The sequence below is a fragment of the Pseudomonas sp. S49 genome (assembly GCF_009866785.1).
Classification (GTDB): Bacteria; Pseudomonadota; Gammaproteobacteria; order Pseudomonadales; family Pseudomonadaceae; genus Aquipseudomonas.
The window spans coordinates 706,271-936,956 of sequence record NZ_CP019432.1; the positions used below are offsets into that span (position 1 = coordinate 706,271).

Genomic DNA, 230,686 nt, shown 5'->3' on the forward strand with positions numbered 1-230,686 from the left:
TGAAACACGCTATTCGTTTCTCGGTAATCAACTGGGCACTTACAACCGCGCAAATAACGGCAAGTACCCGCTGCGGGACATTGCCGGCAGGCCGATCCGCATCCGTAAACTGGAGACCAAAGTGCGTCTTGTAGAAGGCGATTTGTTTACCTCCGAACAGATCAAGCCCTATATCAAGTTTGAAGGTCATGAAGATGTCGCGATGCTTTATGAGCAGAAGCTGCAATGGCGATTGTTCACCGCGGCCGATGTAAAAGTGCCCGGTGAAAAAGCCTTGGTCGGGCAGTCCATGGTGGTGGCCAACAGGCGCATCGCCAAGGGTGAGGCGATTGGTGTCTATGGCGGTGTCATTACCCCGGCACGCTTCGTAGGGCCCCATGAACAGACGTTCAGCATGCTGGCCGGAATGCGTTTGCAGTATGGGCCGGGACAATTTCTGCCCGACCCGTTGGCCATACTGGGCGACAACATCATTTCCAGAATCAACTCCAACTTTGAGTACGACGCTACAGGCAAGCCCGTTCGCCAAGCGCCGGATGGCTATAACGTTGTAGCGGTGCCATTCAATATCGAGGCGCAGCAGTGGGTCGGCAAGCAATTGGTGACCAAGGACTTTATCCTCAACGCCGTGTTCGCCTCGCAAGACATACCGGCAGGCACTGAGCTACGCCTGGATTACAACTACAACGAGCAACAGATGTCGTGGGCATTTCCCTGATTGATCAGGCAACGCCGCTGAATACGGATTTCAACGTCCGTATTCAGACGGCGACGCTTGTCAGAACAGGAAATAGCGCTGCGCCATCGGCAGTGTTTCCGCTGGCTCACACCACAACAGCACGCCATCAGCCTTGACCTGATACGTCTGCGGATCGACATCGATGTCCGGCAAGTAGTCGTTGTGAATCAGATCGGTTTTCTGCACATCACGACAGCCTTTGACCACGCCGATTTTCTTCTTCAACCCCAATGCCTCAGGCAGCCCGGCTTCCTGTGCCGCCTGACTGATAAAGGTCAGGCTGGTGGCATGCAGAGAGCCACCGTAGCTGGCGAACATCGGGCGGTAGTGCACTGGTTGTGGCGTCGGAATCGAAGCGTTGGCATCGCCCATCAGGCTGGCGGCAATCGCGCCGCCCTTGAGGATCAGTGTCGGCTTCACGCCAAAGAATGCCGGGCGCCAGAGCACCAGATCCGCCCACTTGCCGACCTCGATCGAACCGACTTCATGGCTGATGCCATGGGTGATCGCCGGGTTGATCGTGTACTTGGCGATGTAGCGTTTGGCGCGGAAGTTGTCATTGCCTTCGCCATCCTGCGGCAGCGGGCCACGCTGTTTTTTCATCTTGTCGGCGGTCTGCCAGGTGCGCGTGATGACTTCGCCGACGCGGCCCATGGCCTGGCTGTCGGAGCTGATCATCGAGAACGCGCCGAGGTCATGGAGGATGTCTTCGGCGGCAATCGTTTCGCGGCGGATGCGGCTTTCGGCAAACGCGACGTCTTCGGCAATGCTCGGGTCGAGGTGGTGGCAGACCATCAGCATGTCGAGGTGTTCATCGATGGTGTTACGGGTAAACGGCCGGGTCGGGTTGGTCGAACTCGGCAGCACGTTGGGGAAACCGCAGGCCTTGATGATGTCCGGCGCATGGCCGCCACCGGCACCTTCGGTGTGATAGGTGTGGATAGTGCGGCCCTTGAACGCGCCGAGGGTGGTTTCGACGAAACCGGATTCATTGAGGGTGTCGGTGTGGATCGCCACTTGCACGTCGAACTGATCGGCGACGCTCAGGCAGTTGTCGATGCTCGCCGGCGTAGTGCCCCAGTCTTCGTGCAGTTTCAGGCCGATCGCGCCGGCCTTGACCTGTTCAATCAACGGCTCCGGCAGGCTGGCGTTGCCCTTGCCGGTGAGGCCGATGTTCATCGGGAAGGCGTCGGCAGCCTGAAGCATGCGCGCCAGATGCCACGGTCCGGAGGTGCAGGTGGTGGCGTTGGTCCCGGTGGCCGGACCGGTGCCACCGCCGATCATGGTGGTGACGCCGCTCATCAGCGCTTCTTCGATTTGCTGCGGGCAAATGAAATGGATGTGCGTGTCGATGCCGCCAGCGGTGAGGATCATGCCTTCACCGGCGATCACTTCGGTGCCGGCACCGATGGCGATGGTCACGTTCGGCTGCACATCCGGGTTGCCGGCCTTGCCGATCGCGGCGATGCGCCCGTCCTTGAGGCCGACGTCGGCTTTGACGATGCCCCAGTGGTCAATGATCAGCGCGTTGGTGATCAGGGTGTCGACCACTTCGGCGGCCAGTAACTGACTTTGGCCCTGACCATCGCGGATGACTTTGCCGCCACCGAACTTCACTTCTTCGCCGTAGGTGGTGAAGTCTTTTTCGACCTCGATCCACAGCTCGGTGTCGGCCAGGCGCACCTTGTCGCCGACGGTGGGGCCGAACATGTCGGCGTAGGCTTGACGGGAGATTTTCATTCGTTCGCCTTGGGATTCAATTGGTTTTGAGATCGCTCGCATTACTCGCTTTCGCGAGCAGGCTCGCTCCCACATTTGATCGCGTTCTCATGTGGGAGCGAGCCTGCTCGCGAATGGGCCAGTGCGGACACCGCGTTAGTTACAGGTCGCCCATGATTCGTCCTGCAAACCCGAACACCCGCCGATGCCCGGCGTAATCGACCAGCTCCACCTCACGACTCTGCCCCGGCTCAAAACGCACCGCCGTGCCCGCCGGAATATTCAGACGCATGCCCCGGCTGGCCGCGCGATCGAAGGTCAGCGCGTCGTTGGTTTCAAAAAAGTGATAGTGCGAGCCCACCTGAATCGGCCGGTCGCCGCTGTTGGCGACTTTCAGGCTGAGGGTGCGGCGGCCGACGTTGAGTTCGATATCGCCGGGCTGGATCTGGTACTCGCCAGGAATCATCACTGGGCTCCTTGCAGAATCTTGTAATAGAGGGCGGTCGCGCGATAGGTGCCGTTCGGGTCGCAGGCGTAATCAGGAATTTCGCCGGCGCGGCTGTAGCCCAACGACTTGTAGAAATCTTCAGCCGGCGAACCCGCCTCGGTGTCGAGGTAGAGCATGCCGCGCTTGTGATGGCGCGCTTCCCGCTCCAGCGCGCTCATCAATTGCTGTCCGAGCCCGCGCCGACGGGCGTGTTCACGCACCAGCAGTTTCTGCACTTCGGCGCGATTGAGGCCGTTGGCTTTCTGGCATAACCCCAGTTGCACACTGGCCAGCACTTGCTCGTCCTGGACCACCACCCAGAGCAGCACGCTGCCTTTGTTCACATTGTCCTGAACGTCATCGAAGTAAGCGTGTGCCTGCGCGGCATCGAGATCGGCCATGAAGCCGACGCTGGCGCCGTAACCCACGGCATCGAGCAGCAGATCGATCAGACCCTGACGGTAGTGGGCAAAACTTTCCGCGTTGACGCGGCGCAGCTGGGCGGCATTCATCGGTGTCACTCCTTGTTGGTGTCAGGCGGCTCCGCGCCAGGGTTGAGGGTCAGTTGCATGAAGGTCAGGTCGAGCCAGCGGCCGAACTTGGTGCCGACCTGCGGCATCTGCCCGGTGATGCTGAAACCGGCGCGTTCGTGCAGGCGAATCGAGGCGGCGTTGCCGCTTTCAATGGCGGCGACCATCACGTGTTTGCCGCAGGTCCTGGCCCGCTCGATCAGCGCGGTCATCAGTTGCGGGCCGAGGCCGTTGCCGCGCTGATCGCTGCGCACGTAGACCGAGTGCTCGACGGTGTGGCGGAAGCCGTCGAACGGCCGCCAGTCACCGAACGAAGCGTAGCCGAGCACGCTGTTGTCGGCGTCGACGATCACCAGAATCGGATAAGCCTGGGCCTGACGCGCGCTGAACCACGCTTGACGATTGCCGAGGTCGACGGCCTGTTCATTCCAGATCGCCGTGGTATTGAGTACGGCGTCGTTGTAGATGTCACGGATCGCCGGCAGGTCGGCGTGAACAGCATCGCGAATGGAGTAAGTCATGGCGCGGCCTCAGACGATCGGTTGGTGAACGGTGACCAGTTTGGTGCCGTCGGGGAACGTCGCTTCGACCTGGATTTCCGGGATCATTTCCGCGATGCCTTCCATCACTTGCTCGCGGCTGAGCAGGGTGGTGCCGAAGTGCATCAGCTCAGCGACGGTCTGACCGTCACGCGCACCTTCGAGCAGCGCGGCAGAGATGTAAGCCATGGCTTCCGGGTAATTGAGTTTCACGCCGCGCGCCAGTCGCCGTTCAGCGACGAGGCCGGCGGTGAAGATCAGCAGCTTGTCTTTTTCGCGTGGGGTCAGGTCCATTGTGGGGTTCCGTCAGGGCAGTTTTGTGAGGTTCTTGAGGGCGAGGGGTGCCAGTTGGAGCAGCCCCTCACCCTAGCCCTCTCCCGAGGGAGAGGGGACTGATCTCGGTTGTTTTCAATGGCCGGTTCAGTCAGCGGTATTCGTTCAGGCAGTTAAATTCATTTCAAACGACTCGGTCGGGCGCCCTCTCCCTCCGGGAGAGGGCGGGGGGTGAGGGTCGCTTTCAGGTGCTCCATATTCTCGGTGACACCGCTTCGCGGCCCAGCAGCACCGGGCGTAGCATGCGCCATAAATCGATGAGCCACGCACGGGCGAGCAACGCTTCGCTGGCCAGACAACGAGCCACCAGCAGCCCAGGCAACTGGGTCAAATCCCCACGCACTTCATGGCCCAGCGAGCGACAACGCTCAAGCAACTCGGCATCAATCTCACCGGTCACCAACAACGTCGCAAACACCGGATTGCCATCCAGTCCGATCGGCGAATCAAGCAAACCGTCGCCACCGACAATGCGCTGGCGCTCATGCCAGAGCAATCGGCCATCGCGGCGAATATCCAGGTGCGCCTGAAAATGCCCACGGTCGAAACGCTCGCCACTGGCCGGACGACCCAGCGCAACCACGTCCCAGTAGAACAGCCGCGCATCACCTTCAAGTTCGATCGAGGTCGTCAATTCGGCCTGGGCAGCGCTGTAGACGATGGTCTCCTGCGGCAGCCATTCCAGCGTCGCCCCGGCCGCCACTTTCAAGTCGAGCTGCTGATAAGCCGGCCCACCGGCGCGATACCACTTGGCCGCGCCGGGGCTGGTGATCTGGGCCCAGGCGTCTTGCTCGACGCGGGCGCTGATGTCCAGTCGATCACCGCCGGCAATCCCGCCGGGCGGGTGGACGATGATGTGCTGGCAGACCTCGGGGCCTTCGGCGTACAGGTGCTTTTGCACCCGCAGCGGGCCGAGGTGCCGGCGCATGACCGGGCGCGTGCAGTCGCCGAAACGGGCGTAGGCAAGTTCCAGCTCGGCGTGCCAGCTCGGGGTAAACAGGGCAGGTGCAACAGTCGAATTCATGGTGTGTAATTATCGTTAGGAAGCTACAGATTAGTTCGTTGTACTAGATCGTTACCAGCCCGCGTACACCCTCCGCCTCCATATTTTCACCGCGACCCTGCTGAACGATCTCGCCCCGCGACATCACCAGGTATTGATCGGCCAGTTCTGCGGCGAAATCGTAGAACTGCTCGACCAGCAAAATCGCCATATCACCGCGCTCCGCGAGTTTCTTGATCACTGCGCCGATCTCCTTGATCACCGAGGGTTGAATGCCCTCGGTGGGTTCGTCGAGGATCAGCAAACGTGGACGACTGGCCAAGGCGCGGCCAATCGCAAGCTGTTGCTGCTGACCGCCGGAGAGGTCACCGCCGCGACGCTGCTTCATTTGTAGCAGCACCGGGAACAATTCATAAATGAAACCTGGGACTTCTTTGGCTTCACTGCCGGGAAAGCGTGACAGTCCCATCAGCAGATTTTCTTCCACGGTCAGGCGTCCGAAGATCTCCCGGCCCTGTGGCACGTAGGCGATCCCGGCGTGAACGCGCTGGTGTGGCTTGAAGGTGGTGATCGGTTTGCCTTCCCAATTCACCACGCCTTCTTTGGCCGGCAGCAGACCCATCAGGCACTTGAGCAGAGTGGTTTTACCGACGCCGTTGCGGCCAAGCAGGCAGGTGACTTCGCCGACTTTCACGTCGAACGAGAGGCCACGCAGGATGTGGCTACCGCCGTAGTACTGGTGCAGCTTGTCGACTTGCAGCATGTTCAAATTCTCCCCGGTGATCGTTCCCACGCTCTGCGTGGGAACGCATCCCGTGACGCTCCGCGTCACATAACGGCGGACGCAGAGCGTCCATGGCGGCATTCCCACGCGGAGCGTGGGAACGATCTGAGTCCTTAGCGGCCGAGGTAGACCTCGATCACGCGCTCGTTTTCCTGCACTTGTTCAAGCGAGCCTTCCGCCAAAACGCTGCCCTGGTGCAGCACGGTCACATGGTCGGCAATCGAGCCGACAAACCCCATGTCATGCTCCACCACCATCAACGAATGCTTGCCCGCCAGGCTCTTGAACAGTTCAGCGGTGAACTCGGTTTCCGCATCAGTCATCCCCGCCACCGGCTCATCGAGCAGCAACAATTGCGGGTCCTGCATCAACAGCATGCCGATCTCGAGAAACTGCTTCTGTCCATGAGAGAGCAACCCGGCTTGACGATTGACCGAGGTGGTCAGGCGAATCGTCTCCAGCACTTCGCTGATCCGGTCCTTTTGCTCACCACTCAAACGCGCACGCAAACTGGCCCACACCGACTTGTCGGTTTTCTGTGCCAGCTCCAGGTTTTCAAACACGCTCAGCGCCTCGAACACTGTCGGCTTCTGAAACTTGCGGCCGATGCCAGCCTGGGCGATCTGCACTTCGCTCATCTGCGTCAGATCCAGCGTTTCGCCGAACCACGCCTTGCCGTGACTCGGGCGGGTCTTGCCGGTGATCACGTCCATCAGCGTGGTTTTGCCCGCACCGTTGGGGCCGATGATGCAGCGCAATTCGCCGACGCCGATGTACAGATTGAGATTGTTCAGTGCACGAAAGCCATCGAAGCTGACGCTGATGTCTTCCAGTGTGAGGATCGTGCCGTGACGGGTGTCGAGGCCCGGACCGACGCGCTGGCCGAGGCCGATCGAATCGCGGCTGGTGCCGGCGTCCTTATTCGGTTCGACGGGAAAGAAGGCCGGTTCCAACATGAATTCCGCGCTCGCCGTGACTCTCATTGTTCACCTCGTTTCTTCAGCAGACCGATCACGCCTTTGGGCAGGTACAGCGTCACGACGATGAACAGCGCGCCGAGAAAGAACAGCCAATATTCCGGGAACGCCACGGTGAACCAGCTCTTCATGCCGTTGACCACACCGGCACCGAGCAACGGGCCGATCAGCGTGCCGCGCCCGCCAAGAGCCACCCAAACCGCCGCTTCAATCGAGTTGGTCGGCGACATTTCGCTGGGGTTGATGATCCCGACTTGCGGCACGTACAACGCACCGGCCAGACCACACAACACCGCGCTCAACACCCACACGAACAACTTGAAACCGCGCGGGTCGTAGCCGCAGAACATCAAGCGGTTTTCCGCATCGCGCAATGCTGTCAGCACGCGACCGAACTTGCTCTGCGCCAGGCGCCAGCCGATGAACAGACTCGCCACCAGCAACAACACCGTGGCCAGAAACAACACCGCGCGAGTGCCCGGTTCGGTGATGCCGAAACCGAGAATCGTGCGGAAATTGGTGAAGCCGTTGTTGCCGCCGAAGCCGGTCTCGTTGCGGAAAAACAAGAGCATGCCGGCGAAGGTCAGGGCCTGGGTCATGATCGAGAAATACACGCCTTTGATCCGCGAGCGGAAGGCGAAGAAACCGAACACCAGCGCCAGCAAGCCCGGCGCCAATACCACCAGACACATCGCCCAGACGAAGCTGCTGGTGCCGGTCCAGTACCACGGCAATTCGCTCCACGACAGGAAAGTCATGAACGCCGGCAAGCCATCACCGGCAGCCTGACGCATCAGGTACATGCCCATCGCATAACCGCCGAGGGCGAAGAACAGACCGTGACCCAGCGACAGCAAACCGGCATAACCCCAGACCAGATCCAGCGCCAGGGCGACGATGGCGTAGCAGAGGATTTTACCAACCAGCGTCAGCGTGTACGCCGAGACCGACAGGGCATTTTCCGCCGGCAACAACGACAGCAGCGGCAGGGCGATCAGCAGGGCGAGGATCACCGCACCGACGGCGATCGTGACTTTCGGGCCGGCCTTTTGTGTGGCCGTGACTAACAGAGGCTGGTTCATCAGTCGATCACCCGTCCTTTCAGTGCGAAGAGGCCTTGCGGACGTTTCTGGATAAACAGAATGATCAGCGCGAGGATCAGGATCTTGCCGAGCACCGCACCGATCTGCGGTTCGAGAATTTTGTTGGCGATGCCCAGGCCGAACGCGGCGAGCACGCTACCGGCCAATTGACCGACGCCGCCGAGCACCACCACCAGGAACGAGTCGATGATGTAGCTCTGGCCGAGGTCCGGGCCGACGTTGCCGATCTGGCTCAGCGCCACACCGCCGAGGCCGGCGATGCCCGAGCCGAGGCCGAACGCGAGCATGTCCACGCGCCCGGTCGGCACACCGCAGCAGGCGGCCATGTTGCGGTTCTGGGTGACGGCGCGAACGTTGAGGCCGAGGCGGGTTTTGTTCAGCAGCAGCCACGTCAGCACGACGACGAACAAAGCGAAGGCGATGATCACGATGCGGTTGTATGGCAGCACCAGATTCGGCAGCACTTGAATGCCGCCGGACAGCCACGCCGGGTTGGCCACTTCAACGTTTTGCGCGCCGAACAACAGGCGCACCAGTTGAATCAGCATCAGGCTGATGCCCCAGGTGGCGAGCAAGGTTTCCAGGGGGCGGCCGTAGAGGTGGCGAATTACCGTGCGTTCCAGTGCCATGCCGATCGCCGCTGTGACGAAGAACGCCACCGGCAGCGCGATCAACGGGTAGAACTCAATCGCCTGTGGTGCGTAGCGCTGGAACATCAACTGCACCACGTACGTCGAGTAGGCACCGAGCATCAGCATCTCGCCGTGGGCCATGTTGATCACGCCGAGTAGGCCGAACGTGATCGCCAGACCGAGTGCCGCCAACAGCAGAATCGAACCGAGGGACATGCCGCTGAAGGCTTGACCGAGGATCTCGCCGATCAGCAGTTTGCGTTTGACTTGAGCAAGGCTGGTTTCGGCTGCGGTGCGTACGTTGGCGTCGGCTTCAACGCCGGGTTCGAGCAAACCTTCGAGGCGCGTGCGTGCCAGCGGATCACCGGTTTCGCCGAGCAGGCGTACTGCAGCGAGGCGCACGGCCGGATCGGTATCGACCAGTTGCAGATTGGCCAGCGCCAGGCTCAGGGCGGCATGGACGTTTTCATCTTTTTCGCCAGCCAGTTGCTGGTCGAGGAATTTCAGCTGCGCGGGTTTCGCGCTTTTCTGCAATTGCTGCGCGGCGCTCAGACGGATTTTGGCGTCGGCGGCGAGCAATTGGTGGCTGGCCATGGCGGTGTCGATCAGACCCCGCAGGCGATTGTTCAGGCGCAGGGTTTTCACTTGGCCGTCGATGGTCATTTCGCCTTGTTGCAGGGCGTTGATCAATTCGATACGGGCCGGATCGGGCTGCGCGGCCCAGGTTTCCAGCAGTTTGGCTTGCTGCACAGGATTGGCCGCGACGAAGTCTTCGACGTCGCCGGCGTGGGCCAGCATCGGCAGCAATAGTGCGATGGCTATGAGAAAGCGGTGTATGGCAGTGGGCATTAGTGGTGTTTCCTTTCTTGCGGTGGCCGATGGAGCGGTGTCCGGCTGTGAATCCGCCCCTCACCCTAACCCTCTCCCAGAGGGAGAGGGGACTGACCGGGTTGTCAGGTCATCCAACACCGACCTGACATTCCTGCGTCGAACTCAGGATCTGAAAGCCATAGAGATCTGCTCCCTTCCCCCACTCCCGGAGGGAGAGGGGGCTGGCCGAGGTGTCTGGACGATGTGCTGCGACCTGCGAATTCGAGCCGAACTCAGGCTTTGAAAAACATGAAGATCGGCTCCCTTTCCCCTCTCCCTGAGGGAGAGGGCTGGGGTGAGGGGGAAATCTAAAGCCCACCTCAAAAACTGAATCCGCCTCAGTTGCTCTTCACCGCATAATCGGGCTTCTTGTCGTTGCCCTGAATGAACGGGCTCCACGGTTGCGCGCGAATCGGCCCTTCGGTCTGCCACACCACGTTGAACTGACCATCAGCCTGAATCTCGCCGATCATCACCGGTTTGTGCAGGTGGTGGTTGGTCTTGTCCATGGTCAGCGTGTAGCCCGACGGCGCGGCAAAGGTCTGGCCGGCGAGGGCCTCGCGGACTTTGTCGACGTCTGTCGATTTGGCTTTCTCAACCGCCTGCGCCCACATGTGGATGCCGACGTAAGTGGCTTCCATCGGGTCGTTGGTCACGGCTTTGTCGGCGCCCGGCAGGTTGTGTTTCTTCGCGTAGGCTTTCCAGTCCGCGACGAATTTCTTGTTCTGCGGGTTCTCTACCGACTCGAAGTAGTTCCACGCCGCGAGGTTGCCCACCAGCGGTTTGGTGTCGATGCCGCGCAGTTCTTCTTCGCCGACCGAGAACGCCACAACCGGTACGTCGGTCGCCTTCAGACCCTGGTTGGCCAGCTCTTTATAGAACGGCACGTTGGAGTCGCCGTTGACCGTCGAGATCACCGCAGTCTTGCCACCAGCGGAGAATTTTTTGATGTTGGCGACGATGGTTTGATAGTCGCTGTGACCGAACGGCGTGTAGACCTCTTCGATGTCCTTGTCGGCCACGCCTTTGGAGTGCAGGAACGAGCGCAGGATCTTGTTGGTGGTGCGCGGGTAGACGTAGTCGGTGCCGAGCAGGAAGTAGCGCTTGGCACTGCCACCTTCTTCACTCATCAGGTATTCAACCGCCGGGATCGCTTGCTGGTTCGGTGCAGCGCCGGTGTAGAAGACGTTCGGCGACATCTCTTCGCCTTCGTATTGCACCGGGTAGAACAGCAAACCGTTGAGCTCTTCGAACACCGGCAGCACCGATTTACGCGACACCGAGGTCCAGCAGCCGAACACCACGGCGACCTTGTCCTGGGTCAGCAACTGCCGGCCCTTTTCGGCGAACAGCGGCCAGTTCGACGCCGGATCAACCACCACCGGCTCAAGCATCTTGCCGTTGACGCCGCCCTTGGCGTTGATCTCGTCGATGGTCATCAGCGCCATGTCTTTGAGCGACGTTTCGGAGATCGCCATGGTGCCGGACAACGAATGCAGAATCCCGACCTTGATGGTCTCGGCGGCCTGGACGGTCCAGGTCATGCCCATCGCGGCAACGGATGCCGTGAGTGTGAAAGCCTTGATCAAACTGCGACGCTTCATTGTGCGATCTCCATGAACGTTTGAAGTTTTTCTGGTTGGCAGATGCGGACGACTGAAGGTGTGTTTTGCAAGGGCTGTGCCCGGTCGGGATCGGGCAGGAAAATGTCGTTTCAGAGCGGTCGCATGACCGCGGTGCGCACCACGAACGGACAGGGTGTGGGCGTTGGTGCGTCGAGGTGCGCCAGATTGGGGCGCGGCCTGACGCTATAGATGCGGATACATAAACGATAAACATGTACCGCGGCTCGCTTGGTCCGCAGGCACACACTCATTCGCAGCCATCCCGATTTTCTCCCAGGATTTTTTATGAATGATGTGTCTGGCCGATCCGGCCGCGCTGCAAGGACTTCCGCAAAATTCAAGCTGCCCCCTCTGAGCCCGGCGTTTCTGACTGAGGAGGACGCGGCATATTGGGCCCACACGCGCATTGCGCGGAAATCGGACAAGGAGTACGGCAGCGTTATTCTGCTGCGTCCGGATGGAAAATTCGTGGTCACCTCACCGATAGCGGGTGAACCCACACGCTTCGACTTTGGCTCCCTTCTCGAAATCGATGCCGCTGGCATGATGCTCCATCCGCTGGGCTACCGATGCGTCGCCAGCTTGCATAGCCATCCGCCGCTGCATGATGAGTTCCGCAAGGACAATCCGCGTCAGGATGAAAGGCTGGTCAGGCTCTTCATCAGTTTCTTTTCGGCGGCCGACTTCATTGGCGATGTGACGGCGCGGGATTTTTTTCGCAGCGCTTATCTGTCGGGTGCCGACGGCACATTGCTCAAATATGTGTCGAGCGGCTCGCCTGAGGAGCGCGATTACTACCTCTGGCATCAATCCGGCGCGCCTTCTGGGCATCCGTCGGGGGCTTATGAGTTGATGAGCCTGATCAACAAGCTCGCGACCGTGGGAGAACTCAAAGTCATTGTTTCGAGTGCCGACTGGGGACATTCCGTTGGGCAGGTCCCCGCAGCCTGGAAAGCCGGCGCACCTTTTTCCGCCGGTGTGATCACCGAGCTGCCTCTGATGACGCGCGTCTGCGTCAATGCCGAACGTGCCGTGCTCGCAGCGCTGAAATCCCGAGGTGCGCAGACGACGGGCCTGCTCTTGAAAAAGCGCGGTGCAGAAGAATATGTCGCGACCCATGCGCGTCCTGCTGGGCTGGACGCGTGGGATCCGGAAAAAATCTTTCCGCTGGAGGCCAGCGGTCAATTGCGCCTGCCGGCCGGCTATGCGCTGGAAGGCTTTTACTTTGCGTCACGCCCTGACCCGACGCAGTTTCCGCCGGTGCAACCGTGGCTCTATGAGAACTTTTTCACCCCGCAGGAAATGGCTCTGGCCATCGCAGCCCGTGCCCGCAGTCAACGCTGGTTGGCTGCCAGCCGGCCATTGTCGCTGTTCATGCAGGCCACAGACTACGCGATGCTGCAATACCAGTTCAGCGGCAGTCCGGTCGAAGCGGCGCTGAGTGTCGAACAGGCCGACGGCACGATCGGCGACAACGGGGTGCAATCCAGACTGCTGGCTGACACGCTTCGTCCGCGTATGTTTGTCTCGATGCTGGTGTTGGCCGGCAGGCTCAACGTCGTGCGTGGCAGTGCCTTGTGGGCGCAACTGGGGCCGGTGGATCTGCAATGGCAACCTTTCGCGCATTTCCCCTGGCCGGTGCTGAGCCGGGATTTTCTGAGCGCCGATGACGCAGCCCGGTATGCCCATGATCAGATCGGCATTCGCCGTGATCGACAGTATGCCGGGTATGTTTTTCAGCGCAGCGACAAACGCTTCGTCGTGACCGAGCCGCGGGAAGGCGATATCGACACGCTGAGCCAGGGACGGCTCTATCCGCTGGACAACCACGGGCAGACGATATTTCCCGATGATCATCGCTTGCAGGCGCGCTATGTGTCCCATGTTGCGTTGTCGCGGCTCGATCCGGTGCACGTCGGGTATCACCGCTGGACGCCGCGGGAGGCGTTGCTCAGCCTGCAGATGTTGAGCGTCGAAGAAGTGCGCCAGGCTTTGGCCGACACGCTTGTTCTGTATTGCTCTGGCGGCCGGGACAGTCTGATCCGCTACACGCCTTCAGTGACCCTGGCCGCGAAGGATCTTGCCACTCGCCTCGGCACTCGCCAGCACCCCGGCACGTTGGCCAGGGATCTGGACGCGGGAAGCAAGCGGCCGCAGGCGTTTGTCCGTGAGCAGGCGGCAGCCGGCGAGTTGGTGAGCCTGATCGATGATGCGTTGTGGGGGTATCGAGGGCCGATAGTTGCAGGCTGGGCATTCGCAGAGTTACCCCTGCCAGCGTCAACCGAGCCCCCGCCTCGCGAATTGCCTGGTCCGCCGTTATCCCAGCCGGATCTGCCGCCGTACCCCGAACTGACGCCGCCCGGGCCGACTTCGCCAGCACCGTTGCCGTGGAAACGACCGGTGCACCTTCTGTACGGCGCGCTCTTCGCGTCGGCGGACGAAGCGGCGCAGAGTCAGTACGCTCGCGATACGCGCTTGCAGGACGACAAGCGCGCATGGTTCGGATTCATTCTCAAGCACAGGGAGCGGGAGGAATTTATCGCTACCGAACTGATTCCGGTCAGTGAACGGCGCGACAACCTGTTCGATCTGGATAGCGTGTTTGCCTCTATGACCACCGAGCCCTGGTATCGATATCCCGAAGGCTTCGATCTGTTTGCCAGCTTTTATTCGCATCAGCGCGTAAAGGATCTGTCTGAGCGGCCCGCCGACTGGCTGGCGCATTACTTCATCACGCCGGACGATCTCACCGTTGCGATGTATTACTCGCCGCGGCGTCCGCTGGTCGCTTCGGACTTGCCGGCAGCGTTGTATATCGCCAACCGAGAGGGTGCGCTGTTGAAATACCGGCGCAGCGCGACCAGTAAACTGTTTCATGACAACACCTCGCAAGCGACGCTCGACAGCATCAAGCGCGATCTGCTTTCCGGTGCGAAGGTCGCGACGGATTTCGTCCAGGTGGTGGCCAGCAGTGGCGAACTGTCGGTCATCAGAACGAGCGAGTGCTGGGATCGCCCGGGCAAGGTCAAGCCGACCTGGCAGCCTTTTGCAAACCTGGAGCGGCGCTGGCTCAGCCCGGCTTTCCAAAGCGCTGACGACGCGGCGGTGTATGTCCGATCGCTTCTGCCCAGCGCTAGCGAGAAGACGTGGGGTGGCCTGATTCTGCGCCGAGCGGATGCGCTGTACGTGGCCACGCTACCGGTCGAAGTTTCACGGGAAAATTTCGACAGCACAGAGATCTTCCCGGATGAGAGCAAGCGCGCAGGCCTGTTTCCCTTGGGTTGCAAGATTGCGGCACGCTATCGATCCCGGGTCGTTCGGGAATTGTCGGTCACGTTTTCGCCGGTTCAGAAGCAGATTTACCTGAACATGCTGTCGGTCGACACCGTGTACTCGGCGTTCACTCGCCACTTCAAGGATTGGGATGAATACCTGTTCGCCCCGGACGGTGCGTTGATCTGCTATTACCCGGGTTTGTGGGAGCGCTTGCGGGCTGACCTTGCAGCGGCGCTGTCGGACAACACCAAGGTTCCCGCCAATCTCGATGCAGACGCGATCAGACAGCGCATCCGCAACGGTGAGTTGCAACCGGTTGCCTGGATCAACTCCTTGGCCAGAATCGGCTATTTGCAGGTTGTGACCGGCAGCGAAATCTGGGGCTCGCCCCGCGCCGTGGAGCAATGGACACCTTATGCCAACGATCTGCGATCTGCCGCTGACTACACCCAAGCCATGCGTGACCCGGTGTGCAGTCCGCTGTTCCTGCAGGCCGATGCGACTGCCCGTTACGTGCATGAGGCTTCGGTCAGTCGCGACACGCTGACGTTCGGATTCGTCCTGTACGCTCGCGAGGGCGTGTACCTCGCCACGTTGCCGCTGCCAGCGCAGCGTTCCGAGCTGGCGCTGGATCGGGTGTTTCCCCAAGGCCGATGGCTGCGCGGATATGCCTGGGACGCGCTGTATCTGCGTGCGCCGTTGCCGCCGGTTGGCGTTCGGGCCGATGATGTGCGCCATTTCCTTTTTGCGCCAAACGATATTCAGCAAGCCTGTAGGCGCGCCAGCACGCCTCAGGGGTACAAGCTGATTTACTTGTCCTGCGCCGACGGCGCTCTGTTGAAATGGCAATTGCATGCGTTCGAGCCTGGCGAGTTTTATGACGAGTTTGGCCAGATCAAGCTGCTTCCCAACTCGTTCGTATCGCCTGAGCAGGCAACGGTCGATGAGCGCGATATGGCCAGAGGCCGGTTCAGTTTGGCTGGGTACGTTCAGCGGATGGCCAAAGCTGGCCGACTCGAGGTCATTGAAACCAGTGACTGCTGGTCGCGTCATGGTCAGGTGACAGAAGACTGGCAGCCGCAACTTGCCGATACGCCCCACGAGCAGCGCTGGCAACGTCATCCGGTGCCGGCACTGGGACCGATTTTCAATCACCCCGACGATGCCGCGCGCTATGCCCAGCAGCGAGTGGATAAAGAAACACTTGGCCGAACCGGGTACGAAGGGGCGATTCTGGCGCGGTCGACGAGCCAGCGCTTTGTGCCCCTTGAACCGATTGCCGGTTTCGCCAATGGTGACAGTCTTCGTGAGCAGTTATTCAGTACTGCCAAGGATTCTTCATCACGCAATCCTCCGTTGAGTCTGTTCGACGGTTACACGTGTGTGGCCAGCCACCAGTTCAATTTGTCGCCCAACATCACGCTGTCAGCGGACGTCGAGCAAGTCAGGGGCAATTTCCCTGCGCCTGATCGAATGCATGCGCACACCCACGCACTGAAAAACAAAGGGCTGAATATTCAGGCCTATTACTATTCGACGCCCGAGCAAGTGTTGCTCAAGTACACCCCCGATTATTCCGCCGCCGAAAATGATCTGCTGCTGTCAGCCCGGTTTCTTGCTTTCAAGGACGGGCGATGGGTCAGTCGGTTAAGCCCTGCCGAGTTTGTCTCGCAACTCATGCAATTGGGCGAGTTGCGCGTGCTGGTCGCCGGACGCTACTGGCGTCAGACGGGGCGGATGGGCGATGGCTGGAAAATACGTCGTCAGCAATCATCGGTTGAAGGCACCGTGCGCAGAAAAGACGAGCTGTAGGCCGCAGGCGCGGGCAGATAAGGCTGCCCGCGCCTATGACGTCAGGGCGCCAGATCGGCGGTGCGCTGGGCGAAACGGGTCAATAAGAGCCTGTCCAGCAACCACACCACCACCAGCGAAGCCCCCACCAGCGGAAAGACCACCGCCAGCGCCAGCATGATCACCACGCCGGTTTTCCATTTCGGCAGGTCATGCCGCAACGGCGGTACGCCGAATTTGCCCTGTGGCCGGCGCTTCCACCAGATCACCACGCCGCTGACGGCGCTGAGCAGAATCATCAGGCAGATCAGCAGCACGACGATCTGATTGAAGGTGCCGAACATCTTGCCTTCGTGGAGCATCACGCCGATTTCCGTGGCGCGGGCAACGCTGCCGTATTGTTCGAAACGCACATCGGCGAGAACCTTGCCGGTGTACTGATCGACATGCAGGGTCGCATCGTTGCGTGGGTCATCGGCGAACACGGCGATGGTGAATACACCGGTGGCGGTGGTCGGCAGAGTGATGCTGTAGCCCGGTTCGACTTTGCGCTGAGTGGCGATGTTCTGCACGTCTTGCAGGCTGATCCCCGGTGCGGCGGGACCGGCGTTGGCGTTGCCGTGGGCCATGTGTTCGGCATGGTCGCCGGACATCGGCATCGGCGTGTTTTCCATCGCCCATGGCACGGTCTGGCGGGTGGCGGTGTTAAGGGTGCGCGCCTCGATGTCGGAGGTCGGTACGTTGTCCCACATCGCCGCCGGGAACACGTTCCACACCTGGGCGTATTGCTTGCCCCAGAAACCCGTCCAGGTCATGCCACTGAGCAGCATCACCAACAGCAAGGTCGCGCCCCAGAACCCGGTCACCGCGTGCAGATCACGCCACAACACGCGGCCGCGACTGTTCAGGCGTGGCCACAGAATGCCCGCTGCCTGACCGCGCGGCCACCACAGAAACAGGCCCGACACCACCAGCACCACACCCCACCCGGCAGCCATTTCGATGAGGCGGTCACCGACGGTGCCGATCATCAATTCGCCGTGAATGGCGCGAGCGATGGCTTGCAGGTTTTGCTTGGCATCCTGTTCGCCAAGGATGTCGCCATGGTACGGATCGACGAATACGTTGAGTTCCTGGCCGGCGTTCTTCACCACAAACTGTGCGCTGCGTTCGGCATTCACCGGCGGCAGGTACTGGGTGATCTGGCCTTGTGGATAAGCGCTTTTTACCCGCTGCAGCAAGTCGTCGGCCGGCACTGTGTGATGGCCGGCCGGGACGTTGAGCAGGCTGCTGTACATCAGCGAATCGAGCTGCGGTTTGAACAGGTAGATGATGCCGGTCAGGGCCAGCATCACCATGAACGGGGCGACGAACAGGCCGGCGTAAAAATGCCAACGCCAGGCCAGGTTGTAGAAATTCGGTTTGGGCTGTTTCATCACGTGTGCTCCGCTTGGCTTGGATCTTCTAGTTGTTCTGCAACCCTGTGGGAGCGACGGTGCGACGATTCGACCTGCTCGCGAAGGCGTCGTGCCAGACGACATCAACGTTGGATGTGCCGTCCCCTTCGCGAGCAGGCTCGCTCCCACATGGGTGGGTGTTAGAAACTCATGTCGACCTTGGTCCAGAGCGTGCGCCCCGGTTCATTGATCGCTTGCGGGTCGTTGGCCGGGTAGCCGAATCCGGCGTTGCCCGCCAGGTTCAGGTGTTCGGCGTAAGCCTTGCCGAACAGGTTGTCGACGCCGCTGCTGACCTTCCAGTGTTTGTTGATCCGATAGGCACCGTTGAGTGAGAACACGCCGAAGCCGGAACTCTTGTCGTAATCCTTGCCGACCACGTTGCCCTTGTTCTGGTCGATACGGTTTTGCGCGGCAACCACCCTCCACAGTGCGCCAGCGCTCCAGTTGTCTTCGGTATAGGTCAGGCCGAAGCGTGCATCCAGTGGCGGCATTTGCGGCAGGGCCGTGCCGTCGCTGCTGTTTTTGCCCCAGGCGTAAGCCAGGGTCGCATCGGCTTTCCAGTTATCGGTGAGTCTGTACGCGGCACCGAGTTCACCGCCCATGATTCGCGCGTCGATGTTCTCGGCGCGCGAAGTACTCATGCCCATCATTCCCGGGGTGTAGTCGAAGAGGATGTAATCGCGGATCACGCCGACGTAACCCGAGGCCCAGGCTTCGAGTTCGGCGCTCTTGTAGTTCACGCCGAAGTCGAACTGGGTGGTCTTTTCCGGTTTGATCGAATCGAACGCGTTGACCGATTCCGCCGGGCCGGACTTGGGCGAAAACAGCTCCCAATAATCCGGGAAGCGCTGCGCGTGACCGAGGCCCGCATAGAGCGTGGTCGGACTGTCGGCCAGGTCATGCTCGTAGCGAATGAACCCGCTGGGCAGGGTGTCGGCGCGGGTATCGTCGGCGGTCGGGCTGGGGCGGCTCATCATTCCCGAACCGGTGGTTTGCCGGTAATCCTTGGCTGAAGCACGGTCGACACGGGCGCCGGTGATCAGCCGATCACGGTCGGCGGCGTACCAGGTCATCTCGCTGAACACACCGTAGTTATGGAAATCGGCGTCCTTGCTGTACGGCTGATCCTTGTAGGTGTCGATGCCCATGCCGCTGCGTTGGCGGTGTTCGTTGGTCTGCGCGTCGAGGCCGGTGATCAGCTGAATATCAGCCCAGCGCCAGGTCGCCTTGATCCGTGCGCCGAGGGTGCGGCGGTCGACATTGGACGCCATCGGGCCCGCCATCATCCCGGTGCCGGACGGCGTGCGCAGGGTGTAGTTGTCCATCACGTGGTCGGCGTAGTTGTAGTAGACCTGCGCTTCGAGTTTCTCCAGCACGTCGGTGATGCTGGATTTTTCGAAACGCAGACCGAGGCTTTCCCGCAGGAACTGCGAACCGTCCATGCCGCGCCCGGCGTAGCGCGCTTCGCCGTCGCCCTTGCCGGCGGTGAGTTCGATCAGGGTGTCGGCGTCTGGCGTCCATCCGACCGCGATGTCACCGTTCCACTTGTCGTAGCGCGAGGCGACGATATCGTTGTTGCCGTCGCGGTAATCGTCGGAATGCGCGGTGTTGCCGATCACTCGCACGTAGCCCAGCGGGCCACCGGCAGCGGCGTCGACGACTTTGTCGAAGCGTCCGTGGGACCCGGCCAGAATGCTCGCATTCACCCGTGTGCCGAGTTCGCCAAAGCTCTCCGGCTCACGATCAAACAGCACCGTACCCGCCGACGCGCCCGGCCCCCAAAGCACGGTTTGCGGGCCTTTGATCACGGTCAGTTTGTCGTAGGTTTCCGGCGAGATGTACGAAGTCGGCGCGTCCATCCGCCCGGGGCAGGCACCGAGCATCATGCTGCCGTTGGTGAGGATGTTCAGGCGTGAGCCGAACATGCCGCGCAGCACCGGATCACCGTTGGTGCCGCCATTGCGCACCAGGGCGAAGCCCGGAATGGTCTTCAGATAATCGCCGCCGTCACTGGCCGGCACCGGTTGGCGCGGATCTTTTGGATTGGTGACGATGGTCAATGGCGAGCTCGGCGCAATTGCGGTGATCACCGTTGGACTGAGTTCTTCGTTGTGGCCGGCGTGATCATCGGCCAGCACCAGCGGGGACAGCAGAACGCCGCAAAGGACGGCGGTAGCGTGCCTGAAACGAATCCGCGATTCGTTCAAAGCGAAGGACGCCGGGGCAAAACCCGAGCGTGGAACAGCAGCAAACCTGGACATGACAATTTCCATCAAACAGTCGTAAACGACACGGCCGGCAGCCTGAAGCTGTCTTCTCAACCGTGTGTAATCAAAGGTGCGTGTTTACGTGGCGATGGGCGGGGCGCGGGTGCGGGCGCCGGGGAAGAAGGTCTGCCGGGCATGGCCCAGGCGTGGGGAGGGCGGGGTGAAGGTGTTGAGCGGTGGGATGTTGAAGGCGACGAAATCGCCGACGCCGGTCAGTGCCGGGCAATTGAACAGCAGGCTGCAATAGCCGCACTTTTCCCACAGCACGTGGTGCGAGGATTGTGGCGGGCAGTGTTCGGCTGAGGGCTTGGCGTCGTGGCCGCTGTGATCCATACGCGGCATGTCCATCGACATGTCCATGCTCATCGGCATCGATGTCGAGGCGTGCTGATCCATCGGCATCGACTGAGAAATCAGTGGGCCGATGAAGATCATCAACATGGCGAACAGGGCGATCCAGCTGCCGCGAGTCAGAGTTTGAGTCTGACGGCGTTGCCGCAAAGGCCTGGCGCTCAGCGGGCGCATGGGCGGAGTCTGCCGAAAGGCTTACTGAGCGTGCGCGTGGGCCTGCGTGGTTTCCGGTGGCTTCTTCTGCACCGAGACGTCGACGGTGACGTCACCGGCCTTCTCGAAATGCATCGTCAGCGGGAAGCGTTTGCCATCGCTGAGCAGGCTTCGATCGGTCGGGTTGAGCAGCATCACGTGCCAGGCCATCGGCGCGAATGTTACGTTGCCGCCGGCCGGGATTTCCACGCTCGGCACTTGCTGCATCTTCATGAGATCGCCCTGCATGACGTGCTCGTGCAGTTGGGCTTCGGGGGCGATGGGCGAGTCGACGCTGAGCAAACGGTCGGCAGTTTTGCCTGCATTGTGAATGATGAAATACGCGGCGACGGTCGGCGCGTTGGGCGGCAGCTCCTGCGACCATGGGTGGGCGATTTCCAGCTCGCCGGCCTTGTATTCGTGGGCATGGGCAAAGCACGCCGGCAGCAATAGCGCAGCGATTACGATGAGTTTGTTCAACATGGCAGTCTCTCCAGAACGATTTGAAACGCAGGTCAATTGCGCGAACAAATCAAACCAGAGGGGAAGCACGGGGATTGAGACTCGGCCATTGCTGGCGCGGCGTGGGTGTTTGCAGTGAGGCGGGCGCCACGCTGCGATTACTTTCGTAACGGGCGAAATACAGCTGCGGCGAGTGCGCCGGCAGCGCCACCAATGGCGCCGAGCCCGAGCAGCACCAGCAATGCTGCATGTTCGAATGAGTGTCGTTGGTCGGGGCTTTTTGATCGCTGGCGCCGATGTTGATCGCCACCATCTTGGTCCCGCTGCCGGTGCAGAAACTGCTCCAGAGCCATTGTTCGGCCGGTGAACTGGCCGCCTGCGCCATCGCCCCGGTCATCGGCATGGCGAGCATGTTGAACAGCACTGCAAAGCAGGCGATCCAGGCAATTGCTAGCCGGTGTCGGTTCATGGGACAGATCCATTGGGTGGGCGATCAGGCGCGGCTATTTAGCCTGATCAGGGCCGATAAGTAAAAAAGCGTCGTGCGGTTTGGTGTCGCAGCGCTGCCTGCAAGAGCTTGAGAAGCCTGCGCCCCAGCTCGATTTCGCCGTTATAAATGAGTGTAGCGGCTTCGATTCGCATTGCCTGGGCGAAATTCGAGTCGCTTTCTATTCGTGCACGAATGGTCTGCTTGTAGTCTCGGAGCGCCACCCGGTTGAGCTGCCCATCGCCCGAGTCTTCGATCTCACAACCCTTGATGTATTCGCTAAGATCGGCAGGCGTTTTGAGGTAATCCTTGACGTCGAAACGGGAGAATTTTTCTGACATTGGATGTGTACGCCCTTGGAATCAAAGACGTTGAGCGTAGAGGTGGACGCTGACTGCCGATAGTCAGTGATTCGTTAAGTTGTTGTGGGCAGTGTCCGGCGCGTTTGTAGGATTCAAGTCAGATATCCAGTCGAGCCCGTGACATTGTGGGAGCGAGCCTGCTCGCGAAAGCGGTGGGGCAGGCAATGATGTGCAGACGTTGCCGACGTCTTCGCGAGCAGGCTCGCTCCCACAGTGGTCGGTGGCGAACACGTAGTCTGTGTACGTCGCGAACCTTGTGGAAGCGGCGGTGCGACGATTCGACTTGCTCGCGAAGGCGTCCGTGAGAACTGCGCTTGTTTTTAGATAAGGTTAAGGGGCGCAAGGGCCATGAGGATTGCGTCGACCGAGGCAAACTCCCGATCAACCCCCGGCAACCCCGGTCGCTTCAACACAATCACCGGCACCCCACGCTCGCGCGCCACTTCCAGCTTCGGCTCGGTCGCGGTGCTGCCGCTGTTCTTGCTGATCAACACATCGATCTGCCGCCGCTCGAACAGCGCTCGCTCATCCTCCAGCAGAAACGGCCCGCGGGCGCCGATCACTTCGCAGCGTTCATTGCCCGGATAGACGTCGAGGGCGCGCAGAGTCCAGAACTGCTCCGCAGGGATTTCATCGAGGTGCTGCAGCGGTTCGCGGCCGAGGGTGAACAGCGGTCGGCGAAACGGCTTGAGGGCAGCGATCAACTCGGCCCAGTCGCTGACTTCGCGCCAGTCATCACCGGGCTGCGGCTGCCACGCCGGACGGCGCAAAGCCCAGCAGGTGATGTCGGTCAGTCGTGCGGCGGTCGCGGCGTTCTGGCTGATCTGTGCGGCATAGGGATGCGTGGCATCGAGCAGCAAGTCGATGCCTTCGTCGCGAATGAACTGCGCCAGCCCTTCAGCGCCCCCGTAGCCACCGACGCGCACCTGACAAGTCAGATCCGTCGGCACCCGGCCAACACCGGCGAGGCTGTAGATATGTTCTGGCCCGAGCGTGCGGGCAATCGCCAGCGCTTCCGTCACGCCGCCCAACAGCAGAACCCGCTTCATGCAAAACCTCCGGCGTGCCCGACGATCCCGCCCTGACGATCAATCGCAAACACCTCGACCTGCACCTGCGCCGGCACCACGCTGCGGGCAAAATTCAGCGCATGGCGGCAGACTTCATCACCGAGCGCGATCCCTGCCGCACTGGCCATGGCCAGCGCCTGCTGACTGGTATTGGCCTCACGAATGCCTTGCAGCAATGGCTCATCGGCGCCTATCGCTGCCGCCCACTCCGCCAGTTGCGGCAAATCAATACTCGAGTGCCGCGAATGCAAATCCATGTGCCCGGCGGCCAGTTTGCTGATCTTGCCGAAGCCGCCGCACAGGCTGAGTTTATCCACAGGTACTTTGCGCAAATGCTTGAGCACCGCGCCGACGAAGTCACCCATTTCGATCAGGGCGATTTCCGGCAGATCGTAGACCCGGCGCATGGTGTCTTCGCTGGCGTTGCCGGTGCAGGCGGCGATGTGCAGGTAACCATTGGTTTTCGCCACGTCGATGCCTTGATGAATCGAGGCGATGTAAGCCGCACAGGAAAACGGGCGGACAATGCCGCTGGTGCCGAGGATCGACAGCCCACCAAGAATGCCCAGTCGCGGATTCATGGTTTTCAGTGCCAGCGCTTCGCCGCCCTCGACGTTGACCGTGACGTCGAAGCCGCCGGCATAACCAGTCTCGGCGGCGAGCAGCGTCAGGTGATCGCTGATCATTTTGCGCGGTACCGGGTTGATCGCCGGCTCACCGACCCCGAGCACCAGTCCCGGCCGGGTCACGGTGCCCACGCCGGCACCGGCATTGAAGCGAATCCCCGGCTCGGCCATTAGCCTTACCCGCGAATAGAGCAGGGCACCGTGAGTCACGTCGGGATCGTCGCCAGCATCCTTGATCGTTCCGGCCTCGGCGCCGTCATCGGTCAAACGACAGAACTCCAGTCGCATCTGCACCTGTTTGCCTTTGGGCAAAACAATCTGCACCGCATCGGCGGAGTGTCCGCCGAGCAACAGACGCGCGGCGGCAAGGCTGGTGGCGGTGGCGCAGCTGCCAGTGGTCAGGCCGCTGCGCAGCGGCGCAGGTTGTTCGGCAGTTTCGTCACGCATCGAGGGGTTTGACCAGATCGAGCAGGGTGATCGGTAGCGCCTGACGCCAGGTGTCGAACTCGCCGAGCGGTTGCGCCTGGGCGACATGGATACGCGTGAGTTCGCCGCCATGGCGTTCGCGCCAGTTCATCAGGGTGACTTCGCTTTGCAGGGTCACCGCGTTGGCGACCAGACGGCCACCGGGCTTGAGTTGCTCCCAGCAGGTTTCGAACACGCCCTCACGGGTGACGCCGCCGCCAATGAAAATTGCATCCGGGCGTTCCAGTCCGTTCAGCGCCTGCGGCGCCTTGCCGCGAATCAATTGCAGACCGGGCACGCCCAACGCATCGCGGTTGTGCTCGATCAATTGCTGGCGGCCGTCATCGGCTTCGATGGCCACGGCGCGGCAACTGGGGTGCGCGCGCATCCACTCGATACCGATCGAGCCGCTGCCGGCGCCGACATCCCAAAGCAATTCGCCGGGGGTCGGGGCAAGGCGGGCGAGGGTGATGGCGCGTACGTCGCGTTTGGTCAATTGGCCGTCGTGCTGGAATGCCGAGTCTGGCAATCCAGCTAGGCGTGACAGGCGCGGGGCGTCGGCATCGGCCAGGCATTCGATGGCGATGACATTGAGGTCGGCTATCGGCGCGTCATCCCAGGCGCTGGCGCTGCTGTCGATGCGTCGTTCGGTGTCACCGCCGAGATGCTCGAGAACGCACATCCGGCTCGAACCGAAGCCGCGCTCACGGAGCAGTTGTGCAACAGCAGCCGGGCTCTGACCGTCGTTGCTCAGCAACAACAGACGCACGCCACTGAATAATTGCGCATTGAGCGCCGCCAGTGGTCGGGCCACCAAGGACAGCGTTACCACGTCCTGCAACGGCCAGCCGAGACGAGCGGCGGCCAGCGAGCAGGACGACGGTGCCGGCAGGATCAGCATCTCGTCGCTCGGCACCTGACGGGCGAGGCTGGCACCGACGCCGTAGAACATCGGGTCACCACTGGCCAGCACGCAGACCGCTTCGCCACGCTGGGCCAGCACCGGCGCGAGGGAAAACGGGCTCGGCCACAATTGCCGTTCACCGCGAATGCACACCGGCAACAAATCAAGTTGGCGCTGGCCACCGACGATCCGCGAGGCGCCCAACAGGGCACGCCGGGCGTTTTTGCCCAGGCCCTTGAAGCCGTCTTCACCGATTCCCACTACCGTCAGCCAGGGTGACATCTATATTCCTCTAAACACGCCGTTCCGACGGGCAGACTTTTCATGCCAGCGGACAAAGCAGGCATAATACCGCGCCTTCGCCCGCGAAGCGCCTTTCCCACGCAGCCGGTCAGCCCCTTGAACGAACGCCCGATGTCCACCGCCTTACGCCCCTCGGCCTGCCCGGGGTTGCTGCGTATCGTCCAGGCACTGGACGGCGGCATCTGCCGGATCAAGCTCAATGGCGGTTCGATCAGCGCCGATCAGGCTGATGCAGTGGCCGATGCAGCCGAACAGTTCGGCGGCGCGATCGAGGCGACCAACCGCGCCAATCTGCAGATTCGCGGGATCGGTAAGCAATCCGCAGCGCTGATCGAGCGTCTGCTCGCCGCCGGTCTCGGGCCGCGCACGGCGGCCGGTGACGATGTGCGCAACCTGATGCTCAGCCCTGCGGCCGGGATTGATCGGCAGATGCACTTCGACACCCGGCCCCTCGCCGAACAGATCCTCGACACGCTGCAAAGCCATCCACGTTTCCACGAGCTGAGCGCCAAGTTCGCCGTGCAACTGGATGGCGGGGAAGCCCTGGCGATGCTCGAACATCCCCATGATCTGTGGTTGTCGGCGTTCGAGCGTGACGGTGAAGTGTTGCTGGCGTTCGGTCTGGCCGGATGTCCGGCGGATCGCGCGGTCGGCGCGGTGGCGCTGGGACACGGCCATGCACTGGTGGTGGCGGTACTGGAATTGTTTCTTGAGTTGGCGCGCCCCGAGCAAACACGCATGCGCCATTTGCTCGACGAGTTGCCGCTCTCGGCGTTTATCGAGCAACTGAGCACGCGCTTGCCGATCAAGCCTGTCAGCCATTGGCAGCGCACGGCCGTTGCGGACGATCTGCACATCGGCATTCATCCGCAAAATACCTCGGGGCGGGTGTACCTCGGCGCGGTGCCGGCGCTGGGCCGTCTCGATCCGACAATGCTGCGCGGGGCCGCGCAACTGGCCCGCCAGTTCGGCAATGGCAGCCTGCGTTTCACACCTTGGCAAAGCCTGCTGGTGCCGGATGTGCAAGCCAGCGATGCGGCGCAAGTACTGCAAGGTCTTGAACAACTGAACCTGTTGACCCGCGCTGCCGAACCCCTTGCACGCCTGATCGCCTGCACCGGCTCCAATGGCTGCGGCAAAGGCCTGGCCGACACCAAGCAGGACGCGCGTCATCTGGCGACGTTGCTGCCCTCGGCCCTCAACGTCCATCTCAGCGGTTGCACGCGCTCTTGCGCCGCCGCCCACTGTGCCCCGGTGACGTTACTGGCCGTCAGTGCCGGTCATTACGACCTCTATTTTCGCGATGCAACGCAGCCGGGTTTCGGCGCGCTGCACGCACGCAACCTTACTATTGAAGCGGCCGCGATCTTGCTCGACGCCCGCTCTCGGAGCCCCCTTGATGCTTGATTACATCCGCGATGGTCAGGAGATTTATCGCAACTCCTTCGCGATCATTCGCAGCGAGGCCAATCTGGCGCGCATCCCGGCCGATCTGGAAAAACTCGCAGTGCGGGTGATTCATGCCTGCGGCATGGTCGAGGCGGTCGACGGCCTGCAATTCTCCGAAGGCGCGGGCAAGGCCGGGCGCGATGCGCTGGCCGCCGGTGCGCCGATCCTCTGCGATGCGCGGATGGTCTCCGAAGGCGTGACCCGTGCGCGTCTGCCGGCCAACAATCAAGTGATCTGCACCTTGCGTGACGAGAGCGTGCCTGCGCTTGCCCGTGAACTGGGCAACACCCGTTCCGCCGCCGCGCTGGAGTTGTGGCGTCCGCATCTGGAAGGCAGCGTGGTGGTAATCGGCAACGCGCCGACAGCGCTGTTCTATCTGCTGGAAATGCTCGACGCCGGCGCACCGAAACCGGCGCTGATTCTGGGCTTCCCGGTCGGTTTCGTCGGTGCCGCCGAATCGAAAGCCGCCCTGGCCGCCGACAGCCGTGGCGTGCCGTTCGTGATCATGCAGGGCCGCCTCGGTGGCAGCGCCATGGCTGCGGCTGCCGTCAATGCCCTCGCCACGGAGATCGAATGATGCAGGCCAAAGGACGTTTGATTGGCCTGGGCGTCGGCCCGGGTGATCCCGAACTGATTACTGTCAAAGCCCTGCGCCTGCTACGTGAGTCGCCGGTGGTGGCGTACTTCGTCGCCAAGGGCAAAAAGGGCAACGCGTTCGGCATCATCGAGGCGCACCTGCAAGAAGCGCAGAACCTGCTGCCGCTGGTCTACCCGGTGACCACCGAAGCGTTGCCGGCGCCGCTTTCCTACGAGCAAGTCATCAGCGATTTCTATGACGAAGCTGCCGAGACGGTCGCCGCGCATCTGGACGCCGGTCGCGATGTCGCGGTGATCTGTGAAGGTGATCCGTTCTTCTACGGCTCCTACATGTACCTGCACGATCGCCTCGCCACTCGCTATGAAGCGCAAGTGGTGCCGGGCGTTTGTTCCATGCTCGGTGGCGCTTCGGTGCTGGGCGCGCCGCTGGTGTATCGCAATCAGAGCCTGTCGGTGCTCTCCGGCGTGTTGCCCCATGAAGAATTGAAGCGCCGTCTGGCCGATGCCGACGCGGCGGTGATCATGAAGCTGGGGCGCAACTTCCCGAAAGTGCGTCAGGTACTCGAAGAACTGGGTCTGGCCGAGCGCGCGCTGTACGTCGAACGCGCAACCATGGCCAATCAGAAGATCGTGCCGATGGATCAGGTCGAGCCGATGTCGTCGCCGTACTTCTCGCTGATCATCGTGCCGGGCGAACGGTGGCAAGGCTGATGACTCAATCCACGCCAGCCATCGTCATTCTCGGTCAGGGCAGCCTGGCCACCGCGCGGCGCATTCAGCAGGTCTACCCAGCGGCGCAGATCCACGGCCTTGCCGGGCGCGTCGACGGCGCTGATTGCACCTACCAGGAATTTGGCGCGACCCTGCGTACGCTGTATCAACAGGACACGCCGATCATTGCCCTGTGCGCGGCCGGCATCGTCATCCGCACGCTGGCGCCGCTGCTGCTGGAAAAGGGCGCTGAACCTGCGGTACTTGCCGTGGCCGAAGACGGCAGCGCCGTGGTGCCGCTGTTGGGCGGCCTCGGTGGGGTCAATGTCATGGCGCGGGACATCGCAGCCGGGCTGCAAGTCGCCGCGGCGATCACCACCAGCGGCGAGTTGCGTTTTGGCACGTGCCTGCTCAATCCACCGAGTGGTTACGCATTGGGCGATCTGGAACTGGGCAAGCGTTTCGTTTCCGATCTGTTGGCTGGCCACAGCGTGCGCATCGAAGGCGCGGCGCCGTGGCTGGATCAGGCGCAATTGCCGGAAGATCCGCAGGCGCAGCGCTCGATTCATGTCGGCAGTGCCGCGCGTGAAGCGAGTGCCAGTGAGTTACTGATCTATCCACGCAGTGTGGCGGTGGCGGTGAGTGCTGAAACATCAGACCTGACGGATGCCGTTCGCAGTGCCTTGCAGCAGGCGAAAATCGCCGTGCAATCGTTGGCCTGTCTGTTGGCCAGCGAGACGCAAATGGCTGCGCCACATTTGCGTGAAGCGGCGCTTGAACTGGGTGTGCCGCTGCGCTTTGTCGCGGCACAAAGTGACATCGAAACCCTGGCGCGAGTCGCAGTGCCCGCGGCGACAGTCGTGGCCGGCCACGGCATGGCAATCGCAATTGCCGAGCAGCCTCTGGATGTTTCAAAGATTGGCCGGCCACGCGGTCGTCTCGCGGTGATCGGCCTCGGCCCCGGCGCTGTCGAACTGATGGTGCCGGCGGTGAAAGCCGAGCTGGCCCGCGCCACCGATGTACTGGGCTACGAAACTTACGTGCGAATGGCCGGGCCGTTTCGCGACGATCAGGTGCAGCACTGCACCGACAATCGCGAAGAGATGCAGCGCGCCCGTCACGCCTTCAGGCTGGCCGCCGAGGGGCGCTCGGTGATCGTCGTGTCGTCGGGCGATCCCGGCGTGTTCGCCATGGCCGCTGCGGTGCTTGAAGCGTTGCACGAGTCGGCTGATCCGGCGTGGCACAGCGTCGACCTGGAAATCCTCCCGGGCGTGTCGGCCTCGTTGGCTACCGCCGCGCAGGCCGGTGCACCGCTGGGCCATGACTTCTGCGTGATGTCGCTGTCGGACAACCTCAAACCCTGGTCGATCATCGAGAAACGTCTGGATCTGGCCGCCGAAGCGGATCTGGCGTTGGCGTTCTACAACCCGATTTCACGCGCGCGTCCGTGGCAACTGGGCCGGGCACTGGAAATCGTCGCGCAGCATCGTGCACCTGAAACGCCCGTGGTGTTGGGCCGCGACATCGGCCGTCCGGGTCAGACCTTGCGCACCACGACGTTGGGCGCGTTGACGCCGGAGCAGGTGGACATGCGCACCATGGTGTTGATTGGTTCTTCCACTACCTGCACCTTTCCCCGCGCCGGCGGGGATGATTGGGTCTACACGCCGCGCTGGTATGGCGAAAAACCGCTTTCCTGAGCATCACGCCGAGGCAAGTTGTAAATAAGTTGCCTCGGTGAGATATCAAGTCGAAATTCCCTGTCAGCCGATAAGGTTTAAAACAGAGCGGTGTCTCCGTCAGGAGCACCGCTTCGTTTGTTTATCGAACCATTCGTCATGCAGCTGTTTGTTACCGGATCATGCGTGCGATGAACTTATCTGTCGTTTGATGTTTCTTGAGAAATTATTTGAGTTTTGTGCTTTTTGAAGTTGTCGCGCCGGCAGAATAACTTCGTCCAGGATTCTCTCAATGAATAAAGGATGAAGTCTGATGGGTGTCATGGAGCAATATGTCGGCGCGTTCAATTTTATTTCGCCTGATGAATATTCTGCGCTGAAGCGAACATTCAAGGCACTTTCCGGCTCTGCCGAATATGCAATGTTGGTAGCGCTTTACGAAAATGCCGGGCAGGCCACGAGTCTCACTGAAAAACTGCAAGTTGTAACACTCTTCCTGCAAAACCTTGAGCGCCTGTCACATCGCAACTCAGCGCCCGTGCCGGCGTTGATCAATACAGTTGAAGATAAACTACGAGACTATGCCAGCCGTTTGGTCGGCACTGTCAACATGCTCAGTGATGTACCCAGCCCGGTACCCGCAATCATGCACTTTGTCTGGGTGGGCGGCAGTGAAGTTGGCAATATCCAGCGCGATTACATGAATATCTGGCGCCAGGTGCTGGCTGCCGAAAATTACCAGTTCAATCTTTGGTATGACAGCGATGCATTGCTCGCTTTCGAAATGAATCGGGTTATATCCGACAGTGCCAGAGTAGATGCGATGGAGTCGGGCGGCGACACGCTGACCAGCCCCAGTGAGCTGGCAAAGATGATTGAAGATCGTGCGCGTGTATTGAAGCGCGAGATGTTTGAATACCTGCAACTACCGCAATGGCAAGGCCGCGCTGATCAGGCCCGGATCGATTTGATGGTGCGTGCCTACGGCAAGGACCGCGCAACGCTGGAAGCCTTTCGTCAACGCTGTTTGCAAAGCCATCAGCAAATGGCCGGCACCGATTTGCAGTTACGCGATGTCAGACGGGAGTTTGCCGGGCACTTTTTACAGGATGTCTATCAACGCGAAGTGTCCATGCGCGGTAACTTTGCAGCAGCCAGCGATGTTGTGCGCTTGCAGGCCGAGTATCTGGAGGGCGGTCGTTACACTGACATGGATTACTTGCCGCCGCTGGCCGACAAACCGGGCGGAGTCGACATTAGCGGTTTCAGTGACGAGCAACGACTGGGCGTGTTGCAGCTGTTGCTCAATCATGACGAAACCTTGATGCCGGGGCGCGACCGCCTGCGCTACACCGATCACACGGATACGTTGCCAGGCACCGATCTGGATGCACTGCTGGCCTTTGCCCGCAGCAAACCCGGCGTCGAGCATATATTTGTCGCGCCGCGTGAAGACCACAGCCCGCAACACGGTCTGCGAATGGGCGCGCAATTCAGCCGAGAGATGAACGCTTATCTGCTGGCTCACCCGCAAAGCGAGATGACGCTCGCGGTCATGCAATTGATCCGCTTCAACTATGACTGTCTGCAAGCCGTTGAACAGTCGGCAATAGCATCGTCGATAGACTGGTCACAGACGGAGCGATTGCTAGATGTAATTGAAAACGTGATGAACGAGAAAATCGCGCAGGGGCAACTGACACGCACGCTGCAGGATTTTCTGGGTAAGTTGAGCGAGTCGATTTTAAGTTACTACCGCGATGGCATTCGCGTCGGAGCGCGCGGCACCATTGCGCTTACCGGCCCCGGAGCGGCAGTCACCGGATTGAAAAACCATGTCGAGACTCACCTGCTGCCGGACAACGAGGTCACGGTTCAGGAGCGCCTGCGCCTGGCGGAGGGTTACAACGTCCAGACCGAGGAGGAGGCGATCTCCGGTTGGACCGTTAATGACGACGAGGCGCAGTGGCTGGCCAAAGAGCAGGAACAGTGGAAAGCCGGCAAACTCAAATCGCGGTATACCGGCCAACTGGCGGATCTGCTTCAACCGCAACAGACGCTGACGTTCAAACAAGGCTGGCCCGTGGTCGGCGGTAAACCGGTGCTGTTGACGGCAGTCCTGCAACAATTGATGGATGATCTGGGCGAACCCTTTGTGCGCGCCATGAGGGACAAGCTGAGTGGTGAGATCACCTTCACCAAGGCCTTTTCCATCGGTTTTGATAATCGTCAGTTGATCCTTGCGCAACCTGTGCGCGCACTGCCCGTTTCCCAAGGCGCGGAATCATCGAGCAACCTCAACGAACTGTTCAGCCGCATTGCCCATGACTCTTTGCCGCTTGAGCAACTGAGCCCGTTGGTGCGCGTCATGCTCGGGGGCATTTTCGGTGCGACAAGTCTGGACGACGCCAGCTTCACCGAAGTCTGGAAAACCGTGCGCGACCTGGCTGTTGAAACCGATGGCGACGGCACGTTCGCCCGTTATGACGCGGTGGAAAAAGCCGTTCGCCAGCGACAATCGCGCGGTTTCGAGACCGGGCTGGCGCGTGTCGAGGCGGATGGCCTCCTGACGGCACGCGAACTCAAGGTGCAGGCACTGTTTGAGCCGCTGACATTGCGGCAATGGGGCGAACGTATCGGCCAGATCAATCGCACGGCGCAGGGTGAGTACCGTTCGCGGATTCTCCAGCGCAGTGCGCAGGTGCGCGAGATGTTCGTCGAGGCCGGCGCGACCTCGGCCCGGCAACTGTCGCAGGATTTGCTGATGCACACTGCCAGTGATCCTGGGCGTCGGTGTTATCCGCTGGCATTGCTGATGGGCGCAGCGGTGGCTGCCGGCGAGTCAGCCGAACGGACGCTGGTGGGACATGTCGCCACGGCCAACGTCAACCATCAGGAACCGAGTTCACTGGCTTTGCTCAGTGCGTTGAACGAGCTACGGGCCTTGCCCGGCAGTGCCATCGGTGAATCCCGCGGCTTGCAGAGTCTGGACACGATCATACAGACACTGGAGGCGCAAACGGCGTCCACGGTCTTCTTGCTCGACACCGGTGATCACGCCTTGCTGGTGGCCAAAGTGCAGGCTGGAGACCAGTTCGTCTACCGCTTCTATGACCCGAACTTTGCCATTTATGCGTTCGCCAAAGGCGCACAGGTGAAGCTCGGCGTTGAGCGTTATCTGAGCGCAGGCGACAGCGCATTGGCGAAGTTCTACGGGCTGGGCGATATGGCCGCAGCGCGGTTCAACGTGATCGAGTTGAACACTGTGGCGATCGCCGCCCGCAAGCTATCGAGCGGTTTGCGCCTGGACAGTTTTTTGCGCCTGCCTTCGAGTGATTCAGGCCGTGTCCCGGTCTGGGCAAAACAAGCCGTGGCGCGCCAGCGTTCGCTCAGTGAAAACGCGCGGATGGGCGCCAGCCTGGCGCAAATGGATGCGCGCTATTGGGCGCAGGAGTTTGCTCAGGCCACGCAGCAGTTGCGCAGTGAACATTCGCTCGGGCGGGAATATTTGCCTTTGCTGGAAACGCTCAAACCGCAGGCGGACGGTGCTTATTCGGTGACGCTGGTCGATGCGCAGAACCGCCATCCAGCGCGCACCGTCAGCACAGCGGACCCGCGCTTCACTCAGCTCAAACAGCATCTGCAGCAGAGTGTGAAGGCAGGCAACCCCAGTGGTCCGGCGGAAGCGGATGGCGGCAGTCGCTTGAGTTTCGCCTTTGCGATCCAGACGCTGATCAGCGAAATGCGTCATCGCGAATACCAGGCCGGTGATCAGGTGCCAAGCTTGTCGATCGCGCTGCAAGTACAGGTCTACGTCAGCTATGCGCAGTTGGGTTTTGGCGTGGTCAGCGATACCGCACAGATGATCAACCTGGTGCGGCAAGCGCTGGCCAGTGAACAGGCGCTGCTCTTGCGCCAGTCGTCGTTGTCTGGCCGGGTGCTCGGTCGCGCGGCAACCGGGGTTGGTTTTGCGTTTTCGCTGGTCAATATCGGCTTCGATATTTACAACCTGTCACTGGCGGACAATCACGAGCAGCGCTCGCGCTTCTCCACGTCCCTGGCATTCAACACAGTGGCGTTGGGATTGGACATTGCCGCATTGGCAGCAGGCGGAACAGTAGGGGCCGCCGCAGCTTTTCTGTCTGTGCCATTGCTCGGCATCGGCATCGGCGCCACTGCCATCGCCAGCAATCTGGGGCAGATTGCCGACAAGGCAACGGCGGTCGGCAATCACCTGCGTGCCATCCACAATGCCTACCAACCGGGCGCCTTCACTGTGGAAGAGGGGGTGTTGCAGTTCCCGCCGGAAGCCGTCATCACCCACCTGGATCTGCAGGACCGGCAGGTGCGCTTTGACAGTCAGCGATTTTATCCGTGGGGCGGCGGTGCACTGGAATTGCCGCAATACAACGATGATCCCAGGCAGATACACCGTTCCCTCAATATTCGGCACGCGTTCGGTCTCCCCGAGAGTGCAGCGCTGAACATTCGCAAGGCTGCTGCGCCTCATACCGTGGTGTTGCCGTGTACGCCGCTCTGCTATTACGGGTACGAATATCAACTGGGAGGCGCGGGCTACGTCTACGAGCCACTGCCGGGAGAGCAGGTCGAGCCTCGCGACACCAGTGAAATACCTGGGCCAGACTGGTACTCGTTGTTCAATCCATTCACGGCATTGACCGACACGCTGAAGACCCATATGGATGAGCGCATCCACACTCGCTATCCGCAATTGCGCAACAGTGTGGCGGACAAGCTGGAATACGACGAGCAGGGCAAACGGCGCTTTTATCTGCACAGTACGCCGTCGCTCAAGCACATCCTCTACAAACTGCATCCGGTCTATAAACCGACAACGATCAGCGTGGTGCTGGACGAGCAGGTGCGCCAACTGGCGGTGCCGACGTTGCCGATGGAGTGCCAGCAAAAGCTGTCCTACGAAATCAGCGCCACGTCAGACCGCTGCCAGCTTCGTCTGACGCCGGGGTTGAAAACGGTGAAATTCAATGGAGCGACCCAATGGCTGGTGCATGCCCCTTGGGTCAGCATCGAGCAGGTCAGCTTTGATGACGTACCCAGGATGGATGACGGCGCCCCGCAAACGTACCTGGCGGGGCGTCAACTGACGGTCGACGGTATCGTGCTGTCGGCGTTCGATGGGCTGATCGAGTTGGCCGGGGGAGAGTTGTTTCAACTGGACTGGCAAGGCAATGCGCTGCACCTGGTTTCCATCACCCTGGGCGATGATAAAAACAATCCGCGTGATGTGCTTGCCCACCTGCGCAAACGAGAGAAGGAGATGCGCCTCGGCACGGGATACGTCACGCTTCAGCGGTTCAAGGTTGCGCTCAACCCAGCCAGCCTCGATGTGCGCACGACAGCCTTTTACGATGTCGCTCAAAAACGCTTGTTGTATGCGCGCGATCTGCCGGGCGAAGTCAATGAGGGCTTGATGCTGGGCGCCGCCAGCACGACTCATGCGTGGTTTTATCATCCCGACCATGCCACGGTCTGGCGCGTCGATGTGATCACTGCTTCGGTCGTCCATCGTTATCGGTTACTGAGCCTGGAACTCGGCACGAAAATCACCACTTTCGGGCAACTGGCTGACGGCACGCTGCGAGTCTCGCAGCAGTTGGTAGAACAAAAGTCCATGAATGTGCGCACGACGCTGGAGTTTCATCTGACCGATAGCGAAGTGACCCTGACGGACATCCACATGTGGTCGCCCGGTCTGGAAAGTTCTTTCCTCAAGCCGGAAGAGGGAACGCGAATCGCGTTTTTCCGCCATCGCCAGAAAAAGCACCGCCCCTACGCAGATGAAACACCAGGCATGGCTTCGCCGGTCACTACCTGGACTTACGCGCCCTATGTTCATGCCCGTGCCTGGTCCTTCGATCGGCTGCTTGAGCGAGCATGGATTGCCGCGCATCACGACAGGTACTTGCGCGCTGGCGCTGACAGTGAAGGGGACAGGGTGATGCTCATGCCGCGAGCGTCTGACCCGGCGGCTGCGCTGCTGTTTTACAGCCAGCAAAGCCAAATGCTCAGCCATGGCATCGAACTGCGCGACAACGTCTTCTGGCACAAGGCGCTGGCGAAAAACGTGATCGAGGTTACCCGTGTGGGTGAAAGCTACCTGGCCACTCAAAGCGACGGACGACTGTTCGAAATCGACCTCGGTGCCAAGGATGACAACTGGCTGTCCGAGCTTGATAGAAATGTTCTGAAGTTTGTCGGCCTCAGCCGGCATTGGCTGCAACAAAATCCGGATTGGCTGGCGGCATTACCGGCGCTTGCCAGGGAATACAGCAGCGCAGCCTTTGCGATCATCGGTTTGCGTGCCCAGCCGGGTCAGCCGTTTCTGGCTGCGTGGTGCGTTGATGAAAAGCTCGTGCTGATGGACGCAACGGCTAACCGCGAGCTCGCGTTATTGGGGCTGACGCCTGATCGGCAGGCCGTTTGGTTGCTTGATGCGAGCGCCGGGCAGCTTTGGCGCCAGACGCTGGTTTGCGTCGATACGATGCGCACGGCGTTTGGTAACGGCAGCGTATTGCTGCATCGCGAAGCCTTGCCCCAGGCTGAACAGGTCTGGTCGTCGTGGGCGTTCAGCGAAGTGCTGCCGCACGCAGACGGCCTGCTCGGGCGTACCCGTGAAGGTGTGACGCTGCTACTGCGGGATCAGCAACCGGCACGGATCATCAGCATGGAAAACCGATGGTCACACGCTCCAGGTCAGACGCCAGGGCAACTGCAGGAACGTTTGAAACGGCGGCTGGAAGGGCAGTCCCATGCCGCGTTTCTACCCATTGAAAATACCGGCAATCGTTATCAGTACTACGTTCCGATGCTTGATCGGCTGTTTGAGGTGTCCGCACGGGACGATGGACAATGGGCAACATTTCTCGGTACGCGTGATGCGGCCAATCCGCTACTGTTCGACCCCATTGACGAATTGCTCTTCAGTGCCGGAACGGTCGATGGCGTTTGGTTGCCGGGCAGTTATGCGCATCGTGACGAGGAAGTCATGGCGCTGGAATTGACTGATGATCTGGCCGAGGTACAGCCATTGCTTGCCGACGGCGTTGAAAGGTTGATTCTGACCTTCGGTTCGCGCACGGAAGGTTATCGGATATCGGCCGAAACCTGGCAGCGTCTGGATTGCATTGTTGTTGATGTGCGACGTCCATCCGAGGGGCGGGTGCCGGAACCTGGCTTGCTGGTGCTGGACGTGGCGGAGGGCGGGCATTTTCTGATGTCGCAGGTCGCTGGCCACCTGGTGCTGACCGACCCGGACAATGGGCACAGTCTGATCGTGCGCGGCGTCGAGGAGCAGGGTGAGTGCGAACTGGCTGTCAAAATGGCTGGCCGTCATTATCTGTTCGCACTCGAGCAGTGGTTGCAGGCTTTTGCGGCTGTGCAGGACGGTGACGCCATTGCCAGCCTGGCGGTGGTGGCTGAACATTTGCCCTGAGCGGTAAATTCATCTGAACAATAAAACGCCGCGGACATTGTCGTTCGCGGCGTTTTTGTTTTGGCAGTTAAACCGAGGTCGGGCGCTCAAGGCACCAGATAACCTTTGACCCCGGTAAAAATGATCTGCGCCGCCAGTGCGCAGACAAACAAACCCATCAAACGACTGACGATCTGCAAACCCTGATCCCCCAGAATCCGTTCGATGCGGTTCGACAGATACAGCACCACGCCCACCGTGAAACTGGCCAGCGCAATACTCATGATCGCAGTGAGCTTATCGTCCCAGTGCGGCTGGCTGACCCCCATCACCAGCAGGGCGCCGATGGTGCCCGGGCCGACGGTCAGCGGAATGGTCAGCGGCACGATGGTCACGTCCTGCTGCACGTTGTCGGCCTGCACCGCCGGTTTGCCCTGCGCCATGCCCAGCGCCGAAATGAACAGCACGCTGCCGGCACCGATGCGAAACGCATCCACGGTGATGCCGAACACATCGAAAATCACCCGCCCGAACAAATACAGCAAGACGCTGGAGACCAGCGTCGCCACCGCAACTTTCCAGGCCAGCCGCCGTTGCTCCTTGCGCGAGTAGCCACGGGTCAGGCTGATAAAGCAGGACAACACGAAGAACGGGCTGTAGAGCACCAGCATCTTCAGGTAAACGCTGAACAACATGTGGAGCATGGTCATGTCTCGCAGGGAAGGAGAATGGGGATGGAGTCTATCAGCGCTTTACGGGGTTGGGGTATCGACTTTTAGAATGCTGCTTGTTGTTGGGTTAGTTGTTTTTTTAGTTGCGCTTTTGATGGGTTTGGCAAGTAGTGTTACATGTTTTTGTTTGTCGGTTGTTGGTGGCTTTGGTTATGGTTGTTTTCGCAAGTTAATGAAGGCTTGCTTAAATGATGATAAGGAATTCAAAGTGAATAACCCAGTAATGCAACAACTCTATGTCGCTAATTGCATTAGTGCTTTGCAGCAATATGAAATTGATGAAGTTCCAACTATTCAAGCTCGTGGTGTTGCCTTGACCCTTAACTCCGGTGACGCCGTGGAAGCGCCGACAAAGGCGGCAGTTGTTGGCGAGGGGCTTTTGGCATTTTCTGCTCATCTGACGGATGACAATCGGACCGACGCACAAAATGCCTTTCTTTTCGCGACACTTGTCGCCAACAAGAAATTCCCGCTCGAAAGCCAGGGCCTGGAGTGGTATCTGCTGTTTCGCGAGGTCATGACCAACTCAGGCTGGACGCCTGTCACCAAGTACTACAACGATCTGGAGGTTGCGGGCACCAGCGTACGGATGGATAAACTGGTCCTGGAAATTCTCGGCTCGGTGGTAGCGGGTCTTGCGGTGCCTGGCCCTGCAACTGCGCTGATGCTGAAGACGGCGAGCGACGCCATCACCGCTCTGAAAAAACGTGACACCGCATTGACTCTGTATGAACGCAATCTGCTGAACCACGGCGTTGGTGGCATCACCGCTGGCGTCTGTACCGAAGTTAATGGCGAAGCCATCATGGCCGTCGGCGCTGTGCGTTTTCTGCGTCGCAATACTTCCACTAAAGTTATGTTTGTCGATGTAGATATTCGCAATGTGAAGTTGTACACCGGTGAAACGATCTTTGCCAAGAATACCGAAATTGCTGATAAGGCGCGCATGGCCATCAGGACTAAACTGGGTCTGAACGTTGTATCGAAAATCGAAGAGTATGAAGTCTGATTAACAGAAGAAGGGCAGTCATGGCGACTGCCCTTTTTTATTACGGAGGCCTGACATGAATGATGAATGTTTAATTTTGGTTGTCGGGGCTTGCGTGGTGATTATTCCCGATGGTGAGCGGCTGGAAGTTTATAGCGATCTGGTCAATTCGATTTTGCTGGCGCAACGGGTTGCCAATAAGAAACATGAAAAATCCCTGTCCCCGGATTGGTACGGCACGTACGTGAGTGTCCTTGATGATTTCTGGTTGCGCCATCAGAAGTCGAAGCAGACATGGCAGGTCAGCAATCCCGGAAATCAGTCCGCGCTGGAGTTTTTCAATACAGCGTTAAGCAATGATGCAATGCCTGAAACCCGAATAATGGGCGCAGTTCTGCAGCGAATGGCACACATACCGGGCGACGAACTCGCCATCCAGCGATTGCGCAGTTTCATGAAAATATCGGTTACGGCCGAGTCGGACAGCATGCCAGCGCCGTTGGCGAAGGTGCATCTACTGGTGATTGTTGCGAACGCTGCCGATGCGATCGCAAGCGCGTTTGTTGAGTTCGAGACGTCACTCGAGTTAAGCCAAAATCCATTTCAACAGTTGTATCAATGCGAAGAGGTTCAAGGCTTGGTCCATGTGCATCACGCCCGGGCAAGTCTGTCCGAAATGCGCTACAGCGGCGCGCGTGAAGCCATTGCCAGGAAAGTCAGGGACAAACTTGCGGACAGCGTGGCAGTGCTGAATCTGCCCAAGGAGATTACGGCATGAAGGACTTGATTACACCGCAGGCTGCGGTGGTGGGCGGCAGTGTCGTGGCGTTTGCCGGTGGCCTGCCTGCGACCCATCGAGATGATATCTACATGAGCACAGCCTATGCGCAAAGAGCAACGCGCGCGGCGTTCGAGGACGGGCTATCGGGGGACTGGTTCGAGTACTACAGGAATGTCCTGAAATTTGTCGGATGGGACGTGCCGAAACCGCAAACCTTGACTCCGTCGCGCAATAATCTGATGGCCGGTCAGGCAACGCAGCGTATCGCGGCGGTATTGGGTGAGCAGTTCGGCGAACCTATGCGGCGTGCGTTGCGGGTGATGGAACGTAACACATTGGCACTCAGGCTGTTCGAGTCCACGAGCCTGCGTGCCAATGTCGGATATTTTCAAATGATCCCCTGCGTGATGAGTGGCCCGAACAAAGTGGAAATGGGCATCTATCACCGTCAGTTCCAGATCGAGAGAGAGGCCAGCGGGTTTTTGTTCAGCAAGGATGAAACACTTGTCCACAACAGCGTTGAACAAATTGCGGCCATCACATTCAACACGCTGCATTACGCTCAGTTTCGCGAAAAGGTCAAAAACTCGGTCATCACCGGCTCTCTCAAATACCTTGATGGCCTGGAGATCTGATCGAATAACAATACGATCCTGCTCAGAAAGTCGATGCCGTCCGGTTTTGCTGGTCACGCTGGGCGACCCAGTGCTCGATCAATTCGCGCAATTGCGACAACTCGACCGGTTTGGACATGTGCCCATCCATCCCGGCCTGGCGCGCGCGCTCCTTGTGCTCGGCGAGAATGTGCGCCGTCAGCGCCACGATCGGCGTGCGAATGCGCTGGTTGCTGACTTCCCACGCGCGCAGTTGCTGGGTCGCCGAGAACCCATCGAGGATCGGCATTTCGCAGTCCATCAACACCAGGTCGTAACGCTGGGCCTTCATCGCTTGCAGCGCCTCTTCGCCGTTGGCAGCGGTGTCCGGTTGCAGGTTGAGTTTGCCGAGCATGCCGCGAATCACTTTGGTCGAAATCGTGTTGTCTTCGGCGACGAGGATGCGGAAGTCGCTTGGCACTTTGGCGGCCGTGGCCGGGGTGACCACTTGCGGCTGGAACACCACCTGGCCTTTGTTGCGCTGATTGAGCTCGTCGGCCAGGGTGGTTTTGAGCGTGTAGCCGGCCACCGGTTTGGCGAGGATGCGTTTGATCCCCGAGTTGCGCGCGATGATCTTGCTCGGCGCATTGCTGATGCCGGTGAGCATGATCAGCAGGATGTCATGGTTCAGGCTCGGGTCTTCCTTGATCTTGGCCGCGAGCTGCATGCCGGTCATGCCCGGCATGTTCTGATCGAGCAATACCACATCAAAATAGTCACGCAAGTGCGCCTTGGTGCGCAGCAGGGCCAGCGCTTCCTTGCCCGACGGCACGGCGCTGACATTAAGGCCCCAGGCACTGCACTGCTGCACCAGCACTTTGCGGCAGGTGTCGTTGTCATCGACCACCAGCACCCGCGCGCCTTGCAACGGGCTGTCGAGATCCGACGTCGGGTGTTCGAGGCGATCGGGATCCAGCGGCAGGGTCAGCCACAAGGTGCTGCCCTGATTGGCGCCGCTCTTGATGCCGAATTCGCCCTGCATCAAGCGGATCAGTTGGCGTGCGATCACCAGCCCCAGATTGCCACCCAGACGATTGGCTGAAAGGAAGTGCTTGCTGTGCAGCTCGGCGTGCATCAGCGCATCGCGCTCTTCCTGATCCATGGGCTGGCCGCTGTCCTGCACGGCAATGCGCAAACGCGGTTTACTGCTGCGCTCGTCGAGGGCGACGACGATCAGCACTTCGCCTTCGTCGGTTTTCTTCAGGGCGTTTTCCAGCAGGCTCAGCAGGGTCTGGCGCAGGCGTGTCGGGTCGCCGCTGATTACTCGCGGCACTTGTGGCTGGATAAAGCTGATCAGCTCGACGTTCTGTTGTTCGGCCTTGGCCCGGTAGATGCTCAGGCAGTCATCGATCAGGGCATTAAGGTCGAACTGCACGTCGTCCAGCTCGATCTGGCCGGATTCGAGCTTGGAGATGTCGAGGATCTCGTTGATCAGCGTCAGCAGTTCGTTGCCGGCGCTGTGGATGGTCTGTACGTAGTCGCGTTGCTTGACCGACAACGGCGTGCCCAGCAGCAGTTCGGTCATGCCCAGCACGCCGTTCATGGGCGTGCGGATTTCGTGGCTGATCTTGGCGAGGAATTCGGCTTTGGCGTTGATCTCGGCATTGCTCGCGGCGAGGTCGCGGCTGACGCTGAAGCGGCTTTCGGTGATGCTGCGCTGCCGCTCGCCCAGGGCGATGCTCATCAACAGACCGCTGATGCAGATGAACGCCATCAGGGTCATGATCAGGCCTTGCGGCGACACCAGCGTCAGGCCCAGCAGCGCTGGCAAGATGATCAGCGTGCCGATGTTGAACACCACCATCGCCGCGACGAACAAGCGCGCTGGGCGGTAACCCTTCTGCCAGTGATAGAACGCGACAAACAACATGCTCAGCCCGGCCAGCGCCACCAGTGCATAAGTGATGATGTTCAGCGGCAGGGTGTTGACGAACAACAGCAACAGGCTGCAGGTCACGATAAACAGGATATCGCCGATCAACAGCTTGTTCAGCGGGTGCGGGCCGAGCGGGGCGAAGAAGCGATAGGCGAACATCAATCCGGCCGGAGCGGTCAGCAACAGTGCCAGATAGGCGCCCGGCGTCTGCACCGCATGCCAGTTCGGCAGCCACGGGCCGGCGAGATTGAGCAGCAGCAACAGGCTGAGGCCCAACAGGCCTTCGCAGACCGCCAGCCACAAACTGCTGCGCGAGCGGGAATAGGCGTAGCGCACCAGGTTGTGCAACAGCAGCATGCCGAGGCAGCCGAACAATAAGCCGAAGACCAGCGTCTGATTGTGGTTGGCCGCGCTCATCACCGCCGATTGCAGGGTGACGTGCGGGCGCAACTGATGGTCGGAGACCATGCGCAGATAGACATCGAGGGGTTTGTCGCTCTGTGGCAACGGCAGCATGAAGTCGCTGCTCGGCAACGGCCGTTCGGCCTGCGGCTGGTCGGTGCCGGTGTTGCGTTGCTCGATCAGCTTGTCACCGTCGAGTACATAGAGATTGAGCTGTGACAGGTCCGGGGCGAAGATGCGCAGCACTTGTTCGTGCTTGCCCGGCGCCAGCCTGAAACGCAGCCACAAGGCGCCATCGGGCTCGGACGCGGTGAGGCGGTCAAGGTCGATGGGGCTGAATTGATTGGTGTAACGAGCGGAGCGGATGTCGCTCAGTTGCAGATTGCCCTGATCATCAAGCAATACCGACCAGCCACTGCCTTGCGCGGCCTGGGCCGGGAGCATGCAGAGCAAGGTCAGCAATGTGACGGTGAAGCTTATGGCAATCCTGAGCCAGCGCACGGCGAAATCCCTTCGTAGGTTGATGCCAGAATATAACGATGCGCGGCGGCGGAACAGCCCGGCGAGGAACGGTATCCCTCGCCGGACCTGAGGTACAGCTTATTCCTGGGTTTCGCCACGTTCACGGGCAATGGCACGGTAGCCAATGTCCTTGCGGTAGAAGCAACCTTCCCAGTCGATGGCCGCTGCCAGCTTGTAGGCTTGCTGTTGCGCTTCGCCGACGCTGGCGCCCATTGCGGTGGCGCAGAGTACGCGACCACCGGCGGTGACGACGTTGTCATCTTTCAGCGCGGTGCCGGCGTGGAAGACTTTGCCTTCCAGCTTCGCCGCTGCGTCCAGACCGTTGATCGCTGCGCCCTTGGCGTAATCGCCCGGGTAACCGCCAGCCGCCAGCACGATGCCGACGCTCGGACGTGGATCCCACTGTGCTTCAACCTTGTCCAGCGCTTGCGCCAGAGCGGCTTCGACCAGCAGCACCAGGCTCGATTGCAGTCGCAGCATCACCGGTTGGGTTTCCGGATCGCCGAAGCGGCAGTTGAACTCGATGACTTTCGGGTTACCGGCCTTGTCGATCATCAGACCTGCGTAGAGGAAACCGGTGTAGACGTTGCCTTCTTCAGCCATGCCGCGCACGGTCGGCCAGATGACCAGATCCATCACGCGCTTGTGCACGTCGGCGGTGACCACCGGGGCAGGGGAGTAAGCACCCATGCCACCCGTGTTCGGGCCGCTGTCGCCGTCGCCAACACGTTTGTGGTCCTGGCTGGTGGCCATCGGCAGAACGTTTTTGCCGTCGACCATGACGATGAATGAAGCTTCTTCGCCGTCGAGGAATTCTTCGATGACCACACGCGAACCGGCATCACCGAAAGCGTTGCCAGCGAGCATGTCGCGCACGGCGTCTTCGGCTTCAGCCAGGGTCATGGCGACGATCACGCCTTTACCGGCGGCCAGGCCATCGGCCTTGATCACGATCGGTGCGCCTTTTTCACGCAGATAAGCCAGAGCCGGCTCGATCTCGGTGAAGTTCTGGTAGTCGGCGGTCGGAATCTTGTGGCGCGCGAGGAAATCCTTGGTGAAGGCTTTCGAACCTTCCAGTTGCGCGGCACCGGCGGTCGGACCGAAGCAGTCCAGACCACGGGAGCGGAACAGATCGACAACGCCAGCCACCAACGGTACTTCCGGGCCGACGATGGTCAGGGAAACGTTTTTCTCGGCGAAGTCGGCCAGTTGCTCAAGGGCCAGCACGTCGATGGCGACGTTCTCGCACTTGGCTTCAATGGCGGTGCCTGCGTTGCCCGGTGCGACGAAAACCTTCTGCACGCGCGGATCCTGAGCCACTTTCCAGGCCAGGGCGTGTTCACGGCCACCGCTGCCAATGATCAAAACATTCATTTCAAAAACCTCAAAAATCTGTCAGGCGCTGCTGTAGCGCTTTATGTGGGAGCGAGCCTGCTCGCGAAAGCGGTGTGTCAGTCAACGTCAACGTCGCTGGCAGATTGCATTCGCGAGCAGGCTCGCTCCCACATTTGAATCGGTGTATCAGTGACGGAAGTGGCGCATGCCGGTGAATACCATCGCGATGCCGGCTTCGTCAGCGGCGGCAATCACTTCAGCATCACGCATCGAACCACCCGGCTGGATCACCGCAGTGATACCCACCTTGGCTGCGTTGTCCAGGCCGTCGCGGAACGGGAAGAACGCGTCGGAGGCCATCACCGAACCGGCCACTTGCAGGCCGGCGTGCTCAGCCTTGATCGCGGCAATACGCGCCGAGTTTACGCGGCTCATCTGGCCCGCGCCGACACCGATGGTCTGACGGTTCTTGGCGTAGACGATGGCGTTGGATTTAACGTACTTGGCGACTTTCCAGGCGAAGATCAGGTCGTGGATTTCCTGTTCGGTCGGCGCACGTTTGGTCACGACTTTCAGGTCGTCGGCGCTGATCATGCCGATGTCGCGGCTCTGTACCAGCAGACCGCCGTTGACGCGCTTGTAGTCCCAGGCCGCGGCGCGGTCAGCCGACCACTCGCCACAGGCCAGCAGGCGCACGTTGGCTTTGGCTGCAACAATGGCGCGAGCTTCTTCGCTGACGCTTGGAGCGATGATCACTTCAACGAACTGACGCTCGACGATCGCCTTGGCGGTCTCGGCATCCAGTTCACGGTTGAAGGCAATGATGCCGCCGAACGCCGATTCGGTATCGGTGGCGTAAGCCAGTTCGTAGGCCTGACGGATGCCGCCTTCAGCGTCCGGGCTGACGGCCACGCCGCACGGGTTGGCGTGCTTGACGATGACGCAGGCTGGCTTGACGAAGCTCTTCACGCATTCCAGCGCGGCGTCGGTGTCGGCGACGTTGTTGTACGACAGCTCTTTGCCTTGCAGTTGGGTCGCAGTGGCGATGCCGACTTCGGCAGGCTTGGCTTCCACGTAGAACGCCGCGCTCTGGTGCGGGTTCTCGCCGTAGCGCATTTCCTGGGCCTTGATGAACTGGCTGTTGAAGGTGCGCGGGAATTCGCTGCGGCCTTCAGTGCTCAGGGTTTCAGCAGCCTGATTCACGGTGCCCATGTAGTTGGCGATCATGCCGTCATAGGCGGCGGTGTGTTCGAAAGCCTTGAGCATCAGGTCGAAACGCTGAGCGTAGGTCAGGCCACCGGCCTTGAGGCCTTCGAGCACGCTGGCGTAATCGCTGGCATTCACCACGATCGCTACGTCTTTATGGTTTTTCGCTGCCGAACGGACCATGGTCGGGCCGCCGATGTCGATGTTTTCGATGGCGGTCGGCAGGTCGCAGCCTGGCTTGTTGATGGTGGCTTCGAACGGGTACAGGTTGACAGCAACCAGATCGATTGGCTTGATGCCGTGCTCGCTCATGATCGCGTCGTCGATACCGCGACGACCGAGGATGCCGCCGTGGATTTTCGGGTGCAGGGTTTTCACCCGACCGTCCATCATTTCGGCGAAACCGGTGTAATCCGCGACTTCCACTGCGGCAACACCGTTGTCGCGCAGCAGCTTGAACGTCCCGCCGGTGGAGAGGATCTCGACGCCCAGAGCTTCAAGCTCCTTGGCGAATTCGAGGATCCCGGTCTTGTCGGAAACGCTGATCAAGGCGCGGCGGATCGGCAGGCGGGTAGTCTGGTCGGTCATCTCAATTTCCATCAAAAGCAAAGGAAGTCAGCAAAAAAGGCGACCGTTTTTTACGCGGGCGCCTTTCTGGTTTGATTGAATGCTTACAGCAGATCGTACTGCTTGAGTTTCTTGCGCAGCGTGCCGCGGTTAAGTCCCAGCAGCTCGCTCGCCTTGGTCTGGTTGCCCTTGACGTAGTTCATCACGCTTTCGAGCAGGGGCGCCTCGACTTCGGAGAGCACCAGGTTATACACATCCGTGACGGATGCGCCCTCAAGGTGGGCGAAATAATTGTGCAGCGCCTTCTCGACACTCCCGCGAAGGGTCTGACCTTCTTCGCTCGGGGTATTGAGGTGCTGTTTCAAATTCACGTTGTCGCTCACGGGTGCTGTTCCACTCACTAAAGTCTCGGTCATCATCGTCATGCGGCCACCCCTTCTTCGTCCCCTGTCAGGCTCTTGTAACGCTCGGCGAAGAACTCCCGAACGTTGGCGCATTGTGTTTCCGTACCATCCAAACGATTGAAGTGGGCGCGAAACTCCCTGGCGCCCGGCAAGGTTGCGAGATACCAGCCCACATGCTTGCGCGCAATGCGCACGCCCATCACATCCCCATAGAAAGCGTGAAGTGCGGCCAGATGCTCCAGCAGTATGTGTTCCACCTCGATCAGCTCCGGTGCCGGCAATTTCTCGCCGGTACGCAGGAAGTGTTCGATCTCGCGAAAAATCCATGGCCGCCCTTGGGCGGCGCGGCCTACCAACAGGCCATCGGCACCGGTCGCGTCAAGGACGTAACGGGCCTTTTCCGGCGAATCGATATCGCCATTGGCAAACACCGGGATCGACACCGCCTGCTTGATCGCGGCAATCGTGTCGTACTCGGCTTCACCCTTGTACAGGTCGGCGCGCGTGCGGCCATGCACTGCCAGCGCGGTGATCCCGGCCTGCTCGGCGATCTTCGCCACGGTCAGACCGTTCTTGTTGTCGCGATCCCAACCGGTGCGGATCTTCAGGGTGACCGGCACATCAACCGCCGCCACAACGGCCTGCAGGATCTCGGTCACCAGTGCTTCGTCCTTCAACAACGCGGAACCGGCGGCCTTGTTGCAGACCTTCTTTGCCGGGCAACCCATGTTGATATCGATAATCTGTGCGCCCAGTTCGACGTTGGCCCGGGCTGCATCCGCCAGCATCTGCGCATCACCACCGGCAATCTGTACCGAGCGTGGCTCGGGATCGCCTTCGTGGATCATGCGCAGGCGCGACTTGCGGGTATTCCACAGGCTCATGTCGCTGGTGACCATTTCCGAGACTACAAGCCCTGCGCCCAAACGCTTGCACAGCTGACGAAAGGGCTGGTCGGTGACCCCCGCCATCGGGGCGAGAATCAAGCCGTTCTGCAATATGTATGGGCCGATGCGTACCGCCGACATAGGACTTCCCTGAGGTGGGGCCGGATCATGAGAGTTCGAAAAAGGGTTGGCATGATACCCGCTCTCGATGACTGGATAAAGGCTGAATTGAACAAAATCTGAACAGTTATTCTGTTATCGCCACGGGTTTGGTTGTGGATGGCAAAGTCAGAAAACCGCCGTCAATTCGAAAGCGATGAAGCGCGTCACTCGGGCGAGTGGAAACTCAGGCTGTAATTCACCGCTTTGGGGCCTGGATCGAGAATATCCAGCGCGATGTGGATCGGCGTCTGCGGCGGCATTTCCGCCAGACCTTCGAGGTCCCCTCTCAGGTATTCGCCGGGTTTGAAGCGACGACTGGCAATCAGGTGGCCGTTGAGGTCGGCGAAGCGCAGTTCCAGTAATGGAAACGGCTGAGAGAACGTCGCACGGTTGTAAATGATCGCATCGACCACCAACGCGCCGTTGAACTCCGGATGGCTGCGCACCACCAGGTTGCTGCTCTTGATTCGGGCGATATCGACCTTGGACGGCACCGTGCAGCCGATCTGCGGGCAGATTTGCTGGAACCACGGGCGATACTGATCCTGTCGGGCCAGCTCTTCGAAATGATAAGAGATGTACTGGGCGGCCAGGCCTCCCGCCGCCAGCAGGACCAACAGCAGCCAGAGCGTACGTCGGCCCCACGGCGAGCGGCGCTTCTGCCAGTCCAGTTGCAGCGGGTCGTCGGTCAGGTCTTGCAGGACTTCGGCGCGTACGCCGGGCTCTGCGCGCTCGCGCTTTTTGCGCAGCGGCTCGATCGATGGCAAATCGTCGTCATCGGCTTCGTCGCTGGCCGACAGGCGTTCGCGGCGGGCATTGGGGTCGATCGGGTCGTGCAGGCGCAGATGCGGAATCGCTGGTTCGTCATCCAGATCCACCGGTTCCAGTGACAGCGAGGGCTCGGTGCGCTCGGATTTGACCGGTTCGATGTCGGCGATTTCTGCCTCGTCGTCCTCGGGCTCGGCCGTGTGTTCATCGGCGCGCTCGCTGAACAGACTGTCGCGCCAGAGCGTTTCATCTGGTTCAGGGTTGTCGCGGCGTGCGCTCAGGGCATCTTCGCGTGGACGACCGAATTCGGTGGTCGGCTGGATTTCCCGTTGTTCGAGGCGGGCCAGTTCTTCGTCCAGATCGAGGCTGTCGAGATCCAGCTCGGACGCGCTCCACTGCTTTTGGCTGATGGCACGCGGCGCGGGCTGTTCGACGATGGCCGGCGCCTGGACAACGGGCGGGGCCTCGATAATCGGCGGCTGCTCGACAATCGAGGGTGCAACCGGTGTCACCGCGTCCTTGCCGGCGTGTTGCTCCAGCAGCTGTTTGGCCGCATTGAACACTTGCAGGCAGGAGCCGCAGCGAACCACCCCGCGGGCCACGCTCAATTGAGCATGGCTGACACGGAAACTGGTTTGGCAATGCGGGCACTGGGTGACGAAGCTGTCGGTCATGCGGCGATCCGGATTATGCAGGCGCCCATATTAACGCCGACGGCCGGTGATGCGCACCCAGCCATCGCGATTGGCGATCGGGTCGAGATCAAAGTCCTGCGCATAAGCGGCAGCGACTTCATCACCTTGCTCGGCAAGGATGCCCGACAACGCCAGACGGCCACCGGATTTCACCAGGCCGGACAGTTGCGGCGCGAGAGAAACCAGTGGGCCGGCCAGAATGTTGGCGACCAGTACGTCGGCTTTGACCTGTGGCAGATCTTCCGGCAAGTACAGCGGGAACAGTTCTTCGGCAATGTTGTTGCGCCCGGCGTTATCACGCGAGGCTTCCAGCGCCTGCACGTCGATGTCGGTGCCGACCGCTTCCTTGGCGCCGAGCAGCAGGGCCGCAATCGCCAGAATCCCCGAGCCGCAGCCGAAGTCGAGCACGTTGCAGCCTTTCAGATCCTGACCGTCGAGCCATTCCAGGCACAGCGCGGTGGTCGGGTGCGTGCCGGTGCCGAACGCCAAACCCGGATCCAGCAGCAGATTGACTGCGTCTGGCTCAGGTGCGGCATGCCAGCTCGGCACGATCCACAGGCGCTGGCCGAAGCGCATCGGCTGGAAGCCGTCCATCCAGCTGCGTTCCCAGTCCTGATCTTCAATGACTTCGCTGTGATGCTCAGGCAACGGGCTGCCGGTCAGCAGTTCCAGGTGGGCCAGAACCGGTGCCGGTTCGGTGCCGCCCTCGAACAGTGCCAGCAGGTGCGTATGCGCCCACAGCGGGGTGGTATTGAGTTCCGGCTCGAAGATCGGCTGATCTTCGGCGTCCATGAAGGTCACCGACACGGCGCCCACTTCAAGGAAAGCGTCTTCGTAGGTTTCGGCTTGTTCCGGGCTGATGGCGAGACGTACTTGCAGCCAAGGCATGGCGGGCACCTTTGAAAAATATTGATTGCAGCCTAGCGGCCGGCGAGAAGCGCGCAAGTTTACGCGAGCGCAGGCGGTTTGTGGGAGCTGGATTTGTAGCGCCAATCCCTTGTAGGAGTGAGCCTGCTCGCGATGGCGATGTTGCCGTCAACACAAATGCTGAATGTGCCAGCCTCATCGCGAGCAGGCTCGCTCCCACAGGGGCTTTTGAAACCTGCAGAAACAACAAAGCCGCCCGAAGGCGGCTTTGTCTGGTGCGGGCCGAAGCTTAGTGCTTCTCGCCAGCCAGCTTGTGCTCGAGGTAGTGAATGTTCACACCACCCTTGCAGAAGCCTTCGTCGCGAACCAGATCACGGTGCAGCGGGATGTTGGTCTTGATCCCGTCAACCACGATTTCGTCCAGGGCATTACGCATGCGTGCCATGGCTTCGTCGCGGGTCGCGCCGTAAGTGATCAGCTTGCCGATCAGCGAGTCGTAGTTCGGCGGAACTGCATAACCGCTGTACAGGTGCGAATCGACGCGAACGCCGTTGCCGCCTGGAGCGTGGAAATGCTTGACCGTACCCGGGCTCGGCATGAAGGTTTTCGGGTCTTCAGCGTTGATCCGGCATTCCAGCGAGTGGCCGCGGATAACCACGTCATCCTGCGTGAACGACAGCTTGTTGCCAGCGGCGATGCTGAGCATCTCCTTGACGATGTCGATACCGGTGACCATTTCCGAAACCGGGTGCTCCACCTGAACACGAGTGTTCATTTCGATGAAGTAGAAACGACCGTTCTCGTACAGGAACTCGAAAGTACCCGCGCCGCGGTAGCCGATGTCGATGCACGCCTTGACGCAGCGAGCCAGTACTTCTTCGCGCGCCTTCTCGTCGATGCCCGGTGCCGGCGCCTCTTCGAGAACTTTCTGGTGACGACGTTGCAGCGAGCAATCGCGGTCGCCCAGATGGATGGCGTGGCCCTGGCCGTCGGACAGCACCTGCACTTCGACGTGACGCGGGTTGGTCAGGAATTTTTCCAGATAGACCATCGGGTTACCGAACGCCGCGCCAGCTTCGGTGCGGGTCAGTTTGGCGAAGGCGATCAGGTCTTCTTCCTTGTGCACAACACGCATGCCGCGACCACCACCGCCGCCAGCGGCTTTGATGATCACCGGGTAGCCGACTTCACGACCGATGCGCAGCGCCGTTTCTTCGTCTTCCGGCAGTGGGCCGTCGGAGCCTGGAACGGTAGGCACGCCTGCTTCGATCATCGCGTGCTTGGCCGAAACCTTGTCGCCCATCAGGCGAATGGTTTCGGCTTTCGGGCCGATGAAGGCGAAGCCGGAGTTCTCGACCTGCTCGGCAAAATCGGCGTTTTCCGCGAGGAAACCGTAGCCTGGGTGAATGGCGGTAGCGCCAGTCACTTCAGCGGCAGCGATGATGGCCGGGATGTGCAGGTAAGAGTGCGCGGCAGAAGCCGGGCCGATGCAGACGGATTCGTCTGCCAGACCCAGGTGCATCAGCTCTTTGTCGGCCTTGGAGTAAACGGCGACGGTCTTGATGCCCATCTCTTTGCAGGCACGCAGAATCCGCAGGGCGATCTCACCGCGGTTAGCGATCAGAACTTTTTCCAACTTCGCAGTCATCAAAGGCTCTCCGCAGTTCAAACGATGGTGAACAGCGGTTGGTCGTACTCAACCGGCTGGCCGTCTTCGACGAGGATGGACTCGATCACACCGCTGGTTTCAGCTTCGATGTGGTTCATCATCTTCATGGCTTCGACGATGCACAGAGTGTCGCCTTTCTTCACGGTCTGGCCGACTTCAACGAAGGACGGCGAGGTTGGCGAAGATTTGCGGTAGAACGTGCCGACCATCGGCGAACGGGCAACAGTGCCGTTCAGCGCAGGGGCAGCAGCAGCAGCAGCCGGAGCTGCGGCAGCAACCGGAGCAGCAGCGGCAGGTGCAGCAGCTGGAGCTTGCATCGGCGCTGGTGCGTAGTACTGCTGAGCCGGGGTCTTGCTGTGACGGCTGATGCGTACGGACTCTTCGCCTTCCTTGATCTCGAGCTCGTCGATGCCGGACTCTTCCAGCAATTCGATCAGTTTCTTAACTTTACGGATATCCATGAATCATCAACTCCCAAGGGTCGGTCAGGGGCGCTTAACGCTTGTAGTTCAAGTCGTTGCCTGTGTTTCAAGCTGTTCTAGTGCAGCCTCCAGGGCCAGTCGGTAACCGCTGGCGCCAAGGCCGCAGATCACTCCCACCGCTACATCGGAGAAGTAAGAGTGATGGCGGAAAGGTTCGCGTTTGTGCACGTTGGACAAATGCACTTCGATGAATGGGATGCTCACTCCCAGCAACGCGTCACGTAATGCGACACTTGTGTGCGTAAAAGCTGCTGGATTGATCAGAATGAAATCGACACCTTCGCCGCGCGCGGCGTGGATGCGGTCGATCAATTCGTACTCGGCATTGCTTTGCAGATACAGCAGATGATGACCGGCTTCACGGGCGCGGCGCTCCAGATCCTGATTGATCTGCGCCAGGGTCGTTGAACCGTAAGTGCCGGGTTCGCGGGTGCCGAGCAGGTTCAGGTTGGGGCCGTGCAGCACCAGTAGGGTTGCCATCTGCGTAGTCCTTGTTATGAATGAGCAATCGTCAGAACCCGGCGACTATGCCGCAAAGACTTTGTGACTGTCCAGTTCTATGCAATAGCCAGCACGATGGCCGATGTTTGCGCGAAATATGTGACCAAGTGATTTGATTCGGTCACTTGTGGTGTATGGACTGACGCCTTCGCGAGCAAGCTCGCTCCCACAGGGGTATGCATCCCAATGTGGGAGCGAACTTGCTCGCGAAGGCGATTTGTCAGACGCGAAAGGCCTGAACGGCCGTATGCAGTTGCCCGCCCAATACCAGCAGGTTCTCACCCTGTTCGCGCCCACGGCCGATACGCACCAGATTATCCCCACCCAACTGATGAATCCGCTCGCTGTGATCGCGAATCTCGCTGACAGCACCGCTTTGCTGCGCGGTGATATCGGCAATGCGGATTGCCGTGTCGGAAATGGTCTGGATCGCGCCGACGATTTTATCCAGCGCACCGTCTGCCGCTTGCGCCTGATTGGCTGTGGCTTCGGCATGTTCAACCTGCGCCCGCATGCCTTCGACCGATTGCCGTGCCGCCGTTTGCAGGCCGGCAATCAGCGTCTGGATTTCGGCAGTCGCGCCGGCAGTACGCTGGGCAAGCGAGCGCACTTCTTCAGCTACCACGGCAAAGCCACGACCCATTTCCCCGGCGCGCGCCGCTTCAATCGCCGCGTTGAGGGCCAGCAGGTTGGTCTGGTCGGCAATCGAGCGAATCACCGTCAACACGCCACCGATGGTTGCCGACTCTTCGGCCAGATGTTCGATCATCTGCGCGTTGCCTTGTACTTCACCGACCAATGCGTGCAGGCCGGTGAGGCTCTGGCCAATTACCGTCTGACCATGCTCGACCGCCAGTCCGGCATGACGACTGGCGTCAGCGGCCTGCTGCGCATCGCCGGCAACCTGCTGGATTGTCGCTTCAAGTTCGCCGAGGGAGTCGCGGATCAGCGCGGTGTCGCCAGCCTGATGTTCGGCACCGCTGTGCAAGTCGTTACTCAGTTCGGCCAGGGTGCGGCTACTGCCCGCGACTTGTTCGGCATTGCCGCGAATGGTCCCGACCAGATCCACCAGATACGCGCGCAATCGATTGAGCGAGGCTTCGATGTCACGCAGTTCACGGTTGGTTTTGCCCAGATGAATGTCGCGACTGAAGTCGCCCTCGGCCCAGGTTGAAAGCGCCGGCGCGAGATTGGTCAATGTGCGCGCCAGGCGCCGTTGCAAAGTGTCGATCAGTAAAGCGATCAGCAGAATCAGGCCGATCATCACGCCTTGCATCAGCCGCACTTCGCCCTGAATTTGCCCGTGTTGGGCGCGTACGACGGGTTCCAGGCCGGCGATCGCCTGTTGCACGGCGGCAATTTTCTGGTGCGTCGCGGTGCTCAGATCCGCGCGTTTCTGAATCTGGTCGCGGGTGCGCTCAAGCTCTGCCGGATAGCGTCCGAGCAGGCTGTTGAGTTCGCGTTTGAGGTCGACACCGGCGTCTTCGGCGGCGGTTTTCTCAGTGTTTTCGATACCCATCAACGCGGCAAAATCGTCGCTGTTCGACTCGTTGCTGGTGACGACGCCGAGCAAGGGCAGGGCATCAATTGCCTGAGCTTGCGTACGGATGTTGGTGACCTCGCGCTCAACATCGGCCGTCAGTTCGCTGCGCCCGCTGCTGACCAGCTTGTCCCGCGCCAACGACAGTTTGCCCAGATGCTGCGAAGCCGCAAGCAACGGCGTCAGATAGCTCGCGTTGCCGTTGGCATAAGTGCTGAGTTGCTCAAGGCTGGCGCTCAATTCGCGCTCGGCCTGCAACAGCAACGCCTGCGGATCGCCCGCCAGTTTGCCGGCCGCGAGCAAGTCGGTTTTGCTGAACTCCTCCAGGCCCGACAGGCTCGGGTGCAGCGTTTCAGCCAGCGCCGGCGGCAATTCAGCGAGTTCTTTGCGCAAGCTGTCGATGGCCTGGCTGGCGCTGCTCAGGCGCAAGGCGTCGCCGCTGGCGAGGTAATCCTCGACGTTGCGTGCGACCTCGTTCTGAAACTGCTGCGACAGTCCCAAATACCGCTCCATCAACAGATACGGGCGTTCGAGGGCTTTTTGCGACCACCACAGCGTGGCGCCGAGTGCGAGGCACACGGCGACCAGCAGCAGCGTATTGAGATTGGTGAGCAACTTCAGGCGCATGACGGCTACCAACGGCAGAAATGGTAAGCGCCTGAATTTATTGCGGTTCTGTTACAGGGTTATGACCGAATCAGTGGAATTCGATGAAAAAGTGGCACTTTGCTTTGACTCGCGCGCAGTCTGCACGCGATTGCGCCCGGCACCCTTGGCGCGGTACAGCGCTTCGTCGGCCTGACTGGCCATCATCAGGCTGTCGCAGTCGTCGTGCATTTCCACCACGCCGGCACTGAAGGTGCACCACAAATCCTGCGGCTGCGCCGGGTAATGGATTTCGGCGAAGCGCTGGCGGATTTCGTCGAGGACTTTGTGCGCCGCTTCTATATCCGTGTCGGGCATGACGATGGCGAACTCTTCACCGCCGTAGCGGCCGATGAAGTCGGTCTTGCGTAAACGCTGCTTGAGAAACAGCGCCAGGCTTTTGATCACCCGGTCGCCCATCGGGTGGCCGTGGCTGTCGTTGACCCGTTTGAAGTGGTCGATGTCGAGCATGGCAAAACTCAGCGGCTTGTTCTCGCGGCGGGCGCGGAACGAGCAGTCTTCGAGCAATTGCAGAATGTGCGTGTGGTTATAGAGGCCGGTGAGGCTGTCGCGGACCATCCGCGCTTTCAGATTGCGCGCGCGGGCGGCGCGGTTGCGCACGGTGGTGATCAGATGGCGCGGCTTGATCGGTTTGGTCAGAAAATCATCGCCGCCCTCGCTCATGGCGTCGAGCTGCTTGTCCAGATCGTCCTCGGCCGACAGATAAATGATCGGCACGCTGACATAGCGGTCGTTGTGGCGAATCACTTTGGCCAGTTCGGTACCGGTGCAGGCCGGCATGTACATGTCGAGGATGATCAGGTCGGGCTGGAAATCCGCCAGTTCGGCCATCGCCTGAATCGGTTCGATCAAGGTGCGCGTGACGATGCCGGCGCTGTTGAGCAGGCGTTCGGTGTGCAAGGCCTGCGCACGCGAGTCGTCGATGATCAACACTTTATAAGGCTCGTACTGGGCGACGCAGGTGAGGACTTCGATCTTTTCCAGCAGGCTCGACGCTTCGAGAGTGCCGGTGAGAAATTCCTGGCCACCGGCGCGCACGGCGGCGAGACGGGTCGGCGTGTCGGTTTCGTGCAGGCTGAAGAACAGCAGCGGCAGCGGCTCCTCGAGCCCGACCTGGGCTTCGGCGGCGAGTTTCAGGCCGATGCCGGCGCCGCTGAAATCCACGTCCATGACGATCGCGGCCGGCAGGCGCTCGACCATCGAGGAGCGAAATGCCGAAACACTGTCCAGCGCCTGCGCGCTCAGACCGAAGAATTCAAGTTGTTTGGCCAGCCGTTCGGCGCGGTCGTGATCCTGCAGCATCACGTAGATCGGTTTACGCAGTGGCGGCAGGAACGTCTGGTCGAGTTGATCGCCATGGCGCAGGCCGGTGCGCGACAAGCGCTGCATCAAGCGATTGAGGTCGGTGATCAGGCCACTGCTGAGACGGCCGCGATTGGCGTCCACCGCTTCCAGCGACTGGCTGATGTGGCGCGCGAGTTGAGTGTGTTCCGGCTGTTCGAAGCGCTCGGCAAAACGCAGCAGGCGCAGGTTGGCCTCGCTCAGTTCGGCGAGGTCGACAGTAGACCACTCACTGCGTTGCAGGCGCTGCCATATCTCAAGAATCTGACGTGCCTGATGAATTACCCGCTGGGCAAAGTGGTGCTTGAGACGCTCACGGCTGGGGTCTTCTGGCTCGGTCATATCCTGACTACTAGTTAGGCTGCATGCTGAGATCGACTGGTGGCTCTATGCTAGCACCTCTTTTCCCTTAGACGAGTGTCGTACGTCAATAATCTGCAGTGCGTCACCATTCAGTTTCTGACCGGGCGGTTTTGTTTTTGACCTGAGTGTCTGACAAGTCCCCGTCGGCCGGGCACTCCCTGACTAAGCTGGGTGATCAGGATGACGGGGCAGTGGTGCTTTTATCCGTGCAGTGAATGACCTTTGCGATGGTTTTCAATCCGATGGGCTGAAGCATGGGCATCGGGGATTCCCTTAGTCATCGTCGAAGCGTCATTCGCCCATACGAATTGCGGCTTATCTTTACGCGCGGGTGCCCGGCCTCGGCACGTTGTTGTATGGTTGTGGTCGAACCGTTGAACCCAAGTGATTGAAAGGATATCGCCATGCTGGACTGGAAAAACCGCGCGGGCAGCGCGCCTGAACGTGCCGCCGAACCCAAGTCGGCCACCCGCAGCTATGTTGGCGGATTGCTGTTCAGCCGTGCATTGGCCACGCTGATCGGCATCTACCTGCTGGTGACCATTGGCCTTGGCTGGTACTGGAGCCAGGAGCCGGCGCTGTTTCCGGTCGCACAAAACGCGCAAGTGGCGGCCGAGAAAGAAGGCAAGCAGATGGTGATCGGCTACACCACCGTCGAAACCCTGAAGACCGTTGCCGGCACCTTGCTCAACAAGCCGGGCGGCTACATTTCCAACGACCGCTTCCCGCCGGGCCTGTGGATGGACAACACGCCAAGCTGGGAGTACGGCGTGCTGGTACAGGTGCGTGACCTGACCCGTGCCCTGCGCAAAGACTTTGCCCGTTCGCAATCGCAGTCGGCAGAAGATGCCGATCTGGCCAAGGCCGAGCCGCGCTTCAACTTCGACAACAAGAGCTGGATCCTGCCGTCGAGTGAGTCGGAATATCAGGAAGGCATCAACTCGCTGAGCCGTTATCAGGCGCGTCTGTCCGATCCAACCCAGAAAAACGCGCTGTTCTATGCCCGCGCCGACAACCTGAACAACTGGCTCGGCGATGTCGGCACCCGTCTCGGCTCGCTGTCGCAACGACTGTCGGCCAGTGTCGGTCGGGTCAAACTCAACACCGCGCTGAAAACCGAAGTGCCGGCCATCGGCGAAGTGCCGCAGGTTGACGAGGAAGTCGTCGAGACACCATGGATGCAGATCGACAACGTGTTCTACGAAGCACGCGGTCAGGCCTGGGCGCTGTCGCATCTGTTGCGCGCCATCGAAGTCGACTTCGCCGATGTCCTGGCGAAGAAGAACGCCACCGTCAGCGTGCGTCAGATCATTCGTGAGCTGGAAGCCTCGCAGGAACCGGTCTGGAGTCCTATGATTCTTAACGGAAGCGGCTTCGGCGTGCTGGCCAACCACTCGCTGGTCATGGCCAACTATATTTCCCGTGCCAACGCTGCTGTGATCGATTTGCGTCAACTGCTCAATCAGGGCTGATTCATGAGTCAGAACGCCAAAGAGGCGGCCCATCGCGCCGCCTCGGATGCCGAACAGATCGCCTGGGTCGACGAGCAGGACAACCTGCTCGGCGCTCTGGTGCGTGCCGATCTGCGCGAGCGTGGGCTGATCGGTCGCGGCACCTACATCATGTTGTTCAATTCCGCCGGCGACCTTTGCGTGCACCGGCGCACGTTGAGCAAGGCGATTTATCCCGGTTACTGGGACGTCGCGGCGGGCGGCATGGTGCAGGCCGACGAGACTTACGCCGAGTCGGCAGCCCGAGAGCTGGAAGAGGAGTTGGGCGTCAGCGGTATCGAACTGACTGCCCATGACCATTTCTACTTCGAAGACACCGGCAACCGTTTGTGGTGTTCGGCGTTTTCCGCCGTCTGGGACGGGCCGCTGAAACTGCAACCGGAGGAGGTGCTCGAAGCACGCTTTATTCCGGTCGAGCAGGTCATGCAGGAAATCCAGCAAAAGCCTTATTGCCCGGACTCTCTGGCAGCCTTGAAGCGCTATCTGAAGGCGCAGCAAAGCGACGTCGCAAAGAACACATAAATTGGCGCCGATTGGCACTTAGCAAGTCGCATTTTTGCCGTTACACTGCGCGACCTTTTCAAGCTGCACCGTCCTGCTTTTATTGAAGCATCGGTGCAGTAGCGCTGCCCCTGCCTGAGTGGGGCTTCGCGGTCGATGACCTTGCCCAAGGTCGCGATCAGTCTTTGTCCTCCCAAGAGGATTGCCGGTGGCCAAAAAAGCCGCATCCTTCGCCGCCTTAGGTGGCCTGGTATTTTCCACCGACGCAGGTCGTCATTGCCCGGAATGCAGTAAGCCGGTGGACGCCTGTATCTGCAAACAAACCGTGATCCCGGCCGGCGACGGCATTGCCCGCGTGCGACGCGAGAGCAAGGGCCGCGGCGGCAAGACGGTGACCACCATCACCGGCGTGCCACTGGCCGAAGACGCGCTCAAAGAGTTGGCAACAACGTTGAAGAAACGTTGCGGCACCGGCGGGGCGTTGAAAGACGGCATCATCGAAATCCAGGGCGATCATGTCGAGCTACTCTTGGCTGAGCTGATCAAGCACGGTTTCAAAGCGAAGAAGTCCGGCGGCTAGCAGCCTCTGTGAAACCCACCTGCGGCTTGATCCGGCTCTGAATGTTGTCAGATCCGGCGTCGTCTCCATGGTTTTCACAGAGCCTGTTCATGACCGGTTTCTAAACTCCACGCAGTCAGTGCGGTCTACCGCCGCGCTGACGAACCGTCATTTTCATACTTTAGACTGCGCCGGCCTGAGATCAGGCGACGCACTATGACTTCTTTATAGGGGACTTCGATGTCCGTACGACGCACACGCAAAGACGATGGCAGCCAATGGACAGTTGCGGACAGCCGCAGTGTTTACGGGATTCGCCATTGGGGGGCCGGGTATTTCGCGATCAATGACGCCGGTCGCGTCGAAGTTCGTCCGAACGGCCCGAGCAGCTCGCCTATCGACCTGTTCGAGCAAGTCGACCAACTGCGCAAAAGCGGTTTGTCCTTGCCGTTGCTGGTTCGTTTTCCCGACATCCTGCAAGACCGTGTACGCCAGCTGACCGGTGCCTTCGATTCCAACATCGAGCGCCTGGAATACCAGAGCAAATACACCGCGCTGTACCCGATCAAGGTTAACCAGCAAGAAGCGGTGATCGAGAACATCATCGCCACCCAGGACGTTTCCATCGGTCTGGAAGCCGGCTCCAAGCCTGAATTGCTGGCCGTGCTGGCGCTGGCACCGAAGGGCGGCACCATCGTCTGCAACGGTTACAAGGACCGCGAGTTCATTCGTCTGGCGCTGATGGGGCAGAAGCTTGGCCATAACGTCTTCATCGTCATCGAGAAAGAATCCGAAGTCGGTCTGGTGATCGAAGAAGCCGCCTCGCTGAAGGTCAAGCCACAGGTCGGCCTGCGCGTGCGTCTGTCGTCGCTGGCGTCGTCGAAGTGGGCGGACACCGGTGGCGAAAAATCCAAGTTCGGTCTGTCGGCAGCGCAACTGCTGTCGGTGGTCGAGCGTTTCCGCGCAGCGGGCCTGGATCAAGGCATTCGCCTGCTGCACTTCCACATGGGTTCGCAGATTGCCAACCTCGCTGACTATCAGCACGGTTTCAAAGAAGCGATCCGTTACTACGGCGAGCTGCGCAACCTCGGTCTGCCGGTCGATCACATCGACGTTGGCGGTGGTCTGGGTGTCGACTACGACGGCACGCACTCGCGCAACGCCAGTTCGATCAACTACGACATGGACGATTACGCCGGTGTCGTGGTCGGCATGCTCAAGGAGTTCTGCGACGCGCAGAGCCTGCCGCATCCGCACATCTTCTCCGAGAGCGGCCGTTCGCTGACCGCGCACCACGCGATGCTGGTGGTGCAGGTGACCGACGTCGAGAAACACAACGACGAAATCCCGCAGATCGAGAACAAGGAAGCGCTGCCGGAAACCGTGCAATGGCTGGTTGACCTGCTCGGCCCGACCGACATCGAAATGGTCACCGAAACCTACTGGCGCGCGACGCACTACATGAGCGACGTGGCTGCGCAGTACGCCGACGGCAAACTGACCCTGGCTGAAAAAGCCCTGGCCGAGCAGTGCTACTTCGCGGTGTGCCGTCGCCTGCACAACTCGCTGAAAGCGCGTCAACGTTCGCACCGTCAGGTGCTCGACGAGCTCAACGACAAGCTGGCCGACAAGTACATCTGCAACTTCTCGGTGTTCCAGAGCCTGCCGGACACCTGGGCGATCGATCAGGTGCTGCCGATCATCCCGCTGCACCGTCTCGATGAAGAGCCGCTGCGCCGCGCGGTGCTGCAAGACCTGACCTGCGACTCTGACGGCAAGATCAACCAGTACGTCGACGAGCAGAGCATCGAAACCAGCCTGCCAGTGCACGGTTTGAATGAAGGCGAAGACTACCTGCTGGGCGTGTTCCTCGTTGGCGCCTATCAGGAAATCCTCGGCGACATGCACAACCTGTTCGGTGACACCGACTCGGTGAACATCTACCAGAATGCCGATGGCAGCGTGTACCACGCCGGCATCGAGACCCACGACACCATCGAAGACATGCTGCGTTACGTGCACTTGTCGCCGGAAGAACTGATGACTCACTACCGCGACAAGTGCGCCAGTGCCCGCATCAGTGCCAGCGAGCGCACGCAATTTCTCGATGCCTTGCGTCTGGGCCTGACCCGCTCCTCCTACCTGTCTTCCTGAGGCAGGTGTGATCTCGCCGGGTTGTCCGAATTTTTTCCGAAAGTGGCGGAAAATTCAGATGACCCGGTGGGATATCTCCCAAAATCCTCGCGAAATGCTTGGCTGTCCTGGCCAGCAAAGTCATCCGGTCTGCTTTTCGCGTAGGTCATTTCCTAAGTTGTACTTCAGCTCTCTACTCGGCCATGGCTCTCGGCGAGAATCCCCGACCGCCCCTCCTGTAGAGATCCGCCCATGTTCGATCCAGTCAACGAGTCGTCGTTTCGTCTCGATGTAGCGGGCCTGTCCGACCCCTTCGAAGTCCTGGCCTTTACCGGTAGCGAAGCCCTCAGCGAATCCTTTGCGTTCGAGATCGATGTATTGATCAACGATCCACACCTGGATCTCGCCGGCCTGCTTTACCGTTCGGCATTCCTCTGTTTCGGGCCGTCAGGGGAGGGCGTGCACGGGCAATTGCAGAGCCTTGTCCAGCATGAGTACGGCGAAGGCTTGCGGTTGAGCCGGATCCGTCTGGGGCCGAAACTCGGTTGCCTCGCGCTGCGCTTCAGCCAGCGGATCTTCAGTGGCCGCTCGGTGCCGCAGATCATCGAGCAGGTGCTCAGAGAGCACGGCATCGTCGCTGCCCAGCGCCGCTTTGAATTGCGTGGCGACTACCCGGTCCGGACGTTCTGCACGCAATACCGCGAGTCCGATCTGCAACTGCTTCAGCGTTTGTGCGCGCAGGCGCGAATTCATTATTACTTTGAACACGAGCGTGATCGGCATTGCCTGGTTTTCAGTGATGATCCGGCGCAGTTGCCATTGGCGGGCGCCGCGAGCTATCAGTGCGAGGATGACGGACATGATGCTTCTCCCGCGTTGCACCAATGGAAATTGCAAAGTGCAATTCAGGTCAATTCGGCGGGTGGGCAACAGGCCGAAGGTCAGAGTGATCTGGCGACATTGCGCAGTGGTCATTGGTTGCGATTGGCCGGGCATCCCTTCGCCGAATGCAATCGCCCATGGTTGTTGACTCGCATTGAGCATCGCGCCGACCCGGCCCTCGAACCTGCTTACGCCAACCGCCTGTTCGGTGCATTGCAACTGCCGAGTGCAGCGGCCACCGCGCCGCCGCGCTTGCGCATGCACAGCCTGCAACGGGCCTGGGTGGTGGCGGTCGATGAACCACAGCCCGATTGCTCGCGACCGGTAGCGGTGCAGTTCGACTGGCTCTATCAAGGCGAAGGCGCCGCGCCGAGTCATTGTTGGCTGCCCCTCGCGCCGTCTCTGCAGCAGACGCCAATGACGGCGCTGAGCGATGGTGTCGAGGTGGTGGTGAGTTTCTTTGAAGGCGATCCGGATCAGCCGATGATCAGCGGCGTCCTGCAGCCGCCAATCGCCGAGACTGACACGGGCGATGTCGCGCCTCTGCCCGACCGTCTGGTGAGTGACGGCTTGCAGCAATTGCTGGCGTCCGGTGAGCCGTTGCTGCTGCTGTGCCTGATCCCCGGCGGCGGCAGCTTCAGTCACTGCGCAGAACCGGTGTGCAGTTGTCGACTGGTCACTGCGCTTGAACAGAGCGGCGCAACATGAGTGGCGCGGTGCATGAGCCTATGGCGCAATGGCTGTTGCTCGATGGCCCGGATGCCCCACAGGCCTTGCTGACCTTGCGCCAGGCTTTTAGCGGGGTGCGGCGCTTCAGTTTGTTCGAGGGTACCGAGTTTGAACCGGTCAGCGAGTACGGCCCGGTGCTGCTCGAGTTGCGCGATTGCCCGGCGTTGGCCGCCTTGTGTCACAGCGATCCAGACACCTGGCGCGGGCTGTTGCTTGGCAGCGAGGCATCGGCACAACAGCTGCTGGGCCACTTGCAACGCATGCTCACGGTGTCGTTCGGCTTGAGCCATCGGGCCTTGCTCAGCTATTACAACCGGCAGACCGCGAGCTATTTTTTCGATGCCTGCGACGCCGCTGAATTGAGCCGCTGGCTTGGGCCGATCCGCCAGTTGCGCTGGTTCGGCGGCACCTGGGCCGACCGCGCGATTGGTAGTCAGGGCTGGCAGCAGTTGCGCAATCCGGGACTTGCCGTCGAGCCACTGAGCATCGAAGAAAGCCTGACCCGGCGCCAGCGCGAACGCTTGCAAGCCTGCCTGCTGGAGCAGCATATCTGGCGCTGGTGCCAATCATTGGGAACCGATTACGCGACGATGTCCTCCCATGTCCAACAGGGTCTGACGCTGGGGTTCAGCGACCGCACCGTGCTCGATGGCTGGTTATGGTTACGTTTGCTGCATCCGCGTGCCGTACTGGTGCCGCCGCCGGTGGGACTGACCCAGCAACAACGGCTCGACCATGTGCGGCGTCAATGGCGCGGCGATCAGCTCTGAAGCGAGGTTCGGCGCGTATGGCACGGTTATTCCGGCAAGGGTTTGGTGCAGTGATCGGCGGGGTGTTGCTGCTGGCGCTGGGCGGATGTTCGCCGGTGCAATTGCTCAATGCGCTGACCCCGGACAGCACGTACGACAAGACGACGGGCATCGCTTATGGTGACGATCCGCGGCAGAAGCTTGATGTGTACGTGCCGCATCAGCCGATGCCGGGCGCACCGGTGGTGGTGTTTTTCTATGGCGGCAGCTGGAACAGCGGATCGCGCGTCGACTACCGCTTTGTCGGTGAAGCGCTGGCGTCCAAGGGGATTGTCACGGTGGTGGCGGATTACCGCTTGTATCCGCAAGTGCGTTATCCGCTGTTTCTGCAGGATGGAGCGCAGGCGGTGGCGTGGACCAAAGCGCATATCCGCGAATTTTCCGGCAACCCGCAGCGCTTGTATCTGATGGGCCACAGCTCCGGCGGATACAACGCGGCGATGCTGGCGCTGGACGGCGAACTGCTCGCTTCGGTGGGCATGTCACCCAGGGATTTGCAGGGCTGGATCGGCCTGGCCGGGCCCTACGACTTTCTGCCGATCAAGAATCCCGAGGTGCGCCCGGTGTTCTTCTGGCCGGACTCGCCGCCGCAATCGCAGCCGGTCAACCATGTCAGTCATGGCGCGCCGCCGGCCCTGTTGATCGCCGCGACTGAGGATGATCTGGTCAACCCGACACGCAACACCGGCGGTCTCGCCAGCAAGCTGCGCGCGGCAGGGGTGCCGGCACAGGATCTGTATTACTCGCGGCCCAGCCACATAACCCTGGTGGCGACCCTGTCGCGTCCGTTGCGGCATCTGGCGCCGGTGCTCGATCAGGTGGTCGGGTTTATCGCGCGCACACCGACTCAGTGAACGCCGCCAGAGAACCAGCCATCGTTGCGCTTGAGCCACCAGGCTTGCGCACCGAGGGTCAGGCTGCGTAACACCATGAACAGCAGAAAAGATATCCACAGCCCGTGGTTGCCGTAGCCTTGCAGTGCCCAGGCAAACGGCAGCAGCAGAGCCACGGTGACGAGCATGCCGTTGCGCATTTCGCGTGCGCGGGTGGCACCGATGAACAGACCGTCGAGCAAGTAACTCCAGACCGCAATCAATGGCAGCACGGCGAGGTAGGGCAGGTAGACGAACGCGGTGTCGCGCACGCTCTGGATATCGGTCTGCATCTCGATGAACAGGTGCCCGGCGAGCAGAAACAGCGCGGCAAATCCGAGGCTGGCGAACAGCGACCAGCCGCCCGCCACCACCAGCGAACGACGCAGGGCCAGGCGATCACGGGCGCCGATGGCGTGTCCGCACAAGGCTTCGACGGCATGGGCCAGGCCATCCAGCGCATGCGCCGTCAACAGCAAGCCATTGAGCAGCAGCGCGTTGGCGGCAACCGTCGAATCGCCCAGCCGCGCGCCTTGCACGGTGATCAGGAAAAACACCGATTGCAGCGCCAGACTGCGGATAAAGATGTCACGGTTGACCGCCAGTAAAGGGCGCCAGCTCTGCCAGACCCTCAACGCCGCCCAGACGATGTGCCCCGGATACGCGCGCAGCGCTTTGCGGGTCAGCAGCAGGCCGAGCAGGGCGCCGCTCCATTCGGCGATCACCGAGGCGCGCGCCGAACCGACCACGCCCCAGTCCAGGCCAATGACGAACCACAGATTGAGGACGATGTTGATCAGGTTGGTGGTCAGCAAAATCGCCAGTGGCGCCCGGGCGTTTTGCGTGCCGAGGAACCAGCCGACCAGCGCATAACTGGCCAGCGCGGCCGGCAAGCCGAATAGACGCGTGTGGAAGAAATCCCGAGTGAGCTGATCCAGCTCCGCCGACGGTTGCATGAAGTGCAATGCAACCCCGCTCAGCGGCACGCCCAGCGTACCCAGCACCAGCGCCAGTCCCATCGCCAGCAGCAAGCCTTGCAACAGAATCTGTCGCAACGCCGCACCGTCGCTGCGCCCGGCAGCCTGCGCGGCAAATCCGGTGGTGCCCATGCGCAGAAAGCCCATGGCCCAGGCGAGAAAGGTGTACAGGCTGGCGCCGACCGCCACCGCACCCAATTGATGGGCATGGGGCAAGTGGCCGATGACGGTGCTGTCGACCAGCGCCACCAGCGGTACGGAAATATTCGACAGAATCATGGGCGCGGCGAGTGCCCAGACCTTGCGGTGCGTCGGGCGGTGGCGCCAGTCGGCGATCAGAGTGGACATGCAGGCTCCTTGGGGGAGCGGCATTGTAGCGATTCCTCTGGCCTGAAACGCGATTCACTGTAGGAGTGAGCCTGCTCGCGATAGCGTCCGTTCAGTCAAAACAGCTTCGAATGACACACCGCTATCGCGAGCAGGCTCACTCCTACAAGGTTTTGTGGCGCTAGTGAATAATCCAGCTAAGCAACCACAACCCCAGCAACAACCAGATGATCCCGGCAATGATCGACGCATTCATGAACGCGCGAATCGCCGACCACAACAGCATCAGCCCGACAATCAGCGCGATGATGCTGATGATCGAGGTGTCCATGCCCAACGTCTTCGCCAGCCCGTCGACAAAGTTGCCACCGGCATTGCTCAGAATATTGAACAAGCCACTGAGGCCGTCGACGATAAAGCGGATGATCGAACCGAGCGCCTGGCCGAGCCATTCGAAAAAGCTTTCTACCTGCATGTGTGCATCCTGATGAAAGAGCTGAGCCTTGGGCCACAACGCAGGTGGCCGAGTTCCCTGCATGATAGAAGGTTTGCACCCATTCTGTGTGCGAGCGAGCCTGCTCGCGAAGGCATTGTGTCAGTGAATCAATGGTTGATGACATACCGTCTTCGCGAGCAGGCTCGCTCCCACAATAGATCGTCTGCGCTGCTTGCCTTCAGGGCGTATCCCCCCGAAGCTATACGCCTTCAGGAGAGCCCGATGAACCTTGTTGAACTGACCGAACGCCTGCACGCCATTCGCGACCGCAATGACTGGCGGCAATTTCACAGCCCGAAAAACCTCGCCATGGCGGCCAGTGTCGAGATGTCCGAGCTGGTGGAAATCTTCCAGTGGCTGACAGAAGACCAGTCGCGCCAGTTGCCCGCTGACAAACTCGCCCATGCCGGGCAGGAAGTCGGCGATATCGTCCTGTATCTGTTGCTGCTGTGCAGCGAGCTGGGGCTGGACATGAATGAAGTGGTGCGCGCCAAGCTCGCCGACAGTGAACGGCGGTTCAGCTGATGAGCGACCGGCATTTCGATCAGTTGGCGACGCGTTTCGCCGAAAAAATCTACGGCGGCGCCAAAGGCGCGATTCGTCTCGCGGTGTTACAGGCTGACCTGGCCGAAGCGCTGCCGGATCGTCCGTTGCGCGTCCTGGATATTGGCGGCGGTCTTGGCCACATGTCGCTGTGGCTGGCCGAACGCGGTCACGAGGTGACCTTCACCGAGCCGGCCGCACCGATGCTCGAAGGCGCGCGCCAGCGTTTTGCCGACGCCGGGCAAACCGCGACGTTCATTCAGGCATCGTGGCAGGAACTGCTCGGCCAACTCACCGAACCGTACGATCTGGTGATCTGCCACGCCGTGCTGGAATGGCTCGCCGAACCCCACGCGATCCTGCCGGTGCTGCATCAACTGACCAAACCCGGTGGCTGGTTGTCGCTGGCGTTCTACAACCGCGATGCGCTGATCTACCGCAACCTGCTCAAAGGCCATTTCAAGAAAATGCGCAAGAACGTCATGGCCGGCGAAAAGCAGAGCCTGACCCCGCAGCAGCCGCTCGATCCAAGGGAATTGGCAACGCAACTCGAAGGCTTGTGGCAGGTCGAAAGCCAGAGTGGGATCCGCGTTTTCCATGACTATATGCCGGTGGAATTCCAGGCCCGCGCCGAACTCGTCGATTTGCTCGAGATGGAGCTCGCTCACCGTCGTCACCCAAGCTTCGCCGGGCTTGGGCGTTACTTGCACTGGATCTGCCGGCCGATCTGATCGGAGCGCGACATGAAAGCTCAATCCGCGTTACTGCTGATGTGTCTGGGCTTGGCTGCTTGCCAGAGCAGCAACCCCTACGTGGCGCAATCGCGGCCCTTACCGCCGGCACCAGCGCAAGCCGCCACCACCTTCGACCGCAGCGCGTACCCGGCGCCGCCGCGTGATTATGGGCGTTATCGCAGTTGGGCCTGGCTCAATGGGCAACTGCCACCGGGCACGGCCTGGGCCGATTCGGCGCAAGTGGCCGAAGCGGTAAGCAATGCGCTGGATCAGCGCGGCTTGCGTCCATTGCACGACAACCGCCCGGCCGACCTGTTGGTCAGCGCTGATCTGCGTCTGGAAACCCGTTTGCGCCAGGTTCAGGATGACTACGGTTATTACGGCGGTGGATACGGCAGCTATGATCGATATGGACGCGGTTACGGTATGTACAACACGGTGCCGATCGTACGCACGTATTCCGAGCAAGTCGTGGTGGTGCAGGTCAATCTGTTCGACGCTGGCAGCGGGCAACCGGTGTGGAGCGCCAGTGCCGAAACCGCGAACAAGGGCAGCGAAATCGATCGCACCGATTCGATCCGCGAAGCTGTGGAAAAAGCCATGTCGGCGTATCCTCCCAGTTAGCTCCTGCCCATCAGAAGCTGCCGCAGGTTCATGTCTTCAACCGGAGAAAACCCATGTTCCGCCGTCTCGCTCTACTGGCCATGGTCGCGCTGCTCAGCGCCTGCGCCGCCAACCAGGTCAATCACGACTTCGATGCCAGCCGCGACTTTGCGGCCTATCGCAGCTGGAGCTGGAAAAACCCCGCCCTGCAATATCGCCCGGATGATCCACGGATCAAGAGCGACCTGACCGAGCAACGCATCCGCCAGGCCGTGGCCGATCAGCTCGACCAGCGCGGTTTGCGTCCCGCGGCGGCGGGCGCCAAGGGTGACTTGAATGTGCAGACTTATCTGATCGTCGAGGATCGTCAGCAGCAAGTGACGACCAACTATGGCGGCGGTTGGGGTGGCCCGTGGAACGGCTATTGGGGCGCGCCGATGTACAACGAAACGCGCAACATCACCTACAAGGTCGCGACCATCCAGATCGACTTGCTCGACGGCAAGGACGGCAAACTGGTGTGGCGCGGCAGCGATGAGCAGATGCTCTCCGGCAAGCCGAATCCCGATGATCGCAGCAACGCCATCCGCGAGACGGTCACGCGGATTCTGGCCAACTATCCACCGCGTTGAATCCGTTAAAAAGTGGGAGCTGTTGAGCTCCCGTTTTTTTGCTCCACCCTAAATTCCAATGTGGGAGCGAGCCTGCTCGCGAAAGCAGGGTGTCATTCAACTGCTATTTATCTGACACGACGTCTTCGCGAGCAGGCTCGCTCCCACAGGGATGTTTGTCTGTTCGAAATGGCGCGTTGCCATTAGGCGCGTCTACACTCAGTTGCACCAATGGAGCTAGCGGCAAAGGAGTGCGCCATGTCGCCTCGTTCGCGATTCAACGGCCCGGCCCGCCAGCGCGGGGCGATCGGCTTGATGGCGGCGGCCACCCTCAGTCTGGCGGTGGTGATGATGTTGCTGGTGGTCGACACCGGCCGCTTGTACATGGAACAACGCAAGTTGCAGCGGGTGGTCGACAACGCCGCCCTCGAAGCCGTCAGCCGTGGCGGCAATTGCCTGCCGGGCCTGAGCGCTGCCAGTTACGTCGGGCAAAGCGCCGTGCGCAATGGCTACATAGTCGATGCCGGCAACTCCCTCGCCACCACGTGCGGCACCCTGGTCACTCCAGCCTCCGGCCTGCGCACGTTCGCAGTGGATGCCACGCAAGCGGCAGCGGTCAAAGTCGTCGCCAGTCGCACGGTGACCACCAGTTTTGCCGGTGGCGTACAGGCCTTGTTCAGCGGCACCCCGGTCAGTCTCAACACCACGCTCAATGCCTCGGCGGTGGCCGCCAAACCGCAGCCGACGGTGGCCCAACTGAATATACGCAGCACCTTGGCCAGCATTGATACGGCGCAGTCGAACATCCTCAATCCGCTGTTTTCCGGATTATTGGGCGGTAACGTCAACCTCACGGCTCTGGGCTGGGATGGCCTGCTGAACACCGACATCAACTTGCTCAAATACCTTGATCAACTGGCGATCAATCTCAACGTCGCGGCGGGCAACTACACGCAATTACTCAACACTCAGGCCACGGTGACGCAACTGATTCAGGCGGCGGCAACGGTGGTGCAGCTCAATGGCGCGACCGCGCAGGTGATCACCGCACTGGGCCAATTGCAGGTGGCCGCGATCAACGCGGCGCCGGTCAAACTGGGTGACATCCTGCAATTGCAGACCGGCACCACGGCGGCAGGGCTGGACGCCAATCTGCAACTGCTGCAACTGATTCAGGGCGTGGTGCAACTGGCCAACAGCAAGAGTGCGGTGGCGGCGACATTGCCGATCAGCGTGCTGGGGCTGGCGAATGTCACGGTGCGGGTGAAAGTGATCGAGCCGCCGCAGTTCTCTGCGATTGGCGACCCGGCGCGGGCGAAGGCCAATCCCGACCCGCATGCGCCAGATCGGATTTATGTGCGCACGGCGCAGGTTCGCACGATGTTGTCGGTGAGTTTGCCGGTGCTGTCCGGGGTCACGGGGCTGGCCAATGCGGTGTTGGGATTGGTCGGTACCTTGACCCCGACGCTTAACGCACTGCTGAGCCTGAATCTGGTGGACACACTCAACTCGCTTGGCTGTTTGTTGGGGGCCGGTTGCGAGCAGCTTGATCCGAAACTGCTGCCGTCGCCGCAAATCGATATCGCTCTGGATGCCGGTGGGGCACAAAGCTATGTCACGGATTACAGCTGCCCGACCGGCAATACCGGCAGTAAAAGTCTGACCGCCACAACCGTCACCTCCATCGCCGATCTCAAGCTGGGAAAAATCGACCCGAGCAGTGCATTTTCCTCGTCTGCCCCGCCCGCGGTCGCACCATTGCCACTGGTCGATCTTGGTATCGTGACGTGCCACAAGATTCTAGGCATCGGCAGTTGTGACCCTGCCACCCATGTTCAATACGGCGCAGGCGGCATCGCGATCAAACTCGACACCAGCGTCGCGCAGAATACCCAGAACCTGGTGTTCTCCAGCAGCACACCATTCGCCACCCCGGCCAATCTCAAACTGCCGCCGAGCATCTTGCCGGCGGTGCCGACCAACAATATCGTCGGCAGTCTGTCGAGCACCCTCGCGGGGATCAATCTGATTGTCTACAAACCGCAGGGCAGCAATCCATTGGGTGCCGTCGTCACTGGCGTTGCCTCTTTGATCAGCGATGTCACCAGCAAATTGCTGCCGGTGGTGACCAACCTGATCAGCCCGTTGCTCGATCCGCTGCTGAACAACCTGCTCAAAGGCCTGGGCATCAACCTGATGGACGTCGACGTCGGCGCCAATATGACTTGCGGCCAGACCGGCAAGGCCTATCTGGTGATCTAGGCGTCTACGGCAACCGGCAACTCGATGCAGAACCGCGCGCCTTGCGCCGAATTGCGCACGCTCAACTGGCCGCCCATGTTGTCGATGATGCCGTAGCTCACCGACAGCCCCAGCCCGGTGCCGATGCCGATCGGTTTGGTGGTGAAAAACGGCTCGAAGATCCGCTCCAGCAGACGCGGATCAATGCCGCCGCCGTTGTCCTCGACCCACAACCGCACGCTCTGTTCATCGCGTTCGGCATAGATCGAAATCCACGGTTTGAAGGATGAATCCTTCTCGCGCTTGCTCAGCAAGGCGTCGCGCGCGTTGACCATCAGGTTGATCAGCACCTGCTCAAGCTGATCGACGTAGCCGCGCACCTGAACCTCGAACCCGGTCTCGCTGATGCGCAGATCCACACCTTTGCCGCGCATGCCTTCGGCCAGCAACGACAGCGTGCCTTCAATGGCCGAGGCCGGGTTGAACAGTTGCTGTTCGATCTCCGAACGCCGGCCAAACACGCGCATGTGATCGACCACTTTCGCGGCGCGCTGCACCTGCGCGTCGATGCGGTTGAGCTTGTCGGTCAGGTAATCGATCTGTACATCACCATTGCCCAGACGCTTGAGCACATTGACGATGGCCATGCGCATCACGTTCAGCGGCTGATTGATCTCGTGGGCCAGGCCGGTGGCCATTTCGCCGAGTGTGGCCATTTTCGCGCTTTGTGTGAGCTGTTGTTGCGAGCGGCGCACCTCGGTGTTGTCGCGGCCCACTGCTTGCACTTCGATCAGTTGGCCGTGTTCATCGAACACGCCGCGATCGGACCACACCCACCAGGCGTGTTCGCGGCCGGGCAGTTGCAGGCTGATTTCTGCGGTGCTCACCGGCTGCTCCGCCGTCAGTGAAGCGAGGCGCTGGATGAACGCGGCGCGTTGCTCGTCGGACATCCAACTGCCCAGATCGACCCCCGGCAACTCTTCCGGCGTGCATTCCAGATAGGTCGCCAGCGGCCGGTTGCCGAAAGTCAGAGTCAGGTCCGGGCGGTAGCGACAGATCATCGCCGGCGAGTCCTCCACCAGGATCCGGTAGCGCTCCTCGCTCTTTTTCACCTGCTCGGCCGCCAGGGTCGCTTCGGTGACGTCCAGCCACAACCCGACCGCTTCCACCGGCAGGCCAAGGTCGTTGCGCAGCAGCCTGGCTTCATCGAGCAGCCAGTGATATTCGCCATGCCGGTCGCGCAGCCGATAACGCGCGCGCACTGAGCCTTCACGCAGCAACTGGCGGCTGCGGGCGAAATACAGGTCGCGATCGTCAGGGTGGATCATCTCGATCAGTGCACTGTTGCCGCAGTCCGCAAGACTCCAGCCCAGCAGCGGTTGCAGGCTGGCACTGAAGAACGCCGGGATCAGCGCGCCTTCGTGATACTGCTGGACGTAAATCACCGCCGGCGAACTGGCGATCAGGTTGTCGAGCCGTGCATGCGCGGCGGCGGCTCGTTGCTGCTGGTTCTGGATGTCGCTGATGTCGAGCATGAAACCGACTCGCCGGCGATGCTCGCCGCTGCCAATCACTTGGCCTTGCACGCGATACCACGTTGGCGCCTGCGCGGGATCGCCATTGCGCAGGCGCACCGACAGCGTCAGGGCTTCGCCATGTTGCTGCAAGGCCTGTAGACGGCTGCGCAACTCGTCGCGGTCGGCGGGATGGATCTGTGCCAGCCAGTCTTCCAGCGCCAGTCCGTCATTGTTCAGTTGCAGGGACGCAGCCAACGCAGGCGCCAGTTGAATGTTGTCGTCACCGCCGAGGATTTCCCACCAGCCTGCACCCAACAGGGTTTGCAGCGCTTCGATGCGCTCCAGTTGCCGGTGATGCTGCTGTTCGCGCAGGCGCCCGAGCAACGGCCCGGCCAGCGCGGCGAGCAGCGCCATCCAGTCACGTTCGGTCAGGTACGGCGCGGCGCTGTCCACGGGATAAAACCCGCAGAGCAGCCAAGCCACCACACCGCGTTCATCGCTATACGGCACCGCGAAACCTTCGGCATTGCCAAACAGAGCCTGCACCCGTGAATGTTCATCGAGGCCATGGTGCGCGCCGACACGCTGCGGCGCAGCGCCGTTGAGGCTGTCCAGCGGCGTGCCGAGACGCTGATCGTCATGCCACAAAGTCGGCGCATCGTGGGCGCGATACTGGCGATAAATCTGCCAGCCCTGCGTCTCATCATCGAGCAAGGCCAACGCCAGACAAGGGATGTGCCAGTGCTGGGCAATCACCTGCAGTTGTTCGCTGACGATCACCGGCAAACGCAGCGGGCTGCACGCGCGCAACTGTTCGCTGATCTGCCCGGCAATCAATTGGCAGGCGTCACGCTGGCGCGATTGCTGGCGTTCGAACAGCAGGTCGGCGATATCGATCAACTGCATCAACCAGCCTTCGCCCTGCGGTTGCACCCAGCCACGCAAGTGCAAGGGCTGCTCGCCCAATCCCGAAAAGTCGAGATCGAGCAGTAGCCCTTGCCACTCCCTCGGCCGACCTTCGATGGTCAATGTGCTGTGGGGCAACAGATAGGCGCTCAGTGGCAAGGGTTGCTGGTGCGGTTTGTGCTGCGCCAGCAGATGGCGCAACGGGCCGGCCATTTGCAGCACGCCAGCGTCGTCGTTCAGGTACAGGTGCAAGCCTGTTGCGGGTGAGCCTAGTGGGTCGGGCAACTCGTGGGCGGCGGGCGGCGTGCGTTTGAGCAAGCGCCCGAAGAGCTTGTCCCCCGACGTCAAAATTGCAGACTCGATTTGGCGGTCAGGTAGGTGGGCAGATTGGGCACTGTGCCAACGACCGGAAGCACCAGAAACGGCATGACCTGATTCAACTTGCTGACCGGATAATCCACGCGCACCGTCAGCAGGCCTGATGCGCTGTATTGGCTGCTGGTATCAACGCCGATCACCAGGTTGAAGACCGGCGGAATCCAGGACAATTGCTGGGTCAGCGTGGCGTTCGCGGTGTTGAGCACGACTGTTGAATAGTTGGGTGTGTTGGGATCGACCGCGACACTGCGACGTACCGCTTCGGACGTGGCCTGGTTGAACGATTGCATCATCACCAAGGGCAGGCTGTAGCTGACCAGACCGTAAAATACGGCGAAAAAGATGATGAACACCAAGGCGAACTCGATCGCCACCGCACCTTTTTGCGACTTCCGAAAGCCGGTTTTCATGAGTGCGTCTACCCTGACTGTCACTGCGTAGTATCAGCATAGAATCATTCAGAAAAAACGGACGGTTTTTACCGGATGCACAGTTTTATCCTCCTGATCTGGCTCGTGCTGTGCGCGGCGCAAGACGCCCGCCAGCGCCGCATTGCCAATGCGCTGACCCTCGGCGTCGCCGCGCTGGCGCTGATCTGGCTGTTGTGCACCGGCAGCACCTGGCTGGGCGCGGAAGCGGGGCAGGGCGGTTGGGCCTGCCTGATTGCGCTGGCACTGACCCTGCCGGGTTTTTTCATGGGCCGCATGGGCGCCGGCGATGTGAAATTAATGACAGCTCTGGGGCTTGCGACGGACGGTCTGTTCATTCTTGGGGTATTTATTGGCGCTGGGCTCGCCAGCGTGGTCTGGATGCTGCTGGCGCCAAGAGTCTGGCTTCATATGAGTCAAGGGCTTAGAGATCGTCTGCAATATCTGGGGCCAACTATGTCAAAAAAGCTGCCATTTGCACCGTTTGTGCTGCTTGGGACGGTGCTTGTTCTGCTTTGGATCCATTAGTCGCCAAGCGCCACTAGTCCTATGTACATAGTCGGAAAGTACGTCTACTTTCAAAGGAACTGGTTATACAGCCAAAGGCTGGCAGTACAGGAATGGTCAGCTTTGGCCTGGGACATGGAGTAGCACGTGAACAAGCTTACGTCTGCGGTAAAAGTCCTCGTGGTCGACGATCAGCCGTTGATTGTGGAGGAGTTGTGCGAGTTTCTTGAAAGCAGCGGTTATCGCTGTGTGCCGTGTGAGTCCAGTCAGCAGGCGATCGAGCGTTTCAGTGAGGACGCGGAAATCGGTCTGGTGCTGAGTGATCTGCACATGCCGGACATGGATGGCATTCAGTTGATCCAGGCATTGCAGCGGCTGGCGGGCAAGCATCGGGCTTTTGAGGCGATCATGCTCACCGGGCGTGCCGACAAGCAGGACGTGATCAAGGCGTTGCGTGCCGGGATTGCCGATTATTATCAGAAACCGATTGATCTGGATGAGTTGCTGGAAGGTGTGCGGCGTCAGGAGGTGGCTCTGCAGGAGCGGCAGAAGAATCTGCAGCTGGGGCATTTGAATCAGAAGTTGCAGTATTTGTCTGAGTCGATTGATGACCTGTACCAGGATCTGGACAAGGTGCGGCGCAATCCTGCGGCGGTGACTCGCGATGTGTCGGGTGGTGAGCCTGGCGAGGCTGAGGCGCAGGAGATGCCGGCGATTTTCAATCAGTTGTCACCGCGACAGCTGGATGTGGCGCGGTTGGTGGGCAAGGGGCAGACCAATTATCAGATTGCCTGTGAGTTGGGGATTACCGAGAACACGGTGAAGCTTTATGTTTCGCAGGTGTTGCGGTTGACGCATATGCATAATCGGACGCAGTTGGCTTTGGCCTTGTCGCCGAGTGCTTCTGCTTCTCGGCAGCGGGTTACGGCGCATTGACTTGGCGGCCTTTGGGCCGACCAGGTTGTGGGTGGTTTGGGTGAATATCCGTTGTTGCGGGTGTTGCCGCTGGCGGTTCCGCTCTTACAGCGGGTCACTTTTGGCAAACGCCCCAAAAGTAACCAAAAGGTCTGCGCCCTGACGTTCGGCCCGCTCGCTAGGGCTCGGGGTTCCTTCGCTCCGGGATCGATCCGGGGGCATCGCTTCCGGTTTGCTTCGCTGCACCTCCTTTCGATGTGTTCGACTTCGTCGAACGGCGCTGCGCGCCTACCCCCGGATCAATCCCTCCACTCAGCCTGCCGACGGGCTCCAAGATCAAAAGCAGGCGAGCTGACACTCGGCCTATTGAGTGGTGAAGAGCGGGTGTTCGGCTTTAGTTTTGTGGTGGGTTTGCCCCTCATCGGAACGCCGCCCGCCCAACCCTCTCCCTAGGGAGAGGGAGCTGATCTGGTGCTTTTCAGAATCTGAGTTCGACGCGGTATTTCACGTCGGCGTACCTCTACCAAACACCCCGGTCAGTCCCCTCTCCCTCTGGGAGAGGGCTAGGGTGAGGGTTGGCTTTTGGCTGTTTAAATTTGTTGCAGATAACAGGAACCTTCCCACACTGTTTTCAGGTTGTCCGTCGGACGTGCGCTCTCTAGTCTCTGGCTGTCGCTGAACACTCAGCGATCGGGTGTGAGAACCCGGCAATTTATGGTCATCAAGTCTTTGTGCACGCATAATCGCCGCCAGCTTGTCTGCTGTCTGCAATGTGTCATGGCGGCTGTTTGCGGGCAGACTTCGGTCTGGCCGGGTGTCCATAACCGGTATTCTCACCCTGCATACAGCTGCCACCTTTTGCCCCGTGAGAATGGCAGTGGGTGGTGGCAGAGACTTTGGAGTTGTTTCAATGGACAAACTGATCCCCGACCCACCCACCGAATCCACCACCCCGCTCGAAGAAGCCATCCGCGCCGACAACCTCGAAAAAAACCGCGAAGCCATCAAACGCGCTCTCGATTTCTACCTCTGTCCCGAACCTGCAAAACCCCGCCAGCCCAGCACGATGTTTCTCATCTATCCGAAAATCGATACCGAAAGCCTGCTCGCCCATGCCTGCGAATCCCTGGCCTCGGCCAACACGCTGGCCGGTAACTTTGCTGGCGGTAAACCGGGCATTGGATCGGGTGGACCCGCAGGCCTGATCCGGCAGGCACACCGCGTCATCGTTCTTCGCGAGCAGGCTCGTTCCCACAGATGGGGTGCATTTCAAAAGGTGGGAGCGAGCCTGCTCGCGAAAGCGCTCACAAGGTCACCACATCACTAATTCCTGGTCTCGATCTTCCCACCCGCATCCGGATCATAAAAATCCGGGATCTCATATTTGTACTTCTTCAACCAGCGCTGCATCGCCAGATCCCGTTCGGTCGTGGTCGCTGTTTGTGGCTTGGGCGAGGCGGCTTTGTTGCGGCTTTGCAGGACCAGCCAGCCTTCGGTTTCCTGTTGTTGCGCCGAGGCGGGGCCGGCGTCGATGGCGGTAGCGCTGAGGGGCAGGCTGAGGAGGGTCAGGTAGCACAGGCCTTTAAGGGGGTTCATGGCTGTCTCCTTATTTGAGCGATGACGGCAACGGGTCAGCGACGGCGGCCACTTGATTGCTGGTGGCCGGTTTGGTCTTGACCGGGGCTTTGAGTTTTTCTGCGCGCTCCTGGGCTTCGGTGAATTGTTCCGGAGTCAGTTTGGCGCGGCTGACGATTTCGGCGGCTTGTGGCCAGTCGTTCTGGTACAGCAGCAGGGTGACCATGTTCAGGGTTGCCAGTTGGTTGTTCTGCTTGAGTTCGATGGCGGTAAGGAACTCGAAGCGGGCGTCGTTGAGGCGTAGCTGGTTGAGGTAGACCACGCCGAGATCGTTGCGGATTTTTTCGTCGGTGGGGGCCAGGCGGGCGGCGCGTTGCAGGTGGGCCTGGGCCTGGCCGTTGTCGCCGCGGGCGGCGTAGAGTTGGCCGAGGCCGTGTTCGGCTTCGGCGGTCAGGCAGCCGCCGAGCAGGCCGCGGTACAACGGCTCGGCTTCGCTGCGGCCGAGCAGGCGGTAGACCTTGGCTTTGCGCAGGCGCACTTCGCTGATGTTGTCCGGCAGGCTTTGCAGGTTGGCGAGGCTGGCGTGCAGTTTGCCGTCGTTGGCCAGGTCGTCCGCGAGGTTCAGGGCCAGTTCCTGCTCCTGGGTCATTTTGCTGCAACTGCTCGGTGACAGCAGCGCCGTCCACGGTGCCTGGCCGTCGGTGGCGCAACCGCCGAGCATCAATAGACTTGCCATGACTATCAGTACTTTCATCAAACGCTCTCCATGAGCAAGGTCAGTTGGCGAATGCCCGGGCTATCGCGGTGAAGCCCGGGCCGGCGAGGACGATCAGCAGTGCCGGAAACAGAAACAGCATCATCACCACCGACATCTTCGCGGACATTTTCGAGATGTATTCCTGCAAGCGCGTCAGGCGGCGGTCATCCAGCAGTTGCTTGAGCGCCAGCAGCGATTTCATCGCGCCGCCGCCCTGTTGAATCAGTTGCTGGAGAATCACGCAGGTGTCGCTGAACTCATCGACGGCGAGCATCACCGCCGCTTTGTTCAACTCCTGGCCAAGTTCCAGACCGGAGTCGACACGGGTCAGGATCAGGCGCAATTCGCTGGTCAGTTCCGGCAGCAGTTTTTGCGCCTCAATGCTGAGCACACGCAGGGCCTGTTCGACGGCCATGCCGGATTCGAAGAGGATGCGCAGCAGCGGAATGAACGTCGACACCTCCACGGCGATGGTTTTCTGCCGACGTGCCGCCGCGTAGGCCAGCAAGCGTTTGGGCAGCAGATAACCGCCGCCGGTAGCGAGCATCGGCACGATCCAGCGGTTGCTGGCCTGGGGGAAAAACACTTCTTGCAGAAAGATCGCCAGGCCCAGTGTCAGCAGCGGCGTGCCGATCTGGCAGGCCGCGAATAGCGCTCGTTCGTTGGCGCGGCGCCAGCCGATGCGGTTGAGCAGGGTCTGGGTTTCGCTGTCGATGCTCACCGAGCGTTGGCCGAACTTGCTGCTGCCCAGTACGCGCAACCAGCTGCCGAAGCGATTCTCGCGCACCAGATGCCCTTGCAAGCGCTGATTGACCTGACGCACCCGACGCCGTTCGGTCAGCAAGTGATTGACCACCAGCAGCAGGGAACCGAGCAGCAACATCAGAGCCGCGAGCCAGACCATGTCAGACGCTCCGTAACATGCGCCACAGCGCCAGGCTGCCGAACACTTGCAACACGGCAGCGCTGATCAGCATGTGCTGGCCGCTCGCGTCGTTCCACATCCCGAGCATGTAGCCAGGATTGGTCAGCATGAAGTAACTCACCAGCAGAAGCGGCAACGAGCCGAGCACCCAGGCGGTCATCCGCGTTTCGCCGGTGAGCGCACGCAGTTGCCGCGCGCCCTGGTCGCGTTCGCGGATCAGTTTGATCAGGTTCTCCAGCAGCTCGCTGGCGTTGCCGCCGTAGCGATGATTGACCTTGAGGCCGAGGGCGAACATGCGCAGTTCGTCTTGTTCATACAGTTCGGCAAAGTCGCTGACGGCGTCCGGCAAGTTCACGCCCAATTGCACGTTGCGCTGGACCCGGCCCATGGCTTTTTTCAGTGGGTCTTCACTGGCTTCGATGCCGCCCATGACCGCGTCACTTAGGGTGCGCCCTGACTTCAGGCTGCGCACGGTGTGATCAAGCAACTGCGGCAGTTGCTCGATCATGCGTTTGACCCGGCGCTGGTAGAGCACGGCGATGTACAGCCGCAGCGCCAGTGGCGGAACGAAGATCATCAGCAGCAGCCCGATCCAGTCGGCGAGAAAATAACCCAGCGCCATCGCCAGCGCCCACAGACTCAGCCACAGGCCGAAACGCTCGGTCGGGCGGCCCAGTCCGGCACGCAGAAACATCCGCTCCAGTCCGACCCACACAGGTTTTTCTGGCGCCAGTTGCGGCTGTCCGGCGGCGAGACGGTTGAGCACTTTTTCCGTTGCGGTCTTGCGCAGGCCTTGCAGGAACAGACGGATCGACAGCCCCAGCAGCGTCAGGCAGATAACAATGAGAATGATCGGTCCCAGCATGCTCGGTGCTCCTTGCCGTCAGCCCAGATGCGCTTCGTGGCGCAGCTTGTCGCCGGCCGGATTGACGGCTTCGCGCAGGAAGCCGAAACCGCTGCGGCGGTCGAGGCGGAACAGGGTGTTGGTGACGTAGACGTCCTCGCGAATGCCGACCACCTCCACCACTTCACTGACGCAGCGGCGCCCGTCAGGCATGCGCGTCAACTGGATGATCACGTCGAGGGCGGCGCAGATCATCTGGCGCAGGGTGCGTTCGGCGATGGAGCGGCCGGTCAGGCCGACCAGTGTTTCCAGGCGCAGCAGGGCATCCTGCGCATTGTTGGCGTGCACGGTGCTCATCGAGCCGTCGTGGCCGGTGTTCATCGCCGTGAGGACGTCGACCACTTCGACGCCGCGAATCTCGCCGAGGATGATCCGGTCGGGGCGCATCCGCAGGGCGTTGCGAATCAGGTCGCTGGCCTTCACTTCACCGTGGCCTTCGGCATTCGGCGGCCGCGTTTCCAGGCGCACCACGTGCGGGTGACCGAGCTGCAATTCGGCGACGTCTTCGATGGTCACCAGACGTTCGTGCGGGTTGATCAACTGGCTGAGAATATTCAGCAGCGTGGTTTTGCCGGTGCCGGTGCCGCCACTGATCAAGATGTTGCAGCGCTTGCCGACCGCGTCCTGAAAGAACTCGAAGATCGACAGGTCGATGGTTTGCATCGCCATCAGGTCGGTGCTCTTGAGCATGTCCTTGCGAAATTTACGGATCGACAGGCATGGACCGTCGAGGGCGATCGGCGGAATGATCGCGTTGACCCGACTGCCATCCGGCAGGCGTGCATCGACCATCGGCGAAGACTCGTCGAGGCGCCGACCGAGTGGCGCGAGGATGCGTTGCATCACGCGTTCGACGTGGTGCGCGTCGATAAACCGCAGGTCACTCTGGTGCAGCACACCGTCGCGTTCGATGAACACCCGGTGCGGGCCGTTGACCAGAATCTCGGTCACCGACTGATCGCGCAGCAACACTTCCAGTGGACCGAAACCGGTGAGCTCGTCGACGATCTCTTCGGCCAGACGCTCCATTTCGTAGCGGGAAATCGCCAGGTGCAAACGCGCGATGTATTCGGCGACTTTGTCGGTGACAAACTGCGCGAGTTGTTGGCGTGAACCTTCCAGCAGGTTTTTCCCGGACTCTTCGAGGGCGTCGATGATGTAGCGATGCAGGACCAGTTTCAGGCCTTCGTGATCGCTGTTGCCGACGCCACTGCGGGGCGCCGCGCCGAAGAGTTTTTCTGCGCTCATGAGGTGCCTCGCAAGCGGTCGAACCAGGTCACTTTCGGTTTGGCCAGGCCTTCGGAACGTTTGGCCAGACGTTCGCCGAGGGCGCGCAGGCTCTGGGTGAGTTTTTCCCGCGGGGCCAGCTCGAACAGGCTGACGCCCTGGTTTTTCGCGTTCAGGCGCACTTCGGGGGTGAGGGCCAGCGTGGCGATTACTTCCAGATTGAAGGTCTTGCCGAGGGTTTCCGAATTGGGCGCGACGTTGCTCAGGTAGCGGTCGATCAGCAGGCGTCCATGGTCGAGCTTCATGCCTTTTTCCCGCCACAGATTGAGCACGGCGAGGTTGCGTCGGCAGTTGAGCACGTTCTGGTCGGTGTACCACAGCAACTTGTCGCAGTGGCTGACAAAGGTGCGCAAGGCTTCGCTGTCGGTCTGTCCGGTGAGGTTCACAACGATGTGCTGGAAGTGCTGGCGCAAGGCGCTGAGCAACATGTACAGCTCGGCGGCGCTGGTGTTTTCCAGCGGTTCATCGTTGCTGGCGTAGGCGAGAATCCGCAGGCCGGCTTCGGCGCTGGTGAAGGCGCTGTCGATCAGCGTGGCGTCGAGCCTTCGCAAGTGGCGCAAGGCATCGCCGAAGTGAAAAGAACTCTCCAGCCCGAGCAGGGCGAGGCTGTCACCGCGCGGCAAACCGAGATCGAGCAGCAAGGTTTGCTGGCCGCTCTTTTGCACCACCATCGCCATGTGGTTGGCCAACAGTGCGCCGTCGGAACTGCTCTGCACGCCATACATGACCGTGAGCCCGCCCAGTTGCGTGTTCGGTGCCACGGGTGGCAGGCGTTTGCTCAAGCGCCGTACCAGTCCGGCGACTTCACTGGAACGCGAACCGTAGGCGACAAAATCCCGGGCGCCGGCGCGCATGGCGTTGAGCACCAACTGATTGTCCATGCCGTCGCCGAGGGCGACGATCGCCAGCATCGGTTTGGCCTCCAGCGCGCCTTCGATCAGCGCGCTTTGAGCGACCACGTGCTCACGATCAAGACCGACGAAGACCAGGCTGGCAAAGGTCACGTCGACCAGCGCCAGCAGTTCATCGAGGCTGCCGCCCCCGGCGCTGACCACCTGACCGAGCGGCGCGAGCGCGCCCTGCAGCCACTCCAGATCGGTGCTGTTGCGGGTGATGGCGAGAAAGGTCTGGCTCAGGCTCTGGCTCATTGCGATAACCCGCTGCGCTTGTCGAAGTTGCCGTTTTCAAGGAAGAACATGCGGTAGAAATTCGGATCGTAATTACGCAGTTTTTCGCCCGGTAGCGACGGCAGTTGCGCATCGGCGGCCAATGGCTGGACCAGATGCGGGGTGACGATCATCAGCAGTTCGCGTTCTTCGCGCTTGATCTGCGAGCCCTTGAAAAACGCACCCAGCACCGGGATATCGCCGAGGCCGGGAAACTTGTTCACTTGCGAGCTGTTGGTGGTGCTGATCAAGCCGCTGATGACGAAGCTCTCGCCATCGCCGAGTGACACGCTGGTGTCGGTGCGGCGGATGGTCAGAGCGGGCACGGTGGTGCCGGCGATCTGCACGGCATTGCTGAAGTCGAGTTCGCTGACTTCCGGGGCGACCTTCAAGGCGATGCGATCGCGGCCGATGATGGTTGGCGTCAGGGTCAGGCGGATACCGAATTCCTTGTATTCGATCGACACGCTGTCGCTGCCGGAACTGGGTACCGGAATCGGAATTTCACCGCCGGCCAGAAAGCTTGCGCTCTGCCCGTTCAACGCGACCAGACTCGGCCGCGCGAGGGTGTAGGCGAAGCCGCTGGTTTCCAGGGCATTGATGATCGCCATGGTCTTGCCGCCGACCCACGAGAAGTTGAACAGTGAGTTGTCCACTGGCAGACGTGGCTGCGGCACGCCATCAATCGGTGGCAGGGTGCCGGGCGAGCCGAACAGAAAGTTGCCGCGCGTGCCGATCAGTGAGGCGGTGGCTTCCTTGAGTTTGGTGCGGCTGACTTCGACGAAGCGGATATCGGTCTGCACCTGGGACGGCAGGCTCGGATCATCCGACGGCAGGCTGGTGCTCAGCGCAGCGGTGGCGGCGCCCTGCACGAACACCATGCTCTGGCGCGGTTCGCTCGAACACGACGTCCAGACCATCAGGCTGGTGGCGCCGGGCGCAACACCGGTGAGCAGAAAGGACGAGCTGCCGTTGGCGTGTACGTCAGCGATTTTCGGGTCGCCAATCGCCAGACGGGTGATCGCCACCGGCGATTGCACGTCCTGCTGAAAGCCTTCGCCGATTTCGATCACCGGCGGCATGCGCCCCAGTGCCGAACAGTTGCCGACTGCCGCCAACGCGGCGTCCATCGACAGTCCCATCAGTAACAGGGCGCGCAGCATGGGTTTGAATGTCGGCCTGAAACGACTCTGCATGCCCTTGGATCCTTGCGCAGTCATGGGTTTTGTTGGGTGATCTGATTGCCGCGAATGATTTCCACGGCAGGCCTCGGGGCCGCGCCGGAACCGCCACCGGCAGGCGCTTTCGGTCCAGCGCCCAAGGCCAGTTGGGTGAACTGGAAGAGTTGGCTGTTGGCAGTGTTCAGATGTGCCGGCGCCTGAGCTTCGCCGGCCCAGTATTTGGCCAGGCGTTGTTCTTCGCTGCTGCGTACGGCCAGACGCAAGGTGCCGACTTGCGTTGCCAGCATCAGTCGGCTGAGCAGTTGTTCCGGCACCGCCAGCACCACGGTGCGCGCGGCGATGCGGCGTTGATCCTGTTTGAGTTTTTCATCGGCGCTCAGGGCCGGCGAAGCAGGTTGGCCGTCGTTGGTCAGTCCATATTGATCGCCAACCCCGAGCACCCGCATGGCCGGGACGACGATCTGCGCGGACTGTTCCAGATTGCTGGTGTCCTGGCGCAGATACAGCAGCACATCGACGTAATCGCCGGGGATCAGTTGCCCGGCCGCGCCGATCACTTCATCGACGGCCACGGTGAGGGCACGTTCATCGCTGTGAATCATGCGTGCCAGTGAGCCGCCGGCGGTGAAGCTTTCATCGTTCAGCCAAGTGCCGGCGCTGAGGTGCCGCCAGGGTGTGCGGCCGATGGCCTGATCGACATTGCTCAAGCTGCCGGCCGGTGCACTGCGCAGTTTTTCCAACGCGACCTCGGCCGCCGTCAGCGCGGTGAAGGGCGGTACATCGTGCAGCAATACCACCACCGGTTGGCGAGTCTGGTCTTCGGCGATCGCGACAGTTTTTTCAACGGTGACGGCTGGAGCAACGGGGGCTTCGGCGACGGGTGCCGGTTGACGACTGAGCACCAGCCCCCAGTAACCGACAAAGATCGCTCCAAGCAGAAGGATGGCTGCAAGGCCCATGGTGACGCGACTGTTCATGACGGCTCTCCCTTTCCTGCTGCACTACCCACTGCACTTGCTTACGAGAGAAGTTCCCAATCCGGCAGCTATGAACATGCAACTATTTCGCTATTTCCACGCTAGCTGATCCAAGCCAAAACGCCATTAGTGACAGGAAAATAACCCACTAAAGTATGAGTCTTGGCCAATTAACAGCAGCAATCGGCAACTTCGCGATGTGATTAATCCTTTGTGATTAATCCGTTCTTACAGTTGTTGGGTGGGGCTTTGTTGACAATGCTCAAATGGCACGGTGGTTTTTACCGCAGCAGCGTGACATGGGCGCCACAGGCGCAAAGGAGTAGTCGTATGTGTCGGATGATCCTCGATTATTTGATGGCCAGAGTCCGTTTGCTGGTCAAAAACGAAGAAGCCGCGTCGGCGATCGAATATGCGATCGTGGTGGCGATGGTTGCCGTGGTCGTGGTGGCTTTCGTCACGCCGCTGGGTAACCGCGTGTTGGCTTACTTCAACAATATTCTGACCGGGCTGGGTGGCACAGCGGTAACCAGGCCCTGACTGGCGAGGAGAATGGCGATGCTCTTTGATTATTTGAAAGTGCGTGTCCGCGGCTTCTTTGCCAGTACTGAAGCCGCGTCGGCAATCGAGTATGCGATTGTCGTGGCGATGGTGGCGGTGGTGGTCATCGTGTTCGTCACCCCCGTTGGCGCCCGGGTACTGGTGATGTTCAACAATTTGCTGGTGGCACTGGGCGGCACTGCCGTGACGGCCCCCGCACCGCCGCCCTGAGTTGAATGAAACTGCTGCCTGGTTGATGCCGCGCTACACTCGGGTTCACTTTCAGTTTTCAGGGATTGCCCATGACTGCTTCCTCGCTGCCGCGCCAACAGTTGCTTCTGGTTGACGATGAAGAGGACGCGTTGCTGGAGCTGGCAGAGTTGCTGGAGGGTGAAGGGTTTACTTGCCATACGGCGACGTCGGTGAAGCTGGCGTTGCATCATCTGACGCGGTATCCGGATATCGCGTTGGTGATTACTGATTTGCGTATGCCGGAGGAGTCCGGGATGTCGTTGATCAAGCGGTTGCGTGAGCATACTTCTCGGCAGCATTTGCCGGTGATTGTGACGTCGGGGCATGCGGATATGGAGGATGTCAGCGACATGTTGCGGTTGCAGGTGCTGGATCTGTTTCGCAAGCCGATTTATCACGTCAGGTTGTTGGAGACTTTGGATAATCTGTTTCCCAAGCCTAAGGTTCAGGTTGGCTGAGGTTGAACTCGGCGGCCTTTGGGCCGACCGTGCTTTGGGTGTTTTTGGTGAATATCCGTTGCTGCGGGTGTTGTGGCTGGCGGTTTCGCCCTTACGGCGAGGCACTTTTTCCAGACGCCGAAAAAGTACCCAAAAAGGCTTGCTCCTACGTGCGGCCCACTCGCTAAAGCTCGGGGTTCCTTCGCTCCGGGATCGATCCGGGCGCAGCGCCTACGGTTTGCTTCGCTGCACCTCCTCTCGCTGTGTTTGGCTTCGCCAAACGGTCGCTTCGCTCCCACCCCCGGATCGATCCCTCCGCTCAGCCTTCCGACGTCGCCCGTGGATCAAGATCAAGAGCTGCAGCCGAGCTAACGCTCATCCTGTTGAGTGGTGAGGAGCAGAAGCGATGTGCGATTTGCGCTGCTCTTGCGTTTGTTTTTCTGTAGGAGTGAGCCTGCTCGCGATTGCGGACTGACAGTTGGTCGGTTTCCTTGAATATTTGACGTCATTTCTTTGACTTTTTGATGGTGTCAAAGTGATGGCTCGTGTACATTCCCCGCGCCCGAGCCAGGACACCTGGCGGGCCGGTAGGGATGCCTGAATGAATACGTGAACCCTGCTGAAACTGTTTTTCATGTTTTGGAAGGGAATCTCGTTTGAATACTTCTTGTCTGCGCCGCTCTTTGCTGGCGCTTTCTGTGGCGGCTGCCGTTGTTCAGGCTCCGGGTGTCGGCGCTGTCACGCTCAATTACGATCTGGGCACGGGGCCATTGGTCAGCGTCAAGCAGACGTACGATTTTCTGAATCTCGTGGGCACGGCGAATGTTGTGGAAAGCTCTTCGTCGGCGATGACCAGCGCGGCGCGGTTCACCGGTTTGTCGGTCAATAGCGAAATCGTCAACAAGGCCAGGATCACCATCGATGGCGCCACCCACGGTGTCGGGATCGACATAGCGCCAGCGGCGGGCGTGTCGTGGGCGCAGCTCGGCTACAACTTCAGCAACGAGGGTTCGGTCACGGTCAATGGCCTGGCTGCCAGCGGTGAATCGACGGGTATCGCGCTGAAGGACACTCCGGTTCGTGGCACCTTCATGAACTCAGGTCCAATCACGGTGAGCGGCAATAACGCCACCGGGGTTGCGCTGGTCGACACTTCTTTTGGCCGCGGTGTGATCAACTCCGGCCCCATCGTCGTCAGCGGCACCAACGCCCGTGGCCTTTATCTGGAAAACACCGCACTGTCCGCCGCCGTCGTGAGCCGGTCGACGCTCAGGGCCACCGGCAGTGGCGCCGAAGCTTTGGTGTTGAACGGGGTGCAGCTTGTGTCTGCATCGAATGCGAGCCAATACGGTCTCTACAACTACGGCAACGTATACGGGGAGAGCATCGGCATTCATGTGTACAACCAGCCCGCAGGACAAGGTCCGCTCAACATTGTTCAGTCATACGGCATGATCGAGGGCGGTACGGCGGCCATTCAAGTGGACGATGGCCTGAGTTACTTTTACTGGAATAACGGCGATGTCAAAGGCGACTTGCTGGGCCTTTCCGGGGTGTCGATTGATGGCGAGGTCAACTTCGATGGCGCGACGATCAAGTCCGGTTACGTCACGGTACAAGAAGGCACGCTGACCCTGGCGCGGGCACATACCACGATCGTCGGCGATCTGGACATGGAAGAAGCGGACTCGGTGATTGCGATGTCGATCGGCAATGACACCGACATCAACCGGGCGATTCTGACCGTCACCGGCACCACCGAGATCGCGCCGGGCGGCCATGTGCAATTGCAGGCACGCTCCAGCGATTTTCGCACCGCCGCTGGTGGCAACCGCTACACGTTGATCCGTTCGGGCAATCTGATCGGCGGCGAAAACCTTACGGTCGAGTCGTCTTCGGCGTTGCTGGAGGTCAAAAGCTTCGGCGTGGAAGGCAACGACGTCAAGGCGCTGGTCAGCACCAAGTCGCAAGATGTGTTGACGCAAAACACCCTCGATGCGGGTGGCACCCGAAATGCTGCTTCTGCGCTGGTCGGACTGTCGGCCTCGCTGATGTCACGTCTTGGTGAACAGGATCCGGTGTTCCAGGCGTTCGCCAATGCCAGCACCGACACGCAACTGGCGCGGCTGGCCGAGACGCTCAGCCCGGACGTCAGCCGTGGTGTCCTGCACGCCGCCACCAACAGCCAGACGCTGGTCTCGGGCGTGATCAACGACCGCGCCAATCGCGCACGTACGGCCACCGGCAGCCTGGAAAAAGGCGTCTGGCTGCAAGCCCTCAACAGCGATGCCGATCAGGATGCCCGTCGCGGTGTCGCTGGTTATGACGCCGACAGCCACGGGATTGCCGTAGGCGCCGACGGCCAGTTGAACGCCGACACATCGATCGGTCTGGCTTACAGCTACCTCGACAGCGATGTGAAATCCGATATCGGCAGCAAAACCAAAGTGACCGGTCATGCGCTGACCGCTTACGGCAATTGGATGCACGACAACTGGTTCGTGGACGCTTCGCTGATGTATGGCTGGAACGACAACGAATCCAAACGCTACATCGCCGGCACCCGCGCCAAAGGCGATTACGACAGCGATGTATTCGGCGTCAGCGCCTTGGCCGGTTATACCCTGCGCCTGACCCCGGGTGTGGTGCTGGAGCCGCAGGTCGGTGTGCGTTACGCCAACGTCGGCATGGATTCATATCGCGAGAAGGGCAGTTCGGCCTCGCTGAATGTCGGCAGTCAGCGTTATGAAGTCGGTGAAATGGGTGTGGGCGCGCGCCTCGCTGCAGCGTTTGCAGTGGGCACCGGCAGTCTTGAACCGGAAGCGAAACTCATGGCCTGGCACGACTTCATCGGCGACAAGGTCGGCACGACGTCTTCGTTTGTACTGGGCGGCGATTCGTTCACCAGCCGGGGCACCACGCCGGTGCGCGACAGTTACGAACTGGGTCTGGGCGCCAATTATCGGATGGGCGCGTGGAGCGTCGGTGGCTCGTACGACTACGTAACGGCCAGCGGGTTTGATTCCGACGGCTTTACCGCGAAGGTGCGTTACGCGTTCTGATCCGCATCACGTAAAACCTGTGGGAGCGAGCCAGCTCCCACAGTTGTTTTGACTCAGGGCTGGCGTGCAATCTCGGCCCTACAACTGATAACTGAAGCTGATGCTGTACCGAGGCTTGCGATTGAACGTATCCAGTGCTTCATCCGACATCGCCTTCGCTGCCTCCAGCGCAATGTTGTAGTACTTGGCATCGCCAAACCGCAGGCCGATCGCCGCCGATGACAGATTGTTGGCCCGCACCGGCAATTCGTTGAACCAGCTGCGCGAGCGATCGAGCACGACATACGGTTGCAGGATGCGCACCCAGTTGCCGTCGCGGTTGAAACTGTAGTTGACCTCGTAAGCCACGCCCCAGCCCTTGTCGCCGGACGCTTGATCGTCGGGATAACCGCGACCGAAATTCTGCCCGCCGAACACCGCGCGCTCGCTGTCGGGCAGGCTGTCGTCGCTCCAGTAAAGTGCGGCCGACAGCACGCCTTGCCAGTTGTCGAGGAACTTGTCGCTCTGCACGCCGGACAGGCGCAGGCGGAAGAAGTCGAGGTCGATGGCGTCGTTGTTGGTTTTCGCACCCATGCTGTCCAGGCCCTGGTACACACCGCCGCTGAGGATCCGCAGTTGTCGGGCATCAGCCTTGCGCCAGTCACTCTCGAAGGCGAGGGCGCGGATGTCGGTGCGCTCTTCGACGCTCAGTGGGTAGCCGATCACGTTGTAGCGGGTCTTGTCGTTGACTGCGTAGAGCCTTGAGCCGGCCGTCAGCAGTTCGTTGGAAGCGGCAATCAGCGGCAACGTGAGGCCGATCGAGTAGCGATCGTTTTCGCGGTGCGGTTTGAGTTGCAGGCCATTGTCGAGCACGACATTGGTGCCGGGGTCCGCTCGGTAGCGTGAAGCGGACAAGGCCAGTTGCGCACCCTCGTCATTGAGAAACTGGCTGTAGTCGAGGCGGTAGTAATGTTCGTGATCGTCACCGGGCGGAAACAGGCCGCTGAGGGTCAGTTGCTCGCCCATCGAGGTTTGCGAGTTGCTGCTGACACCGAGCAAGGCCTGGGTGCCGTTGCGGTTGTCTTCGGTGGTGCTCAGGGTGCTGGTGAACGGTTTGCGGCTGGCCTGGGCGATCAGCGTGGTCGCGCCATCGGTGGTGCCCGGTGGTGGCACCTGGGCCTGAATCGTCACGCCGGGGATGCGTGTCATCAGCGTGGTGTAGCGCTCGAAGGTCTTGCGGGTCAGCGGCCGTTCGGCCTGGATTTTCGCCGCCAGTTTGTCGAGCAGGGCTTTGACCCGACCCACATCGCCCTGAATCTGGATATCCCGCACGTAGCCTTCCACCAGCACGACACGCGCTACGCCGTCATTGAAGTTTTGCTGCGGCAAGAACGCGTAGGACAGCAGATAACCGTCCTGCTGATAGCGACGAGTGATGCTGCGCGTGGCTTCGATCAGGTCGGCGAGCGTGGCTTGCCGGCCGATCAGGGGCTTATAGATTTCAGCGAGTTCGTTAAGCGGGTAGAGGGTTCCGCCTTCGATCTGCACGGTTTGCAGATTGATTTTGGTGTCCATCAGCAGTGGCTGCGCGGCGGCTGCACCGGCGTCCGGCACTTGCACCGGTGTGGCACTCGGTCGATAGGCGTCGGCCGGCAGGTTGGGCACAGGCAGATTGCGGATGGTTTCGTTGCTGTTGAGAAAGCTGGGCAGGGTGTCGGCGAGGGCGGCGGAACTGAGACTGAGGAACAGCAGGGATGCCATTACGCGCATAGGACACTCCATGGTCAGATCACAGCACTTGGCTGAATTCTCCTAAGAAAAAAGGCGGAAGACTCGTGGGAATCTTCCGCCCTCAACCAAGCGTAGGCGCTGTAGGTGAGGCCGTCGAATCGGCCAGGTGCAATTTAGCGTGTGTTGCCTCCCAGGGCGCCGGTCAGACCGCCGAGTACGCCGCCCAGACTGCCTCCGGTGGTGCCCCCGCTGGTACCGCCGTTGACCAGTCCGCCGACAGCGGCAACGGTGCCGCCGACGTTAGTGACCAGACCACCGACCGCGGTGGTGACCGGGTTGTTGGTGGCGGCAATGCTGCCGCCGATACTGCTGACCGCACCGCCCACCTGGCCAGTGAGACCTGCAACGGGAGAGCCGATACCGGTAGCCGCGCCGAGTTGCTGAGTCACGTTGGTAACGCCACTGGTGACCGGATTCAGACTAGTGCCCAAGGTGGCGCCAACTGTGGCCAGCGGTGAGGTAGTTGCGGTGATCGGGGTGCCGGATCCGCCGAGTACAGTGTTAAGCGAAGCCACCGTGTTGCCAGCCGCTGCGAGGACGTTGCCAGGCGCTGCGAGAGTGCCGTTGCCAGCCGCCAGACCTGAGCCGACATTGACCACCGCGCCGCCAACCGTTTGCAGCAGGCCAGTGCCACCGAGGCCACCGCCCACGCCGCCAGTGCCTGAACCGGTGCCGTTGGACACCAGACCACCGGCCTTGGCAACTGCGGTGCCGGTATCGCTCAACGCGCCGCCAAGTGTATTGGTCAAGGCGTTGCCGTTACCCGCATCGGTAACATTGCCGCCCAGTGTGTTCACCGCGCCACCGACTTGCGCCACCACGCCTTTGAGCGGGTCGCCGAGACCGGTCGCATCGCCGACTTTGTCAGTGGTGCTTTCAACCATCGCAATCACCGGCACCAGGCTACTGCCGAGTTTGTTCGTCAGTTGACTGGTCGGGCCGCTGGTCAGCGTGGTGTCGAGGGTATTGCCGAGCATGGTGACTTTCTCGCCGACCCCATCAAGCAGCGGTGCGACTTTGGTGACCACACCGCCCACCACTGGCACGCTGCTGGTGGTAGTGGACAGCTTGGCGCTGAGGTCGGAGACGCCGTTGCCGACATCCGTCACTACACCGCCAACCGAAGCAACGGTGGTGGTCAGGCCATTGGGATCGGTGGCCAGTTTGCCAACGCCATCGGTGATGCCATCACCCAAGGTGCTGACAACATTGCCTGCGGTGTTGGCCGCACTCTGCACCACGCCACCGACCACAGGCACGGTGCTCAGGGAATCGCCGATCTGGCCAACGCCATCGCCGACGCCAGCGACGGTTGTACCGACATCCTGCACCAACGTGGTGGTTACCAGCGGTGTAGTGGTTGGATTGGTCGGGTTGGTTGGATCAGTCGGATTAGTCGGGTTGGTCGGATCGGTACCACCGGTTCCGCCAGTACCGCCCGTGCCACCGGTTCCGCCAGTGCCGCCAGTGCCGCCAGTGCCTGCAGTATCACCGGTGCCACCCGTGCCACCCGTACCGTCAGTACCCGATGTGCCGCCAGTCCCTGCGGTGCCATCCGCCGCCGAACTGCCGGAACTGCTCTTGTGACCGCCACCGCCGCTGCTGCAACCAGCGAGGCCAAGAGAGAGCATCAATGCGATAACAATTGCTGATTTGCACCACACGTTTTGAGTTTTCATGATGGAGATTCCTTGCACCTGTCACAACGTACGTTGTCTTCGATGGCTCGCCGGTCTGTCGCCGGAGATGCCTTCGCCCGTTGTGCTCAATCTCAGTCCCGGGGCAGGTTTCACACCATTCTCAAGTTGGTATTAACGCCTTTATATAGAGGGTGAAGTTCAGCGCCTAAGAACTAATACCCACGATATAGCCGCACAAAAAAAGGCCTTGATAATCAAGGCCCGGGTTTTTTCAGTGGAAGGGGGAAGGACGGCGAAAACTTAAGTTATATACATACAATTAACGGTGTACCGCGTGCTCAGGCAATGGGTTGCCACTGCCCGACCATGTGTTCCAGGTCTTGTGCACCGATCAGCCGCAACTCACCACTGGACCCCGCCGCACTCGCCAATAAGGTCACCTCACTGGGCAGGCGTACCGGTTTGCGAAAGTGCACGGCGATCTCGAGGTTGGCCTTGGGCAAATGATCGCTCAGTGCCGCGAGTGTGCGTGCCTTGTTCCACAGACCATGGGCGATCGCTGTCGGAAAGCCGAACAACCTGGCACTCGCCGCACTCAAGTGAATCGGGTTGTAGTCTCCGGAGACTTTGGCGTATTGCCGCCCGATATCGGCCGGGGCTTTCCAGCGCGCCACCTCCACCAGCGATTGCGAGGGTTCCCAGTCTTGTTCGACAGCTTCGCCCTCAAGCTTCACGCCGCGACAGAGCATCTGGCTTTCGGCTTCCCACAACGGCCCGAGCTGATCATCCAGCGTGGTCAGCAGATCGAACGTTGCACCTTTGGGATGCGCTTGCAGATTTGTCACGCGCACGCTCACTTGCGCCCGACCGATGCCGCCCATCGGGCGCAACACGCGAATGCGGTTGCTCAGATGAATCAACCCCAGCAGCGGAAACGGAAACCCCTTGGCGGTGAGCAATTGCATCTGCAAGGCGAAGGCGAGGATGTGCGGATAGGTCGGTGGCAGCAGGCCGTCATCGACAAAACCGCAGACCTTGCGATAAGCAGCCAGGCGCTTGCCATCGACATCGACCCAACAGCGCAAACCACTGTCGGGCAACCGGGTGCCGGTGATTTTCCGTCGCGTCGCCGCCCGCGCGTACAGCCCGGGCAGACTCGGTTCGCGATCCAGCGTGTGCCATTCGATGCTCATTGCCTAAGCCCCCAGAACACTTTGTCCACAGACCCGCAGCGCCTGCCCGGTGAACGCGCCGGTGCCCGGTTGCGCCAGCCACGCGACCGCTTCGGCAACGTCCTGCGGCAAGCCGCCCTGGCCCAGCGAACTCATGCGCCGCCCGGCCTCGCGCAGACCGAACGGGATGTGTGCGGTCATCTGCGTTTCGATAAAACCGGGAGCGACGGCGTTGATGCTGATGCCACGTTCCAGCAACGTCGGAGCCCAGGCTTGCGCCAGCCCGATCAAACCGGCCTTGCTCGCGGCGTAGTTGGTTTGCCCGCGATTGCCGGCGATGCCGCTGATCGAGGCCAGCAGAATCACCCGCGCGTTGTCGAGCAACGTGCCGCTGTCGAGCAGGGCTTTGGTCAACACTTGCGGGGCATTGAGGTTGACCGCCAGCACCGCGTCCCAGAACTCCGGCGTCATGTTGGCCAGGGTTTTGTCGCGGGTGATGCCGGCGTTGTGCACCAGAATGTCGAGGCCGTCGGGCAGCTGTTCGATCAGTTGCGTGGCGGCGTCTTCGGCGCAGATATCGAGGGTGATGGCGCGCCCGCCGAGGCGCGCGGCGAGGGCTTCAAGATCAGTCTTGGCCGGTGGTACATCGAGCAGGATCACGTCGGCGCCATCGCGGGCCAGCGTTTCGGCAATGGACGCGCCGATGCCACGCGCAGCCCCGGTGACCAACGCCTTGCGCCCGGCCAGCGGGCGTGTCCAGTCAGTCACTGGCGTCGCGCAAGCCGTCAGACGAATCACTTGCCCAGAGACGAAGGCACTTTTCGGCGAAAGGAAAAACCGCAGCGGACCTTCCAGTTGATCTTCCGCGCCGTCGCCGACGTAGATCAATTGCAGCGTGCCGCCGCTGCGCAGTTCTTTGGCCAGCGAACGGGAAAACCCTTCCAGCGCTCGTTGCGCACTGGCGGCAAACGGATCACTCAGGGTTTCCGGGGCACGACCGAGAATCACCAGGTGCGCGCTGTGCTCAAGGTTTTTCATCAGCGGCTGGAAGAACTCGCGCAGCTGTTTGAGCTGGTCGGTGTGCAGCAATTCGCTGGCGTCGAACACCACGGCTTTGAGTTTCGGCCCGTGACCGGGAATCCATTCGGTGGCACTCGCCGGTTGTTCGCCGTAGCGGTAGATGCCGTCGGTCAAACGGTTGGCGAAGGCACTGATGCGCTCGGCCAGCGGCCCGCCGCCGATCAGCAGCGCACCTTCCACCGGCCGCAGGCGCCCGGCCTGCCAGCGTTCCAGTCGCACCGGCGACGGCAGACCCAGCGCCCCGACCAGACGATGGCCGATGGACGAGTTGGCGAAGTCGATATAGCGGTCAGACATGGAACGCTCTCCAGAAGTTGGGGTTCAAAGTGTGGACTGTCGATGGCAATCAATCGTTCGATCCACGCAATAAGGCCTACGCTAGACACTGAGGTTTAGCAGGTCTTGCAGAGGAGCGCGGTACTTGTGGGAGCGAGCCTGCTCGCGAAAGCGATCTGTCAGCCACCGAAGATGCTGAATGTGCCGGCGTTTTCGCGAGCAGGCTCGCTCCCACAGGGGAACGCATCAAATTCGATCAATTTGAAAAGGAGTTATTCATGAGTCAGCTGCGCCGCGTCGCGATCATTGGCGGTAACCGCATCCCCTTCGCCCGTTCCAACGGGCCGTACGCCACGGCCAGCAATCAGGCGATGCTCACCGCAGCCCTCGAAGGCCTGATCGAACGCTACAACCTGCACGGCCAGCGCATCGGCGAAGTGGTGGCAGGCGCGGTACTGAAATTGTCACGAGATATGAGTCTGACCCGTGAATGCGTGCTCGGCTCGCGTCTGTCTCCGGCGACGCCGGCCTACGACATTCAGCAAGCCTGCGGCACCGGCCTGGAAGCGGCGATCCTGGTGGCGAACAAAATCGCCCTCGGCCAGATCGAAAGCGGTATCGCTGGCGGTGTCGACACCACGTCGGACGCCCCGATCAGTGTCAGCGAAGGTCTGCGCAGAATCCTCCTGCAAGCCAACCGCGCCAAGACCACCGGCGACAAGCTGAAAACCTTTCTGCAACTGCGGCCCAAACATCTGATTCCGGATTTCCCAAGCATCGGTGAACCACGCACTGGTCTGTCGATGGGTCAGCACTGTGAATTGATGGCGCAGGCCTGGCAGATCCCCCGTGAAGAGCAGGATCAACTGACCCTCGAAAGCCACCACAAACTCGCCGCGTCCTACAGCGAAGGCTGGCACAACGACCTGATGACGCCGTTCCTTGGCCTGACCCGCGACAACAACCTGCGCCCGGACCTGACCCTGGAAAAACTCGCGACACTGAAGCCGGCCTTCGAAAAAAGCGCAAAAGGCACATTGACGGCAGGCAACTCCACACCGCTGACCGATGGCGCGTCGGTGGTATTGCTCGGCAGTGAGGAATGGGCGAAGGAACGTGGTTTACCGATCCTCGCGTATCTGCGCGATGGCGAAGCGGCGGCAGTGGATTTCGTCAACGGCGCCGAAGGGCTGCTGATGGCGCCGGTTTACGCCGTGCCACGGTTGCTGGCGCGCAATGGGCTGACCTTGCAGGATTTCGACTATTACGAAATACATGAGGCATTCGCCGCGCAGGTGCTGTGTACGTTGAAAGCCTGGGAAGATCCCGAATACTGCAAAACCCGACTGGGCCTCGACGCACCGCTGGGCTCGATAGATCGTAGCCGACTCAATGTGAAGGGCAGTTCGCTGGCGGCCGGGCATCCGTTTGCCGCGACTGGCGGGCGTATCGTCGCCAATTTGGCAAAGCTGCTGGATGCGGCGGGCAAGGGCCGGGGCCTGATTTCGATTTGCGCAGCGGGCGGGCAGGGCGTTACCGCCATCATCGAACGCTAGAAGAGCCCTCACCCTAACCCTCTCCCAAAGGGAGAGGGGACAGATTGGGGGATGTTTGAGGGATACGCCGACCTGATCGAGCTTTACCGAATCCATAATCGACGGTGTTTCAGTCAGATGGTTAGCCCAATCCATAATCGACGTGTTTCAGTCAGATGTTTATTCCAATCCATGATCGACGCGGTATTTCAGGTCGATGTATAACGCCAGACACCTCGGTCGGCTCCCTCTCCCTCGGGGAGAGGGCTGGGGTGAGGGTAAAAGGCTAAAACCGCAAATGTCAGATTCTGTCGCAAATACCCTCAACGGCCGATACCAACATTCAAGGGCGGCTCAGCTATGATTCGCAGCGGTCGATTTTTCGGCACAGTGTGTGCATTCACAGGTTCACAGGTCGGCAACCCCTCCCCGTTGTGCGAGGATTGCCGTATAACGAGTGACATTCGCGTGTTTGGTAATAAAGGACCCACAATAAAAGCTGATGAAGACTCCAAAACGCATTGAACCCCTGATCGAGGACGGTCTGGTCGACGAAGTGCTGCGCCCACTGATGAGTGGTAAAGAAGCAGCTGTTTATGTGGTGCGCTGCGGCAATCAGTTACGTTGCGCAAAGGTCTACAAGGAGGCGAACAAACGCAGTTTCCGCCAGGCGGCCGAGTATCAGGAAGGCCGCAAGGTTCGCAACAGCCGACAGGCTCGGGCGATGGCGAAAGGCTCCAAGTTCGGTCGCAAAGAGACCGAAGATGCCTGGCAGAACGCCGAAGTGGCGGCACTGTTCCGTCTGGCCGGCGCCGGGGTGCGGGTACCAAAACCGTATGACTTCCTCGACGGCGTGCTGTTGATGGAGCTGGTGGCCGACGAATTCGGCGATGCCGCGCCGCGTCTGAACGACGTGGTGCTGGAGCCGGATCAGGCGCGCGAGTATCACGCGTTCCTGATTTCGCAGATCGTGCTGATGTTGTGTACCGGTCTGGTGCACGGTGACCTCTCGGAGTTCAACGTGCTGCTGACGCCGACCGGCCCGGTCATCATCGACCTGCCGCAAGCCGTCGACGCAGCCGGTAACAACCACGCGTTCAGCATGCTGGAGCGGGATGTCGGCAACATGGCTTCCTACTTCGGTCGCTTTGCGCCGGAGTTGAAACTGACCAAGTACGCCAAGGAAATGTGGGCGCTGTACGAAGCCGGCACCTTGCACCCGAACAGTGTGCTGACCGGTGAGTTCGATGATCCGGAAGACCTGGCCGATGTTGGCGGAGTTCTGCGCGAGATCGAAGCGGCGCGCCTCGACGAGGAACGCAAGCAGGCCATCCGCGCGGCGGACGACGAGCCGAAAGGCAAGTCTGACGAACCGCCTCCGCCACCGTGGATGCAGTGATTGCTTGATGAGAAACCCGGCTTCGGCCGGGTTTTTTTTTGAATCAGAATCCCTAGAAGCCCCTCACCCCAGCCCTCTCCCAGAGGGAGAGGGGGCCGACCGAGGTGTCTGGCGTATTTCATCGACCTGAAATACCGGGTCGATTATGGAATGGGCTACCGCGTTGATTATGGATTCGATACAGCACGTTCAGGTCGGCGAACCTCTGAAGCATCCCCCAATCAGTCCCCTCTCCCCCTGGGAGAGGGTTAGGGTGAGGGCCTCTTTCGGATCAACGCAATTTCGCGTCTACTGTCCACCGCTCCAACCACACTCAAGGACTGAATGTGACCACCCCGCGCAACACCCACCTGATCGTCACCGCCCGTCTGATCTCCGATTTCGGCGCCTTCCTCAACATGGTCGCGCTGGCCACCTACGTCTACCTGCTGAGCAACAGCGCGATGAGCGTCGGGATCTTCCTCGCCAGTCGCGTCGGCGGGGGGATTTTTGCCAGTCTGATCGGCACCGCGTTTTACCGTCGATGCAGCGGACGCGCACCGTTGATCGCGTTCGATCTGCTGCGCGCCAGCGTGCTCGGTTTGCTGTTGATCGTGCCCGTCAGCCAGCAAGCCTTGCTGCTGCCCGTGATCGCTTTCGGCCTGGGCCTGGGCAATTCGATGTTCGCCATCGGCCTCAACAGTCAATTGCCGCGTCTGATCCCCGCCGAGCAATTGCTCAAGGCCAACGCCTGGATCACTTCGGCGTCTTCAGCGGCCATGGTCGGCGGCAGTCTGGTTTCAGGTTTGCTGGTCGCGGGTTTTGGTTTTGAAACAGTGTTCGCCCTGAATGCACTGACCTATTTGCTGGCAGCGTTGTTGATCGTGCCGCTGCGTTTCGAACCCGCAACAGTCAACGAAGCACCCGAACGCGGCGAATGGACCGCACTCAAGCAAGGTCTGCGTTCGGCACCGGTGATTGCCGCGATGCTGGCGGTGACCATGGCCGACACCTTGGGCAGCGCCGCGCACAACGTCGGCTTTCCGATCATCTCCAAACTGCTCACGCCAGAGTCGGCGAGCACCACTCTAGGTCTGATGCTGGCGGTGTGGGCCAGCGGCAAACTGCTGGGTGCGCGAATCGCCAGCCGTCTCAAAGGCTCGGACAACATCCACCTCGAACGACGGTTTTTCTTCGGTGTGGCGCTGATGTCCTGCGGCTTTATCCTGATGTTCCAGCAACACAGCCTCTACGGTCTGCTGCTGTTTTCCTTGCCGGCGGGGTTGGGAGACGGTTTTTCAGAAGTCGGGCTGATGTCGCGCCTGCAACGCGAACCCGAGCAGTTGCGCCTGCCGATTTTCAGCATGCTGACCTTGCTGCAAATGAGCGGATTCGGCATCGGCATGCTCATCGCCGCGCCGTTCTACGGGTGGTGGACGCCGGGTGCCGTGGTCATGCTGTTCCACGGCATTCCCCTCGGCACATTGCTCACGGTGAAAGTGCTCGCCCTCAAGCGCGGGCGGGTTGCGCGCAGCAGCCCGACGCCAGCTCCTTGAGGATCGGGCAATCCGGGCGATGGTCGCCGTTGCAGTGCTCGACCAGATCCTGCAGGGTGTCGCGCAGTTCGCCGAGTTCGCGGATCTTCTGATTCAACTCGTCGATGTGCTGGCGCGCCAATGCTTTCACATCGGCGCTGGCACGCTGGCGATCCTGCCAGAGGGTCAGCAGTTTGCCGACCTCTTCCAGCGAAAAGCCCAAGTCCCGCGAGCGCTTGATGAAGGCCAGCGTGTGCAGGTCGTCGTCGCCGTAGACCCGGTAACCGCTGTCGGTGCGATGGGCCGCCTTGAGCAGGCCAATCGACTCGTAATAACGGATCATTTTCGCGCTCAGGCCACTGTGTCTGGCCGCTTGGCCGATGTTCATCGGTGTTCCTCCAGATCCTTGGGTTTCCAGGTTTTCAACAGTAGCGCATTGCTCACCACGCTGACGCTCGACAGCGCCATGGCCGCACCGGCCAGTACCGGGTTGAGGAAGCCGAACGCTGCCAGCGGAATGCCGATCAGGTTGTAGACGAAGGCCCAGAACAGGTTCTGACGGATCTTCGCGTAGGTCTTGCGGCTGATTTCCAGCGCCGCCGGCACCAGCCGTGGATCACCACGCATCAGCGTGATACCCGCCGCGTGCATGGCCACGTCAGTGCCGCCGCCCATGGCGATGCCGATGTCGGCAGCGGCGAGCGCCGGGGCGTCGTTGATGCCGTCACCGACCATGGCGACTACGCCGGTTTTTTTCAGCTCGGTGACGGTGGCGGCTTTGTCCGCTGGCAGCACTTCGGCGTGGACATTGCTGATGCCTAAGGCCTCGGCGACCACGCGAGCGCTGCCGCGATTGTCGCCGGTCAGCAGATGGCTATGGATATCGCGTGCAGCGAGTTGTTGCACGGCTTCCAGCGCTCCGGGTTTCAAGGTGTCACCGAAGGCGAACAAGCCGAGCACTTTCGGCTCCGGACTTTGCTCGATCAGCCATGACAGGGTGCGGCCTTCGGTTTCCCAGGCTTGGGCGGATTCGCCCAGATTACCGGCGCTCAAAGCGCTTTCCTCCAGCAACCGGCGATTGCCCAGCGCCAGGCGCCGGCCGTCGAGATTGCCGGCGATGCCGCGACCAGTGAGCGACTGGCTGGCGCTGACATCCGGTACGTGCAGGCCTCGTTCCGCTGCGGCATCGAGCACCGCTTTGGCCAACGGGTGTTCGCTGCCGCGTTGCAGCGCGCCGGCCAGTTTCAGCAGAGTGTTTTCGTCACCATCGACTGCTGTGAAATGGGCGATACGCGGCGTGCCGGAGGTCAGCGTACCGGTCTTGTCGAACACCACGCTGCTGACTTCATGGGCGCGTTCCAGCGCTTCAGCATCCTTGATCAGAATGCCGTGACGCGCGGCCACGCCGGTGCCGGCCATGATCGCGGTCGGCGTGGCGAGGCCCAGTGCACACGGGCAGGCGATGACCAGAACCGCGACCGCATTGATCAACGCGGTTTCGAGCGGTGCGCCGTAGAGCCACCAGCCGATCAGTGTCGCCAAGGCAATCAGCAACACGGTTGGCACAAAGATCTGGCTGACTTTATCCACCAGTTTCTGGATCGGTGCCTTGGCCGCCTGGGCGTCTTCGACCAGACGAATGATCCGCGCCAGTACGGTCTCGGCGCCGAGCGCCTGAGTGCGCACCAGCAAGCGCCCTTCACCATTGATCGCGCCGCCGGTGACTTTGTCACCCGGTTCTTTCGGCACCGGCAAGCTTTCGCCGCTGATCAATGCTTCGTCGGCGTGGCTCTGGCCTTCGATGACTTCACCATCGACCGGGAAGCGTTCGCCGGGTTTGACCAGCACCAGATCATTGAGGCGCAGGGCGCTGATGGCGACATCCTGTTCGCGACCGTCGATCACTTGAATGGCCCGTTCCGGGCGTAACGCCTCGAGGGCGCGGATGGCACTGGCGGTCTGACGTTTGGCGCGGCTCTCCAGGTATTTGCCGAGCAGCACCAAAGCGATGACCACCGCCGACGCTTCGAAATACAGATGCGGCATGCGCCCGGCAGCGGTGGCCCACTCATACAGGCTCAAGCCGTAACCGGCACCGGTGCCGAGGGCGACCAGCAAGTCCATGTTGCCTGCTCCCGCCCGCACGGCTTTCCACGCGGCGACATAGAAACGTGCACCGAAAACAAACTGCACCGGCGTGGCGAGGGCGAATTGCACCCAGGCCGGGAGCATCCAGTGGATGCCAAACGGTTGCAGCAACATCGGCGCCACCAGCGGCAGAGCCAGGGCGATCGCGCAGATCAGTGCCCAGCGTTCATGTTTCAGGCGCTGTTGTTGGTTATCGGTTTGTGGGTGTTCGGCTTGCCAGACGCTGGCCGAGTAGCCGGCCTTGGTGACGGCTTCGAGCAGGGTTTGCGGATCGACCTGACCGAGCAATTGGAGGTGGGCACGTTCGTTGGCCAGGTTGACGCTGACGCTTTTCACTCCTGGCACTTTGTTCAGGGCGCGCTCGACGCGACCGACGCAGGAGGCGCAGGTCATGCCTTCGATCTTCAATTCGATAGTCTGCTGCGGGACGCTGTAACCGGCGCGCTCAACTGCGTCCATCAAGGCCGGCAGACTGCCGCCGGGTGCCTGCACACGGGCCTGCTCGGTGGCGAGATTGACGCTCACGGCACTGGCGCCGCTGACTTTGCTCAACGCCCGCTCGACACGGCCGGCGCAACTGGCGCAGGTCATGCCGGCAATCGGCAGATCGAACGTGATGGAATCGGACATCGGTCGTACTCCCTGTAGTAGATGCCTACAAGGATCAACCTTGCCATGCGGGCAAGGTCAAGCGCCATTCTTTGACTCGCCGCAAAACAAACTGTGGGAGCGAGCCTGCTCGCGAAAGCGGCGGGTCAGTCAACATCATCGCTGAATGACCCGCCGTATTCGCGAGCAGGCTCGCTCCCACAATTGGGATTTGCTTAGTATTCGAGATCGGCGCGCTTCAGATAGACGCCTTCGGAATTCATCGCCAAGCGATACTTCAGCACATCACCGGCATGCAATTTGATCTCCTGCGAACCCGGCGCGAGCATCCCCGGGTTGCAACCGGCGACTTGTCCCGGCAGCAACTTCAAGCGTAGCGAAACAGTGCCCGGCGGCAGGTTGAAGGAAATGCTTTGCTCCTGCAGCAACCGCGCCGAGAGCTGATCCTGGATGTACACGCCGATCTCGCAGGAGGTCGACACTTCCAGACGCTCACGGGAAATGATCAGCACCGCATAGTCCTCGCCAGCGGCTTGCACTTGAGGAACGGCGGCAAAGAGGCTGAGAAAGCCAAACAGGCTGAAAGCTGACCAGCGCATGGCTGAATCTCCTGAATCGAGTCATTGATGTACGCAGCTTGGCCGAGCGCGGCGCCGATTGCCAGCCCGGCAGTTTATTGAAGAACTTGACCTTGCCATCGTGGCAAGCTCGAAACTGCCGGCAACCTCACTCAAAGGAGTCATTCCATGCAAGTGTTCAACGTTCAAGGCATGTCCTGCGGCCATTGCGTCAAAGCCATCACCAACGCTCTGCAGGTCAAGGATCCGGCGGCCAGCGTGCGGGTCGATCTGGCGGCGAAAGAGGTGGGCGTCGAGAGCGCGTTGACCAGCGATCAGGTCATCGAGGCAATCAGCGAAGAAGGCTACGCGGTGAAACTCGTCTGAAGTTTTATAGTTAGCGAGCTATCGGAATGTTCAAGGCGTCCGGGCGCGGCTAGACTGTCGGGCTGCCGACTTGCCAACCTGGATGCCTGATGAACTTCCGTACCATTCTGATCCTCGGTGCCTTGACCGCCTTCGGGCCCTTGGCGATCGACTTCTATTTACCTGCATTTCCCTCGATGGCGCTGGCGTTCGGCACCGACGAGAAACATGTACAGATGACGCTGGCGGCGTATTTCGCCGGATTGTCGATTGGCCAACTGCTTTACGGCCCCGTGGCGGATCGCTTTGGCCGCCGTATTCCGCTGCTCGTAGGGCTCACGCTGTTCACCTTGGCATCGCTGGCCTGCGCCTATGCGCCGAACCTCGAATGGCTGATCGGTGCGCGTTTTGTCCAGGCGTTGGGCGGTTGCGCGGGGATGGTGATTTCCCGGGCGGTGGTCAGCGACAAATGCGACGCGGTCGGCTCGGCGAAGGTCTTCTCGCAATTGATGCTGGTGATGGGCCTGGCGCCGATTCTGGCGCCGATGCTCGGCGGTCTGTTGGTCAACACCACAGGCTGGCAGTCGATCTTCCTGGTGTTGACCGGGTTCAGCGCGCTGGCCGGTTTGGCCGTGGCGCTGGGGCTGCCGGAAAGTATGCCAGCGCACATGCCGCGCCAGCCGTTGTCCGGCGCCCTGCGCCAGTACGGGCGCTTGCTCAAGGATCGGGTTTACCTCGGTCATGCCCTGACCGGTGGCATCGCCATCGCCGGGATGTTCGCCTACATCGCGGGCTCACCGTTTATTTTCATCAAGCTGTATGGCGTGCCGGCCGAGCATTTCGGCTGGCTGTTCGGCACCAATGCGGCGGGGTTCATTCTGGTGGCGCAGGTCAACGCGCGGATGTTGGCCAAGCGCGGCCCGGCGTTCCTGCTGTCGCGGGCGGTGTGGGTTTACTTCGGCGCCGGGCTGGCGTTGCTCGCGGTCAGCGCAATGCACACCGAATCCTTGTGGCCGCTGCTGATTCCACTGTTCATCTGCGTATCGAGCCTGGGTTGCATCAGCCCGAACGCCGCTGCTTGCGCGATGAACGGGCAGGGCGCACGCGCCGGCAGTGCGTCGGCACTGCTCGGCTGCATGCAATTCAGCGTCGCCGCCGGGGCTTCGGCGCTGGTAGGGGTGTTGCACGACGGCACCGCCGTGCCGATGGCAATAGTCATCAGCGTGTGCGGTTTGCTGGTGGTGTGCGTGGCGCTAATCACCCGCCGTCTGCAGAACGCCCGGGCACTGGCGCAAGCTCAGGCCGAGGCATAAATAACCTCAGCCGGCGGCGCGCTGCTGGCTGCGATCGGGAATCTGATGGGGCGCGCAAAGTCGCGCTTCGAGGGTGCGGGTGAAGGCCAATGCTTCGGCTTCACTGCGGAATGTCACGGCGTGTTGGTCCAGACGAACCTGCCATTGAGACTTTGCCACTTCTTTTATCAGGATCTTCATTGCTGACCTCCCTTGCGTAAAAGATGTATCGCAGAGGCTTCGATTGTAGACCTGAATACGATCGCAATTGTGACAACGGTCAAGCATCGGACTGACGGCAAAAAACAGCGCAGCCCCGCCGACCGCTCTAGGTTCGGCGAAGGCTGCGCTGTGCGGTTTTTTAGAAACCTTCTAAAACAATTTTTCCCTTGGCTTTGCCACTTTCCAGCAACTCATGGGCGCGGCGCAGGTTCGCCGCATTGATCGTGCCGAAATGCTCGCCCACCGTGGTCTTCAACGTCCCCGCATCAATCAGCTCGGCCACGCGGTTGAGCAGTTTGTGCTGTTCGATCATGTCCGGCGTCTCGAACAGCGAACGGGTGTACATGAACTCCCAGTGCAGCGACAGGCTCTTGCGCTTGAGTTTGCTGATGTCCAGCGACTTCGGATCGTCGATCAATGCCAGTTTGCCTTGCGGCGCCAGCGCTTCGACCAGTTGATCCAGGTGCTGATCGGTCTGGGTCAGGCTGGCGACGTGGGTCACGTGGTCGATTCCGGCGCGCTTGAGCTCTTCGCTCAGCGGCTGGCTGTGATCGATCACCAAGTCGGCGCCCAGGTCTTTTACCCAGTCGCGAGTCTGTTCGCGAGAAGCGGTGCCGATCACTTTCAGCCCGGTCAACTGTTTCGCCAATTGAGTGAGGATCGAACCCACACCACCCGCCGCGCCAACGACCAGCAGGCTTTGGCCCTCATCGGTTTTGCCCTCGCGAATTTGCAGACGTTCGAACAACAGTTCCCACGCGGTGATCGCGGTCAGCGGCAGCGCGGCGGCTTCGGCGAAACCAAGCGACTTGGGCATGCGGCCGACGATGCGCTCATCGACCACGTGCAGCTCACTGTTGCCGCCGGCACGGGCGATGGAGCCGGCGTAGAAGACTTTGTCGCCGGCCTTGAACAATGTCACTTCGCTGCCGACTGCCTTGACCACACCGGCAACGTCCCAGCCCAATACTTTCGCTGCACCGTTTTCCGGCGCCACGTTCTGCCGCACCTTGGTGTCGACCGGATTCACCGAAATGGCTTTGACTTCCACCAGCAGGTCGCGCGGGCCGGCGACCGGTTCTGGCAGCTCGATGTCTTGCAGGGATTGGGCGTCGCTGATCGGCAGGGAAGCGTAATAGGCGATGGCTTTCATGAGTGGCTCCGTACAGGTAATAGAAGAAGGAATCAGGCAATCGCGCCGAGGCGCTTGAGCTGGAAATGTTCGATGGTGTCGCCGGCGCTGGCCTGGAAGTGTCGAAAGTGCGCGCTGTTGTTGTGCGCCTCAAGAATCGCTTCACTGGCCCAGTGTTCGATCACATAAAAAACCTGCGGGTCGGCGAGGTCGCGGTGCAAGTCATATTGGCTGCAACCGTCTTCGGCGCGGCTCGGCTCAACCAGTGCGCGCAGGCCCTGTTCGAGACGATCCTGCTGGCCGGGTCTGGCGATCAGGGTGGCGATGGCGGTGAATGGCTGGGACATGCTCGGCTCCAGAGAAGCGGGATGAATTCGATGGAGAGATGATTGGCTATTTCTCTGCGAGATAAAACCGGCTAAAAGAGCAGTCTCTTTCAATATTTTTTTGATAATCGAGGCTGACCATGTTGCGTTTCGATGACTTGCAGTTGTTTGTCCGGGCGGCGGATCTGGGCAGTCTGTCGGCGGCGGCGCGGGTGATGGACATGTCCGCCGCCGTGGCCAGCGCGGCATTGAAGCGGATCGAACAGCAATTGGGCGCACGCTTGCTGGCGCGTTCGACCCGCAGCCTGCGCCTGACCGCCGAGGGCGAAGGCTTTCTCGAATACGCGCGGGCGGCGCTGAGTAATCTTGATGAAGGTCGGCGTTTGCTCGCCAGCAGCCAGGATCAGGTCAGCGGGGTCTTGCAGTTGTCGGCGCCTTCGGACTTTGGCCGCAACCTGTTGCTGCCGTGGCTCGATGAGTTCCAGCGCGAGCACCCGAAGCTGACCGTGCGTTTGCTGCTTGGCGACCGCATCGCCGATCTGTTTCGGCAACCGGTGGACATTGCCTTGCGCTATGGCGAGCCGGAAGACTCAAGCCTGGTCGCCTTACCCATCGCCCCGCACAACCACCGCGTGCTGTGCGCTTCCCCGGCGTATCTGGCCCGGCACGGCGAACCGCGCCAGCTCGAACAGCTGGCCCAGCACAACTGCCTGCTTTACATGCTCGGCAGCCGGGTGCATGACCACTGGAGTTTTCACGACGGCAAACGTGAAGTCGGTCTGACCGTCAGTGGTGACCGTTTCAGCGACGACGCTGACGTCGTGCGCCTGTGGGCGGTGGCCGGTGCCGGGATTGCCTACAAATCGTGGCTGGACGTCGGCGCCGATGTGCTCGCCGGCAGGCTCAAAGTGCTGCTGCCGGAGCTGCTCTGTGAGCGCGCACCGCTGAATCTGTTGTGCGCCCATCGCGCCCAATTGAGTAAGCCGGTGAACCTTCTGAGGGAAATGCTCGCCAGCCGATGCGCTGATTTGAGTAGTCAATTTCCCGTTTTTCCCAAAGATGATCATTAGTCGCAGGTAAATAGAGAAATTTCTGTCAGGAACAATCACCACCTGTGCAGGCCCCGGCGCGGGACGCGGGAGCTAACCCGCTTATACTAGCGCCCGCCTCACGCCAGCACCGACACCCCGGCCCGGAGACCCTCGCACCGCGTCGCCAGTCTTCGAGTGACGGTCGCGCAACTGCTGCGGGTTCTGTGCCGGAGCAGGCTGCGTCAGTAGCTTGCCTCGCCCCGGTTCATGGCGATTTTCGCGTCTTGGCCGATGACTCATTACCGGCCAAGATGTCTCCGAGCAGTAGACGATACGATTCAACAGGGAGTGAACACATGGAACATGCACCTTGCATCAGCCAGATCGCCACGTTGCTGGCCGACCCCAAGCGCAGCGCGATGATGTGGGCGTTGATGGATGGCTCGGCCCGGCAAACCGAGGAGCTTGCGCTACTGACAGGGCTGTCGCCATCGTCGGCCAGCGCGCATCTGGCGCGGCTATCCACGGGTGGTCTGTTGAAGGTCGAAGTCCGTGGTCGCAAACGGTTTTTCCGTCTCTCGGCACCGGAAGTCGGTGCTGCGATAGAAGCATTGGCCAGCGCCACCATCGCCAGTGCTCCACGGGACATTCCCGAGGTGTTCAAGCGCGCCACCCCCATGGCCAAGCCGCAAACTGCGCCGTCCTCGCTGCTGCGCGCGCGTTTTTGCGATGACCACCTGGGCGGTACGCTGGCCGCCGATCTGTACCAGCGGCTGCTGGATGCCGGCTGGATCGAACAACTTGAACAACGCGTCGTGGTGACTCTCAAGGGGGCAAAATTGCTGGCCGGCCGTGGCGTGTTCATCCAGGCGCTGGCCCATCGCAATGTGCAAGTGGCGTGCGCTTGTCCGGACTGGAGCGAGCGTCGCCCGCACATGGGTGGCTCGCTCGGTGCGGCGTTGTTGCAGTTGTTCATGCAGTCCGGCTGGCTTACCCTGCCCAACGACTCTCGGGCCTTGCAATTGACGGCTACCGGCCAACGGGAGCTGCATCGTTTCGCCAAGGAAACCGAGCTGGAAATGGCGTTGTAGAGCTCTCGCATTCGACGCCTGGCAAGCACCGGTGCTTCTGGCGTCGTCCACGACTGCGAACAGGTCGCATTCAGCACGAACGCCGAAACGCTATCGCGCACACTCGTTCCGGGGACATTTCGGATGGGGGAAGCGGCATGGACACACATGGCTACGGCGCGGCAGAACGCTTGGAACGACTGCCAATCAGCGGTTATCACCGGATCATTTTCATCATCATCGCCTTGGCGTTTTTCTTCGACTCCATGGACCTGGCGATGATGACGTTCCTGCTCGGCTCGATCAAAGCCGAGTTCGGTCTGAGCAGCGCGCAAGCGGGTCTGCTCGCCAGTTCGAGCTTCTTCGGCATGGTGCTGGGGGCGTCGCTGTCCGGCATGCTCGCCGATCGTTTCGGGCGCAAACCGGTGTTTCAGTGGAGCATCGTGCTGTGGGGCGTGGCCAGCTACCTGTGTTCGACGGCGCAAACGGTCGAAACGCTGACGCTGTTCCGCATCTTGTTGGGGATTGGCATGGGCATGGAATTTCCGATTGCCCAGTCGATGCTGTCCGAGCTGATTCCGGCGCAACGCCGGGGTCGTTACATCGCGTTGATGGACGGCTTCTGGCCGCTGGGTTTCGTGGCGGCCGGCGTGCTGTCTTACTTCCTGCTGCCGCTGATTGGCTGGCGTGACATCTTTCTGGTGTTGGCGGTGCCGGCGGTGTTTGTGCTGGCGATCCGCTTTTTCATTCCCGAGTCACCGCGCTGGCTGGAGCAGGCTGGAAAGCATGAGGCGGCAGACAAGGTGCTGAACGGCATCGAGGCGCGGGTGCGTTCGTCGCTCGGCGGTGCTGCGTTACCGGAGCCGGTTCGATTGCCGCGTACCGTGACGCCGCCGGGCAACTTCTTCGCGGCGCTCAAGCAGATCTGGTCGCCGCAGTATCGCCAGCGCACGACGATGATCTGGAGCCTGTGGTTTTTCGCCCTGCTGGGATTTTATGGTCTGACTTCGTGGCTCAGTGCCTTGCTGCAACAGTCGGGTTTTGCCGTGACGCAGTCGGTGTATTACACGGTGCTGATTTCCCTTGGCGGGATTCCGGGATTTTTGATGGCCGCCTGGCTGGTTGAGCGCTGGGGGCGCAAACCGGTGTGCATCGTTACGTTGCTCGGCGGCGGGGTGATGGCGTTTCTCTACGGCCAGAGCGCGGTGTTCGGCGGCAACGTTGCGCTGCTGATCGGCACCGGACTGTTGATGCAGTTTTTCCTGTTCGGCATGTGGGCGGTGCTCTACACCTATACGCCGGAGCTTTATCCAACGTCGGCGCGGGCAACCGGTTCGGGCTTCGCCTCGGCGATTGGCCGGGTTGGCTCGCTGCTCGGGCCGTTGGTGACCGGGCTGGTGTTCCCGATTACCGGGCAGGGCGGGGTGTTTGCGCTGGGCGCGGCGTGCTTCGCGATAGCGGCGGGGGTGGTGTGGCTGTTCGGGATGGAGACGCGGGGTAAGACCCTGGAAGAGCTGACTGAAAGCCAAATCCCAGGCTAAACAAAGAACCCACTGTGGGAGCGAGCCTGCTCGCGAAAGCGGAGTGTCATTAAACGAAAATGTTAACTGACACTCCCTCTTCGCGAGCAGGCTCGCTCCCACAATGGTTATTGGGTGTTGCTTATGGTTTTACCAGTCGCGCATCCAGGCTGTTCTGCGCCAGGCGCTTGGCCTGATCCTGGGTCATGCCCAAATGCTCATGCAGCGCGTAGAAGTTCTCGGTCACATAACCACCAAAGTACGCCGGGTCATCGGAGTTCACCGTGACCTTCACGCCACGTTCGAGCATGTCGAGAATGTTGTGCTGCGACATGTGATCGAACACGCAAAGCTTGGTGTTCGACAACGGGCACACGGTCAGCGGGATCTGTTCGTCGATGATCCGCTGCATCAGGCGCTCGTCTTCGATGGCGCGCACGCCATGGTCGATACGCTGGATTTTCAGCAGGTCGATGGCTTCCCAGATGTACTCCGGCGGGCCTTCTTCGCCAGCGTGGGCAACGGTCAGGAAGCCTTCGTGACGGGCACGATCAAACACACGCTGGAACTTGCTCGGCGGGTGACCCATCTCGGAGCTGTCCAGACCGACAGCAACAAACGCGTCACGGAACGGCAGCGCTTGGTCGAGGGTTTTCTCGGCTTCTTCTTCGCTGAGGTGGCGCAGGAAGCTGAGGATCAAACCGCTGGTGATGCCCAGTTGCTGCTCGCCATCCTTCAATGCCGCCGCGATGCCGTTGAGCACCACTTCGAACGGGATGCCGCGGTCGGTGTGGGTCTGCGGATCGAAGAACGGTTCGGTGTGAATCACGTTCTGTGCTTTGCAGCGCAGCAGGTACGCCCAAGTCAGGTCGTAGAAGTCCTGCGAGGTGCGCAACACGTCGGCGCCCTGGTAATACAGGTCGAGGAATTCCTGCAGGTTGTTGAAGGCGTAAGCCTTGCGCAGGGTTTCCACGTCGTTCCACGGCAGGGCGATCTTGTTGCGTTCGGCCAGGGCGAACAGCAGCTCGGGCTCCAGCGAGCCTTCCAGGTGCAGGTGCAGTTCAGCCTTGGGCAAGGCGTTGAGCCAGTCGTACATATTCTTTTCTCATCAGGTGCAATGGCGGCATTCTACAGATGCTCGCCGAAACAATTGGCAAAACCTGACCAAGCGATCCATCACACGGCTTCCTGCTCGCGACGATAGGCGTAGGTATCGGCGAAGCGCGACAGCAGGAATTCGGCGCAGGTGGTGGTCGGATATTTCGCCGGATGCTGTGCGTCCTGACAACCGGGCAGGCATTCGATGCGTGTGTCCGGGTGCGGCTCGGCAAAGAACGGCATCGAATAGCGATCCACCCCGAGCGGGCTGATCACCCGGTGCGGCGTCGAGCGATAACGGTCGTTGCTCCAGCGCGCCATCATGTCGCCGAGGTTGACCACGAAAGTGCCGTCGATGGGTGGCGCGTCGATCCATTCACCCTTGACGTTTTTCACCTGCAGGCCGCCGGCGCTGTCCTGATAGAGCAGGGTGATGCAGCCGTAATCGGTGTGCGCACCGGCACCTTGCTGCTCGGCCGAACTGGCGGTGTGGCGGGGTGGGTAATGGATCATGCGCAGCACGCTGACGGGGTCGTTGAAACGGCTGTCGAAGAAGTCGCGTTCGATGTTCAACGCGATGGTCATCGCTCGTAACAAGGTTTGCGCGAGGGCCTGCATGTCGAGGTAATGCTGCTCCATCAACTCAGCCCATCCGGTTTGCGCCGGATGACGGTTCGGCCCGCGCAGCGGTTTTTCGGCGAGCACGTCGGGATGGTTGGCTGGCAGGTGCAGCCCCATGTCGAAGGTTTCTTTGAGGTCGCTGGGTTTGCTCGGGTCGAGTTGCTCGGTGGCGATGGCGCCGTAACCGCGATGGTGGCGGGTTTGGGTGATGTCGATCTTGAGTTTTTCTGCGACGGGCAGGGCAAAGAAACGCTGAGTCTGATCAAGCACCGCGTCGATGCGCTGCGCGGAAATCGGATGACCCTTGATGTAGAAGAAACCCCATTCGCGGCAGGCGTGGTCGATTTGTTCAGCCACGGCAGGCCAGGCGTTTTCGTCGTCGCTATAGAGCGGGCTGATGTCGATGATCGGAAGCTGATCCATACACAATCCTTGAAAAGTACGGGAGATCGTTCCCATGCTCCGCGTGGAATGCCTCAATGGACGCTCTGCGTCCGCTTTTGGCAGGGACGCGGAGCGTCCCGGGCGGCATTCCCACGCAGAGCGTGGGAACGATCCGGGTCAAATGGATTACTTCGGCATCTCAGCCTTCATGCCTTCCACGTAATAGTTCATCGACGCCAGTTCCGCATTCGTCGCGCTCACGCCCGCCGGGATTTTCTCGACGCCGGCCTGATCCTTGATCGGCCCGGTAAACGGTTGAAGCGCACCGCTCTTGATGTCGGCAATGATCTGCTCGGCCTCGGCTTTCACTGGCGCCGGCACCAGACCGCTGATCGGCAGTTCAACCGTGCCTTCCTTCAACCCGCCCCAGTAGTCCTGGGATTTCCACGTGTGGTCGATCACGCTCTGCGTCGCCTGAATATAGTGCGGCGCCCAGTCGTTGACGATCGAGGTCAGCACCGCTTTCGGCCCGAAGTGCGCCATGTCCGAGGCGTAACCTACGGCGTATACGCCACGACGTTCGGCGGCCTGAATCGGTGCCGGGCTGTCGGTGTGCTGGAACACCACGTCGACGCCCTGATCGATCAGCGCGTTGGCCGCATCGGCCTCCTTGCCAGGATCGAACCACGAGTTGACCCACACCACTTTGATCTCGGTGCCAGGGTTGTATTTGTTCAGGGCCAGTTGAATCGCGTTGATATCGCGGATCACCTCGGGGATCGGGAACGAAGCGACGTAACCGATCTTTTTGGTCTTGGTCATCTTCGCCGCGAGGAAACCACCGACGTAGCGACCCTCGTAAGTGCGCGCCAGATAGGTGCCGAGGTTCTTGTCCTGTTTGTAGCCGGTGGCGTGTTCGAAGGTCACCTTGGGAAATTGCTTGGCGACTTTCAGCGTCGGGTTCATGTAGCCGAAAGAGGTGGTGAAGATCAGGTCATAGTTGTCCTTGGCCATGTTGCGGATGACCCGCTCGGCGTCGGCGCCTTCAGCGACGTTCTCGACGTAGTTGGTGGTGATCTGAGTACCGAACTTCTCTGCGAGAGCCTTGCGCCCCTGTTCATGCTGATACGTCCAGCCGTGGTCACCGATCGGGCCGATGTAGACGAAACCGACCTTCAGCGGATCGGCAGCGCTGGCGCTCAGGCTGATCCCCAGACCGAGGGCGGCGCACAGCAGTTTGTGCAGCGGACGTATTTGCATGAATTGGAGCTCCGTTTTGTTGTGTGTGGTCAGGGCCAATGCAAATTGCTGACCAACAGGACAACAAACAATTCGAAATCGCGTAACGGCCATCGCGAGCAGGCTCACTCCTACAGGGGAATGCGGTCAACTGTAGGAGTGAGCCTGCTCGCGATAGCGCCCTCAAGGCCAATAAAAGTGCAACTGCCAAAAGCACTGCCAGCGCTTGGTGCGCTAAGGTGTAACGAAACGTTAGCGCCGCCCCGCAGTCAGTAGCTCATCCGCTCTCTTCGGCAAAAAGGCCCGCCATGTTCACCATCCTCAAGCAAGAAAGCTTTCTGCTGCTGGCCGTCATCGCCGCCTGCGTTGCCTATCCGCTGGAACACTGGCTGTTGCACAGCGGCCAGATCGTCGCGTTGATCGGCGGTCTGGTGCTGATCGCCTTCATCGTCGCCGCCTCAATGCGCGTCGCCCATCAAGCCGAATTGCTCGCGGAAAAAGTCGGCGACCCGTACGGCACCATGATTCTCACCCTCGCCGCCGTGCTGGTGGAGGTGGTGATCCTGGCGATCATGATGAGCAACGAAGCTTCGGCCACGTTGGTGCGCGACACGATCTATTCGGCAGTGATTTTCTAGACACACTCCGCTTTGGTGTCAAAGCCCTTAGGCTTTGACCTGCTCTTGCTCTTGATGGGGAAGATTAAGATGTGTATTTGATTGGGAGTGCTCTTGCCTTGTCCTTCCTGACACACCTCTATCTATGGCATACCCCGGAAGCCCGGAGATTTTCCTCAGCCCGTGTTTGTGACTCTGCTTGAGGTCTAAGGATGACTTGCTGTGTGGGGAGCATCCTTGCCGCGAGTTCATACAAGATCAGCGACACGCGGCTATCTGTCAGGCATTTGGCTGGGCGGAAAGAAATGGCGTTACGTATGTGACGAACTCAGCATGAGGAGTGCGATGCTCATTCCACCTTGGAGGGTTTGATGCCGGTCGATAGCGTAAGTCGCATGTCGTGATCATCAACCGCTCCTTGGCGCGTGAAACACCCACAAAGAAGCCGCAACGCTCCTCTTGGACTTTGCCCCAAAATGTCTGTGTTTCTACACCGATCATAATTACAGAGTGGAATTCCAATCCTTTACTTTTATGAATCGTCAGAAAACGGACTGCTTGATCGTTGGAGAACAGATCAAGTGCTTTGAGCAAATCCGGTTCTTGCTCGAGCAGTTTCTCAATTTGCTGTCTCGTGTTCTTGATAACCTCGTTCAATCTGGCTTTTGCTTCGTAGTCAGAAGAAAGGGTGGTCAGCACGGGTAGGCCGATGTTCTTTAGGAACTTCATAGTTAGCTCCCACCATCCTGAATAAGGCGCGTCAGATCGGGCCAATTTTTTCACTTCCTTGCGCTGGGCAAGATAGAGGCGCTCGAAGTTTCTCTGGATCTCAGATTCACCGTCCTCGTCATTAAATGAAACCAGTTGCTCCATCAAATTGATCCACGCCTTCGGTTCTCGCTCCCGATACAGGCATGATAGGTAGTCAATAATTAGGCGAGCGGCGGGCTCATTAACTAGATCTTGAGACTCATGCTCGTTGCGAAAGGGAATTCCTCTGGCTGCCAGTTGCTCCATGAGTAGGGTGCCGTAGAGGTCTATCTGCCTGGGAAAAAGAATCGCTATTTCTGGTAGGGGTATTTTCTCTACATCTATCCACTTCTGGATGATGTTGGCCAACGCGGCTGCTTCGCTGTGACTGTTGTCGTAGTTTCGAGCGAGGAGTTCGCCGTCGTTTCCAATGATCAGGTCATCTGCCATCACCGCAGCAGGATCAAGTGTTCGAATGATCTCGTTCTGCATCCGCAAAAGCCGAGGCTTAGATCGGAAGTTTCGATATAGATTGAGTGGTCGGGCGTCGAAGTCCTTTGCGTAGTCTATAAATATGCCATCCAGTGCTCCCGCCCAGCCCATAATTTTCTGTTTGGTGTCACCGACGGCGGTCAATCGAATGGGCTTATTCATGAAGACAAGCTTCAGCAGTGCGTACTGCTCAGTAGTGCAGTCTTGAAACTCATCAAGGAATACATCAGCGTAGGTCTGACAAATTGCATTTCTTGCAACCACTGAATTGCTCAAGATCTTCGTTGCGAGAGGTATGAGCTGCGCGAACTTAATTTGTTTGCCTTGAATTGGTTCGTCGCCTATGGAGTAGTTTGGCTCAAGAGAGTCCCCGCCCGTGAGCACGGGTCTAAACCTATCAATGATGCGCTTGGCGAAGCCGTGAAAGGTGTAGCTGTCGAAGCGTGCAGCCAGATCAAGTCCGCATCTGCGACGAATCCGTTCCTTGAGGTTTATGCTCGCATCGACCTTGAAGGAGATCGCCAGTATTCGCTTGGGGTATCGGCAGTTTCCGGTGCGTAGCAAAAAGTCTGCACGCTGCGCCAGAACTTCCGTTTTGCCTGCGCCTGGGCCTGCGGTGAGCGCGAGCGACTTTCCAAGCTCCCTCACAGCGAGAAGGGCGTTTGTTTCCAAGGTCAAGCCATCGGCGACTTTCCATACATCCGCGCTGATCATTCTGGGATGTCCTCCAGCGCCGCGATGATTGCGTCGGCTAAACGATCTAGCGATGGAGGAAGGCTTTTTAGCAGATCTTCGTCAGTCAGCTTCGCAAGGGCGGAGATGTGTGCTGCGGGCTTGCTACCTAATTTGAATTTTGAGTGATAGGTTCCAAACAGTTCCTGCTCATTTGCATCATATTGACCGGCGTTACAGTGACTCTTTCCGAGCACTGCCTTAAGAGTTGATTCGTCAGGAGGGCTTCGGGAAACACCGTACGCTTTTGGGTAGGCTAGAAGCATGGAGAAATCTAGATCCATAGGATCCGAAAAATAAACGCCCCGTTTTTCAAGTTCGGAAAAAATGCTTATTGTTCCTTCCTCAAACCAGTGGTCGGTTCGAACTGGAAGATCTTCGTTCCACTTAGCTATTTCCCAGTTAGGTAGTTTTTTATCTGGAGAAAACTTTGCCAACTGATTATTGACGTTGCTAATCCGCCCCCACCCACCTTGATGTCGTGCGACATCGAGATCCAAGAGGGTCACAAAAGGCGTTTCTAATGCAGCCAGCAAGCGCCAGAAATGATTGACGTGGCGTCCCCCCAGTGGAGCGATTGTCACCGCTGACTCATCAACAGGTGCGCCTTTCGCTTGAAGTATTCTTGGAAGGACAATTTCCTCACTGTCACCTTCGCCTAGTACAACCAGCCTAGAGAAATAAACTTCAGGAAAAGCCTGCACAGCCTCTCGGACAAACTTATGAGCCTCATCCTCTTTGTCGGGTAGTGCTATGCAGGTGACCTTAGTTGCACGGCTCGCAGCCAAGCGTAGATAGCGGATGTTCTCGGGATCCACGCGGCGGAGCATGGACGGGGCATGGGTCGCAATGATTGCCTGAGAGTCAGCCCCTCCAATTGAGCTATTGAGGGCGTTCACGATGCGCCCGAGGTAATGAGGAGAGAGGCTGTTTTCTGGCTCCTCCACTGCGATCAGTGTGAATGACGGTGGCTTCAGTTTGTCAGCGTCGAAAGAAACGTCCTTACCGGTTAGGACTGCACGCCCGATGGCGTGAGAGGACAACACCAGTGATAGGTAAAGCATCGACTTCTGTCCATCGCTGAGGCGAGAGAAGTCGACTAGATTCTCGTCGTGCCCTGGGGAGAACGACACTGACATGTGTCTTAGAAGCGACTCAATTTCGGATGTGACGAAAGTGAGCTTGGGATCGGTGAAAAAGGTGCCTCTGTGAAGTCGCTTCCACATCCCATTCAGGCTTTCACTGAATGCACTTACCGACTGGTTTCCTGATAAACATTCACTGATTTCGTCAGTGAGTCCTTTAATCCTTGCGCGGTCATCTTCCCAATTGACGGCTCGTAGCAAGCGTCCGAGCAGGGCGTTAGCTCCATAGGTTATGTGGTCGGCAGGGTCTCGTCTGGCGGGGAGGTAATGCATTTGAATGGTATTGCGATGCGCCCGAGTGACGACTGCGGTCGATAGTGGGTTGGCGTTTCTATCAACATCAAGGACATAAACTAGGTTCTCTTCAATGTCTCCATCAATCCCGATGGTCGCGCTCAATCGATATCTAACACGCGGGATGCCGTCGGCTGTATCCAATCGCATATGAGCGAAATGCGGGGCCACGGTCGAGTTGTCTTCATCCTCCAGAAGCTCTGGGAATTCGAAATCCGCTTCCAGCCATAGGCTGCGCTCCTCAGGTACCAAATCCTCATCAGCAGGCACATGGAAGTCAGATCGCTTGATCCGACGCAGGCTTGGATCAAAGGCAAACAACCTGCAGAGCGCTTGCAGGACTGCTGTCTTTCCAGAGCCATTGGGGCCGATAAGGTAGGTGACATCCTCGAATGTGATTACCGTAGGTTCATTGCCGAAGGATTGAAAATTACATAGCCGAATACTGTGCAGCTTCATTGCTCACCGCCCATCGTCCAGGATGTGTACGTACCGCGTCTGCTGACTCGGTTCGCGTCGCCGACAGCCGAACGGGTCGGATATCGCTGACTTAGAATAGGCGGTTTGATTTAAAAGATGTTAGTAGGCCAGCATTCAGTAAAGATTATTTGGTGCGGTCTTGAAGGCTCTGTTGCAGATCGCCTAGCTATTGATGAACGGTATGGCGTGCCCATTGTCTAGAAAGGTGCTCTCCGTAATCCGGTGACGACAGGGTAATCCTGAGCCTACGGAGGGAGCGTATGCGGGGCATTAGCATCGGTATGCATTAGGTAGGTGGGGGAACAGAATAAATCAACGCAAGGAGCCTTAGATGGCCGGCAGTAGCTTGTTCGCACTATTGGATGACATTGCCACACTGCTAGACGACATCTCACTCATGAGTAAAGTCGCTGCAAAGAAATCAGCTAGTGTCCTGAGCGACGACCTTGCTGTGAATGCTGAGCAGGTTACCGGCATGAAAGCCGACCGAGAGCTACCGGTGGTATGGGCTGTATTCAAGGGCTCGTTGAGAAACAAAGCCATCCTTGTGCCTTGTGCTTTGGTGTTGAACGCACTTTTGCCTGCGGCGGTTCACTGGCTGCTCATGATTGGGGGGGCATATCTCTGTTATGAGGGCTTTGAGGCTATCAAGGACAAGCTCACGGCTGGTCGAGACGATGACACAGGGCAGCCAAAGAAAACGAAGCCTAAGACGCCTGAAGAGCTTGCAGCTTATGAAAAGCGGAAGATTGCAGGGGCTGTTCGAACAGACTTCATTCTGAGCGCCGAGATCATCGTCATCACACTAAATATCGTTACTGATGCCCCGATGCTCCAACAGATTTTGACGTTAGCGCTGATCGCGGTAGTCATGACAGTGGGCGTTTACGGATTGGTCGCGGGGATCGTCCGCTTGGATGATGCTGGCCTTATTCTCCAGAAGTTTAAAGCTACCGGTACATGGGGTTCTGTGGTGCGGACTGTCGGGCGATGGCTGCTGTCGGCTGCTCCGAAGCTTATGAAAGCATTATCCTGGATCGGAACTGTGGCAATGTTCCTGGTCGGGGGGGCGTTCATTACAGAAGGCATCGGGCCGATGCAGCACTTTGCTGAGAGACTGGTCGAAGGGGCAGGGGCGTGGGAAACCTTCGCAACTTTAGGCATTCACTGCCTGGTAGGCGCGCTTGTAGGCATGGTTGCCGTACTTGTGGTCAAAAGCATCACATCCATCACTGGAAGTAAGGCTTAAAGCTAGCTCTCATCGACGATGTTGAATCTGGAATCGCATACAACCTTACTTCGTAAGGAATCGCTGGGTTCAGCGCCGTTGATCCCATAACAGCGTTTGGCATAAGGTGAGTCGAACTGGCGTTTTAAGCCTGAAAAGTATGGCAGTGGGCCGAGAGAGGAGCATTGGCTAATGCTAATGTCCTGCTTCTCTAGCCCTCATATCATCCGTTATGACCTTGATCATCTTGAAATACTCTGCTCTACCTTGGATTGCTTCTGGAGTAGATTCAATTTCTAGATTTGCCATATGGACAGCAGGATCTATGACGTAATGGCTCGCCTGCATATAGTTCTTGATGGCTGGGATAATCCAGCATGCGGGATAGAAACGGAGAATTCCATTACCAGCCTTCTGAATCATACCGACCCAGGCAACCTGGTTGGATTTAGGCATTAGGTTAGAAACCATCCCACCACTCATTCCATTCATTTCTGAGTGTGTGATCTGACTAAGAAAACGCAGGATGGGGGCTGATCCTTCGAACTCACAAACACCGTGAAAGATATGCTTATTGATCACTGTCGAGCAGTTGTAGTCATCGCCATACGGATACTCAATCGGGTTTTCATCTATTGGGTAGCCAGAGGCTACCAATAACATGCCGTCATACAAATCGCTTACAGCTACGGCTATACGGCCATTCGTGCCATCTAGGTCGATGAATTTATCGGGAAAACGGAATAGCGAGGATGAAAGCTCGATCAGCACGATGTCTTGCATGTCGATACAGGGACTATCTGCCGTTATCAGCTCACCGATACGCCAGCCGCGCATTGGGAATCCCATACCCTCTATTCCTTCCCAGCCTCTCTTAGCAAAGAGGTGAGTGAAGAACGGCGACTCGTTTTGTGCCGCCTCGTAGTTCGCATCTAGAACGTGTTGAGCCGTCAGGAGAAAAAATTTCTGCTGGTACTTGATCAGTATTCCTGTCCCGCCTTTGCTATAGACCATATCGGCGTGATACCGGCCAAGCTCTTCAATAGGCTGAGAGCAATGGGTGAATATAAGCCTTCTCACAGACTGAATTACGTTGCTCTGAGACGTATTCTCGTAGAACCGATTTAGCTTTCGTACTGGAATTTTAATGTTTTAACTTCCTGTATCGCAGGGTAGAAATTTGTTGCGGTTACGGAGCTTGAAGCTTCGTCTGCATGTCAGCGACATCGCCCCATTTTCTAGCCAAACCGCTCCTGAGTATCACAGCCAAAACAACTGCCAGCCAACGGTTAGCCAACTTTCCAAGGTAGATCCACCGGCAGGTCAATTTGCAAGCTGCTAGCCGCTACGTCCAGATCTGCGGTGGTCTCCGCAACCATCTGAACCTGAAACTCGGCATCTGCATATCGCTCCATAAGTGGCGCACGCATCAGTAATACTCGAACGCGAGCCTTGAGGCGCTGCCCCTCTGGATGCCCACAAGCGATCAACCTGCCTATGCGTCCCATCACTCGACGCGCCTCCTTTTCATCATCAGCGGACAGCTGACCTGAATTACCTTCGAAGCGATCCTCTAGCTGTTTCACGGCGGCGCGGATTGCCATCCGATGTTTTTTGGGAAGCGCCGGTATCGGCCCGTTCACCACTAATCCGGTCACGGTGACGGCGTCAGCTTTATCGCTAGTGATCAATGCTTGCCCGCGCTTACGAACATGCAGCTTGCTCCGCTTCTGCAGGCAGCCTTTTTGTCCGAGCATCCATGTGACAGAGGCAATAACTTGGGTGGTGGTAGCTTGATCAATACGAGTTTTGCTAGATACAGTAATGTCATCTGCGAAGCGCGAATACGCCAGTCCCTGAGCTTTAAAGCGAGTGACGAGCGCCGGCTCGATATCCCAAAACACTAGGTTGGCCAAGTAACTACTTGTACTCGCCCCTTGTGGAACCTGGCCCTCACGAGTAACTAGATCCGCAAGCAGAGTGGCTACATCTGCGGAGAAGCGGAAGAGACCCACGAACAAGCGATGAATGTGCTCGTTTGTAATTGAGGGGAAGAAATCAGCGATGTCCTGAAGAATGACTGTCTTGGCGCCGGTATGAACCCGAGCGTTCGAGTAAATGCTGCGGGGTAGCTTGGGATCTCTGATACCGCCGTGCAGGTATCCAGGGAACGCAACCTTGCTGAGGATCCGATCCACGATCTTGCGCTGGATAGTCTTCAGAGGCTCATGAGCATCATAGGTATGTCTGGGTGTTATGCCGTCTTTTTTTGTTTGCGGGACATATCGATAAAGGCGAGAGCTGCGATGAGCAAGTGCGATTAGCCTCTCGACTGGCTCTCCGAGAGCACGTGCTAAGGCGCTGATGCTGTGGATAGGGCTATGAGGATAGAACGGAGCATCCATGTCCAAGCTTCCGGTGATGGGCCGGCCCCGAAGAACCGGCCCCTCTGAATTCGAATGATGTGGTTTGTTGTGTCATGGGAGGTTCTCAATAAATGGAATCACCACTGTCTCGACAAAATCCCAGCCCTCAACAGCCTTCTCCCATAACCAGATGCATAGACGAATACGTGCGATCCACTTGAGCAGGGTTACTGCCTTCGCCTTTACCCACGCAATCCGACCCGCTTTAGGTTCTTGAGATGGAGCTGTCTCGATGACACGAGCATCTTCACTGTTGTGCATAGACTGACGCGCCTTGCGGCGCGCTAGGTTCTTTAAATTAACCATGACTGATGTTCCCAACGACAGGCGAAATTGCCCCGCCGCCAAGCATTCCGGGCCGAAAGGAACGCTGAAGATGCCACTACAAACCACAGTTCTGCTTATCAAGTCCCTTGATAAGCCGTCCGCCGCATTACCGCCACATCACATTTCGCCTCAACGCATCAAACGATCAGAGACAAACCCTTGGATCACCTTTGGGATTGCCCTAGGCGCTAAGCACTCAGGAGCGATGGGCAGCACCAACCTGCACGGCGAAGAAAGCCAAGGCGAACACCAAGGCGACCAGTTTCCCGGTCAAAAACCGCGAGCCCAAATTTCAGTCATATTTAAAGAGCACTTGGGTGGTAGCACCCAACAGACGCAGTATTTATCAGAATAAACAAACCGGCGACAACTGTTATTTGTTGCAAGAGTTGTTTTTCGTATAAGTCGTATTTTTGACTATATAAAGCGTCAAAATTTAAGTGTCACTCGTATTAGTGCCACCTAGGAAATTTATCATCTTTCAAGTTGTCGAGTTGGGCTCGTTGACCTATGATCCCACTAGGCGGTGATGGTCGCCTGGCGCCTGTTTCGCGAAGCAATAGCCCATCTGTGACACCATCCAGCATTACATCGGCATGTCCCTAACCAGACGCTGCCCGGTGAACAGGCAATCGGTCACCTAAGCGTCGTAGATTTAGGAGCTATTGCCATGTCTGATTTTTCCCCGCTAAACATCTTCAAATCTCAAGCTAAACAGCTTGCTCGTGATCAGGGCCTGAAGCTTTCTGTCGCTCAAGAAACCCTTGTGCAAAAAGCAGGCTTCGCTGATTACCATGAGTTTTCAGTAGTCGCCCAGCGGAACCCCAGAGATCCGCGTCTGATGGTGGCTGTGTTTGGGATCAAAGACTTTCCCCAAGCGATCCATGAGGACGATGTCTACGCAGATCTGGAGCAGGAACTTGAGGAGCAGCTCTCTGATGCGATTGCAGAGACCAACGCAAGCGGATTCACCATAGACGCCTTGACGATCAATACCGCTGACTACACCGATTCAACCGGGATGCTGAGCTTGGGAGTCTCGCTGACCTACCAGGGCCAGCAAGACCAGGAACGGGTGTATCACGGTGCAGCGTTCTTTCTTACTGCCACGGTCGAGTTGCTGCGCCGTGATAGTAAGTGGCAGCTTGCTGAGGACGGCGTGTCCATCGCGGACGGTGAGTCTGATGCTGACCGCGACCGTAGGTCTGAGCAGGAGTATTGGGCAACGGTGGAAGAAGCCCGAAGTAGCAACCGCATGTCCATGGCCCAAGCCCTTGCGATTGAACTGGGGATAACTGTCGACAACGCCGAGCTTTTGGCCGGATCAGAGATCACAACCAACGAATCTGACGACGGGCTCGTATACAGTTACTGGATCAATTTCGAACCAGAAGCTGAAGGTGAACTGAGAGCAGACCTGCTTGCACGATTCGGTTCTCTAGAGTACGAGCTACACGCAAATTTCTTCGATGATATTGAGCACGACTTCTGAGGTGATCAGGTGATGGCCAGTTTCAATGCTGGCCATTCAAAAAGCTTTGCGACATATCCAGGCTCCACACGCGAGGCTACCTCAAGGCGTTACAGGTTCATTACGGTTCATCATGAAGGCTCTAGCGAAACGGTACTACTGCCGCCGGACGCAGCTCTCACAGCACTGATCCCTTTTCCTTCTTTCCTTCTCAGCTTTGGCGATGATCTTCGTAGCCTTTGCTGCGGCTTTGTCCAAAGATGGTAGTTTTTCGATAGCTTCCAAGTAACCTGGGTCGCGCTTTCTAGCCGGATGAGTATCTGGAGTACCTATAAAGTCGTGTCTAGCAGCTTTATAACGCTTTTGCATCCAAACATATTTTTCAAGAACACCAGAATCAGTATTTTTTAACCCAGCCTTTATCAATCCAGACAAGGTTTTCAAATATTCTGGGTATGCGTTGCTGTCCGCCCCTACCGTTTCAACCACACTTCGCCATGAAAAATAATCGAAAAACCAAGAAACTTTACCATCGCTATCCTTATCCCGCTTTAGAAATTTCTTTATTACTTTTAGCACTTCAACCTTGGGCTTCTTCAAGGCTGCGTTAAATATTTCAGGATCAAGAATAACGCGAGGGGCCTTCGCAACCTTCGACTCCAAGAAATAGGCTCTATTCATGGCTGGCCCTACGACAACTTTGTCAGTGTGCAGGAGCTGACCATAGGTCAAGCCACCACGTATTAGATAGCCTCGAGCTGCGAGAATTACCACTATCAAACTGAGTTTATTTATGATCTCAAATAGAGCATCAGGACTATCGAGCCTGTATGAAATTACCAGGCAGTCTGAAAACTGAGTTGCTTGAAAGTCAGGAGCATTTCCGATATTAGCTGTTTCCGCCGCATCACTAAGGGCATCAACCAAATCATTTAATGTTTCAATGTCTTTTTCTGTGGACTTAACCTTCTCACTAAATCCCAAGAAGTCGAGAAACAATGTCAGCCGTTTTTCATATTCAACCGCGTTACCCATACTCTCTCCCCCGAGGAAAAGTTCGAACCATGTCCATTTTTTTGGACTCGCAGTACACTACGTGGGGCATCCAGATGTGTTTTTCAACCCTGCGGGTTTCTAAATAGGGCTTCTCGGAGGGCCATCCTCTATTTGCAAAACAACCTAAAGCTTGTCCATTTTTGTCGGGAAGCTCTGCTCATGAGCTCCCTCTGCATCCCCCGAGGCCGAATCGACCGGCATGAGCTAGTTTGTGATTCCCCGCACCACCAGCCACTCACGGCGTCAAGCACACCCATGAGCTTTAGTCTGGTGATCGGTGGTGCAGCGGCAAAAGGTCGCCGTGATCTCCCTCTGTTTGAAGCCCAGCACTAGCACTTCGTCCTTGCTGTACCGGAAACCCTACCTAAAGATGCGCTGGACACCCTCCTGGGCAGCCAAGGTAGAAACTGGCGCGGCCATGCCTTAGAAAGCTGGTGGAGAGGGAGCCACATAGTAAGCATGGCATAATGACACTCTCATACCTCATTAACAGGGAGAAGTTTGTGGACAAGGATCTATTTAGGCATATGTTTGAAACCCAAATTAAGAAAGAATTTGGCGACAATGCCTCATTCGCCACACGAGAATATGTTCATGACCGAAAATACAGGAAACATCGTGTAAGTGGGAGAATAATAGGCGGCGGGCCGGAAGGCGTAAGCCAGCTGTACGAAATCGTACATACTTTGATTACAGATGAGGAGCGGGGTAGGATTTTTCCTGGCGCATTTGACTTAGGGAGCTTCCAAGACATTCCTGCAGAGCGCTGCAAATATGTAGCGCTTGAAAGTGAGATATATAACGAGACCAAAATCGACCCCGAGGAAGTTTTAAAAACCATAAAAAAACGCATTGCTGATTTGCTAGATAAGAAATTTAGTAATTTCTTTTCAAAAAACCCATCGAAATCACTTAAAGTCCTTAAGACTCTTTATAGATTCCAGAGAGACTATAGATTCTTATTTACTCTATTGGCGCCCCCCCATAAAACCGGTAAGCCATCGTTTGAAATACGAGACTCCTATGGAATTGATGGGTCGAACGAAGAAGTAGAAATCATTTCGGATTTGAAGACTCATCTGAGTTTTGAGATACCGCGCGAGCGTCTCCGTGCGATTACATCTGCCTACGGCCAGATGCGAGGTGTACTGGATGCAATTGAGGAAATGCTTATCCAGCAAGCTGCTTCCCAGTGCGGCAACAACCTCAAAAAGTTCGAGCTGATCGTACAATACATGTCAGACTGTATTGAGAGCATCCTCAAAATTGAAGATCGAGAGCCTGTAGAATTACCGCTGGATGAACTTCTATTTACTTACTTGATTCAGCTCGAGTTCTCACATCACGTAGCAGCCAGTTCCCACCTCTTTGATGCGGTAATTGCTAACCAACCGCCTTTTGTTGAGTCATGGAGCACTATTGGTCAGCTGATGAGTAACCTTGGCTTTCAAGGCATCTCTGCGCAGCACTTTATACGCAGTACGGATGATCTCATCAAGGACTTCACTTCGGGGACGTCATCATTCATCAATTTTTATAGCACTATCTTTGATCGAGAGATCGATAGCGCTACCTACAGTAAAGCTCTACCGCTCTTCGAAAAACTATTGAAAGTGCACAGTTATAGCGAAGCTTATAAAAACATTCGATTTACTATAGCTATTGGGGCAATGGCGCTTGTGCTAACCGAGCTTCATGAAAGCACTCCATATAAACCTTATTGGTATGGTCAAGGTAACATCACCGGTGGGCTAGTTGAATTTCTCAAAAGCGTTCGATTCGAGCACATTAATCTCGATTCGCCGGAAGGATCAACGCGGTACTGGACTGGGCGCCTGGATTACTTCACTTACGCCATGGTGGGTCAGGAAACAATCTTCAAGGCACGATTGATCTTCAATAAGACTATCAACGAGAGCATCATTCGTATCCTTGAGACCCTGGATCTTGATCTATTGGATGAAAAGCTCTCGCTTTTCGTGTCAACTAACGGAGGCACAGCGCTGTAGTGAGCAGAACCCGCCTGAGTTGCCTCAGGCGGGTTGCTGGTTAAGGATTGTGACGGTCGTAGTAGTCGAGTAGCTCGAGGCCCGCACGGAGCACTCGAGACACATCGACCACCAGACGCCAAACAGATCGAATGAAGTCTTTCATTCTATTCACCGTTTTCGCGGCGCTCACCCTGCACAACCGTCGTTGCCATGTACAGGATCGCTGTCATCCAAGGACGACGCGTCGAACGCAGTGGCCTTCAGGCCGACGCCGGAATTCCTTCCGGGGCTTCCCCAAACCCACGGGGAAGGCGAACGGTGTGGGCCACTCAAAATCCTACCGTCCAAGCGGTGAACCGCAGATGCACATCCCTGTGCAATTGGACGGTGAAATGTTTCCCCCACAGCTTTCACCGGACAGGCCATGCGAGATGGCGTCTGTCTGGATGCGATTCTGTAGATTCACCGCGAAGGCCTGTAGGGGACTAAAATAAATACATATAAATCAATTAGTTAACAGAATCAGATGTCCAGTATGACGCTAGCTGAAATCCACTTCTGACGGCACTCCAAGACCATACACGCAGGCGCCTGGGGCACGCAACAAAACTACGGCCCAGTGTCTGGAGATGATCAATTCACAGCGATAGGGCGGCGGGTGAACGCGATGCCATCCATCTCTTCCGGGAGCGTCGGAAGCTGCCCTTTCATCCATTTAGCGTAGATGCTGGCGAGCGTTCCATCGGCCTTCTTGCGTTGCACGAATGCGTTCAACCGGTCGAGCATGGCCGCGCCTTCCTTCCGTACCCGCGCAGGACAGCGCTTACGACTACCGGGAATAGATCTTCAAGGCAGCCCCTCAACCCGACCCTGATGACGTCTTAATGCGATTCCAAGGCGGTATCTTCGTCAAGCCATGATCATGTGGCCCGCCTGAAAGACTGGGCATCTCAGGCTACAGCTTGACCGGCTTCAGGGTAAATTACACACTCGTGGCCCCCCCCTTGGGCTGTGATGGAAAACATGCTTCGACTGGTTGGCAGCTCTCTCGATATCACATCAGCCATTAACGACTTCAGGCTGTCCTACCACCAAGACTTCGCAAATGTGCAGGTGGTTGCCCGTCGATATCTCAATGCGCAGCTGGGCAGCGCAAATGCAGTCCTACTTGCCCAGGCGCTATATACAGCTTTGCGCAACTGGGGGGCTTGCAAACGCAGAAGCCCAACTCTTCGCCCCGTCCCGCAAATCGAAAGTGCTCTAAAGGGCAAGCGGCTTCATGACCGCCTACTCAAACTGAGCCAGCATAGCCTTGCGGCATTCAGCCTCAATCAGCAGGAGCATCGTCTTCTGGACAGCAATGCGCCAATAAACGATGTTGGAGCCTTCGACAAGGAAATTCTAGAGATCCTGAATAGGTTGGCGGATGTGCTGTTTTTCAACAACACCGGCATCACTTACCCCATGAAGGCCCTGCTACTCATCACCGGGTTGATGCCGGCACTGGATAGCCAGGTAAGAGGCGGGCTAACTCGAGCGGGGAAAGCGGGCTTCACCGGACAACAACTCCTGCCGAGGAATGTACAGCAAGGCGCAGGCCGTCGAATCTGCGAGCTTCCGTTTTATCTGGGGCACTGCTGGAGCCTACACCGGGAAGTGTTCGTGAAGGGGATTCTGGAGAGCAACCACAAGGGGCTGCAAGACACACCAGGCCGGGTTTTCGACATCCTGCTGTTCATGCAGAACCAAGCTACCCGGAACCAAATCCTCGCCTTTAAGGTGGAGCGGGAATGGCCGTAACAGCCATTCTCTCCCCTACCCCAATTAAGACTGGAGAGTGGGGCAGTCGTTGTAACCCTTGTCATCAACGCCGAAGAATGTCATGCGGTCAGCCTCATTGAGTGGCGCATCAGCAATGTTCATGACCACCGGCACCCTAGCTCGGCAATTAAAGGATGCTCAGCACGTTGTGGTCTTCACTGGTGCCGGCGCATCAGCGGAGAGCGCAATTCCAACCTTCAGAGACGCACTGACGGGACTACGGGAGCGCTTCGATCCTGCCCAACTAGCCACCCGCGAAGCTTTCACAAACGACCCGAGTCTCTGTTGGCGATGGTACGAGTGGCGACGGAGCAAGGTTAATCAGGCGCGTCCAAATGGTGCGCATGTGGCAATTGCCGAGCTCGCCAAGCATGTGCCAAAGCTGACCGTGGTGACACAGAATGTTGATGACCTTCATGAGCGCGCAGGCAGCCAAGATGTGATTCATTTGCACGGAAGTCTGCACTCTCCTCGCTGTATTGACTGTGGGCTCGCATATCAATTGTCTACAAGCCCTCAAGCGCTGCCTGAGGAAGGAAGTGAATCGAGCCACCTCAGTGCTGTGCCTGAGACGGGTATGTTCGTCCTGGAGTGGTTTGGTTCGGTGAAATGCTACTCGAGGGGCATGGCAGGCAGGGCTGGAAGCTGCAGGTGAGTGCGAAGCCTTTTCAACGATTGGTGCGTCTGGGATTGTTTACCCGGGTGCTGAGCTCCTCATACGCGCTTTGGGCCACGGGGTAACTGTCGTTCACATCAATCCTATGCGCTTCGATATCAGCAGCCACGAGCACTTTCTCTAAAGCCCTGCTTCAGTAATGAAGCAGAGGCCTACGTCGCGAGACCTTTGACAGACCTACTCGTGATTTCTAAGGCTGTAAGAGGGCCAGCTCACATCATTAGCCTGGGTCAAAATCGCACCCGCGCCGGCAGCTGCCAGAAACTGAGCTGCTCAGCCTCTCTACAAAGATGCTGAGCAGCTAGTGTAACGCTATCTATTGATGGTCAGATTATATGTTTAGGGTCGAAGGTTCGGTTGCCTGGGATCAATAATTTACGGTCACTGGCGATTGGTGGCGCGGTTTCGATTTCGAGTGCCCATTTGGGGATTGCGAGCTCTTCTGAAATTCGCTCTCGAATACGATTGATATAGAAAGTTCGTGTATGAAGTAAATGTGTCCACAGACCGTCCCCTTGTGGTTCGGGTATATCCTCCATTAGTTCAATACCATCAAGTGTAACGGAATTTAGTTCGCTGATTTCCTCAACATCTTCTCCTTCGGCGCGCTCGACAGGGGTCGATATTATAACTACATGTTTACGCGCAGTTTCGCCAGGCAAAAATTTCAGCCTGCCGACATGCGGTTCTAGCTTTGATAGAATGAAGACGACTACATCAGAATACTCTTGCTTCGTCACCAATGATAATGGTTTCTCCGCATAACCAAACTTCAGCGTCTCGCGGAATTGGCCGTGCGCATCAAAATATATCTCGAACAGCATCCCCGCCAGCATGTGCTTTGCGGTTTCCTCAGGAAAATGAGCAAGCCTAGACTCAAGGTTTCCCATGAATTCCATGGCCTTCTGAGAGTTGCCACATGCTGCTTGATAAATGTTTCTCCCTAATACAAACCATGATGAAGGTGGAAACTCCTCGTCGCGAATGGAAGAGATTTTCAGCATGGCCGGATTTTGGGTGTACCAGTTATGAGATTTTAATTCATCTATTATCTCATTTATAGTTGATGGTGCATCAACCTGATACAAAGCGTCTGCGAGGGCTTCTTGGCTGTATTGAAGTCGTAGTTCTACTTCTTCCATTGCTGGTGCCTCAACGGCAACGATCTCATTCCCTGCATCAGCCTCAGGAATATGAACTTCCTCCTCAGGAGCCGCAGTTGCGTCATTCTCTACCTCAGCGATTACGGTGGTATCTACTAGCAACTCCTGCGTATTCACCTGGATTGCAGCCGCCAGTTGAGAGAACTCAGTACCGTTGCTTCGTGATAGACCCTCGATTAGTGTGGCTAAGGTGCAGATGGTGATATCAGGATGTCCTGTTTTTCGCTTAAATTCGGAGACCAGCCGAGGATCGATTATTTTAATTTCCGGAGCTGAGTTCCCTACTGACTTTCTTACATCTCTGACAATCTGAGATCTCATCTTAGGCGCATAGACCCAGTCAGATTTCTCATCGTTGGTTACAAAGAGCACTTTGGGGAACTGAGCCGAAGCAGCATTAGATTTTTCGAGTATCTCGTACCAAATGATGAGGTCACCGTAAGGGTTTTCGTCTTTGTTACCATCCTTAAAGCCTGGGGGCATTCGGTGTTCGAAGCGGGCAGCCCCCTCATGAGCGGCTCTGGTGCAAAGTGAGGAGAGGTCAGAATCAAGGATGCAAGTGGATAAGTGGTCTTGTATTTGCTGGTGGATAGTTCCAGCGTCGAATTGGTGTTTAAATACACCTAGATGTTTTTCTAGCTCTTCGATAGCTGCTCGAAATCCATTTATATAAGCTAAGCGATCCCCCTGGAATGACGTTCTATGTAAAATATTGTCATCTACAAACAGTGCGGCTGTTTGATGAAGGTTTTCTAAGGCTTTTTTAATTTGGGTAGGTTCTTTACTTTTAGGAGTGTACGACTCAAGGTTTTTTCCGGTAACTCGCGAAAGATATTCACTTGCCGCCCAGGCAGGTATCGCGAGACGCTCATTCAAAACGGCAGCATCTGACCAAGCAAAAAACTCTTGCCGGGCTGCTTCATGTAGTTTGTAAAGGTAAGCTAATATGTTAGTGTCGAGGATAATTAATGTCTGCGCAGAAAGAGCGAGATCCGCAATCTCACGAATATGCTCATCCATTGTCTTGTCAATTTGGTGATAACCGAACACAGGTCATGCTCCTTGAAAACTTTATAGAAAAATTTCTATATGGGCCAATCAGCTGAATCAGAGCTCCTCATCTTCACCGCGAATCCAGTGGTGATCAGGAACGATCATTGTTCCGATAAGGCCATCCGTTTGCTTTCTCAGGATTTCCTCGTGCTGAGAAATTGCCAGTGCGAGCATCTGGATTGCAGATCTCGCGACCCGAAGGGCACGCAAGGCCCCATCGATAAAATCTGAGCGGTTGAGATGCTCGATTTCAGGAGCCTGCCTCGCTTGCGAGGGATCCCCAAGGTCATGAAGCACTACGAATCGGTGCGTACCCGAATTCCGCAGATCCTTCTGTGAGCGGAGAATTCCATCTATGCCGTCATAGTCTTCTGCCAGCTCGGCCAGGCCGTACATTGCGTATACGCCTGCACGAATCAGTACCTCTACTTTTTTTGTGAGCGGAGTACCTGTTTTCTTGTCTGCGGAATCTCTCCACAACCTCCCGAAACTGACTTTGTTGGGAGCTAATCCCAGCTTGAAATAGTAGTTTGCCGTTACGGCTACCTTGTCGAGCAGGTCAAGGGCTGTTCGATGCGCCAGTATGAGTGCCGAGGTATCAGGGCCGTACATTGCATAGTCGAGAGTGTCTGCAAACTGTCCTGTCTTCGGCCAGACGCTTTCATCACTTGCACGCCATGTCAAATCCCGTGCTAGGACAAAATCGCTCTTCAGCATATTGAACATGGCAAACAATGGCGGCGGTCTGCTGCCCACTTCTGGTTCACTCTCGAGAATACCTGGAAGGGTAAGCCAATCGAGCTTACCCAAGGATGCTTCCACGAGTTCGACAGCAGGAGCAAGTGTAAGACGTTCCTCTTCTACCCACCTGATGAATGGATTCGTGTGCTCAGGCCGAGATGGCGGATCGCTTAGCTCACTGGCGAGTGCTTCAACCTTGGCCGCTGCGCTTGCCCCCGCGTACTGGACAATTCGCTCCTTATTTCTAAGTGCCTGCCTGGCTAGCATCACGGCTTCCATGCGCGTTAGCTCTGAGCAGCCCCCACGCTTAAAAAGCCACATGAGATCCGATGCCGCGCAGAACGCAGCTACACCGTTCTTTGGATCAACCTTCAGAGCGGCAAGCCGTGCGTCATGAGCTTCAGAAAGCCGGTAGGTTTTTGCGAACAAATTAGCGATATTCGTCCAGGCCTGAGTGCGTAATTCCACATCGGCACCTACGTCTTGCAAAACCCTCCAATAGCATCGTCGAGCTTCGGCTCTGTAGGCGCGGGTTTGCTCCTGGTGATCTACCCATTCAGACTCATCGGCCCCACAATTTGCGGCTTCCACGAGCCCGTTTGCTAGGTTGTAGGTGATATTAGCCGTCGGATATAGGCCATGAAGCTCGCGATAAAGCTCAAGACCCTCCTCAATGGCATCCTGGCGTCCAAGTGAGGCGCCGGCATTAACCAGAGTGGCTGCACGCAGGGCCATCAGATTAATGCGATTTGGCCCATCTAGATCGATTTCACGAGCTTGTTGTACTGCAAGTGTGGGTGCAGCATCCACCAAGGCATTGAGGTGTGAGGAGAGCTTTGAGAATACGCTCAACATGTCTGGTACCTCCTTTCAAAGTGAACGATTCAGCGATGCAGGCATGTCTCACTCATCCGCAAATGCTTCCAGGGCGGCGAGCAGCTTGGCTAGTTCAGTAAGGTTGGCCGCAGTGACGATGTCATATTCTCCTCGACTACTCAGCCGATATACTTCTCGAGCCTTTTTGACCCGTTCCAGTAGAGGAACAACAATGCCTGATGCTCTTTCAAGAAATTCGTTAATGTCTGCCCGTGTTTGAGGGATCTTGTAGCCTTTGGCCGCACTTGTGATGATGACGTCCGCATCCCGAAGCTTGGCAATGCCACTGGATCGGATTCTCTGGCCGTTAACCTCTCCCAATCCGCTGTCTTTTAGATGGGCCATGATCTCCGTAGTCAGCACGTAATCCTTGGTGACGAATTCGCTTTGAAATCTTAAGAACCGCAGAATACTCAATTGCAGGCGCTCATCCTCATCAGGATGCTCACCAACCCGCTCGCTGAAACGGTCTGCCTGGCGGAGAGCTTCCTGGTGTACCTGGTAGTCTGCATACCCAGACTCATTTGTCGGCGGCGGCAGAAGAGACTGGTACTTGGATGGCCATTCAAGCATTCCAAGAGTCAGGCTGCGGAGGATTTTCTTATAGGCAAGAACTGCTGCTTCCGAAGCTTTCTCTTCGTATATCTGAGCGACTGAGCCAGCGAAGAAATCTGCAACCTGAACCAAAACGTTGTCCTTACTGGCCATCGTCTGGAAGGCATCCTTATCGCCAAATAGGTCGTTCACGAATCGTTCTGCAACGTAGCTTTTGAGGCTCTCCTGAAATTCCTGGCCACCATGCTCGTCTACGATCATCTGGAGGTCAGGGTATGCACGGAACAAACGTTCATAGAGCAACCCGTTCACGTATTTTATGAACGAGGTCTTGATACGGAGGCCGCCGTCTTTGTGAATTCGGGACTTATCAACGACGGTGAAATAGAGCTTGAATGGCAGCACAGCTAGCTCGTTGAGGATTCGGGCACGGCGATCTGAATCTTTGGGCTTCAGATTGCTAGATTTGATCTCGCCTGTTTGAAAATGACGCGTGCGGAGTGCTTCAGCTTGGGCATAAGCAGCTTCCAGATCTTTCTCTGCCACCAGAATGGAGCACACGATGAAGAAGCCCGAGCTTCCTCCCTTTGAAGTATCAAGGTCGGAATTCCCGGACTCATCCACGAAGGCATAGGTTCTGTCCATGAGCTTGCTCCATCAACAACGTGCTGAGCGCAGTGGGTCGCCCAATGGCAAGGTGGCGAACTCAGTTCGTCGCAGTGGTAGTGCCTGGAGCGGGGCCTTCGCTGAACGTGTAGTTGATGACAACGTCATTGCGGATCAAGACGTCGAGCGTTTTCTGAGTGCCCGTAGTCGTCACCTTCATAGTGACCACGTAGCTTTGAGCATGGGCTGAGCCGTTGGTGTAGGTGTAGATCCACTTCTCGTCAGTCTCGCTGACGGCGCTCTTGGCGTAGGGCTCGCCGAATAGCGACTTTAGTTCTGCAGTGGTAGTTTTACCCTTGGTGATGCTCGCTACACTGGCCGAAGGAAAGTCTCGGCCTGCCGTGTAGTGCGAAGTAGCGCAACCGCCAAGTACCACGCACATTCCCAGAATCGCGATGAGCTTTTTCATATCCGTCCTTGATCGTAGAAGGTTCCAATTTAGCTGGCATCGAGGCTAAAAGCCATCACCACCTTGATCACCTGCGCTCGCGCTTGTCGGCAGCTCATAGCACACTATCCTGCGCTGGAACTGCAGCATTGTTCGCCCTCGAGATCCTCTCGGCATAAGGTGCCTTAATCGGCACATTAAGCCCTTAATCAAGGATTAATGTGCCATTTTGGGATCACTACGCCAGCATTCATTCGGTGGGAAGCGCAAGGCTTGTGATGAAGCTAATCGCCACTAAAACGCACATACCAACCAACAGCGGGATTGAACCAAATTTCTCTAGAGCAAGTGCTGCTACAGGGCCTGCAGCCTGGGCGATCAGCGTGGGACGAGCCAGCAGCCCCATGCGTGTTCCGTAGCCATCAGCGCCGAATAGAGCCAAGGGTAATGTTCCGCGAGCAATGGTCAGAATTCCATTACCTGCTCCGTAAAGCGCCAGGGCTACGAAGGCTAGCCACGGGATGGTCGGTAAAAGTAGGGCAATACCCACCCCTCACAGCAGGATGGCGATACGAGCCGACCAGGTAGGGTGCGGGTTTCTTTAGCCACGTCGACTATCCATTCGCCTAGCATTTTTCCCTGATAACGACGGTTTTGTTGGGTGAAGAAAACGACCATATAGCCTTCCATTTCTATCTCCTCAGCGAGTACCAATCATTTGGTAGGACAGAAGCCCGGCAGCGGTCATCGCTAGCGAACCTACGACGTGCAACGAAATTGAGCCGAGCGCCCAGAGCAGTCTGCCTTCCTGAATCAAGGCAACCGTTTCGGCTGAAAATGTAGAGAAGGTGGTAAGTCCACCACAGAAACCCGTGATGAGTAGGAGGCGCCACTCTGGACTTAGTGTCGGAGATGCGGCAAAGAAGGCGATGGCCAAGCCGATGATGTAACCCCCAACCATGTTCGCGACCACAGTGCCTGGAGGAATCGTAGGAAACAGAGCATTCAGCTTCATCCCCAAAAGCCAACGCAACCAGGCTCCAAGTGAAGCGCCAACGGCAATGACAATTAATGACTTCAGCACGGAGAGTCCTCCTCATCAGATCTGAGTGGACTAACTGGCAAGCAGCTCGCGCTGAAAGAAAATGGAAATTCGAAGGGTAAGATCATAGCCTGTCCTAAAATGGAGGACAGGGAGACGCACCTACGCACCCTGTCCAGGGTCACGTAGGCATCATCAGCACGAAGGCGGTTTAAGGAGGAATGCCATCTCCTGTCCTGATCCTATAGCATCAGCGCCAATGGCATCAAGAGCAGCCGCATGCAAGCGATCCGAAGGCCCTTTTGGCTAGGTAAGATGTTTGATCAATGATCCAGGTACAGGCCGACCCTTTGCACAACTAGGTCATTTGGCGCGTTTACATGGATTTAACCGATACCACTTCTACGTACTTGTACTTCTTCCTAGCAGCCTTCACAGCCTCCTGCTCAGCAAGCAAAGAGCTCAACGTATCTGCCTCGTGAACCAACTCGATCATTTTCCCTTCAAACTCGTTTCCAACGCGAAGCGTGACCCGCAGCCTGGGAGTAAAAGCTTTTGCCGTTTTCTTCTTAGCTGCTGGAGCGACCACCGATTTCGCGAGCACAACTTCTTCCACTGGCTCCTCTACTGCAGGAGCAGACATCTGCTCCTCGGGCTGAGGCGTACCGAATAACGCACGACGCATTTCTTCTTCAGTTAATTCAGAGTTCATAGAACATCTCAAAGGGGGCGGTAATCAGCTCGACGAATTCTACTAGGATGGCTGCTCCAGCGTGTCCACTGGAAGCATGTATGAATCACCCGTTGCTCGACCTACATTCCTAGATCGACCTCGAGCCTGGCCCCCTTCAAGCTGGGCTGCAGCTTTTCGACAGGCATGGCCCGCAACAACTTGTCGACAAGATGCTCGGCGTGAGCGGAGTAGATCGCGATTCTGTCCGGCTCTGGCGGCCTGTAAGGTACTACCGCACCGACAGATACTTGGGCAATTCTCAGTATATTCAGCACGTCATTGCCAATGTGAAGACTTTCCAGGTACTCGACGGTTGCGCGGGCTCGCGGCTCTGCCTTTGTCCATAGTTCGACAACAATGCGGTGAAATCCTATGGGGCCAAGGTGTTGCAGAGCACTCTTCCACAGCAAACCTTCTTGGGACATTTTCAGCCTGGTGCTGGTCATTCAAAAGTCACGGCTGTTCGGGCTTGGTTGTTTTCAAATACCTACGAACAGTCGCTTCAGAAAGCCCCAACCTTTCCGCGATCTCAGCAACAGAAATTCCCCACTGCTTCAATCGATTGGCCTCAATGGCATTTCTAGCCGCATCAGGACGAGCTGGCCGCCCAGGACGTGGCTTTCCAGTTCGAGCCTGCGACTCAATCTCAAGGTCGATCCCTGCCTTCCTAATTCTTGCGAGTTGCTTCGTAAGACGTTTCTGGCCGTCCTTGAATGACTCGTGATTTTGCATGGAGGTCGCCATCAGCAGGAGCGTAGCCGGATCGAGGTCTAGGATCCCGGCGAGCCTCACCAGGACGTCGAGTCCAATACTGACTTCTCCGCGTTCTATACGGCTGAAATGAGAGCGCCCAAGATTGTTGATGTCCTCTTGGGACAGACCTTGGCCTCTGCGAATTCCACGAACCACGACAGCCAGTGCTTCTGCCGCATCCATCGGTATTTCCCCAACCAAATCCGAGGATAAAGCCACACCTAGTAGTGTCATAACACGCCCAATCAGGTTCGTTATGATTGCCTTGGGGCTTATCTAGAGGTTTAATAGCTTTAACCCATGCGTCACGGCCACGAAAAAGCAGCCCTGTCGTGGATCAGCCAAGCCATCGTGAGCGGCGGGTAGAGAGGGTTGAATTGTCAATTTGATGTTAATTACTTAGGGGAGGCCTTATGGCTAGCGTCGTAGAACCCGACTTTATGAAGGGGCCACGTACACCACTGGAAGGCCTGTCGAGCAGCTCTGATGCACGAGCGCTGGCGAACCAACGTTTTCCCGAAAAGCCTTACTGCTTGGTTCGAGACTGGACAATATTTCGCATTGAAGTCACCCGCGACGAACTCTTCAAATGCCATGCAGCGGGCCAGCTCCCGATGATCCTGTTTGCTCACAACGTGGCAGAGGACAGCCAAGGTCGTTTCGAACGCGGCGATTGGGTTCGTTCAAGCATGTGCACCGGTCTCCACGAAGGTGTTGCGTTCGAGACCAGAAACTCTGTTTACGTATTGATTGGCCCTGGTCATGAACAGCTCGCGAGCCTGAAAGACGTTTTCTCCCTCTTCTAACCTGCGCTCTATATCGGAGCCCCTTCAGGCCAAGGACATACGATGTTTAGAACACACGACGCCGACATGCTGGGCCTACCGGGCATGTTCGGTGAGGGTCAGTACCAATGGCATCAGGTATCCAAAGTGCTTCGTAATCACTGGTATCACGTAACTGTCCAGGCCATGTACGAGGACAGAATTTCAGAGGCGATTCTGATGATCGACAGCGAACCACGGCTTCAGCAACTGCTGATTGCCCAAGACGCGGAGACGATCATCACAGAGGTGCAAGTAGTCACACCTGCCCACATGAATGGCACGGGAGTTTGGCGCATGGAGAAACTGACCAAAGTGACGCTTGGTGAAGACCAAAACGAGTGTGTTGTGTGTCTGCTGGAGGTGGAGACCGGCTCCAAATACCACAGCTCTCACCAACCTGGCTTCAACACTGATGTGCTGAGCAACCTTCGTCCGATCTATCACGCGAACATGATTCGTACAGCCTGAGATTTTCCAAGAATCCTGCACGATACCAGTACAGATGGTTCGGTGAAGATTTCCTGGTAACGCCATACGGACTGCGAAAGGAACGCAATTATGCTGAACACAATTGATGTAAATCTGCATGGAAAACGACATACAGATTTCGATCTCGCACGAATCCTAAAAGCACAAGCGCAAGGCTTCGACAAACCGATAACAGCCTATCTCTGCGGAGTATCCATAAAGGCTCGTGCTGGATTAGGCGTCGTGTTTGGTCACAACCGTAAAGACCAATATGGACGGTTTGGCGATGGCCATCTAATCCGAACATCTGACGTGATTAAAGCGGAGCGCGAGGGCCGATTTTGGGTACTGACTACAGAGAACTCACGCTACGTGATCGCGACTTTTCAGCGCGGTAATGGGCGTGCGAGCCTGCGAGATTTTCTACGTATTTCACAGGGGCAGCACCATTTCACTCCACGAGTGTTGCAGTAGTGTCGTTTTCCTTGTTCGCTAGGGGTGAGACAGGGATTGAGTGGGCTTGATCAGTGAGTGCGTTCGATCTGACAAGCCGATAGTGCATTCTTAGACATCAGGGCTGGCCGTGTCATGAGACCGCAGTCATAACCACTGACGGGGTGACTGCCCCCTCAGGAGCAGTATCGATAACAAACTCCCCCTGAGCGTATGCAATACTCAACACTATCTGTTCTTTGGGACTGACGAACAGAACCGTTTCACGCTTACCCAACTTGATTGCTCGCTTAAGCTTGTTAACACCAAAGAGTATCTTGAATCCACGCTCCGCCAGAAAGCCTATGACGTCTTCATCACCGCAGTTAGCGTGCTTCCTGACGTTATCAGTTTTCGTGATTACTCTCAGATTCCAGGGTACATGCAACCCGCAAACATGCTTACCTTGAAGAGGAATGATGTGATCAACGTCATGCTTACTACCTGTCATTACTGAAAGCCGCTTGGCCTCAGTGTAGTACGCGTCAATTGCCTCATGGTCAGCCCAAGACGGCGTGGCGTTCTGCAACGCTATTCTCCGCTTAAGGGCATTCCACTTCAGAACGTCCTTGCGCCTTTGCACTCTTAGCAAGGCATTTACGTCTCCTGCGGCAGCCCGAAGGACGTCATCTCGTTCGAACTGTCGCATGGCGTCGATTAAGCATCCTTTGGCGGTTCCGGTCAGAATGGTAAATCCAGTTTTTTCTGCACCGCAAACTCGCCTGGTGCTTTTCCTCGTTCGAAAGCAATCAAATACGACATCTGGACGGTCAAGAGCTTCGCCTCTGACTGCTCGCCAGAAATCTTCAGATGAACTTTGCGAGTCGCATATTGAATTGATACCTCAAGCCCTTGCAGCTCATTGATCAGCTCCTGCATCTCGTCGTAAACGGCAAATTTGGCGCTTTCTGAATAATCGCTGGCGCAGTCCCTATAGTCGCGAAAATAGTCCACGAGCGACGCAAAGACCTCGTGGGCATCACGCTGCATTTTAAATCCGGGTTGGGAAATATCTACTGTGGAGCTTTCTGCAAGCTTAGCGAGCTGGTGTCCAGTCGACAGAGGCAGCGCCGGTAGTGTGATGTAGTCGCGCTCAATACGGGCTTTCTCTGCTCTCAACTCCTCTTCTGAGGGGATGTCGAAGGGCTTGTTGAAGGCATCGATGTCTTCGATCTCGAAAGCAACCGCGAGCGCACGTCGAGTATCAGTGCTTGCCGACTTGGCATTCTCAACGCGTTGTACAGTCCGTACGTTCAAGCCTGCAAGCTCAGCCAGAGTCTCCTGTGACCATTGAAAAATCTCCCGCATTTTGCGGATGAGTGCGGCAAATTCTTCGAGGCTCAACACGCGAGGCTGGCTAGACGAGGTGTTTGTATTCATTTTCAAGCTCCATGAGGTTGTCGGTACGGCTCATGATGAAGAAGCTGCTGATGACACAACACGACAGGAACCCGACAGAGAGCAGCCAAGTCCTAAGGCCTTACTGAGGTATCGATGAATTGGGGTCGGCTGCAGACACTTGCACCTCTTTGCTCAGCGTAGTCGTGATACCGTCCTCCGAGCCTGTGATCCGAGTGTAGGCCGGGAATGACAATTACCTACTAGGACAACGAAATGGACATTCGGTACTTCCTTGAACAGCGGCTAGCTTTTATCAAGCAGCTTTATTTGAATGGGGCGAGCCCGTTTGACGACCGCAAAAGGAAAATTGAGAACGAAGAAGCCCCCTTCATCCCGCCCTATAGCGAAGATGGAGAACCTGCATATTTGAATGAATGGCTAGAAGCTGATTCATCAGTGCAGGTGCTGGGTAGCGCATGCTTATCAATGATTGCTGCGTCACTACACTTATATCTAAAAGAATGGGAGCGTCAGCTTGGGCCTGCTCCAGGGCCTTCACTCAAATCAGAATTCAAAAATGGCGGATGGCCAAATGGCTACAGAGCATTCTACCTGGCCCATGGTTCAGACCGGTTTGAGGATGGGCCATTCGATTTCGCTTTGATTGAAGAACTCGTGCTGGCGAGGAATAGCATCCAACATCCCGACTCCCTGATCTTCGAAACATCTCGATATTCTGACGATGCTCTCCAGAAGATGCCAAGCCCATTTTTCGTAAGTGATCGAGAGAAAAACTTGATTGAGGACGCAGATGACGAGAGTCGGCAATGGCTATATCGCCCCCACATTCACATCACTACCGAGAAATTTCTGCACGCTGTTTCACAGGTCTCTGCATTCGTGAAGTGGCTAGAGGATCAAGGGGAGAACATCTTGTACAAGCGTTATCTTGAGCGAAAGCGTCAACGCGAGATCGACGCTGGCTCCAATTCTTTTTAGCCCCAACCGGAAGCAGTTTTGCCGATTGAATCTGAAGCAATGGTTGGTCAGAACGAATCCAAATGACCAGCAAGGTCGAATAAATGCCCAAGGGATCCTTTGTGCCTTCAACTTTAATAGACATTATTACCCGCGACCGTGGCGCGGAGGCCTACTCCGATTACGCAGAGTTCAAAATTACCGATCCCGATGTAATCGTTAGCGCCGCTAGGCAAACGCTCGATTCGATCCCTCCATCATTTGGTTCTTGCGTCATGGTCAGTGCTGGTTTCACTGCCATTCTCAAATCTCAAGGGATACCCGCAGTTGTCGTTCTCGGAGACCTACTGATTAACGGCCAGTATGCTTTCGAATGCAGGGGGAACATTCCAGGGGCAACCTACGAGGGAGAGTTTGTGGAAGCCAAGTGGGACGGCCACGCCTGGGTAATGCTCGCAGGTGTCCTCTGCGACCTGTCGATCTTCCGAAGCGCCTACGCCACTATAACGCCAAGCAACCTCAAAACCTTCATCGGCCAGCAGTTCGGTGAGGGTAAGGGAGCACTGATGTGTCCTCACGATAGCATGCCGGTCGGCATGGAGTTTGTGCCCAAATTTGCGCTCAATGACGATCAGATTCTGGGGATTCTGGACGGTTTGTCCAGGCAAGCACTTGAGACTAAGTGACGAAATTCGAGGCGGCATTCACGGCTGAGTTGGGAGCTGAATACGGCTAGAAAATAAGGGCGGCGCTGACATCAGTGCGAGATTAGCCAGGCTTCCATTTTTTGCAATCTGCCCATTTCGAGAAGCTTCGGTTTTCCTAAATCTAAAAGCGTGAGTAGCTCTTGCCTGCACTCTGGTGATGGAAACCATTCAGCGACCTCGACATTGCAGTGCCTGGACTCACTCAGGGCCCATTTCACAACCATGTCCGCTGCTGCTCGGTAGTGATCCGCCATGAAGAGTCGTCGCCCCTCTGCAAACCAACCAAGCTTGGCTAGTTGTTCAGTGACGTCAATGACGCCCGCGTGATCAAAAAAAACGGTGGTGTCTGGATAGTGAATACCTGCCAGAGACACCTTCGCCGCCCCTGCTTCTCGGTCGAAGTAGGACAGAAAATGCCACCCACCTGTAGTGCTTCCAGCGTGCGGAAAGTTGATCGCAGCCTTGCCAGTGATGTAGTGCCTGCGGGATACGCGTTTGAGATCAAAATCAAAAAGCGGCTGGGTCATGGGAGCTTGCTGAGACGCGCCAAGCCTTGTTTTATGTGGCCCGCGTTTTTGCCAATTGTGTAGAGCGCGCCACGAACGTTGGCGCCGACTTCGGCATGTCCCTGGGCTTCCACCTGGAGGGTCAGTTCCATGAGCGCAGCTTCGAGAGCGAGTTGGTTTTGGTACATCCTTTCCAAAACATCTGACAGCGAGTATTCACCGGGCATCTACATGGACTCCTTGATTACGACCCAGCATAGCTCAGAGATGAGTCAGCAAGTGTATTACGGGTAGCTCCCGGTGCTCAGCAACTTTGAACTAATCATGACGACCACGCCCCTAATCCTGTGCAGATAGCCGCTAGCTCAGGTCAACCCTGAGCATCCTATTTACACACAAAGGTTTGGTGAATCATGAAGAGCGAACAGGTAGAAGGCGTTGTAGAAAAGGTTGCTGGCAAAGCGCAGAGCGCAGTCGGGAAACTGTTTGGTGATTCGAAGCTTGAAGCCGAAGGTGCGGGACGTCAGGCTGCCGGTCAGTTGACCCAAACCTATGGCGATGCACTGGACAGTGTGTCTACGTTCGTCAAAGAGAAGCCGGTTGCTGCACTTGCAATTGGTGCAGTAGCCCTGCTGGTACTAGACCGTCTCCTGCGCCGCTGAAGGTGGGAGGAAAAGCCTTGAGTTGCTTCTCCCGAAATCGTCTCTCGTACTCTCCAGGGCTATCTCTGAAGGGTGCGAGGGCTATAGGGATACCCTGGAGAGCAATTTATGAGCGTACCGTCCCTCAGTAGTCTCGAAGTGTTTGATTTGCAAGCTGGCACAGCAACGAGCCCGAAGGACAGAGATGCAGGCTAGACGCTTGGTCGGTTTTTATTGATCCGCCGTACCGGATTTATCAGAGGCCGGGCCTCCATTGAAGCTAAAATCGGTGGTGCCGTTGGTGATCCATTCGACCAGCTTTTCCTTGTGTGTGTAAGCCACCACTCCACGTTTTTGAGTCGGATCGAATCTTAAGACGCGCCATATACCAAAATCGGGGCCGAAGTCGATGAACACGGGTTTGGAAACCCACCAGCGAGCAAAAAGCTTGCTGCGGGAATGCCAGCTAAATGAAGCCAGTCCATTCTCAGACACTTTTGACAAACCCATTCTGAAGTTGTACCTGTCGAACTCAGTTCGCATGCCATCGATCACCCAGATCATATTTTGATAGTAGTTTTGCCTCGCGATGACCTCTTCAGGATGTATTGTCGATCTCTGAAACTCAATAACCATCCCTGAAGGCGTTCGGACATCTGCTATATGTCGCTCCCCTGAAGACGCTTGCAACACAACTTCCTGCCACTCGGTTGGGAACATATTCTTCCAATCGCGATGCCATGCCGTTTCCGTTTCCCACCACGGATCACAATTGTCCAAACGTTTATGAGCCCAATGCCAGACGACATGGTTCCCGCATTTAGCGACGGTCTGGGAACCACAAAAACTGCAAACACCACGTGCTTTTGGAGTGGCCTCTACACGAGCGCCTTCAAGCAATGAGTATTTCATTTTCTTCCTTGATGCTAAAAATGGGGGGGGCGGCAGCTCTTAACTTCCTAGTCGGCAGTACCTTGTAACTCACAGGACGAAAGACAAATATCTGAGCACGGAAGTCGTCCTAGCAGCCTGGCAGGCCTGCGTTAATGTCTAAAGAGGCGGGTGGCGGAGGGTACCCCACTTAAATCGCCTTCAGGAGACGCTCAAGCGTTTGATGCTCCCATGTGCTCAGCATAGCAATGGGATCTGTGCCAAAGCGATTTCCCGAGTCTAAAGACCAGCGCCGTCCGTCAGGGCTTATGCACTCTTCGCAGTAGCCCAGCTCATCGCGGTCGTTATGAATAGACATTCGCCAACCTTCGACATTAACTTTGAAGCGCTCCGCATAAATTTCTTCCCATCCCCTCTCGCAGGCTCTGACCATAATTAGGCGCCCAAGAGCTACCTCCCTCAGCACTTGGCTGACCTCTCGCGCTGAGAGTGGAGCCTCTTCGGCAGCGCCATCTAGCTGCGACGAACGAGCTGCCGCTCTGGCCTCTTTCAACAATTGCTCAGCGTACATAGCCGGATCATCATCTGGCAGCGGGTAGCCTGCAGCAGATAGAGCTTCGGCGCGCTCTTCAATGAGCAGACGCTCAGGATCGCGAACCGTTTGGTAGGCTCTGCCTAGTACGCGTCGAGTTGTGTCCATTCCCGGCTCCCCAGAAGGCTGATGAATAAGAGCGACTAAATTACTTTTAGAACGATAACAGAACGCTTCGAATAGCGATGCCGAGCTCCGAATCATGAGGGTAGGATGCGTTGCGATCTATGCTTCACAGAGGCTCAGACACCAAGCAAGCGGAGCGCGCAGGCGTGAGGGATGTGAGCCCGCAGGGTCGAGACACGCCTTGGCGGGGCTCGATTCACGGCAGCCTGACGCCGCAGGCGGCACGCCATCAACGCCAACAAGAGGTAACTCAAATGCCCGACGATGAACTCCGCGAACTGGAGGCCAAGAGACGAAAGGCTTTGTGGATGCTTGCGAACCTGTCTCCAGGCGATTCGAAGGCGTTCGATCCCTTATCCATTCTTGATGACCTTGAACTTCAAGAGCGAAAAGACTCCCCTCATGCTGACAAGGCACTTGAGCTCAACCAGCTTCGGGATTGTGTCACCGTGCAGTATCACCACGCCGGAATTGACATCATTTTGGAGCAGACTATCCCCCAGCCCTGGAGGGAGCGCTTCAATCAGGCGAGTATCGGGTCGACCAAATTGTTAGATGGGCCTTACGCTGCGGACTGGTATAAATTCCTGGCTTGCTGGGAAACAGAGACGCAACACCTAGAGGCACACAGAGCTGCCTGCAGTAACCCCAAGCTGGATTGATGCAGACGGAGAATAGACGTGGAACGAGACGGCGATGACACCGTGTACTGCGATATCCAGATGCCAGCAGCCGAAGGCAGAGAGCTTTTGCAACTGGTAAACACCTTACTAGATTCGAAAGCCTACCCGAGCTTGGACAAAGTTTTCGAGCACATGCAGTACGAGCTCAGCACATCGATTGATATCCTGGATAATCCGCAAAAGTTGGGCCGATGGCGCCCGACACAACACTGACTGTAGGTGCTGGCAGCATGTCGTCCAGAACACCGCCATCAAGCGTGGAGCTGAGTTCGTAACGAACTGCAGGTATGTTCCTCGGATTGATGGAAAGCGAAGTAATCAGTGAAAATTTCGATGCTGTGCCATTTGATTTTTTGCAAATGAATTAGCCAAACAGTGGCATACTGCCTTTATTTAAACGAAAGGAATCGTAGATGAACACTCAGCTAACGCAGTCTCAGGCAGATCAGATTGACTCAGCACTCCATAAGAATATCTACCCGAGGTTGGGAGGAGGAGAGCTTACCCAACTGGCGAAGCTGTTTGGTTCTAACGGACTTTTAAGGACGCTGCGTACGGTTCTTCGTCCGCCACCGCCACCTCAACCGTTAAGGGGAAATCCACCCAATGTGTCCGTAACAGTTCAATTGGCATGGATCGACAAAAGACCATATGCACTAATGGATCGTGAAAAGCATAAAGTTGAAATTGCTGATGTTGCTGTTTTTTATTTTGATACAAACCGGTGGAGCACGGGAAGTAGCACGACAGCTCGGTGCCTGCTTTTACAGGCCAAAGCAGTTAAGACTGCGGCTCAACTATCGGCACCCACAGTTTGCTTAAACCCTCCCGCCCCTAAATCAAATACAACCACTGAACGAGAGCTTCGACTTTTGTCGAGGTGGCCTAAGTTTGATATGTATTTGGGCTCCAACAGCAACATCCCCCTTGCTACTAACATACAGGTTCCCTTCTCAACCAGTCCTCCGCCGATGGGGTGGTTTATGGGAACTCCGATGATCAGACCTTCCAGTTCACAAGTTGGCACCTGGGTTAGCCCATGGATGTGTGCTCCTGCGGAGCAGAATCACGCGTGTAATGAAACATTGGGAAGTTTACTGTGTAGGCATTTTTCTGGAGGCCAGTCATCGAACATAACCAAGAGGCCCATAGATGCGGGCGCTCCCTTCAACTACGCTCCCGCCTCCCTTAATCACGGAAACCCCACGTCTACCAATTGGGATCGGCTGTGCATCGAGATGATCAGAGCCGTAAGAGGCCAGATAATCCCACCTCATTTGACAAACGGTGCGCCCCAAAACCGGTTGCAGCGGGCTGTGATGTACTCGTTCCCAGTGTGGCCTGCGCTTAAAGTGCTTGCTGCAACCGCACTAAATATATTGATGCGGTTTAGCAAAAAACGCATGCCGATTTTGATTGTTTCGCGAGTATTTGACGAGACACCTTAGTCGTAGTCGATTTAGTTCGCTGGAGGTGTCCATGCGATCTGGGCTAGCTGCTACCTTGTGACCGAGATTTACAGGATTCAGTTGGCTCAGCCGAGTCATATCAGGCTGAGCGACTGATAAGAAAAGCTCGTTCCCGAGATGCTCCTTCCCCACGATCACGACCGCCTGCATCGGTTTGACGAGAGCTTGAGCAGCACTGATTCACCATCTGCAATGCCTCGGGCAGCGCGGATATCGGTACGTATGTCTATCGGCTCGAAGATCGGTTAGATCACATTGACGGGAATCAGTGAGTGATAGCCCTAATAAATTGTGCACAAATCTCAAAATCTGAGCTTGGACGTTTCCCGTGAGTGCTTGCCCGCCCAACGCTTTGAGCTATCAACGCTCCATGCCCCAGGCATCCATCGCCTCAGTGACAGTCGCATACCAGTGGAGCTCACCAACCTGTAAGGCATTCGCGATTTGCCTGTTGGTATTGCCGTCACCCCAAGTCGGGAGACTCTCCATGGCTCCTGTGAAAAGACTGGCTGTAGCGACAGCGAATCGCCCCGTACTTGTAGACTGGAGGCACACGTAGCGCAATGCAGCGCCACTGGAAAGCCTACGCCAGGCCACGACCTCAATGCAGTCCATTGGCTCCACAGGAGCCTCGACGGCGAAACCCGCGCCCTCATCCGCCCTATGGCTCTCAGATGCTCGGAACGGCCCGCCAAGCGCTCTTGGGACGTGTACGAGGTGCTTCAACTGCTCACGTGCGGAGGCAATTTGCTCCCGGAACTCTTCTGGATCAATGGACATGGCCCCTTCCGGCGTCACCCTAAGGGTCTGGAGGCTGTTCGCGGCTTGGATGAACGCAAGTTCGCGCTCAATCTCACGCTGAGGACGGCGGTCTTGGCGGATGAGATCCCATAGCGCACGGACTATTCGCATCTGACTATTCTCCCTGGTATCGGTAAACCCACACCGGCAGCGCGTGAAACTGTGATGACTCAGGTTCACAAGCCGTTCCGGTGGAGCAGCAACACTACTCAGCACTCTCGCGGCTGCTTAGCCGCATTTCCAGCTTTTCAACCAGAGCTTTGACGCTTCGGATCTCAACCGACATATCAATTTTTTGCAGCTTGGATCTATGCTCCAGAGCAGTGAGCGTGTCTTTAACAGAGTCCAGTTCGTCTTGGGTCTCAAGCATCGAACTGTAGGTAGAACTCGAGGTGAGCGCCTTATATTCAGCGTGAAAATAATGATGGAGAGAAGCAGGGTCAGAGTGGCCGGTGAGTTGGGCCACCTCTGCGCAAACATCGTCTCGCAGCGCCGGCGTCCACCCTTTCTTTAGAGCGGGGGTTTGGGCGAATCTTTCCTCCAGCCTGATATTGATTTGACGCGTGACAAAACGATGTCTAAACATGGACAGGCAAACACGGGTACCTGACAAACCAGCACCTAAACACAGTCGGTCAAACTCCTTAGTGATTGACTCTTTTTTCAGTCGACTACCGTTTTCACCTAGGAATATATTGTTGGGCTGGTCGAAAAAAATATTACGATCTGCTAGGAAGTCAATGTAAGCGTTCCTGGCTTCAACGTAAATTGCAAACCGCCTTGCATCTGCAGCATTGATTTTAAAACGGCGTAACGGTGCCGGAGTTCCGCGCTTTTTAGTGGGGATCACAATCTCTAGTGTATTCGAAATGTTTTGATTGAGCTGAAGGTCGAGGTCAAATAGCTCCTCAGGACGTAGTCCTGTGAGTTTCATCATTCTTAACGTGAACATCCGCCGCTCGTATAGATACACACTGGTAGCATCGTAGAGTTTGAGGTCACTGATTGATTTAAGCTTGGAGCTAGCAGGCAGATCCTCCCAGTCTCGCTTCCGGAAAATCTCATCCTGGATTTTTTGGATGATGTGTTCGTCTATTGCCACCTTGTCATCGTTGTACGGCACGGGAGCTACGAGCAGGGGATGAACCATGTAGGATCGCTTGGTTTTGGGATTTATCTCATAAGATATCGTGATATTTGCACCACTATTCTTTAGGCCTACCAACGGCGTTTTAGAAAGATCTGGATAGTTTTCTGTTAGCCAGTGCAAAAAGTTAAGCGTGGTGTGCTGGATTAGCCTGGTGCGATTGTTATTCCTTGCTGGTGCGATACCACGAAGGGTAGACCTGGTTTCTTGAACTAGCTGTTCAGTAAAATCCTTAAAATTAGTTTCGTTGAAATTGCTGAATTGAATGCTCTTGACAGAGCAAAAGCGAATGAAGTGCGTGATGAGCGCTGCGTCTACCCTCGCAGAATCTCTGGCGCCTGTGGACGCGCAGATCTCAGCGATCCATAGATTGGCAAGGTTGCACGGCCTACCGTTAGGCCAGCGAATAAGTATGAAGTTTTCGATAGTGCGTGGCTTTCCAATGAACGCCCCAGCCTTCCGAATCGGCATAGCTTTGTCTGGCAGGCTTACGGATTCATATTCCGTGTAGAGTTGCTTACCCATCCTTTTTGCCGCCGTCGATTACCTTCATTTTCTCTGAAGAAAATATCTGGTCGCTTATCAGGAAAGATTGATATTTGGCCTTGGATGTTTTGACTTTAAGTCTGATGGTTGCGCGGATTTCGTCAGCGCTACGGTTGCTCTGAGGGTCAATACGCTCTAGGAAAGTCAGGATGTCAAAGTACGCCATCGAGGCGATGTGAGCCTCCAGCAGCGCGATGCGTGCCTGATCCTTGTCTGAAGGAAGGTTAGGTGCAGGCGCCGGGTTAACCTTGGGAGTCAACAGGGCAAATGCCCTGGATCTCATCTGTAGCATGTTGTCCCAAAGGCTTGACCCAGAGATGCCAAACTGTGCGACCTTAGCCGCTTGCTTCAGGGAGTTGAGCGAAATCGATGTGAAGCAGCCAGCGACATCCAGTTTGCAGAAGCCTCGCATCGAGGATAGGGCTCGAAGCTGGGCTTTCGACGGTGTAATTTCTTCAGATAGCACCTGTGAAAGCCAAGTGTGACGAGAGTGGAGATTTTTATTTGTTGTATCTCTCATCTTTTTGGCCTCCTAGGCAAATGGCGAAATCGATGGTGTAGATTTCTTCGTCGTAAGATTCAAGCCTGACCTTATATGTGGTCATATCGAACTCAGGTTGTTGCACCATTTTGTCTAGGTATTTGAGCAATTCCTTGTTGCTAATCGAGGCGATGCTGGTGGCTTTGAAGTGCTTCAAGGCTTCTATGTAAAGCGCTAGAAGCCCTTGGTTTGTATCTTTGGACAGCAAGCCGTTTTCAAGAGCAATGAGCTTGTCGTCGATGCATTCGGATTCATATCGGACGGCTTCCGAATCTGACGGTTCATAATCTGTGTAATCATCAATATGCTTCCTATTGGAGTGACCTGCCATATACCTCAGCAATTCTTTCCCTGAATCTCCTACGTGTCTATGTACGAGCAGGAGGAAGAATTTTCTCATCTCGTGAATGCGCACATACCATCGCCGACCTATTTTATCGACGGGCAGTTGGATAGCATCGCAGAAAGTATTAATGCACAGGTTTACTTTCCATTCGGGAATTTCGCCACTAGGGCATTTGAATCCTCTGCCCGGAATATAAAACAGCCTCCCTGCGTACTCTGATTCATCTCCATAGATATCTGCTAGCTTTTCGCCGAGCACTTGGAGTAGCTGGATGGCATGGGCAGCAACGTAGGGAATAGGGCGCTCAATGAAGTCGTTTGCACCCAACTCCCCAGTTTTGCCAACCATGTGGCCCATAAAAGCGCCATTGTTGCCCCGGTCAGTAGATAGGCAGTTACGTTCAAGGGTACTAAGCTCAGTATTCCGAATAGGTTTTACGATGCCGATAATTATGGCGCAAGCGCCATAAAAAGATTCCATCACCATTTTGTAGTTGGTTTTATCTACAGGGAAATTTTTCTTCTCTTTGGTTTGGAGCCTGCTTATGTTGAGCGCTTGGAATAGCGGCTGGGCAGGTAGGTTTTCCATACCTCTCGTCATCCAAAGGTGTTTTGTTTTCTGGAAGAGCTCGTTCTTTTTTACGGACTGTTTCGACAATGAATTGTCTTCGTCAATAGAGACGAATTGCTCGATGTAAAAAATCAGAGACTCAACTATGGCATTTCCGTAGACGGTTATCCACTTGCAGGCCTGATTCAGGCATTTGAAGCCAATATCAAGAGGTAGCAATTTGGTGTGGCCACCTGGCTTCAAGTGTGGCTTGTAATCAAGAACAAGTTGATCAATGTTCAGCTTAATGTCGGGGATGTCTTCGGGCAGAATATCATGGCCTTGGAAAAATAATTTTAGGCACGACATTGTATCCATAAAAGAGCTGATGCCCATCGCCCCGTCAGCTGCTTCATCTATTGTCTTAGTATTTTGAGTGCTGTGAAGGTTTGCTCGTACACCTCTTTGTAGTAAGTCGTCATGGGCTAAGGCCGGCTCAAACTGCCTAATGAACAGTCGAAAATTTGCATTATGCAGAGACGTTGAAGGTCGACCGAGAATGGAGCCAATAAAGTCTCTTGACAGCAATCCTTTATCATAGGTGCTGTTTTGGGCGCTGGAGACATAGAGATCGTTTCGAGTAAAGTAGGAAATCGCTTCTCTTGTGAGCTCAACTGGCAGGGCGTCCGGGTCTGATATAAGATCTTCTAATGAGAAGGAGAGAGGTAAAATATCGAGCAGGTGTGAAATGAAACGCTCCTTCAACAACAAAGCAGCAGTCCATCCACCCTGACTGAAAGTTTCGGCGATAGCTTTGCAGGCGTCCTCATCGAAGAGCCTGAAGCCATGCGTACTGGTTTCATAAGTATCTTTATAAAGATTGGCGCGTGCCGCCAAATTCATAGCGAAGCTAAAGTATGTGATCCATCGACCTTCCGCGACTGGTTTACCTGTAATGGTGCCCATGCGACAGTGAAATAACCATTTCTGCACCGTTTCCAGCAGCAGCTTATTAGGGTCGTCGGTGAGGTTGGTGCCGTCCGCCATCAAGCGATCAAAGCTCATGCACTGAAGCTTTGACCCACCTGGAAAACTGACCAGCCATTCCTGACTTCCGATCCCACCTCTTACCAGCCAATCTGCTTGATAGCTGTGGCTTCTTTTATAGATTTTGCTTTGCCGTTCCGCGTGCTCGATCATCGCTTTGATACGACGTTCGTCGAATGAAAAGTCTTCCATTAGATGGCCTTCCAATCGGAAAGGGAGACTAGCGGACGAAGGTCTTGCTTCAGGATGGTCGCACGAGCATGCGATTTTCGGAGTTCACTCATGGAGTCGCCCGAAACCCTGCCCGCAATAGCCATCTCAGCGTTAGATGCGCTATCGAAATCGAGGGAAATTGTTTTCGCTACTAAATCCCTGAGCACCGGGAAGATCCATAAGGGCACGCTAGTTCGCTCATCGATCACTAAGCGTTCTTCTGGTGCAAGCTTATCGACGGCATCTGCGTATGCGTAGATCGCGGCAAGGCTACCCGCACTCCGATCAAATAGCAGCTCGCGCTCTACAAACATTTCAATTAGGGAGCTGGGGTCAGGCGAGTAATGACCCAGCTTCGAGCGTAAGGCTTCGCTTAAGGGATCTCCCTTCTTAAGGCCTAATAGTATCCGTCGGACAAAAGCCTGTAGCTCTTCTCGAGTGCTAAAGTCAGATGCAGCTAACTGCCAAGGCTCGCCCTCTGTTGCTACTAAGATGACCTTTTGATGTAGCACCCTGAAAAACCTCGTCGCCCATCGATGAACCATCCAGGCCGGAATATATTTATCTCTGACCACCTGCAAAGAGTTACCCAGCATGTCCGCTACGGCCTGGAGACTACCAGTACGCAAAAACTCCAAAATCCCTTGAGTGCATCGGATCGTGTAGAGATTGACCATGCTTGGAGTTACGCCTACTTTGTCTAGTTCATCTTTATATAAATCGTGCAGAGAGAGTCCGGCATTTGTAGTCAAGGTTTTTGCAAAGTTAGGACTGGAGCCAATTTGGTTTCTGCTCGAGACAAGGAACAGCTTCCTCCACCCGCTCTTACCCTCCGATAAAAGGCGTCGTCTTGGCATGTTTGTACACCGAATCACATCCATAACGATCCGAGTGCTCAATGGGGGAAGTACAGAGACCTTGCGTGACTGCGCGCGAGGTTTGCTAACGCTGACTGTTATTCGCTTGTTGTCACTATTGCCGCGTAGATAGAATTTTCCGTCTCGTCGGTATAACCTTATGTTGGTCAGTGATGATGGATTGAACGAAGGATTTTCTGATGCAATGATCGCACTTGCAACTGCGCAGTCTCTGGGTGACAAGTAGCCGAGTAGTCGGTTGAAAGTTTCGTTAACTGTATTGTTATCGATACAGTCGTCGCCGGCAGCCTCCCAAAGTCGTGCCCTAAGTTTTGGCTTGCTATGGGAGTTGTAGATTACGGGCCTGAAGAAAGGTAGTTCTTGCAGGTCGTCGAATGTCATCGATTTAAGCTCGTCAGTCTGTTCGGCGTAATATCGAGCGACGGCTAGAAACCAGTTAATACCTGTAGGCGAATCTGGATGCGCAAGATGAATCCCATTTCTGCTGAATTGTCCGCTCTCAAGCACCGCCTCGATTTCGTCATTCGAGATGTTCTTACATAGCTCATCACCTCGGGCGTGGCATCTTAGCATTCGATTCCAGTAGTCTACCGAGCATTCGACAATGGCATCGGCCCTTGTCTCGAGAGTGTTCTTAAGATTAAGTAGGTACACGTCATCTTCAAAACTCAAGCCTTCTTCCACAAGGTATTTTTTGGGAAGCAGAAATCGTGGCCCTTTGGGAATAGGCGTGTGCACAGTCCCGTAACCAGCCGGTTGAGACATATTCTCCGGGTGACTGACGGAGTTCGCTTTTGCATCTGGGATGAATGTGTCTTCCGGTATAAATCCATCCCGCCTCAGTTTTTTGTAAACAAACGCCACCGCGTTCCAATGGTCATATCGGGTTTTGGGCTTATGATCTTTGTTGTAGAGGTGATGGGAGTAGTGTGTAAGTATGAAGTTGCTCCAGTCATCTTCCGCAGGTGGGAACTTTAACCGGAGCTTGGCAACGTGGTTGAAAATATATCTACTTGCCCGGAAGCGTCCTGAATAGCTAGTAGTCTCTCCAGTGATGCATAATACCCTAACCGCATCGGCTACTTTATAGAGCACTTCTTTGTCGACCCACGATGGAGTGTGGATGGTAGAAATCCTGTAGCCGCGAATACATTCATCATCATCCCGCTTGAATATGATGCGATCATCCTGCACTTGGTAGGTAAGCATAATGAGATCCTACGTTGAAAGCGGCATAGCGTAGTGATTTGGTTGCTCTGGTCAAGAACTTTCGTGCGTGCTTCTAAAGTTTTAAACAGTGTATTAAAAGCATACTCTTACATGTATTTCGGGGCGGGATTTTGCATTAATCTCACGTCGCAGTGAAAGGTTGGCCGACAATTGATATGTTGTTTGGTATATCTGTTGGTCTGTTTTTCGCTGATAAGGAATTGCCGGCGCTGGACGCTGATCAGCGAATACGCCGGGTGGCAGGATTAGGCTGGACAAGAGGGTTCGTCGTTATCGGCATACATAAGCGTGGGTGAGTGCAAGGAAGGCGGTTGCTCCTTCCCAGTGTACTTAGTTCCTAGGGAGTATTTCACTGAGCGATTGCTTGGTCATCCTCAACCAGGTGGTCTCTAATAGCTCTTTGCCGGGATTGCTGGCGGGGCATTAATTAAAGCAATATTGACTTAGCGTTTGAACCAATTATCGATTTATCTCGTCGCCGTGTTCTACGGAATACAAGCACTACCTCCGCATATATTTAGTCCGGTTGGTGTTCGGCCCCTAGCTTGTGGTATCGAGTCTAATGTTAGGCTCCGAATCGGCTTGAATCACGTCCAGCGCAACCGTGATTTTTTTCAGGTGTGACTGGACATCCCGCGCCTCGCCGCAGACAGCACTGCGATATGCGCCTGCTGTCCACCCTTGAGATTGGTGATATGTGGGGGGAGGCAAAGGCGATGGACGGTGCGCTAGGGCTTCCCACCCGTCAATCCGAGATGATGGGCAACCTGGCCACGATGAACTCATATCGATCATTGTGAGATCTCTCTTCCGTTCTCAGCCTATGGGAGGTGGTGGAGTGTCGATGAATTCAGCGTTTTTTCCGTCTGGGGTATCCGAAGCACATGGAAATGGGTGTCAAGTTTTAGGTGTCAAAATCGTTTTCTAAGCTGTTGATTCGTATAGGGTTACACCTTCTAGATGAATTCATGTGTCTAGAAAAACCTAATGCTCGATATCAACGGCATCCTTGGCCTCGCCGCGCTGATGGGCGGGATCAAGCACGGTGAGCAGTCTTACAACGACGATTCGGCGCGCAGCTACAGCGTGATGATTCTCACCGCCATGGGCGTATCGATGGTGGTGCCGGAGTTTATTCCCGAGGCCAACTGGAAGATTTATTCGGCGTTCACCATCGGTGCGATGGTGGTGCTGTATGCGTTGTTTCTGCGCATGCAGGTCGGCCCGCACAGTTACTTTTTCAGCTACAGCTACCCGGACAAACGCCGCAAGAAAGAACCGGTCGAGGAAGAACCAAAACCGGTCAGCCTGGCGTTGTCGATCGGCATTCTGGTGTTTGGCGTGGTGGTGATTGGCGCACTCGCCGAAGTGATGTCGAAGACCCTCGATCTGGGCCTGGAAGGCACGGGCGCACCGCCGGTGATCACCGCGATTCTGGTGGCGGCGATTTCTGCTGCGCCGGAGATTTTGACGGCGTTGCGTGCGGCGCTGACCAACCGTATGCAGTCGGTGGTGAACATTGCGATGGGCGCGTCACTGTCGACGGTGATTCTGACCGTGCCAGTGATGGAGGCGATGGCGCTGTACACCGGTCAACCGTTTCAGATGGCGATGACGCCTGTGCAGACGGTGATGATCTTCCTGACGTTGATCGTTAGTGCGATCAACCTCAACGACGGCGAGACCAATGCCATCGAAGGCATGACGCACTTTGTGTTGTTTGCGACGTTCATCATGCTTTCCCTGCTCGGCCTCTGATGATTGATCGTTCCCACGCTCCGCGTGGGAATGCCGCCATGGACGCTCTGCGTCCGCCGCTGGGACGCGGAGCGTCCCGAGATGCATTCCCACGCAGAGCGTGGGAACGATCAGATGGGGAGGGGGATCAGGTACCGGCGATCAACTGGCGCGCCGCCTGGCTGTGATCGGCGATCAGGCCTTTCAGGTCCAGTCCTTCAACCTGGCCATCGACCACGCGCCACTTACCACCAATCATCACCCGATCCGCACGATCCGCGCCGCACAACAGCAGCGCCGAAATCGGATCATGGCTGCCGGAGAAGCGCAGCTCATCGAGCTTGAACAGCGCCAGATCCGCCTGTTTCCCCACGGCAATCTTACCAATGTCGGTCCGCCCCAACAGGCTCGCCGAACCCTTGGTCGCCCAGCCCAGCACGCGTTCCGGCGTAATCTTCTCGGCGCCGTAGCGCAGGCGCTGGATGTACAGCGCCTGACGCGCTTCGAGAATCATGTTCGAGGCATCGTTGGACGCCGAACCATCCACGCCCAGACCAAACAGCGCGCCCGCGTCAGTCAGATCGATACTCGGGCAGATCCCGGAAGCCAGACGCATGTTCGAACTCGGGCAATGGCAGATGCCAGTACCGGCCTGACCGAGGCGGGCGATTTCGTCCGGGTTGAAATGGATGCCGTGGGCCAGCCAGGTGCGCGGGCCGAGCCAGCCGACGCTGTCGAGATAATCGACGGTGCGCAGGCCGAAACGCTGCAGGCAGAAATCCTCTTCGTCGAGGGTTTCGGCCAGATGCGTGTGCAGACGCACGTCGAGCTTGTTCGCCAGTTCGGCGCTGGCCGACATGATTTCCGGGGTCACCGAGAACGGCGAGCACGGCGCCAGCGCGATCTGGATCTGCGCGCCATCGCCACGCTCGTGGTACTCGTGAATCAGGCGCTGACTGTCGTCGAGAATCACCTGACCTTCCTGCACGGTCTGCTGCGGCGGCAGGCCGCCGTCCTTCTCGCCGAGGCTCATCGAACCGCGGGTGAGCATGGCGCGCATGCCCAGTTCGCGGACGCTTTCGACTTGCACGTCGATGGCATTTTCCAGACCGTCCGGGAACAGGTAGTGATGGTCGGCCGCGGTGGTGCAGCCCGACAGCAGCAATTCAGCTAACGCTACTTTGGTGGCGAGCGCGAGCTTCTCAGGCGTCAGGCGCGCCCACACCGGGTACAGGGTTTTCAGCCACGGGAACAACGGCTGATTGACCACCGGCGCCCAAGCGCGAGTCAGGGTTTGATAGAAGTGATGGTGGGTGTTGATCAGGCCCGGCAGGATCACATGCTCGCGGGCATCGAACACTTCATTGCACGGCGCCGACGGCTGTTGGCCGGCTGCGAGGACTTCGACGATGACACCGTCTTGCACGACAAGACCGCCACGGGCATCGAGCTCGTTAGAGGTGAAAATGGCGAGGGGATTTTTTAACCAGGTACGGGTCGCGGGCATGTTGCCGGCTCCTCTGAAAATGGGGTTCAGGGTTGCCAGCTCAGTGATGCCCTGTCTGCTGATCCAGGGTCGCCGCGGGGACGAGGTGCGCAGTTTCAAACAAATTGTTGCAGCGGGCAAGCCCAACCCGACCATTCACCACACAACCAAAATACACAACCCCTGTAGGAGCTGCCGAAGGCTGCGATCTTTTGATTTTGTTTTTAAGATCAAAAGATCGCAGCCTTCGGCAGCTCCTACAGGGATTTGTATGCTTACCAGGGGATAGTTTCACCCTTGTAATTGATGAAGTGATGCCCGCCCTTGCCGGTGTACGCATTTACTTGATCAACCAGCCCACGGGTGCTGGTTTCCACGTCAAGGTCAGCCCCTTCACCGCCCATGTCCGTCTTCACCCAACCCGGATGCAGTGACAACACCGTCATCTTCTGCTCGCCCAATTGCGTGACAAAACTGTTGGTCATCGAATTCAGCGCAGCCTTGCTCGCCTTGTACAGCGCCAGCTCCGGCGCGTCCGGCACGGTCACGCTGCCCAGTCCGGAACTCATGAACGCCAGCACACCGCTGCCGTCACGAATCTGCCCGGCAAAACGCTGGGCCAGATTGATCGGCGCCACGGCGTTGGTGAAAAACAACTGACCGACTTCAGCCAGTGTCGCGCCACCCGGGGTTTGATCGGCCGGGCCTTTGACCCCGGCGTTGACGAACAGCAGGTCGAAGGTGTCGCCCTTGAGCTGTTGGCTCAGAGCAATGACCGCTTGCTGGTCGTCCATGTCGAGCTTCTCGATCCGCACCTTGCCCAGCGCTTCCAGTGCCTGAGCATTGGCAGGATTGCGCACGGTGGCCGTGACTTGCCAGCCGTCGGCGAGCAGGGTTTTCACCAGACCGAGGCCAAGGCCTCGGGAGGCGCCGATGATCAGTGCGTTTTTTGCAGACATGAAAGGCTTCCTTGATGAATGAGGATCATGGATTCAATGGACAGGCCTGACCGAGGCGAAGTTGCAACTCCTGCCGCAGCGCATCGAGTTCGCGCATCCGGGTTTCGATCAGTTGCAGTTTGTCGCGCAGCAACTGCGCCACGGCGTTGTCCGGATCGGGTGCGTTCCACAGCGCCGCGACGCTGTCGCCGATCTCGCCGAGGGTAAATCCCAGACGCTGCGCCGTTTTGATATAGAGCACCAGTTGCACCATCTCCGGCGGATAGTCGCGATAACCATTGGCACTGCGCTGCGCCGCGATCAACCCGCGCTGCTCGTAGAAACGCAGGGTGTCACGGCTGACGGCGCTGGCCTGGGCTAATTCACCGATGCGCATGGCGGGTCTCAAAAGGGCTATTGACCCTGGAGCATACTCCAGGCTTTACCGTGGAGGCTCCCTGAATTTCTGGAGCATGGATGATGTGGACTTCAACGCAGTATCGCAATGTGGTGCGCGGCAGCGCCTGGTATGACTTGATCGTCACGGCAGCGTTTGCCACGCCGTGGAGTTTTGCCGTTGTTCATGGGTTGTTGAGCGCACTGGATTTGCCCGGCGAGTTGCCGGTGTTTCAGCCTGTGCATATGTTGATGGCGAATCTGTTGGGGTCGGTAGTGTGCGTGTGGGCGGTGCTGCGGATTCGTGATCCGCGGGCGCTTTATGGACGGTATGACGCGGTGGCCAGGTTTCTGTTTGCGGCTTGGCAGGGGTATGCCCTGCTTCACGGTGCCAGTTCGATTCTGATTGTTTTCCTGGTCTTCGAACTGGCGTGGGGCGTTGCTCAGGTGTTGCCTGTGCGGACGCCTTCGCGAGCAAGCTCGCTCCCACAGGGGAACTGAGTGAACTCGGTCAACTGTGGGAGCGAGCTTGCTCGCGAAGAGGCCAGTGAATTCACCTCTTAATGCCCCGCCTGCCAAGGCTGCCCAAGCGAAACCGGTGCATACAGCCGCGTGCGCAGCGCATCCCGCGACAACAGCACCAACACCACAATCGTCGCGACATACGGCAGCATCGCCAGCAAACTCGACGGAATCGCCAGCCCCAACCCCTGCGCCACCAGGTGCAGGATGCTGGCGAGACCAAACAGATACGCCCCGAGCAACAACCGCCACACTCGCCAACTGGCAAACACCACCAGCGCCAACGCGATCCAGCCACGCCCGGCAGTCATGTTCTCCGCCCACATCGGTGTGTACGCCAGCGACAGATAGGCCCCGGCCAACCCGGCCATCGCCCCGCCAAACAGCACCGCCAGGGTACGCACGGTCAACACTGGCAAGCCCATCGCACTGGCCGCATCCGGGTTCTCACCGACTGCCTGAATGATCAGCCCGACACGACTTTTGATGATCACCCACGCCACCAGCGCAAACAGCGCGAATGACAGATACACCAGCAGATCCTGGGCAAACAGCATCCGCCCGATCAACGGAATTTCACTCAGATAAGGAATCGCCCACGGCTCAAAACCGGCCAGCGGTTTACCCACCCAAGCCGCGCCGACAAAGGTCGACAGCCCGACACCAAAAATCGTCAGCGCCAACCCGGTCGCCACCTGATTGGCATTGAACACCAGCGCCACCAAGGCAAACAGCGACGACAGCAGCATTCCGGCCAGCATCGCCAGCAACACGCCCAGCCACAGGTTGCCGCTGTTCAGCGCGACGATAAAACCGATCACCGCGCCAAACAGCATCATCCCTTCCTGCCCAAGATTGAGCACGCCGCTCTTCTCGCAGATCAGTTCCCCCAGCGCCACCAGCAACAGCGGCGTGCCGCACCGCACCATGGCGTAGAAAATATTGCTCAACAGATCGATATCCATCACAGCGCTCCGGCAGTTACGGCGGTGGTCGACGTGCGCTTCACCCAGCGCAGGTTCAGGCGTGGCCGATAGAGGATCAGCACGTCACAGGCGAGCAGGAAAAACAGCATCATTCCCTGAAACAACTGGGTGATCGCTTGCGGCAGGTTCATCGTCATTTGCGCGCTCTCGCCACCGATGTACAGCAGCGCCATCAACAGACTCGAAAACAGAATCCCGATCGGATTCAGACGCCCAAGAAACGCCACGGTAATCGCCGCATAGCCATACCCCGGTGACACCTGCGGCACCAATTGGCCGATCGGCCCGGTCACTTCGCAGACACCCGCCAGCCCCGCCAATCCGCCACTGATCAACAGCGCCAGCCAGATCAAACGCTTCTCGCGAAAGCCGACAAACCCCGCCGCACGTTTGTCCAGGCCAAGCACTTTGATCTGGAAACCGACAAAGCTTTTCTGCAACAACACCCACACCGCGACCAATGCGAGCAGGGCGAAATACACCCCGGCATGCACGCGGCCATCCTCCATCAGCAGCGGCAAACGACTGGCGTCGCCGAACATCGCCGACTCGGGAAAGTTGAAACCGGCGGGATCCTTCAACGGCCCGTGCACGCAGAACAGCAACAGGTTCAGCGCGATGTAATTGAGCATGATGCTGGTGAGGATTTCATTGGCGTTGAAGCGCGTGCGCAACCAAGCGGTGAGCCCAGCCCACGCCGCGCCGGCGAGGGTGCCGGTGAGCAGAATCAACACCAGTGCCCAGCGACTTTGCAGGTCGATGATGTTCACCGCCAAGGCACTGCCGGCGAGTGCGCCGAGGAGCAATTGACCTTCGGCGCCGATGTTCCAGATCCGCGCCTGATAGGCCACCGCCAAGCCCAGTGCGCAGAGCAGAATCGGCAGCGCCTTGACCAGTAATTCGGAGACGCCATACAAGTCGCTGACCGGTGCGATCAGCAGCGTGTGCAAGGTTTGCAGCGGGTCGTGACCGAGGGCGATAAACAGCAGCGAGCCGCAGCCAAGCGTCAGCGCCGCCGCCAGTAACGGCGAGCACCACAGCATCAGGCGCGATTGCTGGCCACGGGGTTCGAGGGAAAGCAGCATGTGGAAAACTCCGTTAAACCGTGGCGGCTGAAGGTGCGTGGTCGAACTGGCCGGCCATCCAGCCGCCGACGTCGCTGAGTTGGGTATCGGTGGTGTTGTGCAACGCCGACAAACGTCCACCGCACAACGCGCCGAGGCGATCGCTGATCTGGAACAGTTCGTCGAGGTCTTCGGAAATCACCAGAATCGCCGCACCGGCATAGCGCAACGCGATCAGTGCCCGGTGGATAGTCGCGGCGGCGCCGACGTCGACGCCCCAGGTCGGGTGCGCGGCGATCAGCAGTTTCGGTTGCTGAAGGACTTCCCGGCCGAGGATGAATTTCTGCAGATTGCCGCCGGACAAACTGCGCGCGGCAGTTTGCGTGTCCGGGGTTTTCACGCCGAAGCGCTGAATGATCTGTTGGGCGAGGGCTTCGACTTTGCCGCGTTCAATCAAACCGTTGCTGACCAAGCCTTGCTGGAAAGCGGTGAGCAGGGCGTTGTCTGCCAGACTCAACTCCGGTACCGCGCCGTGGCCGAGACGCTCGGCGGGGACGAACGCCAGGCCCAGTTTGCGTCGCGCATCCGGGCGCAGGTCGGCGACATGTTGCTCCGCGAATCGAATAGTTGCCGCTTCGGCGCGAGGCAGGATTTGCTCGCCGCTGAGCAGCGCAAGCAACTCATCCTGACCATTACCGGCGACCCCGGCGATGCCGACGATTTCACCGCTACGCACTTCCAGGTCGATGTCTTTCAGCGAGCAGCCAAACGGGTCCGGGTTGTGCCAACTCAATTCGCTCACCCGCAAAAACGCCGTGCCGCCGCTGACCTTCGGATAGTCGCCAATCAACGCCGCCGCTTCGCCAACCATCATTTGCGCCAACTGCTGCTCGGAGCATTCGGCCGGCACGCAATGCCCGGCGACGCGCCCGCCGCGCAAAACCGTCGCGCTGTGACACAGCGCCCGTACTTCGCCGAGTTTGTGGCTGATAAACAGAATGCTGCAGCCTTCGGCAGCGAGGCGACGCAGGGTAATGAACAATTCCTCGGCCTCCTGCGGCGTCAGCACCGAAGTCGGTTCGTCGAGAATCAACAGGCGAATGTCCTGCATCAGGCAGCGAATAATCTCCACTCGTTGCCGCTCGCCGATCGACAGGCTGTGGACAAGTCTTTCCGGTTCCAGCGCCATACCGTAGCGACGCGACACTTGGCGAATTTTCGGCTCCAGTTGCTTCGGTGTGCCGGCCGCAGCGCCCATCGCCAGCGCAATGTTCTGCGCCACGCTGAGGGTTTCGAACAGTGAGAAATGCTGGAACACCATGCCGATGCCCAGCTGCCGCGCCTGCGCTGGGTTGCGGATGTTGACCCGTTGACCCTGCCAGAGCATCTCGCCCGAATCGGCCTGGGTAACGCCGTAGATGATCTTCATCAGGGTGCTTTTGCCCGCACCGTTTTCACCGAGCAGGGCATGGATTTCCCCGGGTGCGATGCTCAGGTCGATGGCGTCATTGGCCAGACAACCGGGATAGCGTTTGCTGATATGGCGCAGTTGCAAGCGCGCAATGGGAGGAGCGATTGGCATGACAGGCTCGACTTGCTTGGAGTTGTGCCTGTGGATAAAGCAATTTCCTGGCCATTGAGTCAGGAACGCGAGCGGGCCGCGTGTATCAGCCCTTGGCGTAGAGCACTCAAGATAAAAACAGGCTTCTGCCCGGCACCAATTCAGAGCAAAGCCGTTGATCGGGCTCCAGTTTTGCCCGTTGGCAACTGATCAAAAAACGAGCAAACACGTGTGAGTCAGGCAGAACCTGCGACTGCGCCAGCCATGAACGGGTTATCCACAGCTTGTTCCACAGTTATTGTGTGCAAGCCGCAAACCCGGGCATAAGCACTGTGGTGCTTTCTTCTAATGGTGATAAACCACGCTAACTGTCTGTTTCTGTTTGGAATTTTCGTTTTGTCGGTTGAATTGAACGAAAAGTGAACAAACCGCGCAAAGCCACGTGACAGAAGGGTTACAGCGGAATGTACTCAGGTTATCCACAGTCGGGTGCACAGCAGATGTGGGCAACTCCGGGGAATAACGGAAAAGGGTGATGCCCTAAAAGATCGCAGCCTTCGGCAGCTCCTACACGAAAACGCTGATACCGGTATCACCAACGAAATTCATGACAAACCCGGATCCCTGTAGGAGCTGCGGAACGCTGCGATCTTTTGATCTTGGCTTCACCGCAGCAACAAAATCCGCCCACGGCTCAAATCTGCCAACTGGCTTTGTAACAACTCGATCTGCGCCTCACCCACCGCCAACTTCAACTCAACGCCATTGGCGGTAAAGTTCTCCTCCACCACCAACCCACCCAGATCGGCAACGCGCAACTTCACCAACGCCAACTCGGCAAACCCGCAAGCGCAACTCAACGGCACCCGACTGATCAACTCAACCTTCGCCGCCGTTTGCAGGCACTTGTTCGCGCCACCGCCATAAGCCCGGGCCAACCCACCAGTCCCAAGTTGAATGCCGCCGTACCAACGAATCACCAGCACCGCGACCTGATCGCAATCCTGCGCCTCAATTGCCGCGAGAATCGGCCGACCCGCCGTGCCGCCCGGCTCGCCGTCGTCATTGCTGCGATATTGATCGCCGAGCTTCCACGCCCAGCAATTGTGCGAGGCATTGAAGTCGCTGTGTTGCTCGAAGAACGCCAGCGCCTCGGCAGGGCTGCCGATCGGCGTGGCGAAGGTGATAAAGCGGCTTTTGCGAATCTCTTCGCGGTACTCGCAAAAACCGCTGAGGGTGAAAGGCATAAACGTCTTATAGAGGAGGAGTGAGGCCGCAGCCTTTGAGAATGATGCGGATCAGGTTGTTGCCGGCGTCTTCCATGTCCTGCTTGGTCAGCTTGCTGCGACCGCTGACGCGACAGATCTGCGTGGCGAAGTCGGCGTAATGCTGAGTGCTGCCCCACAACAGGAAGATCAGGTGCACCGGATCGACCGCGTCCATTTTGCCCGCATCGATCCACGCCTGAAACACCGCCGCACGGCCAGTGAACCAGGCGCGGTAATCCTGATTGAAATATTCGGTCAGGCATTCACCACCGCTGATCACTTCCATCGCAAAGATTCGCGAGGCCTGCGGCTGACGGCGGGAGAACTCCATCTTGGCGCGAATGTACCGGGTCAGCGCTTCGGCTGGATCGTCCTCGGCCGTTAGCGTGTTGAAGGTGCTGTCCCACAGCTCGATGATGTTGCTCAACACCGCCACGTACAAACCGAGTTTGTTGGTGAAGTAGTAATGCAGGTTCGCCTTGGGCAACCCGGCATTCTGCGCGATGGTGTTCATGCTGGTGCCTTTGTACCCGTGACGGGCGAACTCGTCTTCGGCGGCTTTGAGGATGGTCTCTTCGTTTTTCTGACGAATGCGGCTGGCGGGTTTGCCGCCATGGGCTGGGACTTCAAAGGTCATAGGCACTTCCGGGTTTGTCTGTGGGTGCAACCAGTTGCGTTGATAGCGCACCCACAGGCATCCGACAAGTCCTTGCGCGAAAAACCGTTACGCCTGTTCGATCTTGTTCAGCGGCGCGTGCGCTTCAGCGGCCTCGGTTTTCGACTCCGGCAGCAACAGGCACAGGATGATTGCCGTCAGACCACCGCTGGTGATCGCCGAGTCGAATAGGTTCTGCACCAGTTTTGGCAGCAGGTGCAGCAGGTTCGGTTGCGCGGCGATGCCCAGGCCGACGCCGAACGAGGTGGCGATGATCAACATGCTGCGTCGATCCAGCGGCGACTGCGCGAGGATGCGCACGCCGGCAGCCGCCACCGCGCCGAACATCACCAGGGTCGCGCCACCGAGTACCGGTTTTGGAATCTGCTGCAGCACCGCGCCGATCATTGGGAACATACCGAGACAAAACAGGATCGCGCCGATGTACAGACCAACGTAACGACTGGCGACGCCGGTCAGCTGGATCACGCCGTTGTTCTGCGCAAACGTGGTGTTGGGGAAGGCGCTGAAGGTCGCGGCGATCATGCAACTGACGCCATCGCCGAGGACGCCACCGCGCAGGCGGCTTATATAAGAAGGGCCACTGATCGGTTGGCGAGCGAGCATGCAATTGGCAGTGAGGTCGCCGACGGTTTCGATGGTGCTGATCAGATAAATCAACGCGACCGGCAGGAAAGCCGTCCAGTCGAAGCTGAAGCCAAACTTGAACGGTGTAGGAAAACTCACCAGTGGCAAGTCAGGTAAAGGCTGCGGCACCAGTTTCCCACTGAACCACGCGGCCAGACTGCCCAGCAGCAAACCGATGATGATTGCCGACAAGCGCACCCATGGCGTGTTCGAGCGGTTGAGCAGAATGATCGTCAGCAACACAAACACGCCCAGCGCCAGATTGCCCGGCGCACCGAAGTCCGGCGCATTGAAGCCGCCACCCAGATCGGTGATGCCGACCTTGATCAGGCTGATACCGATCAGGGTGATGACGATCCCGGTCACCAGCGGCGTAACGACTCGACGCAATTGACCGATGAAGCGGCTGAGGACGATCTGCACGATTGCGCCGAAAAAGCACACGCCGAAGATCATCGCCAGAATGTCTTCCGGGCTGCCGCCACGTTGCTTGACCAGAAAACCGGCCGACAGCACCGCACCGAGAAAGGCGAAACTGGTGCCCTGTAAACAGATCATTCCCGCCCCGATGCCGAACGGCCGCCGCGCCTGAATAAAGGTGCCGACGCCCGAAACCATCAACGCAATGCTGATCAGATAAGGCAGATAAGCGGTGAGCCCGAGCGCCGAACCGATCACCAGCGGCGGGGTGATGATGCCGACGAAACTGGCGAGCACGTGTTGCAGCGCCGCGAGAGTTGCGGCGAGTGGTTTGGGTCGGTCGTTGAGGCCGTAGATCAGGTCGCTGGACGGTGCGGAATCTGGCTGCATGGCTTAGGGCTTCTTGTTGAAGGATCGGGGTTGATCCTGCTTTGCAAAAAGCTGTCCACTTGCTCAGGTTATTGGTCGAATTTGTCGCCAAGGCCCAACGCTGTCGGGCCTCGGAGGATTTTCAGCGCGTCGCCGCCAGACTCTCCAAAAAGCTTTCCAGCACCAAATGAGGGCGCCGCCCCTTGCGCGTGACCGATGCGAGGCTCAGGTCGTAGAAACGTGTTTGCGATTTCAGCGCACGCAAGCGCCCCTGTTGCACCCAGAGACTGGCGTAGTGATCCGGCAGGTAACCGATGTAACGTCCGGTCAAAATCAGAAACGCCATACCCTCACGGTCAGAAGCACTGGCCGTGCAATTGAGCGCCTGGTAATGCGCCTGAATATCCGCCGGCAACCGAAACGTCGGCGCAATCGCGTCCTGACTGTTCAAGCGTTCGTCATCGAGTTGTTTGTCATCGACATAAAACAACGGATGCCCCACCGCGCAATAAAGCAGCGAACGCTCGCTGTACAACGGCTGATATTCCAGTCCCGACAACGCACTGGCCTGCGGCACCACGCCAACATGCAGACGCCCATCGAGCACGCCTTGCTCAACTTCATTCGGCGCAATCATGCGGATCTGGATCTGCACATCTGGTCCGCGCTCTTTTAACTGGGCGAGGGCGTGGGTGATGCGCATGTGGGGCAGGGTGACGAGGTTGTCGGTCAGGCCGATGATCAACTCACCACGCAAATGCTGGTGCAAGCCATTGACCTCGGTGCGGAAACTTTCCAGCGCACTTAATAGTTGCAGCGCCGATTGATACACCTCGCGACCTTCTTCGGTCAGCGAAAACCCCGCGCGCCCACGCTGACACAGACGCAAACCGAGGCGCTGCTCCAGATCGCTCATCTGCTGACTGATCGCCGAGCGACCGATGCCGAGCACGGTTTCCGCCGCCGAGAAGCCGCCGCACTCCACCACGCTGCGAAAAATCCGCAGCAGGCGAATATCAAAGTCACTGACCTGGGCCAGCGGATCGGGACGGCGGCTGCTCATCTTATTGTTCTCATTGTTTAGCAAAGTTCTAACTGAAGGTTAGAAGAGTTGAATTTCACCGACTTTATCGCCGTGGCAATTTAGCTGCAACAACGCTTTTTATCTCCCTGACGCTTATGCCCTGCGAGGTTTTGCCCGATGAACATGCCTGAAAACGCGCCGTCGCCACTGGCCAGCCAATTGAAGCTGGACGCGCACTGGATGCCGTACACCGCCAACCGTAACTTTCAGCGCGACCCGCGTTTGATCGTTGGTGCCGAAGGCAGCTGGCTGATCGACGACAAGGGCCGCCGGGTATATGACTCGCTGTCCGGTCTTTGGACCTGCGGCGCCGGCCACACCCGCAAGGAAATCCAGGAAGCAGTTTCCAAGCAATTGGGCACTCTCGATTACTCGCCGGGCTTCCAGTACGGCCATCCACTGTCGTTCCAGTTGGCCGAAAAAATCACCGAGCTGACTCCGGGCAACCTCAACCACGTGTTCTTCACTGACTCCGGTTCCGAGTGCGCCGATACCGCGGTGAAAATGGTCCGTGCCTACTGGCGCCTGAAAGGCCAGTCGACCAAAACCAAAATGATCGGCCGTGCCCGTGGCTACCACGGCGTGAACATCGCCGGCACCAGCCTTGGCGGCGTGAACGGCAACCGCAAGCTGTTCGGTCAGTCGATGATGGACGTCGATCACCTGCCGCACACGCTGCTGGCCAGCAACGCATTTTCCCGTGGCATGCCGGAGCAGGGTGGTATTGCACTGGCCGATGAGCTGCTGAAGCTGATCGAGTTGCACGATGCTTCGAACATCGCCGCCGTATTCGTAGAACCTATGGCCGGTTCCGCCGGCGTACTGGTGCCGCCGCAGGGTTACCTGAAGCGTCTGCGCGAAATCTGCGATCAGCACAGCATCCTGCTGGTGTTCGACGAAGTGATCACCGGTTTCGGTCGTACCGGCAACATGTTCGGCGCCGACACCTTTGGCGTGACCCCGGACCTGATGTGCATCGCCAAGCAAGTCACCAACGGCGCGATCCCGATGGGCGCAGTGATTGCCAGCTCCGAGATCTACCAGACCTTCATGAATCAGCCGACCCCGGAATACGCCGTGGAATTCCCGCACGGCTACACCTACTCGGCACACCCGGTGGCTTGCGCTGCAGGCCTGGCAGCACTCGATCTGCTGCAAAAGGAAAACCTGGTGCAGAGCGTTGCCGAAGTCGCACCGCATTTCGAAAACGCGCTGCACGGTCTGAAAGGTTCGAAGAACGTTATCGACATCCGCAACTTCGGTCTGGCCGGTGCGATCCAGATTGCCGGGCGTGACGGCGACGCCATCGTGCGTCCGTTCGAGGCGGGCATGGCCCTGTGGAAAGCCGGGTTCTACGTACGCTTCGGCGGCGACACCCTGCAGTTCGGCCCAACCTTCAACAGCAAGCCGCAAGACCTCGATCGTCTGTTCGACGCGGTCGGCGAAGTGCTGAACAAGCTCGACTGATTTTTCCTTTTATATAGCTATACAAATAGCAGGCGCCTGTTGCGGGTGTCTGCGCACAAGAATTCAGGAGTTTTCGATGAGCGTTATTCCGCATTTGATCAATGGCGAACTGGTGACCGAGAACGGTCGCGCGGTTGATGTGTTCAACCCGTCCACCGGTCAGGCTATCCACAAGCTGCCACTGGCCAGCCAGGCAACCATCCAGAAAGCCATCGATGCCGCCAAGGCTGCGTTCCCGGCGTGGCGCAACACGCCACCGGCCAAACGTGCCCAGGTGATGTTCCGCTTCAAGCAACTGCTGGAGCAGAACGAAGCACGCATCTCGCAATTGATCAGCGAAGAACACGGCAAGACTCTGGAAGACGCCGCCGGTGAGTTGAAGCGCGGTATCGAGAACGTCGAGTTCGCTTGCGCTGCCCCGGAAATCCTCAAGGGTGAATACAGTCGCAACGTTGGCCCGAACATCGACGCATGGTCGGACTTTCAGCCGCTGGGCATTGTGGCCGGTATCACCCCGTTCAACTTCCCGGCCATGGTGCCGCTGTGGATGTACCCACTGGCGATCGTCTGCGGTAACTGCTTTATCCTCAAACCGTCCGAACGTGATCCAAGCTCGACGCTGCTGATTGCTCAGTTGCTGCTGGAAGCCGGTCTGCCGAAAGGCGTGATGAGCGTGGTGCACGGTGACAAGACTGCGGTGGACGCGTTGATCGAAGCGCCGGAAGTCAAAGCGCTGAGCTTCGTTGGTTCGACGCCGATTGCCGAGTACATCTACGCCGAAGGCACCAAGCGCGGCAAACGCGTTCAGGCACTGGGCGGCGCGAAGAACCACGCAGTGTTGATGCCGGATGCCGATCTGGACAACGCAGTCAGCGCACTGATGGGCGCGGCCTACGGTTCGTGCGGCGAGCGTTGCATGGCGATTTCGGTTGCCGTGTGTGTTGGCGACCAGGTGGCGGATGCGCTGGTGGCGAAACTGGTTCCACAGATCAAAGCGCTGAAAATCGGTGCCGGCACTTCGTGCGGTCTGGACATGGGCCCTCTGGTGACTGGTCAGGCGCGTGACAAGGTCAGCGGTTACGTGGATGACGGCGTGGCAGCGGGCGCGACTCTGGTGGTCGACGGTCGTGGTTTCAGCGTGGCCGGTCATGAAGAAGGCTTCTTCCTCGGTGGCTGCCTGTTCGACAACGTCACCCCGCAAATGCGCATCTATAAAGAAGAGATCTTCGGCCCAGTACTGTGCATTGTTCGCGTGAACAGCCTGGAAGAGGCAATGCAGCTGATCAACGATCACGAATACGGCAACGGCACCTGCATCTTCACCCGTGACGGTGAGGCGGCGCGTCTGTTCTGTGACGAGATCGAAGTCGGCATGGTCGGTGTCAACGTGCCGCTGCCGGTGCCGGTGGCTTACCACAGCTTCGGCGGCTGGAAGCGTTCGTTGTTCGGCGACCTGCATGCCTATGGTCCGGATGGTGTGCGCTTCTATACCCGTCGCAAGGCAATCACCCAGCGCTGGCCACAGCGCGCTAGCCATGAAGCCTCGCAGTTCGCGTTCCCTAGCTTGTAAGTAGAAGGGATTGCAAAGAAGGCCGACCTCATTGAGGTCGGCCTTCGTGTTTTTGGGGTTTTTTGACCGATGTGACAGAATTATGAAAATAGGTGTTGACGGCAGATTTGAGATGTCTATAATTCGCCCCACTTCCGGCGCAGTCGAAACGGAAAACTCCTTGAGATTCAATGAGTTATGTAGGTTTCGGCAGCAGGTTGCTTCAGTTCATCGAAGCCAGAAGGAAGTTGAAAAAGAGGTGTTGACAGCAGCGTGTAACGCTGTAGAATTCGCCTCCCGCTGACGAGAGATCGGAAGCGCAAGTGGTTGAAGTTGTTGAAGAATTCTTCGAAAACTTCTGAAAATAATCACTTGACAGCAAGTGAGGCTGCTGTAGAATGCGCGCCTCGGTTGAGACGAAAGATCTTAACCAACCGCTCTTTAACAACTGAATCAAGCAATTCGTGTGGGTGCTTGTGGAGTCAGACTGATAGTCAACAAGATTATCAGCATCACAAGTTACTCCGCGAGAAATCAAAGATGTAACCAACGATTGCTGAGCCAAGTTTAGGGTTTCTTAAAAACCCAAAGATGTTTGAACTGAAGAGTTTGATCATGGCTCAGATTGAACGCTGGCGGCAGGCCTAACACATGCAAGTCGAGCGGATGAGAGGAGCTTGCTCCTGGATTCAGCGGCGGACGGGTGAGTAATGCCTAGGAATCTGCCTGGTAGTGGGGGACAACGTTTCGAAAGGAACGCTAATACCGCATACGTCCTACGGGAGAAAGCAGGGGACCTTCGGGCCTTGCGCTATCAGATGAGCCTAGGTCGGATTAGCTAGTTGGTGAGGTAATGGCTCACCAAGGCGACGATCCGTAACTGGTCTGAGAGGATGATCAGTCACACTGGAACTGAGACACGGTCCAGACTCCTACGGGAGGCAGCAGTGGGGAATATTGGACAATGGGCGAAAGCCTGATCCAGCCATGCCGCGTGTGTGAAGAAGGTCTTCGGATTGTAAAGCACTTTAAGTTGGGAGGAAGGGTTGTAGATTAATACTCTGCAATTTTGACGTTACCGACAGAATAAGCACCGGCTAACTCTGTGCCAGCAGCCGCGGTAATACAGAGGGTGCAAGCGTTAATCGGAATTACTGGGCGTAAAGCGCGCGTAGGTGGTTCGTTAAGTTGGATGTGAAATCCCCGGGCTCAACCTGGGAACTGCATTCAAAACTGTCGAGCTAGAGTATGGTAGAGGGTGGTGGAATTTCCTGTGTAGCGGTGAAATGCGTAGATATAGGAAGGAACACCAGTGGCGAAGGCGACCACCTGGACTGATACTGACACTGAGGTGCGAAAGCGTGGGGAGCAAACAGGATTAGATACCCTGGTAGTCCACGCCGTAAACGATGTCAACTAGCCGTTGGGAGCCTTGAGCTCTTAGTGGCGCAGCTAACGCATTAAGTTGACCGCCTGGGGAGTACGGCCGCAAGGTTAAAACTCAAATGAATTGACGGGGGCCCGCACAAGCGGTGGAGCATGTGGTTTAATTCGAAGCAACGCGAAGAACCTTACCAGGCCTTGACATCCAATGAACTTTCCAGAGATGGATTGGTGCCTTCGGGAACATTGAGACAGGTGCTGCATGGCTGTCGTCAGCTCGTGTCGTGAGATGTTGGGTTAAGTCCCGTAACGAGCGCAACCCTTGTCCTTAGTTACCAGCACGTTATGGTGGGCACTCTAAGGAGACTGCCGGTGACAAACCGGAGGAAGGTGGGGATGACGTCAAGTCATCATGGCCCTTACGGCCTGGGCTACACACGTGCTACAATGGTCGGTACAAAGGGTTGCCAAGCCGCGAGGTGGAGCTAATCCCATAAAACCGATCGTAGTCCGGATCGCAGTCTGCAACTCGACTGCGTGAAGTCGGAATCGCTAGTAATCGTGAATCAGAATGTCACGGTGAATACGTTCCCGGGCCTTGTACACACCGCCCGTCACACCATGGGAGTGGGTTGCACCAGAAGTAGCTAGTCTAACCTTCGGGAGGACGGTTACCACGGTGTGATTCATGACTGGGGTGAAGTCGTAACAAGGTAGCCGTAGGGGAACCTGCGGCTGGATCACCTCCTTAATCGACGACATCAGCTGCTCCATAAGTTCCCACACGAATTGCTTGATTCATTGAAGAAGACGATAGAAGCAGCTTTAAGCTCCAAGCTGATAGCTCCAAGCTAACAGTTACGCGCTCGAAATTGGGTCTGTAGCTCAGTTGGTTAGAGCGCACCCCTGATAAGGGTGAGGTCGGCAGTTCGAATCTGCCCAGACCCACCAATTTTGTTATGGGGCCATAGCTCAGCTGGGAGAGCGCCTGCCTTGCACGCAGGAGGTCAACGGTTCGATCCCGTTTGGCTCCACCATATAACTGCTTCTGAAAGCTTAGAAATGAGTATTCCATTGAGAATATTGATTTCTAGTCTTTTGATTAGATCGTTCTTTAAAAATTTGGGTATGTGATAGAAAGATAGACTGAACGTTACTTTCACTGGTAACGGATCAGGCTAAGGTAAAATTTGTGAGTTCTCTTAATTGAGAAATTCGAATTTTCGGCGAATGTCGTCTTCACAGTATAACCAGATTGCTTGGGGTTATATGGTCAAGTGAAGAAGCGCATACGGTGGATGCCTTGGCAGTCAGAGGCGATGAAAGACGTGGTAGCCTGCGAAAAGCTTCGGGGAGTCGGCAAACAGACTTTGATCCGGAGATGTCTGAATGGGGGAACCCAGCCATCATAAGATGGTTATCTTGTACTGAATACATAGGTGCAAGAGGCGAACCAGGGGAACTGAAACATCTAAGTACCCTGAGGAAAAGAAATCAACCGAGATTCCCTTAGTAGTGGCGAGCGAACGGGGACTAGCCCTTAAGTGGCTTTGAGATTAGCGGAACGCTCTGGAAAGTGCGGCCATAGTGGGTGATAGCCCTGTACGCGAAAATCTCTTGGTCATGAAATCGAGTAGGACGGAGCACGAGAAACTTTGTCTGAATATGGGGGGACCATCCTCCAAGGCTAAATACTACTGACTGACCGATAGTGAACTAGTACCGTGAGGGAAAGGCGAAAAGAACCCCGGAGAGGGGAGTGAAATAGATCCTGAAACCGTATGCGTACAAGCAGTGGGAGCAGACTTTGTTCTGTGACTGCGTACCTTTTGTATAATGGGTCAGCGACTTATTTTCAGTGGCGAGCTTAACCGAATAGGGGAGGCGTAGCGAAAGCGAGTCTTAATAGGGCGTCTAGTCGCTGGGAATAGACCCGAAACCGGGCGATCTATCCATGGGCAGGTTGAAGGTTGGGTAACACTAACTGGAGGACCGAACCGACTACCGTTGAAAAGTTAGCGGATGACCTGTGGATCGGAGTGAAAGGCTAATCAAGCTCGGAGATAGCTGGTTCTCCTCGAAAGCTATTTAGGTAGCGCCTCATGTATCACTGTAGGGGGTAGAGCACTGTTTCGGCTAGGGGGTCATCCCGACTTACCAAACCGATGCAAACTCCGAATACCTACAAGTGCCGAGCATGGGAGACACACGGCGGGTGCTAACGTCCGTCGTGAAAAGGGAAACAACCCAGACCGTCAGCTAAGGTCCCAAAGTTATGGTTAAGTGGGAAACGATGTGGGAAGGCTTAGACAGCTAGGAGGTTGGCTTAGAAGCAGCCACCCTTTAAAGAAAGCGTAATAGCTCACTAGTCGAGTCGGCCTGCGCGGAAGATGTAACGGGGCTCAAACCATACACCGAAGCTACGGGTATCACCTTCGGGTGATGCGGTAGAGGAGCGTTCTGTAAGCCTGTGAAGGTGAGTTGAGAAGCTTGCTGGAGGTATCAGAAGTGCGAATGCTGACATGAGTAACGACAATGGGTGTGAAAAACACCCACGCCGAAAGACCAAGGTTTCCTGCGCAACGTTAATCGACGCAGGGTTAGTCGGTCCCTAAGGCGAGGCTGAAAAGCGTAGTCGATGGAAAACAGGTTAATATTCCTGTACTTCTGGTTATTGCGATGGAGGGACGGAGAAGGCTAGGCCAGCTTGGCGTTGGTTGTCCAAGTTTAAGGTGGTAGGCTGAGATCTTAGGTAAATCCGGGATCTTAAGGCCGAGAGCTGATGACGAGTGTTCTTTTAGAACACGAAGTGGTTGATGCCATGCTTCCAAGAAAAGCTTCTAAGCTTCAGGTAACCAGGAACCGTACCCCAAACCGACACAGGTGGTTGGGTAGAGAATACCAAGGCGCTTGAGAGAACTCGGGTGAAGGAACTAGGCAAAATGGCACCGTAACTTCGGGAGAAGGTGCGCCGGTGAGGGTGAAGGACTTGCTCCGTAAGCTCATGCCGGTCGAAGATACCAGGCCGCTGCGACTGTTTATTAAAAACACAGCACTCTGCAAACACGAAAGTGGACGTATAGGGTGTGACGCCTGCCCGGTGCCGGAAGGTTAATTGATGGGGTTAGCTAACGCGAAGCTCTTGATCGAAGCCCCGGTAAACGGCGGCCGTAACTATAACGGTCCTAAGGTAGCGAAATTCCTTGTCGGGTAAGTTCCGACCTGCACGAATGGCGTAACGATGGCGGCGCTGTCTCCACCCGAGACTCAGTGAAATTGAAATCGCTGTGAAGATGCAGTGTATCCGCGGCTAGACGGAAAGACCCCGTGAACCTTTACTATAGCTTTGCACTGGACTTTGAATTTGCTTGTGTAGGATAGGTGGGAGGCTTTGAAGCGTGGACGCCAGTTCGCGTGGAGCCATCCTTGAAATACCACCCTGGCAACTTTGAGGTTCTAACTCAGGTCCGTTATCCGGATCGAGGACAGTGTATGGTGGGTAGTTTGACTGGGGCGGTCTCCTCCTAAAGAGTAACGGAGGAGTACGAAGGTGCGCTCAGACCGGTCGGAAATCGGTCGTAGAGTATAAAGGCAAAAGCGCGCTTGACTGCGAGACAGACACGTCGAGCAGGTACGAAAGTAGGTCTTAGTGATCCGGTGGTTCTGTATGGAAGGGCCATCGCTCAACGGATAAAAGGTACTCCGGGGATAACAGGCTGATACCGCCCAAGAGTTCATATCGACGGCGGTGTTTGGCACCTCGATGTCGGCTCATCACATCCTGGGGCTGAAGCCGGTCCCAAGGGTATGGCTGTTCGCCATTTAAAGTGGTACGCGAGCTGGGTTTAGAACGTCGTGAGACAGTTCGGTCCCTATCTGCCGTGGACGTTTGAGATTTGAGAGGGGCTGCTCCTAGTACGAGAGGACCGGAGTGGACGAACCTCTGGTGTTCCGGTTGTCACGCCAGTGGCATTGCCGGGTAGCTATGTTCGGGAAAGATAACCGCTGAAAGCATCTAAGCGGGAAACTTGCCTCAAGATGAGATCTCACTGGAACCTTGAGTTCCCTGAAGGGCCGTCGAAGACTACGACGTTGATAGGTTGGGTGTGTAAGCGCTGTGAGGCGTTGAGCTAACCAATACTAATTGCCCGTGAGGCTTGACCATATAACACCCAAGCAATTTGCGTCGAAAGGCCAGATTGCGGTGTGTGAAGACGAAACGAACCGAAAGTTCGATGTTCACAAAACACCTAGCTGTCACATACCCAATTTGCTGAAGCGAGGCCGCAAGGCCACGACTCAGTACCCGAATTTCTTGACGACCATAGAGCGTTGGAACCACCTGATCCCATCCCGAACTCAGCAGTGAAACGATGCATCGCCGATGGTAGTGTGGGGTTTCCCCATGTGAGAGTAGGTCATCGTCAAGATTAAATTCCGAAACCCCAATTGCGAAAGCAGTTGGGGTTTTGTTTTGCCCGCAGGAAAGTTCGTACAGCATTCACAGACGCCGTCCGGCTGCTACAACCTGCCGACAATGCTAAGGTTCTGCCCTAGCTTTTGTACTTTCCCAAGGAAGCCCTTATGCCGGACGCCCAGTCCCTCAACGCTGCATTCATGGTGGTTCAGAGCAACAGCCTGGACGAACTGCGCAGCCTTGTGATCAGCATCATGCGGCGCTATCCATTAGCTCCCCTGGAAAATGAAATTGCCTTGGTGCAGAGCAACGGTATTGCCCAATGGCTCAAATTGGCTCTGGCGGAAGACCCGCAGGACGAGGATCTGGGCGGCTGCGGTATTGCGGCAGCGATTGATGTGCAACTGCCGGGCAGTTTCATGTGGCAGCTTTACCGCATGGTTCTTGGACGAGAAGAGATTCCGGCCAAATCCCTGCTCGATAAGGCACCGTTAACCTGGCGTCTGATGCGCTTGCTACCCCAGGTGATCGATCGTCCGCATTTCGAGCCGTTACAACGCTTCCTCACCAACGACACTGACTTGCGTAAACGCTATCAACTGTCTGAGCGACTGTCGGATCTCTTCGACCAATATCAGGTATATCGCGCCGACTGGCTCGAAGATTGGGCCGAAGGGCGGCATCAACTGCGAAATGTCAGAGGCGAAGTAAAACCGCTGCCACCGACCAGTTGCTGGCAAGCGGAGTTGTGGCGTGCATTGCTCGATGACGTGGGCGAACTGGGAATGGCGCAGAGTCGTGCGGGTGTTCACCAGCGATTCATCGAGCGCATCAACAACCTCACCGAGGCCCCGGTGGGGTTGCCCTCGCGAGTGATCGTCTTCGGGATTTCTTCGTTACCAGCACAAGTGCTTGAGGCGCTGGCCGGGCTCGCGCGTTTCAGTCAGGTTCTGCTGTGTGTGCACAACCCCTGCCGCCATCACTGGGCCGACATCGTCGCCGACAAGGATCTGCTGCGCCATCAATACAAGCGGCAATCGCGCAAAAGCGGAATGCCCGTCGTGCTTGATCCTGAAACACTGCATCAACATGCCCATCCGCTGTTGGCAGCATGGGGCAAGCAAGGCCGGGACTACATCAGCCTGCTCGACAGTTATGATGATCCGAATAGCTATCGAGCGGCTTTTCGCGACGGTCGCATAGACCTGTTCAGCGACACCCAGCCACAGAATCTGCTCAATCAACTCCAGGACGACATCCTGGAGTTGCGCCCGCTCAATGAAACTCGTGAACACTGGCCCGCTGTCGACCTGGCTGATGACGAGTCGATACGCTTTCACATTGCCCACAGTGCTCAACGTGAAGTCGAGATATTGCATGACCAGCTCCTCGCGCGCTTCAGTGCCAACCCGGATCTGCGCCCTCGCGATGTGATCGTGATGGTGCCGGATGTCGACAGCTACGCGCCGCATATCCGCGCGGTGTTTGGTCAGCTTGATCGCCACGATCCACGATTCATACCCTTCACATTGGCCGATCAGGGGCAGCGCGGCCGCGATCCACTGCTGATCGCAGTCGAACACCTGCTCAAGCTTCCCGACAGTCGTTTCCCGGTCAGTGAAATCCTCGACCTGCTCGACGTTCCCGCACTTCGCGCGCGCTTTGGTGTGGAGGAGCGTGACCTGCCAACACTGCACCGCTGGATCGAAGGTGCTGGCGTGCGTTGGGGCATGAACGCCGAGCAGCGCGCTGGCCTGGGTTTACCGAACGAGCTTGAACAAAACAGTTGGCATTTCGGTCTGCGCCGGATGCTCCTGGGCTACGCTGTCGGCAGCGCCAACGCGTGTGAAGGGATTGAACCCTACGATGAGATCGGCGGACTCGACGCCGCCCTCATCGGGCCACTGGTGGCTTTGCTCGATGCTCTGGAGCTCGCCCATCAGCAGCTCACCCAACCGGCTCAGCCCAAGGCGTGGGGATACCGGTTGCAGGCGCTGATGCAACTGTTCTTCAAGGCTAGTAACGAGCATGACGACTACTTGTTGACCCAACTCGAAGAGCTTCGCGAAACCTGGCTGGAAACGTGTGAGGCTGTAGGTCTGGCGGATGAGCTACCACTGACCGTGGTTCGCGAAGCCTGGCTCGCCGGGCTGGATCAGGGGCGTTTGTCTCAGCGCTTCCTGGCCGGTGCCGTGAATTTTTGTACGCTGATGCCCATGCGCGCCATTCCATTCAAACTGGTCTGCCTGCTGGGAATGAATGACGGCGATTATCCCCGCGCACAGCCTCCGCTGGACTTCGACCTCATGGGCAGCGACTACCGTCCGGGAGATCGTTCGCGGCGTGAAGATGACCGCTATCTTTTGCTCGAAGCACTTTTGTCAGCGCGTAATCAGCTGTACATCAGTTGGGTCGGCCGCAGCATTCGCGACAACAGTGAGCGACCGGCTTCCGTGTTGATCGGCCAGTTGCGCGATCACCTCGCCAGCGGTTGGCGATTGCTCGACGAAAGCGGCGATCTGTTAAGTGCCATGACGCAAGAGCATCCTCTGCAACCGTTCAGTGCACGCTATTTTCATGACGGCGATCACCTTTTCAGCTACGCCAGCGAATGGCAGGTTCTGCATCAGCAGCATGAGTCTCAAAGCGAAGCGCAGTTGCTTACCCCTTATGTACAAGAGGAGCCGTTGAGCCTGGCTTTGCTGCAGGATTTTTTGCGCAACCCGGTTCGACACTTTTTCACCCAGCGCCTCAAGGTCTATTTCGAGGCCGCCGAAGCTCCGCTGGCCGATGAAGAACCCTTCGTACTGGACGCATTGCAGCGTTACACACTCAGCGACAGCCTGCTCGAAGCCGCTCTCAGGCAACCGGACAATGTCGATGAGGCGCTGACTGCCCAGGCACGGCGTCTGCAAAACAGCGGCCTGTTGCCAATGGCCGGGTTCGGTGAGTGCCTGCAACGAGAGTTGATCGAGCCTCTGCCGGATTTGCTGCAGCGTTATCAACAACTGCTGACACTCTGGCCTGGCCCTTTGACCAGTGCGTTACCGGTCAACCTTGAACTGCAGGGGTTACGCCTTGAAGGCTGGCTTGCCGGTTTGCATCAGCGCGCCGACGGTGGCCTGTTGTCGGTCACAACCATCCCCAACAGCATTGGCTCGATCAAAAGCCGTAAATGGCATCGCCTGACCAAACCCTGGGTCAATCATCTGGCGGCCTGCGCCAGCGGACTTTCCCTGAGCACCGCACTGGTGGCCAGCGATGACACCTTGCTGCTTGATCCCATGGAGCCAGATCGCGCCATACGGTTCCTCGGTGATTTGCTCCTCGCCTGGCAGGCGGGTATGCGACAGCCGCTGCCCATCGCAGTTAAGACCGCTTTCGCGTGGCTTTCTCAGACCGACCCGCTGAAGGCAGAAGCTGCGGCACGTAAAACCTATGACGGTGACGGGCAGACCAGTGAGGGTGAGCGCCGCGAGAGCCCGGCGTTGTCACGTCAATTTGCCGATTTCGAGGCATTGCTTGCTGACGAGACGTTTTCCGGTTGGTGTGATGCTTTGTACCGCCCCCTGTTTGAAGCGCCCTGGCGTTCGCTATCCACTGAAGGGGCTCGCGCATGAGTACCAAGACTCCCCTCGCCCTGGCATTTCCGCTACAGGGCAGCCAGTTGATCGAAGCCAGTGCCGGTACCGGTAAAACCTTCACGATTTCTGCGCTCTACCTGCGGCTTATCCTCGGGCACGGTGACGAGGCGAGCGGGTTCGGTCGCGAGTTGCTGCCACCACAGATTCTCGTCGTGACCTTCACCGATGCCGCGACCAAGGAATTACGCGAACGCATACGCACGCGTCTGGCGGAGGCCGCTCGATTTTTCCGCGACGAAACGCCTGCGCCCGACGGATTGATTGCCGAATTGCGTGATCAGTTCGACTCTCAGCAGTGGCCCGGTTGCGCCAACCGCCTCGATGTTGCCGCGCAATGGATGGACGAGGCCGCCGTTTCGACCATCCACAGTTGGTGTCAGCGCATGCTGCGTGAGCATGCGTTCGACAGCGGCAGTTTGTTTACCCAATCCCTGGAAACCGATCACAGCGACTTGCTTGGCGAGGTGTTGCGTGATTACTGGCGGCTGTTCTGTTACCCGATGCAAGGCGATGCCTTGAATTGGGTTCGCAGCAACTGGGGCGGACCTGCGGCATTGATGCCACGCATACGCGGCTTGTTCGCCAGTGAGCGCGACAGCAACGAAGGCAAGGCGCCTGCGGAGCTGATCGAAGAATGCCTGCAAGAACGCCGGGCGGCGTTGATCGAACTGAAAATGCCCTGGCGCCAGTGGGCAGACGAATTGCTCGCCATTTGTCATCAGGGCGTTGCGAGCAAAACCGTCGACGGGCGCAAGATGCAGGCGCGTTACTTCGAACCCTGGTTTGAAAAGCTCAAGGCATGGGCCGAAGACGAGTCCCTGGAGCAACTGGATATCGGCACCGGTTTCACCCGACTGACCCCCGACGGCATGGCCGAAGCGTGGAAAGGTCAGGCCCCGAACCACCCGGGTCTGGATGCCATGCCGAAACTCAAGTCGAGCCTCGATGCATTGCCCACTCCTGATGCCGCTGTGCTGCAACATGCCGCCAAATGGGTAGGCGCACGCTTTGAAGAAGAGAAGCGCCGTCGTGCCGAGATGGGCTTCGACGACATGCTTTTGCGTCTGGATGCCGCGCTGCAATCCGATGGTGGCGAACGTCTCGCGACATTGATCCGCGAGCAGTTCCCGGTCGCACTGATCGATGAGTTTCAGGACACCGACCCGGTGCAGTACCGAATCTTTGAAAGCATCTATCGCATTGAGGAAAACAGCCCTGACACCGGGCTGTTTCTGATCGGTGATCCGAAGCAGGCGATCTACGCTTTTCGCGGTGCAGACATCTACACCTACCTGCGCGCGCGTCAGGCCACCACTGGTCGGTTGCATACGCTGGGCACCAACTTCCGCTCCAGCCACGGCATGGTCAATGCGGTCAATCATGTATTCGCACGCGCCGAGTCCCGAGAGCTGGGTCGCGGTGCGTTTTTGTTCCGCGAGAAAAACGGCGACAACCCGGTACCATTTCTTCCTGTTGAATCTCAAGGTCGCAAAGAGCAGCTGCAAGTTGCCGGGCAAGCTATCGCGTTGAATGTCTGGCACTTGTCCAGCGACCAGCCACTGTCCGGCGTGGTCTATCGCCAGCAATTGGCAGCCGCGTGCGCCAGCGAAATCACCGCGCTACTCAATGGCGGGCAAAGCGCTAAAGCGGGGTTCGTGCAGGATGGCAAAGACTTCAGAGGTCTGAGGCCGTCCGACATCGCTATTCTCGTGCGCGACGGCAAAGAGGCGCAGTCCGTGCGCGGTGAACTTGCTGTCCGTGGCGTGCGCAGCGTTTACCTGTCGGACAAGGACTCGGTATTTGCGGCGCAAGAGGCCCACGACCTGTTGTCCTGGCTCAAGGCCTGCGCCGAGCCTGATGTCGAGCGCTCCCTGAAAGCCGCATTGGCCTGTATCACCCTGAACCTGCCATTGGCCGAGCTGGAACGTCTGAACCAGGACGAACTGGTGTGGGAAGCCCGGGTCATGCAATTTCGTGGCTATCGCGAGCTATGGCGCAAACAAGGTGTACTGCCGATGTTGCGCCGCCTCCTGCATGACTTCCATCTGCCGCAAACCTTGATGACACGCAGCGATGGCGAGCGCGTACTGACCAACCTTTTGCATCTGTCGGAATTGATGCAACAAGCGGCTGCGGAACTGGACGGTGAACAAGCGCTGATTCGGCATCTCGGCGAACTGCTGGCAGTGTCCGGTCAGGCTGGCGAAGAGCAGATTCTGCGCCTGGAAAGTGACGAGCAACTGGTCAAGGTCGTGACTATCCACAAGTCAAAGGGACTGGAATATCCATTGGTGTTCCTGCCGTTCATTTGCTCGGCAAAACCCGTTGATGGCAGTCGTCTGCCACTGCATTATCACGACGCCGAGGGCAAGGCTCAGATAAGCCTCAAGCCGACCGCCGAGCTGATTGCGCAAGCGGACGACGAACGCCTGGCCGAAGACTTGCGCTTGCTCTACGTTGCCCTGACGCGCGCGCAGCATGCCTGCTGGTTGGGCGTGACGGATCTCAAAAGAGGCAATAACAACAGCTCGGTGCTGCATCTTTCGGCGCTGGGTTATCTGCTTGGTGGCGGCGTATCGCTGGGCGAGTCCAGCGAATTGAAGCGCTGGTTGCAAGATCTGCAACAAGACTGCCCGGCCATCCACATCGGTGAAATGCCACAACCCACCGACGAGCATTACCAGCCGCCACGCAATGACGCCGTGCTGAGTGCGACGCTGTTGCCCAAGCGCAAGGCCAGCGAAAATTGGTGGATCGCCTCCTACAGTGCATTGCGCATCAGCGACGTGTTGAGTGTCGGCAGCGATGAAGCGCCGGACAGCCCGCAGGCACAAAAGCTGTTTGACGACGAACGCCTCGACCCGGACGCGCCGAGAGAAATCATAGCCGGCGGCGCCGATATCCACCGCTTTCCACGTGGCCCCAATCCGGGAACGTTTCTTCACGGTTTGCTGGAATGGGCCGGTGACGATGGCTTCGCCGTTTCTCGCGAAGCGCTGGAAGATGCGATTGCCCGGCGCTGCAATTTGCGCGGCTGGGAGGGCTGGATCAACACCTTGAGCGACTGGCTGCAACATTTGCTGCAGTCGCCATTGCCGATTGCAGGTGGGCAGCCGCCAGTTGTTCTGGAGCAACTGAAGCAGTATCGGGTCGAGATGGAGTTCTGGTTCGCCAGCCATAAAGTCGATGTACTCAAACTCGACGAACTGGTGCGTCAGCACACTCACAGGGGCGTGGCCCGTGTGGCGGCAGAACCGGTGCAGCTCAACGGCATGTTCAAAGGCTTCATCGACCTGACCTTTGAACACGACGGCCGTTATTACGTGGCTGACTACAAGTCCAACTGGCTTGGCGTGGATGAGCTGGCTTACACCGAACAAGCCATGGAACAGTCGATTCTCGACAACCGCTATGACCTGCAATACGTGCTGTACCTGTTGGCGTTGCATCGCCAGCTCAAGGCGCGGCTGCCTGATTACGATTACGACCGGCATGTCGGCGGCGCGTTATATCTGTTCCTGCGCGGCACCCGTGCTGACAGTCGCGGCGTGTATTTTGCTCGTCCGCCCCGTGAGCTGATCGAACGTCTCGACCGAATGTTCCAAGGAAAACCCGAACCCAAGTCCGAACCCGCGTGGGAACAGGGAGTCCTGCTATGAGCCGCACCTTTGCCGATCTGCTCCCCACGCCGCTGGCAGCCGACAGTCTGTCGAGGCTATCGCCCCTGACCAGCGCCGATGACCTGTTGATATTGCTGACCCGTTGGGTCGAGCGTGGCTGGCTGCGTGCGCTGGACAAAGCGTTTGTCGCGTTTCTTCACGAACTTGAGCGCGATACGGATCCGCTGGTGCTGCTCGCGGCTGCCCTGACCAGCCATCAACTTGGTCACGGTCATGTCTGTCTCGATCTGTACGAAACCCTGAAAGCTCCCGACTTCGCTCTGTCGTTGCCCCCCGAAGGTGACGTGCAAGGGGGCGTGTTGTTGCTGCCTTCGCAATTGCTTGAAGCGCTCGAGGGGGCGCACTGGTGCAAGGTTCTTGCGGGCAGCTCATTGGTCGCACTGGCGGCGGATACCCGCGATATCGCACAGCAACGCCCGCTGGTGTTGGCCGGTAAACGTCTGTATCTGCGACGCTACTGGGCCTACGAACGGCGCATCGATTCGGCGTTGCGTCAGCGTCTGCAGCAAGTAGAGCCAACGCCGGACGATCTGCCGCAGCGACTGGATGGACTGTTCGGGTCAGCCAAGGCTGGCGAGGTGATCGACTGGCAGAAACTCGCCTGCGCTCTCGCCACTCGCGGCGCCTTCAGCATCGTTACCGGCGGGCCGGGGACCGGTAAAACCACCACGGTGGTGCGTTTGCTGGCGTTGCTTCAAGCCCCCGCAGTCGCGACCGGTCATCCGCTGCGGATTCGTCTGGCGGCGCCGACAGGCAAGGCTGCGGCGCGGTTGACCGAGTCCATCAGCCAACAAGTGCAGTCACTGGAAGTCAGCGAAGAGGTGCGGGCGAAAATTCCTTGCGACGTCACCACCGTGCATCGTCTGTTGGGCAGTCGTCCCGGCACCCGACACTTCCGACACCATTCCGGTAACCGCCTGCCACTGGATGTGCTGGTGGTCGACGAAGCCTCGATGATCGACCTGGAAATGATGGCCAATCTGCTCGATGCGTTGCCACCCCATGCGCGACTGGTGTTGCTCGGTGACAAGGATCAACTGGCTTCTGTTGAGGCCGGCGCAGTGCTAGGCGATTTGTGCCGGGATGCCGAGGGTGGCTGGTACAACCCGCAGACCCGACAGTGGCTGGAGTCGGTCAGCGGTGAGTCCCTGAAGGACAGTGGCTTGCATGAGGACGTCGAGGGTGCTCACCCACTGGCCCAGCAAGTGGTGATGCTCCGCTACTCGCGGCGTTTCGGCGAGGGTAGCGGGATCGGCCAGCTCGCGCGGCGAGTCAATCAGCAGTTGCCGGCTGAAGCACGTCAGTTACTCTCAGCCGGGCACTACGACGATGTGTATTCGCTGCCGCTCAAGGGTGAGCACGATCAGAAACTGGAGCGACTGTTGCTGGAGGGGCATGGCGACGGCCCACAAGGCTATCGCCATTATCTGAGCGTGCTGCGTGATCAGCGTCCATCGTCGGGTAGGCCGCTCGAACATCCGGACTGGATCATTTGGGCCCGCGAAGTCTTGCAGGCGTTCGACACGTTCCAGTTGCTGTGTGCAGTGCGCAAAGGGCCATGGGGCGTTGAAGGTCTGAATCTACGCATCACCGCCGCGCTGCTGAAGGCACGTCTGATCGAAAGCGATCAGCAATGGTACGAAGGCCGGCCAGTGCTGATGACGCGCAATGACTACGGTCTGGGCCTGATGAACGGTGATATCGGTATAGCCCTCAAACTGCCCGAGCGCGAAGGACCCGACGCCGGCAAACCCGTGTTGCGCGTGGCCTTCCCGCGCAACGACGGTCAGGGCGGCGTGCGCTTTGTATTGCCGAGCCGCCTCAACGACGTCGAAACCGTCTACGCGATGACGGTGCACAAATCCCAAGGCTCGGAGTTTGCCCATACGGCGCTGATTCTGCCCGATGCCTTGAATCCGGTGCTGACCAAAGAATTGATCTACACCGGTATCACCCGGGCCAAGCATTGGTTCACCTTGATCGAATCCCGAGCGGGCGTGTTTGAAGAAGCGGTGCAGCGCAAGGTCAAGCGCCTGAGCGGGTTGATGCTGGAACTGGAGGAGGGGACCCTGCCTGTGAGGTGAAAATCCCGACGATTGACGGCGTTTACTGACCGACCGGTCAGAGGTCGCTGTCTCGCTGGCGTTTCAGCGCTGTGCTATCGTTGCGGCATCATTTCGCTACGATCCAAGAGAATCCCTGCATGAAGGTGTCTGTCTGGGCGACAGGGCGCGTAGTTGTCTGCAAGCACGCGTTGCTTGTCGGTCTGCTCTGGTTGTTGACGGGCGCGGCTGTCGCGCAGCCACAAGCGCCGACAGGTATGGCCGAACAACGGGCCAAATCTGTCACTCAGGTTGTTCTTGGCATTCTCAGCTACGCGCGCTGGCCGGTGGAGCCTGCGCAGTTGCGCCTGTGCATCGTCGGCCCGACCGAGTACACCGATGATCTGGTCAAAGGCACCACGCAAGCCACTGGCCGACCGGTTACCGTACGTCGCTTGTTGGCCGACAATCCGGCGATCGTCAGCGAATGTGATGCGGTGTACATCGGCAAACTCACCGCCGATGAACGCACTCGCTTGTTCGCTTCGCTGATCGGTCATCCGGTACTGAGCATCAGCGAAGGTGGCGATCAATGCACGGTCGGCAGCCTGTTCTGTCTGCGCGTTGGCGATGAGCAAGTGTCCTTCGAGGTCAATCTCGATTCCGTTGCCCGCAGCGGCGTGCGCATTCACCCCAGCGTGCTGCAATTGTCGCGTCGCAAACCGGCGGCGCCATGAACCTGTTCAGATCGAATAGCCGCCCAACGCTGGGCTCGGTCATTGGCCGAGGCCATTTGACGGTCGCGCTGGTGGGCGTGGCGATGGCCAGCGTTTCGCTGACGTTGCTCGGCGTACTGGCTTTACGGGTGTACGCCGATCACAACCTGCACTTGATCGCCCGTTCGATCAGCTACACCGTGGAAGCCGCGGTGGTGTTCAACGACAAGGCGGCCGCCAACGAATCGCTGGCGCTGATTGCTTCCACCGAAGAGGTCGCTGACGCCCAGGTGCTGGACAGTCAGGGACAACTGCTCGCGCATTGGCAACGCCCGGAAAACGGTTTGTTCTCTGAGCTGGAAATGCAGATCACCCGCGCCATCCTGGAAAAACCCATCAGCCTGCCGATCGAGCATCAGGATCGTGAAATCGGTCGTGTGCTGCTCACCGGCCATGGTGGCAGCCTGATGCGCTTTCTGCTCAGCGGTCTGGCGGGGATCATCCTCTGTACCGCGATCAGCGCCTGGGTGGCGCTCTACCTGGCGCGTCGCCAGTTACGCGCGATCACCGGTCCTCTGCGCAGTCTGGCCAATGTGGCCCACGCCGCCCGCAGCGAACGAGCGCTGGATCGCCGCGTGCCGCCAGCGCAGATCGCCGAACTCGACAACCTCGGCAATGACTTCAACGCCTTGCTCGATGAACTGGAGTCGTGGCAAACCCATCTGCAAAACGAAAACGAAACCCTCGCTCACCAGGCCAGCCACGACAGCCTGACCGGTCTGCCGAACCGCGCCTTTTTCGAAGGGCGCTTGATCCGCGCGTTGCGTAATGCCGGCAAACACAATGAACGCGTTGCCGTGTTGTTTCTCGACAGCGACCGCTTCAAGGGGATCAACGACAACTTCGGTCACGCTGCGGGTGATGCTGTGCTGGTCGCCGTGGCCAATCGCATTCGCGCGCAATTGCGCGAAGAGGATCTGGTGGCGCGGCTGGGCGGTGACGAGTTCGCCGTGCTGCTCACGCCGCTGCACAAGGTCGAAGACGCCGAGCGCATTGCCGACAAGATCCTCGCCAGCATGGACATGCCCATCGCGCTGCCGGGCGACACCAGTGTCGTGACCTCGCTCAGTATCGGCATCGCGGTTTATCCCGATCATGGTGCCACGCCGGGCGCCTTGCTCGATGCTGCCGATGCGGCGATGTATCAAGCCAAGCGCCTGTCGCGCGGCGCCCAATTCACGGCCGGGGCGGAGCTCCCGGTCGATTCCGTTCAAACCAGGAGCTGACTCTCGTGTTCCCACTGTCCATTCGATCTTTTTACGCTGTGCTGTTGATCGCCGTACTGGCCCTGACCGGTTGCCAGACTGCGCCACAAAAAGGCCTGACGCCTGCGCAAGTCGCGGTGCTGAAACAACAGGGCTTTGAACTGACCGACGAGGGCTGGGAGTTTGGCCTGTCTGGCAAGGTGCTGTTTGGCAGCGACGTCGAAAGCCTGAACCCGCAAAGCACCGAGATCGTCGAGCGCATCGGTAAGGCCCTGCTGAGTGTCGGTATCGAGCGCGTGCGGGTCGATGGCCACACCGACGCGTCGGGCAAGGAAACCTACAACCAGCAACTGTCCCTGCGCCGTGCGAAAAGTGTCGCCAACGTGCTGGGCACGGTCGGCATGAAGCAAGAAAACATCCAGCTGCAGGGCCTGGGCAGCAAAGAGCCGGTAGCCTCCAACGATACGGCGGCCGGTCGCACGGAAAACCGCCGGGTGTCGATTGTGGTCAGCGCCGACTAGTCGGCGAACTGCATGTCGCCGGTCTGCCCCATCAGCAGCGCCTGATTGCGTTCGGTCACCTCACGGATGTAATCCCATAACAGGGTGATCCGCTTGAGCTTGCGCAGGTCTTCGCGGCAGTACATCCAGAACTGCCGGGTGATGTCGATGTCCTCCGGCAACACCGGCAGCAGGCGCGGATCCTGCGCGGCGAGGAAGCACGGCAGAATCGCCAGTGAGCGCCCTTGCTGCGCCGCGACGAACTGCGCGATCACGCTGGTGCTGCGCAAGTTGGCGCTGGCGCCCGGCAATACGTTCGCCAGGTACAGCAGCTCCGAGCTGAACGCCAGGTCATCCACATAACTGATGAATTGATGCTTGCTCAAGTCTGCCGGGCGGCGGATCGGTGGGTGTTTGTCGAGATATTCCTGAGTCGCATAGAGCTGCAAACGGTAGTCGCAGAGTTTGCAGCACACGTACGGCCCGTGCTCCGGGCGCTCCAGTGCAATGACGATGTCGGCCTCGCGCTTGGACAGGCTGATGAAGTGGGGCAGCGGCAGTATGTCCACCGAGATCGCCGGGTAAGCGTCGACGAAATGGCTCAGCTGCGGGGTGATGAAAAAACTGCCGAAACCTTCCGTGCAGCCCATGCGCACATGCCCGGACAGCGCCACGCCGGAGCCGGAGACTTGCTCGCAGGCCATGTGCAAGGTGCTTTCGATCGACTCGGCATAACCGAGCAAACGCTGGCCTTCGGTGGTCAGGACGAAGCCGCTGGTCCGCGACTTCTCGAACAGCAAAGTGCCCAATGCCGCTTCCAGCGAACTGATCCGCCGCGACACCGTGGTGTAGTCGACAGCCAGCCGTTTGGCGGCAGTACTGGCCTTGCGGGTGCGGGCGACTTCGAGGAAAAACTTGAGGTCGTCCCAGTTCAGCGAGCCTAGAGAGGTGATGTTTTTTTGCATGATGGACGGGCTTATATGTGCGTTCTTATTAGAAGTTTGCACATCTATACTCCAAAAACAGTCCGACAACCAATTCGTGACACACGCCTCATCTCAAGGCGAACCTTTCGCCTTGGCTCCTACGATAAAAACAAGTTTCGGAGACCAGCATGAACGCATCGCTTACGCCCAACGAAACCACGGTCCAGAAGGTCAAGCTGCTGATCAATGGCGAATGGGTCGAGTCGCAGACCACCGAATGGCACGACATCGTCAACCCGGCGACCCAGCAAGTGCTGGCCAAAGTGCCGTTTGCCACCGCCGCTGAAGTCGACGCCGCCGTCAGCGCCGCCCAGCGCGCCTTCCAGACCTGGAAACTGACCCCGATCGGCGCACGCATGCGCATCATGCTCAAGCTGCAAGCGCTGATCCGCGAGCATTCCAAACGCATTGCGGTAGTGCTGAGCGCCGAGCAAGGCAAAACCATTGCCGACGCCGAAGGCGATATTTTCCGTGGCCTGGAAGTGGTCGAGCACGCCTGCTCCATCGGCACGCTGCAAATGGGCGAGTTCGCCGAAAACGTCGCGGGTGGCGTTGATACTTACACCCTGCGTCAGCCGATCGGCGTGTGCGCTGGCATCACGCCGTTCAACTTCCCGGCGATGATTCCGCTGTGGATGTTCCCGATGGCCATCGCCTGCGGCAACACCTTCGTCTTGAAACCTTCGGAACAGGATCCGCTGTCGACCATGTTGCTGGTCGAGCTGGCAATTGAGGCTGGCGTTCCGGCCGGTGTGTTGAACGTTGTTCACGGCGGTAAAGACGTGGTCGATGGCCTGTGCACGCACAAGGACATCAAAGCGGTGTCCTTCGTCGGTTCGACCGCTGTCGGCACCCACGTTTACGACTTGGCCGGCAAACACGGCAAGCGCGTGCAATCGATGATGGGCGCGAAGAACCACGCTGTGGTGCTGGCCGATGCCAATCGCGAACAAGCGCTGAATGCGCTGGTCGGTGCCGGTTTCGGTGCGGCCGGGCAACGTTGCATGGCCACTTCGGTGGTAGTGCTGGTCGGCGCGGCGAAACAATGGCTGCCGGACCTGAAAGCGCTGGCGCAGAAACTCACCGTCAACGCCGGCAGCGAGCCGGGCACTGACGTCGGCCCGGTGATCTCGAAAAAAGCCAAAGCACGAATTCTCGATCTGATCGAAAGCGGCATCAAGGAAGGCGCCAAGCTGGAACTGGACGGTCGCGACATCAAGGTCCCGGGCTACGAGCAAGGCAACTTTGTCGGCCCGACTCTGTTCTCTGGCGTGACCACCGACATGCAGATCTACACCCAGGAAATCTTCGGCCCGGTGCTGGTGGTACTGGAAGTCGACACCCTCGATCAGGCGATTGCGCTGGTCAACGCCAACCCGTTCGGCAATGGCACCGGCCTGTTCACCCAGAGCGGTGCGGCGGCGCGTAAATTCCAGACTGAAATCGACGTCGGCCAGGTCGGCATCAATATCCCGATTCCAGTGCCGGTGCCATTCTTCAGCTTCACTGGTTCGCGCGGTTCGAAACTCGGCGACCTCGGCCCGTACGGCAAGCAAGTGGTGCAGTTCTACACGCAGACCAAAACGGTCACCGCGCGCTGGTTCGATGACGACAGCGTCAACGACGGCGTGAACACCACCATCAACCTGCGCTGAGGAACTGCCATGAAAATCGCATTTATCGGTCTGGGCAACATGGGCGCGCCGATGGCGCGCAACCTGATCAAGGCTGGCCACTCGCTGAATCTGGTCGATCTGAACAAAGCCGTGCTGGCGGAACTGGAACAACTGGGCGGCAGCATTCGCGCTTCGGCCCGTGAAGCAGCCGAAGACGCCGAACTGGTCATCACCATGCTGCCGGCGGCGGTGCATGTGCGCAGTGTCTGGCTCGGTGAGGACGGTGTGCTGGCTGGCATTCGCCAAGGTGTGCCCGCGGTGGATTGCAGCACCATCGATCCGCAGACGGCCCGCGATGTAGCGGCCGCTGCGGCGAAACAAGGCGTGGCCATGGCTGATGCGCCGGTGTCCGGTGGCACTGGCGGCGCGACAGCCGGGACGTTGACCTTCATGGTCGGCGCCACCCCGGAACTGTTCGCCACGCTGCAACCGGTACTGGCGCAGATGGGCCGCAACATCGTGCATTGCGGTGAAGTCGGCACCGGGCAGATCGCCAAGATCTGCAACAACCTGCTGCTGGCGATCTCGATGGTCGGCGTCAGTGAGGCGATGGCGCTGGGTGATGCGCTGGGGATCGACACCTCGGTACTGGCCGGGATCATCAACAGTTCGACCGGGCGTTGCTGGAGTTCGGAGATGTACAACCCGTGGCCGGGAATTGTTGAAACCGCGCCGGCGTCCCGTGGTTATACCGGTGGGTTTGGTGCAGAACTGATGCTCAAGGATCTGGGGCTGGCGACGGAAGCGGCGCGTCAGGCGCATCAACCGGTGGTGCTCGGCGCGGTGGCGCAGCAGCTGTATCAGGCAATGAGTCAGCGTGGTGACGGCGGGAAGGATTTCTCGGCGATCATCAACAGCTATCGCAAGCCTGCAATAGAAGGGCAGCGCTGAACAAACTGTGGGAGCGAGCCTGCTCGCGATGACGGCGGTGGCTTCAACGAGGAAGTGACTGACCGTGCGCTTTCGCGAGCAGACTCGCTCCCACAGGGGATTTTTGGGTATCCGATATTGTTTGCCGGGAAATCACGTCGGGTGATTTCCCGGCTTTTTTGCATCAGGCAAACACGAAATATTTGCGCACGGTCTCGACCACTTCCCACGTGCCTTTCATGCCTGGTTCAATCACGAAGATATCGCCAGCACGCAAGTGAATCGGCGCCATGCCATCCGGGGTGATCACGCAGTAGCCTTCCTGGAAATGGCAGTACTCCCACTTCACGTATTCAACGCGCCACTTACCCGGCGTGCAGATCCACGTGCCCATGATCTTGCTGCCGTCTTCGCTGGTGTAGGCGTTGAGGTTGACGGTGTGCGGGTCGCCTTCGAGTTTTTCCCATTTGCAGGCGTCGAGTACCGGCAACGGGTGGGTGTCGCGCAGAACGGTAATAGGGGCGGTCGCGGTCATGAGGACTCCGGGCTGTTGGCTATGAACTGAACTCGCACCCTATAGCGCTGCGCGCATGGACAGATGTCTGTGCTCGACATCCGGTTATCCATAAACGCTGCCGCTGTTCTACTGACAGGTGAGTAAACCCTCCGGCAAATTCATTTAACGGCAGTACTGATCTGGAACAACAGTTATGAAGTTATAACTATTTTACTTGTCCGGATTTTGTTTTTTGTACGTCTGTGCTGCTACGGCTTAGTTGCTCACGATATGCCGTCTTCTAGAGCGCGCGGACGCTCCACCATACCCCGTCTTTGTTAAGTAAATATGTCGTTCGACGGTGACGTTCCGCACCAATCAGGTGCGGCGATTGCGGGGTTTTTCAGACTTTTTCCAAGTTGTAAAAAAACCTTGAATAGTTCGTTGACTCTCCCCTTAAGGGCAGAGTTTAGATTTCCGCCGCGTGAGAAGTTGCTGTGGGAAAAGTTACTTTTCATAAGTCGAATTCATGAAGTAGTCACGACATATAGGGAGATAGAAATGAACAATCCATTGGACTTGGAACATGTCATTGCCAGCACTCGCGAGATCCTGGCACAGCTGTTGGTGATGGGCGCGGATGAGATCGATGAGGACAGCAGCATCGTCGAGGATCTGGGTGCCGATTCGCTGGACATCGTCGACTTGAGCTTCCAGTTGGGCCGACAGTATGGCTGCACACTGCCGAAAACCAGCGTGCTGGATCATGCGGTGGCTGTTTGCGGCGACGCCGGCGAGTTCCTCGTCAACGGTCGCATCACGGAAAGCGGCAAAGCCCTGCTTGAGCAAAGCCTGAGTGCCTACACCCCGGATCAGTTGAAGGCCGGTATGCAACCGGCTCAGGTTTTTGCCGCCACCACCGTGCGTAACTGGGCCAACCAGTGCCGCAACCTGTTCAACTACCTGCCGGCCACCTGCCCGGATTGCAACGCCCATCAGGCGGTTCTGAACGAGCGCCAACAAGTGGTCTGCGGCGCCTGCAGTGCGCGCCTTGTGCCGGCCGATGGTGATGAAGTGTCCCGTCAATTGGTTGAGCAGTTTGTGACCACTCACGCCAAAGAAGCGGTGTAGGAGTTCTCATGCGGGCACGAGAAGTCTATGTGAGCGGGTTCGGCCTGGTGGCGCCCATGGCGCTGGACGCTGCCACGTTGTTCGAGCGGATTTGCCGGAAGCAATCCTGTGTCCGCGAACATCCCCGGTTCAAGGCGCTGGGATTTCACAACAGCGCTGCCGGGTTTATCGATGACGCGCAGTGGCAGCAGATCGGTGCCGGTTTCGGCGGTAACGCGGCGCTGCACCCGCGACAAAGTGTGCTGGCGGAGTACGTCGCCCGGCAGGCGCTGGAGCATGCCGGCCTGACACCGGCAGATTTTGCCCACAGTCGCAGCGGTCTGTTTCTGGGCGCCAACAAGTACTGTGCCGACAGCCACGACCTGCATCGTGTCAGCCGTTGCATGAATGAGGCGGGGCGCGTCGACCTCGACCGTCTGTTGGATAATCCGCCATCGCCCGGCGCGATCTTCAACAAACGAGTCGATCAACAAACACAACACCTGGCCGATCGGCTTGGTATCCGCGATCACATCTCGACCCATTCCGATGCCTGTGCCGCGGGCACCATGGCCATCGGCAGTGCTTACCGGGCCATCGAGCGCGGTGAGATCGATCTGGCCATTTGTGGTGCCGTCGAGTTGATGGCCAACGAATTGCCCTACTACATGTTCAACAGTCTCGGCGCGCTCTGTCAGGCCGACTTGCCGGCGAGCGAACAAAGCCGCCCGTTCATGCCTGACCGCAGTGGTTTTGTGCTCAGCGAGGGGGCGGCCATGGTCGTTCTCGAATCCGCTGAACACGCCCAACGACGCAAGGCTGCGCCACTGGGCCGGGTGCTCGGTTACGCGAATGTCTGCGAGGCGCAGAAAATGACCTCCAGCAGCCGGGATGGCAGCAAATACGAGGAATGCATGGAAGCTGCAATCGAAGATGCGGGGCTGCTGCGCAGTGCCGTGCAACACGTCAACACCCACGGCACCTCCACCCAGGCCAATGACAGTTGTGAAGCGCTGGCCTTGCAGCGGTTGTTTGGCGGCTGCCAGGACTTCATGACCTTCACCGCCAACAAATCAGCCGTCGGCCATTCATTGGCCGGCAGCGGTGCAATCGAAGCCGTGCTGTCGCTGATGAGCCTGCGTGACGGTGTGCTGTTACCTACCTTGAATTACGACCCTGAACGTGCCGAATACCCATCGCTGAAGTTTCTGAGCGAGCCGCTTCGCCAGTCGATCAACGTGGTGATGTCCAACTCGTTCGGTTTCGGCGGTATCAACAGTTCGCTGGTTCTGGGAAGGGCATGACATGAACAGAGCCATCTATCTGCACGCCGCTGCTGTCCTGAACACGGCTGGCAGCGAATGTGCCGACTTGCTCGGCACACCGCGTTCTGCACAGCCACTGACCTTTGATACGCGACGTCTGGCCTTTGCATTGCCGACGCCGCGTCTGGCGAGCGATTTGTTCGATCGCAAGATCCAGCGCAGCGTCGAGCCGCAGGGTTTGCGTCTACTGCATTGCGCAGCACGGCTGGCACCATCGCTGGCGGCGCTGCAATTGCCCGCCTCGCGCGTTGCGCTGACCGCGGCCATTCCCGAAGTCGACGCACCGAGCCCTTGTTGGGACGCGGTGCAGGCGATCATCGAACAGCCACACAAACAACTCGGCCAATTGTTGGCCAACACGCCGCCCTTGCATGCGCTGACCCTGCTCAACAGCAGCGTAATGGCGTATGTGGCCGAAGCGCTCGATTGCCACGGGCCCATGGGGGGCTTCTGTTCCCAGGACAACGCCGGGCTGGATGCGCTGATCGAAGCCAGCCAGCAGATTGGCGAGCGGCATGCCGACGCCGCGCTGGTGGTCAGCAGCAGTCCGAACCTGACACCGGCCCTGTACCTGCGCGAGCCGGATCAGGCGAACGAGCCGGTTTTCGGTGAGGGCGCCGCGGCGCTGTTGCTGGCGTCAACACCACCCGCGGATACGACACACGTCTTGCGCGTAGCCGGGTTCGCTCGGGGTTACAGCGCGGATCCGCAACGTTCTTTAGCCGTAGGCCAGCGCGTGATCGACCAGGCCTTGAGTCTGGAGAAACTGCGCGTGGGCGACGTCGAACAGGTGGTCGGCAATTACGCTGACGGGCAGTTGATGAAGTTGCTCGAAGCCTTCCCGCGCGAGATTCGCAGTACCCGCGCCATGACCGGTGAACTGGGCGCCAGCGGCTTGCTGACTGAAGTAGCCCTGACCTTGCACCTCAGTCATGAGACGACAGCGACGCCAGGCTACACGCTGCTTGTCAGCCACACTCGCGCCGGTCACTGGGGCGCGTTGCTGTTGTGCAGTGAAACCATGGAGAAGCACGCATGAGTGCGACACGGATTGTGATCACCGGCATGGGTGCCGTCACCGGTTTCGGTTTCGAATGGCAGACCCTCTGGGAAAAAATGCTCGGCGCCGAACATTGCGTGCGGCCATGGCAGCCGGACGACCTGCAAGAGGCCTCGTTCGCGGTGCGTTATGCAGCGCCCGTCGACATGAGCCTGTTGCCGGAAAAACTGCACAGCCACGCGGCGTGGACCCTGCCACTGGAGAAACGCAGCCGCTTTGGCTGGGTGGCCGCCACGCAAGCCGTCAACGACAGTGGCCTGCAACCGGAGCAATTGCGCGGCGCAGCGGTTCTGTGTGCCTCTGGCGCGCCGCAACACATGCTCGCCGACATGCTCCTGACCGCCGCCCCGGATGGCGCAGCCCCGGGCTGGCAGCACTTGATGCCGCGTGCCGGGCAAGTAAATGCCGATGGCTCGCTGCGTCAGAGCAACGACCGTCTGGCGCGAGTAATCGCCGACGATCTGGGCTGCGAAGGCCCCGTGATCAATATCAGCAGTGCCTGTGCGGGTGCCTCCCAAGCGATCGGTAATGCCTTTCAGATGATCCGTCGTGGCGAAGTCAGCGTAGCGCTGGCCGGCGGGGCCGACTCGGTGCTCAATCTCGACACCATGGCTGCGCTGTACCTGCTCGGCGCCGCTTCGGGAGAGCAACGCTGGGGCGCCGACCTGTGTCGGCCGTTCGATCGTGACCGCAGCGGGCTGATCGCCGGCGAAGGCGGCGGTTTTGTCGTCCTCGAAAGCCTGGAACACGCCTTGGCGCGGGGCGCCACACCCTATGCCGAAGTGCTGGGTTTCGGCAGCAGCCTGGACGCTTATAAAGTCACCGCACCACAACCCGAAGGACGCGGCGCGGCGCTGGCGATGCAGGCCGCACTCGACGACGCCGGGCTACGCCCGCAGCAGATCGATCTGATCAACGCCCACGGTACCTCGACGCCGCTCAACGACGTGGCCGAAACCCTCGCGATCAAAAGTGTGTTTGCCGAGCACAAGCACTATCAAGCCTTGGCTGTCAGTGCCAACAAATCGCAGTTCGGTCACCTGATCGCGGCGGCCGGCGCACCCGAATGCATCGTTACCGCATTGGCCTGCCTGAACGATCTGGTCACGCCCACGGTGAACCTGCACGACGCCGACGAACAGTGTGATCTGGATTATTGCGCCGGTCAGGCCGTCAGTCGTCGCGTGGATTACGCACTGAGCAATTCTTTCGGTTTTGGCGGCCTCAACACCTCGCTGGCCCTTGGCAAATATCGGGAGCACGGACAATGAGCAATGCCTCTGCACGTATCGCCATCACCGGCAGCGGCTGTGTGTTGCCCACCGGCTGGGGTGTCGAGCGTTTCTGGTCGGCAGCCCGCGAAGGTCGCAGCGCGATCTCGGCCTTGCAGTCGCCGCTTTTCCACAGTGAGCGTGTCGTCGCGTTCGGTCACGTCGCTGAGGACGATCATCAACGCAGTCGCCAGGACGTTGCACAAAACCTCCAGCGTTATTGTCCGCCGGCAGTGATCTGGGGCGTCAGCGCCGTGCGTCAGGCATTGGCCGAGGCAGGGCTTGAGCCGGGCCGCGACGACGTACGTTTTGGTCTCTATTGCTGCCAGGGCGGTTACACCCATCCGTCGCTCGCTTCTTACGGCGAACTGTTGCATGAGTGTCAGACCGAGACCGGTGCCGACATGCAGCGTCTGGCCAAACGCGTATTGCAGGAGCGCGCGCTCGACCCGTTTCTGGTCCTCAAAAGCCTCAGCAACGGTTTGCTCGGGGTGGTCAGTCTGGCGTTGAAACTGGAGTGCGAAAGCAACGCTTACATGCAAGGCGTCGCCGGCAATCTGGCGGCGCTACGCGAGGCCTGCGCCGCGCTGCAAAGCGGTCGAGTGGATGCGGCGATTGTGGTTGGCGCCGGCAGTGAACTGGATCCGCTGGCGCTGGCCGCACTGGCCGAGGCTGGCGTAATCAGCACCGATGCTTCGCAAAGCCTGCGCGCCTTCGATCGCCAGGGCAGTGGTGGTATTGCCGGCGAAGGCGCGGCGGCGCTGGTGCTGCGCCGCGCCGATGATCTGCCGGCAGGCCCGCAAACCTGCCTGACGGCGCTCTTCGCCCACCCTCGTCTGGATTCGCTGAACCTGCCGGATAAACAAGTGGATCTGCTGGTCAGCAGCGCCACTGGCGATCCGCACAAGGATGCCGATCTGGCCCGCACGCTGGCGCGAACCGGCGCCGCGCACATCACCAGCAGCACACCGCTGACCGGCATTCTAAGTGGTGCACCGAGTCTGGTTGACCTGATCTTTGCCCGGCAGGCCTTGCAGGCGCAAAGCATCCCGCCGGTCAGTGGTCTGGAACAACCTGTGGATGCGCACCTGCCGTTCGTGATCGGCGGGCCGCGCGATGCCGTGCTGCACGATTGCCTGGTCATCAACCGCGACGACAACGGCTTCAGTGCCGGCTACCAACTCGAATTTCACGCGGCTGACTGACCGTCCGCACGCAACGAAACGCAGCTGATTTTTTACTCAAGGGATAGAACTGTCATGGATTACCGCGATTACGTACGGCCGAAATTCGTTGAATTGATGCAGGCTCTGGGCCTCGAATGCCAGTTCCACAGAGCGCTGGGCAGCAAACTGTTTTACCGCGACCGCCAGGGCGATGAAGTAACCGTCACCGACTTCCTCGGTGGTTACGGCGCCGCGCTGTATGGCCACAACGATCCGCAGTTTGTCGATCAACTCGTCGACCTGTTGCGTGCCGATGTGCCGTTCAACGCGCAGATGTCGGTGCGCGGTGCGGCCGGTCAATTGGGACGCGAACTCAGTGAAGCGTTCAACCGTGAACTGAACAACAGCGAGCGCTACATTTCGACCTTCTCCAACAGTGGCGCCGAGTCGGTGGAGATCGCCGTCAAGCACGCCGAATACCGTCGTCAGAAAAACCTGCAGACGCAATTCGACGAGCGCGACTTCGCCCTCGCCAATCTGGTTGCCAGCGACAAGGCTTATGTCGAGCTGGACATCGACGATCTCGATTTGCCAGCCGGTCTGCTGCCGCAGAATCTGTCCTGCGTCACCGTGCGCCAAGTGGCCGAAGCGGTGCGTCAGCACAACCTGGCGCAGCTGCATGTCGAGCCGGTGTTCCTGGCTGTGCGCGGCAGCTTCCACGGCAAACTGGTGAACACCGTTCAGTTGACCTATGGCAAGCAGTACCGCAAGCCATTCGCCCGTTTCGGCCTCAACGTCGAGTTCATCGACCCGCAACAGCCACAGCAATTGCAAGAGCTGCCGGCCCGTCACGTGCGTCACTGGCTGAGCCTGGAATGGAGCGGCGAAACCCTGCAAGTGCGCCGCGAAGCATTCAGCGCGATCACGGCGGTATTGCTCGAGCCGATTCAGGGCGAGGGTGGCATCAACGAGTTCGCCAATGAGTTTTATCTGGGCCTGCGGCGTCTGTGCAACGAACAGCAATGCCCGCTGATCATCGATGAAGTGCAATCGGGTTTCGGCCGCACCGGCACCTTGCTCGGCGCCAGCCATTTCAACTTGCAGGGTGATTACTACTGCCTGTCGAAAGCGCTCGGCGGTGGCTTGATGAAGATTGCCGCGACGGTGATTCGCGCCAGCCACTACGAAAACGATTTCAGCTACATCCACAGTTCGACCTTTGCCGAAGATGATGCGTCCTGCCATATCGCTCTGTCGGCCTTGCGCCGTCTGTTCGAGAACGACAGCGCGATGCTCAAGGACGTGAACAAGAAGGGCGAGTACCTCAAGGCTTCGCTGCTGGAACTCAAAGCGGCCTACCCGGACGTGATCGCCGACGTGCGTGGTCGCGGCTTGCTGCTGGGTTTTGAATTGCACGACCTGACCGGCACCAGTTCGCTGGTTCAGGCTTCGGCGCAGTACAACGATGCGCTGGGCTACATCATTGCCGGCTACCTGCTGCAATTCGAATCCCTGCGCGTGGCGCCTTCGGGCAGCAACGCCAATGTGATTCGTCTGGAACCGCCGGTGTGCATCACCTTCGAAGAAATCGATGGCTTGATCGGCTCCCTGCAGAAAGTCTGCGACATGCTGCGCCGCCGCGACGCCTTCCCGCTGGCCGCCGGTGTGTGCGCCGACAGCGTCGCTGACGTGCCGGCGCGCGAGGTCAGCTTCAAGGAGATCGAAACCCGCCCAAAGTCTGACGAGAACGTGCGCGTGGTGGCTCGCGTGGCGTTCATCAACCATTTGATTGATTCGGACATGCTCAGTGACGTCGATCCGTCACTGTCGACCCTGAGCGTCGAGCAGAAGCGCGAGTTCATCAAACGCATGGCGCCCGAGCGCCGAGCTGCGCCCATCGGCCCGGTGCAGATTCGCTCGAAACTCGGCACCGCCGTGGAGTTCACCCTGTACCCGCTGTGCATGGATTCCGACGCCATGGCGGCGTACATCGCCAGCGGCGATCTGCAAACCATCCGCGAAGAAGTCGGCAACCGCATCAAGGATGCTCGCGCCGATGGCTACAGCGTCGCCGGGCTGGGCATGTACACCTCGATCGTCACCAACAACTGCCAGGCCTTGCAGATTCCTGACATGGCGCTGACTTCCGGCAACGCGCTGACCATCGGCATGGGCCTGGAAGCCATCGAACAGGGCTGCAAGCAGCAAGGCCTGGAACTGAGCGAGCAGACCGCTGCGGTGGTCGGTGCGGCGGGCAATATTGCCTCGACCTACGCCTCTCTGCTGTCGACCAGCGTCGAGCATCTGATCCTCATCGGCAGCGGCCGCGACGGTTCCCTGCGTCGTCTGGAAAAAACCGCGCAACAGATTTATGCCGAAGCCGCTCGCGCGATTCTCAAGGGTGTCGCCGAACACGATCGCCTCGCCCGTCGCCTGCAGCAAATTGATGGAATCGATGCGCTGTTGCAGGTCCACGGCAGCAGTGCCGATCTGGGGCAGCGCGTGGCGAAACTGGTCGAAGAACGCCTGGGCGCGAATGCCTTCATCACCGTCAGCAACGATCTTGATGTACTGAAACAGGCACGCATCGTGCTCTGCGCGGCGAACGCACCGCAGCCGTTTCTCTTTGCCGAGCACTTCGCCGAAAACAGCGTGATCTGCGACATCGCCGTGCCGCTGAACGTTGACCAGAACCTCGCCAGCCAACGCAGCGACGTTCTCTACATGCACGGCGGCATCGTGCAGACGCCGCTGGGCGATGGCCTGGTGAAAAACGTACGGGCCTATCTCAAGCAAGGTCAGTTGTACGCGTGCATGGCCGAGTCGGTGCTGATGGGCCTGTCCGGGATGAAACAGCACTACTCCTACGGCGACATCAGCCGTGAGCAGGTGCAGCAGATTCGTGCACTGGCGGCGACTCACGGTTTCACCCTCGCGCAGTTCAAAACCGACAACTCGCTCTAAGGAACGGTCATGCCGAATAAAGTAGCAGTGGTGACCGGTGGCAGTCGTGGCATCGGTCGGGCGATTGTCCTGGCCCTGGCCGGGGCGGGTTATCAGATCGCGTTCAGTTACGTGCGCGATGAAGTCGCGGCGATGGCCTTGCGCGATGAGGTTCAGGCGTCGGGGATCGATTGCCTGGCATTGCAGTGCGATGTCAGCAACGGCGACAGCATCAAGGCGTTTTTCGAACGGATCGATCAGCATTTTCAGCGTATCGATCTGTTGGTTAACAACGCCGGCATCACTCGCGATGGTTTGCTGGCGACGATGTCGGCGCGTGACCTGATCGACGTGATCCAGACCAACCTGATCGGCACGATGCTCTGCTGTCAGCAGGTGGTGCCGGGCATGTTGCGCCAGCGCAGCGGTTGCATCGTCAACATCAGTTCGGTGGCGGCGCAGAAGCCCGGCAAAGGCCAAAGCAACTATGCCGCTGCCAAGGGCGGGGTCGAATCGTTGACCCGTGCCTTGGCGGTGGAGCTGGCGCCGCGCAACATTCGCGTCAACGCGGTCGCCCCGGGCATCGTCAAGACCGAGATGAGTACGGCGCTGATCGGCAGTCAGGAAGAAGAAATCCAGTCGCGCCTGCTGATCAAACGCTACGCCGAACCTGAAGAAATTGCCGAAGCGGTGCTGTACCTCGCCGATCGCGGTTTGTACCTGACCGGGGAGGTCCTGCCGGTCAACGGCGGGTTGAAGATGCCATGAGCCGGACCATTCTGATCACCGGAGCGGCGAAAGGCATCGGCCGCGCGGTCGCCGAGAACTTTGCCGCCGAGGCTGGCAATCGCCTGATTCTGCTGGATCTCGATCTGGCCGAACTGCAGCGCTGGGTCGATGAGCAACAGGAGCAGATCCAGGCGCGGGTCGAAACCCATGCGGCGAACATTGCCGACCTGCCGGCTATGGAGGCGTTGTTCAAGACCCTCGGTTCGCAAGTCGAATATGTCGATGTGCTGGTCAACAGCGCTGGCATCTGCAACGAGAACGAGCCGGAGGATCTGCACAACTGGCACAAGGTGATTTCGGTCAACCTCAACGGCACGTTCTACGTGACCTCGCTGTGTCTTGCGCTGATGCCCGACCGTGGGCGGATCATCAACATGTCGTCGATCCTCGGCCGTGCCGGCAAGGTGCGCAACACTGCGTACTGCGCGTCCAAGCACGGCATTGTCGGCATGACCAAGGCGCTGGCACTGGATCTCGCTTCGCGGCAAATCACGGTCAACGCGATTCTGCCGGCGTGGATCGATACGCCGATGTTGCAGGGTGAACTGGCGACGCAAGCGGCGATTGCCGGGTTGACCCAGGAACAGATCGTACGCAACGCGAAGAAGAAACTGCCGATGCGCCGTTTCATCCAGAGCGAAGAAGTGGCGGCGATGGTGCGTTACCTGGCCAGCCCCGAGGCTGGCGGGGTGACCGCGCAGAGTCTGGTGATCGATGGCGGTGTCGGGTTGGGAATGTAACGATGCCTCGATTTCACAACAGTCACATCGTGGGTGCGGTGTGGGCGTGCATGGCTGCGCCCGGCGCGATGGCCGAATTGACCGTCGATGATCTCAAGCCCGATTACGCCGACGGTGAAGTCGGCGTGGCCACGGCTTTGCGCCTGCACGGTGACGATCAGGTCACGCAGAAAGCCGTGTATTTCAAGGCCAACCTGGAAGACAACTGGGAGGGCGGTTACTACAAGGCCAAGGGCCGCGTGCGTTACGACGCGCGCTATGACGGCAACAATCCGTACAGCGAACGGGCACGCGACAAATACCGTTTTGACGCCGATTGGCGGCACCTCTACGTCGGCCATTCGCTGGGCGACGGTGAAGTGACAGTGGGCTGGCAGCAAGTGGTCTGGGGCCGCGCGGATGAATTGCGCGTGCTCGATCAGATCAACCCGCTGGACTATCGCGACGGTCTGACGCCGCTGCTCGAAGACAGCCGCATCGCCGTGCCCATGGTGCGCTTTGCACAACCGGTGGGCGAGTGGGAGCTGGAAGCGCTGTGGATCACCGACTTCGTGAAAAACCAGGCGCCGGTTGAGGGCAGTGAATTTGCCGCGCCACTGTTTGCCGCGCCGGACCCGCAGTATTTTCTGCTCGACTCCAAGCCCGGCTATGACGGCGACAAGGGCTATTCCTATGGCTTGAGCGCCAACGGCCGGATCGGCGCGGTGGACACCAGTTTTGTTGCCTTGAGCGCCCGTCAGCAAGACCCGGTGTACGCCGTCGAAGGCCTCGCCGATGACGGTCGTACGCGACTGGAACGGCAGTTTCCCCGTTACACCATGGGCGGTGCGGGGCTGGCGATCGACGCCGGGCACAGCATCGTGGTACGCAGCGAGGTCGCGTATTTCGACAACTGGCGCGTGACCAATCCGACCCGCGCCTACGGTGCCGACAGCACGCCCATGGTCAAGTCGCTGCTGGGTGTCGACTACCTGTTGCGCGACTGGCTGATCTCCGCGCAGTGGCAGGAGCAGGTGTTGCTCGACTGGCAGGACGGCATGTTGCAGGACAAACACGAACCGCTGTTCACCCTGTCGGCCGAAGGCACCCATTGGCAGGACCGCCTCAAGAGTCGTCTGGTGGTCGCTGGCTCACCGCCGTTTCAGGACGACGCCTTGCTGCAAGGCATCTTCACCTACAAGCCGGTCGACTACATCAAGCTCGGCCTGGAAGTCGACGTGTTCTTCGGCAAGCCCGAGAAGACTTTCGGCGAGTACAGCAAGCGCGATCAAGTGCGGCTGTCGGTCGGCTATCTGTTCTGACCCATCACGCCTGCCGCTCTCGCGCGCAGGTGCATTCATCCAACGAAAAGGAAGTTGTTATGTTGCCGTTTTTGAAAAGTCTGACCACCGCCGCTTTGATCCTTGGCAGTGCTTGCGCCAGTGCCGCCGAGGCCGGCAATGCCGATGAGATCATCCGTCAGGTGCGCGATCGCAATGACGGGAACAGCTTCATGTCCCAGGTTTCGCTGATCCTGCATGACAAGAAAGGCAATACCCGCGTTCGCGAGTTCACCTACCTGCAAAAGGATTACGCGGACAGCGACAAGTTCAGCATGTACTTTTCCGCGCCGACTGACGTGCGTGACGTTGCCTTCCACATCGAAAACCCGCACGAAACCCTCGGCCTGGAAGACAGCCAGTGGATGTACCTGCCAGTCAGCCGCCAGACCCGCCGCATCTCCACTACCGACAAGCGTGGCTCGTTCATGGGCAGTGAGTATTCGTACGCTGATCTGGACAAGATCCGCGTCAAGGATTACTCGCAGAAACTCGTGGGTGAAGAGCAGATCAAGGGCCGCGACTGCTACGTGATCGAGCGTGAACCGGCATCTCCCGAGGTGCTGGCCAAGACCGGTTACAACAAGCTGAAAGTGTGGATCGACAAGCAGAATTTCCTGGTCATGCGTCAGGACTTCTTCGACGTCAAAGGTGTGCTGATCAAGCAGATGCGCACGCAGAAAGTCGCGACCATCGACTCGATCGACAGCATCGTGCTCAGTGAGACCGAGCATTTCATCGACGGCACCCGTTCGGAAATGCGCTTCAACCAGTTGCAGTACAACGTCTCGCTGGAAGATCGCCTGTTCACCCAGACCGCCATCAAGCGCGGGCTGAAAACCGGTGACCTGCCGGAATTTGCCGTGTCTGCCCGCTAAGCGCCGCCCCCGACGAACTGGAACCCTTGATCATGGAAAGATATCTGAATTTCGTCGAGCGCTATGCGCGGGCGATTGTTTTCCTGCTGGTGGCGATTACGGCGTATTTCACCTATACGCTGGGCGCGCTGGTGTCCGACACCAACCCTTATCTGCTCAAGGAAAGCCACCCGGCGCGCAAGACCATCATCGATTTGCAGGGTGAGTTCACCGGCACGTTCGACTCGGTGATGGTGGCGCTGAACAATCCACAGACGGTGTTCAACAAAACCACGCTCAACGCGCTGTTTTCGATGTCGCAGTCGGTGCGCAAGATGATTCTGGCCAACGATGCCGACAAGGAGCAGTTGGCGCAAATCGTGGCCCGGCATGCAGACGACAGCCGTGCGCAGTTGTTGACCCGGGACATTCTCGAGGGTGGCTTTTCGCAGAACGATTACGCCAACGCCAAGGCATTGCGTGATCATGCTCAGAGCCAGAACTGGGACGCCCATGATCAGTTGTTCCTGACCTTTCTCGCCGAGCGGATCAACCCGATCCGCGAAATGGCCTCGATGGGCGACCTGGAAAACATCGTCCTGACCGACGACGGTGAGCTGTTGATTCACAAAACCCTGAATGCCTATGACATGGACCCGGCGCTGGTCGAGTCGCAGATCATGGGCAACGAATTGATGGTCGACGGGGTGGTGTCCAAAGACAAGAAAGTCGCGATGCTGGTGGCCGAGCTCGGCACCAAGCAGGACGACGCTCAGGCGCAACTGCGGGCTTATCAGATCGTGCGCGGCATCGTTGCGCAATATCAGGCCGAGCACCCGGAGTACAAGGACGAAATCTTCATTGCCGGCATGCCGATCTTTATCGCCGCGCAGCAGGAAATCATTGATCACGACCTGGCCGTGCTTTTTCCGATCGTGTTTTTGCTGATCACACTGCTGCTGATCTTCTTCTTTCGCAAACCGCTGGGCGTGCTGTTGCCGCTGTTCAACATTCTGTTCTGCACCATCTGGACCTTGGGCCTGATGGCGCTATTGCGCGTGCCGTTCGACCTGCTGACCAGTGTGCTGCCGGTGTTCCTGTTCACCATCTGCTGCTCGGATGCGATCCACGTGATGGCTGAGTATTACGAGCAGAAAAACGCCGGCAAGAGCAATCGCGAGGCCAACCGCGAAACCCAGCGCTTGATGGTGGTGCCGGTGGTGTTGACGACCGTGACGACCATCGCCACGTTCATGATTTCCACCACCAACAACATTGTCAGCATCCGCAATTTCGGCGTGTTCATGTCCATCGGCCTGACCGCGGCGCTGATCATTTCGCTGTTGCTGATTCCGGCGTGGATCTCGATCTGGGGCAAGGATCAGCCGCAGCAAGCCAAGGCTGTCGTGCACCAGGAATCGATCATCTCGCGGTATCTGGTGGCGTTCTGTGCCTGGATGATCCGCTTTCGCAAACCGGTCCTGATGGTCATGCTGCCGCTGCTGGCACTGGCCACGGTGTTCACGTTCCGCGTCGATATCGAAGACTCCGGCATCGCCTACTTCAAGCCGGAAAGCCACATTCGCGTGTCCGATCAGTTCATCAACCACGCCAAAGTGGCGGGGACGGCGCCGGGCTGGATCGCCATCGACAGCAAAGAACCACGCGGCGTGCTGACCACCGAAGTGGTGCAGTTCATCGACAAGCTCGACCACTTCATCAAACAGCAACCGAACGTCAGTTACGGCTACTCGCTGGCCACGTACGTCAAGCGCATGAACCTGGTGCTCAACGACATGAACCCGGATTATCTGCGGGTGCCGAATGCCGTGGAGAAGGTCACGTCAGTCAATGACGACGGGCAGGTCGAGCGTTTTGAAGTACCGGGCAATTCGCTGATCGAGCAGCACGTGATGCTGTTCGAAAACGGTGGCGGTTCGGACCTGAACAACGTGCTCAACGCCGATTTCTCCAAGGCCTTGACCCTGTACACCATGACCTCGTCGGTCGCCAGCGACTATCAGGGCATGCTCGACCGCCTCGATGCCTGGTTGCTGATCAATAAACCGGCCAACCTGGAGGTGACCCACGCCGGTACACCGTTGATCTGGACGGGTGTACTGCAGGAAATCACTCAGGGCCAGGTGCTGAGTTTTTCCCTGGCCTTGCTGGTCGTTACGCTGATGATGATGTACTGGCTCAAATCGGTGCGCCTCGGGGTGCTCGGCATGCTGACCTTGCTGACCACCTCGGTGACGGTCTACGGCTTTATGTTCCTGTTCGGCATCGAGCTGAACATCGGCACGACGCTGGTGACGTTCCTCGTGGTCGGCGTGGTCGATTACGCGGTGCACCTGCTGTCACGCATCAAGTTGCTGGTGCAGCAGGGTATTGAAATCGACGCGGCTATTTTGCAGGCGATGCACAGCGTCGGCCGTTCGACGGTGATCAACGTGGTGATCTTCTCCGTAGGCTTCATGGCGCTGCTGTTTTCCGACTTCAAGCCGATTGTCGATCTCGGCGCATTGGTGGCGATGGCGCTGTTTTCCAGCGGGGTCATGACCATTGTCCTGGTGACGCTGGTATCGCCGTGGTTCTTTGCGGCGATTGCGCCGGTGCATGCGCCGGTTCAAGCGCTGCGCACAGAAGGGGAGGCGGTACCGGGCTGACTCGCCAACGACCGGGCGCGCCTGCCCTGAGACGACAGGCGAGCCCGGTCATGCGGCGCAGAAGGGTTTTCAGTTCAGTGTATTGACCGGGTTTTTTTCGCCATAACGGGCAATGCGCTCGAACTGGCATTCCTGGCGCGCATCGTTGAGGTTGCTTTCGAACGCTTCGAGGCCGTCGTGCAATTGCTGCAAATCGCCGATCTGGGTCACCAGTTCGGCTTTTTTTTCGGCAATGGCTCGTTGCGCCATGTCCCACGGGAATTCGTCGCCGCGGTAGTTGTTGAGGATCACCTGCAGCTCTTTGAGCTTGAAGCCCAATTGCTGGGCGCACTTGATGAACGTCAACACCTCGACACTTTGCTGGCTGTAGATGCGGTATTTGCCTTCACGCTTGGGTTCGGGCAACAGGCCGATTTCTTCGTAGTGGCGAATGCTTTTGACAGTGGTGCCCGACAGCTGGGCGGCTTTGCCGATATACATAAAGGTCCGTCTCGATGGTCAAACATAGCGTAGCGCGATCAGGCGTCATGCCGGATCGGCGGCGATTATATGTCCAATACCATCTGAAAATTGCAACTGCGCGTAAATGACGTGCACAGGCGACGGACGGGCTCGTGGAGGGAACCCGAAGAGGCACTGACGGCGGCTTGTGCGCCGTCAGTTGAGGCGGCTGGAAAACCTTAGACGGCGGCGGTCACGCGCGCCTTTTCCAGCCAGGCATCGCGCTGGTTTGGCTTGGAGCCAAGGATCGGCCCGAAGGTCAGCGTCTTCAGTGGCTTGATGCCGCAGAATTCCAGCGTGGTCTTGCGCATCTGATTCAGCCCCGGCATGCCATAGATCCATTTGTAGTACCAGTACGGCGTGTCCATGGTCACCAGCAAATGCGCGGTGCGGCCCTTGAGCAGCTTGTCGGGGAAGGCTTTTCCTTCGCGGTATTTGAAAGCGAAACCCGGCAGGAAAATCCGGTCGACGAAGCCTTTCAACAGTGCCGGAATCCCGCCCCACCAGATCGGATAGACGAATGTCAGGTGCTCGGCCCAGGTGATATCGGCCTGGGCTTGCAGCAGGTCCGGTTCCAGTGGCTGCACCTTGTTGTAGCCTTCGTGCAGGACCGGGTCGAACTCCAGTGCATCCAGACGCAACAGCCGCACCTCATGCCCGGCGTCCTTGGCGGCCTGAACGTAAGTCTCACTCAATGCCCCGCAAAAGCTGTCGGTGGAGGGGTGACCCAGTATCACGAGCATTCGTTTGCTCATTGTGTGTACTCCTGAAATGAAGCTCACAGGATAGAGTCTGCCCCTAGCGGTAGAGTCAAGGCACCAGCGCATCAAACAAGGCCCGGGCGTAACCGGGCAGGTGGTCGAAATCCCGTGCGCACAGTTGCAAGGTGCGATGGGCCCAGACTTCGTCCAGCGGCCGGCACGTTACCGAGTGCACCGCCGCCCAGCGCTCGATGGCTACCTTGGGCACGATGGCCAGCCCCGCACCTCGCGCCACCATGCGCATGACGCCCTCGAAGCCATCGGCGCGGATCCGGATCGACATGCGCTGGCCGATGTGCAGCGCTTGTTCCTCCAGGTGAATGGCCAGCGCGCTGTGGCTGCCAAGCGCCACATAGTCGTGCGCCAGGGTTTCACCAAACGTCAGCGACGCCTGACTCGCCAAAACATGGTCTGGGGGGAGGATCAGCACCAATGGATCATCGCGAAAGGGTCGGGTTTGCAGACCGTGGGTGTCGACCGCATCGGAGACGATCCCGAGGTCCGCCGCGCCCTGACGCAAGGCGTGGGTGATGCGCGCGCTGGGCAGTTCCTGCAAGTCGATGTCGAGATTGGGGTGATCACGCAGGAAGTCCGCGAGTACTTCCGGCAGGTATTCGGTGATCGCCGTGGTGTTGCACAGTAAGCGCACCTGACCTTTGACGCCTTGGGCATAGTCGGCCAGATCCTGCTGCAGGCGTTCGGCCTGTTGCAGGAGGATGCGCGCGTGCTGGGCCAGCGCCTTTCCGGCGGCCGTCGGTGTGACGCCACGGCGGCCGCGCTCAAGGAAATCGCTGCCGAGCGAGGCTTCCATGGCGCGGATTCTGGCGCTGGCGGCGGCCAGGGATAAATGGCTTCGGGCGGCGCCGGCGGTGATATTGCCGGTGTCGAGGATGTGCAGATAGAGGCGCAGGTCGGTGAGGTCGAAGTGCATGGTTGGCAGCCTCTGGTTTTTGTGGTGTCTGGGCGGCCCCCTTCGCGAGCAGGCTCGCTCCCACATTGGATGGGTGTCGTACACAAATCCCCTGTGGGAGCGAGCCTGCTCGCGAAGGGGCCAGAAGACTCAATGGAAAAATCAGCCTCTTGCTAAAAGAGAGGCAGCCTCAGTATATGGCAGATTTTCAGCCAACCCGGACTGGCGCAGAGTAGCGCCATGAACACTCTCACAGACTTCTACCAACACCTCGGTCTAGCCCTGTCCTTGCTGGTCATCACGACCTTCATCCTCGCCGGCCTGATCAAAGGCGTCATCGGCCTCGGCCTGCCCACCGTTGCCATGGGCTTGCTCGGTCTGGCTATGGCGCCGTCGCAGGCAGCCGCACTGCTGATCATCCCGGCAACCCTGACCAATGTCTGGCAACTGGCATTCGGCGGACATTTGAAAGGACTGATCAAACGCCTCTGGCCGATGCTGCTGATGATCTTTCTCGGCACCGGCGTCGGCACAATGTGGATCGGCATGGCAGCCGGGCAGTGGGTGGTACGCGGACTCGGCGCGGCACTGTTGCTCTATGCGTTGAGCGGATTGTTTTTGCCAACGCTGAGTGTCAATCCACGTCATGAAGGCTGGCTGGGTCCGGCGTGCGGTTTGATCACGGGTGTCATCACTTCGGCCACCGGCGTCTTCGTGATCCCGGCGGTGCCGTACCTGCAAGCGCTGGGGTTAAATCGCGATCAACTGGTGCAGGCGCTGGGCCTGTCCTTCACCGTTTCAACGTTGGCACTGGCCGCTGGATTGCTCTGGCGCGGCGCCCTAGGTGGCGGCGAACTCACGGCCTCACTGCTGGCGTTGATCCCGGCGGTGCTGGGCATGTTGCTCGGTCAATGGCTGCGCCAGAGGATCAGCGCCCTGCTGTTCAAGCGGGTGTTCTTCATCGGTCTGGGCGCGCTCGGCGCCCATTTATTGATCTGCGGTTAGCCGAGGCCTCGCTGAGCATTTCAATCTGGCGGATATCAAAATCACGCTCCAGATAATCCATGCGTCGCTCAAAGAATGCCTTCATGTGCGGCAGATTCGAGTGCACGTCGAGATGCGCCTGGGACGCCCAGATCTCGTAGAAGATGAACAGCGTCGGATCTTCCTTGTCGCGCAGCATGTGGTACTCGATACAACCCGGCTCAGCGCGACTCGGCTCGACATAGGCGCGAAATAGCGCTTCGAAAGCCTCGGCTTTTTCCGGGCGGGTCTTGGCGTGCAGGATAAAACCCAAGCGTTCACTCATCACAACGACTCCTAAAATTCAGAATGCCGCGGATGTTATTGCAACAATCAACGATAGATTCGTGCCTTTTGATCAAATGTATTTTGCGCAATCAGGCCTTATTCCGCGCGAGGCGGATCGTTAACCTGCCGCCATTCCAGTTTCCCTTCTCCATCCAGCCCACTGGCTGCGCCGAGGCTTTCTCATGAAAAAAGTGCTGTTGCTCAATGGCGGTAAAAAATTCGCTCACTCCGACGGTCGCTACAACGCCACCCTGCATGAGGCCGCGCTGAGCGTGCTCGATCGTGGCGGTGTCGATGTGAAAACCACGTTCATCGACGAGGGCTACGACGTTGCCGAAGAGGTGGCGAAATTTCTCTGGGCCGACGTGATCATTTATCAGATGCCTGGCTGGTGGATGGGCGCGCCATGGACGGTGAAAAAGTACCTCGACGAAGTCTTCACCGAGGGCCACGGCAGCCTCTACGCCAGCGATGGCCGCACCCGTTCCGATGCGTCGCAGAAGTACGGCAGCGGTGGCCTGATTCAGGGCAAGCAATACATGCTGTCGCTGACCTGGAATGCACCGCAGCAGGCGTTCGATGACCCGACTGACTTCTTTGAAGCCAAAGGCGTGGATGCGGTGTACTTCCCGTTTCACAAGGCCAATGAATTTTTGGGTATGACCGGGTTGCCGACCTTTTTGTGTGTCGACGTGATGAAACGTCCGAACATCGAGGCTGATGTGGCGCGTTATGAGCAGCATTTGACCGAGGTGTTTGGTCTCAAGGGCTGAATGGTTTCGGGCTACTATCGGTGGTAACAGCAAAAGATCGCAGCCTGCGGCAGCTCCTACAGAGAGTTGCAGTCATCGGCGATCTTGGCGATTTCAAAGAGGACACCCGTGAAAGCCAGATCCGATGAGTTGCAGATTTTCGTCTGCGTGATCGAATGCGGTTCGATTTCCGCCGCCGCCGAACAGGTCGGGCAAACGCCGTCGGCGGTCAGTCGTACGTTGTCGAAGCTGGAAGCCAAGCTCGACACCACGCTGATCAACCGCACCACGCGGCGCATGGATCTGACCGAAGAGGGCAAGTACTTCTTCGAGCAGGCCAAGCTGATTCTCGATCAGATGGAGCAACTCGAAGAGCGCCTGTCCTCGCGCCAGCAAACCCCATCCGGGCGCTTGCGGATCAATGCCGCATCACCGTTCATGCTCCACGCGGTGGTCCCGTACATCGACGAATTCCGTCGGCTCTATCCGGACATCCAGCTCGAACTCAACAGCAATGACCTGATCATTGACCTGCTGGAACAAAGCACCGACATCGCCATCCGTATCGGCACTCTCGCCGATTCGACGCTGCACGCGCGCTCGCTCGGCTGCAGCCCGCTGTTGATCGTCGCCAGCCCCGCCTACCTGGAAAAACATGGCGCGCCGCAGCAAGTCGCCGATCTGAGCGAACACACCTTGCTTGGCTTCACCCAGAACGAAGGCCTCAATCAATGGCCGCTGCGCTATGTGCACGGCGACCGCTGGCCGATCACCCCGGCGATCAGTGCTTCCAGCGGCGAGACCGTGCGCCATTTGGCGCTGGAAGGGCAGGGCATCGCTTGCCTGTCGCACTTCATGACCATCGATGACATCCGTGCCGGGCGCCTGAAAGTCCTGCTCGGCGAATTCAACAGCGGTTATCGCCAGCCAATCAACGCCGTTTACTACCGTAACTCGCAACTGGCGCTGCGCATTCAATGCTTCCTCGACTTCATCCAGAGCAAACTCGCGGCTTACGCCAGCGCCGACTTCAAGGGCTGATTCGTGACCTCTGCGCAAGAGTGAATTGGGCGGGGACGGGTTTTTCCCCCCGGCTCACGGGCAGATACTCGTCCCATCACTTACTCACGCAGGGAGTTTCTCCATGAACGTATTCGTCACCGGCGCTGCCGGTTTTATCGGCGGCTCGATCGCTACCGGTCTGGTCAAGGCCGGGCATCAAGTCACCGGTCTGGTGCGCAGCGCCGAACAGGCTGAAGAGCTGAAAGCCATCGGGATCACCCCGGTCATCGGCACTCTCGACGACAAAACACTGCTCGCCGAACAGGCCCGCGCTGCCGACGCGGTGATCAACGCCGCCAGCAGCGACCATCGCGGTGCAGTTGAAGCGTTGCTCGATGCCTTGCGCGGTTCGAACAAAGTGTTCCTGCACACCAGCGGTTCGAGCATCGTCGGTGATGCCTCGGGCGGTAAATCCAGCGATGTCATCTACTACGAGGACAATCTGCCGGAGCCGACCGTCGACAAGGCCGCCCGCGTGGCCATCGACAACCTGATCCTCGCGGCGGCGAAGGACGGCGTGAATTCCGCCGTTATCTGCAACACGCTGATCTACGGCCACAGCCTGGGCGTCAATCGCGACAGCGTGCAATTGCCACGACTGCTCAAGCAAGCACGCAAAAGCGGCGTGGTGCGCCACGTCGGTACCGGCCAGAACATCTGGTCCAACGTGCACATCGAAGACGTCGTCGCCCTCTACCTGCTAGCGCTGACCAAGAACGTCCCGGGCACGTTCTACTTTGTCGAAAGCGGCGAAGCCTCGTTCATCGACATGACCACCGCCATGGCCGAAGCGCTGAACCTGGGCCAACCACAAGACTGGCCACTGAAAGACGCCGAAGCCGAATGGGGCTACGAAATGGCCAACTACGGCCTCGGCTCCAACAGCCGCGTACGCGGCAAACACGCCCGTGAACTGCTGGGCTGGGCACCGAAGCGCACGTCGGTGGTTGAATGGATTCGTAACGAAATGGTGTGAGTCGTCCACCGGCTCCCACAGGTTTTGCGCATTCTGTCTGGAGGAATGCGATCAAAACTGTAGGAGCGAGCCTGCTCGCGAAAGCGCTGGATCAGTCGGCAGAGATGGTGAATGTGAAGCCGCCTTCGCGAGCAGGCTCGCTCCCACATTGGTTTCTCGTTCACCGAAAGGTCATGTAAATCCTGCCCCCTGACTTTCATTAATCACGACAAGACATATCCATCAGCGACACGCCTTGCCTCTCCACGAAAATTACTTTCATGCGGTTTGAAATCTCGATCTCGAAATGATTTATGAGTTTCACAACCCATTCGAACGTGACCCTTTCGAGGAGTACCGCATGACGCCTTCCTTCGGCTATTGGCTGCTGGTGTATGCCGCCGTCGCCATCATTGCGCTGATCGTGTTGATCGCCCGTTACCGGCTCAATCCGTTTATCGTCATCACCCTGATTTCCATTGGTCTTGCGCTGGTCGCGGGGATGCCGCCGTCGGGTGTGGTGGGGGCGTATGAAGCAGGGGTGGGCAAGACGCTGGGGCATATTGCGCTGGTGGTGGCACTGGGGACGATGCTCGGCAAGATGATGGCCGAGTCCGGTGGCGCCGAGCAAATGGCGCGCACGCTGATCGATAAATTCGGCGAGAAGAATGCGCACTGGGCGATGGTTTGCATTGCGTTTCTGGTCGGGCTGCCGCTGTTCTTCGAGGTCGGTTTCGTCTTGTTGGTGCCGATTGCCTTTACCGTGGCGCGCCGCGTCGGCGTGTCGATTCTGATGGTCGGTTTGCCGATGGTTGCCGGCCTGTCGGTGGTGCATGCGCTGGTGCCGCCGCATCCGGCGGCGATGCTCGCGGTGCAGGCCTATCAGGCGTCGGTCGGGCAGACCTTGCTGTATGCGATTGCCATCGGCATTCCCACCGCGATCATTGCCGGGCCGCTGTACGCCAAATTCATCGTGCCGCGCATTCAATTGCCGGCGGATAACCCGCTGGAAAAACAATTCCTCGACCGCGAACCGCGCGACAAACTGCCGGGTTTCGGCATCACCATGGCGACCATTCTATTGCCCGTGGTGTTGATGTTGATCGGCGGCTGGGCCAACCTGATTTCCACCCCGGGCAGCGGTTTCAATCAGTTTCTGTTGTTCATCGGCAACTCGGTGATTGCGCTGTTGCTGGCGACCTTGTTGAGCTTCTGGACGTTGGGCATCGCCCAGGGTTTCAACCGTGAATCGATCCTCAAATTCACCAACGAATGCCTGGCACCCACCGCCAGTATCACCTTGCTGGTCGGTGCCGGTGGTGGCTTGAACCGCATTCTGGTCGACGCTGGCGTCACCGATCAGATCGTCGGCCTCGCCCACGAATTCCAGCTGTCGCCGCTGATCATGGGCTGGCTGTTCGCCGCGCTGATGCGTATCGCCACCGGTTCGGCAACCGTGGCGATGACCACCGCGTCCGGCGTGGTCGCGCCAGTGGCCATTGGTCTGGGTTATCCACACCCTGAGCTGTTGGTGCTGGCGACCGGCGCGGGCTCGGTTATCTTTTCTCACGTCAACTACGGCGGCTTCTGGTTGATCAAGGAATACTTCAACATGACGGTCGCGCAGACGTTCAAGACCTGGACCGTGCTCGAGACGCTGATCTCGATAGTCGCGTTCGGCCTGACCGTCGGCCTTTCTTACCTGCTGTAACCGGAGCCCGCCGCCCATGGACATCCTCTACCAGATCCGCGCCCGTCAGGATTCCTTCAGCGCCGGTGAAGGCCGCATCGCCCGTTTGATGCTCGATGACGTTGGTTTCGCCGCCAGCGCCAGCCTCGAAGACCTCGCGCAACGCGCCGAAGTCAGCACCGCCACGCTGTCGCGTTTCGCCCGCACCGTAGGCTGCCGCGACTTGCGTGATCTGCGCCTGCAACTGGCTCAGGCCAGCGGCGTTGGCAGCCGTTTTCTCGACCCGGCAGGCACGCCTGAGCAGTCGGCGTTCTACGGGCAGATCGTCGGTGATATCGAAACCACGCTGCGCCAGCATCTGGCCGGGTTCGACGAGTCACGCTTTGCCGATGCGGTGAAGATGCTCGGCCAGGCACGAATGATTCACGCCTTCGGCCTGGGCGGTTGCTCGACCCTGTGCAGCGACGAATTGCAGGTACGCCTGGTGCGCCTCGGCTACCCGATTGCGGTGTGTCACGACGCGGTGATGATGCGCGTCACCGCCGCCAGCCTGAATTCCGAGCAAGTGCTCATCGTCTGTTCGCTGACCGGCATCACCCCGGAGTTGCTTGAGACTGTCGAACTGGCACGTAACTATGGTGCGCGCATTCTGGCGATCACCCGCGCCGATTCGCCGCTGGCGCAACTGGCCGACATTGTCCTGCCCCTGCAAGGTGCGGAAACCTCATTCATCTACAAACCGACGGCGGCGCGCTACGGCATGTTGCTCGCCATCGACGTGCTCGCCACTGAGCTGGCGCTGGCCAATCCTGAAGACAATCAAGAACGTCTGCGGCGGATCAAACTCGCCCTCGACGAATACCGTGGCGGCGACGATCACCTGCCGCTGGGAGACTGACATGCTGTACGACACCCTGATTCGCAATGCCCTGATCATCGATGGTAGCAACGTGCCCGGTTACCGCGCCGACGTGGCGATTCGCGAGGGTCGCATCGAGCGTATCGGCGACTTGCACGATGCCACGGCGACCGAAGAAATCGACGCGGCCGGGCGCGTGCTGGCGCCGGGTTTCATCGATGTACACACCCATGACGACACCGTGGTTATCCGGCAGCCAGAGATGCTGCCCAAGCTCAGCCAGGGCGTGACCACGGTGATTGTCGGTAACTGCGGGATCAGCGCCTCGCCAGTCAGTCTGAAAGGCAATCCGCCGGATCCGATGAACTTGCTCGGCACGGCGGCGGCGTTCATTTATCCACGGTTCAGTGATTACCGCGCTGCGGTTGAAGCGGCCAATACCACGTTGAACGTTGCCGCGTTGGTTGGCCATACGGCGCTGCGCAGCAATCATCTGGATGACCTGTTCCGCACCGCCACGCCGGATGAAATCGCCGCGATGCGTGAGCAACTGCGCGAAAGTCTTGAGGCCGGTGCATTGGGTTTATCCACAGGCCTGGCGTACGCCAGCGCCTACAACGCTTCCACCGATGAAGTGATGCAACTGACCGAAGAACTCACGGCCTTTGGCGCGGTGTACACCACCCATTTGCGCAGCGAATTTGCCCCGGTTCTGGAAGCGATGGATGAGGCTTTTCAAATCGGTCGACATGCGAAATCGCCAGTGATCATTTCCCACCTCAAATGTGCCGGTGTCGGTAACTGGGGGCGCAGTCCCGAGCTGCTTGCATCATTGGAAGAGGCCGCGAAAACCCACCCGGTCGGCTGCGATTGCTACCCGTATGCGGCGAGTTCTTCGACGCTGGATCTGAAGCAAGTCACCGATGCGCATCGCATCACCATCACCTGGTCGACGCCGCACCCCGAGGTCAGCGGCCGCGACCTGATCGACATTGCCGCCGAATGGAACGTGCCGCTACTCGACGCCGCCAAACGCCTGCAACCGGCCGGCGCGGTGTACTACGGCATGGACGAGGCGGATGTACGAAGAATCCTCGCGCATCCGTTATCGATGGTCGGGTCTGACGGACTGCCCGAAGATCCGTTTCCGCATCCGCGCCTGTGGGGCGCTTTCCCACGGGTGTTGGGACATTTCAGTCGTGATGTCGGGCTGTTTCCGCTGCACACCGCCGTGCACAAGATGACTGGACTGTCGGCGGCGCGATTCGGGCTGAAAGAGCGCGGTGAGATTCGTGAAGGTTATTGGGCGGATCTGGTGTTATTCGACCCGGCTACCGTGCGTGATGTAGCCGACTTCCACGACCCGCAACGTGCGGCGCAGGGCATCGATGGCGTGTGGATCAACGGTGTTTTGAGTTATCGCGATGGGCAGGCGAATGGTCGCAGGGAAGGGCGCTTTCTCGCGCGACAGGGTGATCTGCGCGACAATTTTCACTGAGGTTTCGCGGACTGCGTCACAGTGATGGCACATTGCGACTAAAGAAAGTCATCAACAGGCCGAATTGCTGACATCCACCCCGTCTACACTGTGGGGCCAATCAGTCAGGGAGCACCCCATGAGCTTCGGCAAAACCACCCCGATCCTGCGGATCTTCGATGAAGCCAAAGCTGTCGAGTTTTACGTCGACTTCCTCGGTTTCAAGATCGACTGGCAGCATCGCTTCGAGGCGAATTTTCCGTTGTATCTGCAGGTGTCGCGCGGCGAGTGTGTGTTGCATTTGTCCGAGCATCATGGCGATGCGTGCCCGGGTTCGGCGCTGCGTATCGAGACGGACGAGCTGGAGGCGTTTCAGCAGCAGTTGGAGGCCAAGGATTACAAGTTTTCGCACCCGGGGATTCAGGCGATGCCTTGGGGGAGCCAGGACATGACCATCGTCGATCCGTTTGGTAATCGGTTGGTGTTTACCAACGCGATCAGCCTCTGAAGCGAAAAGCCCCTCACCCTAACCCTCTCCCAGAGGGAGAGGGGACTGACCGAGTTGTCTGACGCTATGCACCGACCTGAAAGATCTGCAGCGATTATGGATTCACAGCAGCACTTTCAGGTCGGTGTATTTAGCGAACATCCCACTGTTGGCCCCTCACCCTAGCCCTCTCCCGGAGGGAGAGGGGACTGACCGAGTTGTCTGGCGCTATCCACCGACCTGCAAGACCGAGTCGATTATGGATTCACCGCAGCACTTTCAGGTCGGCGTATCTAATCAATATTCCCCGTTCGGCCCCCTCTCCCTCCGGGAGAGGGCTGGGGTGAGGGGAAAATGACACACCACAAAAAGAAGCCCGCCATCCAACCTTTCCAGTTGGGCAGCGGGCTTCTTCGTTACTCGGTCGGCACTAACCTGTCCAACACGCGATTGACGGCCATTTCCGCCACCATCACCACTTGCGCAATGCCCTGCAGGGTTTTGCGGTGAGTGCCTTCAACCTGCGCGGCATGGTTGTTGAGCATGACCGTCGCCGAACCCAGGGTTTCGCTGGCGTCGGCCAGCAGTGATTCGGTGTCGGCATTGGGGTTGGCCATGTACAGCGTGTTGGGGGTGTAGGGCGTGGCCATGAGGTCGGCGTTCGTCGGACCGAGATAATGGTCGAGCGCGCGCTCGGCGGCTTCGTGGAATTTCTTCGAATCGGCGGATTCGTAGGGGGAGGCCGGGTCAGTGACCGGCGGGTTTGGCGTTATCTTGAACATAGCTGTGTTCCCTTTGTTGAGCGGCAACCCTTTGGCTACTAAACGAAAGGGTGGCAGCTGTACGCAGGTTAGTAGACCGGGGAACTCAGCTAAGCCGGCGCGCCGAAGCGCCCTGCGTACAGCCACCATATAGCTCAGGTGCGGGAGCACCTGTGATGAGTGTACGACCAGCAGAGTTACCACCGGGCTACTAAACCCGATCACTGGGAATCAGTGACGCAATCAAGTTACGCAGCATGCTCAGGGCGCACAAGCCGGCGGATTCTGGCTTAGGCGTAGGTTACGGCGCAAGGATTTGTGGGCTGTTTCGCGTAACGCTGAGTGTCTTTAAACACCTGTGATGCTGGATGTTTATTGCGCTCAAGTATCGAAGATTTACCTGTAGGAATCGGGTGCGGCAACTGGCGCATTCGCGAGCAGGCTCGCTCCCACAGTTGATCTCCGTTGTTCACAAAGTTGATGTTCACCGCCGGCCCAATGTGGGAGCGAGCTTGCTCGCGAAGAGGCCGGAACAATCACCCGCGATGCATCTGCCGAAACTCCCCCGGCGGCATCCCCCGCCGACTCTTGAACGTGCGATGAAACGACCTCGGTTCGGTAAACCCCAGATACTGCGCAATGTCCTGAATCGGCAGCGCGCTGTTGAGCAAATAATGCTCAGCCAGTTCCTGGCGCAGGTCATCGAGAATCTGCTGATACGACGTCCCCGCCTGATGCAACTGCCGCTGCAACGTACGCACGGAAACGGCGAGCTGCTCGGCGACCTGCTCCTTGCGCGGCAGACCTTCCTTGAGCAACTGCCGCAGAATGTTTTTCACCTGCTGTTCCAGCGACGCATCCTCCAGCGTCGCCATCAATCCCATCGCGTGTTCTTCCAGCGTGCGCAGCAACTGCGCATCCGCCTGGCGCAACGGCAACTGCAAATACGCCAGCGGCACGACCAGCGCCGAATACGGCTGATCGAACAACACCGGGCAATCGAAAAACGCTTCGTACTGCGCCGGCGTGGCCTCGGCCGGGCATGAATGTTCCAGCCAGACCCCGGCCGGCGACATCTGTGTATCGGCAATCCAGCGTGCATAGTGCAGCCACGACCCCATCACGTTTTCCACCAGATGCCGACGAATTCGCGGGCGCTGATAGCGACAGGTCCAGATCAGATGCACATGGCCGTCCTGCACCTCGGCGCGGCTGACGCCCATGTCCCCCACCAGTTTCTCGAACGGCATGATCCGGCTCATCGCATCGCCGAGAGTCGCGCAGTTCATGGTGATGTAACCGAGCACGCTCCACGAATTGGGCAGGACGAAATTCGCCGCGTTGAGCCCGAACAACGGATCACCCGAGTGCTCGCAGAAATAATCCAGCAAGCGTTCATGCGCCTCACCGGGCAAACGCAGGGTGTTGTCGCTCAACTGCTGCGCCTGCAAACCCGCCGCCGCCAACGCCGGCTCGATGGCCATGCCCAGTTGTTCGGCATGGCGCAGGTACTTGAGCAGCGGCGGAACCGAGGTGAAGCCAAGCGATTGCATGATCCCATTCCTTTGATCAATGGCGGCGAAGACGGACGAAATAGCCTGAAAGGTAATTTGAAACCCCGACTAAAGTAAATGGCTGACGCTTGCGCGACGTTTGACTCAATTGGCTACACGAACTGGCCGGATGCGACCGTGACACTTTGCGGCCGCTGGCTAGTATGGGGGCCTGAAATATCACTGATCTGACGGTTAGAAGGACACACGCATGCGACGCTGGAACGGCTGGGGAGATGCAACCACGGTGGTCGAACTGCCGGCCCAGGGCGCGGAGTTTCTTCATGAGCGACTGGGCGAGGGGCGCGCGCTGCCCGATGCCACGCTTGAAGCGGCATTGACGCGTGTGCCGGCCTCGCGGTTGTCGGCGCACACTTTGTACAGCATCGATGCTCATGATCGTTTGTTGCATGCGCGGGGCCAGAGTCTGCCGGACTGGCTGGCGTTGCGCGAAGGTGCGCTGGGCAATTATCCGGATGCTGTGGCGTTCCCCGAGACCGCTGAACATATTCGCCAATTGCTGGCGCTCGCTCACGAACAGGACCTGTGCCTTATCCCCTATGGCGGCGGCACATCGGTGGCCGGCCACATCAATCCACCGGATTCGGCGCGGCCAGTGGTGACGGTGTCGCTGGCGCGGATGAATCGCCTGATCGACCTCGACGAACAGAGCCTGCTGGCGACGTTTGGTCCCGGTGCGAGTGGGCCGCAGGTGGAAAGTCAGTTGCGGGCGCGGGGCTACACCCTGGGGCATTTCCCGCAGTCGTGGGAGTTGTCGACGCTGGGCGGTTGGGTGGCCAGCCGTTCCAGCGGTCAGCAGTCGTTGCGCTATGGCCGGATCGAGCAGTTATTTGCTGGCGGGACATTGGAAACCTTTGCCGGGCCGATGAACATTCCTACCTTCCCGGCCTCTGCCGCCGGGCCTGATCTGCGCGAAGTGGTGCTCGGTTGCGAGGGACGTTTCGGGATCATTTCCGAGGTCAAGGTGCGGGTCAGCGCCTTGCCCGCCGATGAGCGTTTCTACGGTGTGTTTCTACCTGATTGGCCGCAGGCACTCAGCGCCATCCGCCAATTGGCTCAGGCGCGCGTACCGCTGTCGATGCTGCGCCTGTCCAACGCCGTGGAAACCGAAACGCAACTGGCGCTGGCCGGTCATCCGCAACAAATCGCCTGGCTGGAAAAGTACCTGAACCTGCGAGGCGCAGGCTCGGGCAAATGCCTGCTGACCTTCGGCGTAACCGGCAATCGTCGACAAAACGCACTGTCGCTGAAACAGGCACGACAACACCTCAAAGCCTTCGGCGGCGTCTTCACCGGCACCTTGCTCGGCAAGAAGTGGGCGCAGAACCGTTTCCGTTTTCCTTACCTGCGCGAGAACCTGTGGAATGCCGGTTACGTGGTCGACACCCTCGAAACCGCTACCGACTGGAGCAATGTCGACAACCTGCTCAACCTCATCGAAAACAGCCTGCGCGAGGCCTTGGCCGCCGAGGGCGAACGCGTGCATGTGTTCACCCACCTGTCCCACGTCTACGGCGAAGGTTCGAGCATCTACACCACTTACGTGTTTCGCCCGGCGGCTGACTATCCGGCGACGCTGGCGCGCTGGAAAGCGCTCAAACAGGCGGCCAGCCAGACCATCGTCGACAACCACGGCACCATCAGTCACCAGCACGGCGTCGGCAAGGATCACGCGCCGTACCTGTTGCGTGAGAAGGGCGCGCTGGCGATGGATACCTTGCAGGCGCTGAGCAAACACTTCGATCCGGCCGGGCGCCTCAACCCCGGCACGCTGCTGCCGGAATGACGGCCATGAATCAGGACTGGAACGCCGCATGGCGCCAGCAGATTTTGCCGACGCTGGCCGAGGAAACCTGGGATCTGATCGTCATCGGCGGCGGCATCAGCGGCGCTGGCATTCTGCGTGAAGCCGCGCGCCGAGGTTGGCGCTGCCTGTTGCTGGAGCAGCGCGATTTCGCCTGGGGCACCTCCAGCCGATCATCGAAAATGGTCCATGGCGGTTTGCGTTACATCGCCAAGGGCCAGTGGCGCCTGACCCGCGACTCGGTACGCGAGCGCCAGCGCTTGCTTGACGAAGTCCCGGGACTGGTCGAGCCGATGAGTTTCATGATGCCGCACTATCGCGGCGGCTTTCCCGGACCTCGGGTGTTGGGTGGTTTGCTGAGCGTTTATGACGCCTTGGCCGGGCGTCGCAGCCATCGTTTTCATGATGCGCAACAGCTTCGATATCTGGCGCCAGGGGTGAAGGAAATCGACTTGCTCGGCGGCACCAGTTTTGTCGATGCGCTGACTGATGATGCACGGTTGGTGATGCGTGTGTTGAGCGAAGCGCGGGCTGTTGGCGCTGTCGTGGTCAATGGCGTTCGCGTCGAACATTTGCTGCGAGAAAACGGCCGTGTTTGCGGAGTTCAGATCGAAGATTGCGAGGCGGGCACAACCCTGAAATTGCGCTGCGACGTGCTCGCCGTGGCGACTGGCGCGTGGGCTGAACGCCTGCGGCCGATGGAGGCACCACGGCAATTGCGGCCGTTGCGCGGCAGTCATTTGTTGCTGCCGGGGTGGCGTTTGCCGGTGGCGCAGGCGTTCACGTTTCTGCATGAGCGCGACCGGCGTCCGGTGTTCGTTTTCCCATGGGAGGGCGCGACAGTGGTCGGCACCACGGACCTCGATCACCGTGAGGATCTGGATCAGAGCGCGAGCATCAGCGGCGAAGAGCTCGACTACCTGCTGGCCGCCTGCACGCAACAATTTCCCGGCGCGCAAGTGAGTGCTTCGGATGTGCTGTCGACATGGTCCGGCGTGCGTCCGGTGGTCGGCAGTGCAGCGGGTAATCATCAAGACAAACCCTCGAACGAAACCCGTGAACATGTGCTGTGGCAGGAGCCCGGTTGCGTGACCCTGGCCGGCGGCAAGCTGACCACGTTTCGTCCACAAGCCATCGAAGTGCTAAAGGCCTGCGCGGCCATGCTCGAACGTCCGTTGGTCGATGACGCCGCGCCGGTGTTTGCCGCTGTCCCTGCGCTGGCGATTCCAGAGTTGAGCAGCCATCAGTGGCGACGTCTGGCCGGGCGACATGGGCGCGACTTGCCAAGGCTGGCGCAACTGCTCAGGGAGATCGGTCATGACACGGTCGGCGCTACAGATACGCTATGGGCCGAACTGGCCTTCGCCTGTGAGACGGAAATGATCCTACACCTCGACGATCTGCTCCTGCGCCGCACGCGTCTCGGTCTGCTGTTGCCGCGCGGTGGAGAAGAGTATTTCGCGGCCATCCGCCAGCTCTGCCAGCCACGACTGGGCTGGAGCGACGAACACTGGCAGCAGGAAGAACAGCGTTATCGGGCGTTGTGGCAACGCCATCACGGTTTGCCGGATGCCACGCCTTGATGCCCCTTGAAGAGAGCTCCATGGATAACCACCCGAACAAGCGTTACCTGCTGGCGATCGACAACGGCACCCAGAGCGTGCGCGCGTTGCTCTTCGATCTGCAGGGCAATCTGCTCGGCAAAGGCAAGGTCGAACTGCAGGCGTACTACTCGACGCAACCGGGCTGGGCCGAGCAGGATCCGGAGTATTACTGGGCGAAACTCGGCGAGGCGTGTCAGCAGGTCTGGGCGCAGACCGGCATCGATCGCTCGCAGATCGCCGGCGTTTCCCTGACCACGCAGCGTGGCACGGTGATCAACGTCGATGCCGAAGGCAAGCCATTACGTCCGGCGATTCTGTGGCTCGATCAACGGCAGAGCGAAGTCGAGGGCGGGATCAAAGGGCCGTGGGGCTGGTTGTTCAAACTGGTCGGCGCGCAAGGCACCGTAGATTATTTTCGCGCTCAGGCTGAGGCGAACTGGATCGCCAAGCATCAGCCTGAAGTGTGGGGGGCGACTGACAAATTTTTGCTGCTGTCGGGGTTTCTTACTCATCGACTCTGCGGGCGTTTTGTCGACTCCGTAGGCTGCTGCGTCGGCTATCTGCCGTTCGATTTCAAACGGCTGAAATGGGCCGCGCCGAGTGAATGGAAATGGCAGGCGCTGGCGGTGCGTCCCGAGCAATTGCCGAGCCTGCACAAACCCGGTGAAACCCTCGGCTACATCACCGCTGAAGCCGCTCTCCACACCGGCATTCCCGAAGGCTTGCCGCTGATTGCGGCGGGTGCCGACAAGGCGTGTGAAGTGGTCGGTGCCGGCGTGGTCGATGCGGGCACGGTGTGCCTGTCTTACGGCACCACGGCGACGATCACCAGCACCCGCTCGCGCTATCTGGAAATCGTTCCGTTGATCCCGCCGTACCCCTCGGCGGTGCCCGATCAGTACAACTGCGAGGTGATGATTTATCGCGGTTACTGGATGGTCAGCTGGTTCAAGAACGAGTTTGGGTTGCGTGAGATGCAGCAGGCCAAAGAGCAGGGCATCGAGCCGGAGCAGTTGTTCGATGCGCTGGTCGATGCGGTGCCGCCAGGTTCGATGGGTTTGATGCTGCAGCCGTACTGGTCGCCGGGGATTCGTGAACCGGGTGTCGAGGCGAAAGGCGCGATGATCGGCTTCGGCGATGTGCACACCCGCGCGCATATTTACCGGGCGATTCTTGAGGGGCTGGCGTATGCATTGCGCCAGGGTATGGAAAACATCGAGCGGCGTTCGAAGGTGTCGATCAAGCGGTTGCGCGTGGCCGGTGGCGGCTCGCAGAGTGATGCGGCGATGCAGCTCACGGCGAATATTTTCGGCCTGCCAGCGGAGCGTCCGCATGTGTATGAAGCGTCGGGTCTGGGCGCGGCGATTTGTTGTGCGGTGGGGTTGGGGTTGCACGCGGATTTTCCCACGGCGATCGCGGCGATGACTCGGGTGGGCGCGGTGTTCACCCCGCAGCCCGAGGCGCAGAAAATCTATGAGCAACTGTACAAAGAGGTCTACCTGCGCATGTACCGCCAGCTTAAACCGCTGTATCAAAGCATCCGCAAAATCACCGGTTACCCCGCTTAGCTGACCACCACAAATCCCTTGTAGGAGTGAGCCTGCTCGCGATAGCGGAGGGTCAGCCAGCATCTATTTGACTGACACACCGCTATCGCGAGCAGGCTCACTCCTACAGGGGACGGTGGTGTTTTTGATATCGGGTAATTGGCGCCATCGGAGACTTTTTCTGGTGAGATCGGACAGTGTCAGCGGCGGGGTCGGTTGTTAGGCTCATCCCCCACGGCACCGCCAATAAGAACCAGAAGCAATGAAACTGACTTCCCTCCTGTTGCTGCTTTGTGCAACGGCCCCGAGCGCCTGGGGCTGGTCGAACCATACGGTGGGCAGCTATCTGGCTCTGCAGGAACTGCCGGCGTTGCGCGATGCGCCAGCGGTTGCAGTCGAGCCACTGGAGCAGTTTCTCACTGAGCAATACCCGGCCGTGCTGGCGCTATTGGAGCAACAGGAAAGCTTTGCCCGCGAGCACTTCGCGCAATACCCACCACGCCCCGATAACCTGAAATTGCCAGCGGTGCCCAGTGACAATCTGCGCCACGACTTTCTCACGGCACTGCGCATCAATCCCGAGATTTACCTGGCGATGGTCATCCAGCCATTGCCCGGCAAAGACCTGCCCGAACGTGAGCATTTGCAGGCCAATCAGGTCATGGTCGAGCAAACCCTTTCGCCGTGGAATCGCCAACGCTTCATCGTGGTCGCCGATCATGAAAAAGTCGCCCCGCTGGCCATACTCGCCAGCGCCGCCGACGAGCCGGATTACGGCCACGACATCAATCTGTTCAGTGATAACCCCGGCGAGGTCGGCGCGCTCTACGGTTTCGGCCCGCAACCGTTCGGTGATGCGCGTTTCCAGTACAGCTCGCAGGCGCCTTTCCACATGGGCTTCTTCCATGAAAGCGCGGTGGTGTATGCCGCTGCCGGTTTCCTCGAGCGCAGTTGGCCGGACTGGCGCGCGTATCAATACATGGGCCTGGCGCGACTGGCGTTTGCCAGCGGTCATCCGTATTGGGGTTATCGCTTTCTCGGCTGGGGCCTGCACCACATTCAGGACCTGACTCAGCCGTATCACGCCAAGCCGTTGCCCGGCGTCGACCTCGCCAGTCTTTTGCTGCTGGAAGGCAAGGCAATCGCCGGTTTCGCTGAGGACAAACAAGCCTCCATCGAGCGCGTCGCTACTCGGCATATGGAAGTGGAGAAGTATCAGTCGACCTGGCTGCGCCGCGTGCTGCGCACGGGGCAGCCGCATCCGATGCTTGATGCTTACGCCGATGTAGCCCAAGACAAAAGCTACCCGCCGTACTCGGTCGACTACCTGCGCGAAGTGGTCAGCGCCGAAGCGGTCAACGATTCCGCAGCCTTCGACGAAGCCATCGGCCAGTGGCTGGAAACGGCGCCCGTCAGCAGTGATTTCAGCAGCGGTAATCAGCTGCAACGAGAAGACTTCGACCACCCGGCACTTAACCAGCAGCTGTTGAAATTGCTCGGGCATTTCGGCGCGCACAGCCGGATTTACGTCAGCGCCGGATTGGCGCCTTAGCGCGGCAACGTACACCAAAACAATAAAAACACAGGGAAGGAGGAACACATGATCAACTCTCGATTGCGCCTGACGGGCGCCGGGCTCCCCGGTGTCGGCCTGGCCGGGTTGCTGCAACTGTGCGCAGTCGATGCGGCGCACGCGGTGGAGTTCAGCCTGATGGACAAGCAGGTCACTGGCTCCCTCGACACGACCTTGTCTTACGGCCGTTTGTGGCGGGTGCAGGGCCGCGACAAGACTAACGATGACGTCAATACCAACGACGGCAATCGCAACTTCGACACCGGGCTGGTTTCCGAGGTGTACAAGATCACCTCCGAGCTTGAAGCCAACTATCAGAACTACGGCGTGTTCGTGCGCGGCACCGCGTTCTACGACACGCAACTGATGGACAAGCGCAACGACTACTACGACAACAACAGCCCGTCGCAGCCGAGCCAGAGCTACCCGCAGGACAACCATTTCACCAGCCAGACCCGCGACATCGCCGGCAGCCGCATCGAGATGCTCGACGCCTACGTGCATGGCAGTTGGGACGTTGCGCAGATGCCGGTGACCGCACGTGTCGGCCGTCAGGTGTTCAACTGGGGCGAGGGGATTTTCTATCGTGGCGGTATCAACACCACCAACCCGGTGGACGCCGCCAAGTACCGTTTGCCCGGCGCCGAAGTGAAGGAAGTGCTGGTGCCGGTCGAGGCGCTGAGCTTCAACATCGGCCTGACCGACTCGCTGACCCTGGAGAGTTTCTACCAGACCAACTGGAAGGAAACCCGTATCGACCCGGTCGGCACGTTTTATTCGCAAACCGACCTGTTCGCCGACGGCGGCAACACCGGGTACAACAACTTCAGCGGCACGGCGCTCGACACGCCGGTTCCGGGGTTTGGCAATGTCATCGGTTTGTACAGCGCACTCGGCAACAACCCGCTACTGAGTTCCGCCCTGCAAAGCACCGGGTTGTACGCCAACGGCGTGACCCCGGCCTACGGCAATACGCTCAAAGTCGCGTCCATCGGCAAGGACTACAACGCGCGCAACGATGGCCAGTTCGGCTTTGCCTTTCGCTACATCGCCGAACAGCTCAACAGCACCGAGTTCGGTTTGTACCTGGTCAACTACCACGCCAAGGAACCGACCATCGCGGCGGACCTGGGCGGCTACAACGGCATCGACATGGATGCGCTGACCAGCCTGTTGTCCGGTGTTGCCGGCAGTCAGGCCGGGGCGCTGGCCAATGGTCTGGCCACCGCTGATGTGATGGGCAATATCCAGGCGCATCGGCGCTATGCCGAAGACATCCGCATGTACGGTTTCAGCTTCAACACCACACTGGGCGAGGCATCGGTGTTCGGCGAAATTGCTTATCGGCCGAACCTGCCGATCGGTGTCGCAGCCACCAACGATTTGATCGGTGACCTGGCCAACGGTGCTGCCGTGGCGGTGACAGGCAGGTCGATCAACGTCGGCGGGCAGATGGTCAATCTCAACAGCGAGATCAACAACGCCGAACGTGTCGAAGCGTTCAACACCTCGCTCGGCACCATTTACAACTTCGGCCCGACCGCTTCGTTCGACTCGCTGTTCGGCATCTTCGAACTGGCCTCAGAACACCTGCGCGGCAGTAGTCTGCAATACACCGCGTATGACGGTAGTCGTCGTTTTTACGCGGGCACGGGCAACTATTCCTATGTCTCCGGCGGTGATCGCGACGATCAGGTCAACCGCAATTCCTACAGCTACACGGTGATGCTCAACGGCACCTGGAACGACGTATACGCCGGGGTCAACGTCTCGCCGTATATCGTTTACAAGGACGATTTCGAGGGCAACAGCTATCAGGCTGGCAACACCATCGAAGGTCGCAAGGCCTACACGCTGGGGATCAAGGCCAACTACCAGAACAAGCTCGAAGCTGAACTGCAATACACCGAGTTCTACGGCGGCGGGCAGAACAACGGCATTCGCGACCGCGATAACGTCGGGTTCAACCTCAAGTATTTCCTTTAAAGGCTACACACAGCCCCTGTGGGAGCGAGCCTGCTCGCGAAGAGGCCGTCACATTCAACATTGATGTCGACTGACCCACCGCTTTCGTCGGAACGCCGCCCGGAGCAGGCTCGCTCCCACAGGTTTTTGTATTTTGGAGAAGATCATGGTTCACACTTCGGGATTGACCAAAGCTTCGCTAGGGTTTGTTTTAGGCCTTGCCGCTAGCAGCGTCTTCGCGGCCATCACCCCGCAACAAGCCGAACAACTGAAAACCACCCTGACCCCCATGGGCGCCGAGCGCGCCGGCAACGCCGCCGGCACCATCCCCGCCTGGACCGGCGGCATCACCCAGGCGCCCGCCGGCTACAAACCGGGCCAGCATCACCCCGATCCGTACGCGGCCGACAAACCGCTGTTCACCATCACCAAAGCCAATCTCGACCAGTACAAAGCGCACCTCAGCCCCGGTCAGATCGCCCTGTTCAATAGCTACCCGGACACCTTCCAGATGCCGGTCTACCCGTCCCGGCGATCTGGCTCGGCGCCGCAGTGGCTGTACGACAACACCCTCAAGAATGCGACCTCAGCCAAATTGCTCGAAGGCGGAAGCGGCTTTTCTGATGCCTACGGCGGCGTGCCGTTCCCGGTACCGAAGGACGGCGTTGAAGTGCTGTGGAACCACATCACCCGCTACCGCGGCATCTACGTCGTGCGCCGCGCTTCCGAAGCGCCGGTACAGCGCAACGGCAGCTTCGCGCTGGTGACCTCGCAGCAGGAAGCGCTGTTCAACTATTACCGCCCGAACGGCCAGTTCGCCGACCTGAAAAACATCCTGTTCTACTACCTCGCCTTCGTGAAAAGCCCGGCACGATTGGCCGGCGGTGCCGCACTGGTGCACGAAACCCTCGATCAACTCAAGGACGCACGCCAAGCCTGGATCTACGACGCCGGCCAACGCCGCGTGCGTCGCGCACCGAACCTCGCCTACGACACGCCGATCGCTTCCTCCGATGGCCTGCGCACCGCCGACGACACCGATCTGTTCAACGGCTCGCCGGACCGCTATGAGTGGAAGCTCAAGGGCAAACAGGAAATCTACATCCCCTACAACAACTACAAAGTCGCCAGCCCCGACGTGAAGTACGCGCAATTGCTCTCGCCGGGCCACCTCAACCCGCAATACACCCGCTACGAACTGCACCGCGTGTGGGTGGTGGAAGGCAACTTGAAACCGGGCTCGCGGCATATCTATTCCAAGCGAGTGCTGTTTCTCGATGAAGACAGCTGGGGCGCCGCGCTGGTCGATCAGTACGATGGGCGAGGGGAGTTGTGGCGGGTGTCGATGGCCTACCTGAAAAACTTCTACGACTTGCCCACCACGTGGAGTGCGCTGGATGTTTTCCACGATTTGCAGGCGCGTCGTTACTACGTGCAGAACCTTGATAACGAAGAGGCGGAGACGGTGGATTTCGCACAACCCGTACCGGAGGATGCGTACTTCATGCCGTCGGCGTTGCGGCAGCGTGGGACGCGCTAAGTGATTGCGCTGGCTGTTCTTGGGTTGGGTGTTAGTCTCGATCAATGATTTTTGCTTGATAGCAGGAGGCATCATGGCCAGTATCACAATTCGAAATATTGATGGTCCGCTCATGGATCAGTTACGGATTAACGCGACCCAGAACGGAAATTCCATCGAGGAAGAAGCTCGCATGATTCTGGGGCGAGCATTGATTAGAAGGGATAGCGCTGGAGGCTTGGGTAGCCGGATTCGCCAGCGCTTTTCCTCGGTCGGAGGGATCGACCTTGGTTTGCCTTCACGGCAGGAAAAAGCCAGGGTTATGGATTTTCCAGATTGCTGATGCTCGAAATGCGCACGCGCTGAAGAATACCTTTATGTAGGAGCTGCCGAAGGCTGCGATCTTTTGATCTGGCTTCTGATTTGTTCAAAAGCGAAGATCAAAAGATCGCAGCCTGCGGCAGCTCCTACATTAGGCGGAGTTTTTTCCGGGACATCGGGGTGATGGGGCGGACGCAATCGCGAGCAGGCGAAGGCCTACAGGGGATTGGCGTCGTTCACATAATCTGTGATCAACACCATTTCTTGTAGGCCTTCGCCTGCTCGCGATGCGGTTGTAGCTTCAGCGCGAAATCAGGATCAAACGCGGAAGTGGCTGACCATCTGTTGCAATTGACCACCCAAACGCGCCAGTTCAACACTCGACGCTGCCGTCTCATCACTCGCCGCTGCGGTCTGTTCCGACACATCGCGCACGTTGATGATGCTGCGGCTGATCTCTTCAGCCACTGCACTTTGCTGTTCAGCCGCTGCAGCGATCTGCTGGTTCATCGACTGGATGTTCGACACCGTGCGGGTGATGTTTTCCAGTGATGCGCCAGCCTTGCGCGTCAGCGCTACGCTGCTGTCGGTCAGGGCGCGGCTGTTGCTCATTACCGCCGAGACTTGCTGGGTGCCGTTCTGCAGACCGGCGACCAGGCCTTCGATTTCTTCGGTGGATTTCTGCGTACGCTGGGCCAGGCCACGAACTTCATCGGCGACCACGGCAAAACCACGACCGGCTTCACCGGCACGCGCGGCTTCGATCGCAGCGTTGAGGGCGAGCAAGTTGGT

The 230,686-nt window shown here is 58.5% G+C and carries 189 protein-coding genes, 2 tRNA genes, 3 rRNA genes, 5 pseudogenes and 1 riboswitch (2 of these 200 cut by a window edge); of the genes and pseudogenes, 96 read left to right on the top strand and 103 right to left on the bottom strand.

Annotation, left to right across the window (positions count from 1 at the left end):
* Positions 1–718 carry the 3' portion of a hypothetical protein gene (locus PspS49_RS03005; protein ID WP_160038044.1) on the top strand. The gene continues 689 nt to the left of window position 1, outside the view, so 718 of the gene's 1,407 nt are visible here — the last part of the coding sequence; the start codon falls outside the window, past its left edge; the stop codon is at positions 716–718.
* 60 nt (positions 719–778) lie between these two features.
* Here the strand turns inward: PspS49_RS03005 and ureC are convergent, their stop codons facing one another.
* The 11 genes from ureC to urtA form a co-directional block, all read right to left on the bottom strand.
* Positions 779–2,479 (bottom strand): urease subunit alpha, encoded by a 1,701-nt coding sequence (gene ureC, locus PspS49_RS03010; protein ID WP_127925650.1) that lies wholly within the window; start codon positions 2,477–2,479, stop codon positions 779–781.
* Positions 2,480–2,618: 139 nt separating this feature from the next.
* Entirely contained in the window at positions 2,619–2,924 is a 306-nt protein-coding gene (locus PspS49_RS03015) for an urease subunit beta (RefSeq protein WP_127925651.1), read from the bottom strand.
* Positions 2,924–3,457, bottom strand: a complete 534-nt coding sequence (locus PspS49_RS03020; RefSeq protein WP_127925652.1) for a GNAT family N-acetyltransferase — start codon at positions 3,455–3,457, stop codon at positions 2,924–2,926. Before PspS49_RS03020 ends, PspS49_RS03015 begins: the two co-directional genes overlap by 1 nt.
* Positions 3,458–3,462: 5 nt before the next feature.
* Positions 3,463–3,996 carry a GNAT family N-acetyltransferase gene (locus PspS49_RS03025; protein WP_150775863.1) on the bottom strand — a complete coding sequence of 178 codons (534 nt, stop codon included), beginning with the start codon at positions 3,994–3,996 and terminating at the stop codon, positions 3,463–3,465.
* A 9-nt stretch (positions 3,997–4,005) separates the two neighbouring features.
* Positions 4,006–4,308 (bottom strand): urease subunit gamma, encoded by a 303-nt coding sequence (ureA, locus tag PspS49_RS03030; protein WP_016984788.1) that lies wholly within the window; start codon positions 4,306–4,308, stop codon positions 4,006–4,008.
* A gap of 223 nt (positions 4,309–4,531) precedes the next feature.
* Complete coding sequence (locus tag PspS49_RS03035; RefSeq protein ID WP_160038046.1) at positions 4,532–5,371, bottom strand: urease accessory protein UreD; 840 nt, start codon at positions 5,369–5,371, stop codon at positions 4,532–4,534.
* A 43-nt stretch (positions 5,372–5,414) separates the two neighbouring features.
* A complete protein-coding gene (gene urtE / locus PspS49_RS03040; RefSeq protein ID WP_150750055.1) occupies positions 5,415–6,113 on the bottom strand; it encodes an urea ABC transporter ATP-binding subunit UrtE in 699 nt (232 codons plus the stop codon).
* Between the two features lie 134 nt (positions 6,114–6,247).
* Positions 6,248–7,117: an urea ABC transporter ATP-binding protein UrtD gene (urtD, locus tag PspS49_RS03045; protein WP_007918913.1), complete on the bottom strand. Its 870-nt coding sequence runs from the start codon at positions 7,115–7,117 to the stop codon at positions 6,248–6,250.
* Positions 7,114–8,193 (bottom strand): urea ABC transporter permease subunit UrtC, encoded by a 1,080-nt coding sequence (gene urtC, locus PspS49_RS03050; protein WP_102899410.1) that lies wholly within the window; start codon positions 8,191–8,193, stop codon positions 7,114–7,116. The genes urtD and urtC overlap by 4 nt, the downstream gene beginning before the upstream one ends.
* A complete protein-coding gene (urtB, locus tag PspS49_RS03055; protein ID WP_160038048.1) occupies positions 8,193–9,695 on the bottom strand; it encodes an urea ABC transporter permease subunit UrtB in 1,503 nt (500 codons plus the stop codon). Before urtB ends, urtC begins: the two co-directional genes overlap by 1 nt.
* A 359-nt stretch (positions 9,696–10,054) precedes the next feature.
* Positions 10,055–11,320 carry an urea ABC transporter substrate-binding protein gene (gene urtA, locus PspS49_RS03060; RefSeq protein WP_127925657.1) on the bottom strand — a complete coding sequence of 422 codons (1,266 nt, stop codon included), beginning with the start codon at positions 11,318–11,320 and terminating at the stop codon, positions 10,055–10,057.
* 306 nt (positions 11,321–11,626) lie between these two features.
* Here urtA and PspS49_RS03065 point away from each other — a divergent pair, with 306 nt between their 5' ends.
* Positions 11,627–16,429, top strand: a complete 4,803-nt coding sequence (locus PspS49_RS03065; protein ID WP_160038050.1) for a DUF4329 domain-containing protein — start codon at positions 11,627–11,629, stop codon at positions 16,427–16,429.
* Between the two features lie 41 nt (positions 16,430–16,470).
* On the opposite strand, the gene PspS49_RS03070 is transcribed toward PspS49_RS03065, so the two are convergent.
* The 9 genes from PspS49_RS03070 to cbiE all read right to left on the bottom strand — a co-directional run bounded on the left by PspS49_RS03070 (position 16,471) and on the right by cbiE (position 25,333).
* Positions 16,471–17,844 carry a PepSY domain-containing protein gene (locus PspS49_RS03070; RefSeq protein ID WP_150775127.1) on the bottom strand — a complete coding sequence of 458 codons (1,374 nt, stop codon included), beginning with the start codon at positions 17,842–17,844 and terminating at the stop codon, positions 16,471–16,473.
* A gap of 161 nt (positions 17,845–18,005) precedes the next feature.
* Positions 18,006–20,126 (bottom strand): TonB-dependent copper receptor, encoded by a 2,121-nt coding sequence (locus PspS49_RS03075; RefSeq protein WP_160038052.1) that lies wholly within the window; start codon positions 20,124–20,126, stop codon positions 18,006–18,008.
* An 84-nt stretch (positions 20,127–20,210) separates the two neighbouring features.
* Positions 20,211–20,657, bottom strand: coding sequence for a DUF2946 domain-containing protein (locus tag PspS49_RS03080; RefSeq protein ID WP_127925661.1), 447 nt, complete (start codon positions 20,655–20,657; stop codon positions 20,211–20,213).
* A 21-nt stretch (positions 20,658–20,678) separates the two neighbouring features.
* Complete coding sequence (locus PspS49_RS03085; RefSeq protein ID WP_127925662.1) at positions 20,679–21,158, bottom strand: copper chaperone PCu(A)C; 480 nt, start codon at positions 21,156–21,158, stop codon at positions 20,679–20,681.
* Between the two features lie 49 nt (positions 21,159–21,207).
* The gene (locus PspS49_RS03090; RefSeq protein ID WP_150750048.1) at positions 21,208–21,606 is read right to left on the bottom strand and encodes a DUF2946 domain-containing protein; all 399 of its coding nucleotides are present in this window, start codon (positions 21,604–21,606) and stop codon (positions 21,208–21,210) included.
* Between the two features lie 47 nt (positions 21,607–21,653).
* Complete coding sequence (locus tag PspS49_RS03095) at positions 21,654–21,965, bottom strand: hypothetical protein (protein ID WP_127925664.1); 312 nt, start codon at positions 21,963–21,965, stop codon at positions 21,654–21,656.
* Between the two features lie 341 nt (positions 21,966–22,306).
* Positions 22,307–23,035, bottom strand: coding sequence for a cobalt-precorrin-6A reductase (locus PspS49_RS03100; RefSeq protein ID WP_160038054.1), 729 nt, complete (start codon positions 23,033–23,035; stop codon positions 22,307–22,309).
* The gene (locus PspS49_RS03105) at positions 23,032–24,129 is read right to left on the bottom strand and encodes a cobalt-precorrin-5B (C(1))-methyltransferase (RefSeq protein WP_160038056.1); all 1,098 of its coding nucleotides are present in this window, start codon (positions 24,127–24,129) and stop codon (positions 23,032–23,034) included. The genes PspS49_RS03100 and PspS49_RS03105 overlap by 4 nt, the downstream gene beginning before the upstream one ends.
* A complete protein-coding gene (gene cbiE / locus PspS49_RS03110) occupies positions 24,122–25,333 on the bottom strand; it encodes a precorrin-6y C5,15-methyltransferase (decarboxylating) subunit CbiE (RefSeq protein ID WP_150750045.1) in 1,212 nt (403 codons plus the stop codon). Before cbiE ends, PspS49_RS03105 begins: the two co-directional genes overlap by 8 nt.
* Before the next feature lie 132 nt (positions 25,334–25,465).
* On the opposite strand from cbiE, the gene cobG reads away from it, so the two are divergent.
* From cobG to PspS49_RS03135, 5 genes are all read left to right on the top strand, one after another.
* Positions 25,466–26,761 carry a precorrin-3B synthase gene (gene cobG / locus PspS49_RS03115; protein ID WP_342799417.1) on the top strand — a complete coding sequence of 432 codons (1,296 nt, stop codon included), beginning with the start codon at positions 25,466–25,468 and terminating at the stop codon, positions 26,759–26,761.
* Positions 26,754–27,380, top strand: a complete 627-nt coding sequence (locus PspS49_RS03120) for a precorrin-8X methylmutase (RefSeq protein ID WP_127925669.1) — start codon at positions 26,754–26,756, stop codon at positions 27,378–27,380. Before cobG ends, PspS49_RS03120 begins: the two co-directional genes overlap by 8 nt.
* Positions 27,380–28,111, top strand: coding sequence for a precorrin-2 C(20)-methyltransferase (locus PspS49_RS03125; protein ID WP_038360788.1), 732 nt, complete (start codon positions 27,380–27,382; stop codon positions 28,109–28,111). Before PspS49_RS03120 ends, PspS49_RS03125 begins: the two co-directional genes overlap by 1 nt.
* Entirely contained in the window at positions 28,111–29,811 is a 1,701-nt protein-coding gene (cobJ, locus tag PspS49_RS03130; RefSeq protein WP_160038060.1) for a precorrin-3B C(17)-methyltransferase, read from the top strand. Before PspS49_RS03125 ends, cobJ begins: the two co-directional genes overlap by 1 nt.
* Positions 29,812–30,211: 400 nt before the next feature.
* Positions 30,212–37,264: a TcdA/TcdB pore-forming domain-containing protein gene (locus tag PspS49_RS03135; protein ID WP_238786323.1), complete on the top strand. Its 7,053-nt coding sequence runs from the start codon at positions 30,212–30,214 to the stop codon at positions 37,262–37,264.
* 86 nt (positions 37,265–37,350) lie between these two features.
* On the opposite strand, the gene PspS49_RS03140 is transcribed toward PspS49_RS03135, so the two are convergent.
* Positions 37,351–37,947, bottom strand: coding sequence for a MarC family protein (locus tag PspS49_RS03140; protein WP_160038064.1), 597 nt, complete (start codon positions 37,945–37,947; stop codon positions 37,351–37,353).
* 4 nt (positions 37,948–37,951) lie between these two features.
* Here PspS49_RS03140 and PspS49_RS03145 point away from each other — a divergent pair, with 4 nt between their 5' ends.
* The 3 genes from PspS49_RS03145 to PspS49_RS03155 are packed head-to-tail and all read left to right on the top strand — an operon-like array spanning position 37,952 to position 40,378.
* Positions 37,952–38,983, top strand: coding sequence for a hypothetical protein (locus PspS49_RS03145; RefSeq protein WP_238786324.1), 1,032 nt, complete (start codon positions 37,952–37,954; stop codon positions 38,981–38,983).
* A gap of 55 nt (positions 38,984–39,038) precedes the next feature.
* Positions 39,039–39,740 (top strand): hypothetical protein, encoded by a 702-nt coding sequence (locus PspS49_RS03150; protein ID WP_160038066.1) that lies wholly within the window; start codon positions 39,039–39,041, stop codon positions 39,738–39,740.
* Positions 39,737–40,378, top strand: coding sequence for a hypothetical protein (locus PspS49_RS03155; RefSeq protein WP_150750039.1), 642 nt, complete (start codon positions 39,737–39,739; stop codon positions 40,376–40,378). Before PspS49_RS03150 ends, PspS49_RS03155 begins: the two co-directional genes overlap by 4 nt.
* A 22-nt stretch (positions 40,379–40,400) precedes the next feature.
* On the opposite strand, the gene PspS49_RS03160 is transcribed toward PspS49_RS03155, so the two are convergent.
* The 12 genes from PspS49_RS03160 to gcbA form a co-directional block, all read right to left on the bottom strand.
* The gene (locus PspS49_RS03160; RefSeq protein WP_160038068.1) at positions 40,401–43,175 is read right to left on the bottom strand and encodes a hybrid sensor histidine kinase/response regulator; all 2,775 of its coding nucleotides are present in this window, start codon (positions 43,173–43,175) and stop codon (positions 40,401–40,403) included.
* 99 nt (positions 43,176–43,274) lie between these two features.
* Positions 43,275–44,570, bottom strand: a complete 1,296-nt coding sequence (gene purD, locus PspS49_RS03165) for a phosphoribosylamine--glycine ligase (RefSeq protein ID WP_127925676.1) — start codon at positions 44,568–44,570, stop codon at positions 43,275–43,277.
* A gap of 147 nt (positions 44,571–44,717) precedes the next feature.
* Positions 44,718–46,325, bottom strand: a complete 1,608-nt coding sequence (purH, locus tag PspS49_RS03170; RefSeq protein WP_007914589.1) for a bifunctional phosphoribosylaminoimidazolecarboxamide formyltransferase/IMP cyclohydrolase — start codon at positions 46,323–46,325, stop codon at positions 44,718–44,720.
* An 83-nt stretch (positions 46,326–46,408) separates the two neighbouring features.
* Entirely contained in the window at positions 46,409–46,729 is a 321-nt protein-coding gene (gene fis / locus PspS49_RS03175) for a DNA-binding transcriptional regulator Fis (RefSeq protein ID WP_003221275.1), read from the bottom strand.
* Positions 46,726–47,736: a tRNA dihydrouridine synthase DusB gene (gene dusB, locus PspS49_RS03180; protein ID WP_150775118.1), complete on the bottom strand. Its 1,011-nt coding sequence runs from the start codon at positions 47,734–47,736 to the stop codon at positions 46,726–46,728. The genes fis and dusB overlap by 4 nt, the downstream gene beginning before the upstream one ends.
* A 185-nt stretch (positions 47,737–47,921) precedes the next feature.
* Positions 47,922–49,199, bottom strand: coding sequence for a DUF3426 domain-containing protein (locus tag PspS49_RS03185; protein WP_160038070.1), 1,278 nt, complete (start codon positions 49,197–49,199; stop codon positions 47,922–47,924).
* A gap of 30 nt (positions 49,200–49,229) precedes the next feature.
* Positions 49,230–50,108: a 50S ribosomal protein L11 methyltransferase gene (prmA, locus tag PspS49_RS03190; RefSeq protein WP_127925680.1), complete on the bottom strand. Its 879-nt coding sequence runs from the start codon at positions 50,106–50,108 to the stop codon at positions 49,230–49,232.
* Positions 50,109–50,376: 268 nt separating this feature from the next.
* A complete protein-coding gene (gene accC / locus PspS49_RS03195; RefSeq protein ID WP_007914602.1) occupies positions 50,377–51,735 on the bottom strand; it encodes an acetyl-CoA carboxylase biotin carboxylase subunit in 1,359 nt (452 codons plus the stop codon).
* Between the two features lie 17 nt (positions 51,736–51,752).
* On the bottom strand, positions 51,753–52,217 hold the full coding sequence (gene accB / locus PspS49_RS03200) for an acetyl-CoA carboxylase biotin carboxyl carrier protein (protein WP_160038072.1): 465 nt from the start codon (positions 52,215–52,217) through the stop codon (positions 51,753–51,755).
* A gap of 48 nt (positions 52,218–52,265) precedes the next feature.
* Positions 52,266–52,718, bottom strand: coding sequence for a type II 3-dehydroquinate dehydratase (aroQ, locus tag PspS49_RS03205; RefSeq protein ID WP_007914604.1), 453 nt, complete (start codon positions 52,716–52,718; stop codon positions 52,266–52,268).
* A 241-nt stretch (positions 52,719–52,959) separates the two neighbouring features.
* Positions 52,960–54,906, bottom strand: a complete 1,947-nt coding sequence (locus tag PspS49_RS03210; RefSeq protein ID WP_160038074.1) for a methyl-accepting chemotaxis protein — start codon at positions 54,904–54,906, stop codon at positions 52,960–52,962.
* 51 nt (positions 54,907–54,957) lie between these two features.
* Positions 54,958–56,628, bottom strand: coding sequence for a diguanylate cyclase GcbA (gcbA, locus tag PspS49_RS03215; RefSeq protein ID WP_160038076.1), 1,671 nt, complete (start codon positions 56,626–56,628; stop codon positions 54,958–54,960).
* Between the two features lie 425 nt (positions 56,629–57,053).
* On the opposite strand from gcbA, the gene PspS49_RS03220 reads away from it, so the two are divergent.
* The 7 genes from PspS49_RS03220 (at position 57,054) to PspS49_RS03250 (ending at position 64,627) form a co-directional block, all read left to right on the top strand.
* Complete coding sequence (locus tag PspS49_RS03220; protein WP_016984927.1) at positions 57,054–58,121, top strand: DUF2333 family protein; 1,068 nt, start codon at positions 57,054–57,056, stop codon at positions 58,119–58,121.
* A gap of 3 nt (positions 58,122–58,124) precedes the next feature.
* The gene (locus tag PspS49_RS03225; protein WP_127925683.1) at positions 58,125–58,682 is read left to right on the top strand and encodes an NUDIX hydrolase; all 558 of its coding nucleotides are present in this window, start codon (positions 58,125–58,127) and stop codon (positions 58,680–58,682) included.
* A 187-nt stretch (positions 58,683–58,869) separates the two neighbouring features.
* Entirely contained in the window at positions 58,870–59,241 is a 372-nt protein-coding gene (locus tag PspS49_RS03230) for a translation initiation factor Sui1 (RefSeq protein WP_007914613.1), read from the top strand.
* Positions 59,242–59,460: 219 nt separating this feature from the next.
* A complete protein-coding gene (speA, locus tag PspS49_RS03235; RefSeq protein WP_102901631.1) occupies positions 59,461–61,374 on the top strand; it encodes an arginine decarboxylase in 1,914 nt (637 codons plus the stop codon).
* A 231-nt stretch (positions 61,375–61,605) separates the two neighbouring features.
* Positions 61,606–62,943 (top strand): contractile injection system protein, VgrG/Pvc8 family, encoded by a 1,338-nt coding sequence (locus PspS49_RS03240; RefSeq protein WP_160038078.1) that lies wholly within the window; start codon positions 61,606–61,608, stop codon positions 62,941–62,943.
* Positions 62,940–63,734, top strand: a complete 795-nt coding sequence (locus PspS49_RS03245; protein ID WP_127925685.1) for a DUF4123 domain-containing protein — start codon at positions 62,940–62,942, stop codon at positions 63,732–63,734. Before PspS49_RS03240 ends, PspS49_RS03245 begins: the two co-directional genes overlap by 4 nt.
* 17 nt (positions 63,735–63,751) lie before the next feature.
* Complete coding sequence (locus PspS49_RS03250; RefSeq protein ID WP_160038080.1) at positions 63,752–64,627, top strand: alpha/beta hydrolase; 876 nt, start codon at positions 63,752–63,754, stop codon at positions 64,625–64,627.
* Here PspS49_RS03250 and PspS49_RS03255 read toward each other — a convergent pair.
* Complete coding sequence (locus PspS49_RS03255; RefSeq protein ID WP_150775111.1) at positions 64,621–65,970, bottom strand: MATE family efflux transporter; 1,350 nt, start codon at positions 65,968–65,970, stop codon at positions 64,621–64,623. The two genes, PspS49_RS03250 and PspS49_RS03255, sit on opposite strands and share 7 nt — an antisense overlap.
* 160 nt (positions 65,971–66,130) lie before the next feature.
* Positions 66,131–66,424: a hypothetical protein gene (locus tag PspS49_RS03260; RefSeq protein WP_064388791.1), complete on the bottom strand. Its 294-nt coding sequence runs from the start codon at positions 66,422–66,424 to the stop codon at positions 66,131–66,133.
* 243 nt (positions 66,425–66,667) lie between these two features.
* Here PspS49_RS03260 and PspS49_RS03265 point away from each other — a divergent pair, with 243 nt between their 5' ends.
* From PspS49_RS03265 to PspS49_RS03285, 5 genes are all read left to right on the top strand, one after another.
* Positions 66,668–66,970: a MazG-like family protein gene (locus PspS49_RS03265; RefSeq protein ID WP_007914625.1), complete on the top strand. Its 303-nt coding sequence runs from the start codon at positions 66,668–66,670 to the stop codon at positions 66,968–66,970.
* Positions 66,970–67,719 carry a methyltransferase gene (locus PspS49_RS03270; protein ID WP_160038082.1) on the top strand — a complete coding sequence of 250 codons (750 nt, stop codon included), beginning with the start codon at positions 66,970–66,972 and terminating at the stop codon, positions 67,717–67,719. The genes PspS49_RS03265 and PspS49_RS03270 overlap by 1 nt, the downstream gene beginning before the upstream one ends.
* Before the next feature lie 12 nt (positions 67,720–67,731).
* Positions 67,732–68,346, top strand: coding sequence for a DUF4136 domain-containing protein (locus PspS49_RS03275; RefSeq protein ID WP_127925689.1), 615 nt, complete (start codon positions 67,732–67,734; stop codon positions 68,344–68,346).
* Between the two features lie 53 nt (positions 68,347–68,399).
* Entirely contained in the window at positions 68,400–68,957 is a 558-nt protein-coding gene (locus tag PspS49_RS03280; protein ID WP_160038084.1) for a DUF4136 domain-containing protein, read from the top strand.
* A 237-nt stretch (positions 68,958–69,194) separates the two neighbouring features.
* On the top strand, positions 69,195–71,198 hold the full coding sequence (locus PspS49_RS03285) for a pilus assembly protein TadG-related protein (protein WP_160038086.1): 2,004 nt from the start codon (positions 69,195–69,197) through the stop codon (positions 71,196–71,198).
* Here PspS49_RS03285 and PspS49_RS03290 read toward each other — a convergent pair.
* Complete coding sequence (locus tag PspS49_RS03290; RefSeq protein ID WP_160038088.1) at positions 71,195–73,948, bottom strand: PAS domain-containing sensor histidine kinase; 2,754 nt, start codon at positions 73,946–73,948, stop codon at positions 71,195–71,197. The two genes, PspS49_RS03285 and PspS49_RS03290, sit on opposite strands and share 4 nt — an antisense overlap.
* The gene (locus PspS49_RS03295) at positions 73,945–74,388 is read right to left on the bottom strand and encodes a TadE/TadG family type IV pilus assembly protein (protein ID WP_102901622.1); all 444 of its coding nucleotides are present in this window, start codon (positions 74,386–74,388) and stop codon (positions 73,945–73,947) included. Before PspS49_RS03295 ends, PspS49_RS03290 begins: the two co-directional genes overlap by 4 nt.
* A gap of 75 nt (positions 74,389–74,463) precedes the next feature.
* Between PspS49_RS03295 and PspS49_RS03300 the strand changes: the two genes are divergently transcribed.
* From PspS49_RS03300 to PspS49_RS29755, 3 genes are all read left to right on the top strand, one after another.
* Positions 74,464–74,934: a prepilin peptidase gene (locus tag PspS49_RS03300; protein ID WP_160038090.1), complete on the top strand. Its 471-nt coding sequence runs from the start codon at positions 74,464–74,466 to the stop codon at positions 74,932–74,934.
* 126 nt (positions 74,935–75,060) lie between these two features.
* Complete coding sequence (locus PspS49_RS03305) at positions 75,061–75,849, top strand: response regulator transcription factor (RefSeq protein ID WP_127925694.1); 789 nt, start codon at positions 75,061–75,063, stop codon at positions 75,847–75,849.
* Positions 75,850–76,738: 889 nt separating this feature from the next.
* Complete coding sequence (locus PspS49_RS29755) at positions 76,739–77,155, top strand: hypothetical protein (RefSeq protein ID WP_238786325.1); 417 nt, start codon at positions 76,739–76,741, stop codon at positions 77,153–77,155.
* Here PspS49_RS29755 and PspS49_RS03315 read toward each other — a convergent pair.
* From PspS49_RS03315 to cpaB, 8 genes are read right to left on the bottom strand one after another with little or no spacing between them, the layout of a single operon-like run.
* The gene (locus PspS49_RS03315) at positions 77,152–77,424 is read right to left on the bottom strand and encodes a DUF3613 domain-containing protein (protein WP_150775104.1); all 273 of its coding nucleotides are present in this window, start codon (positions 77,422–77,424) and stop codon (positions 77,152–77,154) included. The two genes, PspS49_RS29755 and PspS49_RS03315, sit on opposite strands and share 4 nt — an antisense overlap.
* A gap of 10 nt (positions 77,425–77,434) precedes the next feature.
* Positions 77,435–78,157 (bottom strand): tetratricopeptide repeat protein, encoded by a 723-nt coding sequence (locus PspS49_RS03320; protein WP_127925697.1) that lies wholly within the window; start codon positions 78,155–78,157, stop codon positions 77,435–77,437.
* A 22-nt stretch (positions 78,158–78,179) separates the two neighbouring features.
* Positions 78,180–79,064, bottom strand: a complete 885-nt coding sequence (locus tag PspS49_RS03325; RefSeq protein ID WP_127925698.1) for a type II secretion system F family protein — start codon at positions 79,062–79,064, stop codon at positions 78,180–78,182.
* Between the two features lies 1 nt (position 79,065).
* The gene (locus tag PspS49_RS03330; RefSeq protein WP_160038092.1) at positions 79,066–79,950 is read right to left on the bottom strand and encodes a type II secretion system F family protein; all 885 of its coding nucleotides are present in this window, start codon (positions 79,948–79,950) and stop codon (positions 79,066–79,068) included.
* 18 nt (positions 79,951–79,968) lie between these two features.
* The gene (locus PspS49_RS03335) at positions 79,969–81,237 is read right to left on the bottom strand and encodes a CpaF family protein (RefSeq protein ID WP_127925700.1); all 1,269 of its coding nucleotides are present in this window, start codon (positions 81,235–81,237) and stop codon (positions 79,969–79,971) included.
* Complete coding sequence (locus PspS49_RS03340) at positions 81,234–82,424, bottom strand: pilus assembly protein (RefSeq protein ID WP_127925701.1); 1,191 nt, start codon at positions 82,422–82,424, stop codon at positions 81,234–81,236. The genes PspS49_RS03335 and PspS49_RS03340 overlap by 4 nt, the downstream gene beginning before the upstream one ends.
* Complete coding sequence (locus PspS49_RS03345) at positions 82,421–83,638, bottom strand: type II and III secretion system protein family protein (protein WP_127925702.1); 1,218 nt, start codon at positions 83,636–83,638, stop codon at positions 82,421–82,423. The genes PspS49_RS03340 and PspS49_RS03345 overlap by 4 nt, the downstream gene beginning before the upstream one ends.
* Positions 83,639–83,658: 20 nt before the next feature.
* A complete protein-coding gene (gene cpaB / locus PspS49_RS03350) occupies positions 83,659–84,600 on the bottom strand; it encodes a Flp pilus assembly protein CpaB (RefSeq protein ID WP_160038094.1) in 942 nt (313 codons plus the stop codon).
* 339 nt (positions 84,601–84,939) lie between these two features.
* On the opposite strand from cpaB, the gene PspS49_RS03355 reads away from it, so the two are divergent.
* From PspS49_RS03355 to PspS49_RS03370, 4 genes are all read left to right on the top strand, one after another.
* On the top strand, positions 84,940–85,140 hold the full coding sequence (locus PspS49_RS03355; protein ID WP_042705039.1) for a Flp family type IVb pilin: 201 nt from the start codon (positions 84,940–84,942) through the stop codon (positions 85,138–85,140).
* Positions 85,141–85,158: 18 nt separating this feature from the next.
* Positions 85,159–85,371 carry a Flp family type IVb pilin gene (locus PspS49_RS03360; RefSeq protein ID WP_150750022.1) on the top strand — a complete coding sequence of 71 codons (213 nt, stop codon included), beginning with the start codon at positions 85,159–85,161 and terminating at the stop codon, positions 85,369–85,371.
* A 71-nt stretch (positions 85,372–85,442) separates the two neighbouring features.
* Positions 85,443–85,850, top strand: a complete 408-nt coding sequence (locus PspS49_RS03365; RefSeq protein WP_127925706.1) for a response regulator — start codon at positions 85,443–85,445, stop codon at positions 85,848–85,850.
* Positions 85,851–86,485: 635 nt separating this feature from the next.
* Entirely contained in the window at positions 86,486–88,891 is a 2,406-nt protein-coding gene (locus tag PspS49_RS03370; RefSeq protein ID WP_160038096.1) for an autotransporter outer membrane beta-barrel domain-containing protein, read from the top strand.
* 78 nt (positions 88,892–88,969) lie between these two features.
* On the opposite strand, the gene PspS49_RS03375 is transcribed toward PspS49_RS03370, so the two are convergent.
* The 4 genes from PspS49_RS03375 to PspS49_RS03390 all read right to left on the bottom strand — a co-directional run bounded on the left by PspS49_RS03375 (position 88,970) and on the right by PspS49_RS03390 (position 94,850).
* Entirely contained in the window at positions 88,970–90,640 is a 1,671-nt protein-coding gene (locus PspS49_RS03375) for a POTRA domain-containing protein (protein ID WP_160038098.1), read from the bottom strand.
* Between the two features lie 134 nt (positions 90,641–90,774).
* Positions 90,775–92,340, bottom strand: coding sequence for a collagen-like triple helix repeat-containing protein (locus PspS49_RS03380; protein ID WP_160038100.1), 1,566 nt, complete (start codon positions 92,338–92,340; stop codon positions 90,775–90,777).
* Positions 92,341–92,639: 299 nt separating this feature from the next.
* Complete coding sequence (locus PspS49_RS03385) at positions 92,640–93,494, bottom strand: MaoC/PaaZ C-terminal domain-containing protein (protein ID WP_160038102.1); 855 nt, start codon at positions 93,492–93,494, stop codon at positions 92,640–92,642.
* Between the two features lie 3 nt (positions 93,495–93,497).
* Complete coding sequence (locus tag PspS49_RS03390; RefSeq protein WP_127925711.1) at positions 93,498–94,850, bottom strand: 3-oxoacyl-ACP reductase; 1,353 nt, start codon at positions 94,848–94,850, stop codon at positions 93,498–93,500.
* 257 nt (positions 94,851–95,107) lie between these two features.
* On the opposite strand from PspS49_RS03390, the gene PspS49_RS03395 reads away from it, so the two are divergent.
* The 3 genes from PspS49_RS03395 (at position 95,108) to PspS49_RS03405 (ending at position 99,298) form a co-directional block, all read left to right on the top strand.
* The gene (locus tag PspS49_RS03395; protein ID WP_150750017.1) at positions 95,108–96,385 is read left to right on the top strand and encodes an acetyl-CoA C-acetyltransferase; all 1,278 of its coding nucleotides are present in this window, start codon (positions 95,108–95,110) and stop codon (positions 96,383–96,385) included.
* A gap of 481 nt (positions 96,386–96,866) precedes the next feature.
* The gene (locus tag PspS49_RS03400) at positions 96,867–97,763 is read left to right on the top strand and encodes a PA4780 family RIO1-like protein kinase (protein WP_007914672.1); all 897 of its coding nucleotides are present in this window, start codon (positions 96,867–96,869) and stop codon (positions 97,761–97,763) included.
* A gap of 326 nt (positions 97,764–98,089) precedes the next feature.
* Positions 98,090–99,298: an MFS transporter gene (locus PspS49_RS03405; protein WP_160038104.1), complete on the top strand. Its 1,209-nt coding sequence runs from the start codon at positions 98,090–98,092 to the stop codon at positions 99,296–99,298.
* Here PspS49_RS03405 and cueR read toward each other — a convergent pair.
* Both cueR and PspS49_RS03415 read right to left on the bottom strand, forming a co-directional pair.
* The gene (cueR, locus tag PspS49_RS03410) at positions 99,252–99,665 is read right to left on the bottom strand and encodes a Cu(I)-responsive transcriptional regulator (RefSeq protein WP_025111722.1); all 414 of its coding nucleotides are present in this window, start codon (positions 99,663–99,665) and stop codon (positions 99,252–99,254) included. The two genes, PspS49_RS03405 and cueR, sit on opposite strands and share 47 nt — an antisense overlap.
* The gene (locus PspS49_RS03415; RefSeq protein WP_160038106.1) at positions 99,662–102,055 is read right to left on the bottom strand and encodes a heavy metal translocating P-type ATPase; all 2,394 of its coding nucleotides are present in this window, start codon (positions 102,053–102,055) and stop codon (positions 99,662–99,664) included. Before PspS49_RS03415 ends, cueR begins: the two co-directional genes overlap by 4 nt.
* Positions 102,056–102,148: 93 nt before the next feature.
* Here PspS49_RS03415 and PspS49_RS29760 point away from each other — a divergent pair.
* Positions 102,149–102,238: pseudogene (locus PspS49_RS29760) on the top strand (metal ABC transporter ATP-binding protein); the annotation flags it as partial.
* Positions 102,239–102,249: 11 nt separating this feature from the next.
* Here PspS49_RS29760 and PspS49_RS03420 read toward each other — a convergent pair.
* Positions 102,250–102,633 carry a hypothetical protein gene (locus PspS49_RS03420; protein ID WP_093430287.1) on the bottom strand — a complete coding sequence of 128 codons (384 nt, stop codon included), beginning with the start codon at positions 102,631–102,633 and terminating at the stop codon, positions 102,250–102,252.
* Between the two features lie 147 nt (positions 102,634–102,780).
* On the opposite strand from PspS49_RS03420, the gene PspS49_RS03425 reads away from it, so the two are divergent.
* Together PspS49_RS03425 and PspS49_RS03430 are read left to right on the top strand one after the other, a co-directional pair.
* Positions 102,781–102,978 (top strand): cation transporter, encoded by a 198-nt coding sequence (locus tag PspS49_RS03425; RefSeq protein ID WP_127925715.1) that lies wholly within the window; start codon positions 102,781–102,783, stop codon positions 102,976–102,978.
* Positions 102,979–103,067: 89 nt separating this feature from the next.
* A complete protein-coding gene (locus tag PspS49_RS03430) occupies positions 103,068–104,270 on the top strand; it encodes a multidrug effflux MFS transporter (protein WP_127925716.1) in 1,203 nt (400 codons plus the stop codon).
* Positions 104,271–104,276: 6 nt separating this feature from the next.
* Here PspS49_RS03430 and PspS49_RS29635 read toward each other — a convergent pair whose 3' ends face one another.
* The 3 genes from PspS49_RS29635 to PspS49_RS03440 form a co-directional block, all read right to left on the bottom strand.
* The gene (locus PspS49_RS29635; protein WP_007914687.1) at positions 104,277–104,450 is read right to left on the bottom strand and encodes a hypothetical protein; all 174 of its coding nucleotides are present in this window, start codon (positions 104,448–104,450) and stop codon (positions 104,277–104,279) included.
* 160 nt (positions 104,451–104,610) lie between these two features.
* On the bottom strand, positions 104,611–105,624 hold the full coding sequence (locus PspS49_RS03435) for a zinc-binding alcohol dehydrogenase family protein (RefSeq protein ID WP_160038108.1): 1,014 nt from the start codon (positions 105,622–105,624) through the stop codon (positions 104,611–104,613).
* Between the two features lie 32 nt (positions 105,625–105,656).
* Complete coding sequence (locus PspS49_RS03440; protein WP_160038110.1) at positions 105,657–105,950, bottom strand: putative quinol monooxygenase; 294 nt, start codon at positions 105,948–105,950, stop codon at positions 105,657–105,659.
* Positions 105,951–106,069: 119 nt separating this feature from the next.
* On the opposite strand from PspS49_RS03440, the gene PspS49_RS03445 reads away from it, so the two are divergent.
* The 3 genes from PspS49_RS03445 to PspS49_RS03455 all read left to right on the top strand — a co-directional run bounded on the left by PspS49_RS03445 (position 106,070) and on the right by PspS49_RS03455 (position 109,571).
* Positions 106,070–106,999 (top strand): LysR family transcriptional regulator, encoded by a 930-nt coding sequence (locus tag PspS49_RS03445; RefSeq protein WP_160038112.1) that lies wholly within the window; start codon positions 106,070–106,072, stop codon positions 106,997–106,999.
* 317 nt (positions 107,000–107,316) lie between these two features.
* Positions 107,317–108,051: a helix-turn-helix transcriptional regulator gene (locus tag PspS49_RS03450; protein ID WP_127925720.1), complete on the top strand. Its 735-nt coding sequence runs from the start codon at positions 107,317–107,319 to the stop codon at positions 108,049–108,051.
* Between the two features lie 137 nt (positions 108,052–108,188).
* Positions 108,189–109,571 (top strand): MFS transporter, encoded by a 1,383-nt coding sequence (locus PspS49_RS03455; RefSeq protein ID WP_127925721.1) that lies wholly within the window; start codon positions 108,189–108,191, stop codon positions 109,569–109,571.
* Positions 109,572–109,692: 121 nt separating this feature from the next.
* On the opposite strand, the gene PspS49_RS03460 is transcribed toward PspS49_RS03455, so the two are convergent.
* The 3 genes from PspS49_RS03460 to PspS49_RS03470 form a co-directional block, all read right to left on the bottom strand.
* Positions 109,693–110,646 (bottom strand): adenosine deaminase, encoded by a 954-nt coding sequence (locus tag PspS49_RS03460; protein ID WP_008082147.1) that lies wholly within the window; start codon positions 110,644–110,646, stop codon positions 109,693–109,695.
* Between the two features lie 80 nt (positions 110,647–110,726).
* A complete protein-coding gene (locus tag PspS49_RS03465) occupies positions 110,727–111,692 on the bottom strand; it encodes a 2-oxoglutarate and iron-dependent oxygenase domain-containing protein (protein ID WP_150775834.1) in 966 nt (321 codons plus the stop codon).
* A 147-nt stretch (positions 111,693–111,839) separates the two neighbouring features.
* Positions 111,840–112,913, bottom strand: a complete 1,074-nt coding sequence (locus tag PspS49_RS03470; RefSeq protein ID WP_127925722.1) for a BMP family ABC transporter substrate-binding protein — start codon at positions 112,911–112,913, stop codon at positions 111,840–111,842.
* A gap of 287 nt (positions 112,914–113,200) precedes the next feature.
* On the opposite strand from PspS49_RS03470, the pseudogene PspS49_RS03475 reads away from it, so the two are divergent.
* A pseudogene (locus PspS49_RS03475) lies at positions 113,201–113,524 on the top strand (calcium:proton antiporter); the annotation flags it as partial.
* Between the two features lie 264 nt (positions 113,525–113,788).
* Here PspS49_RS03475 and PspS49_RS03480 read toward each other — a convergent pair.
* Together PspS49_RS03480 and PspS49_RS03485 are read right to left on the bottom strand one after the other, a co-directional pair.
* Complete coding sequence (locus tag PspS49_RS03480; RefSeq protein WP_105521879.1) at positions 113,789–115,465, bottom strand: ATP-dependent helicase; 1,677 nt, start codon at positions 115,463–115,465, stop codon at positions 113,789–113,791.
* On the bottom strand, positions 115,462–117,381 hold the full coding sequence (locus tag PspS49_RS03485; RefSeq protein WP_160038114.1) for an AAA family ATPase: 1,920 nt from the start codon (positions 117,379–117,381) through the stop codon (positions 115,462–115,464). The genes PspS49_RS03480 and PspS49_RS03485 overlap by 4 nt, the downstream gene beginning before the upstream one ends.
* A gap of 352 nt (positions 117,382–117,733) precedes the next feature.
* Between PspS49_RS03485 and PspS49_RS03490 the strand changes: the two genes are divergently transcribed.
* The gene (locus PspS49_RS03490; RefSeq protein ID WP_160038116.1) at positions 117,734–118,651 is read left to right on the top strand and encodes a DUF808 domain-containing protein; all 918 of its coding nucleotides are present in this window, start codon (positions 117,734–117,736) and stop codon (positions 118,649–118,651) included.
* Between the two features lie 174 nt (positions 118,652–118,825).
* Here the strand turns inward: PspS49_RS03490 and PspS49_RS03495 are convergent, their stop codons facing one another.
* From PspS49_RS03495 to PspS49_RS03505, 3 genes are all read right to left on the bottom strand, one after another.
* Positions 118,826–119,644: a hypothetical protein gene (locus PspS49_RS03495; protein ID WP_160038118.1), complete on the bottom strand. Its 819-nt coding sequence runs from the start codon at positions 119,642–119,644 to the stop codon at positions 118,826–118,828.
* Positions 119,645–119,919: 275 nt separating this feature from the next.
* The gene (locus tag PspS49_RS03500; RefSeq protein WP_160038120.1) at positions 119,920–121,035 is read right to left on the bottom strand and encodes a reverse transcriptase family protein; all 1,116 of its coding nucleotides are present in this window, start codon (positions 121,033–121,035) and stop codon (positions 119,920–119,922) included.
* 72 nt (positions 121,036–121,107) lie between these two features.
* The gene (locus PspS49_RS03505; RefSeq protein ID WP_017337081.1) at positions 121,108–121,362 is read right to left on the bottom strand and encodes a hypothetical protein; all 255 of its coding nucleotides are present in this window, start codon (positions 121,360–121,362) and stop codon (positions 121,108–121,110) included.
* 70 nt (positions 121,363–121,432) lie between these two features.
* Here PspS49_RS03505 and PspS49_RS03510 point away from each other — a divergent pair, with 70 nt between their 5' ends.
* Positions 121,433–121,738, top strand: a complete 306-nt coding sequence (locus PspS49_RS03510; RefSeq protein WP_160038122.1) for a hypothetical protein — start codon at positions 121,433–121,435, stop codon at positions 121,736–121,738.
* A 315-nt stretch (positions 121,739–122,053) separates the two neighbouring features.
* Positions 122,054–122,875 carry a hypothetical protein gene (locus PspS49_RS03515; RefSeq protein ID WP_160038124.1) on the top strand — a complete coding sequence of 274 codons (822 nt, stop codon included), beginning with the start codon at positions 122,054–122,056 and terminating at the stop codon, positions 122,873–122,875.
* 135 nt (positions 122,876–123,010) lie between these two features.
* Here PspS49_RS03515 and PspS49_RS03520 read toward each other — a convergent pair whose 3' ends face one another.
* Complete coding sequence (locus PspS49_RS03520; RefSeq protein ID WP_160038126.1) at positions 123,011–123,889, bottom strand: hypothetical protein; 879 nt, start codon at positions 123,887–123,889, stop codon at positions 123,011–123,013.
* A 524-nt stretch (positions 123,890–124,413) separates the two neighbouring features.
* Here PspS49_RS03520 and PspS49_RS03525 point away from each other — a divergent pair.
* Positions 124,414–125,919: a hypothetical protein gene (locus PspS49_RS03525; RefSeq protein ID WP_160038128.1), complete on the top strand. Its 1,506-nt coding sequence runs from the start codon at positions 124,414–124,416 to the stop codon at positions 125,917–125,919.
* Positions 125,920–126,534: 615 nt separating this feature from the next.
* On the opposite strand, the gene PspS49_RS03530 is transcribed toward PspS49_RS03525, so the two are convergent.
* Positions 126,535–126,687 (bottom strand): hypothetical protein, encoded by a 153-nt coding sequence (locus PspS49_RS03530; RefSeq protein WP_160038130.1) that lies wholly within the window; start codon positions 126,685–126,687, stop codon positions 126,535–126,537.
* A 228-nt stretch (positions 126,688–126,915) separates the two neighbouring features.
* On the opposite strand from PspS49_RS03530, the gene PspS49_RS03535 reads away from it, so the two are divergent.
* Entirely contained in the window at positions 126,916–127,701 is a 786-nt protein-coding gene (locus tag PspS49_RS03535; RefSeq protein WP_160038132.1) for a hypothetical protein, read from the top strand.
* Between the two features lie 121 nt (positions 127,702–127,822).
* Positions 127,823–128,522, top strand: a pseudogene (locus tag PspS49_RS03540) (NAD-dependent protein deacylase).
* A 202-nt stretch (positions 128,523–128,724) separates the two neighbouring features.
* On the opposite strand, the gene PspS49_RS03545 reads toward PspS49_RS03540, so the two are convergent.
* The 9 genes and pseudogenes from PspS49_RS03545 to PspS49_RS03585 all read right to left on the bottom strand — a co-directional run bounded on the left by PspS49_RS03545 (position 128,725) and on the right by PspS49_RS03585 (position 136,551).
* Complete coding sequence (locus tag PspS49_RS03545; protein WP_160038134.1) at positions 128,725–130,611, bottom strand: PIN-like domain-containing protein; 1,887 nt, start codon at positions 130,609–130,611, stop codon at positions 128,725–128,727.
* Positions 130,612–130,668: 57 nt separating this feature from the next.
* Entirely contained in the window at positions 130,669–132,210 is a 1,542-nt protein-coding gene (locus PspS49_RS03550; RefSeq protein ID WP_160038136.1) for an LA2681 family HEPN domain-containing protein, read from the bottom strand.
* A gap of 48 nt (positions 132,211–132,258) precedes the next feature.
* Entirely contained in the window at positions 132,259–133,431 is a 1,173-nt protein-coding gene (locus PspS49_RS03555) for a DUF3800 domain-containing protein (RefSeq protein ID WP_160038137.1), read from the bottom strand.
* Between the two features lie 61 nt (positions 133,432–133,492).
* On the bottom strand, positions 133,493–133,861 hold the full coding sequence (locus PspS49_RS03560) for a hypothetical protein (RefSeq protein ID WP_160038139.1): 369 nt from the start codon (positions 133,859–133,861) through the stop codon (positions 133,493–133,495).
* Between the two features lie 229 nt (positions 133,862–134,090).
* On the bottom strand, positions 134,091–134,390 hold the full coding sequence (locus PspS49_RS03565) for a hypothetical protein (protein ID WP_178124308.1): 300 nt from the start codon (positions 134,388–134,390) through the stop codon (positions 134,091–134,093).
* 47 nt (positions 134,391–134,437) lie between these two features.
* Positions 134,438–134,530: pseudogene (locus PspS49_RS03570) on the bottom strand (DUF190 domain-containing protein); the annotation flags it as partial.
* 10 nt (positions 134,531–134,540) lie between these two features.
* Positions 134,541–134,924, bottom strand: a complete 384-nt coding sequence (gene crcB, locus PspS49_RS03575) for a fluoride efflux transporter CrcB (protein WP_160038141.1) — start codon at positions 134,922–134,924, stop codon at positions 134,541–134,543.
* Between the two features lie 137 nt (positions 134,925–135,061).
* A riboswitch (Fluoride riboswitch) is annotated at positions 135,062–135,123 on the bottom strand.
* A 135-nt stretch (positions 135,124–135,258) separates the two neighbouring features.
* Positions 135,259–135,594: a hypothetical protein gene (locus tag PspS49_RS03580; RefSeq protein WP_160038143.1), complete on the bottom strand. Its 336-nt coding sequence runs from the start codon at positions 135,592–135,594 to the stop codon at positions 135,259–135,261.
* A 474-nt stretch (positions 135,595–136,068) separates the two neighbouring features.
* Positions 136,069–136,551 (bottom strand): helix-turn-helix transcriptional regulator, encoded by a 483-nt coding sequence (locus PspS49_RS03585; protein WP_160038145.1) that lies wholly within the window; start codon positions 136,549–136,551, stop codon positions 136,069–136,071.
* 230 nt (positions 136,552–136,781) lie between these two features.
* Between PspS49_RS03585 and PspS49_RS03590 the strand changes: the two genes are divergently transcribed.
* The 3 genes from PspS49_RS03590 (at position 136,782) to PspS49_RS03600 (ending at position 138,137) form a co-directional block, all read left to right on the top strand.
* Positions 136,782–137,174 (top strand): hypothetical protein, encoded by a 393-nt coding sequence (locus tag PspS49_RS03590; protein WP_160038147.1) that lies wholly within the window; start codon positions 136,782–136,784, stop codon positions 137,172–137,174.
* Positions 137,175–137,240: 66 nt separating this feature from the next.
* Positions 137,241–137,663, top strand: coding sequence for a hypothetical protein (locus tag PspS49_RS03595; RefSeq protein WP_238786326.1), 423 nt, complete (start codon positions 137,241–137,243; stop codon positions 137,661–137,663).
* A 90-nt stretch (positions 137,664–137,753) separates the two neighbouring features.
* Positions 137,754–138,137 carry a hypothetical protein gene (locus PspS49_RS03600; protein ID WP_160038149.1) on the top strand — a complete coding sequence of 128 codons (384 nt, stop codon included), beginning with the start codon at positions 137,754–137,756 and terminating at the stop codon, positions 138,135–138,137.
* Between the two features lie 112 nt (positions 138,138–138,249).
* Here the strand turns inward: PspS49_RS03600 and PspS49_RS03605 are convergent, their stop codons facing one another.
* Positions 138,250–138,804, bottom strand: coding sequence for an HNH endonuclease signature motif containing protein (locus PspS49_RS03605; protein WP_160038151.1), 555 nt, complete (start codon positions 138,802–138,804; stop codon positions 138,250–138,252).
* A 32-nt stretch (positions 138,805–138,836) separates the two neighbouring features.
* Positions 138,837–139,535, bottom strand: coding sequence for a helix-turn-helix domain-containing protein (locus PspS49_RS03610; protein WP_160038153.1), 699 nt, complete (start codon positions 139,533–139,535; stop codon positions 138,837–138,839).
* Positions 139,536–139,769: 234 nt separating this feature from the next.
* Here PspS49_RS03610 and PspS49_RS03615 point away from each other — a divergent pair, with 234 nt between their 5' ends.
* The gene (locus PspS49_RS03615) at positions 139,770–140,495 is read left to right on the top strand and encodes a hypothetical protein (RefSeq protein ID WP_127649281.1); all 726 of its coding nucleotides are present in this window, start codon (positions 139,770–139,772) and stop codon (positions 140,493–140,495) included.
* Positions 140,496–140,578: 83 nt separating this feature from the next.
* Positions 140,579–141,160 (top strand): hypothetical protein, encoded by a 582-nt coding sequence (locus PspS49_RS03620; protein ID WP_160038155.1) that lies wholly within the window; start codon positions 140,579–140,581, stop codon positions 141,158–141,160.
* Between the two features lie 71 nt (positions 141,161–141,231).
* Here PspS49_RS03620 and PspS49_RS03625 read toward each other — a convergent pair whose 3' ends face one another.
* Positions 141,232–141,708, bottom strand: a complete 477-nt coding sequence (locus PspS49_RS03625) for a hypothetical protein (protein ID WP_160038157.1) — start codon at positions 141,706–141,708, stop codon at positions 141,232–141,234.
* On the bottom strand, positions 141,705–141,914 hold the full coding sequence (locus PspS49_RS03630) for a hypothetical protein (RefSeq protein ID WP_160038159.1): 210 nt from the start codon (positions 141,912–141,914) through the stop codon (positions 141,705–141,707). Before PspS49_RS03630 ends, PspS49_RS03625 begins: the two co-directional genes overlap by 4 nt.
* A gap of 186 nt (positions 141,915–142,100) precedes the next feature.
* Between PspS49_RS03630 and PspS49_RS03635 the strand changes: the two genes are divergently transcribed.
* A complete protein-coding gene (locus tag PspS49_RS03635; RefSeq protein ID WP_057009840.1) occupies positions 142,101–142,349 on the top strand; it encodes a CsbD family protein in 249 nt (82 codons plus the stop codon).
* Positions 142,350–142,559: 210 nt separating this feature from the next.
* Here PspS49_RS03635 and PspS49_RS03640 read toward each other — a convergent pair whose 3' ends face one another.
* Together PspS49_RS03640 and PspS49_RS29765 are read right to left on the bottom strand one after the other, a co-directional pair.
* Positions 142,560–143,240 (bottom strand): competence protein CoiA family protein, encoded by a 681-nt coding sequence (locus PspS49_RS03640; RefSeq protein ID WP_160038161.1) that lies wholly within the window; start codon positions 143,238–143,240, stop codon positions 142,560–142,562.
* Between the two features lie 169 nt (positions 143,241–143,409).
* Positions 143,410–143,919, bottom strand: a complete 510-nt coding sequence (locus PspS49_RS29765) for a hypothetical protein (protein ID WP_225919961.1) — start codon at positions 143,917–143,919, stop codon at positions 143,410–143,412.
* A 272-nt stretch (positions 143,920–144,191) separates the two neighbouring features.
* Here PspS49_RS29765 and PspS49_RS03650 point away from each other — a divergent pair, with 272 nt between their 5' ends.
* A complete protein-coding gene (locus tag PspS49_RS03650; RefSeq protein WP_160038163.1) occupies positions 144,192–144,599 on the top strand; it encodes a hypothetical protein in 408 nt (135 codons plus the stop codon).
* A gap of 18 nt (positions 144,600–144,617) precedes the next feature.
* Positions 144,618–144,833 carry a hypothetical protein gene (locus PspS49_RS29770; RefSeq protein WP_238786327.1) on the top strand — a complete coding sequence of 72 codons (216 nt, stop codon included), beginning with the start codon at positions 144,618–144,620 and terminating at the stop codon, positions 144,831–144,833.
* Positions 144,834–147,095: 2,262 nt separating this feature from the next.
* Here PspS49_RS29770 and PspS49_RS03655 read toward each other — a convergent pair.
* The 4 genes from PspS49_RS03655 to PspS49_RS03670 are packed head-to-tail and all read right to left on the bottom strand — an operon-like array spanning position 147,096 to position 153,366.
* Positions 147,096–148,562 (bottom strand): hypothetical protein, encoded by a 1,467-nt coding sequence (locus tag PspS49_RS03655; RefSeq protein WP_160038165.1) that lies wholly within the window; start codon positions 148,560–148,562, stop codon positions 147,096–147,098.
* On the bottom strand, positions 148,555–149,103 hold the full coding sequence (locus PspS49_RS03660) for a hypothetical protein (RefSeq protein WP_160038167.1): 549 nt from the start codon (positions 149,101–149,103) through the stop codon (positions 148,555–148,557). Before PspS49_RS03660 ends, PspS49_RS03655 begins: the two co-directional genes overlap by 8 nt.
* Positions 149,084–151,258 (bottom strand): hypothetical protein, encoded by a 2,175-nt coding sequence (locus PspS49_RS03665; protein ID WP_160038169.1) that lies wholly within the window; start codon positions 151,256–151,258, stop codon positions 149,084–149,086. The genes PspS49_RS03660 and PspS49_RS03665 overlap by 20 nt, the downstream gene beginning before the upstream one ends.
* Positions 151,258–153,366 (bottom strand): hypothetical protein, encoded by a 2,109-nt coding sequence (locus PspS49_RS03670; protein ID WP_160038171.1) that lies wholly within the window; start codon positions 153,364–153,366, stop codon positions 151,258–151,260. Before PspS49_RS03670 ends, PspS49_RS03665 begins: the two co-directional genes overlap by 1 nt.
* A 1,005-nt stretch (positions 153,367–154,371) precedes the next feature.
* On the opposite strand from PspS49_RS03670, the pseudogene PspS49_RS03675 reads away from it, so the two are divergent.
* Positions 154,372–155,145, top strand: a pseudogene (locus tag PspS49_RS03675) (calcium:proton antiporter); the annotation flags it as partial.
* 127 nt (positions 155,146–155,272) lie between these two features.
* On the opposite strand, the gene PspS49_RS03680 reads toward PspS49_RS03675, so the two are convergent.
* The 3 genes from PspS49_RS03680 to PspS49_RS03690 all read right to left on the bottom strand — a co-directional run bounded on the left by PspS49_RS03680 (position 155,273) and on the right by PspS49_RS03690 (position 157,945).
* Positions 155,273–156,631: an 8-oxoguanine deaminase gene (locus tag PspS49_RS03680; protein ID WP_160038173.1), complete on the bottom strand. Its 1,359-nt coding sequence runs from the start codon at positions 156,629–156,631 to the stop codon at positions 155,273–155,275.
* 254 nt (positions 156,632–156,885) lie between these two features.
* Positions 156,886–157,569 (bottom strand): SDR family oxidoreductase, encoded by a 684-nt coding sequence (locus PspS49_RS03685; RefSeq protein ID WP_160038175.1) that lies wholly within the window; start codon positions 157,567–157,569, stop codon positions 156,886–156,888.
* 25 nt (positions 157,570–157,594) lie between these two features.
* A complete protein-coding gene (locus tag PspS49_RS03690) occupies positions 157,595–157,945 on the bottom strand; it encodes a MerR family transcriptional regulator (protein WP_077570877.1) in 351 nt (116 codons plus the stop codon).
* 83 nt (positions 157,946–158,028) lie between these two features.
* Between PspS49_RS03690 and PspS49_RS03695 the strand changes: the two genes are divergently transcribed.
* Complete coding sequence (locus tag PspS49_RS03695; RefSeq protein WP_160042460.1) at positions 158,029–158,445, top strand: hypothetical protein; 417 nt, start codon at positions 158,029–158,031, stop codon at positions 158,443–158,445.
* Positions 158,446–158,504: 59 nt separating this feature from the next.
* On the opposite strand, the gene PspS49_RS03700 is transcribed toward PspS49_RS03695, so the two are convergent.
* From PspS49_RS03700 to PspS49_RS03730, 7 genes are all read right to left on the bottom strand, one after another.
* The gene (locus PspS49_RS03700) at positions 158,505–159,431 is read right to left on the bottom strand and encodes an ABC transporter permease (RefSeq protein WP_150652457.1); all 927 of its coding nucleotides are present in this window, start codon (positions 159,429–159,431) and stop codon (positions 158,505–158,507) included.
* Complete coding sequence (locus tag PspS49_RS03705; protein WP_160038177.1) at positions 159,431–160,537, bottom strand: ABC transporter permease; 1,107 nt, start codon at positions 160,535–160,537, stop codon at positions 159,431–159,433. Before PspS49_RS03705 ends, PspS49_RS03700 begins: the two co-directional genes overlap by 1 nt.
* 13 nt (positions 160,538–160,550) lie before the next feature.
* Positions 160,551–162,098 (bottom strand): ABC transporter ATP-binding protein, encoded by a 1,548-nt coding sequence (locus PspS49_RS03710; RefSeq protein WP_160038179.1) that lies wholly within the window; start codon positions 162,096–162,098, stop codon positions 160,551–160,553.
* 644 nt (positions 162,099–162,742) lie between these two features.
* Positions 162,743–163,324 carry a YigZ family protein gene (locus PspS49_RS03715; RefSeq protein ID WP_127925729.1) on the bottom strand — a complete coding sequence of 194 codons (582 nt, stop codon included), beginning with the start codon at positions 163,322–163,324 and terminating at the stop codon, positions 162,743–162,745.
* A gap of 7 nt (positions 163,325–163,331) precedes the next feature.
* Positions 163,332–163,982 (bottom strand): TetR/AcrR family transcriptional regulator, encoded by a 651-nt coding sequence (locus tag PspS49_RS03720; protein ID WP_064387743.1) that lies wholly within the window; start codon positions 163,980–163,982, stop codon positions 163,332–163,334.
* A gap of 87 nt (positions 163,983–164,069) precedes the next feature.
* The gene (locus tag PspS49_RS03725; RefSeq protein WP_160038181.1) at positions 164,070–165,458 is read right to left on the bottom strand and encodes a nucleobase:cation symporter-2 family protein; all 1,389 of its coding nucleotides are present in this window, start codon (positions 165,456–165,458) and stop codon (positions 164,070–164,072) included.
* Positions 165,459–165,579: 121 nt separating this feature from the next.
* A complete protein-coding gene (locus PspS49_RS03730; protein ID WP_064387741.1) occupies positions 165,580–166,500 on the bottom strand; it encodes a LysR family transcriptional regulator in 921 nt (306 codons plus the stop codon).
* Positions 166,501–166,638: 138 nt separating this feature from the next.
* Here PspS49_RS03730 and PspS49_RS03735 point away from each other — a divergent pair, with 138 nt between their 5' ends.
* The 13 genes from PspS49_RS03735 to PspS49_RS03795 all read left to right on the top strand — a co-directional run bounded on the left by PspS49_RS03735 (position 166,639) and on the right by PspS49_RS03795 (position 187,205).
* Positions 166,639–167,988: an aspartate aminotransferase family protein gene (locus tag PspS49_RS03735; RefSeq protein ID WP_160038183.1), complete on the top strand. Its 1,350-nt coding sequence runs from the start codon at positions 166,639–166,641 to the stop codon at positions 167,986–167,988.
* 76 nt (positions 167,989–168,064) lie between these two features.
* The gene (locus tag PspS49_RS03740) at positions 168,065–169,558 is read left to right on the top strand and encodes a CoA-acylating methylmalonate-semialdehyde dehydrogenase (RefSeq protein ID WP_095047405.1); all 1,494 of its coding nucleotides are present in this window, start codon (positions 168,065–168,067) and stop codon (positions 169,556–169,558) included.
* Between the two features lie 576 nt (positions 169,559–170,134).
* A 16S ribosomal RNA gene (locus PspS49_RS03745) occupies positions 170,135–171,671 on the top strand.
* A 123-nt stretch (positions 171,672–171,794) separates the two neighbouring features.
* Positions 171,795–171,871, top strand: a tRNA-Ile gene (locus tag PspS49_RS03750).
* A 10-nt stretch (positions 171,872–171,881) separates the two neighbouring features.
* Positions 171,882–171,957, top strand: a tRNA-Ala gene (locus PspS49_RS03755).
* Positions 171,958–172,191: 234 nt separating this feature from the next.
* Positions 172,192–175,085 (top strand): 23S ribosomal RNA (locus PspS49_RS03760).
* 149 nt (positions 175,086–175,234) lie between these two features.
* Positions 175,235–175,350 (top strand): 5S ribosomal RNA (gene rrf, locus PspS49_RS03765).
* The 16S, 23S and 5S rRNA genes sit together here with 2 tRNA genes alongside, the layout of an rRNA operon.
* 154 nt (positions 175,351–175,504) lie before the next feature.
* The gene (recC, locus tag PspS49_RS03770) at positions 175,505–178,957 is read left to right on the top strand and encodes an exodeoxyribonuclease V subunit gamma (protein ID WP_160038186.1); all 3,453 of its coding nucleotides are present in this window, start codon (positions 175,505–175,507) and stop codon (positions 178,955–178,957) included.
* Positions 178,954–182,640 (top strand): exodeoxyribonuclease V subunit beta, encoded by a 3,687-nt coding sequence (gene recB, locus PspS49_RS03775; protein WP_160038187.1) that lies wholly within the window; start codon positions 178,954–178,956, stop codon positions 182,638–182,640. Before recC ends, recB begins: the two co-directional genes overlap by 4 nt.
* Positions 182,637–184,745 (top strand): exodeoxyribonuclease V subunit alpha, encoded by a 2,109-nt coding sequence (gene recD / locus PspS49_RS03780; protein WP_127925733.1) that lies wholly within the window; start codon positions 182,637–182,639, stop codon positions 184,743–184,745. The genes recB and recD overlap by 4 nt, the downstream gene beginning before the upstream one ends.
* Before the next feature lie 119 nt (positions 184,746–184,864).
* Entirely contained in the window at positions 184,865–185,440 is a 576-nt protein-coding gene (locus PspS49_RS03785; protein WP_127925734.1) for a YfiR family protein, read from the top strand.
* The gene (locus PspS49_RS03790; RefSeq protein ID WP_160038197.1) at positions 185,437–186,705 is read left to right on the top strand and encodes a diguanylate cyclase; all 1,269 of its coding nucleotides are present in this window, start codon (positions 185,437–185,439) and stop codon (positions 186,703–186,705) included. The genes PspS49_RS03785 and PspS49_RS03790 overlap by 4 nt, the downstream gene beginning before the upstream one ends.
* Positions 186,706–186,710: 5 nt before the next feature.
* The gene (locus PspS49_RS03795) at positions 186,711–187,205 is read left to right on the top strand and encodes an OmpA family protein (protein WP_160038199.1); all 495 of its coding nucleotides are present in this window, start codon (positions 186,711–186,713) and stop codon (positions 187,203–187,205) included.
* Here PspS49_RS03795 and PspS49_RS03800 read toward each other — a convergent pair.
* The gene (locus tag PspS49_RS03800; protein WP_127930351.1) at positions 187,202–188,149 is read right to left on the bottom strand and encodes a LysR family transcriptional regulator; all 948 of its coding nucleotides are present in this window, start codon (positions 188,147–188,149) and stop codon (positions 187,202–187,204) included. The genes PspS49_RS03795 and PspS49_RS03800 overlap by 4 nt on opposite strands.
* A gap of 149 nt (positions 188,150–188,298) precedes the next feature.
* Here PspS49_RS03800 and PspS49_RS03805 point away from each other — a divergent pair, with 149 nt between their 5' ends.
* A complete protein-coding gene (locus PspS49_RS03805) occupies positions 188,299–189,825 on the top strand; it encodes a CoA-acylating methylmalonate-semialdehyde dehydrogenase (RefSeq protein ID WP_127925737.1) in 1,527 nt (508 codons plus the stop codon).
* Between the two features lie 9 nt (positions 189,826–189,834).
* Complete coding sequence (mmsB, locus tag PspS49_RS03810; RefSeq protein ID WP_127925738.1) at positions 189,835–190,737, top strand: 3-hydroxyisobutyrate dehydrogenase; 903 nt, start codon at positions 189,835–189,837, stop codon at positions 190,735–190,737.
* A gap of 163 nt (positions 190,738–190,900) precedes the next feature.
* Here the strand turns inward: mmsB and PspS49_RS03815 are convergent, their stop codons facing one another.
* Entirely contained in the window at positions 190,901–191,251 is a 351-nt protein-coding gene (locus PspS49_RS03815) for a cupin domain-containing protein (protein ID WP_103303269.1), read from the bottom strand.
* Between the two features lie 522 nt (positions 191,252–191,773).
* Between PspS49_RS03815 and PspS49_RS03820 the strand changes: the two genes are divergently transcribed.
* From PspS49_RS03820 to PspS49_RS03870, 11 genes are read left to right on the top strand one after another with little or no spacing between them, the layout of a single operon-like run.
* The gene (locus PspS49_RS03820) at positions 191,774–192,343 is read left to right on the top strand and encodes an acyl carrier protein (protein WP_150749637.1); all 570 of its coding nucleotides are present in this window, start codon (positions 191,774–191,776) and stop codon (positions 192,341–192,343) included.
* An 8-nt stretch (positions 192,344–192,351) separates the two neighbouring features.
* Positions 192,352–193,626: a beta-ketoacyl-[acyl-carrier-protein] synthase family protein gene (locus tag PspS49_RS03825; protein WP_160038201.1), complete on the top strand. Its 1,275-nt coding sequence runs from the start codon at positions 192,352–192,354 to the stop codon at positions 193,624–193,626.
* Position 193,627: 1 nt separating this feature from the next.
* Positions 193,628–194,686: a beta-ketoacyl synthase gene (locus PspS49_RS03830; RefSeq protein ID WP_160038203.1), complete on the top strand. Its 1,059-nt coding sequence runs from the start codon at positions 193,628–193,630 to the stop codon at positions 194,684–194,686.
* Positions 194,683–195,978 (top strand): beta-ketoacyl-[acyl-carrier-protein] synthase family protein, encoded by a 1,296-nt coding sequence (locus PspS49_RS03835; protein ID WP_150749634.1) that lies wholly within the window; start codon positions 194,683–194,685, stop codon positions 195,976–195,978. The genes PspS49_RS03830 and PspS49_RS03835 overlap by 4 nt, the downstream gene beginning before the upstream one ends.
* Positions 195,975–197,183, top strand: coding sequence for a beta-ketoacyl synthase N-terminal-like domain-containing protein (locus tag PspS49_RS03840; RefSeq protein WP_160038205.1), 1,209 nt, complete (start codon positions 195,975–195,977; stop codon positions 197,181–197,183). Before PspS49_RS03835 ends, PspS49_RS03840 begins: the two co-directional genes overlap by 4 nt.
* 54 nt (positions 197,184–197,237) lie before the next feature.
* Complete coding sequence (locus PspS49_RS03845; RefSeq protein WP_160038207.1) at positions 197,238–200,108, top strand: aminotransferase class III-fold pyridoxal phosphate-dependent enzyme; 2,871 nt, start codon at positions 197,238–197,240, stop codon at positions 200,106–200,108.
* 9 nt (positions 200,109–200,117) lie between these two features.
* Positions 200,118–200,855, top strand: a complete 738-nt coding sequence (locus PspS49_RS03850; RefSeq protein WP_160038209.1) for a 3-oxoacyl-ACP reductase family protein — start codon at positions 200,118–200,120, stop codon at positions 200,853–200,855.
* The gene (locus tag PspS49_RS03855; RefSeq protein WP_150749630.1) at positions 200,852–201,616 is read left to right on the top strand and encodes an SDR family NAD(P)-dependent oxidoreductase; all 765 of its coding nucleotides are present in this window, start codon (positions 200,852–200,854) and stop codon (positions 201,614–201,616) included. The genes PspS49_RS03850 and PspS49_RS03855 overlap by 4 nt, the downstream gene beginning before the upstream one ends.
* Before the next feature lie 50 nt (positions 201,617–201,666).
* The gene (locus tag PspS49_RS03860) at positions 201,667–202,917 is read left to right on the top strand and encodes a DUF1302 family protein (RefSeq protein WP_238786351.1); all 1,251 of its coding nucleotides are present in this window, start codon (positions 201,667–201,669) and stop codon (positions 202,915–202,917) included.
* 59 nt (positions 202,918–202,976) lie between these two features.
* Positions 202,977–203,813: an outer membrane lipoprotein-sorting protein gene (locus tag PspS49_RS03865; RefSeq protein WP_160038213.1), complete on the top strand. Its 837-nt coding sequence runs from the start codon at positions 202,977–202,979 to the stop codon at positions 203,811–203,813.
* Positions 203,814–203,845: 32 nt separating this feature from the next.
* A complete protein-coding gene (locus PspS49_RS03870; protein ID WP_160038215.1) occupies positions 203,846–206,461 on the top strand; it encodes an MMPL family transporter in 2,616 nt (871 codons plus the stop codon).
* A 69-nt stretch (positions 206,462–206,530) separates the two neighbouring features.
* Here PspS49_RS03870 and PspS49_RS03875 read toward each other — a convergent pair whose 3' ends face one another.
* The 3 genes from PspS49_RS03875 to PspS49_RS03885 form a co-directional block, all read right to left on the bottom strand.
* Positions 206,531–206,941 carry a MerR family transcriptional regulator gene (locus tag PspS49_RS03875; RefSeq protein WP_127925750.1) on the bottom strand — a complete coding sequence of 137 codons (411 nt, stop codon included), beginning with the start codon at positions 206,939–206,941 and terminating at the stop codon, positions 206,531–206,533.
* Between the two features lie 200 nt (positions 206,942–207,141).
* Positions 207,142–207,717: an NAD(P)H-dependent oxidoreductase gene (locus tag PspS49_RS03880; protein ID WP_034154374.1), complete on the bottom strand. Its 576-nt coding sequence runs from the start codon at positions 207,715–207,717 to the stop codon at positions 207,142–207,144.
* 55 nt (positions 207,718–207,772) lie between these two features.
* Entirely contained in the window at positions 207,773–208,654 is an 882-nt protein-coding gene (locus tag PspS49_RS03885; protein ID WP_160038217.1) for a LysR substrate-binding domain-containing protein, read from the bottom strand.
* Between the two features lie 219 nt (positions 208,655–208,873).
* Here PspS49_RS03885 and PspS49_RS03890 point away from each other — a divergent pair, with 219 nt between their 5' ends.
* Entirely contained in the window at positions 208,874–209,638 is a 765-nt protein-coding gene (locus tag PspS49_RS03890) for a sulfite exporter TauE/SafE family protein (protein ID WP_160038219.1), read from the top strand.
* Here the strand turns inward: PspS49_RS03890 and PspS49_RS03895 are convergent.
* Positions 209,592–209,942, bottom strand: coding sequence for a putative quinol monooxygenase (locus PspS49_RS03895; protein WP_160038221.1), 351 nt, complete (start codon positions 209,940–209,942; stop codon positions 209,592–209,594). The two genes, PspS49_RS03890 and PspS49_RS03895, sit on opposite strands and share 47 nt — an antisense overlap.
* Positions 209,943–210,126: 184 nt before the next feature.
* On the opposite strand from PspS49_RS03895, the gene PspS49_RS03900 reads away from it, so the two are divergent.
* The 7 genes from PspS49_RS03900 to PspS49_RS03930 all read left to right on the top strand — a co-directional run bounded on the left by PspS49_RS03900 (position 210,127) and on the right by PspS49_RS03930 (position 217,247).
* A complete protein-coding gene (locus tag PspS49_RS03900; protein ID WP_038357444.1) occupies positions 210,127–210,717 on the top strand; it encodes an NAD(P)H-dependent oxidoreductase in 591 nt (196 codons plus the stop codon).
* A gap of 108 nt (positions 210,718–210,825) precedes the next feature.
* Entirely contained in the window at positions 210,826–211,737 is a 912-nt protein-coding gene (locus tag PspS49_RS03905) for a LysR family transcriptional regulator (protein WP_095119571.1), read from the top strand.
* A gap of 103 nt (positions 211,738–211,840) precedes the next feature.
* Positions 211,841–212,734, top strand: a complete 894-nt coding sequence (locus PspS49_RS03910) for an NAD-dependent epimerase/dehydratase family protein (protein WP_160038223.1) — start codon at positions 211,841–211,843, stop codon at positions 212,732–212,734.
* 340 nt (positions 212,735–213,074) lie between these two features.
* Entirely contained in the window at positions 213,075–214,424 is a 1,350-nt protein-coding gene (locus PspS49_RS03915) for a GntP family permease (protein WP_160038225.1), read from the top strand.
* 16 nt (positions 214,425–214,440) lie between these two features.
* Positions 214,441–215,301, top strand: a complete 861-nt coding sequence (locus PspS49_RS03920; RefSeq protein WP_150774876.1) for a MurR/RpiR family transcriptional regulator — start codon at positions 214,441–214,443, stop codon at positions 215,299–215,301.
* A 1-nt stretch (position 215,302) separates the two neighbouring features.
* Complete coding sequence (locus PspS49_RS03925) at positions 215,303–216,760, top strand: D-aminoacylase (RefSeq protein ID WP_160038227.1); 1,458 nt, start codon at positions 215,303–215,305, stop codon at positions 216,758–216,760.
* 118 nt (positions 216,761–216,878) lie between these two features.
* Positions 216,879–217,247 (top strand): glyoxalase superfamily protein, encoded by a 369-nt coding sequence (locus tag PspS49_RS03930; RefSeq protein ID WP_116029408.1) that lies wholly within the window; start codon positions 216,879–216,881, stop codon positions 217,245–217,247.
* A 395-nt stretch (positions 217,248–217,642) separates the two neighbouring features.
* Here PspS49_RS03930 and PspS49_RS03935 read toward each other — a convergent pair whose 3' ends face one another.
* Positions 217,643–218,008, bottom strand: coding sequence for a DUF6124 family protein (locus PspS49_RS03935; protein ID WP_095119566.1), 366 nt, complete (start codon positions 218,006–218,008; stop codon positions 217,643–217,645).
* Between the two features lie 515 nt (positions 218,009–218,523).
* Positions 218,524–219,540 carry an AraC family transcriptional regulator gene (locus PspS49_RS03940; protein ID WP_160038229.1) on the bottom strand — a complete coding sequence of 339 codons (1,017 nt, stop codon included), beginning with the start codon at positions 219,538–219,540 and terminating at the stop codon, positions 218,524–218,526.
* A gap of 211 nt (positions 219,541–219,751) precedes the next feature.
* On the opposite strand from PspS49_RS03940, the gene PspS49_RS03945 reads away from it, so the two are divergent.
* The 7 genes from PspS49_RS03945 to PspS49_RS03975 all read left to right on the top strand — a co-directional run bounded on the left by PspS49_RS03945 (position 219,752) and on the right by PspS49_RS03975 (position 229,916).
* The gene (locus PspS49_RS03945) at positions 219,752–221,347 is read left to right on the top strand and encodes an FAD-binding oxidoreductase (RefSeq protein ID WP_160038231.1); all 1,596 of its coding nucleotides are present in this window, start codon (positions 219,752–219,754) and stop codon (positions 221,345–221,347) included.
* Between the two features lie 5 nt (positions 221,348–221,352).
* Positions 221,353–222,948: a glycerol-3-phosphate dehydrogenase/oxidase gene (locus PspS49_RS03950; protein WP_160038233.1), complete on the top strand. Its 1,596-nt coding sequence runs from the start codon at positions 221,353–221,355 to the stop codon at positions 222,946–222,948.
* Between the two features lie 20 nt (positions 222,949–222,968).
* Complete coding sequence (locus PspS49_RS03955) at positions 222,969–224,537, top strand: FGGY-family carbohydrate kinase (RefSeq protein WP_160038235.1); 1,569 nt, start codon at positions 222,969–222,971, stop codon at positions 224,535–224,537.
* A 241-nt stretch (positions 224,538–224,778) separates the two neighbouring features.
* The gene (locus PspS49_RS03960; protein WP_160038237.1) at positions 224,779–226,068 is read left to right on the top strand and encodes a phospholipase; all 1,290 of its coding nucleotides are present in this window, start codon (positions 224,779–224,781) and stop codon (positions 226,066–226,068) included.
* A gap of 48 nt (positions 226,069–226,116) precedes the next feature.
* The gene (locus PspS49_RS03965) at positions 226,117–228,075 is read left to right on the top strand and encodes a DUF1302 domain-containing protein (RefSeq protein ID WP_160038239.1); all 1,959 of its coding nucleotides are present in this window, start codon (positions 226,117–226,119) and stop codon (positions 228,073–228,075) included.
* Positions 228,076–228,220: 145 nt separating this feature from the next.
* Positions 228,221–229,594 carry a DUF1329 domain-containing protein gene (locus PspS49_RS03970; protein WP_150749613.1) on the top strand — a complete coding sequence of 458 codons (1,374 nt, stop codon included), beginning with the start codon at positions 228,221–228,223 and terminating at the stop codon, positions 229,592–229,594.
* A 73-nt stretch (positions 229,595–229,667) separates the two neighbouring features.
* Positions 229,668–229,916, top strand: coding sequence for a plasmid stabilization protein (locus PspS49_RS03975; protein WP_160038241.1), 249 nt, complete (start codon positions 229,668–229,670; stop codon positions 229,914–229,916).
* A 296-nt stretch (positions 229,917–230,212) separates the two neighbouring features.
* On the opposite strand, the gene PspS49_RS03980 is transcribed toward PspS49_RS03975, so the two are convergent.
* A protein-coding gene (locus PspS49_RS03980) for a methyl-accepting chemotaxis protein (RefSeq protein WP_127925770.1) crosses the window boundary here: on the bottom strand, positions 230,213–230,686 show its 3' portion. It continues 1,446 nt past the right edge of the window; 474 of the gene's 1,920 nt are visible here — the last part of the coding sequence; its start codon lies beyond the right edge, outside the window; the stop codon is at positions 230,213–230,215.

What these genes read in the sequence shown, in the direction of transcription:
- ureC (WP_127925650.1), bottom strand. Translation starts at nt 2,479, where the DNA reads ATGAAAATCTCCCGTCAAGCCTACGCCGACATGTTCGGCCCCACCGTC.
- PspS49_RS03015 (WP_127925651.1), bottom strand. Translation starts at nt 2,924, where the DNA reads ATGATTCCTGGCGAGTACCAGATCCAGCCCGGCGATATCGAACTCAAC.
- PspS49_RS03020 (WP_127925652.1), bottom strand. Translation starts at nt 3,457, where the DNA reads ATGAATGCCGCCCAGCTGCGCCGCGTCAACGCGGAAAGTTTTGCCCAC.
- PspS49_RS03025 (WP_150775863.1), bottom strand. Translation starts at nt 3,996, where the DNA reads ATGACTTACTCCATTCGCGATGCTGTTCACGCCGACCTGCCGGCGATC.
- ureA (WP_016984788.1), bottom strand. Translation starts at nt 4,308, where the DNA reads ATGGACCTGACCCCACGCGAAAAAGACAAGCTGCTGATCTTCACCGCC.
- PspS49_RS03035 (WP_160038046.1), bottom strand. Translation starts at nt 5,371, where the DNA reads ATGAATTCGACTGTTGCACCTGCCCTGTTTACCCCGAGCTGGCACGCC.
- urtE (WP_150750055.1), bottom strand. Translation starts at nt 6,113, where the DNA reads ATGCTGCAAGTCGACAAGCTGCACCAGTACTACGGCGGTAGCCACATC.
- urtD (WP_007918913.1), bottom strand. Translation starts at nt 7,117, where the DNA reads ATGAGAGTCACGGCGAGCGCGGAATTCATGTTGGAACCGGCCTTCTTT.
- urtC (WP_102899410.1), bottom strand. Translation starts at nt 8,193, where the DNA reads ATGAACCAGCCTCTGTTAGTCACGGCCACACAAAAGGCCGGCCCGAAA.
- urtB (WP_160038048.1), bottom strand. Translation starts at nt 9,695, where the DNA reads ATGCCCACTGCCATACACCGCTTTCTCATAGCCATCGCACTATTGCTG.
- urtA (WP_127925657.1), bottom strand. Translation starts at nt 11,320, where the DNA reads ATGAAGCGTCGCAGTTTGATCAAGGCTTTCACACTCACGGCATCCGTT.
- PspS49_RS03065 (WP_160038050.1), top strand. Translation starts at nt 11,627, where the DNA reads ATGAATGATGTGTCTGGCCGATCCGGCCGCGCTGCAAGGACTTCCGCA.
- PspS49_RS03070 (WP_150775127.1), bottom strand. Translation starts at nt 17,844, where the DNA reads ATGAAACAGCCCAAACCGAATTTCTACAACCTGGCCTGGCGTTGGCAT.
- PspS49_RS03075 (WP_160038052.1), bottom strand. Translation starts at nt 20,126, where the DNA reads ATGTCCAGGTTTGCTGCTGTTCCACGCTCGGGTTTTGCCCCGGCGTCC.
- PspS49_RS03080 (WP_127925661.1), bottom strand. Translation starts at nt 20,657, where the DNA reads ATGCGCCCGCTGAGCGCCAGGCCTTTGCGGCAACGCCGTCAGACTCAA.
- PspS49_RS03085 (WP_127925662.1), bottom strand. Translation starts at nt 21,158, where the DNA reads ATGTTGAACAAACTCATCGTAATCGCTGCGCTATTGCTGCCGGCGTGC.
- PspS49_RS03090 (WP_150750048.1), bottom strand. Translation starts at nt 21,606, where the DNA reads ATGAACCGACACCGGCTAGCAATTGCCTGGATCGCCTGCTTTGCAGTG.
- PspS49_RS03095 (WP_127925664.1), bottom strand. Translation starts at nt 21,965, where the DNA reads ATGTCAGAAAAATTCTCCCGTTTCGACGTCAAGGATTACCTCAAAACG.
- PspS49_RS03100 (WP_160038054.1), bottom strand. Translation starts at nt 23,035, where the DNA reads ATGAAGCGGGTTCTGCTGTTGGGCGGCGTGACGGAAGCGCTGGCGATT.
- PspS49_RS03105 (WP_160038056.1), bottom strand. Translation starts at nt 24,129, where the DNA reads ATGCGTGACGAAACTGCCGAACAACCTGCGCCGCTGCGCAGCGGCCTG.
- cbiE (WP_150750045.1), bottom strand. Translation starts at nt 25,333, where the DNA reads ATGTCACCCTGGCTGACGGTAGTGGGAATCGGTGAAGACGGCTTCAAG.
- cobG (WP_342799417.1), top strand. Translation starts at nt 25,466, where the DNA reads ATGTCCACCGCCTTACGCCCCTCGGCCTGCCCGGGGTTGCTGCGTATC.
- PspS49_RS03120 (WP_127925669.1), top strand. Translation starts at nt 26,754, where the DNA reads ATGCTTGATTACATCCGCGATGGTCAGGAGATTTATCGCAACTCCTTC.
- PspS49_RS03125 (WP_038360788.1), top strand. Translation starts at nt 27,380, where the DNA reads ATGCAGGCCAAAGGACGTTTGATTGGCCTGGGCGTCGGCCCGGGTGAT.
- cobJ (WP_160038060.1), top strand. Translation starts at nt 28,111, where the DNA reads ATGACTCAATCCACGCCAGCCATCGTCATTCTCGGTCAGGGCAGCCTG.
- PspS49_RS03135 (WP_238786323.1), top strand. Translation starts at nt 30,212, where the DNA reads ATGTTGGTAGCGCTTTACGAAAATGCCGGGCAGGCCACGAGTCTCACT.
- PspS49_RS03140 (WP_160038064.1), bottom strand. Translation starts at nt 37,947, where the DNA reads ATGCTCCACATGTTGTTCAGCGTTTACCTGAAGATGCTGGTGCTCTAC.
- PspS49_RS03145 (WP_238786324.1), top strand. Translation starts at nt 37,952, where the DNA reads ATGTCTCGCAGGGAAGGAGAATGGGGATGGAGTCTATCAGCGCTTTAC.
- PspS49_RS03150 (WP_160038066.1), top strand. Translation starts at nt 39,039, where the DNA reads ATGAATGATGAATGTTTAATTTTGGTTGTCGGGGCTTGCGTGGTGATT.
- PspS49_RS03155 (WP_150750039.1), top strand. Translation starts at nt 39,737, where the DNA reads ATGAAGGACTTGATTACACCGCAGGCTGCGGTGGTGGGCGGCAGTGTC.
- purD (WP_127925676.1), bottom strand. Translation starts at nt 44,570, where the DNA reads ATGAATGTTTTGATCATTGGCAGCGGTGGCCGTGAACACGCCCTGGCC.
- purH (WP_007914589.1), bottom strand. Translation starts at nt 46,325, where the DNA reads ATGACCGACCAGACTACCCGCCTGCCGATCCGCCGCGCCTTGATCAGC.
- fis (WP_003221275.1), bottom strand. Translation starts at nt 46,729, where the DNA reads ATGACGATGATGACCGAGACTTTAGTGAGTGGAACAGCACCCGTGAGC.
- dusB (WP_150775118.1), bottom strand. Translation starts at nt 47,736, where the DNA reads ATGTCGGCGGTACGCATCGGCCCATACATATTGCAGAACGGCTTGATT.
- PspS49_RS03185 (WP_160038070.1), bottom strand. Translation starts at nt 49,199, where the DNA reads ATGACCGACAGCTTCGTCACCCAGTGCCCGCATTGCCAAACCAGTTTC.
- prmA (WP_127925680.1), bottom strand. Translation starts at nt 50,108, where the DNA reads ATGCCTTGGCTGCAAGTACGTCTCGCCATCAGCCCGGAACAAGCCGAA.
- accC (WP_007914602.1), bottom strand. Translation starts at nt 51,735, where the DNA reads ATGACTGCGAAGTTGGAAAAAGTTCTGATCGCTAACCGCGGTGAGATC.
- accB (WP_160038072.1), bottom strand. Translation starts at nt 52,217, where the DNA reads ATGGATATCCGTAAAGTTAAGAAACTGATCGAATTGCTGGAAGAGTCC.
- aroQ (WP_007914604.1), bottom strand. Translation starts at nt 52,718, where the DNA reads ATGGCAACCCTACTGGTGCTGCACGGCCCCAACCTGAACCTGCTCGGC.
- PspS49_RS03210 (WP_160038074.1), bottom strand. Translation starts at nt 54,906, where the DNA reads ATGCGCCTGAAGTTGCTCACCAATCTCAATACGCTGCTGCTGGTCGCC.
- gcbA (WP_160038076.1), bottom strand. Translation starts at nt 56,628, where the DNA reads ATGACCGAGCCAGAAGACCCCAGCCGTGAGCGTCTCAAGCACCACTTT.
- PspS49_RS03220 (WP_016984927.1), top strand. Translation starts at nt 57,054, where the DNA reads ATGCTGGACTGGAAAAACCGCGCGGGCAGCGCGCCTGAACGTGCCGCC.
- PspS49_RS03225 (WP_127925683.1), top strand. Translation starts at nt 58,125, where the DNA reads ATGAGTCAGAACGCCAAAGAGGCGGCCCATCGCGCCGCCTCGGATGCC.
- speA (WP_102901631.1), top strand. Translation starts at nt 59,461, where the DNA reads ATGTCCGTACGACGCACACGCAAAGACGATGGCAGCCAATGGACAGTT.
- PspS49_RS03240 (WP_160038078.1), top strand. Translation starts at nt 61,606, where the DNA reads ATGTTCGATCCAGTCAACGAGTCGTCGTTTCGTCTCGATGTAGCGGGC.
- PspS49_RS03245 (WP_127925685.1), top strand. Translation starts at nt 62,940, where the DNA reads ATGAGTGGCGCGGTGCATGAGCCTATGGCGCAATGGCTGTTGCTCGAT.
- PspS49_RS03250 (WP_160038080.1), top strand. Translation starts at nt 63,752, where the DNA reads ATGGCACGGTTATTCCGGCAAGGGTTTGGTGCAGTGATCGGCGGGGTG.
- PspS49_RS03255 (WP_150775111.1), bottom strand. Translation starts at nt 65,970, where the DNA reads ATGTCCACTCTGATCGCCGACTGGCGCCACCGCCCGACGCACCGCAAG.
- PspS49_RS03260 (WP_064388791.1), bottom strand. Translation starts at nt 66,424, where the DNA reads ATGCAGGTAGAAAGCTTTTTCGAATGGCTCGGCCAGGCGCTCGGTTCG.
- PspS49_RS03265 (WP_007914625.1), top strand. Translation starts at nt 66,668, where the DNA reads ATGAACCTTGTTGAACTGACCGAACGCCTGCACGCCATTCGCGACCGC.
- PspS49_RS03270 (WP_160038082.1), top strand. Translation starts at nt 66,970, where the DNA reads ATGAGCGACCGGCATTTCGATCAGTTGGCGACGCGTTTCGCCGAAAAA.
- PspS49_RS03275 (WP_127925689.1), top strand. Translation starts at nt 67,732, where the DNA reads ATGAAAGCTCAATCCGCGTTACTGCTGATGTGTCTGGGCTTGGCTGCT.
- PspS49_RS03280 (WP_160038084.1), top strand. Translation starts at nt 68,400, where the DNA reads ATGTTCCGCCGTCTCGCTCTACTGGCCATGGTCGCGCTGCTCAGCGCC.
- PspS49_RS03285 (WP_160038086.1), top strand. Translation starts at nt 69,195, where the DNA reads ATGTCGCCTCGTTCGCGATTCAACGGCCCGGCCCGCCAGCGCGGGGCG.
- PspS49_RS03295 (WP_102901622.1), bottom strand. Translation starts at nt 74,388, where the DNA reads ATGAAAACCGGCTTTCGGAAGTCGCAAAAAGGTGCGGTGGCGATCGAG.
- PspS49_RS03300 (WP_160038090.1), top strand. Translation starts at nt 74,464, where the DNA reads ATGCACAGTTTTATCCTCCTGATCTGGCTCGTGCTGTGCGCGGCGCAA.
- PspS49_RS29755 (WP_238786325.1), top strand. Translation starts at nt 76,739, where the DNA reads ATGGACAAACTGATCCCCGACCCACCCACCGAATCCACCACCCCGCTC.
- PspS49_RS03315 (WP_150775104.1), bottom strand. Translation starts at nt 77,424, where the DNA reads ATGAACCCCCTTAAAGGCCTGTGCTACCTGACCCTCCTCAGCCTGCCC.
- PspS49_RS03320 (WP_127925697.1), bottom strand. Translation starts at nt 78,157, where the DNA reads ATGAAAGTACTGATAGTCATGGCAAGTCTATTGATGCTCGGCGGTTGC.
- PspS49_RS03325 (WP_127925698.1), bottom strand. Translation starts at nt 79,064, where the DNA reads ATGGTCTGGCTCGCGGCTCTGATGTTGCTGCTCGGTTCCCTGCTGCTG.
- PspS49_RS03330 (WP_160038092.1), bottom strand. Translation starts at nt 79,950, where the DNA reads ATGCTGGGACCGATCATTCTCATTGTTATCTGCCTGACGCTGCTGGGG.
- PspS49_RS03335 (WP_127925700.1), bottom strand. Translation starts at nt 81,237, where the DNA reads ATGAGCGCAGAAAAACTCTTCGGCGCGGCGCCCCGCAGTGGCGTCGGC.
- PspS49_RS03340 (WP_127925701.1), bottom strand. Translation starts at nt 82,424, where the DNA reads ATGAGCCAGAGCCTGAGCCAGACCTTTCTCGCCATCACCCGCAACAGC.
- PspS49_RS03345 (WP_127925702.1), bottom strand. Translation starts at nt 83,638, where the DNA reads ATGCAGAGTCGTTTCAGGCCGACATTCAAACCCATGCTGCGCGCCCTG.
- cpaB (WP_160038094.1), bottom strand. Translation starts at nt 84,600, where the DNA reads ATGAACAGTCGCGTCACCATGGGCCTTGCAGCCATCCTTCTGCTTGGA.
- PspS49_RS03355 (WP_042705039.1), top strand. Translation starts at nt 84,940, where the DNA reads ATGATCCTCGATTATTTGATGGCCAGAGTCCGTTTGCTGGTCAAAAAC.
- PspS49_RS03360 (WP_150750022.1), top strand. Translation starts at nt 85,159, where the DNA reads ATGCTCTTTGATTATTTGAAAGTGCGTGTCCGCGGCTTCTTTGCCAGT.
- PspS49_RS03365 (WP_127925706.1), top strand. Translation starts at nt 85,443, where the DNA reads ATGACTGCTTCCTCGCTGCCGCGCCAACAGTTGCTTCTGGTTGACGAT.
- PspS49_RS03375 (WP_160038098.1), bottom strand. Translation starts at nt 90,640, where the DNA reads ATGCGCGTAATGGCATCCCTGCTGTTCCTCAGTCTCAGTTCCGCCGCC.
- PspS49_RS03380 (WP_160038100.1), bottom strand. Translation starts at nt 92,340, where the DNA reads ATGAAAACTCAAAACGTGTGGTGCAAATCAGCAATTGTTATCGCATTG.
- PspS49_RS03385 (WP_160038102.1), bottom strand. Translation starts at nt 93,494, where the DNA reads ATGAGCATCGAATGGCACACGCTGGATCGCGAACCGAGTCTGCCCGGG.
- PspS49_RS03390 (WP_127925711.1), bottom strand. Translation starts at nt 94,850, where the DNA reads ATGTCTGACCGCTATATCGACTTCGCCAACTCGTCCATCGGCCATCGT.
- PspS49_RS03395 (WP_150750017.1), top strand. Translation starts at nt 95,108, where the DNA reads ATGAGTCAGCTGCGCCGCGTCGCGATCATTGGCGGTAACCGCATCCCC.
- PspS49_RS03400 (WP_007914672.1), top strand. Translation starts at nt 96,867, where the DNA reads ATGAAGACTCCAAAACGCATTGAACCCCTGATCGAGGACGGTCTGGTC.
- cueR (WP_025111722.1), bottom strand. Translation starts at nt 99,665, where the DNA reads ATGAACATCGGCCAAGCGGCCAGACACAGTGGCCTGAGCGCGAAAATG.
- PspS49_RS03415 (WP_160038106.1), bottom strand. Translation starts at nt 102,055, where the DNA reads ATGTCCGATTCCATCACGTTCGATCTGCCGATTGCCGGCATGACCTGC.
- PspS49_RS03420 (WP_093430287.1), bottom strand. Translation starts at nt 102,633, where the DNA reads ATGCGCTGGTCAGCTTTCAGCCTGTTTGGCTTTCTCAGCCTCTTTGCC.
- PspS49_RS03425 (WP_127925715.1), top strand. Translation starts at nt 102,781, where the DNA reads ATGCAAGTGTTCAACGTTCAAGGCATGTCCTGCGGCCATTGCGTCAAA.
- PspS49_RS03430 (WP_127925716.1), top strand. Translation starts at nt 103,068, where the DNA reads ATGAACTTCCGTACCATTCTGATCCTCGGTGCCTTGACCGCCTTCGGG.
- PspS49_RS29635 (WP_007914687.1), bottom strand. Translation starts at nt 104,450, where the DNA reads ATGAAGATCCTGATAAAAGAAGTGGCAAAGTCTCAATGGCAGGTTCGT.
- PspS49_RS03435 (WP_160038108.1), bottom strand. Translation starts at nt 105,624, where the DNA reads ATGAAAGCCATCGCCTATTACGCTTCCCTGCCGATCAGCGACGCCCAA.
- PspS49_RS03440 (WP_160038110.1), bottom strand. Translation starts at nt 105,950, where the DNA reads ATGTCCCAGCCATTCACCGCCATCGCCACCCTGATCGCCAGACCCGGC.
- PspS49_RS03445 (WP_160038112.1), top strand. Translation starts at nt 106,070, where the DNA reads ATGTTGCGTTTCGATGACTTGCAGTTGTTTGTCCGGGCGGCGGATCTG.
- PspS49_RS03450 (WP_127925720.1), top strand. Translation starts at nt 107,317, where the DNA reads ATGGAACATGCACCTTGCATCAGCCAGATCGCCACGTTGCTGGCCGAC.
- PspS49_RS03455 (WP_127925721.1), top strand. Translation starts at nt 108,189, where the DNA reads ATGGACACACATGGCTACGGCGCGGCAGAACGCTTGGAACGACTGCCA.
- PspS49_RS03460 (WP_008082147.1), bottom strand. Translation starts at nt 110,646, where the DNA reads ATGTACGACTGGCTCAACGCCTTGCCCAAGGCTGAACTGCACCTGCAC.
- PspS49_RS03465 (WP_150775834.1), bottom strand. Translation starts at nt 111,692, where the DNA reads ATGGATCAGCTTCCGATCATCGACATCAGCCCGCTCTATAGCGACGAC.
- PspS49_RS03470 (WP_127925722.1), bottom strand. Translation starts at nt 112,913, where the DNA reads ATGCAAATACGTCCGCTGCACAAACTGCTGTGCGCCGCCCTCGGTCTG.
- PspS49_RS03480 (WP_105521879.1), bottom strand. Translation starts at nt 115,465, where the DNA reads ATGATCAGCGCGGATGTATGGAAAGTCGCCGATGGCTTGACCTTGGAA.
- PspS49_RS03485 (WP_160038114.1), bottom strand. Translation starts at nt 117,381, where the DNA reads ATGAAGCTGCACAGTATTCGGCTATGTAATTTTCAATCCTTCGGCAAT.
- PspS49_RS03490 (WP_160038116.1), top strand. Translation starts at nt 117,734, where the DNA reads ATGGCCGGCAGTAGCTTGTTCGCACTATTGGATGACATTGCCACACTG.
- PspS49_RS03495 (WP_160038118.1), bottom strand. Translation starts at nt 119,644, where the DNA reads ATGGTCTATAGCAAAGGCGGGACAGGAATACTGATCAAGTACCAGCAG.
- PspS49_RS03500 (WP_160038120.1), bottom strand. Translation starts at nt 121,035, where the DNA reads ATGGATGCTCCGTTCTATCCTCATAGCCCTATCCACAGCATCAGCGCC.
- PspS49_RS03505 (WP_017337081.1), bottom strand. Translation starts at nt 121,362, where the DNA reads ATGGTTAATTTAAAGAACCTAGCGCGCCGCAAGGCGCGTCAGTCTATG.
- PspS49_RS03510 (WP_160038122.1), top strand. Translation starts at nt 121,433, where the DNA reads ATGCCACTACAAACCACAGTTCTGCTTATCAAGTCCCTTGATAAGCCG.
- PspS49_RS03515 (WP_160038124.1), top strand. Translation starts at nt 122,054, where the DNA reads ATGTCTGATTTTTCCCCGCTAAACATCTTCAAATCTCAAGCTAAACAG.
- PspS49_RS03520 (WP_160038126.1), bottom strand. Translation starts at nt 123,889, where the DNA reads ATGGGTAACGCGGTTGAATATGAAAAACGGCTGACATTGTTTCTCGAC.
- PspS49_RS03530 (WP_160038130.1), bottom strand. Translation starts at nt 126,687, where the DNA reads ATGCTCGACCGGTTGAACGCATTCGTGCAACGCAAGAAGGCCGATGGA.
- PspS49_RS03535 (WP_160038132.1), top strand. Translation starts at nt 126,916, where the DNA reads ATGGAAAACATGCTTCGACTGGTTGGCAGCTCTCTCGATATCACATCA.
- PspS49_RS03550 (WP_160038136.1), bottom strand. Translation starts at nt 132,210, where the DNA reads ATGTTGAGCGTATTCTCAAAGCTCTCCTCACACCTCAATGCCTTGGTG.
- PspS49_RS03555 (WP_160038137.1), bottom strand. Translation starts at nt 133,431, where the DNA reads ATGGACAGAACCTATGCCTTCGTGGATGAGTCCGGGAATTCCGACCTT.
- PspS49_RS03560 (WP_160038139.1), bottom strand. Translation starts at nt 133,861, where the DNA reads ATGAAAAAGCTCATCGCGATTCTGGGAATGTGCGTGGTACTTGGCGGT.
- PspS49_RS03580 (WP_160038143.1), bottom strand. Translation starts at nt 135,594, where the DNA reads ATGAACTCTGAATTAACTGAAGAAGAAATGCGTCGTGCGTTATTCGGT.
- PspS49_RS03585 (WP_160038145.1), bottom strand. Translation starts at nt 136,551, where the DNA reads ATGGATGCGGCAGAAGCACTGGCTGTCGTGGTTCGTGGAATTCGCAGA.
- PspS49_RS03590 (WP_160038147.1), top strand. Translation starts at nt 136,782, where the DNA reads ATGGCTAGCGTCGTAGAACCCGACTTTATGAAGGGGCCACGTACACCA.
- PspS49_RS03595 (WP_238786326.1), top strand. Translation starts at nt 137,241, where the DNA reads ATGCTGGGCCTACCGGGCATGTTCGGTGAGGGTCAGTACCAATGGCAT.
- PspS49_RS03600 (WP_160038149.1), top strand. Translation starts at nt 137,754, where the DNA reads ATGCTGAACACAATTGATGTAAATCTGCATGGAAAACGACATACAGAT.
- PspS49_RS03605 (WP_160038151.1), bottom strand. Translation starts at nt 138,804, where the DNA reads ATGCGACAGTTCGAACGAGATGACGTCCTTCGGGCTGCCGCAGGAGAC.
- PspS49_RS03610 (WP_160038153.1), bottom strand. Translation starts at nt 139,535, where the DNA reads ATGAATACAAACACCTCGTCTAGCCAGCCTCGCGTGTTGAGCCTCGAA.
- PspS49_RS03615 (WP_127649281.1), top strand. Translation starts at nt 139,770, where the DNA reads ATGGACATTCGGTACTTCCTTGAACAGCGGCTAGCTTTTATCAAGCAG.
- PspS49_RS03620 (WP_160038155.1), top strand. Translation starts at nt 140,579, where the DNA reads ATGCCCAAGGGATCCTTTGTGCCTTCAACTTTAATAGACATTATTACC.
- PspS49_RS03625 (WP_160038157.1), bottom strand. Translation starts at nt 141,708, where the DNA reads ATGACCCAGCCGCTTTTTGATTTTGATCTCAAACGCGTATCCCGCAGG.
- PspS49_RS03630 (WP_160038159.1), bottom strand. Translation starts at nt 141,914, where the DNA reads ATGCCCGGTGAATACTCGCTGTCAGATGTTTTGGAAAGGATGTACCAA.
- PspS49_RS03635 (WP_057009840.1), top strand. Translation starts at nt 142,101, where the DNA reads ATGAAGAGCGAACAGGTAGAAGGCGTTGTAGAAAAGGTTGCTGGCAAA.
- PspS49_RS03640 (WP_160038161.1), bottom strand. Translation starts at nt 143,240, where the DNA reads ATGAAATACTCATTGCTTGAAGGCGCTCGTGTAGAGGCCACTCCAAAA.
- PspS49_RS29765 (WP_225919961.1), bottom strand. Translation starts at nt 143,919, where the DNA reads ATGGACACAACTCGACGCGTACTAGGCAGAGCCTACCAAACGGTTCGC.
- PspS49_RS03650 (WP_160038163.1), top strand. Translation starts at nt 144,192, where the DNA reads ATGCCCGACGATGAACTCCGCGAACTGGAGGCCAAGAGACGAAAGGCT.
- PspS49_RS03655 (WP_160038165.1), bottom strand. Translation starts at nt 148,562, where the DNA reads ATGGGTAAGCAACTCTACACGGAATATGAATCCGTAAGCCTGCCAGAC.
- PspS49_RS03660 (WP_160038167.1), bottom strand. Translation starts at nt 149,103, where the DNA reads ATGAGAGATACAACAAATAAAAATCTCCACTCTCGTCACACTTGGCTT.
- PspS49_RS03665 (WP_160038169.1), bottom strand. Translation starts at nt 151,258, where the DNA reads ATGGAAGACTTTTCATTCGACGAACGTCGTATCAAAGCGATGATCGAG.
- PspS49_RS03670 (WP_160038171.1), bottom strand. Translation starts at nt 153,366, where the DNA reads ATGCTTACCTACCAAGTGCAGGATGATCGCATCATATTCAAGCGGGAT.
- PspS49_RS03680 (WP_160038173.1), bottom strand. Translation starts at nt 156,631, where the DNA reads ATGCCCGCGACCCGTACCTGGTTAAAAAATCCCCTCGCCATTTTCACC.
- PspS49_RS03685 (WP_160038175.1), bottom strand. Translation starts at nt 157,569, where the DNA reads ATGTCTGCAAAAAACGCACTGATCATCGGCGCCTCCCGAGGCCTTGGC.
- PspS49_RS03690 (WP_077570877.1), bottom strand. Translation starts at nt 157,945, where the DNA reads ATGCGCATCGGTGAATTAGCCCAGGCCAGCGCCGTCAGCCGTGACACC.
- PspS49_RS03695 (WP_160042460.1), top strand. Translation starts at nt 158,029, where the DNA reads ATGTGGACTTCAACGCAGTATCGCAATGTGGTGCGCGGCAGCGCCTGG.
- PspS49_RS03700 (WP_150652457.1), bottom strand. Translation starts at nt 159,431, where the DNA reads ATGGATATCGATCTGTTGAGCAATATTTTCTACGCCATGGTGCGGTGC.
- PspS49_RS03705 (WP_160038177.1), bottom strand. Translation starts at nt 160,537, where the DNA reads ATGCTGCTTTCCCTCGAACCCCGTGGCCAGCAATCGCGCCTGATGCTG.
- PspS49_RS03710 (WP_160038179.1), bottom strand. Translation starts at nt 162,098, where the DNA reads ATGCCAATCGCTCCTCCCATTGCGCGCTTGCAACTGCGCCATATCAGC.
- PspS49_RS03715 (WP_127925729.1), bottom strand. Translation starts at nt 163,324, where the DNA reads ATGCCTTTCACCCTCAGCGGTTTTTGCGAGTACCGCGAAGAGATTCGC.
- PspS49_RS03720 (WP_064387743.1), bottom strand. Translation starts at nt 163,982, where the DNA reads ATGACCTTTGAAGTCCCAGCCCATGGCGGCAAACCCGCCAGCCGCATT.
- PspS49_RS03725 (WP_160038181.1), bottom strand. Translation starts at nt 165,458, where the DNA reads ATGCAGCCAGATTCCGCACCGTCCAGCGACCTGATCTACGGCCTCAAC.
- PspS49_RS03730 (WP_064387741.1), bottom strand. Translation starts at nt 166,500, where the DNA reads ATGAGCAGCCGCCGTCCCGATCCGCTGGCCCAGGTCAGTGACTTTGAT.
- PspS49_RS03735 (WP_160038183.1), top strand. Translation starts at nt 166,639, where the DNA reads ATGAACATGCCTGAAAACGCGCCGTCGCCACTGGCCAGCCAATTGAAG.
- PspS49_RS03740 (WP_095047405.1), top strand. Translation starts at nt 168,065, where the DNA reads ATGAGCGTTATTCCGCATTTGATCAATGGCGAACTGGTGACCGAGAAC.
- recC (WP_160038186.1), top strand. Translation starts at nt 175,505, where the DNA reads ATGCCGGACGCCCAGTCCCTCAACGCTGCATTCATGGTGGTTCAGAGC.
- recB (WP_160038187.1), top strand. Translation starts at nt 178,954, where the DNA reads ATGAGTACCAAGACTCCCCTCGCCCTGGCATTTCCGCTACAGGGCAGC.
- recD (WP_127925733.1), top strand. Translation starts at nt 182,637, where the DNA reads ATGAGCCGCACCTTTGCCGATCTGCTCCCCACGCCGCTGGCAGCCGAC.
- PspS49_RS03785 (WP_127925734.1), top strand. Translation starts at nt 184,865, where the DNA reads ATGAAGGTGTCTGTCTGGGCGACAGGGCGCGTAGTTGTCTGCAAGCAC.
- PspS49_RS03790 (WP_160038197.1), top strand. Translation starts at nt 185,437, where the DNA reads ATGAACCTGTTCAGATCGAATAGCCGCCCAACGCTGGGCTCGGTCATT.
- PspS49_RS03800 (WP_127930351.1), bottom strand. Translation starts at nt 188,149, where the DNA reads ATGCAAAAAAACATCACCTCTCTAGGCTCGCTGAACTGGGACGACCTC.
- PspS49_RS03805 (WP_127925737.1), top strand. Translation starts at nt 188,299, where the DNA reads ATGAACGCATCGCTTACGCCCAACGAAACCACGGTCCAGAAGGTCAAG.
- mmsB (WP_127925738.1), top strand. Translation starts at nt 189,835, where the DNA reads ATGAAAATCGCATTTATCGGTCTGGGCAACATGGGCGCGCCGATGGCG.
- PspS49_RS03815 (WP_103303269.1), bottom strand. Translation starts at nt 191,251, where the DNA reads ATGACCGCGACCGCCCCTATTACCGTTCTGCGCGACACCCACCCGTTG.
- PspS49_RS03820 (WP_150749637.1), top strand. Translation starts at nt 191,774, where the DNA reads ATGAACAATCCATTGGACTTGGAACATGTCATTGCCAGCACTCGCGAG.
- PspS49_RS03825 (WP_160038201.1), top strand. Translation starts at nt 192,352, where the DNA reads ATGCGGGCACGAGAAGTCTATGTGAGCGGGTTCGGCCTGGTGGCGCCC.
- PspS49_RS03830 (WP_160038203.1), top strand. Translation starts at nt 193,628, where the DNA reads ATGAACAGAGCCATCTATCTGCACGCCGCTGCTGTCCTGAACACGGCT.
- PspS49_RS03835 (WP_150749634.1), top strand. Translation starts at nt 194,683, where the DNA reads ATGAGTGCGACACGGATTGTGATCACCGGCATGGGTGCCGTCACCGGT.
- PspS49_RS03840 (WP_160038205.1), top strand. Translation starts at nt 195,975, where the DNA reads ATGAGCAATGCCTCTGCACGTATCGCCATCACCGGCAGCGGCTGTGTG.
- PspS49_RS03845 (WP_160038207.1), top strand. Translation starts at nt 197,238, where the DNA reads ATGGATTACCGCGATTACGTACGGCCGAAATTCGTTGAATTGATGCAG.
- PspS49_RS03850 (WP_160038209.1), top strand. Translation starts at nt 200,118, where the DNA reads ATGCCGAATAAAGTAGCAGTGGTGACCGGTGGCAGTCGTGGCATCGGT.
- PspS49_RS03855 (WP_150749630.1), top strand. Translation starts at nt 200,852, where the DNA reads ATGAGCCGGACCATTCTGATCACCGGAGCGGCGAAAGGCATCGGCCGC.
- PspS49_RS03860 (WP_238786351.1), top strand. Translation starts at nt 201,667, where the DNA reads ATGGCTGCGCCCGGCGCGATGGCCGAATTGACCGTCGATGATCTCAAG.
- PspS49_RS03865 (WP_160038213.1), top strand. Translation starts at nt 202,977, where the DNA reads ATGTTGCCGTTTTTGAAAAGTCTGACCACCGCCGCTTTGATCCTTGGC.
- PspS49_RS03870 (WP_160038215.1), top strand. Translation starts at nt 203,846, where the DNA reads ATGGAAAGATATCTGAATTTCGTCGAGCGCTATGCGCGGGCGATTGTT.
- PspS49_RS03875 (WP_127925750.1), bottom strand. Translation starts at nt 206,941, where the DNA reads ATGTATATCGGCAAAGCCGCCCAGCTGTCGGGCACCACTGTCAAAAGC.
- PspS49_RS03880 (WP_034154374.1), bottom strand. Translation starts at nt 207,717, where the DNA reads ATGAGCAAACGAATGCTCGTGATACTGGGTCACCCCTCCACCGACAGC.
- PspS49_RS03885 (WP_160038217.1), bottom strand. Translation starts at nt 208,654, where the DNA reads ATGCACTTCGACCTCACCGACCTGCGCCTCTATCTGCACATCCTCGAC.
- PspS49_RS03890 (WP_160038219.1), top strand. Translation starts at nt 208,874, where the DNA reads ATGAACACTCTCACAGACTTCTACCAACACCTCGGTCTAGCCCTGTCC.
- PspS49_RS03895 (WP_160038221.1), bottom strand. Translation starts at nt 209,942, where the DNA reads ATGAGTGAACGCTTGGGTTTTATCCTGCACGCCAAGACCCGCCCGGAA.
- PspS49_RS03900 (WP_038357444.1), top strand. Translation starts at nt 210,127, where the DNA reads ATGAAAAAAGTGCTGTTGCTCAATGGCGGTAAAAAATTCGCTCACTCC.
- PspS49_RS03910 (WP_160038223.1), top strand. Translation starts at nt 211,841, where the DNA reads ATGAACGTATTCGTCACCGGCGCTGCCGGTTTTATCGGCGGCTCGATC.
- PspS49_RS03915 (WP_160038225.1), top strand. Translation starts at nt 213,075, where the DNA reads ATGACGCCTTCCTTCGGCTATTGGCTGCTGGTGTATGCCGCCGTCGCC.
- PspS49_RS03920 (WP_150774876.1), top strand. Translation starts at nt 214,441, where the DNA reads ATGGACATCCTCTACCAGATCCGCGCCCGTCAGGATTCCTTCAGCGCC.
- PspS49_RS03925 (WP_160038227.1), top strand. Translation starts at nt 215,303, where the DNA reads ATGCTGTACGACACCCTGATTCGCAATGCCCTGATCATCGATGGTAGC.
- PspS49_RS03930 (WP_116029408.1), top strand. Translation starts at nt 216,879, where the DNA reads ATGAGCTTCGGCAAAACCACCCCGATCCTGCGGATCTTCGATGAAGCC.
- PspS49_RS03935 (WP_095119566.1), bottom strand. Translation starts at nt 218,008, where the DNA reads ATGTTCAAGATAACGCCAAACCCGCCGGTCACTGACCCGGCCTCCCCC.
- PspS49_RS03940 (WP_160038229.1), bottom strand. Translation starts at nt 219,540, where the DNA reads ATGCAATCGCTTGGCTTCACCTCGGTTCCGCCGCTGCTCAAGTACCTG.
- PspS49_RS03945 (WP_160038231.1), top strand. Translation starts at nt 219,752, where the DNA reads ATGCGACGCTGGAACGGCTGGGGAGATGCAACCACGGTGGTCGAACTG.
- PspS49_RS03950 (WP_160038233.1), top strand. Translation starts at nt 221,353, where the DNA reads ATGAATCAGGACTGGAACGCCGCATGGCGCCAGCAGATTTTGCCGACG.
- PspS49_RS03955 (WP_160038235.1), top strand. Translation starts at nt 222,969, where the DNA reads ATGGATAACCACCCGAACAAGCGTTACCTGCTGGCGATCGACAACGGC.
- PspS49_RS03960 (WP_160038237.1), top strand. Translation starts at nt 224,779, where the DNA reads ATGAAACTGACTTCCCTCCTGTTGCTGCTTTGTGCAACGGCCCCGAGC.
- PspS49_RS03965 (WP_160038239.1), top strand. Translation starts at nt 226,117, where the DNA reads ATGATCAACTCTCGATTGCGCCTGACGGGCGCCGGGCTCCCCGGTGTC.
- PspS49_RS03970 (WP_150749613.1), top strand. Translation starts at nt 228,221, where the DNA reads ATGGTTCACACTTCGGGATTGACCAAAGCTTCGCTAGGGTTTGTTTTA.
- PspS49_RS03975 (WP_160038241.1), top strand. Translation starts at nt 229,668, where the DNA reads ATGGCCAGTATCACAATTCGAAATATTGATGGTCCGCTCATGGATCAG.